General features: G+C 61.8%; 220 protein-coding genes and 2 pseudogenes (1 of these 222 only partly in view). 103 read left to right on the forward strand and 119 right to left on the reverse strand.

Features of this window, described 5'->3' with window-relative positions:
- The first annotated feature begins 186 nt into the window (after positions 1-186).
- Positions 187-735, forward strand: a complete 549-nt coding sequence (locus AC1Q61_RS05260) for an SMI1/KNR4 family protein (protein ID WP_228401412.1) — start codon at positions 187-189, stop codon at positions 733-735.
- A gap of 13 nt (positions 736-748) precedes the next feature.
- Here AC1Q61_RS05260 and AC1Q61_RS05265 read toward each other — a convergent pair whose 3' ends face one another.
- Positions 749-1,630: a DUF4190 domain-containing protein gene (locus AC1Q61_RS05265; RefSeq protein WP_492651200.1), complete on the reverse strand. Its 882-nt coding sequence runs from the start codon at positions 1,628-1,630 to the stop codon at positions 749-751.
- A gap of 175 nt (positions 1,631-1,805) precedes the next feature.
- Here AC1Q61_RS05265 and AC1Q61_RS05270 point away from each other — a divergent pair, with 175 nt between their 5' ends.
- The 3 genes from AC1Q61_RS05270 (at position 1,806) to AC1Q61_RS05280 (ending at position 4,634) form a co-directional block, all read left to right on the forward strand.
- Complete coding sequence (locus AC1Q61_RS05270) at positions 1,806-2,510, forward strand: TetR/AcrR family transcriptional regulator (protein WP_042925206.1); 705 nt, start codon at positions 1,806-1,808, stop codon at positions 2,508-2,510.
- Positions 2,507-3,244, forward strand: a complete 738-nt coding sequence (locus AC1Q61_RS05275; RefSeq protein ID WP_042925208.1) for an SDR family oxidoreductase — start codon at positions 2,507-2,509, stop codon at positions 3,242-3,244. The genes AC1Q61_RS05270 and AC1Q61_RS05275 overlap by 4 nt, the downstream gene beginning before the upstream one ends.
- Before the next feature lie 82 nt (positions 3,245-3,326).
- A complete protein-coding gene (locus AC1Q61_RS05280) occupies positions 3,327-4,634 on the forward strand; it encodes a serine hydrolase domain-containing protein (RefSeq protein WP_492651199.1) in 1,308 nt (435 codons plus the stop codon).
- Positions 4,635-4,653: 19 nt separating this feature from the next.
- On the opposite strand, the gene AC1Q61_RS05285 is transcribed toward AC1Q61_RS05280, so the two are convergent.
- From AC1Q61_RS05285 to AC1Q61_RS05295, 3 genes are all read right to left on the reverse strand, one after another.
- Positions 4,654-5,490 carry a DUF1206 domain-containing protein gene (locus AC1Q61_RS05285; RefSeq protein WP_003943056.1) on the reverse strand — a complete coding sequence of 279 codons (837 nt, stop codon included), beginning with the start codon at positions 5,488-5,490 and terminating at the stop codon, positions 4,654-4,656.
- A 61-nt stretch (positions 5,491-5,551) separates the two neighbouring features.
- On the reverse strand, positions 5,552-5,953 hold the full coding sequence (locus AC1Q61_RS05290; protein ID WP_020971062.1) for a hypothetical protein: 402 nt from the start codon (positions 5,951-5,953) through the stop codon (positions 5,552-5,554).
- A gap of 58 nt (positions 5,954-6,011) precedes the next feature.
- On the reverse strand, positions 6,012-6,983 hold the full coding sequence (locus AC1Q61_RS05295; RefSeq protein WP_037126245.1) for a serine/threonine dehydratase: 972 nt from the start codon (positions 6,981-6,983) through the stop codon (positions 6,012-6,014).
- A gap of 167 nt (positions 6,984-7,150) precedes the next feature.
- On the opposite strand from AC1Q61_RS05295, the gene AC1Q61_RS05300 reads away from it, so the two are divergent.
- Both AC1Q61_RS05300 and AC1Q61_RS05305 read left to right on the forward strand, forming a co-directional pair.
- The gene (locus tag AC1Q61_RS05300; RefSeq protein WP_030536013.1) at positions 7,151-7,789 is read left to right on the forward strand and encodes an NAD(P)-dependent oxidoreductase; all 639 of its coding nucleotides are present in this window, start codon (positions 7,151-7,153) and stop codon (positions 7,787-7,789) included.
- Positions 7,790-7,821: 32 nt separating this feature from the next.
- A complete protein-coding gene (locus AC1Q61_RS05305; RefSeq protein WP_249343015.1) occupies positions 7,822-8,739 on the forward strand; it encodes a nuclear transport factor 2 family protein in 918 nt (305 codons plus the stop codon).
- A 36-nt stretch (positions 8,740-8,775) separates the two neighbouring features.
- Here the strand turns inward: AC1Q61_RS05305 and AC1Q61_RS05310 are convergent, their stop codons facing one another.
- From AC1Q61_RS05310 to AC1Q61_RS05325, 4 genes are all read right to left on the reverse strand, one after another.
- Positions 8,776-9,942, reverse strand: coding sequence for an alkane 1-monooxygenase (locus AC1Q61_RS05310; protein WP_030536015.1), 1,167 nt, complete (start codon positions 9,940-9,942; stop codon positions 8,776-8,778).
- A 420-nt stretch (positions 9,943-10,362) separates the two neighbouring features.
- Positions 10,363-11,346: an ABC transporter substrate-binding protein gene (locus AC1Q61_RS05315; RefSeq protein ID WP_492651198.1), complete on the reverse strand. Its 984-nt coding sequence runs from the start codon at positions 11,344-11,346 to the stop codon at positions 10,363-10,365.
- A 94-nt stretch (positions 11,347-11,440) separates the two neighbouring features.
- The gene (locus AC1Q61_RS05320) at positions 11,441-12,298 is read right to left on the reverse strand and encodes a helix-turn-helix transcriptional regulator (RefSeq protein WP_042921604.1); all 858 of its coding nucleotides are present in this window, start codon (positions 12,296-12,298) and stop codon (positions 11,441-11,443) included.
- On the reverse strand, positions 12,295-13,239 hold the full coding sequence (locus AC1Q61_RS05325; protein ID WP_030536018.1) for a D-cysteine desulfhydrase family protein: 945 nt from the start codon (positions 13,237-13,239) through the stop codon (positions 12,295-12,297). The genes AC1Q61_RS05320 and AC1Q61_RS05325 overlap by 4 nt, the downstream gene beginning before the upstream one ends.
- Positions 13,240-13,295: 56 nt before the next feature.
- Here AC1Q61_RS05325 and AC1Q61_RS05330 point away from each other — a divergent pair, with 56 nt between their 5' ends.
- A complete protein-coding gene (locus AC1Q61_RS05330) occupies positions 13,296-13,982 on the forward strand; it encodes a dienelactone hydrolase family protein (RefSeq protein WP_042921603.1) in 687 nt (228 codons plus the stop codon).
- A 13-nt stretch (positions 13,983-13,995) separates the two neighbouring features.
- Here AC1Q61_RS05330 and AC1Q61_RS05335 read toward each other — a convergent pair whose 3' ends face one another.
- Genes AC1Q61_RS05335 through kynB form a run of 3 tightly spaced genes read right to left on the reverse strand, consistent with a single transcriptional unit; the run spans position 13,996 to position 17,475 of the window.
- Entirely contained in the window at positions 13,996-15,429 is a 1,434-nt protein-coding gene (locus AC1Q61_RS05335) for an amino acid permease (RefSeq protein WP_042921602.1), read from the reverse strand.
- 52 nt (positions 15,430-15,481) lie between these two features.
- Positions 15,482-16,747 carry a kynureninase gene (gene kynU / locus AC1Q61_RS05340; protein ID WP_099697131.1) on the reverse strand — a complete coding sequence of 422 codons (1,266 nt, stop codon included), beginning with the start codon at positions 16,745-16,747 and terminating at the stop codon, positions 15,482-15,484.
- Positions 16,744-17,475, reverse strand: a complete 732-nt coding sequence (kynB, locus tag AC1Q61_RS05345) for an arylformamidase (protein WP_416315880.1) — start codon at positions 17,473-17,475, stop codon at positions 16,744-16,746. The genes kynU and kynB overlap by 4 nt, the downstream gene beginning before the upstream one ends.
- A gap of 137 nt (positions 17,476-17,612) precedes the next feature.
- Here kynB and AC1Q61_RS05350 point away from each other — a divergent pair, with 137 nt between their 5' ends.
- Entirely contained in the window at positions 17,613-18,104 is a 492-nt protein-coding gene (locus AC1Q61_RS05350; protein ID WP_007730865.1) for an Lrp/AsnC family transcriptional regulator, read from the forward strand.
- An 83-nt stretch (positions 18,105-18,187) separates the two neighbouring features.
- Complete coding sequence (locus AC1Q61_RS05355) at positions 18,188-19,162, forward strand: phosphotransferase enzyme family protein (protein ID WP_492651197.1); 975 nt, start codon at positions 18,188-18,190, stop codon at positions 19,160-19,162.
- A 49-nt stretch (positions 19,163-19,211) separates the two neighbouring features.
- Here the strand turns inward: AC1Q61_RS05355 and AC1Q61_RS05360 are convergent, their stop codons facing one another.
- The 5 genes from AC1Q61_RS05360 to AC1Q61_RS05380 form a co-directional block, all read right to left on the reverse strand.
- Complete coding sequence (locus tag AC1Q61_RS05360) at positions 19,212-19,838, reverse strand: MBL fold metallo-hydrolase (RefSeq protein WP_387403386.1); 627 nt, start codon at positions 19,836-19,838, stop codon at positions 19,212-19,214.
- Positions 19,835-20,923, reverse strand: a complete 1,089-nt coding sequence (locus AC1Q61_RS05365; protein WP_007730860.1) for an S-(hydroxymethyl)mycothiol dehydrogenase — start codon at positions 20,921-20,923, stop codon at positions 19,835-19,837. Before AC1Q61_RS05365 ends, AC1Q61_RS05360 begins: the two co-directional genes overlap by 4 nt.
- A 148-nt stretch (positions 20,924-21,071) precedes the next feature.
- On the reverse strand, positions 21,072-22,334 hold the full coding sequence (locus AC1Q61_RS05370) for a helix-turn-helix transcriptional regulator (RefSeq protein ID WP_259118445.1): 1,263 nt from the start codon (positions 22,332-22,334) through the stop codon (positions 21,072-21,074).
- A gap of 22 nt (positions 22,335-22,356) precedes the next feature.
- Positions 22,357-23,526 carry a glycoside hydrolase family 183 protein gene (locus tag AC1Q61_RS05375; RefSeq protein ID WP_019745686.1) on the reverse strand — a complete coding sequence of 390 codons (1,170 nt, stop codon included), beginning with the start codon at positions 23,524-23,526 and terminating at the stop codon, positions 22,357-22,359.
- 119 nt (positions 23,527-23,645) lie between these two features.
- Positions 23,646-24,350 carry a type 1 glutamine amidotransferase gene (locus tag AC1Q61_RS05380; protein WP_492651196.1) on the reverse strand — a complete coding sequence of 235 codons (705 nt, stop codon included), beginning with the start codon at positions 24,348-24,350 and terminating at the stop codon, positions 23,646-23,648.
- Positions 24,351-24,481: 131 nt separating this feature from the next.
- Between AC1Q61_RS05380 and AC1Q61_RS05385 the strand changes: the two genes are divergently transcribed.
- The 6 genes from AC1Q61_RS05385 (at position 24,482) to AC1Q61_RS05410 (ending at position 29,817) form a co-directional block, all read left to right on the forward strand.
- Positions 24,482-24,985, forward strand: a complete 504-nt coding sequence (locus AC1Q61_RS05385) for a PASTA domain-containing protein (RefSeq protein WP_084325447.1) — start codon at positions 24,482-24,484, stop codon at positions 24,983-24,985.
- Positions 24,986-25,114: 129 nt separating this feature from the next.
- Positions 25,115-25,891, forward strand: a complete 777-nt coding sequence (cuyB, locus tag AC1Q61_RS05390; protein WP_020971074.1) for a cysteate racemase — start codon at positions 25,115-25,117, stop codon at positions 25,889-25,891.
- A 36-nt stretch (positions 25,892-25,927) separates the two neighbouring features.
- A complete protein-coding gene (locus AC1Q61_RS05395; RefSeq protein WP_019745689.1) occupies positions 25,928-26,611 on the forward strand; it encodes a GntR family transcriptional regulator in 684 nt (227 codons plus the stop codon).
- Positions 26,612-26,673: 62 nt separating this feature from the next.
- Entirely contained in the window at positions 26,674-27,051 is a 378-nt protein-coding gene (locus tag AC1Q61_RS05400; RefSeq protein WP_019745690.1) for an ArsR/SmtB family transcription factor, read from the forward strand.
- On the forward strand, positions 27,048-27,644 hold the full coding sequence (locus AC1Q61_RS05405) for an SRPBCC domain-containing protein (RefSeq protein WP_492651195.1): 597 nt from the start codon (positions 27,048-27,050) through the stop codon (positions 27,642-27,644). The genes AC1Q61_RS05400 and AC1Q61_RS05405 overlap by 4 nt, the downstream gene beginning before the upstream one ends.
- A gap of 133 nt (positions 27,645-27,777) precedes the next feature.
- A complete protein-coding gene (locus tag AC1Q61_RS05410) occupies positions 27,778-29,817 on the forward strand; it encodes a YhgE/Pip family protein (protein ID WP_492651194.1) in 2,040 nt (679 codons plus the stop codon).
- Between the two features lie 22 nt (positions 29,818-29,839).
- Here the strand turns inward: AC1Q61_RS05410 and AC1Q61_RS05415 are convergent, their stop codons facing one another.
- The 12 genes from AC1Q61_RS05415 to AC1Q61_RS05470 all read right to left on the reverse strand — a co-directional run bounded on the left by AC1Q61_RS05415 (position 29,840) and on the right by AC1Q61_RS05470 (position 42,055).
- Positions 29,840-31,039, reverse strand: a complete 1,200-nt coding sequence (locus tag AC1Q61_RS05415) for a glycoside hydrolase family 183 protein (RefSeq protein WP_492651193.1) — start codon at positions 31,037-31,039, stop codon at positions 29,840-29,842.
- A 173-nt stretch (positions 31,040-31,212) separates the two neighbouring features.
- The gene (locus AC1Q61_RS05420; RefSeq protein ID WP_020909426.1) at positions 31,213-31,998 is read right to left on the reverse strand and encodes a RhlG family 3-oxoacyl-ACP reductase; all 786 of its coding nucleotides are present in this window, start codon (positions 31,996-31,998) and stop codon (positions 31,213-31,215) included.
- Positions 31,995-33,194 (reverse strand): acetyl-CoA C-acyltransferase, encoded by a 1,200-nt coding sequence (locus tag AC1Q61_RS05425; protein WP_492651192.1) that lies wholly within the window; start codon positions 33,192-33,194, stop codon positions 31,995-31,997. The genes AC1Q61_RS05420 and AC1Q61_RS05425 overlap by 4 nt, the downstream gene beginning before the upstream one ends.
- An 80-nt stretch (positions 33,195-33,274) precedes the next feature.
- Positions 33,275-34,258 (reverse strand): NADPH:quinone oxidoreductase family protein, encoded by a 984-nt coding sequence (locus tag AC1Q61_RS05430; protein WP_003943088.1) that lies wholly within the window; start codon positions 34,256-34,258, stop codon positions 33,275-33,277.
- Positions 34,259-34,289: 31 nt separating this feature from the next.
- Positions 34,290-35,387: an acyl-CoA dehydrogenase family protein gene (locus AC1Q61_RS05435; RefSeq protein WP_042921584.1), complete on the reverse strand. Its 1,098-nt coding sequence runs from the start codon at positions 35,385-35,387 to the stop codon at positions 34,290-34,292.
- Positions 35,384-36,577, reverse strand: coding sequence for an acyl-CoA dehydrogenase family protein (locus tag AC1Q61_RS05440; RefSeq protein ID WP_030536036.1), 1,194 nt, complete (start codon positions 36,575-36,577; stop codon positions 35,384-35,386). The genes AC1Q61_RS05435 and AC1Q61_RS05440 overlap by 4 nt, the downstream gene beginning before the upstream one ends.
- 34 nt (positions 36,578-36,611) lie before the next feature.
- Positions 36,612-37,370 carry a 3-oxoacyl-ACP reductase FabG gene (fabG, locus tag AC1Q61_RS05445; RefSeq protein ID WP_042446291.1) on the reverse strand — a complete coding sequence of 253 codons (759 nt, stop codon included), beginning with the start codon at positions 37,368-37,370 and terminating at the stop codon, positions 36,612-36,614.
- 45 nt (positions 37,371-37,415) lie between these two features.
- Positions 37,416-38,450: a phosphotransferase family protein gene (locus tag AC1Q61_RS05450; RefSeq protein ID WP_039973187.1), complete on the reverse strand. Its 1,035-nt coding sequence runs from the start codon at positions 38,448-38,450 to the stop codon at positions 37,416-37,418.
- Positions 38,443-39,225, reverse strand: a complete 783-nt coding sequence (locus AC1Q61_RS05455) for an SDR family oxidoreductase (protein WP_007730827.1) — start codon at positions 39,223-39,225, stop codon at positions 38,443-38,445. Before AC1Q61_RS05455 ends, AC1Q61_RS05450 begins: the two co-directional genes overlap by 8 nt.
- Position 39,226: 1 nt before the next feature.
- Entirely contained in the window at positions 39,227-40,447 is a 1,221-nt protein-coding gene (locus AC1Q61_RS05460; protein ID WP_019745701.1) for an acyl-CoA dehydrogenase family protein, read from the reverse strand.
- Complete coding sequence (locus tag AC1Q61_RS05465) at positions 40,434-41,237, reverse strand: enoyl-CoA hydratase-related protein (protein ID WP_030536038.1); 804 nt, start codon at positions 41,235-41,237, stop codon at positions 40,434-40,436. Before AC1Q61_RS05465 ends, AC1Q61_RS05460 begins: the two co-directional genes overlap by 14 nt.
- Entirely contained in the window at positions 41,234-42,055 is an 822-nt protein-coding gene (locus AC1Q61_RS05470) for an SDR family oxidoreductase (protein WP_003942864.1), read from the reverse strand. The genes AC1Q61_RS05465 and AC1Q61_RS05470 overlap by 4 nt, the downstream gene beginning before the upstream one ends.
- Before the next feature lie 157 nt (positions 42,056-42,212).
- Here AC1Q61_RS05470 and AC1Q61_RS05475 point away from each other — a divergent pair, with 157 nt between their 5' ends.
- A complete protein-coding gene (locus AC1Q61_RS05475; protein ID WP_003942878.1) occupies positions 42,213-42,689 on the forward strand; it encodes a MaoC family dehydratase in 477 nt (158 codons plus the stop codon).
- A 73-nt stretch (positions 42,690-42,762) separates the two neighbouring features.
- On the opposite strand, the gene AC1Q61_RS05480 is transcribed toward AC1Q61_RS05475, so the two are convergent.
- A complete protein-coding gene (locus AC1Q61_RS05480; protein ID WP_007730821.1) occupies positions 42,763-43,443 on the reverse strand; it encodes a TetR/AcrR family transcriptional regulator in 681 nt (226 codons plus the stop codon).
- Between the two features lie 137 nt (positions 43,444-43,580).
- Here AC1Q61_RS05480 and AC1Q61_RS05485 point away from each other — a divergent pair, with 137 nt between their 5' ends.
- A complete protein-coding gene (locus AC1Q61_RS05485) occupies positions 43,581-45,083 on the forward strand; it encodes a class I adenylate-forming enzyme family protein (RefSeq protein ID WP_007730820.1) in 1,503 nt (500 codons plus the stop codon).
- A gap of 74 nt (positions 45,084-45,157) precedes the next feature.
- On the opposite strand, the gene AC1Q61_RS05490 is transcribed toward AC1Q61_RS05485, so the two are convergent.
- From AC1Q61_RS05490 to AC1Q61_RS05515, 6 genes are all read right to left on the reverse strand, one after another.
- A complete protein-coding gene (locus AC1Q61_RS05490) occupies positions 45,158-45,445 on the reverse strand; it encodes a putative quinol monooxygenase (protein WP_492651191.1) in 288 nt (95 codons plus the stop codon).
- Positions 45,446-45,500: 55 nt separating this feature from the next.
- Positions 45,501-46,133, reverse strand: a complete 633-nt coding sequence (locus tag AC1Q61_RS05495) for an HAD family hydrolase (RefSeq protein WP_064687843.1) — start codon at positions 46,131-46,133, stop codon at positions 45,501-45,503.
- Positions 46,134-46,171: 38 nt separating this feature from the next.
- A complete protein-coding gene (locus tag AC1Q61_RS05500; protein ID WP_003943027.1) occupies positions 46,172-46,846 on the reverse strand; it encodes a TetR/AcrR family transcriptional regulator in 675 nt (224 codons plus the stop codon).
- A gap of 68 nt (positions 46,847-46,914) precedes the next feature.
- On the reverse strand, positions 46,915-48,306 hold the full coding sequence (locus AC1Q61_RS05505; protein ID WP_058038323.1) for an MFS transporter: 1,392 nt from the start codon (positions 48,304-48,306) through the stop codon (positions 46,915-46,917).
- A 250-nt stretch (positions 48,307-48,556) separates the two neighbouring features.
- Positions 48,557-50,212, reverse strand: coding sequence for an AMP-binding protein (locus tag AC1Q61_RS05510; protein WP_215516141.1), 1,656 nt, complete (start codon positions 50,210-50,212; stop codon positions 48,557-48,559).
- A 3-nt stretch (positions 50,213-50,215) separates the two neighbouring features.
- Positions 50,216-51,187, reverse strand: a complete 972-nt coding sequence (locus tag AC1Q61_RS05515; protein ID WP_030536044.1) for a phosphotriesterase family protein — start codon at positions 51,185-51,187, stop codon at positions 50,216-50,218.
- A 157-nt stretch (positions 51,188-51,344) separates the two neighbouring features.
- On the opposite strand from AC1Q61_RS05515, the gene AC1Q61_RS05520 reads away from it, so the two are divergent.
- The 3 genes from AC1Q61_RS05520 (at position 51,345) to AC1Q61_RS05530 (ending at position 53,534) form a co-directional block, all read left to right on the forward strand.
- Positions 51,345-51,905, forward strand: coding sequence for a TetR/AcrR family transcriptional regulator (locus AC1Q61_RS05520; RefSeq protein WP_042921628.1), 561 nt, complete (start codon positions 51,345-51,347; stop codon positions 51,903-51,905).
- Positions 51,906-52,007: 102 nt separating this feature from the next.
- Entirely contained in the window at positions 52,008-52,712 is a 705-nt protein-coding gene (locus AC1Q61_RS05525; RefSeq protein WP_003943086.1) for a FadR/GntR family transcriptional regulator, read from the forward strand.
- Positions 52,713-52,727: 15 nt separating this feature from the next.
- Positions 52,728-53,534 carry an ABC transporter ATP-binding protein gene (locus AC1Q61_RS05530; protein WP_492651190.1) on the forward strand — a complete coding sequence of 269 codons (807 nt, stop codon included), beginning with the start codon at positions 52,728-52,730 and terminating at the stop codon, positions 53,532-53,534.
- Between the two features lie 12 nt (positions 53,535-53,546).
- Here the strand turns inward: AC1Q61_RS05530 and soxR are convergent, their stop codons facing one another.
- Positions 53,547-53,987 (reverse strand): redox-sensitive transcriptional activator SoxR, encoded by a 441-nt coding sequence (gene soxR / locus AC1Q61_RS05535; RefSeq protein ID WP_003943238.1) that lies wholly within the window; start codon positions 53,985-53,987, stop codon positions 53,547-53,549.
- Between the two features lie 63 nt (positions 53,988-54,050).
- Here soxR and AC1Q61_RS05540 point away from each other — a divergent pair, with 63 nt between their 5' ends.
- Both AC1Q61_RS05540 and AC1Q61_RS05545 read left to right on the forward strand, forming a co-directional pair.
- The gene (locus AC1Q61_RS05540; protein WP_042446339.1) at positions 54,051-55,481 is read left to right on the forward strand and encodes an MFS transporter; all 1,431 of its coding nucleotides are present in this window, start codon (positions 54,051-54,053) and stop codon (positions 55,479-55,481) included.
- 32 nt (positions 55,482-55,513) lie between these two features.
- Positions 55,514-55,726: a helix-hairpin-helix domain-containing protein gene (locus AC1Q61_RS05545; RefSeq protein ID WP_007730800.1), complete on the forward strand. Its 213-nt coding sequence runs from the start codon at positions 55,514-55,516 to the stop codon at positions 55,724-55,726.
- A 9-nt stretch (positions 55,727-55,735) separates the two neighbouring features.
- Here AC1Q61_RS05545 and AC1Q61_RS05550 read toward each other — a convergent pair whose 3' ends face one another.
- The 3 genes from AC1Q61_RS05550 to AC1Q61_RS05560 form a co-directional block, all read right to left on the reverse strand.
- Positions 55,736-56,830 (reverse strand): GGDEF domain-containing protein, encoded by a 1,095-nt coding sequence (locus tag AC1Q61_RS05550; protein ID WP_042446343.1) that lies wholly within the window; start codon positions 56,828-56,830, stop codon positions 55,736-55,738.
- A 147-nt stretch (positions 56,831-56,977) separates the two neighbouring features.
- A complete protein-coding gene (locus AC1Q61_RS05555) occupies positions 56,978-58,117 on the reverse strand; it encodes an EstA family serine hydrolase (protein ID WP_042921573.1) in 1,140 nt (379 codons plus the stop codon).
- Between the two features lie 104 nt (positions 58,118-58,221).
- Positions 58,222-59,115 carry an oxygenase MpaB family protein gene (locus AC1Q61_RS05560; protein WP_371698828.1) on the reverse strand — a complete coding sequence of 298 codons (894 nt, stop codon included), beginning with the start codon at positions 59,113-59,115 and terminating at the stop codon, positions 58,222-58,224.
- Between the two features lie 95 nt (positions 59,116-59,210).
- Between AC1Q61_RS05560 and AC1Q61_RS05565 the strand changes: the two genes are divergently transcribed.
- Entirely contained in the window at positions 59,211-59,831 is a 621-nt protein-coding gene (locus AC1Q61_RS05565) for a TetR/AcrR family transcriptional regulator (RefSeq protein WP_007730794.1), read from the forward strand.
- Positions 59,832-59,840: 9 nt separating this feature from the next.
- Here the strand turns inward: AC1Q61_RS05565 and AC1Q61_RS05570 are convergent, their stop codons facing one another.
- Positions 59,841-60,533: a GntR family transcriptional regulator gene (locus tag AC1Q61_RS05570; protein ID WP_003942905.1), complete on the reverse strand. Its 693-nt coding sequence runs from the start codon at positions 60,531-60,533 to the stop codon at positions 59,841-59,843.
- A 9-nt stretch (positions 60,534-60,542) separates the two neighbouring features.
- Complete coding sequence (locus AC1Q61_RS05575) at positions 60,543-61,685, reverse strand: acyl-CoA dehydrogenase family protein (RefSeq protein WP_007730792.1); 1,143 nt, start codon at positions 61,683-61,685, stop codon at positions 60,543-60,545.
- Positions 61,686-61,812: 127 nt separating this feature from the next.
- Here AC1Q61_RS05575 and AC1Q61_RS05580 point away from each other — a divergent pair, with 127 nt between their 5' ends.
- Positions 61,813-63,339, forward strand: coding sequence for an aldehyde dehydrogenase family protein (locus AC1Q61_RS05580; RefSeq protein ID WP_215516142.1), 1,527 nt, complete (start codon positions 61,813-61,815; stop codon positions 63,337-63,339).
- 12 nt (positions 63,340-63,351) lie between these two features.
- Here AC1Q61_RS05580 and sfnG read toward each other — a convergent pair whose 3' ends face one another.
- Positions 63,352-64,476, reverse strand: coding sequence for a dimethylsulfone monooxygenase SfnG (sfnG, locus tag AC1Q61_RS05585; RefSeq protein ID WP_007730790.1), 1,125 nt, complete (start codon positions 64,474-64,476; stop codon positions 63,352-63,354).
- 98 nt (positions 64,477-64,574) lie between these two features.
- Between sfnG and AC1Q61_RS05590 the strand changes: the two genes are divergently transcribed.
- Positions 64,575-65,795, forward strand: a complete 1,221-nt coding sequence (locus tag AC1Q61_RS05590) for an SfnB family sulfur acquisition oxidoreductase (protein ID WP_492651189.1) — start codon at positions 64,575-64,577, stop codon at positions 65,793-65,795.
- Positions 65,796-65,801: 6 nt separating this feature from the next.
- On the opposite strand, the gene AC1Q61_RS05595 is transcribed toward AC1Q61_RS05590, so the two are convergent.
- Positions 65,802-66,464, reverse strand: a complete 663-nt coding sequence (locus tag AC1Q61_RS05595; protein ID WP_007730788.1) for a TetR/AcrR family transcriptional regulator — start codon at positions 66,462-66,464, stop codon at positions 65,802-65,804.
- A gap of 119 nt (positions 66,465-66,583) precedes the next feature.
- Between AC1Q61_RS05595 and AC1Q61_RS05600 the strand changes: the two genes are divergently transcribed.
- The gene (locus AC1Q61_RS05600; protein WP_003942889.1) at positions 66,584-67,978 is read left to right on the forward strand and encodes an MFS transporter; all 1,395 of its coding nucleotides are present in this window, start codon (positions 66,584-66,586) and stop codon (positions 67,976-67,978) included.
- Positions 67,979-67,984: 6 nt separating this feature from the next.
- Positions 67,985-68,980 carry an ABC transporter substrate-binding protein gene (locus tag AC1Q61_RS05605; RefSeq protein ID WP_007730787.1) on the forward strand — a complete coding sequence of 332 codons (996 nt, stop codon included), beginning with the start codon at positions 67,985-67,987 and terminating at the stop codon, positions 68,978-68,980.
- Here AC1Q61_RS05605 and AC1Q61_RS05610 read toward each other — a convergent pair.
- The gene (locus AC1Q61_RS05610) at positions 68,967-69,794 is read right to left on the reverse strand and encodes a helix-turn-helix domain-containing protein (RefSeq protein WP_030536057.1); all 828 of its coding nucleotides are present in this window, start codon (positions 69,792-69,794) and stop codon (positions 68,967-68,969) included. The two genes, AC1Q61_RS05605 and AC1Q61_RS05610, sit on opposite strands and share 14 nt — an antisense overlap.
- A gap of 140 nt (positions 69,795-69,934) precedes the next feature.
- Between AC1Q61_RS05610 and AC1Q61_RS05615 the strand changes: the two genes are divergently transcribed.
- Together AC1Q61_RS05615 and AC1Q61_RS05620 are read left to right on the forward strand one after the other, a co-directional pair.
- Positions 69,935-70,603, forward strand: coding sequence for a DsbA family protein (locus AC1Q61_RS05615; RefSeq protein WP_492651188.1), 669 nt, complete (start codon positions 69,935-69,937; stop codon positions 70,601-70,603).
- 146 nt (positions 70,604-70,749) lie between these two features.
- A complete protein-coding gene (locus AC1Q61_RS05620) occupies positions 70,750-71,181 on the forward strand; it encodes a MarR family winged helix-turn-helix transcriptional regulator (RefSeq protein ID WP_003942924.1) in 432 nt (143 codons plus the stop codon).
- Positions 71,182-71,235: 54 nt separating this feature from the next.
- On the opposite strand, the pseudogene AC1Q61_RS05625 reads toward AC1Q61_RS05620, so the two are convergent.
- Positions 71,236-71,929 (reverse strand): annotated as a pseudogene (locus tag AC1Q61_RS05625) (alpha/beta hydrolase).
- Positions 71,930-72,118: 189 nt separating this feature from the next.
- Positions 72,119-72,286 carry a hypothetical protein gene (locus AC1Q61_RS05630; protein ID WP_231783601.1) on the reverse strand — a complete coding sequence of 56 codons (168 nt, stop codon included), beginning with the start codon at positions 72,284-72,286 and terminating at the stop codon, positions 72,119-72,121.
- Between AC1Q61_RS05630 and AC1Q61_RS05635 the strand changes: the two genes are divergently transcribed.
- Positions 72,209-73,012 (forward strand): AraC family transcriptional regulator, encoded by an 804-nt coding sequence (locus tag AC1Q61_RS05635; RefSeq protein ID WP_492651201.1) that lies wholly within the window; start codon positions 72,209-72,211, stop codon positions 73,010-73,012. The genes AC1Q61_RS05630 and AC1Q61_RS05635 overlap by 78 nt on opposite strands.
- Before the next feature lie 2 nt (positions 73,013-73,014).
- On the opposite strand, the gene AC1Q61_RS05640 is transcribed toward AC1Q61_RS05635, so the two are convergent.
- The 3 genes from AC1Q61_RS05640 to AC1Q61_RS05650 are packed head-to-tail and all read right to left on the reverse strand — an operon-like array spanning position 73,015 to position 75,670.
- Positions 73,015-73,743: a YdcF family protein gene (locus AC1Q61_RS05640; RefSeq protein WP_030536059.1), complete on the reverse strand. Its 729-nt coding sequence runs from the start codon at positions 73,741-73,743 to the stop codon at positions 73,015-73,017.
- 55 nt (positions 73,744-73,798) lie between these two features.
- Positions 73,799-74,326, reverse strand: coding sequence for a hypothetical protein (locus AC1Q61_RS05645; RefSeq protein ID WP_007730781.1), 528 nt, complete (start codon positions 74,324-74,326; stop codon positions 73,799-73,801).
- A gap of 60 nt (positions 74,327-74,386) precedes the next feature.
- The gene (locus AC1Q61_RS05650; protein ID WP_007730774.1) at positions 74,387-75,670 is read right to left on the reverse strand and encodes a PucR family transcriptional regulator; all 1,284 of its coding nucleotides are present in this window, start codon (positions 75,668-75,670) and stop codon (positions 74,387-74,389) included.
- A 136-nt stretch (positions 75,671-75,806) separates the two neighbouring features.
- Between AC1Q61_RS05650 and AC1Q61_RS05655 the strand changes: the two genes are divergently transcribed.
- Together AC1Q61_RS05655 and AC1Q61_RS05660 are read left to right on the forward strand one after the other, a co-directional pair.
- Positions 75,807-76,682: an SGNH/GDSL hydrolase family protein gene (locus AC1Q61_RS05655; protein ID WP_007730772.1), complete on the forward strand. Its 876-nt coding sequence runs from the start codon at positions 75,807-75,809 to the stop codon at positions 76,680-76,682.
- 52 nt (positions 76,683-76,734) lie between these two features.
- Entirely contained in the window at positions 76,735-78,111 is a 1,377-nt protein-coding gene (locus tag AC1Q61_RS05660) for a spinster family MFS transporter (protein ID WP_003942962.1), read from the forward strand.
- A gap of 52 nt (positions 78,112-78,163) precedes the next feature.
- On the opposite strand, the gene AC1Q61_RS05665 is transcribed toward AC1Q61_RS05660, so the two are convergent.
- Both AC1Q61_RS05665 and AC1Q61_RS05670 read right to left on the reverse strand, forming a co-directional pair.
- Positions 78,164-79,420, reverse strand: a complete 1,257-nt coding sequence (locus tag AC1Q61_RS05665) for a Tat pathway signal protein (protein WP_208690149.1) — start codon at positions 79,418-79,420, stop codon at positions 78,164-78,166.
- Positions 79,417-80,745: a lipase family protein gene (locus AC1Q61_RS05670; RefSeq protein ID WP_064113668.1), complete on the reverse strand. Its 1,329-nt coding sequence runs from the start codon at positions 80,743-80,745 to the stop codon at positions 79,417-79,419. The genes AC1Q61_RS05665 and AC1Q61_RS05670 overlap by 4 nt, the downstream gene beginning before the upstream one ends.
- A 156-nt stretch (positions 80,746-80,901) precedes the next feature.
- On the opposite strand from AC1Q61_RS05670, the gene AC1Q61_RS05675 reads away from it, so the two are divergent.
- Genes AC1Q61_RS05675 through AC1Q61_RS05685 form a run of 3 tightly spaced genes read left to right on the forward strand, consistent with a single transcriptional unit; the run spans position 80,902 to position 84,350 of the window.
- Complete coding sequence (locus AC1Q61_RS05675; protein WP_007730765.1) at positions 80,902-81,651, forward strand: succinate dehydrogenase cytochrome b subunit; 750 nt, start codon at positions 80,902-80,904, stop codon at positions 81,649-81,651.
- Positions 81,652-83,604, forward strand: coding sequence for a fumarate reductase/succinate dehydrogenase flavoprotein subunit (locus AC1Q61_RS05680; protein ID WP_042446381.1), 1,953 nt, complete (start codon positions 81,652-81,654; stop codon positions 83,602-83,604).
- A complete protein-coding gene (locus tag AC1Q61_RS05685) occupies positions 83,601-84,350 on the forward strand; it encodes a succinate dehydrogenase/fumarate reductase iron-sulfur subunit (RefSeq protein WP_042921559.1) in 750 nt (249 codons plus the stop codon). The genes AC1Q61_RS05680 and AC1Q61_RS05685 overlap by 4 nt, the downstream gene beginning before the upstream one ends.
- A gap of 3 nt (positions 84,351-84,353) precedes the next feature.
- Here AC1Q61_RS05685 and AC1Q61_RS05690 read toward each other — a convergent pair.
- A pseudogene (locus AC1Q61_RS05690) lies at positions 84,354-85,840 on the reverse strand (anion permease).
- Between the two features lie 427 nt (positions 85,841-86,267).
- Between AC1Q61_RS05690 and lepB the strand changes: the two are divergent.
- From lepB to AC1Q61_RS05740, 10 genes are all read left to right on the forward strand, one after another.
- Positions 86,268-87,011 carry a signal peptidase I gene (gene lepB, locus AC1Q61_RS05695; RefSeq protein WP_042446389.1) on the forward strand — a complete coding sequence of 248 codons (744 nt, stop codon included), beginning with the start codon at positions 86,268-86,270 and terminating at the stop codon, positions 87,009-87,011.
- A 106-nt stretch (positions 87,012-87,117) separates the two neighbouring features.
- Entirely contained in the window at positions 87,118-87,471 is a 354-nt protein-coding gene (locus AC1Q61_RS05700) for a glyoxalase superfamily protein (protein WP_003942961.1), read from the forward strand.
- Between the two features lie 55 nt (positions 87,472-87,526).
- Positions 87,527-88,576, forward strand: a complete 1,050-nt coding sequence (locus AC1Q61_RS05705) for a saccharopine dehydrogenase family protein (protein WP_492651187.1) — start codon at positions 87,527-87,529, stop codon at positions 88,574-88,576.
- Positions 88,573-89,157: a TetR family transcriptional regulator gene (locus tag AC1Q61_RS05710; RefSeq protein ID WP_019745748.1), complete on the forward strand. Its 585-nt coding sequence runs from the start codon at positions 88,573-88,575 to the stop codon at positions 89,155-89,157. Before AC1Q61_RS05705 ends, AC1Q61_RS05710 begins: the two co-directional genes overlap by 4 nt.
- A gap of 21 nt (positions 89,158-89,178) precedes the next feature.
- A complete protein-coding gene (locus AC1Q61_RS05715) occupies positions 89,179-89,805 on the forward strand; it encodes an SMI1/KNR4 family protein (protein ID WP_046379467.1) in 627 nt (208 codons plus the stop codon).
- Positions 89,802-90,902, forward strand: coding sequence for a galactose-1-phosphate uridylyltransferase (galT, locus tag AC1Q61_RS05720; protein ID WP_070385020.1), 1,101 nt, complete (start codon positions 89,802-89,804; stop codon positions 90,900-90,902). Before AC1Q61_RS05715 ends, galT begins: the two co-directional genes overlap by 4 nt.
- Complete coding sequence (gene galK, locus AC1Q61_RS05725) at positions 90,902-92,032, forward strand: galactokinase (protein WP_477994339.1); 1,131 nt, start codon at positions 90,902-90,904, stop codon at positions 92,030-92,032. The genes galT and galK overlap by 1 nt, the downstream gene beginning before the upstream one ends.
- Before the next feature lie 119 nt (positions 92,033-92,151).
- Positions 92,152-92,601 (forward strand): RrF2 family transcriptional regulator, encoded by a 450-nt coding sequence (locus tag AC1Q61_RS05730; protein WP_003943059.1) that lies wholly within the window; start codon positions 92,152-92,154, stop codon positions 92,599-92,601.
- A gap of 31 nt (positions 92,602-92,632) precedes the next feature.
- Positions 92,633-93,826: a globin domain-containing protein gene (locus tag AC1Q61_RS05735; RefSeq protein ID WP_492651186.1), complete on the forward strand. Its 1,194-nt coding sequence runs from the start codon at positions 92,633-92,635 to the stop codon at positions 93,824-93,826.
- A gap of 92 nt (positions 93,827-93,918) precedes the next feature.
- Positions 93,919-94,542 (forward strand): LysE family translocator, encoded by a 624-nt coding sequence (locus AC1Q61_RS05740; protein WP_042446415.1) that lies wholly within the window; start codon positions 93,919-93,921, stop codon positions 94,540-94,542.
- A gap of 2 nt (positions 94,543-94,544) precedes the next feature.
- Here AC1Q61_RS05740 and paaK read toward each other — a convergent pair whose 3' ends face one another.
- From paaK to AC1Q61_RS05785, 9 genes are all read right to left on the reverse strand, one after another.
- Positions 94,545-95,846, reverse strand: a complete 1,302-nt coding sequence (paaK, locus tag AC1Q61_RS05745; protein ID WP_007730627.1) for a phenylacetate--CoA ligase PaaK — start codon at positions 95,844-95,846, stop codon at positions 94,545-94,547.
- A 41-nt stretch (positions 95,847-95,887) separates the two neighbouring features.
- On the reverse strand, positions 95,888-96,967 hold the full coding sequence (gene paaE / locus AC1Q61_RS05750) for a 1,2-phenylacetyl-CoA epoxidase subunit PaaE (RefSeq protein ID WP_064075006.1): 1,080 nt from the start codon (positions 96,965-96,967) through the stop codon (positions 95,888-95,890).
- A gap of 4 nt (positions 96,968-96,971) precedes the next feature.
- Positions 96,972-97,430 carry a 1,2-phenylacetyl-CoA epoxidase subunit PaaD gene (gene paaD, locus AC1Q61_RS05755; RefSeq protein ID WP_047269445.1) on the reverse strand — a complete coding sequence of 153 codons (459 nt, stop codon included), beginning with the start codon at positions 97,428-97,430 and terminating at the stop codon, positions 96,972-96,974.
- Between the two features lie 65 nt (positions 97,431-97,495).
- Positions 97,496-98,413 carry a 1,2-phenylacetyl-CoA epoxidase subunit PaaC gene (paaC, locus tag AC1Q61_RS05760; protein WP_054187522.1) on the reverse strand — a complete coding sequence of 306 codons (918 nt, stop codon included), beginning with the start codon at positions 98,411-98,413 and terminating at the stop codon, positions 97,496-97,498.
- Positions 98,414-98,441: 28 nt separating this feature from the next.
- On the reverse strand, positions 98,442-98,759 hold the full coding sequence (gene paaB / locus AC1Q61_RS05765; RefSeq protein WP_007730622.1) for a 1,2-phenylacetyl-CoA epoxidase subunit PaaB: 318 nt from the start codon (positions 98,757-98,759) through the stop codon (positions 98,442-98,444).
- Positions 98,756-99,724: a 1,2-phenylacetyl-CoA epoxidase subunit PaaA gene (paaA, locus tag AC1Q61_RS05770; RefSeq protein ID WP_054187523.1), complete on the reverse strand. Its 969-nt coding sequence runs from the start codon at positions 99,722-99,724 to the stop codon at positions 98,756-98,758. The genes paaB and paaA overlap by 4 nt, the downstream gene beginning before the upstream one ends.
- Before the next feature lie 92 nt (positions 99,725-99,816).
- The gene (locus AC1Q61_RS05775; protein WP_070795521.1) at positions 99,817-100,602 is read right to left on the reverse strand and encodes an enoyl-CoA hydratase/isomerase family protein; all 786 of its coding nucleotides are present in this window, start codon (positions 100,600-100,602) and stop codon (positions 99,817-99,819) included.
- Positions 100,603-100,629: 27 nt separating this feature from the next.
- On the reverse strand, positions 100,630-101,487 hold the full coding sequence (locus tag AC1Q61_RS05780; protein ID WP_019745760.1) for a 3-hydroxyacyl-CoA dehydrogenase family protein: 858 nt from the start codon (positions 101,485-101,487) through the stop codon (positions 100,630-100,632).
- Positions 101,484-102,212 carry an enoyl-CoA hydratase/isomerase family protein gene (locus AC1Q61_RS05785; protein WP_492651149.1) on the reverse strand — a complete coding sequence of 243 codons (729 nt, stop codon included), beginning with the start codon at positions 102,210-102,212 and terminating at the stop codon, positions 101,484-101,486. The genes AC1Q61_RS05780 and AC1Q61_RS05785 overlap by 4 nt, the downstream gene beginning before the upstream one ends.
- A gap of 107 nt (positions 102,213-102,319) precedes the next feature.
- On the opposite strand from AC1Q61_RS05785, the gene AC1Q61_RS05790 reads away from it, so the two are divergent.
- From AC1Q61_RS05790 to paaI, 4 genes are all read left to right on the forward strand, one after another.
- On the forward strand, positions 102,320-102,931 hold the full coding sequence (locus AC1Q61_RS05790) for a TetR/AcrR family transcriptional regulator (RefSeq protein ID WP_019745762.1): 612 nt from the start codon (positions 102,320-102,322) through the stop codon (positions 102,929-102,931).
- Between the two features lie 88 nt (positions 102,932-103,019).
- Positions 103,020-105,062 (forward strand): phenylacetic acid degradation bifunctional protein PaaZ, encoded by a 2,043-nt coding sequence (gene paaZ / locus AC1Q61_RS05795; RefSeq protein ID WP_492651150.1) that lies wholly within the window; start codon positions 103,020-103,022, stop codon positions 105,060-105,062.
- A gap of 6 nt (positions 105,063-105,068) precedes the next feature.
- A complete protein-coding gene (locus tag AC1Q61_RS05800; protein WP_003943191.1) occupies positions 105,069-105,380 on the forward strand; it encodes an EthD family reductase in 312 nt (103 codons plus the stop codon).
- Between the two features lie 66 nt (positions 105,381-105,446).
- Positions 105,447-105,815 (forward strand): hydroxyphenylacetyl-CoA thioesterase PaaI, encoded by a 369-nt coding sequence (gene paaI / locus AC1Q61_RS05805; protein WP_050794025.1) that lies wholly within the window; start codon positions 105,447-105,449, stop codon positions 105,813-105,815.
- An 18-nt stretch (positions 105,816-105,833) separates the two neighbouring features.
- Here the strand turns inward: paaI and AC1Q61_RS05810 are convergent, their stop codons facing one another.
- Together AC1Q61_RS05810 and AC1Q61_RS05815 are read right to left on the reverse strand one after the other, a co-directional pair.
- Positions 105,834-107,624 (reverse strand): CocE/NonD family hydrolase, encoded by a 1,791-nt coding sequence (locus tag AC1Q61_RS05810; protein ID WP_492651151.1) that lies wholly within the window; start codon positions 107,622-107,624, stop codon positions 105,834-105,836.
- A gap of 81 nt (positions 107,625-107,705) precedes the next feature.
- Entirely contained in the window at positions 107,706-108,152 is a 447-nt protein-coding gene (locus AC1Q61_RS05815) for a cupredoxin domain-containing protein (RefSeq protein ID WP_492651152.1), read from the reverse strand.
- Between the two features lie 272 nt (positions 108,153-108,424).
- On the opposite strand from AC1Q61_RS05815, the gene AC1Q61_RS05820 reads away from it, so the two are divergent.
- Both AC1Q61_RS05820 and AC1Q61_RS05825 read left to right on the forward strand, forming a co-directional pair.
- Positions 108,425-108,787 carry a hypothetical protein gene (locus tag AC1Q61_RS05820; RefSeq protein ID WP_029537164.1) on the forward strand — a complete coding sequence of 121 codons (363 nt, stop codon included), beginning with the start codon at positions 108,425-108,427 and terminating at the stop codon, positions 108,785-108,787.
- A 7-nt stretch (positions 108,788-108,794) separates the two neighbouring features.
- Positions 108,795-109,934: a cation:proton antiporter gene (locus AC1Q61_RS05825; protein WP_400818186.1), complete on the forward strand. Its 1,140-nt coding sequence runs from the start codon at positions 108,795-108,797 to the stop codon at positions 109,932-109,934.
- Here the strand turns inward: AC1Q61_RS05825 and AC1Q61_RS05830 are convergent.
- Positions 109,918-110,679 (reverse strand): DUF2127 domain-containing protein, encoded by a 762-nt coding sequence (locus AC1Q61_RS05830; protein ID WP_492651153.1) that lies wholly within the window; start codon positions 110,677-110,679, stop codon positions 109,918-109,920. The two genes, AC1Q61_RS05825 and AC1Q61_RS05830, sit on opposite strands and share 17 nt — an antisense overlap.
- A gap of 75 nt (positions 110,680-110,754) precedes the next feature.
- Here AC1Q61_RS05830 and AC1Q61_RS05835 point away from each other — a divergent pair, with 75 nt between their 5' ends.
- The 3 genes from AC1Q61_RS05835 to AC1Q61_RS05845 all read left to right on the forward strand — a co-directional run bounded on the left by AC1Q61_RS05835 (position 110,755) and on the right by AC1Q61_RS05845 (position 114,474).
- On the forward strand, positions 110,755-111,561 hold the full coding sequence (locus AC1Q61_RS05835; RefSeq protein WP_492651154.1) for an alpha/beta fold hydrolase: 807 nt from the start codon (positions 110,755-110,757) through the stop codon (positions 111,559-111,561).
- A gap of 106 nt (positions 111,562-111,667) precedes the next feature.
- Entirely contained in the window at positions 111,668-113,041 is a 1,374-nt protein-coding gene (gabT, locus tag AC1Q61_RS05840; RefSeq protein WP_046379478.1) for a 4-aminobutyrate--2-oxoglutarate transaminase, read from the forward strand.
- Positions 113,038-114,474 carry an aldehyde dehydrogenase family protein gene (locus AC1Q61_RS05845; protein ID WP_021331714.1) on the forward strand — a complete coding sequence of 479 codons (1,437 nt, stop codon included), beginning with the start codon at positions 113,038-113,040 and terminating at the stop codon, positions 114,472-114,474. Before gabT ends, AC1Q61_RS05845 begins: the two co-directional genes overlap by 4 nt.
- On the opposite strand, the gene AC1Q61_RS05850 is transcribed toward AC1Q61_RS05845, so the two are convergent.
- Positions 114,450-115,982, reverse strand: coding sequence for a PucR family transcriptional regulator (locus AC1Q61_RS05850; protein ID WP_492651155.1), 1,533 nt, complete (start codon positions 115,980-115,982; stop codon positions 114,450-114,452). The two genes, AC1Q61_RS05845 and AC1Q61_RS05850, sit on opposite strands and share 25 nt — an antisense overlap.
- A gap of 148 nt (positions 115,983-116,130) precedes the next feature.
- On the opposite strand from AC1Q61_RS05850, the gene AC1Q61_RS05855 reads away from it, so the two are divergent.
- Both AC1Q61_RS05855 and AC1Q61_RS05860 read left to right on the forward strand, forming a co-directional pair.
- The gene (locus AC1Q61_RS05855; protein WP_019745774.1) at positions 116,131-117,570 is read left to right on the forward strand and encodes an amino acid permease; all 1,440 of its coding nucleotides are present in this window, start codon (positions 116,131-116,133) and stop codon (positions 117,568-117,570) included.
- Positions 117,571-117,691: 121 nt separating this feature from the next.
- On the forward strand, positions 117,692-118,816 hold the full coding sequence (locus AC1Q61_RS05860) for a GGDEF domain-containing protein (protein WP_492651156.1): 1,125 nt from the start codon (positions 117,692-117,694) through the stop codon (positions 118,814-118,816).
- Between the two features lies 1 nt (position 118,817).
- On the opposite strand, the gene AC1Q61_RS05865 is transcribed toward AC1Q61_RS05860, so the two are convergent.
- The 7 genes from AC1Q61_RS05865 to AC1Q61_RS05895 all read right to left on the reverse strand — a co-directional run bounded on the left by AC1Q61_RS05865 (position 118,818) and on the right by AC1Q61_RS05895 (position 130,356).
- Entirely contained in the window at positions 118,818-121,154 is a 2,337-nt protein-coding gene (locus AC1Q61_RS05865; protein WP_492651157.1) for a putative bifunctional diguanylate cyclase/phosphodiesterase, read from the reverse strand.
- 237 nt (positions 121,155-121,391) lie between these two features.
- Complete coding sequence (locus AC1Q61_RS05870) at positions 121,392-123,014, reverse strand: MFS transporter (protein ID WP_492651158.1); 1,623 nt, start codon at positions 123,012-123,014, stop codon at positions 121,392-121,394.
- A 92-nt stretch (positions 123,015-123,106) separates the two neighbouring features.
- Positions 123,107-124,285, reverse strand: coding sequence for a VWA domain-containing protein (locus tag AC1Q61_RS05875; protein ID WP_492651159.1), 1,179 nt, complete (start codon positions 124,283-124,285; stop codon positions 123,107-123,109).
- Complete coding sequence (locus tag AC1Q61_RS05880; protein ID WP_477846031.1) at positions 124,282-126,468, reverse strand: DUF5682 family protein; 2,187 nt, start codon at positions 126,466-126,468, stop codon at positions 124,282-124,284. The genes AC1Q61_RS05875 and AC1Q61_RS05880 overlap by 4 nt, the downstream gene beginning before the upstream one ends.
- Positions 126,465-127,580, reverse strand: a complete 1,116-nt coding sequence (locus AC1Q61_RS05885; protein WP_020971138.1) for an ATP-binding protein — start codon at positions 127,578-127,580, stop codon at positions 126,465-126,467. Before AC1Q61_RS05885 ends, AC1Q61_RS05880 begins: the two co-directional genes overlap by 4 nt.
- Positions 127,577-129,061, reverse strand: a complete 1,485-nt coding sequence (locus tag AC1Q61_RS05890) for a DUF5691 domain-containing protein (protein ID WP_492651160.1) — start codon at positions 129,059-129,061, stop codon at positions 127,577-127,579. The genes AC1Q61_RS05885 and AC1Q61_RS05890 overlap by 4 nt, the downstream gene beginning before the upstream one ends.
- Complete coding sequence (locus AC1Q61_RS05895) at positions 129,058-130,356, reverse strand: SWIM zinc finger family protein (protein WP_060937816.1); 1,299 nt, start codon at positions 130,354-130,356, stop codon at positions 129,058-129,060. Before AC1Q61_RS05895 ends, AC1Q61_RS05890 begins: the two co-directional genes overlap by 4 nt.
- Positions 130,357-130,471: 115 nt before the next feature.
- Here AC1Q61_RS05895 and AC1Q61_RS05900 point away from each other — a divergent pair, with 115 nt between their 5' ends.
- Complete coding sequence (locus AC1Q61_RS05900) at positions 130,472-131,776, forward strand: HNH endonuclease signature motif containing protein (protein ID WP_492651161.1); 1,305 nt, start codon at positions 130,472-130,474, stop codon at positions 131,774-131,776.
- A gap of 91 nt (positions 131,777-131,867) precedes the next feature.
- On the opposite strand, the gene AC1Q61_RS05905 is transcribed toward AC1Q61_RS05900, so the two are convergent.
- The 5 genes from AC1Q61_RS05905 to AC1Q61_RS05925 form a co-directional block, all read right to left on the reverse strand.
- On the reverse strand, positions 131,868-133,157 hold the full coding sequence (locus AC1Q61_RS05905; RefSeq protein WP_019745783.1) for a PucR family transcriptional regulator: 1,290 nt from the start codon (positions 133,155-133,157) through the stop codon (positions 131,868-131,870).
- Positions 133,158-133,192: 35 nt separating this feature from the next.
- Positions 133,193-134,626, reverse strand: coding sequence for a phytoene desaturase family protein (locus AC1Q61_RS05910; RefSeq protein ID WP_259118315.1), 1,434 nt, complete (start codon positions 134,624-134,626; stop codon positions 133,193-133,195).
- Positions 134,623-136,470, reverse strand: coding sequence for a DUF3556 domain-containing protein (locus AC1Q61_RS05915; RefSeq protein ID WP_492651162.1), 1,848 nt, complete (start codon positions 136,468-136,470; stop codon positions 134,623-134,625). Before AC1Q61_RS05915 ends, AC1Q61_RS05910 begins: the two co-directional genes overlap by 4 nt.
- A gap of 85 nt (positions 136,471-136,555) precedes the next feature.
- Positions 136,556-138,028: a class I adenylate-forming enzyme family protein gene (locus AC1Q61_RS05920; protein WP_070796034.1), complete on the reverse strand. Its 1,473-nt coding sequence runs from the start codon at positions 138,026-138,028 to the stop codon at positions 136,556-136,558.
- 132 nt (positions 138,029-138,160) lie between these two features.
- Positions 138,161-139,054 (reverse strand): LysR family transcriptional regulator ArgP, encoded by an 894-nt coding sequence (locus tag AC1Q61_RS05925; protein ID WP_020909504.1) that lies wholly within the window; start codon positions 139,052-139,054, stop codon positions 138,161-138,163.
- Positions 139,055-139,129: 75 nt separating this feature from the next.
- Here AC1Q61_RS05925 and AC1Q61_RS05930 point away from each other — a divergent pair, with 75 nt between their 5' ends.
- The 3 genes from AC1Q61_RS05930 (at position 139,130) to AC1Q61_RS05940 (ending at position 141,591) form a co-directional block, all read left to right on the forward strand.
- On the forward strand, positions 139,130-139,750 hold the full coding sequence (locus AC1Q61_RS05930) for a LysE/ArgO family amino acid transporter (protein ID WP_492651163.1): 621 nt from the start codon (positions 139,130-139,132) through the stop codon (positions 139,748-139,750).
- Positions 139,751-139,864: 114 nt separating this feature from the next.
- On the forward strand, positions 139,865-141,187 hold the full coding sequence (locus tag AC1Q61_RS05935; protein ID WP_492651164.1) for a ClC family H(+)/Cl(-) exchange transporter: 1,323 nt from the start codon (positions 139,865-139,867) through the stop codon (positions 141,185-141,187).
- Positions 141,188-141,234: 47 nt separating this feature from the next.
- Positions 141,235-141,591, forward strand: coding sequence for a nuclear transport factor 2 family protein (locus tag AC1Q61_RS05940; protein WP_492651165.1), 357 nt, complete (start codon positions 141,235-141,237; stop codon positions 141,589-141,591).
- A 29-nt stretch (positions 141,592-141,620) separates the two neighbouring features.
- Here AC1Q61_RS05940 and AC1Q61_RS05945 read toward each other — a convergent pair whose 3' ends face one another.
- The 3 genes from AC1Q61_RS05945 to AC1Q61_RS05955 form a co-directional block, all read right to left on the reverse strand.
- On the reverse strand, positions 141,621-142,808 hold the full coding sequence (locus AC1Q61_RS05945) for a 4-hydroxybenzoate 3-monooxygenase (protein ID WP_020971147.1): 1,188 nt from the start codon (positions 142,806-142,808) through the stop codon (positions 141,621-141,623).
- Positions 142,809-142,907: 99 nt separating this feature from the next.
- Positions 142,908-143,660: an IclR family transcriptional regulator gene (locus tag AC1Q61_RS05950; RefSeq protein ID WP_019745792.1), complete on the reverse strand. Its 753-nt coding sequence runs from the start codon at positions 143,658-143,660 to the stop codon at positions 142,908-142,910.
- 79 nt (positions 143,661-143,739) lie between these two features.
- On the reverse strand, positions 143,740-145,107 hold the full coding sequence (locus AC1Q61_RS05955) for an NAD(P)/FAD-dependent oxidoreductase (RefSeq protein ID WP_019745793.1): 1,368 nt from the start codon (positions 145,105-145,107) through the stop codon (positions 143,740-143,742).
- 123 nt (positions 145,108-145,230) lie between these two features.
- Here AC1Q61_RS05955 and AC1Q61_RS05960 point away from each other — a divergent pair, with 123 nt between their 5' ends.
- The 5 genes from AC1Q61_RS05960 (at position 145,231) to AC1Q61_RS05980 (ending at position 150,384) form a co-directional block, all read left to right on the forward strand.
- On the forward strand, positions 145,231-146,121 hold the full coding sequence (locus AC1Q61_RS05960) for a LysR family transcriptional regulator (protein WP_003943104.1): 891 nt from the start codon (positions 145,231-145,233) through the stop codon (positions 146,119-146,121).
- Positions 146,122-146,213: 92 nt separating this feature from the next.
- On the forward strand, positions 146,214-147,677 hold the full coding sequence (locus tag AC1Q61_RS05965; RefSeq protein ID WP_492651166.1) for a benzaldehyde dehydrogenase: 1,464 nt from the start codon (positions 146,214-146,216) through the stop codon (positions 147,675-147,677).
- 132 nt (positions 147,678-147,809) lie between these two features.
- Complete coding sequence (locus AC1Q61_RS05970) at positions 147,810-149,327, forward strand: MFS transporter (RefSeq protein WP_020909510.1); 1,518 nt, start codon at positions 147,810-147,812, stop codon at positions 149,325-149,327.
- 45 nt (positions 149,328-149,372) lie between these two features.
- Complete coding sequence (locus tag AC1Q61_RS05975; protein WP_019745797.1) at positions 149,373-149,720, forward strand: hypothetical protein; 348 nt, start codon at positions 149,373-149,375, stop codon at positions 149,718-149,720.
- Positions 149,713-150,384, forward strand: a complete 672-nt coding sequence (locus AC1Q61_RS05980) for a Dabb family protein (RefSeq protein WP_492651167.1) — start codon at positions 149,713-149,715, stop codon at positions 150,382-150,384. The genes AC1Q61_RS05975 and AC1Q61_RS05980 overlap by 8 nt, the downstream gene beginning before the upstream one ends.
- Here AC1Q61_RS05980 and AC1Q61_RS05985 read toward each other — a convergent pair.
- On the reverse strand, positions 150,367-151,296 hold the full coding sequence (locus AC1Q61_RS05985) for an alpha/beta hydrolase (protein ID WP_031330713.1): 930 nt from the start codon (positions 151,294-151,296) through the stop codon (positions 150,367-150,369). The two genes, AC1Q61_RS05980 and AC1Q61_RS05985, sit on opposite strands and share 18 nt — an antisense overlap.
- Before the next feature lie 175 nt (positions 151,297-151,471).
- Positions 151,472-152,557: a TerC family protein gene (locus tag AC1Q61_RS05990; protein WP_141488222.1), complete on the reverse strand. Its 1,086-nt coding sequence runs from the start codon at positions 152,555-152,557 to the stop codon at positions 151,472-151,474.
- A 225-nt stretch (positions 152,558-152,782) separates the two neighbouring features.
- Here AC1Q61_RS05990 and AC1Q61_RS05995 point away from each other — a divergent pair, with 225 nt between their 5' ends.
- Positions 152,783-153,130 carry a hypothetical protein gene (locus AC1Q61_RS05995; RefSeq protein WP_020909514.1) on the forward strand — a complete coding sequence of 116 codons (348 nt, stop codon included), beginning with the start codon at positions 152,783-152,785 and terminating at the stop codon, positions 153,128-153,130.
- A 4-nt stretch (positions 153,131-153,134) separates the two neighbouring features.
- Here AC1Q61_RS05995 and AC1Q61_RS06000 read toward each other — a convergent pair whose 3' ends face one another.
- On the reverse strand, positions 153,135-154,367 hold the full coding sequence (locus AC1Q61_RS06000; RefSeq protein WP_492651168.1) for a PucR family transcriptional regulator: 1,233 nt from the start codon (positions 154,365-154,367) through the stop codon (positions 153,135-153,137).
- Between the two features lie 171 nt (positions 154,368-154,538).
- Between AC1Q61_RS06000 and AC1Q61_RS06005 the strand changes: the two genes are divergently transcribed.
- Positions 154,539-155,366, forward strand: coding sequence for an SDR family oxidoreductase (locus AC1Q61_RS06005; protein WP_046379494.1), 828 nt, complete (start codon positions 154,539-154,541; stop codon positions 155,364-155,366).
- On the opposite strand, the gene AC1Q61_RS06010 is transcribed toward AC1Q61_RS06005, so the two are convergent.
- Genes AC1Q61_RS06010 through AC1Q61_RS06025 form a run of 4 tightly spaced genes read right to left on the reverse strand, consistent with a single transcriptional unit; the run spans position 155,367 to position 159,737 of the window.
- Positions 155,367-156,578 (reverse strand): PucR family transcriptional regulator, encoded by a 1,212-nt coding sequence (locus AC1Q61_RS06010; RefSeq protein ID WP_113682735.1) that lies wholly within the window; start codon positions 156,576-156,578, stop codon positions 155,367-155,369.
- Between the two features lie 55 nt (positions 156,579-156,633).
- The gene (locus AC1Q61_RS06015; RefSeq protein ID WP_492651169.1) at positions 156,634-157,764 is read right to left on the reverse strand and encodes a thiolase family protein; all 1,131 of its coding nucleotides are present in this window, start codon (positions 157,762-157,764) and stop codon (positions 156,634-156,636) included.
- Positions 157,757-158,140: a Zn-ribbon domain-containing OB-fold protein gene (locus AC1Q61_RS06020; protein ID WP_416315918.1), complete on the reverse strand. Its 384-nt coding sequence runs from the start codon at positions 158,138-158,140 to the stop codon at positions 157,757-157,759. The genes AC1Q61_RS06015 and AC1Q61_RS06020 overlap by 8 nt, the downstream gene beginning before the upstream one ends.
- 19 nt (positions 158,141-158,159) lie before the next feature.
- Entirely contained in the window at positions 158,160-159,737 is a 1,578-nt protein-coding gene (locus AC1Q61_RS06025) for an AMP-binding protein (RefSeq protein ID WP_141488218.1), read from the reverse strand.
- Positions 159,738-160,112: 375 nt separating this feature from the next.
- Here AC1Q61_RS06025 and AC1Q61_RS06030 point away from each other — a divergent pair, with 375 nt between their 5' ends.
- On the forward strand, positions 160,113-161,462 hold the full coding sequence (locus AC1Q61_RS06030) for an MFS transporter (protein ID WP_020971159.1): 1,350 nt from the start codon (positions 160,113-160,115) through the stop codon (positions 161,460-161,462).
- On the opposite strand, the gene AC1Q61_RS06035 is transcribed toward AC1Q61_RS06030, so the two are convergent.
- The 5 genes from AC1Q61_RS06035 to AC1Q61_RS06055 all read right to left on the reverse strand — a co-directional run bounded on the left by AC1Q61_RS06035 (position 161,463) and on the right by AC1Q61_RS06055 (position 166,970).
- Positions 161,463-162,098, reverse strand: a complete 636-nt coding sequence (locus AC1Q61_RS06035; protein WP_031333860.1) for a TetR/AcrR family transcriptional regulator — start codon at positions 162,096-162,098, stop codon at positions 161,463-161,465.
- 60 nt (positions 162,099-162,158) lie between these two features.
- Complete coding sequence (gene scpC, locus AC1Q61_RS06040) at positions 162,159-163,712, reverse strand: succinyl-CoA:acetate CoA-transferase ScpC (RefSeq protein ID WP_492651170.1); 1,554 nt, start codon at positions 163,710-163,712, stop codon at positions 162,159-162,161.
- Positions 163,713-163,794: 82 nt separating this feature from the next.
- Positions 163,795-165,438 (reverse strand): AMP-binding protein, encoded by a 1,644-nt coding sequence (locus tag AC1Q61_RS06045; protein WP_492651171.1) that lies wholly within the window; start codon positions 165,436-165,438, stop codon positions 163,795-163,797.
- A 14-nt stretch (positions 165,439-165,452) separates the two neighbouring features.
- On the reverse strand, positions 165,453-166,331 hold the full coding sequence (locus tag AC1Q61_RS06050; RefSeq protein ID WP_020971163.1) for a crotonase/enoyl-CoA hydratase family protein: 879 nt from the start codon (positions 166,329-166,331) through the stop codon (positions 165,453-165,455).
- Between the two features lie 45 nt (positions 166,332-166,376).
- On the reverse strand, positions 166,377-166,970 hold the full coding sequence (locus AC1Q61_RS06055; protein ID WP_020909519.1) for a TetR/AcrR family transcriptional regulator: 594 nt from the start codon (positions 166,968-166,970) through the stop codon (positions 166,377-166,379).
- 123 nt (positions 166,971-167,093) lie between these two features.
- Between AC1Q61_RS06055 and AC1Q61_RS06060 the strand changes: the two genes are divergently transcribed.
- A complete protein-coding gene (locus AC1Q61_RS06060) occupies positions 167,094-167,747 on the forward strand; it encodes a nucleoside/nucleotide kinase family protein (protein WP_492651172.1) in 654 nt (217 codons plus the stop codon).
- Between the two features lie 14 nt (positions 167,748-167,761).
- Here AC1Q61_RS06060 and AC1Q61_RS06065 read toward each other — a convergent pair whose 3' ends face one another.
- The 5 genes from AC1Q61_RS06065 to AC1Q61_RS06085 form a co-directional block, all read right to left on the reverse strand.
- Positions 167,762-167,896: a hypothetical protein gene (locus AC1Q61_RS06065; RefSeq protein WP_492651173.1), complete on the reverse strand. Its 135-nt coding sequence runs from the start codon at positions 167,894-167,896 to the stop codon at positions 167,762-167,764.
- 225 nt (positions 167,897-168,121) lie between these two features.
- Positions 168,122-169,567 carry an aminobutyraldehyde dehydrogenase gene (locus AC1Q61_RS06070; protein WP_492651174.1) on the reverse strand — a complete coding sequence of 482 codons (1,446 nt, stop codon included), beginning with the start codon at positions 169,565-169,567 and terminating at the stop codon, positions 168,122-168,124.
- A complete protein-coding gene (locus AC1Q61_RS06075) occupies positions 169,564-169,926 on the reverse strand; it encodes a cupin domain-containing protein (protein WP_492651175.1) in 363 nt (120 codons plus the stop codon). The genes AC1Q61_RS06070 and AC1Q61_RS06075 overlap by 4 nt, the downstream gene beginning before the upstream one ends.
- 1 nt (position 169,927) lies before the next feature.
- On the reverse strand, positions 169,928-171,532 hold the full coding sequence (locus AC1Q61_RS06080) for a N,N-dimethylformamidase beta subunit family domain-containing protein (protein ID WP_492651176.1): 1,605 nt from the start codon (positions 171,530-171,532) through the stop codon (positions 169,928-169,930).
- The gene (locus AC1Q61_RS06085; RefSeq protein WP_492651177.1) at positions 171,529-172,983 is read right to left on the reverse strand and encodes an APC family permease; all 1,455 of its coding nucleotides are present in this window, start codon (positions 172,981-172,983) and stop codon (positions 171,529-171,531) included. Before AC1Q61_RS06085 ends, AC1Q61_RS06080 begins: the two co-directional genes overlap by 4 nt.
- A 252-nt stretch (positions 172,984-173,235) precedes the next feature.
- On the opposite strand from AC1Q61_RS06085, the gene AC1Q61_RS06090 reads away from it, so the two are divergent.
- The 3 genes from AC1Q61_RS06090 to AC1Q61_RS06100 all read left to right on the forward strand — a co-directional run bounded on the left by AC1Q61_RS06090 (position 173,236) and on the right by AC1Q61_RS06100 (position 175,941).
- Positions 173,236-174,282, forward strand: coding sequence for a LacI family DNA-binding transcriptional regulator (locus tag AC1Q61_RS06090; protein WP_492651178.1), 1,047 nt, complete (start codon positions 173,236-173,238; stop codon positions 174,280-174,282).
- 90 nt (positions 174,283-174,372) lie between these two features.
- A complete protein-coding gene (locus tag AC1Q61_RS06095) occupies positions 174,373-175,239 on the forward strand; it encodes an alpha/beta hydrolase family protein (protein ID WP_492651179.1) in 867 nt (288 codons plus the stop codon).
- A 336-nt stretch (positions 175,240-175,575) separates the two neighbouring features.
- A complete protein-coding gene (locus AC1Q61_RS06100) occupies positions 175,576-175,941 on the forward strand; it encodes an ANTAR domain-containing protein (protein WP_024487573.1) in 366 nt (121 codons plus the stop codon).
- A 186-nt stretch (positions 175,942-176,127) separates the two neighbouring features.
- Here AC1Q61_RS06100 and AC1Q61_RS06105 read toward each other — a convergent pair whose 3' ends face one another.
- Entirely contained in the window at positions 176,128-177,462 is a 1,335-nt protein-coding gene (locus tag AC1Q61_RS06105) for an MFS transporter (RefSeq protein ID WP_020909524.1), read from the reverse strand.
- The gene (locus tag AC1Q61_RS06110; protein ID WP_020909525.1) at positions 177,462-179,177 is read right to left on the reverse strand and encodes an amidohydrolase; all 1,716 of its coding nucleotides are present in this window, start codon (positions 179,175-179,177) and stop codon (positions 177,462-177,464) included. The genes AC1Q61_RS06105 and AC1Q61_RS06110 overlap by 1 nt, the downstream gene beginning before the upstream one ends.
- Positions 179,178-179,401: 224 nt before the next feature.
- Between AC1Q61_RS06110 and AC1Q61_RS06115 the strand changes: the two genes are divergently transcribed.
- From AC1Q61_RS06115 to AC1Q61_RS06145, 7 genes are all read left to right on the forward strand, one after another.
- Positions 179,402-180,304, forward strand: coding sequence for an Lrp/AsnC family transcriptional regulator (locus AC1Q61_RS06115; RefSeq protein ID WP_046379499.1), 903 nt, complete (start codon positions 179,402-179,404; stop codon positions 180,302-180,304).
- A gap of 79 nt (positions 180,305-180,383) precedes the next feature.
- Entirely contained in the window at positions 180,384-181,040 is a 657-nt protein-coding gene (locus AC1Q61_RS06120) for a FadR/GntR family transcriptional regulator (protein ID WP_205907056.1), read from the forward strand.
- Entirely contained in the window at positions 181,037-181,840 is an 804-nt protein-coding gene (locus tag AC1Q61_RS06125) for a class I SAM-dependent methyltransferase (protein ID WP_205907057.1), read from the forward strand. Before AC1Q61_RS06120 ends, AC1Q61_RS06125 begins: the two co-directional genes overlap by 4 nt.
- A gap of 56 nt (positions 181,841-181,896) precedes the next feature.
- Positions 181,897-182,448 (forward strand): acyl-CoA thioesterase, encoded by a 552-nt coding sequence (locus tag AC1Q61_RS06130; protein WP_020909529.1) that lies wholly within the window; start codon positions 181,897-181,899, stop codon positions 182,446-182,448.
- A 45-nt stretch (positions 182,449-182,493) separates the two neighbouring features.
- Positions 182,494-183,774, forward strand: a complete 1,281-nt coding sequence (locus tag AC1Q61_RS06135; RefSeq protein ID WP_492651180.1) for an NAD(P)/FAD-dependent oxidoreductase — start codon at positions 182,494-182,496, stop codon at positions 183,772-183,774.
- Between the two features lie 69 nt (positions 183,775-183,843).
- Positions 183,844-184,167, forward strand: coding sequence for a DUF6292 family protein (locus tag AC1Q61_RS06140; RefSeq protein ID WP_019745820.1), 324 nt, complete (start codon positions 183,844-183,846; stop codon positions 184,165-184,167).
- An 80-nt stretch (positions 184,168-184,247) separates the two neighbouring features.
- Complete coding sequence (locus AC1Q61_RS06145) at positions 184,248-185,669, forward strand: DUF2252 domain-containing protein (protein WP_019745821.1); 1,422 nt, start codon at positions 184,248-184,250, stop codon at positions 185,667-185,669.
- Positions 185,670-185,673: 4 nt separating this feature from the next.
- Here AC1Q61_RS06145 and AC1Q61_RS06150 read toward each other — a convergent pair whose 3' ends face one another.
- Positions 185,674-185,931 carry a WhiB family transcriptional regulator gene (locus AC1Q61_RS06150; RefSeq protein ID WP_003943196.1) on the reverse strand — a complete coding sequence of 86 codons (258 nt, stop codon included), beginning with the start codon at positions 185,929-185,931 and terminating at the stop codon, positions 185,674-185,676.
- Between the two features lie 19 nt (positions 185,932-185,950).
- On the reverse strand, positions 185,951-186,490 hold the full coding sequence (locus AC1Q61_RS06155; RefSeq protein ID WP_020971175.1) for an HNH endonuclease: 540 nt from the start codon (positions 186,488-186,490) through the stop codon (positions 185,951-185,953).
- Between the two features lie 334 nt (positions 186,491-186,824).
- Here AC1Q61_RS06155 and AC1Q61_RS06160 point away from each other — a divergent pair, with 334 nt between their 5' ends.
- Positions 186,825-187,835, forward strand: coding sequence for a threonine aldolase family protein (locus tag AC1Q61_RS06160; RefSeq protein ID WP_020971176.1), 1,011 nt, complete (start codon positions 186,825-186,827; stop codon positions 187,833-187,835).
- 1 nt (position 187,836) lies between these two features.
- On the opposite strand, the gene AC1Q61_RS06165 is transcribed toward AC1Q61_RS06160, so the two are convergent.
- Together AC1Q61_RS06165 and AC1Q61_RS06170 are read right to left on the reverse strand one after the other, a co-directional pair.
- Positions 187,837-188,691 carry an LLM class flavin-dependent oxidoreductase gene (locus AC1Q61_RS06165; RefSeq protein WP_020971177.1) on the reverse strand — a complete coding sequence of 285 codons (855 nt, stop codon included), beginning with the start codon at positions 188,689-188,691 and terminating at the stop codon, positions 187,837-187,839.
- Entirely contained in the window at positions 188,688-189,551 is an 864-nt protein-coding gene (locus AC1Q61_RS06170) for a patatin-like phospholipase family protein (protein WP_021345908.1), read from the reverse strand. Before AC1Q61_RS06170 ends, AC1Q61_RS06165 begins: the two co-directional genes overlap by 4 nt.
- 54 nt (positions 189,552-189,605) lie before the next feature.
- Here AC1Q61_RS06170 and AC1Q61_RS06175 point away from each other — a divergent pair, with 54 nt between their 5' ends.
- On the forward strand, positions 189,606-191,291 hold the full coding sequence (locus AC1Q61_RS06175) for a dihydroxyacetone kinase family protein (RefSeq protein ID WP_021345909.1): 1,686 nt from the start codon (positions 189,606-189,608) through the stop codon (positions 191,289-191,291).
- A 101-nt stretch (positions 191,292-191,392) separates the two neighbouring features.
- The gene (locus AC1Q61_RS06180) at positions 191,393-193,015 is read left to right on the forward strand and encodes a long-chain fatty acid--CoA ligase (RefSeq protein WP_492651181.1); all 1,623 of its coding nucleotides are present in this window, start codon (positions 191,393-191,395) and stop codon (positions 193,013-193,015) included.
- An 87-nt stretch (positions 193,016-193,102) separates the two neighbouring features.
- Here AC1Q61_RS06180 and AC1Q61_RS06185 read toward each other — a convergent pair whose 3' ends face one another.
- From AC1Q61_RS06185 to AC1Q61_RS06195, 3 genes are read right to left on the reverse strand one after another with little or no spacing between them, the layout of a single operon-like run.
- Positions 193,103-193,729, reverse strand: coding sequence for a TetR/AcrR family transcriptional regulator (locus tag AC1Q61_RS06185; protein WP_492651182.1), 627 nt, complete (start codon positions 193,727-193,729; stop codon positions 193,103-193,105).
- A 12-nt stretch (positions 193,730-193,741) separates the two neighbouring features.
- Positions 193,742-194,503, reverse strand: a complete 762-nt coding sequence (locus tag AC1Q61_RS06190) for a 3-hydroxyacyl-CoA dehydrogenase (protein WP_003942978.1) — start codon at positions 194,501-194,503, stop codon at positions 193,742-193,744.
- A gap of 28 nt (positions 194,504-194,531) precedes the next feature.
- Positions 194,532-195,725, reverse strand: a complete 1,194-nt coding sequence (locus AC1Q61_RS06195; RefSeq protein ID WP_030536138.1) for a thiolase family protein — start codon at positions 195,723-195,725, stop codon at positions 194,532-194,534.
- A gap of 369 nt (positions 195,726-196,094) precedes the next feature.
- On the opposite strand from AC1Q61_RS06195, the gene lanKC reads away from it, so the two are divergent.
- Positions 196,095-198,677, forward strand: a complete 2,583-nt coding sequence (gene lanKC, locus AC1Q61_RS06200) for a class III lanthionine synthetase LanKC (RefSeq protein WP_492651183.1) — start codon at positions 196,095-196,097, stop codon at positions 198,675-198,677.
- Between the two features lie 638 nt (positions 198,678-199,315).
- Here lanKC and AC1Q61_RS06205 read toward each other — a convergent pair.
- Positions 199,316-199,450, reverse strand: a complete 135-nt coding sequence (locus AC1Q61_RS06205) for a hypothetical protein (protein WP_256082940.1) — start codon at positions 199,448-199,450, stop codon at positions 199,316-199,318.
- A 484-nt stretch (positions 199,451-199,934) separates the two neighbouring features.
- On the opposite strand from AC1Q61_RS06205, the gene AC1Q61_RS06210 reads away from it, so the two are divergent.
- Positions 199,935-200,921, forward strand: coding sequence for an ABC-2 membrane transporter-related protein (locus AC1Q61_RS06210; RefSeq protein WP_492651184.1), 987 nt, complete (start codon positions 199,935-199,937; stop codon positions 200,919-200,921).
- Positions 200,922-200,983: 62 nt separating this feature from the next.
- Positions 200,984-202,222: an HNH endonuclease signature motif containing protein gene (locus AC1Q61_RS06215; RefSeq protein ID WP_042921610.1), complete on the forward strand. Its 1,239-nt coding sequence runs from the start codon at positions 200,984-200,986 to the stop codon at positions 202,220-202,222.
- 96 nt (positions 202,223-202,318) lie between these two features.
- Here the strand turns inward: AC1Q61_RS06215 and AC1Q61_RS06220 are convergent, their stop codons facing one another.
- Positions 202,319-203,161, reverse strand: coding sequence for an SDR family oxidoreductase (locus AC1Q61_RS06220; RefSeq protein ID WP_492651108.1), 843 nt, complete (start codon positions 203,159-203,161; stop codon positions 202,319-202,321).
- Between the two features lie 277 nt (positions 203,162-203,438).
- On the opposite strand from AC1Q61_RS06220, the gene AC1Q61_RS06225 reads away from it, so the two are divergent.
- The 4 genes from AC1Q61_RS06225 to AC1Q61_RS06240 all read left to right on the forward strand — a co-directional run bounded on the left by AC1Q61_RS06225 (position 203,439) and on the right by AC1Q61_RS06240 (position 208,080).
- A complete protein-coding gene (locus AC1Q61_RS06225; RefSeq protein ID WP_003943163.1) occupies positions 203,439-204,446 on the forward strand; it encodes an AurF N-oxygenase family protein in 1,008 nt (335 codons plus the stop codon).
- Positions 204,447-204,479: 33 nt separating this feature from the next.
- Positions 204,480-206,207, forward strand: coding sequence for an FAD-dependent oxidoreductase (locus tag AC1Q61_RS06230; protein WP_042921466.1), 1,728 nt, complete (start codon positions 204,480-204,482; stop codon positions 206,205-206,207).
- 212 nt (positions 206,208-206,419) lie between these two features.
- Positions 206,420-206,893 (forward strand): Zn-ribbon domain-containing OB-fold protein, encoded by a 474-nt coding sequence (locus tag AC1Q61_RS06235; protein ID WP_042921463.1) that lies wholly within the window; start codon positions 206,420-206,422, stop codon positions 206,891-206,893.
- Positions 206,890-208,080 (forward strand): lipid-transfer protein, encoded by a 1,191-nt coding sequence (locus AC1Q61_RS06240; RefSeq protein ID WP_007730416.1) that lies wholly within the window; start codon positions 206,890-206,892, stop codon positions 208,078-208,080. The genes AC1Q61_RS06235 and AC1Q61_RS06240 overlap by 4 nt, the downstream gene beginning before the upstream one ends.
- Before the next feature lie 30 nt (positions 208,081-208,110).
- Here the strand turns inward: AC1Q61_RS06240 and AC1Q61_RS06245 are convergent, their stop codons facing one another.
- Positions 208,111-208,917, reverse strand: coding sequence for an alpha/beta fold hydrolase (locus AC1Q61_RS06245; RefSeq protein WP_007730412.1), 807 nt, complete (start codon positions 208,915-208,917; stop codon positions 208,111-208,113).
- 99 nt (positions 208,918-209,016) lie between these two features.
- On the opposite strand from AC1Q61_RS06245, the gene AC1Q61_RS06250 reads away from it, so the two are divergent.
- A complete protein-coding gene (locus tag AC1Q61_RS06250; RefSeq protein WP_235808425.1) occupies positions 209,017-210,033 on the forward strand; it encodes a helix-turn-helix domain-containing protein in 1,017 nt (338 codons plus the stop codon).
- On the opposite strand, the gene AC1Q61_RS06255 is transcribed toward AC1Q61_RS06250, so the two are convergent.
- A complete protein-coding gene (locus tag AC1Q61_RS06255) occupies positions 210,018-210,776 on the reverse strand; it encodes an ankyrin repeat domain-containing protein (RefSeq protein ID WP_007730406.1) in 759 nt (252 codons plus the stop codon). The two genes, AC1Q61_RS06250 and AC1Q61_RS06255, sit on opposite strands and share 16 nt — an antisense overlap.
- A complete protein-coding gene (locus tag AC1Q61_RS06260; protein ID WP_039973154.1) occupies positions 210,776-211,486 on the reverse strand; it encodes a FadR/GntR family transcriptional regulator in 711 nt (236 codons plus the stop codon). Before AC1Q61_RS06260 ends, AC1Q61_RS06255 begins: the two co-directional genes overlap by 1 nt.
- Before the next feature lie 216 nt (positions 211,487-211,702).
- Here AC1Q61_RS06260 and AC1Q61_RS06265 point away from each other — a divergent pair, with 216 nt between their 5' ends.
- From AC1Q61_RS06265 to AC1Q61_RS06290, 6 genes are all read left to right on the forward strand, one after another.
- A complete protein-coding gene (locus AC1Q61_RS06265; RefSeq protein ID WP_215516163.1) occupies positions 211,703-213,142 on the forward strand; it encodes an aspartate ammonia-lyase in 1,440 nt (479 codons plus the stop codon).
- Positions 213,142-214,587, forward strand: coding sequence for an amino acid permease (locus tag AC1Q61_RS06270; RefSeq protein WP_007730398.1), 1,446 nt, complete (start codon positions 213,142-213,144; stop codon positions 214,585-214,587). Before AC1Q61_RS06265 ends, AC1Q61_RS06270 begins: the two co-directional genes overlap by 1 nt.
- Before the next feature lie 15 nt (positions 214,588-214,602).
- Positions 214,603-215,565 (forward strand): asparaginase, encoded by a 963-nt coding sequence (locus tag AC1Q61_RS06275; RefSeq protein ID WP_058226847.1) that lies wholly within the window; start codon positions 214,603-214,605, stop codon positions 215,563-215,565.
- A gap of 175 nt (positions 215,566-215,740) precedes the next feature.
- A complete protein-coding gene (locus tag AC1Q61_RS06280; protein WP_492651107.1) occupies positions 215,741-216,739 on the forward strand; it encodes an AAA family ATPase in 999 nt (332 codons plus the stop codon).
- 17 nt (positions 216,740-216,756) lie between these two features.
- The gene (locus tag AC1Q61_RS06285; RefSeq protein WP_492651106.1) at positions 216,757-218,439 is read left to right on the forward strand and encodes a helix-turn-helix transcriptional regulator; all 1,683 of its coding nucleotides are present in this window, start codon (positions 216,757-216,759) and stop codon (positions 218,437-218,439) included.
- 14 nt (positions 218,440-218,453) lie between these two features.
- Positions 218,454-219,275, forward strand: a complete 822-nt coding sequence (locus tag AC1Q61_RS06290) for a hypothetical protein (protein WP_492651105.1) — start codon at positions 218,454-218,456, stop codon at positions 219,273-219,275.
- Here the strand turns inward: AC1Q61_RS06290 and AC1Q61_RS06295 are convergent.
- The 3 genes from AC1Q61_RS06295 to AC1Q61_RS06305 are packed head-to-tail and all read right to left on the reverse strand — an operon-like array spanning position 219,267 to position 222,352.
- Complete coding sequence (locus AC1Q61_RS06295) at positions 219,267-220,967, reverse strand: SulP family inorganic anion transporter (protein ID WP_042925268.1); 1,701 nt, start codon at positions 220,965-220,967, stop codon at positions 219,267-219,269. The two genes, AC1Q61_RS06290 and AC1Q61_RS06295, sit on opposite strands and share 9 nt — an antisense overlap.
- Positions 220,964-221,677, reverse strand: a complete 714-nt coding sequence (locus AC1Q61_RS06300) for a GAP family protein (RefSeq protein ID WP_042925265.1) — start codon at positions 221,675-221,677, stop codon at positions 220,964-220,966. Before AC1Q61_RS06300 ends, AC1Q61_RS06295 begins: the two co-directional genes overlap by 4 nt.
- Positions 221,678-221,692: 15 nt before the next feature.
- The gene (locus AC1Q61_RS06305) at positions 221,693-222,352 is read right to left on the reverse strand and encodes a GAP family protein (protein ID WP_003942903.1); all 660 of its coding nucleotides are present in this window, start codon (positions 222,350-222,352) and stop codon (positions 221,693-221,695) included.
- Between the two features lie 258 nt (positions 222,353-222,610).
- Between AC1Q61_RS06305 and AC1Q61_RS06310 the strand changes: the two genes are divergently transcribed.
- The gene (locus tag AC1Q61_RS06310) at positions 222,611-222,823 is read left to right on the forward strand and encodes a DUF8691 family protein (protein ID WP_003943015.1); all 213 of its coding nucleotides are present in this window, start codon (positions 222,611-222,613) and stop codon (positions 222,821-222,823) included.
- A gap of 95 nt (positions 222,824-222,918) precedes the next feature.
- Here the strand turns inward: AC1Q61_RS06310 and AC1Q61_RS06315 are convergent, their stop codons facing one another.
- Positions 222,919-223,335, reverse strand: coding sequence for a DUF7144 family membrane protein (locus tag AC1Q61_RS06315; RefSeq protein ID WP_003943077.1), 417 nt, complete (start codon positions 223,333-223,335; stop codon positions 222,919-222,921).
- Positions 223,336-223,480: 145 nt separating this feature from the next.
- Between AC1Q61_RS06315 and AC1Q61_RS06320 the strand changes: the two genes are divergently transcribed.
- Positions 223,481-223,954, forward strand: coding sequence for an SRPBCC family protein (locus AC1Q61_RS06320; protein ID WP_051649717.1), 474 nt, complete (start codon positions 223,481-223,483; stop codon positions 223,952-223,954).
- A gap of 54 nt (positions 223,955-224,008) precedes the next feature.
- Here the strand turns inward: AC1Q61_RS06320 and AC1Q61_RS06325 are convergent, their stop codons facing one another.
- Together AC1Q61_RS06325 and AC1Q61_RS06330 are read right to left on the reverse strand one after the other, a co-directional pair.
- Positions 224,009-224,680, reverse strand: a complete 672-nt coding sequence (locus AC1Q61_RS06325; RefSeq protein WP_252194658.1) for a cation efflux transmembrane domain-containing protein — start codon at positions 224,678-224,680, stop codon at positions 224,009-224,011.
- Positions 224,680-225,024, reverse strand: coding sequence for an ArsR/SmtB family transcription factor (locus tag AC1Q61_RS06330; protein WP_007730375.1), 345 nt, complete (start codon positions 225,022-225,024; stop codon positions 224,680-224,682). Before AC1Q61_RS06330 ends, AC1Q61_RS06325 begins: the two co-directional genes overlap by 1 nt.
- A gap of 124 nt (positions 225,025-225,148) precedes the next feature.
- Between AC1Q61_RS06330 and AC1Q61_RS06335 the strand changes: the two genes are divergently transcribed.
- Complete coding sequence (locus AC1Q61_RS06335; protein ID WP_007730372.1) at positions 225,149-225,919, forward strand: acyl-[acyl-carrier-protein] thioesterase; 771 nt, start codon at positions 225,149-225,151, stop codon at positions 225,917-225,919.
- On the opposite strand, the gene AC1Q61_RS06340 is transcribed toward AC1Q61_RS06335, so the two are convergent.
- Entirely contained in the window at positions 225,910-226,506 is a 597-nt protein-coding gene (locus AC1Q61_RS06340; RefSeq protein WP_039973153.1) for a CHAP domain-containing protein, read from the reverse strand. The two genes, AC1Q61_RS06335 and AC1Q61_RS06340, sit on opposite strands and share 10 nt — an antisense overlap.
- A 131-nt stretch (positions 226,507-226,637) precedes the next feature.
- Between AC1Q61_RS06340 and AC1Q61_RS06345 the strand changes: the two genes are divergently transcribed.
- From AC1Q61_RS06345 to AC1Q61_RS06360, 4 genes are all read left to right on the forward strand, one after another.
- Entirely contained in the window at positions 226,638-227,153 is a 516-nt protein-coding gene (locus tag AC1Q61_RS06345; protein ID WP_007730367.1) for a toxin-antitoxin system HicB family antitoxin, read from the forward strand.
- 65 nt (positions 227,154-227,218) lie between these two features.
- Positions 227,219-228,094 (forward strand): DUF4097 family beta strand repeat-containing protein, encoded by an 876-nt coding sequence (locus AC1Q61_RS06350; RefSeq protein ID WP_007730364.1) that lies wholly within the window; start codon positions 227,219-227,221, stop codon positions 228,092-228,094.
- A gap of 14 nt (positions 228,095-228,108) precedes the next feature.
- The gene (locus AC1Q61_RS06355; RefSeq protein WP_007730361.1) at positions 228,109-229,050 is read left to right on the forward strand and encodes a daunorubicin resistance protein DrrA family ABC transporter ATP-binding protein; all 942 of its coding nucleotides are present in this window, start codon (positions 228,109-228,111) and stop codon (positions 229,048-229,050) included.
- Entirely contained in the window at positions 229,047-229,838 is a 792-nt protein-coding gene (locus tag AC1Q61_RS06360) for an ABC transporter permease (protein WP_007730359.1), read from the forward strand. The genes AC1Q61_RS06355 and AC1Q61_RS06360 overlap by 4 nt, the downstream gene beginning before the upstream one ends.
- Here AC1Q61_RS06360 and AC1Q61_RS06365 read toward each other — a convergent pair.
- Positions 229,793-229,968 carry the final stretch of a 2-phosphosulfolactate phosphatase gene (locus AC1Q61_RS06365; RefSeq protein WP_007730356.1) on the reverse strand. The gene runs 619 nt beyond the window's last position, so the window shows 176 of its 795 coding nt (coding positions 620-795); the start codon falls outside the window, past its right edge — the gene reads right to left on this strand; its stop codon occupies positions 229,793-229,795. The two genes, AC1Q61_RS06360 and AC1Q61_RS06365, sit on opposite strands and share 46 nt — an antisense overlap.

Raw genomic sequence — 229,968 nt, forward strand, 5'->3', positions numbered from 1 at the left:
ATGGGCACCGATCACCTGCCCTGGTTCATCCCACCACCGGGCATCGACCCCGACCGGAAACCCCGCCGCTCCACCACACGACTCTGAACCCGGAGGTCACCGAGCACACGCCTCGGTGACCCATTCCGGCGTGCTTCGATAGCCGGAAAGGGCGGCACGGTATCCCCTATTGCTAGCGTTGAGGGTGTGTTTGCACAGGGAACCAACGCGCTGACGGTAGACGGCCGACCGACGCTCGCGCATATCGATTTTGCCCTTATGGATTCCTATCGATTTCCCGACCGGCAGGGCTTCCCCGATTCATATCGCGCATTCATCAGGCACGCAGGTTGGGCGCGGACCTTCGGACTCTGGCTCATCTATCCGCCCGTCCTTCCCGGATTTGCGGACGGCTGGCAAGGGCGCGCCCGCAACCTCACCGCCCATCTTCATTCGGTCTACAGAGAAGGACAGGATGACGAGTTCGATTGGATGATCGAACCCGACGGCGATTGGTCACTCCCCGACTCGCTGCAGGTTTTCGGATGGAGCGAAAACGGTGACGCCCTCCTGTGGGACACAGCATCACGCGACACCGACGGTGAGTTTCCGGTTTGGGAATCACGCTCGTTCAACTCTCTCCACCGCCTCGGCGGGAGCATCCACGAAGCACTACCGTCCATTCGCACCCGGGCTATGGGCCTGTTCGGACCTCGCACCTCCGACATCGAGCCACTCCAGCCCACCCAACTCTGACGCGCGACCCAAATTATCGATAGGCCGCGGACACAGCCACGAATACGACACCTACGACGACGACCAGCGACAGATAACCGAGAACGAGTCCGGCCACTGCCAATCCTCGCCCACTTTCGCCGGAACGGCGAATCTGGTTCAACGACACATACCCCACTGGAATAGCAAGAACTCCACCGAAGATTCCAAGTACAAGTGCGACGATGGCCAAGGCATTCGTGCCGACCGCTGGTCGCGCTGGATAACGCGCTTCAAGTTGATCTGCGAGTACCGGAATCCCGTCCGATGTGAAGCCCACTTGTGCAAAAACGGGTCGGCCATCGGCGGTGTAGCCGACCACCCCAGGGAGCGGTGCCGCCACCTGCCTGACAGGCCCGAACGTCGAACGAAGGCTCCTCCCTAACAGCAGCGCCGCGGCCATATACAGCAACAGCCCCGCCACAGATCCGGCTATCCAGGCTCCACGAAACGCCGGCCCGTCGACGTCGAGGATCCTCCCCGCCGCCCTCACACCGGATCCTGCTGCACCGACCGCGATACTCAAATTCACTGCGCCAGGAATAACGGCAAGCATGGCAATGGCACCGACACCAAGCGACAATGCCGGGCCACCGCGTCGCCGCCACGCCAACGAACTCATCAGCGCTGCAAACAAAGTCACAGCGGTGCCCAGAAGCCCAGTCACAAATCCGACAACGACTCCCGTCTCGAAGTCCCCACCTAGATGACGAGCAACCCACTGTGCCCAGGCCCGCGCGAATGGCGGCCCGAGCGTCAGCGAGACAACGACCGTTGCAACCGCAGCGCACGCCACGACACTGATGACCCGCAGAATCCACCCCAGATAACCGGAATGCGAATCATTCTGCGCAACAGTAGTTTCCGAGTCGATCACCAGGATTCCTTCGTTCAGAGTGTGAGAACAGAACGGCTCTTGCTGTCACTCCACACAGAACCGTGGCCGGACCGGCTCACTCATCTGATCAAGTTCTGGCGCCTGTGTCTGTAGTTCGTTCGCACGACCAAACCGGCGATAGCAACGATTACATATTTGTGTTAGCGTTGTTTCCATGGGTTCGAGAGCAAAGATTCTGGCCGCGGCAACCGAGCTGCTCAACACCTCCCCCAACGGCGACATATCCACCCGCGCCGTGTGCGAGATGGCCGGCGTCGGCGCCCCCGCGCTCTACCGTCAGTTCGGCGACAAGGACGGACTGCTCGCAGCCGTCGTCGAGGCGGGCTTCTTCGAATACCTCGAAGGCAAACGGGCTGCGACACCTTCCGATGACCCCGTCGCCGATCTGCGGGCCGGCTGGGATGCGCACACCGCCTTCGCGCTCGCGCATCCCGCTCACTACCGCTTGATGCACTCACCTTCCGCCCAGAGCGCCGACACCGCCCTGCAGGCTCAGGCGCTACTTCGATCCGTTCTCCAACGATGCGCTGCGGCAGGTGTTCTGACCGTATCGGTCGACGTGGCTACGCAGATGGTGATGTCCGCGAATGCGGGCGTCGCTCTGATGCTCGTCGTCAGGCCGGAACAGTACCCCGATCCGACGCTGTCACAGCGAGTTCGCGACGCAATCTTCGCGTCCATCATCGACGAATCCGGCGCCCACCCGGAAACCTCACTCAACAGAGTTGCATCTACTCTCGACGCCCAACTGGCCGCTGCAGATTCAACTTCTCTCTCCGCCAACGAAGTCGGCCTACTACGAGAGTGGCTTCGCAAGCTGTCCGATGCAACCGAAACCAGTTCAGGAGTTACATCATGACTGACACCACCACCCGCGTCGCCATCGTCACCGGAGCGTCCGGCGGCATCGGGCGAGCGACTGCCGAGAAGCTCGCCGCCGACGGAATGGCTGTCGCCGTGCACTATTCAGGAAACATTCAACGCGCCCAGGAAACAGCTGACGCCATCGTCGCTGCGGGCGGTCGCGCCATAGCGGTGCATGCGGACGTCGCCGACGAAGGTGAAGTCGCCGCACTGTTCGATACGGTCGAGGAGGAGTTCGGGGGCATCGACGTCGTCGTTCACGCAGCCGGAATCATGATCCTCTCCACCGTCGCAGAACTGAACTTCGACGATTTCGATCGGATGCATCGGACCAACGTCCGAGGGACCTTCGTGGTCGACCAGCAGGCAGCCAGACGTGTCCGGCGCGGTGGTGCGATCATCAATTTCTCCACCTCCGTGAAGAAGCTGGCGTTTCCGACTTATGCCGCGTACGCCGCCACCAAAGGTGCTGTCGACGCGATCACTCTGGTTCTCGCGAAAGAGCTACGGGGACGCGATATCACGGTCAACGCCGTAGCCCCAGGCCCCACGGCCACCAATCTATTCCTTGACGGGAAAGACGAAGCTACAGTGGAGAACCTGTCCAAGCTGGCTCCCCTGGAACGCCTCGGCACACCGGCGGACATCGCGGAGGCTGTCGCGTTTCTCGCCGGCCCAGCTCGTTGGGTCAATGGCCAGGTCATCTACGTCAACGGCGGCGTGATTTAGCAAAACCATCGTCTAAGGAGCACACCTTGGCAATTCCGACAAAACAGTCAAACCAGTCGACTTTGGTTGTAATGTGCAAACAATGGATAACCAGGATCGAGGGTCCGCCCGGACGTCACGACGACAGTTCATCAGCGTTGCAGGGCTGGCGGCAACCGCGGTCATAACCCTCGCGACCTCCTCGACCGCCGGCGCCGCCGGCCCCACGGCACCCAATCCAGGTTCGCGGGTCGGCGATCCTGCTGAAGCCCAAACGGTGCAACGCGTCGCAGAGACACTGCTGAACAGCGGCGTTCCCGGCCTTGCCTTCGCCATCGTCAAACCGGATGAGAAGAACCGCAAGGCGAGTGTCACCACTACGTACCACTACGGCCAGGCCGACGTCGAAAACGGCGTGAGAGTCACTCCACGAACGCAATTCGAGATCGCCTCGGAGACCAAGACCTTCACCGCTGCACTACTGGCGAAACTGATCTCTCGGGGAGAAGTCGGATTGGACGACCTGGCGAGCAAGTATTCGGATGGCAACCCGCTGCCGAAAGGCATCGGCGGCGAGGAGATCACGCTTCGCCAACTGGTCACCCACCGTTCCGGCCTGAGCGACGACCCGCCCAATCTTTCGGCGGGGTGTGCCGATCCCACACGATCGTGCACGGACGAGAAGGCGAAGTACACCAGAAATATGCTCTGGAAAGGACTCCAAGACGCCGGCGCCTTGGAGTTCGCCCCCGGTAGCCACTGGCTGTACTCGGACTTCGGGTTCGGACTGCTCGGCACACTCATGGCCGACAAAATCATTCCGGGACAAGAGAAGCCACCATTCGCGGCGGCAGTCGCCCGCGAAATCACCGACCCGCTCGGGATGATGGGTACCGTGATCGAGACCAAAGCAACCGACCTTGCCGTTCCGTACCACCTCGACGGCGTACGAGCGCCTCTGTGGAACAACACGGGTGCGATCGCAGGAGGGGGTGGGCTGGTCAGCACCGCCGAGGACATGTCGATTTGGGCTGCAACAACTCTCGGCTACGGAAACAACCCGCTCAAACCAGTCCTGACCTCGATGCTCGAGCAGATCGACACGCAAGCTCCGGAGAATCCTGCATTCGGAATGGGAATGGCGTGGCAGCTCCAACCCCCGACGCCGAACTTCCCACAACGGTTCGCCAAGAAAAACGGAGACAGCTCGGGATCCAACTGCATCACCCTGCTGGTTCCCGACAGCGGCTGGTCGATCACGATTCTGGCGAACGGTGGAAATGCGGCGATGATCGACCCTGCAGCCGTGAACCTGATGCATGATCTGGTTCCGAGACGACCCATATTCGGTAGCTCGACGGGAAGTTCGTCGGGCAGCGACGTCGGCTTCCAGACCGGGTCATTCGGATAGGCCCACTTGCCTACAGGCGCTACATCTTCGTCGAGCGCGCCATCACGAAGCAGTAGAGCCCGTAGGTGATGATGCCCAATCCGGCAAGGATCAGCAGCGCCACTCCGTACGGCTGCGCGCCCAGCGTCTTGAACGCTCCGTCGAGTCCGGAGGACTTGCCGGGTTCGGAACTGTTGACCGCAAGAAGAACCAGAATGCCGACTGCAGCGATGGCCAAGCCCTTGGCGACGTACCCGACGGTTCCGAGTCGGCGCACGAAGTTGCTGGGTGTGCCTTTCAGATCATCGAGGAAGTTCTGGCTCGCGCCCTTGTACACGTGGTACACACCAACGGCGATGATCGCGATCCCGCCGATCACCAATGCGATAGTTCCAAGCGTGTTCTCCATCAAACGCGCCGTGATCCCCGCACTCTGACCGCTGCTGGACTTCCCGCTACCGCGGGCGAATCCGAATGCAGTGAAAGCAAAACCGAAATAGACGAGCGAAATGCCCAGAGCCTTTGCGCGGTTGAAGAACTCTTTCTTCTTGTCGTCAGAGGACGGCGACGACGAGCTTCCCAACGCAGCTTCGGCCAATCTCCACAACGCCATGGCAAGGAAGGCCACGACGCCGACCCACAGAGCGAAGACACCCCCTGGCTTTCCTGCCAACTCGGCCATCGCACCCGATTGGTCCGCAGACCCGGATCCACCGAGAGCAAGGCGGATCGCGATATATCCGATCAGCAGATGAACCACACCGCTGACGACGAATCCGGCACGGGCAAAGCGCTCGAAGACATTGTTCTGTGCGACGTCAGCCGCCGTGGACGCGACGCTCTTCTGGTCGTGCGGTGACGATTCTTTATTCATCATGATCGTCGAACCATATACGGGCAGACGCTTCCCTCGAACGCCTGCATCAAGTGTTTCGAGATCAAGGGTTTCGAGGGTTCTGATCCGGCGTCGACCGCGGTTCTTCGGGGTTGGGAACCTTGGGGTCGATCGTGTCTGCATGATCTCGTTGCTGGTTCAGTTCCTCGCGAGAACTCGTCGCCTCTTTCCGATGCTGCGCTGCATGATGTTGCAGCGCAGACGCTTCCGCCGCTTTGGCGTCGGCCTCTGCCTGCACCATGCGCGCTTTGGCTGCTGTCTCTTCTGCCCGCGCCTCGCGCTCGCCTACTTGCAGTGACTTGTCTGCGACGTCTTCGCGGATCTGTTCTGCCTCGATGTGACGACGCTCGTCACGCCTGTTTCGCGCCACCCACAGGAGTGCGGCCACGATCGCTATCACCACGACCACGGCAACAATTATCCAGATAATGCTGCTGGTACTCATACTGCGAGAGGTACCCACCTGCGACTTTCTCACACGCAGGCAAACAAATACGCTGAAATTACAGGTCGGTCGGATGTGTGTTGGCTCCGCATAAAACCACGCACAGTTCACCGTCGGACGGCGGCGACACCGTTCCGTTCAGAACCGGAGCCAATGCTGCTGCGGTTCCCAACTCCACCAGAATCCGGAACTCCCGCCACAGGAATGCCCGCGCCTGTCGGATCGAATCATCTTCGACCACAACACTGTCTACCGAACTCTCATGCAGTGTCTCCCAGGCGATGGCACCAATTCGTGTAGCCCCCAACGAGTCTCCGGCGATACTGTTTACTTCGATATCCACCGGACGCCCCGCATCGAGCGAGGTGTGCAAGGTGGCAGCTCCGGTCGGCTCGACGGCTACCACGTGATCTTCGGGACGAGCCGCCGCGACGATTCCAGAGACCAATCCGCCGCCGCCGACTGCAACGCAATACGTGATCGGTCCGGATGCGTCGTCTTCGAGCTCGAGAGCGATGGTGCCGGCCCCACTGACGATGTCGGGCAGGTCGTAGGCATGCAGTTCGAGCGCACCGCTGGTGCGTGCGATGTCCGCCGCAGCGGCAGCAGCGAGTGCATACCGGTCGCCTACCTTGTGAACGGTTGCACCCAACTCTCCGAGAGCCTTCACCTTGGCATCAGGCGCTGTCTCCGGCACCACCACTGTGCAGGTGAGTCCTCGTCGCCGCGCTGCCCACGCGGCCCCGATTGCAGCGTTGCCGCCAGACGCGATCACCACGCCGGCATCGGGCATGGTGCCGTCGGCGACCGCTCGTTCCACTGCATTGAGACTGCCGCGCACTTTGAAGGAACCGCCGTGCTGGAGGTACTCGAGCTTGAACAGAACCGGTACCTCACCCTGTGGCGTCGGTAGCGCAGTGCGAAAGATCGGAGTACGCCGCGCCAGTCCCGCGATACGAGTCCGCGCAGCTTCGACGTCCGAGCGCTCGATTGCCACTGGACCTGCATTGTTGTCGGCGGTGAGAGTCATGTACCAACCCTACGGTTCGCAACGTCGACCCGAAGCAGTCGGCCCATCGTCATCATGATGTCTGTTTTTCACCAAGGAATGCCCGCATCTGACCGAGACAATGCACCTCGGGGTGAATAAATTTACTACTACAAGCACAACGACGACATCAAGGAAAGGCACACCCCATGTCGAAGATCGCAGTATTCGGTGGAAACGGTTTTGCAGGAAGCGCAATCGCGAAAGAAGCCGCTTCACGCGGCCACGAGGTAACCGTCGTCGCTCGCAGCGCGCAGTCCGGAACCGACACGAATGTCGTGCAGGGTTCTGTTCACGACAACACGATCGTGGAGCAGATCACGGCAGACAACGACGTCGTTGTCGTTGCCATCCCCGCTCGCGAGATCGACGGCAAGCGCCTGCTCGACGCCGTCACTCCCCTCGCAGATGCCGCCGCACGCAACGGTGCTCGCATTGCCGTAGTCGGTGGCGCCGGCAGCCTGTTGGTCTCCGAGGGTGGGCCACGCGTCGTCGACACCCCCGACTTCCCGGACGCATACAAGGGTGAGGCACTCGCTCACGCCGACGTCCTCGATGCGCTCCGCGCGACCGACAGCAATGTCGACTGGTTCTACGTGAGCCCGGCCGCTGCGTTCGGTGCCCATGCCGGCGTCGCCCCGAAGGGATCGTTCCAGTTGGGTGGCGACATTCTCCTGACGGACGCCGAGGGCAACTCCGCCATCGCGGGCGAAGACTACGCACACGCTTTTGTCGACGAGATCGAGACTCCGGCCCACCGTCGCCAGCGTTTCACCGTCGCACACTGAATATGAGCAACCTTCGTAGGCGCGCAGCCTGGATGACTGTTCCCGCTGCCGCCGCACTCCTGCTCACCGCGTGTTCCAACGACGCGGAATCCGCAACGCCCAGCAGTTCTACGACGTCCACGAGCGTTGTTGCCGAACAGGGCGATCAACTCGAATCCAACAAGACCGTCGTCACGGACTTCTACGAACTGGCGTTCAACGGCCGTCAGGTTCAGCAAGCCGCCGACCGGTACCTTGGCGACGTCTACATCCAGCACAACCCCACCGCCGCCGATGGGGCAGCCGGATTTGTCAGCGGCATAGGCGGTTACGTCGAGGCCACACCCGGATTGCATGCCGAGATCACTCGCGTTCTCGCCGAGGGCGATCTGGTTGCCCTCCAGTCCCACACCACGTCTGCACCCGGCGACCGCGGCCAGGCGGTACTCGACATCTTCCGCGTCGACAACGGCAAGATCGTCGAACACTGGGATGCCATTCAAGACGTGCCGGAAACGTCCGCGAATCCGAACACGATGTTCGACGGACCCACCTCGTCGCCGTCCAAGTCGTCAGAAGTCTTGGAGCGCAACACGGCCAACGCGTTGACGTTCCTGCAGCTCGCCTTCAACGAAGGCAAAGCCGCCGAGGCTGCCGACCAGCTGGTCGGTCCGACCTACACGCAGCACAACCCCTCGTTCGCTGACGGCAAGGACGCATTTGTCACCGCACTGGCCGGGATCGAACCCGTTACCGAAGACAAGGCCACCAAGTTTCCACGGACGGTAGCCGAGGGCGACTTCGTCTTTGTTCAGACCTTCGCTTCGTCCGGTGAGGGAACGGCCGGCAGCGGCTCGATGGACATCTTCCGATTCGACGAGAACGGCAAAATCGTCGAGCATTGGGACGCCGTCCAGGACTACCCGTCGACGACTGCAAGCGGCAACACCGTGTGGGACGACGGTCGCTGAGACGGCAACTCCGAACAGTTCAGAGAGGGATGCGGATCAGCCGACGTTGATTCGTTCTGTGTCGCCGTCGTAGTAGTCCAACAATCTCTGATCCATCACCCGGCGCCACAGCGGTGGAATCCACGCGATCACGATCATCACTGCGTAGCCGGCCGGAAGTTGCGGCGCTTCGGCCGCGCTACGCAGACTTTGGTACCGCAGCTTCGGGTTGGCGTGGTGATCGCTGTGCCGCTGCAGTTGGTAGAGAAACAGATTGCTCACGACGTGATCGCTGTTCCAACTGTCAGCGGGGCTGCAGCGAACGTACGAGCCGTCGGCACGCTTGCCACGCAGCAGGCCGTAATGCTCGAGGTAGTTCGCGGCTTCGAGGAAGGTGAATCCGGCAACTGCCTGCAGCAGGAGCCAGGGCGCGACCTCCCAACCGAAGATACCGATCAGCGTCGCGAAGAGGACAACACTCATCGCCCAAGCGTTGAGAATATTGTTCTCGAAGCTCCAGGTTCGTTTGCCTTTCCTCTGGAGTCGAGCGCTCTCGATGCGCCATGCCGAACGCAGCCCGCCGAACACACTTCGTGGCAAGAACCTCCAGAAGCTCTCACCGAACCGTGAGCTGGCCGGGTCCTGCGGAGTAGCTACACGCACATGGTGGCCGAAATTGTGTTCCACGTAGAAGTGCCCGTAGAGAGATTGCGCAAGCGCCACTTTCGCGAGCCACTGTTCGATCTTCTCGCTCTTGTGGCCGAGCTCGTGGGCCGCGTTGATACCGACGCCGGCGACGACGCCCACCGTGAACGACATCGCGATCTTCTCCGCGATTCCCATCGGAGCGTTGATCCAGCACCAGCAGGCGAAGACCAGACCGGCGTATTGCAAGGGGAGGAACGCGTAAGTGCACCAGCGGTAGTAGCGGTCCTTCTGCAGTCGTGGGATCGCATCGTCCGGCGGACTTTCGCCGTCTTCACCGGCCAGCATGTCGATGATCGGGATGACGATGACCAGTAGCCACGCGCCGGTCGCCCAGAACAATCCGAGACGAAGGTTGTCGACGAGAAACCAGGAGATGAACGGGCTGAGTGGAATCAGCAATCCGAGCGGCCACAGGTACCTCTTGCGGTCGCGCCAGCGCGGATTTTCGCCGGACGGCGAGTCGGTGTTCTGGACAGCGTTCGATTCGGTACGCCGTGCGTCGGAAGTCGCTGTCATTCGCCGATCTCGCCTTTCGTCCCCTCGAACGATTCGCCCCACGCACCGTTCACGCTCAGCAAACCAGAACTAATGCCCGGACGGGTATGGTCCCGAAATCCAGAGCGCCCTGCTCGAAAGACGGCACGAGCGCTTGTACTCACCAGAAACTCCCCCGCACATCACTGCTCACCCCGACAGTAGATACGGACAAAATACCCCACGGATCTGCGGGGATGGCGACCACCTCCGCACGTCGCCGAGGATCGATGATCCCTGCCAAGGCAAGGTCGAACCGCGTCGCCCTCGTCGAAGTAACGGTAACCGGCAGTGACAGAAATCATAAGCAGAGGACAGGATTTCCGCTCGTAGTGGCGACCAAAAAGACTGCGCGCCCTCAACTGGTCAGTTGCGGGCACGCAGTGAAAAGGTGAGCAAGCGTCAGAGCGTTGCAAACACCTTCGTTTTCACTTCGTTCAGCCAACCGTTCGCGGTCACGAAGTCTGTGACGCTCGACTGCAATCCGAAGACGTGCCCGGCCTGCGCCGCCGGCAGCCTCGTGAAGAGGTTGTCGTCGAGGACCGCCTGAACCGCCGCACTGGTCGACCCGTCCGCGTTCAGCGGATACAGCACGACCGTCACGCCGTTCAGGATGTCGGCCAACTGCTCCATCGGATAGGACGCGTATCCGGCATCGGTGTAATTGGTCGGAACACCGGGCCCGTACGCCAATCCGAGTTCGTTGACCACCAAATTGCCGATCGCACCGGTGGGCTGCTGAACCGAGAAAGCGCCGGGTGCGTCTCCGAGCGAAATGTGAATCCACTTGTTGTTCGCGATCACGTCCGCGTACTCGCCACGAACACGTTCGAGATTCTCTTCGTAAGCAGTCCGCGTCGACTCGAGCACGTCGGTCTTGCCAATTGCCTCAGCAAGCTCGGTGGTGATCTTCTTCCAGTCGCCTCGGCTCTCTCCCTTGACGATGACGGTGGGTGCAATGCCGGACAGACGGTCGAACGCCGCTTGGTCCACCTCGTCGGCGTCGCCGACAATGATGTCGGGATCCGCCGCAGCGATCGCTTCGAAGTTCATTTCCCCGAAAGGCCCGATGGTCGGGAGCCCGTCGACAAAGGCCTGCTGCTCCGGCGTGAATTCACTGATCCACTTGCCGTAGTCCTGCACAGCAGCCGGTTTCACTCCGAGGGACATGAGCTGCCAAGGAGTGTCGTACGACGCGGCGACGACGCGCTCAGGTGAAACCGGAACCTCGATGTCCCCGTACGCCGACGCGACGGTCCGGACGTCCGTCTGCTCGGAGTCGGCCGACGACGAGGAACAGCCGGTCACCACCATCGCACCTACGACGGCAACCGCCGCCGCTGCAATGACTCTGGAACCGAAAGAAAATGATCGAATTGCGCGCACGCAGAACTCCTACAGGGTGATTGTTTAGCCAACCCTAAGTTCATTCTGCGGCACGGCACAAGTCCGATCGAGATGCTTTGAGTCGCTGTTCGGACTAGTCCTGTAGCCAATCGGTCATTGGCGCGCGCGGATGATCGATCAGGCTTGCAAACTCCCCCGGCGTCACGCCCATCGTTCGACGAAAAGCCGCACCGAACGCGCTTTCGGAACGAAAACCCGTCTTCCGCGCCACAAACGAGATGCTTCGACCGAGTGCCAGAAGTTGCATCGCATGATGAGCCCGCAGTCGCATACGCCATTCCGAGAAGGTCAATCCGGTCTCGGCCGGAAACCGTCGTGTGAGAGTCCTCGTACTGACCTTCGCGTCGATGGCCCACTCCTCGACCGATCGGGTGTCGGCCGGGCTGGCAACCAACTGATCTGCGATCTGCCGAAGCCACGGCGTCGTCGGCAGCGGCACATCGAAAATCAGTCGCGGAACGGGTTCGACGAGGTCGATGGCAAACGCCTCGGCTCGTCGACGAGCCGCGTCGGTCAAGTCGTCTCGGGTGAGGTGATCGAGTACTTGTTCGAGCAGCGGAGGGGTGGACAAGGCCACCACACGATCCAACCCGGTCACATCGGATGCCACCAACCACGTGCACGACAATTCTGTGCCGCTACGCGCCGTCACCTCGTGGGGAACATAGGACGGGATCCACAGACTGACCCCGCTCGGCACCGTGTACACAGTCTCCGGAGTACGGACCTCGAGAACACCGTCGATCGCCCACAGCAATTCGTGATCGCTGTGGCGGTGCATCTCCCACGTGTAGTCGGAATCGACGGCCAGCCGATTGGTCGCCAACCGCAAGTACCCGTCGGCACTGACGCGCAGCGGTCGAACGACGCGTTGCCACTCGGACAGTTCGTCGAGCGGACTGCTGAGCGGGTAGTCGATCTGCTCGCTCACCGCAGCGTCGACAGTTCGGGATGTCCGAACAGGCCAGGCAACCCACCGGTGTGCAGGAAGACCGTTTTTGATCCCGCCGTGATGGCTTCGTCCTTCACGAGTTGGATCAATCCCGCAAAGGCTCGGCCGGTGTACGTCGGGTCGAGGAAGATGCCCTCCGTACGAGCCAATAATCGAATCGCGCCGGCTGATGCTTCCGTGAGCGTCGAATATCCTTGTCCAACTTGGTTTCGCAGGATCTGAAGATCTGCGGCTCGCATAGCCGGACCAGGCATCTCGTCCAACAACCCAGCGACAGTCGACACTGGATCGGCAACAGCCCCGACATCAACGCCCACAACTCTGTCGACGCCCAGATGCGCGACAAGTCCAGCCATCGTTCCGCCCGATCCGAGAGCAACCACGACGCGATCGACGCCGGAGAGTTGCTGCTCGATCTCGCGTGCGCAGTCCACATATCCCTGCGCAGCCACCGCGCTGGTACCACCGAAGGGAATGACAAAAGGAACTCCGCCCGAGTCAGCGACGGCCTGCGCCGCGGCGTCGAGCGCGGATGCCGTGTCCCCACCGGCCCAGACGATCTCAGCGCCTGCGAGTGCATCCAGAACGAGATTTCCCTGCGCGGATTCCGGCTCGGCACCACCGAGCACCAGCACACAACGCAATCCCAAACGGGCTGCTGCCGACGCAGTCAAGCGAGCGTGATTGCTTTGCGGTGCACCGGTAGTGATCAGAGTCGTCGCGCCGACGGCCAAAGCCTGAGCGCAGGTGTACTGCAGCTTTCGGATCTTGTTGCCGCCACCGCCCAGGCCGGTGACGTCGTCACGTTTGATCCACAGATCTTCCGGCCCCAATCCGAGTGCCTGCGCGCAACGCGCCACAGGTTCGACGGGCGTCGGCCAACTGCCCAGGCTGATCGGCGGAACGGCGGAACTCAACATTTGACGAGTCTAGTTCGACGGTCCGTCTACAGTCTGGGCTCGCCTACAGTCTGGATATGGGAACTATCACGACGACCACACACGACGTGCCGCTGACCGTCAGCCGACCGGATTCGCCAGGAGAACCGAAGCATGCGGTGGTGGTTCTCCAAGAAGCGTGGGGCGTGAACAAGCACATCGAGAGCATCCTCGAGCGTCTCGCCGATGCCGGCTACCTTGCCGTCGCCCCGCATCTCTACCACCGCGGCGCACAGACCTCCTTCACCGACTTCCCGTCCGCGAAGGATGCGCTCATGGCACTCGACGGCACAAGCATCGGCCACGACGTACGTGCCGCCGTCGACTACAGCCGATCCGAGGGAGCAGACAAAGTCGGCTCCCTCGGATTCTGCATGGGCGGCACCGCATCCCTGTGGTGTGCCGCCGTACCCCTCGTCGATTCCGCTGTCACGTACTACGGTGGCGGCGTTGCAGAAGCCCGATGGGATGGGATTGCCGCAGGCACCGAACTTGCAGCGCAACTGCAGGTCCCGTGGCTCGGTCACTACGGCGACCTCGATCCGAGTATCCCGCCGGAGAGCGTCGAGCAATTGCGCGCAACCGCGTCCGATCTCGCCCGGGTGTACCGCTATGCCGACGCCGGCCACGCGTTCAACAACGACACTTCGGCCAGCCACTACGCCCCGGATTCTGCTGCCCTCGCCTGGACCCGCACTATGGAGTTTTTCGCCGAAACCCTGTGATTGCCAATGTAAGTCAGGGAACCCGCTTGACCACCGTGCCGGTGATCTCGTCCTGAACCTGTTCAGCCGTTACCGCTCGACTCTGCGCCCGACGTGATCGGGTGAAGCAGTAGATGCCGATCACGGCAAGAACAAACGGCACCCCGAACACCAAGGTCATCTTGAAATCCTCGACCCACAATGTCGTGACGAGGATCGCGACCATGAGGACACCACCCAGTATCGTCCCCACCGGGAAGAACGGAATCGTGAACGAGAGGGTTCGTCCTTCGCTTGCCATCCGCTTGCGAAAGAACCAGTGCGTCACGAAGATCAGCAGCCACGTCGCCATCGCCCCGAACATCGACAGCGAGATCATCAAGGTGAATGCCTGCTCGGGAAAGAGCACGTAGACGATGGTTGCGACGGCGATACCCGACGTCGACAGCAGCAAGGCATTGACCGGTGAGCCGTTGGCCCTGACCTTGCCGAGAATGGCCGGCGCGTCACCAGCACGGGAGAGCGAGAACATCATTCGCGAAGACACGTACAGCTGACTGTTCATCGCGGACAGCGCGGCGATGATCACCACGAAGTTCAGCACACTGTCTGCGCCCGGAATCTTCACAACCTGCATCACCGTGACGAAAGGGCTTCCGCCACTCAAGATCTTGTCCATCGGAGCAATTGCCAGAATCAAAGCAAGGGTTGCGATGTAGAAGACGAACAGTCGGACGATCGTCACACGGAATGCCTTCTTCACCGCCACCGCGGGGTTTTCCGCCTCACCGGCCGCAATGGCGATCATCTCGATGCTCAAGTAGCTGAAGATCGATACGATCACGGCAAACCACATGCCGGACAAACCATTCGGGAAGAATCCGCCACCGGCCGTGTAATTGTGGAATCCATAGTCCGGGTTCCCGCTACCGAACACGACGTACGCTGCCATCACGATGAATGCCACGATCGCGAAGACCTTGATCGTCGAGAACCAGTACTCCATCGTTCCGAAGGCCTTGACGTTGAACATGTTCACGCCGATCAGCACTCCGGAGAACAACACGATCCACAGCCACGACGGTACGTCGGCGAACCAGAACTGCATGTATTCACCGATCGCGGTGACCTCGGTACCGACCGCGAGGACGATGCAAGACCAGTAGAGATAGCGAACGAGGAAGCCGATCAACGGTCCGACGTAGAACTCTGCGTACGCACCGAACGAACCTGATGTCGCATGTGCGACGGTCATTTCGGCGAGGGCACCCATCAGCAGCAGGGCGATCAACCCGCCGATCGCGTAACTGATGATGACGCTCGGGCCGGCAAAGCCGATGGCGAACTTACTGCCGAGGAAGAGTCCGGTGCCGATTGCACCACCGAGCGCGATCATGCTCATCTGCTTGGGGCCGAGTTCGCGTTTGAGACCTGATTCTCGCTGCTGAATGTTTTTGAAATCACTCATGAAAGCTCCTTGCGAAAGGCGGTACCTCCCGGTCCGCGGAAACTTGGAAGAATCAGGTGACTGCGTCGCGCTCACGGAATTCGGGGCGATCCCAGGACTTGTTCTCGAGGATGTCTCGCAACACGTCGACGGCGTTCCACACGTCGGCGTATCCGAGATAGAGCGGAGTGATACCGAACCTCAGCACTCCTGGTTCGCGGTAGTCGCCGATGACGCCCCGCGCGATGAGAGCCTTCATGATGGAATAACCCTCGGGATGAACAAAACTCACGTGCGAGCCACGACGCTCGTGCTCGCGCGGCGTGATCAACTCCAAACCGTAGGCAGCGCAACGCTCCTCGACGAGGCTGATGAAGAGATCGGCCAGCGCGAGCGACTTGCTGCGGATGTCGGCCATGTCAGCTTTGAGCATGACGTCGAGACCACACTCGACGAGTGACAACGACGTGATTGGTTGAGTACCACTCAGAAACCGTCGTATTCCTGCGCCCGGTTCGTAGGCCGACTCCATCGCGAACGGTCGCGCGTGCCCCCACCACCCGGACAGCGGCTGGATTCCGGTGTTCTGATGGCGACGGTTGACCCAGATGAATGCAGGTGAACCCGGACCACCATTGAGGTACTTGTACGTACACCCGACCGCGAAGTCGGCGTCGGCGCCGCTCAGATCGACAGTGACGGCGCCGGCCGAGTGTGCGAGATCCCAGATCATGAGGGCGCCACGTTCCTGCACTGCTGCAGTGACTTCCGTCATCGCATACAGGTTTCCGGTGCGGTAGTTGACGTGCGACAACATCACTACGGCGGTGTCTGGTCCTACTGCTTCGGTGAGGTCGCCCGGTTGGTCGATCAGGCGTAGTTCGTATCCCTGATCGAGCAGCGAGATGATGCCCTCCGCAATGTAGAGGTCAGTGGGGAAATTGTCGCGCTCGGAGACGATCACCTTCCGGCTGGGATCCTGAGCAGCCGCGATGGACAGTGCGGAGGCCAATGCCTTGAACAGGTTGATCGACGTCGAATCCGTCACTACCACTTCGCCTTCACCTGCTCCCAGCAACGGGGCAAGTTTGTCACCGAGGCGGACCGGGAGGTCGAACCATCCAGCCTCGTTCCAACTGCGAACCAAGCCGTTGCCCCACTCGTCGCCGATCACTCTCGCGGCGCATTCCTGTGCGGCAATGGGACGCGCGCCGAGAGAGTTTCCGTCGAAGTAGAGAACGCCCTCCGGAATCGCGAACTCGCGGCGGAACTCCCTCAGGGGATCCACTGCGTCGGCCTTGACGCAGTCTTCCAACGAAAGGGTGGTTGTCGATGTCATGACGATTCTTCTCCTGCATGTGTCGGCGTTGAATGTGATGAAGGCAGAGTCCGGAGCACGGCGCGTACCGGGCTGGCATCGAGGTCGAGGAACTTCAGCGGCAGTGCGATCAACTCGTAGTAGCCTTCGTCGACCTCGTCGAGGCACAGTCCTTCGAGGATCGCGACGCCACGATCGCTTGCCGCGTGGTGCCCGTCCATGGTCTTGCTGTCCATCGGATCGAACGAGGCGCCGTCGATTCCGATCAGAACTCCACCGCGGTCGGCGAACCAGTGGGTCAGCTCCGGAGAAACGCCGGCGAAGTCGTTGTCCCACTCGCGCGGGTACTTCGGGTAAGTCCTCAGAATCAGCCGCTGCGGCAGATGGCCGCCGAGTCGCTCCACCGTCTCTTCGACGGGCCTGATGCATGCGGCACCGTCGACGCCCGTCATGTCGACCACCAGTGCTTCGCCGAGATAGGGCTCGAGGGGAACAGAACCGATGGGCGCGCCGTCGATGCGGGTGTGCGCCGGCGCATCGGCGTGAGCACCGATATGCGGAGTGGTGGTGATTCGGTTGATGGTGACGGCGTCACTGCCGCCGAGGTCGGACGTGACAGCGCGGGTGAAGGCGGTATCGCCTGGCCACACGGGCGTCGATTCGGAGATCGGCGGGCTGATGTCGATCACCTGTGCCACCCAGTCGCCCATGTGTCCGTCGCCCGTGTGTCGGCCGATCCTCGGAAGCATCCAGACCCCTTCGTCGCAACAGTCGACTGTGTCGATCTCGACCGTTTGATAATTCGATGTGTTTGGCAAAAGCTAGGATCATCGACGGGCGCGGTCAATAGATGCTGAATGTTTTCGCGACGGCAGGGAGAAATCGGATGATAAATGCGATCGAACGGGCAGCTGCCGCAGCTCGGCCGAATCATGTTCGGCTCGACGACGTCGATACGGCGATTCTCCGCGAACTCGTCCGGGATGCACGCATCCCCAACAATGCACTCGCCGAGAAGGTCGGGATAGCGCCGTCGACCGCTCTGGCGCGGATGCGCGCTCTACGCGAATCGGGCGTCATCAAGGGGTTTCATGCAGACATAGACCTCGAGCTACTCGGCCTCGAGATCTCGGCGATGGTGTCGATTCTGATTCACTCCCACGCCAGGAGCCGGATGACGGAAATTGCCGAGCACCTGAGTGGATTGGATTCGGTTCAGCGAGTGTTCCTGATGAGTGGAGACCGTGATCTCCTGGTGCACGTGTCGTGTGAATCCCCCACTCGGCTTCGCGATTTCGTCAGCGCACACCTCAACGATCCGGCTATCGCCAATACACAGACCAACCTGATCTTCAGCGAACTGAGTCAAGGCGGCTGAACTGCAGCTGTCGCCAAGGCCGATTCGGGCGCTTCCGAGATCGGCACCTCGATACGAACTTCTCCCCACTAGAGTCGGACAGCATGTTGCCACTCGGCTTGTCCATGCTCTGGGAGTCGGTGGAGCCGGAAGCCGCTCTGGAGGAGCGATTCGGATTCAACAGCTTTGGCGCAGCCACCCATTGGGTCTCGACGGTACTCGAGCAGACTTGGGGGTTGACGGCCCTCGAGTGCTCGCGAATGGCGATCAGTGACCAGAACGCGATTGTGTGGGTTGCGAGCGACCGAGGTGGGCTGGTGGTGAAGTGGTCGCGCGCCACAGAGCGCTTCGCGAACCTGGAGGCGTCGACGCGCCTGCTGAGCGCACTCGCCGGGCAGGGTGCGCCCGTTCCGTCGCCAATCACGTCCCTGAACGGATTGGACCGGGAAATACTGCTGGACCGGGAAACACTGGAAGGGCCTTCGTGCGCAGTGTCGTTCACCGTACTGCCGGAGATGGCGGGAGATTGGTTGAACGTACAGGACCACGCGGCGGTCCGTTCGGCAGGAGCATGTCTGGCAGAAATACACCGAACGCTCGGCGCCACCCATGTCGACGGATCGGTTTTCTCGTCGCGCAGCACCGGGTTGAAGGAGCGCATCGGTGGTTGGCTCGAGAATTTCGACCGCGGGTTCGCGCCTGAGGCAACGCGTAGGCTCGTGGACCTCCTGGCGCGTGCGTCCGAGCTAGATGACCAAATTCAACTGGTACACAACGACTTCCGTGCAGCCAACATCCTGACTCGAAATTCTCATACCACCGGAGTACTCGACTTCGACGACGTGGTGATCGACCACCGGGTGAGCGACCTGGCCAAGGCAAGCGTCTATCTGGGCACCCTGTTCACCGATTGGCGACCGATACCGATCGCGGTACGGCAGAGCCTGCGCGCCGGCTACGAATCTGTACGTCCCCTCAGCCGATCCGAGACAGAATGGTTCGAGATCCTCGAACTGTGGCACGGCCTGATGGCAATCCCGGGTGAGAACGACACCGCCGGTTGGGCATCAGCGTTGTGACAAAAGTGGGGACGCCGGTACCGGCGCCCCCACTTCGCTTCTGATCACATCAGGATCCGGCGCGGATCCATTCTTCGAGATGCGGTGCCTCGGTACCGATCGTCGTGCCGTCGCCGTGACCGGTGTGAACCTTGGTCTCGGCGGGGAGCGCGAACAGCTTGTCGCGAATGGACCCGATGATGGTCGGGAAGTCTGAGTACGACCGCCCCGTTGCGCCGGGTCCACCGGAGAACAAGGTGTCGCCGCTGAACAGTTCGCCGGCCTCCGGCAGGTAGAGGCACGTCGACCCCGGCGAATGGCCGGGTGTGTGGATGGCCAGAATATCCGTGCCCGCCACAGCAATACGCTGATCATCTTCCAAGCTCAGATGCTTCACCCCGGGGTGAGTCATCTCCCAGAGGACATCGTCGGCCGGGTTCAGGTAGATCGGAGCGTCGAGCTTCTCGGCCAACTCCGGCGCAACGGTGACGTGATCGTTGTGACCGTGGGTGCAGACGATTCCGATCACCTTGCGTCCGCCGACAGCGTCGATGATCGGCTGCGCGGTGTGAGCTGCGTCGACGATTACCACTTCGTTGTCGTCACCGATCAGCCAGATGTTGTTGTCGACGTCCCACGTTCCGCCGTCGAGGCTGAACGTGCCCGAGGTGACGACACTATCGACTCGCAATGTCACAGGACCACCACCGAACGGAGGACCTCGCCGCGGTGCATCGTCTCGAAGGCCTTCTCCACCTCGTCGAGCTTGATGCGCTCACTGACGAACTTCTCGAGCGGCAGACGCCCCTGCTGGTACAGGTCGACCAGAACGGGGAAGTCACGCTCGGGCAGGCAATCGCCGTACCACGACGACTTGAGGGCTCCGCCGCGCGAGAAGAAGTCCACCAGCGGCATTTCCAGCTTCATGTCCGGCGTCGGAACACCCACCAGCACTACAGTTCCCGCGAGGTCGCGGGCGTAGAACGCCTGCTTCCAGGTCTCCGGGCGACCGACTGCGTCGACAACCACGTCGGCACCGAAACCTCCGGTCAGCTCCTGGACTGCCTCGACGACGTCGTCGACCTCGGTGGCATTGATCGTGTGTGTGGCACCAAGTTCCGTGGCCCACTCCAGCTTTCGCGGATCCCGGTCGATGGCGATGATGGTATTGGCACCGGCCAGGCGTGAACCCATGATCGCTGCGTCGCCGACGCCGCCACACCCGATCACGGCCACTGAATCACCGCGTCCGACGTTGCCGGTGTTCATCGCGGCACCCATGCCGGCCATGACACCGCAACCGAGCAGTCCGACGACAGCCGGATCGGCCGAGGCGTCGACCTTGGTGCACTGGCCTTCGTGAACCAGCGTCTTGTCTGCGAATGCGCCGATGCCGAGTGCCGGCGTCAGTTCGGTGCCGTCTTCGAGCGTCATCTTCTGCTCGGCGTTGAACGTGTCGAAGCAGTACTGCGGGCGGCCACGCTTACACGCACGACACTGCCCGCACACGGCACGCCAGTTGAGGACGACGAAGTCGCCCACCTCGACGTGAGTGACACCGGGGCCGACGCTCTCGACGATGCCCGACGCCTCGTGCCCGAGCAGGAACGGGTACTCGTCGTTGATTCCGCCGTCGCGGTAGGTCAGGTCGGTGTGGCACACACCGCACGCTGCAATGGCGACCACTACCTCGTTGGCACCGGGATCGGGAATCGTGATGGGGACGATTTCGACGGGGGCACCCTTGGATCGGGCGATGACGCCGCGTACCTGCTGTGGCATGGCTTTGCTCCTGGCTTCGTGCGATTGAGGACGTGTCGTCACATGGCGCCGTGTTTTCACATTGCGATATGTGCACTCGTTTAAAGGTTAGCCCGAAGCAGGTGCCCGCAACCCTGGTCGAACTGACTGACCGACCTGGCTGAAAGGACTAGGGCGCGGGCTTCACACCGGCCTCGGCGCCCGCGGCGGCCGCCGCACCCCGACTCTCGACGCCCAATTTCCGCAGGACCCCGGCAACATGAAACTTGACTGTGCTCTCACTGACACCGAGTCGCTCCGAGATCGCCTTGTTGCGCCGTCCTGCCACCAGATGCTCGAGTACCTCGAACTCCCGCGGTGCCAGTTCGGTGAGGACGTCGCGGTTCGGTAGGGCGACGGGGGCGTCGAGCGGGATGGTTGCGCTGATCCGGTTCCCCCACCCGGGCGTCGACTCGGATTCGACGGTTCCACCCAAAGTTTCAACCCGAGAACGTAATTGACGTTCCACATCGATCACGTCGGCTTCACCGCCGCCGTCGTCTCGAATGTCGATGGAGAGCGAAGCCGCGTCGAGAGTCCAGGCCACCCGGATTCGCGAGAGCGTCTGCTGATCCGACAATGCCAACACCGCGCCGCGGACGACGGCGCGGGCGCCGTGCGCCACTTCGCCGGGCAGACCGCGACCGTCGACGGGTGGCTCCACCAACTCCAACGCGATTTCCCGATGCTTGAGCAGCGAACGCAATTCCCCACGCATCCGTGCAAAAGCCGTGGTGGTCGACTCTTCGGCCAACTCGCGGTGCACGTCGACGGCTGAACGCAGGCCGATCAGAGCCGAGGCCGCAGTCTCCCTGGCCGAGGTTCGCGCACGTGTGTCGTCGAGATCCGCCGAGCGCAGCGTCGCCAGCATCGTCTCGAGGGTGGCCGCATGCACCTCCGTCATCTCCGCCACGGTGCGTGCACGCTCCGACGACGCTGCCCGTGACTCGGCGAGATATGCCGGGCTCGCGTTCCGGACCTGGAGCTGAATTCCGGTTGCAGTCACTGCGAACAGTGCCTGGATCAATTCGAGGGATGCTGTCTTCACCGGTACGGGGTGCGGTGTCAAAACGAGAAGCGTATCGGTTCGATCAAGCATCGCAAGCACTTCACGGTCCCGGCCGGCGACAGCGCATTTTCCCCGAAAGATCTGTCCGACAGTGAGATCCGTACGGATACGGTCGAGTTCGGCGATGGTCACACGATCGACGACGGCTGGATCCCCGGCGACCTTGCGCGGCCTACCGGTGCATTCACGGGTGAAGATCACCAGGGAAGTGTGCGGCGCCATGTCCGCGATCAACGTCGAAAATCGTCGGCCGATTTCGGGTAGTGGTCCCACCAACACGTCTCGAAGGGCGGTGATCAGTAGCGCATTGTCGGTGGTGCTCACCGGTCAACGATAACCATCCGGTTCACTGGTGCAGCGTGGTCTTCATGAGCATCACGTTGTAGTCGGACCAGGTGGTGGCGAGAAAGTAGAGGTCCTGCCCCTGTGACCAGGGGTGCATGTACGCGCCGTAGAGTCCCGGAACCTCGTCGGTGCCGATCACTACGTCGGGCGCACTCCACGGGCCGGTCAGGTCCGACGCCGTCCGCAGCACCAGCGCTCCCCACTCGTTGGAGTACATCGCGACGAACTTGCCGAGATAGTCGTTGTACTGCACCGACAGTTCGCTGACATCCCCGTCGAGAACCACTGCAGCGGCAGCGGGATTGTTGGGGACCCATGCTTTTCCGTCCCAGTATTCGTACGCCGCGACGTCCGCGATGGAGGCTTCCTTGACCCGCGAGAGGCGCCCCTCGCCGAAACGTCCCGCGGGGGTACCGAAGTTGTAGACGTAACCACCGTCTTTGACGAAGGAACCCATCTGGAAGTTGTCGTTACCCGTCAACGGCAGATTGGGCCGGGACGAGGCCGGTTCGACCTGCCAGGTCTCACCGTTGTCGTGCGAGGACGCGATCTGCGAGAAGTTGGTGACCCACTCCCCCGACCCTCCCCACGAGCGGATCGACATGTAATTGACGTATTGAACGCCGCCCACCGAGATACCCGTCGTCGGAATGCTGCTGGTTTCGACGCCGGTGACTTTCAGACTTCCGATGATCTCGCGTGAGTGATTCGGCCGGTCGGTCGGTGAGGAGTCGATGTTCATGCCGTCGGACAGATTTCCGTCCGAGCTACGGAACAGGACGTTGCTGCGCCAGTCACCGACCACCCCGGAGCACAGGGGGTCAGATCCGATTCCGACGGTGTCACCGAAGGCTGTCAGGACCTGACCTGCGCCGTTGTCCCACATGATGCCGAGATCCGTGCCGAGAACATTGAAACGCTCGACGGTTTGGTTGGGGCTGAGCGCGCCGGTGATGTACTCGACCGCCGAGGTGCGGCCCTGCAGTTCCGGAAGTTTCCCGTCCGTTCCGTTGAGCCAGGGAATCGGATTGGTCGGCCCACCTGATTGATCCAAGCTGCCGGTGACGTTGCAATCCCACGGGGATGCATGAGCCTGGGTCGCCCCCAAGACCGCGGTCGACGCGAGTACACACGTCACTGCAGCTGTCGATATCTTCCGTATCCGGCGCATCGCTCCCCTTTCGCGGGGGAGATCCGGACTCTACGAGGTGTCTTGCTCGACCGGATCGGTTCATCCACCCACGACAACACAAGGTAACAGGTAAATCGGTCAATCAGGACAAAACGGCCTTATTCAAGAGAGATCGATTTCAACCACTTCTCCATCACCGCTGCGGCAATCTCGAGCCCCTGAGACTCGGCAGCACCCAACTGCTGCATGAAGATGCGCGGACCGTCCGCTCCCAGCGAAGCATGCAGCGAGTCGCGGTACTCGGCCAGTTCCATCCATTCGCGCGCCACCTCGGAGGACGCTTCGAGGTGAAACTGAACGGCGTAACTCTGCTTGTATCGGAAGAGTTGATTCGGATACTTGGCAGAACCAGCGAGCCGCACCGCGCCGTTCGGAATGTCGAAGGTATCCGAATGCCATTGCATTGCAGGAAATGTGGAGGGCAGATCTCCCCACACGGGATCTCGCCGGCCCTCGACAGTCAAGGTGATCTCCTCAACTCCGACTTCGGGCACAGCGCCCGTGTAGACGCGAGCACCCAGCGCCGCGGCGAGCAACTGCGAACCCAGACACACTCCCCACACCGGGACATCGTTCTCGACCAGATCCCGAATGTATTCGATCTCGGATGCCAACCACTCGACCCCGCCCTGATCGCCGACGCCCATCGGCCCGCCCATCACGATCACGGCGTCGAACCGTCGATGGGCGGGAAGCGGGTCGGTACCCAGAAGAACGGTCTGCACATCTCCGTAGCTCTCCAGGACAGGCGAATACGCCGCTGGGGGTTCACACTGCGCGTGTCGTAGTTCCAGAAAATGCATGTAGGCAATTCCTCTCGAATCCGGTGCCGAAAGCCTATGGTTCTATTCGACATAAGGCACATCGACGGCGTCGGATGTGCTCTGCGCTCGAATCTCCCCTTTCATCGCCCCTTTACCGACAAGGAACGTCTGTGCGCGCATCACACCTCTTTTCGACATCGATTCGCCCGTCCTCAACTGCCGTTCGCATCGCACTCAGCGCATTCGCCTTGGCGTCTCTTGCCGCATGCTCAGGGACAAGCACCGACAGCGAGGCCGAATCAACATCCACCGCGACCACCACTGCAACCTCGACAACTCAACCCACGACGACTAAGGCTCCATTGACCACCTCGGTGGCCGGTCCGACGAATACTCCACTGGCCACCACCCCAGTCACCGCAGAAGTGACGCCCGCTGCAACTCCTGCGATCATGCCCAATGTCGTGTGTATGAATCTTCAAGACGCGCAGGACACCATTCAATCGGCCGGAGTCTTCTTCTCCAGAAGTGCTGACGCAACTGGCGCGGGTCGACGCCAACTGGTCGATTCCAACTGGATTGTTGTCGATCAGACACCTTCTGCCGGAAGCCCTTTCGGGGAAATCGAAGCCGTGCTCTCAGCCGTCAAGATCGGCGAACCCAACCCCTGTTGATCGAGCGAGATCTCGAACTTCGCAATTCCGGGAACGCCGCGCCCTACTTGACAACTACCTTCAACCTCCTTCACTGTAGTCAACATTACGAGTATCCAATATATTGGATGCGAAAGGTTGGATTGCAACATGAAGGTGCAACGAATACGGCAGAGCGCCAACTCTCCGGCGGGCATGAGCGAACCCGTCATCGGAATACTCGGAGGCATGGGGCCGGCCGCTACTGCGGACTTCTACTCCAAACTCGTTGCCCTGACGCCAGGTTCGACGGATCAGGAGCACCCCAAAGTTGTCATCTGGGCCGATCCCACGGTTCCCGACCGGACATTGGCACTCACCGAGGACGGCCCGGACCCCACCCCCTGGCTGCTCCGAGGTGCGCGCGTCCTCCGAGAGTCGGGCGCAACGACGCTCGCCATCCCATGCAATACCGCCCACGCCTTCCTGCCCGCCATCTCATCCCAACTGGGACTTCCCGTCGTCCACATGATCGACGAAGTTGCTCGGCACATCCGGACGCTCTCACCCGCCGTCACATCCGTCGGACTGTTGGCCACCACGGGGACGGTCCGCACCGGGTTGTATCAACAATGGCTGTCGGAATACTCGATTGACGTCCTGGTGCCAGGACCTGCGATCCAGGACGAACTGGTGATGCCGGCGATCCGAGCAATCAAGAGTGGCAACGTCGGAGACGAGACCACCGACAAACTCGTCAGGGCCGCCGATCTTCTCGTCGAATCGGGCGCGCAGGTCGTCGTGGCCGGATGCACCGAGATTCCGCTCGGACTGCCCGCCGACGCCACAACCTGTCAGATCATCGATCCGGCAACAATTCTCGCCCGCGCGCTGCTCCTACGCGTTGCGGATGCCCGGAAACACGCGTCGTTGGCCGACCTGGGCTGACCCGCGACAAGCAACGTGCAGAGTACGATATCCAGTATGTTGCGTGGCGGTAAACCGGTTGAGCGAGCACGAATGAGCGACATCGCTCTCGAACGCATTCGCGAAGCGATCGTCACCGGTGAACTGGCGCCGGGCTCGAAGATCAAGGACAGCGAACTCGCCGAGTATCTGGGATTGAGCAGAACTCCGGTCCGCGAAGCGCTCGCAAGGCTGGTCGACACCGGACTCGTGGAAGCGAAGCCCGGTGCGTACACGCGCATCACCACCCTCGACCGCGGCGACGTCGAGGCAACACTCGCAGTCATCGAAGCTCTCGACCAATTGGCCGTCGTCACCGCTGTACCGAACCTCACCGACGAGATGATCGGGGCGATGCGCTCCGCCAACAAAGACTTCGCCGCTGCCGTCAAGCGAAACGACATAGGCCGAGCGCTGACCGCGGACGATCGCCTACACAGCGTCATCATCGACGCTGCGGCAAATCCGCTGTTGAAGAAGCTGATTCACCAGGTTCACCCACAAATTCACCGCATCTACTACCGCAAGTTCTCGAGCCTTCTCGGCAGCCAGGACTCCGTCGACCATCACAACAAGCTGATCGAGCTGTGCGCAGACCACGATGCCGAGGCGGCAGCGACACTGTCGGCCGAACATCGACGCCATCTCGGCGGGCTGATCGGTGAACTCTTCGACGCCGACGAGTTCGCGCTCTCGGACTGACCGACGCCCGAATACAAGTTTCGGCGCTTGCCTATATTGGCCATTGCCGATATAAATGACTGGTGCATGCGTTCGACGTTCTCGGAGACCCAGTTCGGCGAAGAATCATGGAAATCCTGTCCAGCGGCGAGCGCTCGGCGGGTCAGATCGCCGAAGTCGTGGCAGCGGAGTTCGGAATCTCGCAACCGACCGCGTCCGGGCACCTGCGAGTGCTCCGAGAAAACGGATTCGCCACAGTCCGCAGCGAAGGCACCAGGCGTCTCTATGCCGTCGAGCCCGCGCCATTGCAAGAAGTGGACCAATGGCTCGACGGATTCCGGCAGTTCTGGAGCGGCCCTCTCGACGCATTGGCCACAGAACTCGCACGAGGGAAACGACGCGGCTCCGAGCGGAGCAGATCTTCACAATCGAATTCTTCCGACGAAGGAGACTCACAATGACCGAGATCGCGAACCAGGACACCAGCCTCACCGCGGTAGAGCGGAGCATGGGCAACCGCGACATCGCAGAAGGTGCGGCTCGAACTGCCGTACTCAAGCGCCGCTACACCGCGTCGGTCGACGACGTCTGGGACGCCATCACGACCCCTGACCGCATCAACCGTTTCTTCCTTTCGGTGAGCGGAGACTTCCAGGTGGGCGGCTCGTACGCCTTCGAAGGCCAGGCAAGTGGCGAGATCCTGGCCTGCGACGCCCCACACCTGCTGCGACTGCAGTGGACACCGCCCGGCGATCGCGGATACAGCGATCAGGTCGAGATCCGGCTGACTGCAGACGGCCCGGACGCCACCTGGCTCGAGTTGGAGCACGCCTCCGTCGCCGATGTCTTCCGTAACGACCCGGACACCGGCTGCTACGGCGTCGGAACCGGCTGGGAAGGCCCACTTCACTACCTGGGCGAATACTTGCGCGGCACTCTCCCTGATGCGCCGAGCACTGAGTGGTACACCTTCGACGAAGCAGAGGAGCTTCGTCTGGCCAACTTCCGAGGGTGGGAGTGGGCAAAGATCGAGGCAGAGCACGGCGGCCGATAACGCCCAATTCTTCGAAAACGGTCACAGGATGGCCGTTTGCTTTGTATCGTGACCGAGCTGGACGTATGTCCAGCAGTTTTGGTGGCTTCCTTTCGTGCCACAACTGCTTCGGTCCACGAGAAGAGAGCTCCACATGGCGCCACAACCCGTAGTCGACAACGCGGCCACGACGCGACGCACGCACATCATCCGGACAGTTCTCGCTGTCCTCGTCATCGCACCGCTGTCGATTGCGGCGTTCTACATGTGGGCACTGTGGGATCCGGGCGACACGGTCAACCGCTTGCCCGTCGCCATCGTCAACGCCGATGCCGGCACAGAACTCGACGGAACACGTCTGCAAGCCGGCGATGAAGTTGTTGCCGCGCTCGTCGAGAGCGGAGACGTTGCATGGAAGGTCGTCTCGGAACAGGAAGCCGCCGACGGCGTCAACGACGGCACCTACTACTTCTCGGTCGTCATTCCCAAGACTTTCAGCGCAGACGTGGCCAGTGCCGCATCGGGTTCGGGCCGCAAGGCCGAACTCGACGTCTTGTACAACGATTACAACAGTCTGGTCGCCGGCCCGGTCGGTGAAAGCATCATCGCTCAGGTGCGCTCGGCGGTCTCCGAGTCGATCGGCGAGCAGTCCATCGACCAGGTGCTGGTCGGGTTGGGTGAACTCGGAACAGGATTCGGTGAAGCAGCCGCTGGCGCGCAACAACTCTCCGACGGATCCTCCGAAGCACTCGCCGGAACCAACGAGCTCTACGCCGGAAGCAAGGAACTCGCCACCGGCATGGGTGAAGCGAATCAAGGCGGCAAGGAGCTGGCCGCCGGAGCCGGCGAGCTGGCTGCTGGAGCAAACGAAGCTGCTGCAGGCTCGGGCGAGCTGAGCAGCGGACTCAACCAGTTGGTCGGGGGAACCGACGAACTCGGCGCAGGAGCCCGTCAGATCAGCGAAGTGGTCGACATGGTCACCACCCCGGTACTCGACCTCGCGGGGTCCTCGGACGCCGTCGCCGGTCAGATCGACGCCCTCACGTCGATGCTTCGAAACTCGGCCGATCCGGTCTCCGCCGGACTCGTCGAAGCCCTGGGTGGACTGCGGGCTTCCCTGACTGCACAACCGTCGGACGACGACGTGATCGGTCAGCTCGGCCAGCTTCGCGACGGTGCGCGGGAGATCTCGCGCCAACTCACCGATCCGAGCAGCGACTACCGTGGCGGGCTTCTTGCCGCGGCGGCCGGTGCAGATGAACTCAACACGGGACTAGGCCAACTGTCCGACGGCGCAGGCCAACTCGCTACCGGCGCACAGGAACTCTCCACCGGCCTCGGGCAGTTGGACACCGGAAGTATTGCGCTCCGTGACGGTCTCGGGCAGCTATCGGCCGGCGTCGGCGAGCTCGACGCGGGCAGCGCAGAACTCGCCACCGGTTTGTCCGACGGCGCCGCCCAGGTGCCGCAGTTCTCGGACGACGAACGCGCCACCACAGCCAATCTGCTCTCGTCCCCGGTTGCCGTCGACGCGCGGAACAACTATCCCGCAGCCGGTTTCGGACCGGGAGCCGTCCCTGCCGTGATCTCGGTGGCACTGTTCCTGTGCGGAATTCTCACGTGGTTCGTCGTCCGTCCACGACGCGGACGTTCACTGAACTCGCACACCAGCGTGGTGCGTGAGGGGCTGCGCCGCTACCGCATTCCCGCCCTGGTCACCTTGGTCGCGGCGCTCGTGTTGTCGGTGGTGTCACTGACCGTGGCAAACGTCGAACCACCTAGTGTTCTGGCGATGATCGCAGTGATGATCCTGGTGGGTGCCGCCGCGGTCAGCTCGGGCAGGCTCTTCACCGTTGTGTTCGGAGCCGTCAACGGAACCTTCATCGCTTTGGGCGCCTTGATGATTCAGATCTTCGCCTTCGGCGCGGTATACCCCATCGAACAGATGCCGACGGTTCTGCAGTGGCTGCACGCTCTGATGCCACTCACGTGGGCGCGCAACGCCATGCGCATGGTCCTTGTCGGATACTACGGCCCGAAATTCTGGGTGGCGGTAATCGCTCTGGCTGCCTTGGTGATCGGAGCCGTCCTGTTCACCATCTGGTGGCGCCGCCGACAAGAACCGCCGACCGACGCCGATGACGACGCGCCGATCACCGAGGAGATCGTGTACCTCCAACCAACGCAAATGTAAATCTGCGCAAGCGTGAGCCGGATCAGCGAACGAGCGTCGTACGCATCAACATGACGTTGTAGTCGGCCCACGTGGTGGCAAGGAAGTACAGATCCGAACCACTGGACCACGGGTGGATGTATGCAGCGTAGATACCGGGAACCTCGACCAGATTGACCAATGTTTCCGGTGCCGTCCACGGACCGACCGGACTGGGAGCGGTTCGCATCACGATCGAACTGAACGCGTCGGCGTACATCGCCACGAACTTGCCGAGGAACTCGTTGTACTGAACGGAGATCTCCCCGATGCGGCCGCCCATGACGGGTACGGCCGCAGCGGGATCAGCTCGGATCCAGCCGTTTCCGTTCCAGTACTCGTAGGCGGAAAGATCGAGGATCGCCCCCTCGGGCACGCGAGAAAGTCGAACCTCGCCGGATCGTCCCGCGGGGGTTCCGTAGTTGTAGACGAACCCGCCGTCCTTCACCATCGAGCTCATCTGAAAGTTCTCGCTACCGGCGACGGGGGCGACACCCGCGGGAAGAACCCCACCGATATTGGGGCGCAGCGTCTCCGGACGCATGGTCCACGTCTCGCCGTTGTCCGAGGAGGTGGCAATCTGTGAGTAGTTTGTACTCCACTGCCCGGCCTCGCCCCAGTTGCGCACCGACATGTAGCTCAGATACTGCACACCGTTCACTGCTATGCCGCTCGTGGGGATACTGGAAGCCTCGACGCCCGGAATCTTCAGACCGGAGATGATCTCACGCGCCTGACCGGTACCGTCCTTCGGCGCGCTGTCGATGCGCATCCCGTCGGCGAGTACCCGATCCGAGCTGCGGAAGAGCACATTACTTCGCCACTCGCCCACCAAACCGTCGCAGGTGGGGTTACGACTGAGCCCGGTGGTATCGCCGAAAGCGGTCAGAATCTGCCCCGCACCGTTGTCCCACATGATGCCCAGGTCGGTTCCCAGGACATTGAAGCGATCAACCGTCTTGTTGGGACTGTATGTGCCGGTGATCTTTTCGATCGCGGTAGTACGACCGGACAGACCTGGCAACCCTCCGGTGTTGCCGTTGAGCCACGGCGCCGCATTGGCCGGACCTCCACTACTACCGACGCCACTGACTCCGACGCATCCCGGCGCAGCCATCGCCGGCGAAGCCAGCGCCGTGACGGCAGCAGCTGCCAGAGCAGCAACTACCCCGAACACCCCCAACGATCTCCCCGCGCGAAACATGACTCCCCCATGGCCGGGATTGTTGGTGTTGTCGTCGTCGTTCCCCCCGAACCTCGGACAATCTAGCAACTGCAGTCACAGATAACCCAATCAGACAAAGACGCGAAAAGGCCTGAAAGTCATAGTATTTCAGACTTTCAGGCCTTTTCGGACAGAGAAGATCAGTCAGTAGGTCAGCGCGCTCCGCTCGCACCGCCGTCGAGTGGAATCACCGCGCCGGTCAGATAAGCCCCGGCACGTGAAGCCAGGAAAATGGCAAGACCTGCAGCATCCTGGGGAGTTCCGACCCTGCCCAACGGGACCGAGTCCGCCACAGCCTTTGCACTTTGCTCGTCCTCGAGGAGGAATGCCATCATCTTCGACGGGAACGGGCCCGGCGCAATGGCATTGACCGTGATCTGTTCCCCCGCAAGCGTTGCCGCGAGCTTGCGCGTCAACATGTGCACCGCAGCCTTACTGGCTCCGTACGAGAAGTTCTCCGAACCCGACACCACGAGTCCGTCGATCGATCCGATATTGATCACGCGCGCGGGATCTTCCGCAGTGGCTGCAGAACGCAACTGCGGCAACAGCTTCTGCGTCAAGAGGAAGATTGCCTTGACATTGATGTCGAAAATCTTGTCGAAGCCGGCGGCCGGAAAATCGTCGACGGGAGCTCCCCACGTGGCACCGGCGTTGTTGACCAGTACGTCGAGCGTCGGCGAAATCTCGGCGACCTTCGCAGCGAGGCTCTCGATCCCCTCGTCCGTGGACAGATCGGCCGGATGCGAAATGCAGGTGCCGAACTCCGAAAGCTCTCGCGCGGCTTCGTCACAGGCTTCGGCTTTTCGGGCCGAAATGACGACCGTCGCTCCGCCTTCGACAAATCCGCGAGCGATCATGTATCCGATGCCGCGTGATCCACCGGTGACCACAACGGTCTTGCCACTGACGTCGAACAGTCCCTCGATCAAGCTCATGCGACCTCGAAAAGCCCGGCAGCACCCATGCCGCCGCCGATGCACATGGTCACCACCACGAGCTTGGCTCCGCGCCGTTTTCCTTCCAGAAGAGCATGGCCGACCAGACGAGCACCCGTCATTCCGTACGGATGGCCGACGGAGATACCGCCGCCGTCGACGTTGTACTTCTCGGGATCGATCCCGAGCTTGTCGCGGCAGTACAGGGCCTGAGAGGCGAAGGCCTCGTTGAGTTCCCAGAGATCGATGTCGTCGACCTTCAGTCCGTGAAGATCCAGCAGACGCGGAATCGCGAACACCGGTCCGATGCCCATCTCGTCGGGAGCACAACCCGCGACAGCCATCCCACGGTAGATACCGAGAGGAGCCAACCCGCGGCGTTCCGCCTCGCCTGCCTCCATTAGCACCGAAGCGGAGGCACCGTCCGAGAGCTGAGACGAGTTGCCCGCAGTGATGGAGGAATGCGCACTGACAGTCCCGTCGGCCAGAACCGGTCGCAAACTCGACAGCCCTTCCAATGTGGTGGAAGCGCGGTTGCCTTCGTCCAGGGTCAGCGTCACGGACTCGCTGCGGATCTCACCCGTCTCCTTGTCCTGCACCTGCTTGATCGAGGGCAGCGGGACGATCTCGAGATCGAACCGACCTGCGTTCTGAGCTGCTGCGGTTCGCTGCTGCGAGACGAGCGCGAACTCGTCCTGCTGCTCGCGGGTCACTCCGTAGCGCTCGGCGACGATCTCGGCCGTGTGCAGCATCGGCATGTAGATCGACGGCTGGTTTTCCTTCAGCCACGGATCAGCCGCGCGGAAGTTGTTCATATGATCGTTCTGGACCAACGAGATCGATTCGACTCCGCCGCCGACCGCGATCTGCATTCCGTCGTCCACGATCTGCTTTGCTGCGGTCGCGATGGCCATGAGCCCGGACGAGCACTGACGATCGATCGTCATTCCGGAAACCGAGTCCGGAAGCCCGGCCCGCAGCACCGCTTGCCGTGCGACGTTGCCGCCGGAAGATCCCTGCTGCAGCGCGGCGCCGAGGATGACGTCCTCGACCTCGCCGCCCTCGAGGCCCGCGCGCTGAACTGCATTCGAAATGGCATGTGCAGCAAGCTCTTGAGCCTGAGTGTTGTTGAACGCGCCGCGGTACGCCTTACCGATCGGGGTACGGGCGGTGGAAACGATGACAGCTTGCCTCATCGGGGAAACCTTTCGTCGAACACGAAGTGCTGTGCGCCTTTATTAACCGCCGGGGGTTAATAAAGGCGCACAGCAAAGAATCAGGGCTGGAACACGACGCGACCGACAGTGGTGCCGTCGCCGAGGCGACCGATACCGTCGGCAACGTCCGTCAACGACAGCCGCTCACTGATCAGTGGTTTGACCAAGCCGGCATCGGCGAGCCTGGTGAGCTCGACGTGGCAGTCGTCGATGGCCTGCTGGTTGTAGGCCTTGTACAGCCCCCAGTGCAGTCCGATGATCGAATAGTTCTTGATGAGAGCGTGATTGAGTGCCGGCTGCGGGATCGTGCCACCGGCGAAGCCGATGATGACGATCCGTCCCTCGAAGGCGATGCACTTGGTGGACTTCGCGTAGGCGTCGCCGCCGACCGGATCGAAGACCACGTCGGCGCCCTTGCCGCCGGTGAACTCCTTGACCGCTGCCACGAAGTCCTCACTGTGACGGTCTACGACGAGGTCGGCGCCGAGCTTGCGCGCGTACTCGGCCTTGTCCGGGCCGCCGACGACACCGATCACCTTGGCGCCTGCCGCCTTGCCGAGTTGCACTGCCGCACTACCGACACCACCCGCAGCAGCGTGGACCAACAATGTCTCACCCTCGAGCAGTTGGGTGCGGCGATGCAGAGCGAACCACGCTGTCTGATAGCCGATGCTCAGAGCGGATGCTTCCGCGTCGTCGAGAGCCGACGGCGCCGGGAACGTGTTGTTCTGATCCAGTACCGAGTACTCGGCGAATCCGCCGGACGGCAGACTCGGATTACCGATCACCCGGTCCCCCACTGCGAATTTGGTCACCGATTCACCGACCGAGACCACTTCACCACACAGTTCGACACCGGGTGTGAAGGGCAGCGGCGGCTTGATCTGGTACTCACCCCGGCACATGAGGACGTCGGGGAAGTTGGCCGGAGCCGCCAGCACCTTGACCAACATCTCCGTCGCATTCGGGGTGGGATCCGCGGTCTCCTCCAACGCGAGCACATCGCGGGGTTGACCGAGTTCGTTGACGCGCCAAGCCTTCACAGCAATTCTCCAGACAGATAGTGGGTGAGTTTCAGGACGAGATCGGGAGGTCGACCAACTCGGCGAGGCGTGCCCGATGCTGATACGCGGTTCCCAGCGACAGCTGATCGCTCTTCGCCCGTTTGAGGTACAGGTGCGCCGGATACTCCCACGTCATTCCGATACCACCATGAAGTTGGACGCACTCCTCCGCAGCATGAACCGCGACGCCGCTGCAGAATGCCTGGGCCACCGTCGCTGCGATCGCCGCATCGGCGTCGCCGCGTGAATAGGTGTCCGCCGCATAGCGTGCTGCCGCGCCCGAAGAGCTGACTTCGAGCCAGAGATCGGCGAGGCGGTGCTTGATCGCCTGGTACGAACCGATCGCCCGGCCGAACTGCTTGCGCTCCTTCACATACGCGAGAGTCGTTTCGAGGCACCACTGAGCTACAGCGAACTGTTCGGACGCCAGAAGTGCGCTTCCGCAGAGCAACGCTTCCTCAACCGCTTGCGCCGCATTGCCGCTGTCGACACGGACCGACGACGAACCCGAGAACTCGACGTCCGCCAATCGGCGCGTCATGTCCAGGGACAGAACCGGCGTGACGGTAGCGTCGGCGATCCGAACGGTATGCAGCTCCAGGCCGCTCTCACCGGCAACCGGAACAACAAGAACATCGGACTCGGCGACGCCGGCAACCGTCGTGACGCTGCCGACGAGTCCACTCGCCGTTGCCTTGACAGTAGGTGTGAAAGTTCCTGGTGCAGTGGACAACGGGACGACCAGAGCAGCCGTCGAATCCCCCGCTGCCAATTGACCGAGCACCTCGGTCTCGCCGGCCTTCAGCAACGCCGTCGTCGCCAGCACCGCGCTGGTGAAGAACGGAACGGGAGCGACCGCACGTCCGATCTCCTCCATCACGACCGCCGCCTCACGCGTCGACGCACCTGCCCCGCCCAGTTCCTCGGGTACCAGCAGTCCCGCCAAACCGAGTTCCGACGCCAGCGACTTCCACAGCCCGGTGAAGTCGGCGGACACGTCGTCGTACGCCGTGACCACGGTGTCGGCGCCGGCCCGCTCGCTCAGCAGTCGTCTGACGCTGGCTCGCAGATCTTGTTCGGTCTCGGAGTACAACAGATCGGCGCTCATCGGGGTAAGTCCTTCCAGGCGATGTCCTTGTCGACGCGATGCTCGGGCGGCAACCCGAGTACACGTTCTGCGATGACGTTGCGCAGGATCTCCGACGTTCCGCCCTCGATCGAATTGCCCTTGGCTCGCAGGTACCGGTATCCGGGTTCACGCCCGGTGAAGTCGACGGAATCCGGTCGACGCAGCGTCCAGTCGTCGTAGCGCAGACCGGCTTCGCCGTGCAGCTCGAGGTCGAAACCCGAAATCTGCTGAGCCAAACCGGCAAACGCGAGCTTCATTCCCGAGCCTTCGGGGCCGGGCTGGCCGGCGGCGAGCTGCTGGCGCAGTCGCTCACCGGTCAGACGCGCAACTTCGGATTCGGTCCAGAGCCGCATCAACTCGTCGTGCATCGCCGGATTACGCAGCTCGGGCTCGTCACGCCAGGCCTGAGCGACTTTTCCGATCATGCCGCCCTCACGCGGTGCGCCCGAACCGATGGCAACCCGCTCGTTGTTCAGGGTGGTGGTCGCAACCTTCCATCCCTGACCTTCGGCTCCGAGGCGATTGGCGTCCGGAATCCTGACGTCCGTGAGGAATACCTCGTTGAATTCGGCCTCGCCGGTGATTTGGCGCAGCGGACGGACGTCGACGCCCGGATCGGTCATGTCGCAGATGAAGTAGCTCAGACCCGCATGCTTGGAGCGCGACGGATCAGTCCTGGCCACCAGAATCGCCAGCTGCGCGTTCTGCGCACCCGACGTCCATACCTTCTGCCCGTTGACTATCCAGTCGTCGCCGTCGCGGACAGCGCGGGTGGCGACGGCCGCGAGGTCCGAACCTGCGCCCGGTTCACTGAACAGCTGGCAGTAGACCGTCTCCGCAGTCCACAACGGGCGCAGGAACTTCTGCTTCTGCTCCTCGGTACCGAAGGCGGCGATGGTCGGTGCCGCCATGCCGAGTCCGATCCCGTTCTTGCCGGTGGCCGGGCCGGGTGCGCCGGCGGCCTCCAGCTGAGCGTTCACCTGACGCTGAAAGCTCTGCGGTACACCGAGTCCCCCATGACCTTCGGGGAAATGAACCCACGCCAGTCCGGCGTCGAATCGTGCGCCGAGGAAATCCGATACCGACACGCTGTTCGGATCGTTCTCCGCGAGAAGCGTGTTCACCTTGTCGGTGAGATCACGCGATACTGCCTCTTCGTCGAAAGCCATGCCCATTCCTTCGGTTCGAGCGGTGAGCGGACGGTCAGTCCTTCGGTCCACCGGCGACGTAGACGACCTGACCGGAAACGAAGCCCGCGCCTTCGCTGACGAAGAACGACGCGGTGTGCGCGATGTCCTCGGGCTGTCCGACGCGATTGACCGGAATCTGCGAAGCGGCAGCGGTCTTGAAGTCCTCGAAGCCGACGCCCATGCGCTCGGCCGTTGCGGCGGTCATCTCGGTTTCGATGAATCCGGGGGCAATAGCGTTCGCGGTCACGCCGAACTTGCCCAGCTCGAAGGCCAATGTCTTGGTGAAGCCCTGCATTCCGGCCTTCGCAGCGGAGTAGTTGACCTGTCCACGATTACCGAGAGCCGACGTGCTCGAGAGGTTCACGATGCGGCCGAACTTCGCTTCCACCATGTACTTCTGCACCGCTCGCGACATGAGGAACGCTCCGCGCAGGTGGACGTTCATCACCGAATCCCACTCGGCAACACTCATCTTGAACAGAAGGTTGTCGCGAGTGATACCGGCATTGTTGATCAGCACGGTAGGTGCACCCAGGTCTGCGGCCACACGATCCACCGCTGCGGCGACCGAAGCCTCGTCGGAGACGTCAGCGCCGACGGCCAGCGCCTGTCCGCCTGCGGCCTTGATCGCGTCGACGGTTCCGGCACACGCCGCTTCGTCGAGGTCGAGCACGGCGACGGCAAAACCGTCTTCCGACAGTCGCTTCGCTACTGCCGCACCGATTCCGCGTGCTGCACCCGTGACAATTGCGGTTCTACGTTCCTGGCTCACTGGCCCTCCATACTTTCGTGATTCGACGGACACCGGACGATCTCGTCAGATCCCGGCCTGATCTGCAATTTCCCTGGCTTTGGCGACCAAGGCGTCAATACGTTCCACGGTGGGAGTTCCGCTCTCGGCGGCATTCTGCGGTTCGTCGCGGGCGCGACGCATCACGCCCTCGGCGATCACGGCAATCTTCCACAGTCCCAATGTGTGCCAGAACTTCAGCGCAGCAGGATCCCGTCCGGTGGCCTCGAGATAGATCCGGGAGATCTCCTCTCGCGAGGGGAATCCCGGGAGTGCCGAGGCCGGGAAATCGCCGCCGGTATTCTCACCAGCCGCCGGCCAGTACGCCAACAAGCTTCCGACGTCCGCCAACGGATCACCGAGTGTGCACAGTTCCCAGTCGAGGGCCGCGACAACTTCGCCGTTGCTCGCCGAGGTGATCACATTGCGTAGGTGAAAGTCGCCGTGCACCAACGTGGTTTCAGTGTGATCCGGCTGGGCTGCAATCAGGCGTCGGGTGAGATCGTCGAGATCAGGGCATTCCCGCGTCTTCGACTGTTCCCATTGACCTCCCCAACGCTTCAACTGCCGTGCAGCGTAGGGCTTGTGGCTTGCCAGGTCGTCGAGACCGGCCTGCTCGAGGTCGACGGCGTGTATCTTCGCCAGCGTCTGAGCGAGCGAGATTCCGATTGCCCGGCGACGATCTTCCGACAACGCCTCCGCAAGAGGCATTCGGTCCACCACTTCGCCGTCCACGAATTCCATGAGGAGCAGCGGAACTTCGGTGACGGCAGGATCCTCGGTCAACCCGAATACTCGCGGCGAAGGCACGTCGGTGGATTCGAGAGCGCTCAGGATTCGAGCCTCACGCGCCACGTCGTGAGCCGAGGCCAGCAGATGCCCCAGCGGTGGGCGTCGTAGCACCCAGCGATTGCCGTCCTGATCGCGAACCAGGTACGTGAGATTCGACTGCCCCAAGCCGATTCGATCGAAGGACAACGGCCCGGAAAAGTCGATCCCCAGGCCTGCGATCCACCCGGTGACCGCTTCGGTATCGAGTCCCACTACTCCGACGCTAGCCACCGACGGACGCTCCCTGCCGGAACGGGAGTGCGTCACCCAACAACTGGCCACCGTCGATGGTCATGATCTCGCCGGTGATCCACTGGGCTGCATCCGAAACCAGGAAGGCAATGGCAGCGGCCACGTCCTCGGGTTCACCGATGCGTCCGAGAGCAGTCGACGCGGACACCGCTTCTTCGTGTTCTTTCCACAGAGCTTCGGCGAGTTTGGTTCTCACCACTCCCGGCGCAACGGCGTTGACACGAATCTTCGGTGACAACTCGAGCGCCAACTGCTTGGTGATGTGGATCAGAGCAGCCTTCGACGCGTTGTACGTACCGATTCCCGCCTCGAACGCCATGCCGCCGATCGAAGCGGTGTTGACCACGGAACCACCGTGCTCGCCCATCCAGGCCCGCGCTGCGAGGCCGGTCCACAGGACTGGAGCCCACACGTTGACGTCGAAAGTCTTGGCGAAGCGCGAGTGATCCTGGTTGATGATCGGCCCGAACGACGGGTTGGTGCCCGCGTTGTTCACCAAGATGTCGAGACTGCCGAAACGCTCGATCGTCTGCTCGACGCACTTGCGTGCAGCATCCTCGTCCGTCGCGTGAGCGCCGACGCCGATCGCGTTGCCGTTCACCTGCGCGGCAGCCGCATCTGCGGATTCCTGTGAGCGCGAAGTCAGTACGACGTTTCCGCCCGCCGCCGCAATCGCCTGCGCGGTCGCGAGGCCGATGCCCCGCGATGCGCCTGTGACGATTGCCGTCTTACCTGTGAGATCCAGTCCTGCCATGTCAGTTCGCCTTGACTTCGCGGTACTTGCGCAGTTCCTGCTTGGCGATGGCGCGCTTGTGCACCTCGTCCGGGCCGTCGGCCAGGCGAAGGGTGCGCATGTGGGCGTAAGCCATCGCGAGCGGGAAGTCGTCGGTGACGCCGCCACCGCCGTGAACCTGGATGGCGCGGTCGATGATCTTGAGCGCGATGTTCGGTGCCGCAACCTTGATGGCTGCGATCTCGGTGCGCGCTTCCTTGTTGCCCACCGTGTCCATCATGTGTGCGGCCTTGAGCGTGAGGAGTCGAACCATCTCGATGTCGATACGAGCCTCGGCGATCCAGTCCTGGATATTCGCGTTGTCACTGACGGGCTTCCCGAAGGTGATGCGGGTGGATGCGCGCTTGCACATCAGTTCCAGTGCGCGCTCGGCCATTCCGATTGCACGCATGCAGTGGTGGATGCGGCCGGGGCCGAGGCGGGCCTGGCTGATCGCGAATCCTTCACCCTCACCGGCGAGAATGTCCTTGGCCGGGACGCGCACGTCCTCGAAAGTGATCTCGCCGTGTCCTTCGCGGTCCTGGTAGCCGAAAACCGGCAGGTTGCGCAGGATCGTGACGCCGGGAGCATCGATCGGCACGACCATCATCGACTGCTGACGGTGGGTGGCGGCATTGAAGTCGGTCTTACCCATGACGATCAGAACCTTGCAGTTCTGGTGCAAGGCGTTGGAAGCGAACCACTTACGGCCGTTCAGCACGTACTCGTCGCCGTCACGGTCCATACGGAGCTGGATGTTGGTGGCGTCGGAGCTGGCAACCTCGGGCTCGGTCATCGCGAAAGCGGAACGAATTTCGCCTTCGAGAAGCGGCTTGAGGTACTTCTCCTTGTGCTCGTCGGTGCCGAAGAGCGTGAGCACCTCCATGTTTCCCGTGTCCGGAGCGGCGCAGTTGGTGGCCTCGGAGGCCAGGTGGCTGCGGCCCATGATCTCCGCGAGCGGTGCGTATTCCAGGTTGGTCAGGCCGGGGCCCCATTCGGGATGGGGATGGAAGAGGTTCCACAGCCCGCGGGCCTTGGCTTCCTTCTTCAAGTCGTCGATGATCGGCGGCTGAAAGTGCGGGTTACCGGACTCACGCATCTGCTCTTCGTAGACCGCTTCGGCCGGGTAAACGTGCTTGTCCATGAAATCGAGCAGTTCGGCCTGGTACTTCTTGGTGCGATCCGAGAACTCAAACACTGACATGTGAACTCCTGACAGAGAGGGAAGGAAAATTGGGGGCTCGATGTTCGAGATGGCTGTTGACGCCCTCGACGACATCCGGGCCGTGAAATGCGTTCAGCATCAGCGATTCCGCACGCCTGGCGGAATCGGTGAAGGTCGAGTGCGCATCGGCACTCATCTGCGACTTGATGACGGAGAGGGACGTCGGCGAGCAGTTGGCCGCGATGTCCTCGGCGTAAGCAATCGCCGCATCCAGAACGTCACCGCCGGTGACCAGGTGGTCGACCAGACCGATGCGGTACGCCTCGTCGGCATCCACCATCCGGCTGGAAAGCAGAAGATCGACTGCTCGACTGTGCCCGACCAAGCGGGGCAACATCCAGGAGATGCCGTACTCCGCAATCAGGCCTCGACGCGCGAACGCGGTAGTGAATCGTGTTGCGCTCGAACCGAAACGAACGTCGCAGTACAAAGCCTCGACCATTCCGAGCCCGGCGGCGACGCCGTTGACGGCAGCGATCAGCGGCTTGCGGATGGTGGTCGGGAAATGACGGTCTCGCGGCCGGACAAGATCACTTTCGGAGACTTCGCCGACGTTCTTCAAATTGCCGAGGTCAGCCCCCGAGCAGAATCCTCGGCCGGAGCCGGTGACAACAATTGCTCGGACACTGGGATCTTCGTCTGCCACGGCCAGAAAGTCGTAGTACTGATCTTCGAGCTCGTTGGTCCACGCGTTGAGAACGCGGGGCCGATTGAATGTCAGAACCAGCACCGCTCCTCTCTGCTCGGAGAGGACGAGTTCCTCGGTCATCGTGTTCCCGCGAGGAGCGACGCCTGGTACCGGCGCATCCCGCGCAGCCAACGGTCGTAGTCGGCGCCCTTCTGCCGGTACATGTCCAGCACGTTCTTGTGCGGAAGGATGAGAAATTCTTCGGCATCCACTGCCGCAAGAACGATTTCGGCGCATTCGGCAGGCTCGAGAACATTGCCTGCCGCAAGCACGGCTCCGGTTGCGGCCTTGCCGACCGGATCGCCGGAGTTCTCACCTTCGTAGAGAAGCTTGGTGTTGACGCCCATCGGGCACAAGCAACTGACGCGAACACCCTGATCTCCGTAGGTGATCGAGAGCCACTCGGCAAACGCGACCGCGGCATGTTTGGTCACCGAGTACGCGGCGGACCCGACCTGACTGAGCAAGCCGGCCGCAGAGGCCGTGCTGATGAAGTAGCCCTCCCCGCGCTCCGTCCAGCCGGGGACGAGGAGCCTGGCAGCGCGAATGTGGGCGCGAACGTTGACGTCGATCGTCGTGTCCCAGACGTCTTCACTGATGTCGAGGCCCATGCCACCGGTAACGCCGGCATTGGCGAAGTAGAGGTCGACCGGGCCGAATTCCTTTTCCGCCTGCGCGATCAGGCCCGCAATGACCGTCTCGTCGGAGACGTCGCCACCGGCAGACACGGCCGCTCCGGGACGCTCCGCGTTGATCGCCTCTGCTACTGCCGAAGCTGCTGCCCCGTCCAGGTCAGCCACTACGACGCGAGCACCCTCGGCAGCCAGTCGCTCGGCCAGTGCACCGCCGATTCCCCCGCCGCCACCGGTGACAATTGCTACCTTCTGGGCAACCTTCATGAGCGATTCCTCTCGCTTGCGTCATACCTACGCGCTGACAGTGATCCACGTCTCCCCTCATGTATAGTTGAATCCGGCGTCAGTTTCAACCGTCGAATCGCGACGGTCACCCGAACGGCCCGTTCCGTCCTCCTGAACTGCGAGTAAAGGGATAACGATGACTGAAAACCAATTGCCCGTCCGCCCGTCCACCTTCGCCGAGCTCGAGAAGCTCATCGGCCAGGAACTTGGCCCGACGGAGTGGTACGACATCACCCAGGAGCGCATCAACGCGTTCGCCGAAGCCACAAACGATCATCAGTGGATTCATGTCGACCCGGAACGAGCCGCATCGAGCCCGCTCGGCAGCACGATCGCGCACGGACTCTTCAGCCTCTCACTAGGACCCCAGTTCTCCTACCAACTCATCCACTTCGACGGCTTCGCCCACAGCCTCAATTACGGCTACGACAAGGTTCGCTTCCCCGCTCCCGTTCCCGTGGGATCCCGGGTCCGGATGCGCGCAACCGTCGTGTCCGCGGAGCAGTTGCCCGGCGGAATCCAAGTGAAGATGAGCCAGGTGGTCGAGCGCGAGGGTTCCGACAAGCCCGTCGTGGTCGCCGAATCCGTCGCTCGCGTCGTCGAAAAGAGCTGAACCGATAAGAGCTGAACCGAGACTGGGACGCCCGGCCGCTCGAACATCGATGCAGCCGGGGCGGCCCACCTCGTCAGAGACGGTCGGGGAACTTCAGAGCGTTCGCCCACAGATCGGTCACAGTGGCGACAATCTGATCGAACTCCGGTGAACGCCCGTCCACCTCACCCTCACGAAGGGTGAACAGACTGTAGGCGAGTCGACTCACCATGCCGGACAGAGCAATCGACGCCGTCATCGGATCCAGCGTCGTGTCCGCGATGCCGCGGGACTGCAGATCTGCAATCCCGCGGGCATTACGGCGTATGAACGCATTGGCACGCTCGCTGCGGAACTTCCGAAACTCCGGGTCGATGTGAGCAACCTGCTCCATGAGCCCCATCAACTTCGCATTGCGTTGATACGCGGCCAGATACGCTCGATTACTTGCCTCGAGCACGGCGTACGGATCGTCCGCGCTCGCAACGCGTCCCATGCCCGGGTGCATCATGTCGTCTCGCGCGACCTCGAGGACGGCGGCGAACACCTCTTCCTTGTTCGCGAAGTACGTGTAGAACGATCCCGTCGCGCAACCGGCTTCTTTTGCGATGTCGATCAAACGTGCATCGAGATAGCCACTGCGCTCGAAAACCTTACGGGCAGCAGCAACCAATGCCGCACGCGTGCGTGTCCCCCGCTCGGTGGTCGGTCGATCCCGGAGCAGCGCGGGCGGAGCCACCGGTAAGGCGGCAATTCGCGATTCGTCGTCGAGCACGGTGCGCTCCTCATCCTTCCGATCAACATCATTTTCGGGACAATCCCAGCAGACTCGATGTTGACGCCGGATTCAAGTGTACGCTCTGGTGAGACCCAGGACACACAATCGGTCGATTCCTCCCGAAAGGCAGAACCATGGTTAGCGTTCTCGACCCGGTGACCCGTCACGCGGAAGCCACTCCGGAAAATATTGCAATTCGCGGCACGGATAATCATTGGACATACCGACAGCTCCACGACGCGTCTCTGGCGTTTGCCGGCCGCATTCGCGACGAAGGGTTGAGCATCGGCGACCGGGTTCTGCTCGCGGCGCCGTCGGTGCCTGAATTCATCGTGGCGTACATGGGGATTCAGGCTGCAGGTTGTGTCGTGGTGCCCATCAACACGATGTCGGCGCAACCCGAAGTCGAGTACGTACTGGACGACGCCGAGATTTCGCTGGCGATCGCCTGGCACCAGCTCGGTCCCGCAGTTCAGGATGCAGGGAGTGCGCGCGGCGTCCCGGTGTGGACGCTCACCGAAGAATCGGCGAAGGCCGACCATCCACCGGCAACGGTGGTCGACCGCGACACAGCGGACACCACGGCGATTCTCTACACCTCCGGTACCACCGGACGTCCGAAGGGCGCTCAGCTGACGGTCGGGAATCTGTTGTCTGCCGGTGAGATCGGCGCCGAGAGCAGCCGCGGAAATCCCTCGGACCGCACCGGTACCGGACTGCCGCTCTTTCACATCTTCGGCCAGGGTTCGGTCATGATGGCAACCTTCACCGGCGGCGGATCACTATCCCTGCTCGCCCGGTTCGACCCGGCCGCCATGCTCGATCTGGTGCGTCGGGACAAGCTCACCATCATGGCCGGCGTCCCCACCATGTGGAATGCCATGCTGCACGCCGCAGCCGACGTGGACAGCTCCGACTTCGAACAACTGCGGATCGCAATCTCCGGTGGCGCATCACTTCCCGGTGAAGTCGCTCGCGCCTTCGAAGCACGGTTCAACTGCACAATCCTCGAGGGCTACGGCCTGACCGAGACGAGCGCATTCGGAACTTTCAACAGCATCGACCGCGTCGCAAAGATCGGATACACCGGCCGCGCCGTACCGCGCACCGAGGTCGAGGTCCGTGATCACGACGGAAATGTCTGCCAGGCAGGCACAGTGGGCGAGGTATTCATCAAAGGACCGACGGTCATGAAGGGCTACTGGAAGCGCCCGGCCGACACGGCCGCCGTCCTGTCCGACGACGGATGGTTCCGCACCGGAGACCTCGGCGAGACCGACGCCGACGGTGACCTTCGCATCGTCGACCGCGTCAAGGACCTCATCATCCGCGGTGGATACAACGTCTATCCAGGCGAGGTCGAAGAGGTGCTCTACCAGCACCCCGACATCATCGAGGCCGCGGTGATCGGTATACCCGACGACTACTACGGCGAGGAGGTTGCGGCGGTGGTGGCCGTGCGCCCAGGCTCCGACCTCGAAGCAGATGACGTCACCTCTTGGGCTCGGGAACGTCTGTCCGCCTACAAGATTCCGCGGGTCGTCCAGTTCATCGACGCGCTCCCGAAGGGTTCGACGGGAAAGATCCTCAAGCGATCGATCGACCGCACCGAACTCCTCGCCCAGAAGCAGAACTGAAAACACAGGTGAACCCCGGCGAGATTTCGCCGGGGTTCACCTGTCCATGCGCTCAGAGTGCCCTGTCCATACGCTCAGAGTGCGTCGAAGTACTCGATCTGCGGGGCGCCTGCGAGGAAGGGCGCCATCGCCTTTCCCGCGGCCTGGAAATGCTCGGACGATCCATGGGCCTTGATCGCAGCACTGTCTTGATACAGCTCCATGAACTTGTAGGAATTCGTATCCGTCTTCGAGCGGATCAGTTGATACAGAACCGTTCGGGGCTCTTCCGTGCGCACCTTATCGGCAAGTTCGGCGACTACGGCTTCGAACTGTTCGCCGCTTCCGTCTTTGACGGTGATATCCGCGATGACAGCAATCATTCATTCCTCCAAAAGTGTTCCAGCAGTATTCGAGTGTTACCGAGGACCTACAGTTTCACTGCATGGGCAGTAGTCCGAACGTCGATTCCAACTGACTGCGAGTGCTTTCCGCATCGGTGTGGAGAATGCCGGCGATCCCCAATCGTGCCGCGCCGTCGAGGTTCTGTTGCAGGTCGTCGATCATCACGGCGCCTTCGGGCGCTACACCCAGCCGCTCGCACGCGATGGTGTAGATCTGACGAGAGGGCTTACGAATCCCGACTTCCGAGGAGATCACCACTTCGTCGGCGAGGTCCTCGAGCACAAAACCCGCGTAGCAATCACGCCCGAAAGCATTGGACACGAGCGCAACAGGGTGACCCGCCGCTCGGACGTCCGCAATCAGTCGCACCATCTCTTCGTCTCGGACAAGCCCGGCCTGCATACGGTCGACCAATCCTTCGCTGTCCACGACGGCGCCGTGCGCTCGTAGCCGTTCCCCGAATCCTGCTTCGAAGGCCTCCTGGTCGATCTTTCCGGATTCGTGATCGGAGAGCAGTCGCTTCGAGACGTCGTCGCGGGAGAGCAGGGTCAACGGAAGTCGTGGGTCGCCCCCAAGCGAGGCCCCGAAGTCTTCGAAGGCCTGAAGAACACTGGAGGTGAGAACTCCACCGAAATCGACGAGCACTGCCGTACGCGTAGGTGTCATTGCTCCATCAGACACCAAACATGAACCCGGCGTCAACATCAGTTTTGGCGCAGCGAGAATTGTAAAGTGTTGATCCACAACCGGTTGACCGTATCGAGCAGACCGTCGAAGGTCACTCCGGCGGCGCCGTCCTCGCCGCCGCGGGATACGAAGTACCCGAACGCAAGTCGACTGATCATCCCGGAGAGTGCCCGAGACGTCAGTAGCGGATCCAGATTCGCGTCCGCCAGTCCGGCTTTCTGCAGCTTCTCGATACTGCGCGCGTTGCGTCGAACAAACGCGTCAGCACGCTCGAGGCGGAGAACCCGGAACTCCGGATCGATGCTTGCTACCTGCTCGAGCAGTCCCATCAGCTTCGCGTTCCGTCGGTACGCCTCGAGGTACGCGCGGTTACTCGCCGCGATGACCTCAGCAGGATCCGCGCCTTTCGGAGTGTGCGGCATACCCGGATGCATCATGTCTTCGCGTGCCAACTCCATCACTGCCGCGAAGATCTCTTCTTTGCTCGCGAAGTAGGTGTAGAAGGTACCGGCCGAGCACTGCGCCTCCACAGTGATGTCGATCAGCCGCGAGTCCAGATAGCCGGACCGTTCGAAAACGGTGCGGGCCGCATCGATCAACGCTCGACGCGTACGCAAACCACGCTGAGTGGAGGGGAGTTCCCGTGACACTGTCGACGAAGCATCTTCGGAGCCTGTGCGTGCTGCAGCCATGCTCCAGTTATACGTCAGACGCCCGCTACCGGTGACCGATAGCGGGTGTCTACTCGAAACCGAAAGAGTTACTTGGCGTACAGGTGCGCGCCCGGAATTGCGTTCGGATCGTCCCGAACTTCCTTCGGGTTGGTCTCTTTCAGCACCCAGGCACTGAAGAAGGTCACCAGACCCATGAGGGCTACGAACACGGCAACCCATGTAGTGGTCCCGGTCTTCGCGATGAGTGCCGTCATGATGAACGGAGTACCACCGCTGACCGTGATCGCCGCCAGCTGGTACGCCAACGATGCTGCCGAGTAACGCACGTTGGGCGCGAACAGCTCACCCATGTACGCAGCGATCGGCCCGTAGGTCATCGACTGGAACACGCTGCCGACTGTCACCGCGATGAAGAACAGCGGCAGGGACTTGGTGTTGATCAACCAGAAGTACGGGAATGCCCAGACCACGATCGCCGCGGCGCCGATCAGGATCATCGGACGACGACCGATCTTGTCGGACATCTTCCCGGACCACAGCACCACACCGACTGTCAGCAACGCACTCAGGAGCGAGATGATGAGCAGTGAGTTCCGCTTCAACCCCAGTTCGGTTGTGCCGTAGCTGAGCACGCCGGCGATGCTGATGTAGAACAGTGCATTGGTGGCGGCCAGAAGTCCGCAACCGAGCAGAATCTTGCGCCAGTGATCCTTGAGCGCCTGCGCCAGTGGAGCCTGAACGACGACGTCCTTTTGGTTCTTCTTGGCGTCTTCCTGCAACTCGAGGAATTCCGGCGTGTCCTCGACCTTCGTCTGGATGTACAGAACCACAGGGAAGAGCAGCGCGCTGGCGAAGAACGGAACTCGCCAACCCCAGCTCAGGAATGCATCATTGGAAATGGTCGCGGTCGCGACGAGGAAGACCAGGTTGCCCAGCACTACACCGAACGAGACACCCATCTGACCGAAAGTGCCTGAGAATCCGCGCTTCTTGGGACTCGCGGATTCGGTGAGGAGAAGGACGATTCCGCCCCACTGGCCACCGCAGGCGAGACCTTGGATGAATCGCAGTGTCACCAGAAGAATCGGAGCGACGACGCCGATTGCCGACGCACTCGGGATCGCGCCGATCAGGAACGTCGCGACGGCCATCAGCAACAGGCAGGTGACGACAGCGGGCTTACGCCCATACTTGTCGCCGAAGTGTCCGGCGACCAAACCGCCGATGGGGCGGGCAACGAAGCCGGCCCAGAACGTACTGAACGAGAGCAATGTGCCCATCAGTGCGGATGAATCGGGGAAGAACACATGCGGAAAGACCAGTGCCGCAGCCGTTCCGTACAAGAAGAAGTCGTACCACTCGATGGAACTGCCGAGCAGTCCCGCGCCGAGAAGTTTGCGGTGCGCTTTCTTCTTCTTCCGTTCCTGATCGGACAGGCCCCCTGCCTGCGTGTTCGAATCCACTGCCGATCTCGTCATGGGTTACTCCTCGATGGGTCGGACGCTCGTCGCGCCGGGAGTTGAGAAGCGGAACCGGGCCAGAAGTAGAAACTGACACCAACTTCAACTCTGTGGCGTTGCGATCAGTCTGCGATACAAAAAGAGTGATGTCAATCACTGAAATGCATTGCCGCATAGGGGACTAAATCCCCTACCGATGCTCGTCAGCCACCACGACGAATGGCCGGCTCACCTTGTCGGCGGCCGGCAATTCGTTTGTCAGGTAGATCTAGTTCGGTACCCGCAGTTCACGACGAAGAATCTTGCCGCTCACTGTTTTCGGCAGGTCATTCATGACCTCGACGATGCGTGGATACTTGTATGCTGCAAGCCTTTCCTTGCAGAACTCGACCAGATCCTCGGTGGTCGCCTCGGCACCGTCCTTGAAGGACACGAAGGCCTTCACGGTTTCGCCGCGATACGGATCCATGACACCGACGACAGCAGCCTCTCGTACGGCAGGGTGTTCGTAGAGAACATCTTCCACTTCGCGTGGCCACACTTTGAAGCCCGAGGCATTTATCTGATCCTTCGTCCGGTCGACGATGTAAAACCAACCGTCGCCGTCCATGAATCCGATGTCGCCGGTGTGAAAACGCCCGTCCGGCATGGCATGTGCGGTCTCGTCCGGCTTGTTCCAGTATCCGAGTGCAACCTGGGGACCGGAGACCACGATCTCGCCGTACTCCCCGACCTGTACCGGCTTGTCGTTCTCGTCCACCACCTCGGCGTACGTATTCGATACCGGTACGCCGACAGCAACGGCCCCCGACGCCGGATCTACCGGCGCTTCACGCGAATTCGGCACCACGATTGCCGGGCTGTTCGTCTCGGTCAGCCCGTAGCCGTTGTGAATGTAGTGACCGAACTTCGACCGGAACGCTTCCAACGCCGCGTGCGGGATCGGCGCTCCACCCGAATACACCGATTCGAGACTGCTCAGCGATTCCTTCGACACTGCCGCGCTGTCCGTCCACGCGATGAATACGGTGATCGCTCCGATGATCGCGGTAGCCCGATGCTCCGAAATCGACTCCGCTGCAACGATGGGATGGAATCGGCAGGTCAGAATCGTGGGCGCGCCGGCTAGGAGTGGAGCCGCGACGTGCCCGATCAACCCGGTGATATGGAACAGTGGCGCCACCGCAAACATCGCGCCGCCGGGGCGCAACCCCAGCCAGTCCCGATAGATCTGCGCTGCGAACACGACATTTGCGTGCGAGTTCATCGACCCCTTCGGCGGGCCGGTTGTCCCTGACGTATAGGGAAGGTAGGCAAGGTCTTCCGGGGACAGATCGACCTTCTCGGGCTTCTGCCCTCGATGAGCCTCGATCAATTCCAGTAGATCCGGAAATCCATCGTGCCGAATCCTGGACGCCGAACCGAAGATCCGTTCATCGTCGCGCGACTGAAAATCCAGTTCCGACGTGGTGATCACCCGTCTCACTGCGGTGCCCTCGGACGCAGTCGCCACGGTCTCGGCCGAGGACTCGAGACAGATGACTGCCGCCGCTCCGCTGTCGGCCAGTACGGTGGACAGCTCACGGTCGCGGTACATCGGATTGACCGGAACGACGACGGCACCGAGCTTCCAGACCGCGACTGTCGCGATCACGAACTGCGGAACATTCTGCAGGACAAAGGAAACTCTGTCTGCGAACCCGATTCCATCCTTGGCGAGGGCTACGGCAAGCGCATCCGACATCTCGTCGAGCTCGGCAAAGCTGACGGTCCTGTCGAAGTACCTGATGATCGGGGCAGTGCGATCGCGCTCCAGCGAAGCACGGAACATCGCGAGGGCGTCGACGTGCTCGATGTCTACGTTCGGCGGAGTGTCGGCGTCGTAATTGGCGAGCCAGGGCTTGCTCTCGTACACGTTGGTCATATCTCAGCTCTCGAAGTACCGACGTGGGTTGTCCACCAGCATCGCCTTGACCTGGTCTTCGGTGACACCACGTTCGAGCAGCGCCGGAATGACATCATCACTGATGTGGGTGTAGTTCCAGTTCGGAAGTGCCGCTTCTCTTGCAGCACTGGGGAAGTAGTCGATGAAACACGACGCGTCATGTGCCAGAACCATCTTCTCCGCGTAACCGCGACGGGCCATCTCCACCACGGTGTTGACACGATCCTCGAACGACAGGAACGGTTCGAGACCAAAACGGTCCATCCCCAGTAGCGAACCGGCATCGGCCAGCGCACACAGGTAATCGAGATCGGTGGTGTCGCCGGAGTGACCGATGACCACCTTGGTCAGATCCGCACCCTCTTCGGCCAGAACCTTCTGCGCGACCAGCCCGGATTCAGTGTGCGGGTTGGTGTGCACGGTGATCGGCACTCCCGTTTCCACCTGCGACTGTCCGACCGCGCGCATGACCCGCTCGACGCCGGGGGTAAGGCCCGGCTCCTCGATGGCGCACTTCAGGAAGGAGGCTCGGACACCGGTTCCGGCGATTCCTTCCCTGATGTCCTTGACGAACAGTTCGACCATCGGCTCGGGGCCGTCGAACAGCAATCCCGGTCCGGTGTAATGGAATTGGAAGGGAATGTCGTTGTAGGTGTAGATGCCGGTAGCAACGATGATGTTGAGATCGACCTGCTCGTTGATCCGGACGATTCGCGGAATGTACCGGCCGAGGCCGATCACTGTGGGATCGACGATCGTGCTGATTCCGCGGGACTTCACCTCGGTCAGCTTTGCTACTGCGTCCGCTACCCGCACTTCCTCGTCCCAGGGTTCGGGGTAGTCGGGGTAGTTCTGGCGCAACTCCTCACCCAGAACGAAGACATGCTCGTGCATCAACACCTTTCCCAGATCGGCTGTATCCACCGGCCCACGAACGGTTTGTACTGAACTCATCGATCGAACCCCTGACTGTGATCGCCATCACTAACATGAGACAATGAGCTAGTGTGTCTCACGTGGCCAGGTTCGTCAATAGGCTCGATCCCCCGAGGCTCACCATTTTTCAACGGCCGAAATTGTGCAGTACCGGACAACCGGAGAGAATGTCCCGATGCCTACCGACCTCGAACGCCGACGCGCGATCGACACCGCCGCGAGCATGTACCTCGCGGAGGAACCACTCGACATGTCACTGCTCGCCGAACGTCTCGGCGTAGGCCGCGCGACGCTGTACCGCTGGGTCGGCAACCGCGACGAACTGCTCGGAACAGTGCTGGCCGAGGCCACCGAACGGACATACCGAAAGGCGATGTCACAGGCGTCGGGGAAAGGTCCGGAGTACATTCTCGACGTCTTCGGCCGCGTCATGCGATCGGTGGAATCGTCGACAGAACTGCGCGCGCTGACCAAACGCGAACCGATGGTGTTCATCAAACTCGCGATGATGCCCGGCTCCATCGAATCGATCTCCGCCTCCATCACCGCCGAAATCTTGCAGTCCCAGGTCGACGCCGGCCAGCTGACGATCACGCTCTCGCCGCAAGTACTGGGCGAAGCCCTCGTCCGCATCTGCGACGTACACCTCTACGCCCCCCTGCTCGGCCGAGAAAAGGCCGAGATCGAGACGGCTCTCGACCTGATCGCACTGCTCCTCGGCGTCACCCGCAACTGACACGCTTCGACCGCGTGAACACTACGGCGACACACCGGCCACCCGAGTCCTCAGACGTCTGATGAGTTGTTACTCTTTCGGTACCCACCCGAGAGGCAAGCCGTGTCCGACGACCACACAGGATTCACACTTCGCAGTGGTCCGCTGGTACCGCAACTCGAACAGTTGCTGCGCGGGCGAATCATGCATGGAACGTGGGCGCCGTCCGAGCGCATACCGAGCGAGGCGGCCCTCGCCGTCGAACTCGGCGTCGGGCGTTCCTCGATTCGCGAGGCAATCCGCCTCCTCGCTCGCGACGGACTACTCGAAGTCCGACACGGCGTCGGAACCTTCGTGGCTGCCGCGTCCGAACTCGAGCACGTCGACGAATTCACCAAACTTCTTCGACGCTCGAGGATCCTCGAGGTCTTCGAAGTCCGTCGCGCACTCGAGATCGAGGCCGCCAGACTGGCCGCGGAGCGGGTACAACCCGAGGACCTCGACGGCCTGCGGCGTCGACTGACCATGCGACACAGTCATTTCGAGGGTGATGTCGAGAAGTTCGTCGACGTCGACCTCGACTTCCACACCGAAGTCGTTCGGCTGTCCGGAAACGCAGTTCTGCTCTCGCTTTTCACGTCGGTGCGTCCACTCCTTCGTGAATCCCTCGTCGAGATGATGGCCCACGAGGCCGGCGTCCCCGACACCTCACATGCCCATGATCAGTTGGTCGAGGCCCTTCAAGACGCCGACCCAGAAGCCGCGGTAGCGGCAACTCGAGCAAACATCGACACCGTCCTACGACGACTGCGTGTGCTCGACGCCTAAGAGAGGTTAGTTCTCGTGCAACACCCCACCGGCACAGTTCTGTCTACCGAACACGTGGATCTCGTCCGCGACGGCCGATACTTGTTGAAAGACATCAACATTTCGATCGAACCCGGACAACACTGGGTCCTCCTCGGCGCGAACGGCGCGGGCAAGAGCACGCTTCTGAGCCTGCTCGGAGCAACCGCCTACCCGACTCGCGGTTCCGTTTACGTCCTCGGCCACAAGTTGGGCCGCGTCGACATGAGGGAACTGCGGATGGACATCGGGCACGTGAACCCTCGTCACACGATCGGAATTCCGATCACCGTCCGCAACGTCGTGATCACCGGCCTCACCAACACCACCGAGGTGATGCCGCGCTGGTCACCGACGCCGGAGCAAGAGGCTCACGCCGACGCACTGATCGATCTACTCGGAATGAGTCCGCGTTCGGACGCGCTGTGGCCCAACTTGTCCCAAGGCGAACGGGGACGAGCCCTGATCGCCCGCGCACTCATGGTCGAACCGCGCCTGCTTCTGCTCGACGAACCGGCGACCGGGCTCGATCTTGCTGCACGCGAACAACTCTTGACGGCACTGGACGACCTCCGCAATCAGAACCCGTCACTTGCCAGCATCCTCGTGACGCACCACATCGAGGAGATCCCCAGCACCACCACACATGCTCTTCTGATCAAGGACGGCGTCGTGACCGCCAGCGGCCTCGCCGAGGATGTGATCACCACCCAGAACATCAGCGAGTGCTTCTCGCATCCCATCGAGATCGAGCGTCGTGGTGGTCGGTGGAATGCTCAGTCGCGGCCACGCGAAAGAGTGTGACCGACAGTAGTTTCAGAGACGTCTGGCGCCGGGTCCCTCCCGGCCCAGTTCGTCTCCAGGGTTGAGCAGGTTGCATGTTTTCAGTGACAGACACCCGCAGCCGATACAGCCCGTCAGTTCGTCCTGCATCCGGTTGATGGCCTGCTTGCGATCCTCGAGGCGCTGATTCCACTCCGTGGAAATCTTGCGCCAGTCCTTCTTCGTCGGAGTTCGCCCCTGCGGCAACGATCCGAATACTTCGGCAACTTCGGCCAGGGGTATCCCGAATCTGACTGCCAACTGGATCAGCGACACCCGCCGGATCGAATGCCGCGGGAACTTCCTCATATTTCCTGCCGTCCGCTCCGCAGGAACCAGACCGAGTGTTTCGTAGTAGCGCACAGCCGACACGGCGACGCCGGTGCGCTCCGATACCTCACCGATCGAGAGAAGTTCGTCACTCTTACGGATCATTCTGCCTCCCAATGGCTGCGCGACATTGACCTGAAGCGCACTCGAGATTCTACCTTCGACAACATGCACTCCCCCACCGATGCTCCCGCCGGAACCTGGCGGCAACTCCTGAGCGGTCGATACCTCGGCACCGCTACCGTCCTCGCAGGCGGCGTTGCGCTGTACGCGACCAACGTCTACCTGACGACCAGCCTGCTTCCGACTGCCATCGACGACATCGGCGGTCAGCAGTACTACGCCTGGACCGCGACGGTCTTCCTCATTGCTTCCGTCATCTCTTCGATGTTGGTCACCAACGTCCTCGCCGCCAGGGGACCGCGCGGGGCCTACCTGATCGGCCTCGCGATCTTCGCGCTCGGCACCGTTGTCTGTGCGGTCAGCCCGACGATGGAATTGCTGTTGGTCGGCCGCACGATCCAGGGTTCGGGCGGTGGCCTGCTGGCCGGTCTCGGTTACGCCGTCATCAATGCCGCGCTCCCCAGACATCTGTGGACTCGCGGGGCCGCGCTGGTTTCGGCGATGTGGGGAGTCGGCACCTTCGCCGGCCCTGCAATCGGCGGTGTCTTTGCTCAGTTCGGAGCCTGGCGATGGGCTTTCGGCGTCCTGGTCATCGCGACGATCGCAGTCGCCGCTCTCGTCCCCAGCGCGCTACCGGCACATGAACCGGGCAGCACCACCAGTAGCCCGGTGCCGGTCCTCTCGCTGGCATTGCTGACTGCGGCAGCTTTGCTGGTCAGCGTTGCCGGAATTCTGTCCAACCTCGCCGTGACCGCCGCAATGGTTCTCGCCGCTGTGCTGCTACTGATCGCTTTTGTCGCCGCTGACCGTCGCTCGCGCCACGGCGTACTACCGCCGTCGACGTTCAACGCGTCATCTCTCAAATGGGTGTACCTGACCATCGTCGTCCTCGCCGTCGCGTCGACCGTCGAGACGTTCATTCCACTCTTCGGGCAACGACTTGCCGGCCTGGCGCCTCTCGCGGCCGGATTCCTCGGGGCCGCACTCGCTCTCGGCTGGACTCTCGGCGAAATCCCGAGCGCCTCGGCCACGACCCCTCGTATCGTGCGACGAATCGTTGTCAGCGGTCCGATCCTCGTCGCGATCGGGTTGGGCATCATGGCAGCATTTCTCACCGAACACGCCGGCGCCGGTGCGATGGTCGCGTGGGTGATCGGACTGCTGTTCGCCGGCGTCGGAATCGGCATCGCCTGGCCTCATCTTGCAGTCGGGGCGATGACCTCGGTCACCGATCCCGGAGAAGGTGCGCGTGCCTCGGCTGCCATCAACACCGTTCAGCTGATCGCCAATGCTTTCGGTGCAGCCCTGGCCGGAGTGCTGGTCAACATCGGCGAACCGTCGACGCTTCGTTCTGCGCAATTGCTTCTCTTCACCTTCGCCGCTGTCTCGATCATCGGCATTGCCGTGGCAGCTCGCGCACTTCCGCGAACGCCCGACAAAATCGGCAGCCCCGAAATCGTTCACGACGCTCGCTAAACTGTGAGAAACCCACACGGAGGAGTTGGCCAGTGACAGAACCGGATCCGGGCACAGTGGAAACCGACTTCCCGAAGACGGGAGCTCCCGCACAGCGCGCGCTGATCGCAGCGGGTTACACCCATCTCGCGCAGCTGACGTCCGTGTCCGAGAAGGAACTCGGCGCTTTGCACGGGATGGGACCGAAGGCCTTGAGGATTCTGCGCGAAGCACTCGCCGAACGTGGTCTGAGCTTCGCCGACTGAGCTCTCACATCAGACCAAGCTCGCCCGCACCTGGTTGCCACCTTCGCGCTTCGCTTCGTACATCACCGAGTCCGCGACGCGGAAGAGTTCGGCAAAAGCAGCGTCGACGGACTCACCCGGATTCCGGGGCGCGGTGCGGACCGCCATTCCGATGCTCGCGCTCGTCGGAGGGTCATCGTTCGCTCCGTCCATCGCGGAGCGGATCTGTCCTTCCAGCCTGGAGATCACGCTGACCGGTACCCGTTCGACCACGACGAACTCGTCACCGCCCATACGAGCAGTCAAGGCGGACTGGGTTGTCCACAAACGGATGCGCAGTGCAGTTCGCATGATCGTGCTGTCTCCTACGTCATGGCCGTGAACGTCGTTGATCGTCTTGAAGCGATCGAGGTCGATCACCACTACGAGCAGTGCATCCGCTTCGGTGACCGGAGCGCCCATCAAGTCATTCACCCGACGCGCCAATCCGCGACGGTTGAGCAGTCCGGTCAACGGGTCGATGTCGGAGGTAGTGGCATCCGAACCCAGGACCGCCAGAACAATCTGTGACACAACAGGAATCACGATGATCGTAGCCAGCACAACCGAGATCTTCGCCAGTCCCAAGCCGACGTCCGCTGCTGGCCCGAACAACAAAGTCCACCCCGAAAGCACCGTGACGGTCGAGGCGAAGACCAAGTGACCGACTTGGAGTTTCGGATTGTGGAAGAACGCGATGTAGCCGCCGATCGACGCGAAAACGACGCACGCGATGAGTCGTCCCAGCGGTTCCGAGTCGGTTGCGGCCGCCGCCGCAATCGCGACGTCGGAACCCACGACAAAGGTGTACGACCACAGCGGCGTAGGCGGAAACAGCCACCAGATCAGGGCCGCGCCGAGGCACAGCGCGATGACCGCCAGATTGACCGCTCGCCAGAACGTACCTTGCGGACCGACGTCACTGAATCGCGCCGACAGCAACACCAGCCCCATCCAGAATGCTGTTCCGCCGACCAGCGCCCGGCAGGAAGTCAAGAACCCGCGGTCCTGGAGGTACCTGCTGAAACTGTGGAACTGGTCCGGCAACTGCCACCAGCGCATGACGACGTCGACCAAACCGTTCATCGCCGATCAGCCGATGCAGCTCCGCAACTTTTGGGCGTACTTCGACGAAACGGACTCGCTGATTTCCCCCCGGAGCACACTGGCATATCCGGCAGCATAGTCAGCGGCGACAGACAAAAACCGTTCTGCCGGATTTGAATCGGTCGATCAACTCAAAGCGTCGTAGGCCGCCGATACGTACTGCGCCGATCTCTCGGAACCGAGCAGACCCGGCCCCATCTTGTTCATCACGTACGAGAACGTCATGCGCTTCTCGGTGTCGATGATGATCTGCGAGCCACCCCAACCTCCCCAGAAGCAGATTCGCCCCTCCGGAATGAACGGGACGGACTCGGGCGTCGGCAATCCGAATCCGACGCCGAAGCGGACCGGCACGCCGAGGACGAGGTCGACCCCGTACGACTGCTCCTCGAAGATCTTGTCGATCGTTTCCTCCGACAGCAAGCGAACGTCACCGACCTTGCCACCGCACGCGATCACCGATTGGATCCTTGCGAGTGCCCTCGCATTCGAATGACCGTTGGCCGCACCGATCTCGGCGGCGCGCCACCCGTCGGTCCACGAACCTGTAGCGTCAGCCGGCGGCGCGGTGAATGTCTTCACCATGATGTTGTCCATCCCGAGTGCCGCGATGTCGATCGGCAACGGCGGTGGCGCAATCACATTCGAGACTCGCCCGTATTCCGACTTCGGCAAGCCCAGGCGGAAATCAGCATCGAGCGGGCCGGCGATTTCCTCGTCGATGAAGCTACCGAGGGTTCGTCCGTCGATGCGCCTGACGACCTCGCCGATCAGATGGCCATAGTTGAGGGCGTGGTATCCGGATGCCGTACCCGGTTCCCACCACGGAGCCTGCGTCGCCAACCGGGCGGTGGCATATTCGTCGTCGCAAATGTTCTCGAGGGTGAACGGTTGATCCCACCCCGACACACCCGAGGTGTGCGACAACAGTTGCCGGACCTGAATTCGGTCCTTGCCCGCTGCTGCGAATTCCGGCCAGTACTGCGCGACCGGGGCGTCGAGATCAAGCAACCCGCGGTCGACGAGCATGAGCGCGGCCAGTGCGGTCACGGTCTTGCTGCAGGACCAGACATTGGTAACGGTGTCGCGAGACCAAGGAGCAGTGTGCTCGACGTCGACCCAACCGCCCCACATGTCGACGACGGATTCGCCGTCGATCGTCAGTGCGATCGCTGCCCCGACGTCCTCGCCGGAATCGAGATTGCGTGCCAGCGCCTCCTTCAAGCCAGAGAATCGCTGGTCACATACGCCTTCGATGTTCGCCACTGACAGCCTCCACAGGAATGATGAAACTTGACGTCAACTTCAACTACGTTGAGTATGTGTCCGATTCACCTGTGGTGTCAATCACTTCAAGTGCCAGAGTCGGCTCAGACCAACGGGATTCCCTTGGCGATGCGCCGACGCAGATCCCAGAGATAGAAGTTGTAGGGAAACATCCGCAGAATCTTCGGGCTGAACCGATTGACCAGCGCGGCGACGCGCATGGATCGATCGAAGTTACGCTGCTGACGCACTGACCACGGGAGCCGCATTTCGTCACGAAAGGCTTGGGGCAGGAACCCGGTGGTGACAAATCGGTTGAGCGGACCGACCACGGGATGCAACAACTTCGGAGTGAAGGTCGCCGACGCGATCCCGTAGAGATGCTCACGAATCGTCTCGTCGATCGCCACCTTGTCGAGGTTCTCGTTCCAGTAGACCTCGAACGCATCCCGGTCCGCCGGCCACATGTCGCGTCGCATCTGAAGGGTTGTACCGAACGTGGCGCTGCGCTGATAAAACGCATCCCGGGTTACCGGATCGAGATCCCCGTACAAGATTTTGTAGACGTCCTCGAAGCCTCGGTACAGACAGGCGGCCACCCACAACTGCAGTTCCGGATCGAACGCGTTGTATTCGACTGCACTGTTCTCATCGGAACGAACATGCTTGTGCGAGCCGTTGACTGCGCGTCGGTACAGCTTCTTTTCTTCGTCCGTCGCCAGGCTTGCGACGGCGAGATACGTCAGTGTCGTCCGGGTTCGCTTCACCGGATGCCGATCCAACCGACCCGTCTCGACCTTGCTCTCGTACACGCCGTACCCCACCGCCGGACGCGCGAGCTGCATGATGACATTCGCGCCGGCTGCCAACAACCCGAGACCGGACATCGCCTTTTCGACTTCCGCATCGATGTCGATCGCTTTGGTGTCGACCGCTTCGATACCGCCGACTGCCTCGGTTTCCCCGCGCCCGCCCGTCGAATACCTACTCACCGTCATGGCAGAACCCCTTCGAAGTCATATCTGCGAACGCATGTTCTCAGATGAGTGAAACGCTGAAATGCCGAGATGTCAAGCAATCTCGGGATGCAAAGATGGTCTTCATGAATGACCAACCGCGTTCGTACGGTGGCGTCGACGGCGCGCTCCGCGTAGCCCAACGACGGGAGGCGCTGATCGAGGCCGGTCTGGAACTCATGGGCTCCGCCGAGCCCGAACTGACGGTCCGCGGAGTGTGCAAGAAGGCCGGTGTCGCGGCGCGGTACTTCTACGAGAGCTTCACCGATCGTGATGCTCTGATGTCGGCCGTCTACGACACCGTCATCACGGACATCGCCGTTTCAACCCAGGCTGCAGTGGACGCCGCCGAGACCGAACGCGGCAAGGCGCTCGCCGGAATCGCGAACATCGTCCGCACTATCGCGAACGATCCCCGTCGCGGACGTCTACTGTTCTCCAGCGCCCTGACGAGCCCTGTCCTGGCCGAGAAACGCCAAGCGTCGACGACGATATTCATCGGTCTCCTGGCCGCCAACGCGAAGACCTTCTACCGATTGAACGACAGCGGTCATCTGACCCTGACCGCCACGTTCCTGGTCGGCGGCCTGGCGCAGACCCTCAGTGCATGGCTCGACGGGTACATCGACGTGACGGAAGAAGAACTGGTCGCCGAATGTGCGGCGATCCTGCTCGCACCCGCCCTGCCGCCGTCTTGAGCTCCTGATTCAGTCCCAGATCCCGATGTTGTCGAGGTGAGCGAGAAGTCGAGCAGCGCCGTCGGAGAACTGCAGACTCATCTGCGCGTCCACCTGTTCTCGATCGTGCTTCTCGAACGCCGCGATCAAAGCATCGTGGCTCGATACCGCAAGCTCACCCCAGCCTGGATCCGTCGCGTAGAGACGAGCAGGGGTGTACCGAATCGCGCCGAACAGGAACCATGCCAACTTCGCACCACCCGCAGCGCGATTGATCAGGCGATGGAACTCGAATTCGCACTGCTCGATCGCAGCTGCATCAGAAGCGTCGACCGCCGCTCGCAAATCGGCATTGAGTTCCGTGAGTTCCGCGAGTTGATCAGCGGTGATGCTGTCCATCGCCCGCAACGCCAGCTTGACCGCGATCTGCCCCTGCAACCAGAAGATGTCTTCGATGTCCTGGCGACTGAGGGGCGAGACGAGATAGCCGCGATGCGGAACCAACTCGACCATCCCCTCGCCGCGTAATGCGACGAGGGCTTCTCGCACCGGCGTGACGCTGACCCCGAGGTCGGCCGCGGTTTCGTCCAGCCTGACGAACTCGCCCGGACGGACCGAGCCGGACATGATCAGGTTGCGAACGTGGTTGGCCACGTCCTCCGACAACTGTGGCCGTCTCCTCAGCTCAGATGTCGCTCTCCGAGTGCGTGCAGACGTTGCCACAACCGATCCTCACAGTCCGTACGTTTTGCCGATGATGTCTCGCTGAATCTCGTTGGTACCACCATAAATGGAGGACACAAGAGTCTTTCGCACATGGTGCTCCATGTCGAACTCAGTCGCGTAACCGTACCCACCCATCATCTGCATCCCCTCGAGCGCGACCTTCTTGGCGGTCTCGGTCAGCTTGAGCTTGGCCATCGACGCTTCCCGCGGGAACATCTTGGTCGGGTTGGCGTCGACCATCCTGGCCACGCTGTAGACCAGCAGACGGCCGCATTCGATCTCCGTGGCGAGATCCGCGATCCGATGGCGAAGCGCCTGAAACGATCCGACCGGACGGCCGAACTGCTTACGCGTGGTGACGAATTCGAGGGTGTCGTCGAAAGCGCGCTGCGCGGTCCCGAGCATCATCGCCGCGAGGATGAGGCGTTCGATGTTGAGTCCGGCCATGAGTTGACGCCAGCCGTTGCCGACTTCCCCAACCACCGCGTCCTCGGGCAGGAATGTGTCGGTGAAGTAGAGATCGTTGACCTCCTTGCCGCCCATGGTGTCGATTCCACTGATCTTCAATCCGGAGATGTCGGCCGGGACATGGAACATCGTCAGGCCCTCATGCTTGCCTTCACCTCGGGATGTGCGAGCCACCAGAAGGATGTTCTCGGCGAAGTGCGCGTTGGAGCACCACGTCTTCTGGCCGTTGATCAGCCACCCACCGTCGACCTTCTCGGCGCGGCAACTCAGATTTCCCACGTCGGAGCCCGCTTCGGGTTCGGACATCGAGATCGACTGAGACGCGCCACGGACGATCCCGCCGAGCACTGCCTCCTTCTGGGCCGGACTGCCGAACTTCTCGTATGCAGCCCCGGTGATGACGGTCGGGCCCAGTCCACCGATCGGCGCCATACCCTTGGCGGCTTCCTCCAGGAAGATGCACAGGTCGACCGTGCTTCCGGCGGATCCGCCGTATTCCTCCGGGACAGTCAGCCCGAGCCATCCCAATTCCGCCATCTTCTCGTAGAACGCCTGGTTGTGGTTATGGGCGCCATGATCGGTCAGCAGGTCTCGCTGCTCACGGGTACCACTTTCCTTCTTGCAGAACGACGCTACCGACTTGGCGAAATCAGACTGCTCCTGCGTGAAATCCATGTACATCGAAAACTCCCGAGTGAGATGAGGCTGGAGGCTTGTCGGAGCTCGGCCCGACGCATACTGTGACTACCAGCACAGTAAATCACATCACATATATGTGATGCACCGACATGTGGAGGATCTGAAGAACATGACAGAACAGCTCGGCCGCCAGAGCACGTCCACGTCGACAGATCCGAGATCGGACGATCACACTTTCGCGAGCCTCGACCCTCGCAACGATTCCGTGGTCGCGCAGCACCCCATTGCAGACCAGCGAGAGATCGAGAAAGCGGTCGCCGCAGCACGCACGGCGTCGAAGTGGTGGGATCAACTCGGATTCCAAGGCCGCCGGAAGGTGCTCGGCAATTTCCGCGCCGCGATCGCCACTCACGCCGAATCGATGGCGGCGATCATTTCCGCCGAGACCGGAAAACCCAGCGACGACGCACTACTCGAAGTCATGCTGGCCGTCGAACATCTCGACTGGGCGGCACGCAACGCACAGAAAGTGTTGCGCCGCAGACGCGTCGGTGCAGGACTGATCAGCGCCAACCAGTCTGCATCCGTTGGCTACCGGCCGATGGGCGTCGTCGGCGTGATCGGCCCCTGGAACTATCCGCTGTACACACCGATGGGGTCGATCGGCTACGCACTGGCCGCCGGTAACGCCGTCGTGTTCAAACCGAGCGAACTCTCACCAGGCGTCGGCGTCGAATTGGCCCGGCTGTGGGACATCGCGGCACCCGGACACCCTGTCCTGCAGACCATTACCGGCGACGGCAAAACCGGAGCACTTCTGTGTTCGTCCGGCGTCGACAAGATCGCATTCACCGGTTCGACCGCTACCGCAAAGCGCGTAATGGCCGCCTGTGCGGACACCCTCACTCCCCTGGTCGCCGAATGCGGCGGCAAGGACGCCATGCTGGTGGACTCCGATGCCAACCTCGATGCGGCCGTGAGCTTCGCGGCATTCGGGGCAGTGGGCAACGGCGGACAAACCTGTGCCGGCGTCGAACGAATCTACGTCGCAGCGCCCGTGTACGACGCCTTCCTGTCCAAGCTCACCGCCGCGCTACGAGACGCCCACGCCGGCGCCACCGACAGCTCGACCTACGGGCCGATGACGCTGGGAAAGCAGACTGGGATAGTCCGGGGCCAGATCGAAGACGCTCTCAGTCGCGGCGCGAAAGCTGTACTCGGCGGACTTGATTCGTTCAACGGTCCGTTCATCGATCCGATCATCCTGACGGATGTTCCGGAGGATTCCACGGCGATCACCGAGGAGACGTTCGGCCCGAGCGTCGTGGTGAACAAGGTCTCCGACATGAACGAGGGGATCGAACGCGCCAATGCGTCGAAGTACGGCTTGGGCGCCTCGGTGTTCACCAAGAGTTCGTTGAAGGGCCGAGCGATTGCCGAAAAGCTCGACTGCGGTGTCGTCACGGTTAATTCGGTTCTCGGTTTCGCCGGAATCGCCGCCCTGCCGTTCGGCGGGGTCGGCGATTCCGGATTCGGCCGTATCCACGGAGCCGATGGGCTGCGTGAGTTCAGCAGTGTGAAATCACTGGCCGTTCAGAAGTTCAGCGCTCCACTGGACCTGCTGACCATCGAGCGAAAAGCCAGGGACATGAAGATCTCACGTTGGATGCTGGCGAAACGCCACGCGAAGTCCTGAGAGATCAGGCGATCAGCCGGCGGTGACGAGCACCTGCTCGTCGCTGTCGGCTGCTTCGAGTTCACGAACCAGCGGAAGCACCTTGGCCCCGAAGTATTCGATCTCCTCCTGGAAATGCAGGAATCCGCCGAGAATCAGATCGACACCGCGACGGCGATATTCGACGATCCGATGCGCGATTTGTTCCGGCGTGCCGATCAGTTGCGAGCGGAAACCGTCGTTGTACTGAACCAAGTCCTCGAACGTCGAATCCGCCCACATCCCGTCCTTGGACGCGGTCGATGCGCCGGCCTGTTGGACTGCATTCTTGAATCCCTCGACCGCAGGGCGGTTGGCCTTGGCGATGATCTCGCGCAGTGTGTCCTTTGCTTCCGCCTCGGTGTCGCGGGCGATGATGAATCCGTTGAGCCCGAACTTGACCTCCCGATCGTTCTCACGAGCAACACGGCGAACGTCGACCAACTGTTCGGTGACGCCGTCGTAGTCCTTGCCGTTACTGAAGTACCAATCCGAATACCGGCCCGCGTTCTCACGGGCTGCCGCCGAGTTACCACCTTGGAACAGTTCGGGATTGGGGCGCTCCGGAGTGTTGAGAGGCTTCGGCTTCAACGTGAAGTCGTGGATGCGGTAGAAGTCGCCGCGGAAATCGACGTCGTCCTCCGTCCAGATCTTCCGAAGAACCTGAAGGAACTCGGCGCTACGCCGATAACGCTCGTCGTGCTCGAGCCACGGCTCGCCTAGATGTGTGAACTCGTCCTTGAACCAACCACTGACGACGTTGACGGCAAATCGACCGTTCGACAAGTGATCGGCGGTAGCGCCCAGTTTCGCCAACACGGCCGGCTGCCAGAGTCCCGGATGCACCGCGGCGATCACCTTGAGCTTCTCGGTGGCCAGGAGAAGCGCAAGGCTGAAGCTCGTGGATTCGTGCTGGAATTCGGCCCCGTAGCTCGCCTCGTAACGTACCTGGCTCAGGGCGTACTCGAAGCCGTTGTTCTCGGCGGTCTGTGCCAGCTTCTTGTTGTACTCGTAGTCCCAGCTGGTCCGCTGCTCGATGTCGGAGGTGACCAGACCACCACTGACATTGGGCACCCAGTAGGCGAACTTGATCTCGTCGGCGATACGTTCAGTAGACATGAAACCCAGCAAACATGCAGTTCCCAGTGGTTTCCAGGGTAGCGATCACACAGGTTGTAAGTGTTGGGTGGGTGCTGCGACTGTGAAACGGTGGCAGCATGACTGCTGTGGACATTCAGGAGATCGCGCACCGCATCACCAGCGAGGACGAGGCGCTCTCGGTGGCGTCACAGCTGTCCGACGAGTTCGCGGCAGGTGCCGGAGTCCGCGATGCGCAGCGCCTCCTTCCCCACGACGAGGTTCGCACCCTGGCGCGGTCCGGCTTGCTCGGACTCTCGGTGCCGAAGGAGTTCGGTGGCATCGACGCAAGCACCGAGACGTTGGCCGAGGTCTTCCGCCTACTCGCCGAGGGCGATCCCAGCATCGCGCAGATTCCGCACAGCCACTTCACTTTCCTGGAAGCGCTCCGGTACCAGGGGTCTAACGAGCAGAAGCAGTTCTTCTACGCCGAAGCATTGTCGGGCAAGCAGTTCGCCAACGCCCAGAGCGAGCGCGGCAACAAGACCATCGACATCGACGGCACCACTCTCACCCCCGACGGGGAAGACTTTGTGCTCGAAGGTCGAAAATTCTATTGCACCGGAGCGCTTTTCGCAGATTGGATCGTGGTGCGTGCCGCCAATGCGGATCAATTCACCGAGACCGGCGCACAGGTGAAATCCGCGGTCTACCTACCCCGGAATACTCCCGGACTGTCGATCGTCGACGACTGGGACGGCATGGGACAGAAGACAACTGCAAGCGGAACCGTGACCCTGGGATCCGTTTCGGTGCCGCGGTTCAATGTCGTGCCCTTCACGTCGCTCTTCACTCACCCGACCACCTACGGAGCACAGGCCCAGATCCTGCACGCCGCGATCGACACCGGCATCGCGTCGGCTGCACTGCGTGAATCCGTGAAACTCGCGGCAAAGGCGCGTCCCTTCTTCGAAGCGAAAGTCGATACAGCGGTGGAGGATCCACTGCTCGTTCAACTCGCCGGCGAAGCGGCAATCGAGGTTCGCGCTGCCAGATCCCTCTTGGCGGAAGCAGCGCGATCGATCGACGTGGCGCGTCGTGATCCCACCGAGGACTCCACGGCCCGAGCATCCATCGACGCTGCAACTGCCAAAGTGGTCGGCGCCAGGGCGTCATTGGCGGCCACGAGCACTTTGTTCGAGATCGGTGGCACCAGAAGCGCGGGCGAATCGGCGAACCTCTCCCGATTCTGGCGTGACGCGCGCACGCACACCCTGCACGATCCGACGAGGTGGAAGGTCCAGCACATCGGCCGGTGGACACTGTCCGGGACAATCCCACCGCGGCACGGACTGCTGTGAACACACTCAGTCGGAGTTCATATATCCGCTGATCAAGACTTCCAGTCCTTCCAAGTAGCTCTCAGTCGTCGTCCCTCCAGGCCAGTCCTCGAGCACCTCACTGAGCACCGGCAGTTTCTCGGGCCCGATTTCTCGGATCTTGACCGCGAGAGGTGACACGCTGCCTTCCGGTCGCGTAGTGGTGTCGTAGATGTTGAGCAATGCGCCGAGTGTGTAGTTCCACAGCGCTCGATAGATCAACAGTGCGCGACGAGGTGACATACCGAGTTCGACACACGCGGCCATCGCCCGATCGACCAAGACCACAGCGCCGCTCCCACCACGGCCACCGCGCTGAAGCAACTCGATGATCCAGCGCTCCGACGCCAGCTTTTCGAAGATCGCGGTGAAGATCGTGCGAAGCCGTTCGACCTGATCCTGCGGCAGGACCAGCGCGCCGAGATCTTGTGAGTACACATCGAGCACCGCGCTGATCAGCTGTTCCTTGTCGCCCACGTGCCGGTACAGCGCCATCGGCGTGGTGCCGAGCGACTTCGCCAACGCGCGCATGCTCAACGCGTCGGCGCCGCCGGTCTGAAGCTGCCGTTTCGCCTCGTCGACTATCTGCTCCGACGTGATCGTCGGGGGACGTCCGAGCCGCGGTGATCTCGGTTCCATCTTTTCGGCCATCCGTCGATTGTGCGCGCCCCTGCTACGACGCTCTCGCCCGGGGAACCCCTTGCATCTCAGTCGCCAGCAAGGTAAACCTAACTACTTATGAGAACGCGTATACAAATTAGGTACCTGCAATGACAACAACAACTCGAGCGGTAGCCGCACCGGCTCTGGTCCTCACAGCCGCCGCGGCAGCGCAGTTCCTGGTGGCCTTCGACATGTCGGTCATCAACGTCGCGCTGCCCGACATCCAGGAATCGCTGAACTTTTCCGACGCCGGGTTGTCCTGGGTCGTCAACGCGTACGCCCTCGCCTTCGGCGGACTGCTGCTTCTCGGCGGTCGTCTGTGCGACGTGATGGGCACTCGTCGAGTTCTGGTTTCCGGGCTTCTGCTGTTCGCCCTCGTCAGCATCGTCGGCACCTTCTCCGTGTCCGCCGAAATGCTTGTCGGAGCTCGGGCGCTTCAAGGCGTCGGCGCTGCACTGATCGCGCCGGCCGGGCTCGCCGCCCTCAGTCAGGCCTTTCCCACCGGACGCGCCAGGGCCAAGGCATTCGGCATCGGCGCAATGTCGTCAGCACTGGGCGGCGCACTCGGTGTCGTCCTGAGCGGCATTTTGACCGAAGGGCTCAGTTGGCGATGGGTGATGTTCGCCGGCGCACCAGTGGCCCTGATCGCCGCAGTTGCCGGTGCCCGCGGCCTGCCGGCCGGCCAAGCCGCCAGAGGCGGCTCTCTCGATCTCCCCGGAGCCATCTTGGCGACGGCCGGAATCACCGCCCTTGTCGGCACAGTGATCGCCACGGAATCACATTCCTGGACTTCAGGTTACGTGCTGGGTGGATTCGCGCTCACGATCGCGCTGCTCACTGCTTTCGTTGTGGTCGAAAGCCGCTGCGCCACACCACTGGTACGACTGTCCACCCTGCTTCGACCCCGAATCGGACTGGCCAACGCCATCATGTGCCTGGTGTGCGCGGCACAGTTCAGCGCGTTCTTCTTCGTCTCACTCTTCCTGCAACGCGGGCTGGGCTATTCACCGACCACCACCGGTCTGGCTTTCCTGCCCTTCTGCTTCGGCCTGGTGATCGGCATCCTCGCGTCCACCAAACTCCTTCCGCGCTACGGAGTTCGACCGCTGCTCGTAGTCGGGACAGCAGTCGCCGCAATCGGAACTTTCATGTTTTCGACCATGAACCTCGACAGTCCCTTCTGGGCCGTCATCCTGGTGCCTTCGCTTCTGGCGAGCATCGGCATCGGTCTGTCGTTCATGCCGCTCAGTAACGTCGCCACCGCCGACGCTCCCCCCGAAGAAGTCGGCATGGCATCCGGGCTACTGAGTACATCGCGTCAGATCGGCGGTTCACTCGGACTAGCCGTTCTCGTGAGCGTCGCCGCTTCCTCGACGGCACGTTCGGACAGCGCGCCGACCGAAGCACTGGTTTCCGGATACTCCCAGGCCCTCTTCGTCTGCTCCGGCCTACTGCTGGCCGGTACCCTCCTGTCCTTCTTCTTCCCACGAATGGATCGTTGACCTCAGATGTTCACCACCCGAACCGCATTCGGCATCGTCTCGGCGCTTCTCCTGACCGTCGCCGGCGCAAGCGCGTGCAGCAGCTCCGCCGAGTCCGACACCGCCTCTGCAACTCGCTCCGTCACCCACGAACTCGGCACCGTCGAAGTTCCGGCCTCACCGCAGCGCATTCTCGCGCTCGACGAGTACGCGGGGTTGAGTGCACTCGCACTCGGCGTGAAGCCCACCGTCGTCTACAGCACCCTGCGATCGGACGTCGCCAAGTCGATTCTGCGCGAGCAGGGCGTCGAAGTTCTCGACAAGCCGACTTTCTTCGCCAACCCCGCCGTCGAGGAGATCGCGTCCGTCGAACCCGACGAGATCTTGATGAGCAATGCCGGTCCACTACCGAGCCTGTTCGCGCAGATCAATTCCGTGGCGCCAACCTTGGTCCTCCCGTACTCGGCGCCGTGGCGTGATGTGCTCGAACACGCTGGGGCACAGCTCGATCGAGGCAGCGAAGCTACCGCCATGATCGGAAAGCTGGAATCCGGCCTCGAAGGCGTCAAGTCCGCGGCTGCCGGCCAGAGCCTTGCGATCCTTCTCGGCTACAGCGGAAACCTGTTCACCGTGCCACCGACCACTCCCATCTCCACACTGGTCACCGAGGCCGGATTCACCAGGCCGGCATCGGAAGTCAACGCGACCAACAATCAAGACACCGGCACGATTTCCCCCGTCTCGCCGGAACTCCTACCCGAGCATGCGGCGCAGACCGTCGCCGTACTTTCCGGGCAGCAGTACGACGCATCCATCGTGCGAAACACTCCACTGTTCGACAACCTGACACCCGATCCGGCGCACGCTCTGGACGTCAGCGGTGATCTCTGGTTCGGCAGCCATCCTTTTGCCATCTACTGGATCATCCAGGATCTGGACGGCATCGCACATGGCAAGGGGCAGAACAGTATCGGAACCCTCGACAGCGCCGACGCGCGATGGGCGGCATTCAGCGCGCTCTGACGTCCTGACGGAAGGTCAGCGGAGAAACACCCACCCGGGTGGCGAAGAACTTCGTGAAGTTCGCAGAATCGTCGAACCCCAACTTCGACGCCACCTGGGTGACCGTGTCCGTGCCGAAAGACAGCAGACGTTTCGCTTCGAGAACCACACGCTGATCGATGTACTGCTTTGCCGTCATCCCGGCAGCGGCTCGGGTGGCCCGCAGCACAGTCTTCTCGGAGTACCCGATCTTGTTGGCGTACTCCGAAACCGAACGGACCGTGGCGAAGTCACGTTCGACAACGGCATGAAACCTTTCGAACACGTCATTGTGCGCCAGCACGGAACTCTGTTCCTGTCCACCGAGATGGGTCAGTTTCAACAGAATTGCTGTCAGCGTGTGCCGCAGAATGGCCGCGCGAACGACCGGCGCGGAAGTATCCGGGCAGCCGTAGTTCAGGTTCAGGTGTTTCATACCCGTGCTGATGGTCTCGAGGTTCTCGCCGGACAACTGCCACGCTGCCTGCCGACTGCGGGCGTTCCCGTCCAACAACTGCTGGCTGACGGCATCGAGCGACGAGGGCGTGAACAGAACAACCGTCGCCTCGAAGTCCTGGATTCGCCCCCACTGTTGCACCTGCCCCGGTCTGACCCAGAACACGGTCCCCGGGCTCACCGCGTAGTTCACGAAGTCGATGGTGTGTAGCGCCGAGCCCTCGGTCACCAGCGCGAGCAAGTGAAATTGCGGCCGTTGGGGGCCGACGAACTCTGCGCTTCCCCCGTTGATGCGAATGGTGTCCAGGCTGAGTACTTCGATCTCGGTCGCGTCAGCCACCGACGATGCGTACCCGACGTCCCGGACGGGTACTTGTCTGTTTTTCACTAGTTCGGGACTCATCTTCACCGTGACCGAATACCCGAATGCGACATATCGTCAGGGTATCAATCAGTTCACGCTCGGATAGGAATCTTCCAGTGCAGACATCACGCTCGGAAACAGCAGGCAAGACGCAACTCACCTACGTCTTCGACGCCTATTGCGGGTGGTGTTTCGGCTTCGGCCCTGCGTTGACGGAGTTCGTCCGTCAAAATGCCGATTCCATCGACTTGTCCGTGGTCAGCGGCGGACTGTTCACCGGTGAGCGCGTCGCGCCCATGTCTTCGGCTCCGTACCTGAAATCAGCCAACGCGACCATCGCCGCCCAGACCGGCGCTGTCTTCGGTGACGGATATTCACAACTGGTGACTGATGGGCGGTTCGTCATGGATTCGACGGATGCAGCGATCGGACTCGCCGCACTGCGCTCGCAAGATCCGACACGCGCCCTCGACATCGCGGAGGCCATGCAGATCGCGTTCTACCGAGACGGTCGCAACCTTTCCGATCCCGAGACGTACCGATCCATCGCGGAATCCCTCCAACTCGACCCATCTGCCGCGGTGTCTTCCCTGTTCACCGCCGCCTCGAAGGATGCCGCCCGCGCTGATTTCGTCCGAGCACGCAGGCTCGGCGCCACTTCGTTTCCGACGCTGTTGTTCCACGGGAGCGACGGGTCCGTCGTGAAATTCGGTTCTCCGACCAGTACCGCGGCCGATCTCACCCGCGACCTGAACACGTGCGTGCGGGCGTATGCGGTGGCTTGACCCACCCACCTTGCGAGCGAAAGGTACGCCCGGCGCCTTCAGTACGCCGAACGTACCTTTCGCTCAGCGTGACTTCACCCAAATCACTTCGGCCCCCCTTCTGGTTTGATGAACACCGAACGAATCGCACCAAAGGGGAAACGACAGTGGTTTCAGATCCGATCACGGGCCTGGAGATGGAACTTGCCGACATGTGGCAACGAGGACGCGCCCAGGCGCGCACCTATGCGCGCGCAATTCATCCCAAACTCGATCCGGCGCTCTACCCGGTTCTGGTCATCCTGAACCGTTCGGATGCGGTGCGGATGTCCGACCTGATCTGCACCCTCGATATCGAGAAGTCCACCTTGACCAGGCAAATCGACGCCGCAGCTCGACTCGGCCTGGTGGAACGAATCCCCGATCCCGACGACGCTCGCGCCAAGTTGGTAGCTCTGACCCCTGAGGCGCGAACGAAGCTCACGACCATCCGCAATCACCAGATAGATCGCTGGCGCGCCCGACTCGCGAAATGGGATACGGACGACATCACCACGCTGACAGCGCTGCTTCACCGACTGGGCAGTTCCGAGGACTGACGACAAATTAGTCGTGATGGGCAGCCCACTCGAACAGCCGGACGATTTACGCCGTCACGACAATTCTGCAGCAGCACGCAGGATCAACTGGGTGACCTCGTGCGGGTGGGACGCCAAGGATGCATGGCCTGCGTCGAGTTCCTCGATCTCGCGGGCACCGATACGCTCTGCCATCCATCGCTCGGTTTCCGGCGGAATCATTCGGTCCTGCCCTGAAACCTGATACCAACTGGGCTTCCCACGCCATGCCGGCGGCCCTGACGGGTCCGAGAAGCACTGACCCGCAATGGGTTTCTGCGTCAGCGCCATGACCAATGCTTCCGTGTCGTCGAGATCCTGACTGAAACTCTCCTGAAACTTGTCCGGGGCGATCCACAAGAAGCCCTCGGCGTCCGGCGCGATGTTCGCCGCGCCCGCCGGCTGATCCGTGCGGGCGAAGATACTTCCCAGGCTGTCACCCTCGTCCGGCGCGAAGGCAGCGATATATACCAGTCCCACAACGTTTTCCGCATGACCCGCGCCTGTGATCACCGCGCCGCCGTACGAGTGTCCGACCAGCAGGGTCGGGCCGTCCATCGATTCGGCCAACTTCCTGGTCCGGTCCACGTCGTCGGCGAGCGAAGTAAGCGGATTCTGGACCGGCAACCACTCGATGCCCGGCGTTGTGCAGGGTGGGTATGACGTGACGCCAATGAGAACCGTCTCCCCAGGCTCCATGCACCAGAACGATGTTTACCTTCTCTGTCATGACCAACTCCTCCAGATACGCAGTGCGACGAATACTCCGACGATCGGCAAGCCTTCGAAACCCAGACCTTGCCTGTTACCCACGTTAAGGGGATCCTGGATCAATAACCATGACCAGATTGCCAAGTTTTTGTGCAGAAACGCCGAATGCTCGAGACATCGGAGTGATCGATCCATGAGGACAACATCATCACAGCGGTACGTACCCACCACCGACGAGACTCGAACCCGGGACACCCTCTCGCACGTTCTCGAAGTCGTCCACCTTCGCGGTGATCAGATTCATCGCTGCGTCCACGGCGAGAACTTCACCGTGGAGGTACCCACGGGGGTGCGAGCACTTCACATTGCCGAGCACGGTGACATCGTGATCAGAACGCAGGGCAAAGCCCCGATCGAACTCGGCCCCGGGGAACTCGTACTGTTACCCCATGGGCTTGCTCATACGATCGAGAATGCGATGCCGATGCACACGAAAAACGAAACATGTTGGTTTTTCGGTACTTTCACACTCGACGACGTCGCAGCGCAGCGACTGCTGTCCGTTCTGCCGGACTTCGTCGAACTGCGCGCGACACAAGGAACCCCGGTCGAGTGGCTCGAGGTGAGCAGCCGACTGTTGGGCGCCGAGGTGGACGATCCGAAACCTGGTTCCTCCGTGATGGTTTCCCGGATTCTCGACCTTCTCTTCGTCCAGATCCTCAGAGCGTGGGCTCGAGCGGACGGATCGAACGGCGGATGGTTGACCGCAGCAATGGATCCACGAATCGGGCAGGCCCTCGAGGCCGTCCACAACGACCCGTCACGCAACTGGACCATCGACGAACTGGCGACGCTGTCCACCCTGTCGAGATCGTCTTTTGCGGAGCGCTTCTCGCGACTGGTCGGCCAGACGCCCGGCGCTTACATCACCGAGCGCCGACTCGACCGTGCCGCCGAACTACTCGTGCAAACCACCGAGCCGGTCGGAACCATTGCGATAACTGTCGGCTACGAATCCGATGCAGCGTTCAGCCGCGCCTTCCGTCGACGATTCGACGCCTCGCCGTTGAACTGGCGAAAGTCCAACTCCCACAATCACTGACGTCAGGTTGCAGCGATTACGCCTGCGACCGGGATCCGGCCGAGAACTGCAACGCGGAAGTCCACCATCGCGCGCTCCACGTGATTGGCGCTCGAGACCACAACCACGCCGGTCGCGCCTCGATCGGCGAGAATCCGCGCAGAGTTGATCGCATTCTCGACTGTCGACCACGAAGTTCCCTCTTCGGTGATCCGGCCCGGGTTGACGCCGTTGGCAACGAGCCATTCGCGCATTGCCCTGGCTTCCGTTACTCCGGCCTTCGGAGCCCCACCGCTTGTGATGATCGGAGACTGCGGGTACTGACGGGCCAGCTGGAGCGCCGCCTGAAGCCGGTCGACCAACATCGGACGCATCGTGCCGTCGTCGAAGAGGCCGGCACCCAAGACGACGATGTTCGTGCCCACGGGGTTGAGGTCGAGCAGCACGGGCGACTGGCGTGTCAGCGTCTCAGCACTCGTGCACGCAAGAATGAGAGACCGCACCGGTGTTTGGCAGCCGCCCACCGTCGACAGGATGCCGTTGACGACCGTCGTCGGAGTGATGTCGGCACTCGCTGTCGCCGGCGACAATCCCACTCCGGCTGCGGCGATTACCGAAGCAGCAATCAATCCCTTCGTCAGAGACCTACGAACATTTGCCATGTAGCCGAACCCCCAGATTGTCGATTGTCCAGCCCACGGTAACGAACATTTCGTCGCGATTGCATCATTTGACTCAAATTTACTGTTCACTGACCGTCACACAGATTAAACATAAATATTGGGCAACAATTCGGGTTCGAAACCGTCATCTACCAGCATCTCGAATCGACGCGCCTGCCGCGTTACCGATCTGAGCTGCAGCATCCCCGAGCAGGCCGGCGACACTGAACGGCAACAATTCGTTGTTGCAGATCACGATGTTGCATCCGGGTGTTCCTGCTCGCCCCGTCCCGACCATCGTGTCGAAGATCAATTCGGGGTTCGCGAAGCCGACGAGCTGTGACGGATCGTCGATGAGCGGACCACCCGACCCATGCACGGGAGGCCCGACGTACGGCGGCGGTGGAACGTCCACGATCGAAGCGACGACAAGCCGCAAGAACTCCTGGAGATAGAGATCCCGAGGCGCGTTCTGCCACACCGGATGCGAAACATACTTGCTCACCGGCGCATTCACGGAGTAGAAGTCCTCGCCCGCGTTCACCCAGGTCAAGAAGCCGTACCCCCCATTGGACGGAGAGGGCGCGGACAACTCGTCGAGGTAGGCGGAGTCGATCAACGTCTGATCACGCCACGCGCCTCGTTGCACCATCAGCTGACCCAGTCTGGCCATGTCTCCCGGCCGGATTGCCAATCCGAGAATCAGACACGTTCACAGAGAACCACAGACGCATCACGTTTGGGAAGAGTCCGCCTCCATTCCGAGCGCGCGACGCGCTCCCAGCGCCATGGTGACCTGTACAAGATCTTTCGGTGACGACAGGTCAAGTCCCGTCAGGGAACTCGCTTTACGCAGGCGGTACACGACCGTGTTCGGGTGTACGTGCAACTGCCGAGCGGTGGTAGCTCGATCGAATCCGGAGTCGATGAAAGATTCGAGCGTCTCGAGCACGGCAGGATCGGACTCCAACCGCGACAACACATCTGCGAGGATCGGCAGCGCAGCGCTCGGGCGGGTCAGTTGATACTCGACTGCAAGATCCTCGAGACGCACGACCCCACTTGTACGGCCGTACTTTCGGGCAACGTTCAGCACCTCGCGCGCCTGCGACACCGCTGCGGGAATTGCCGGCGGTGCCGCGACATGTACGGCGGCAACCGTCGATGCACCGATGACCTTCTCGAGATCACCCAATCGTCGACACAATGAAAGATACTGCGGACTCGACGCCCAGTTCCCCTCAGCGGGTTCCGATTCCACAATAGGAATCAGTACGGCTCCGCCACTGCTCCCGAGCACCCCGAGCGCTTTGTCACGCCCCACCTGATCAAGCTCTCGTTGCAGGTGGCGCACCTTTCTCCGCTCGGCGACGGCAGTGTCCACCTCGGTCGAGGACTCGTCGTCATTCCGTTCGACGTGCAGCGCCACCACCCAGTACAGGCGCGCCAACCTGATGCCCACATCGTCGGAGACCCGATCAACATCGACACCCGTCGAAAGTGCTACGAACAATGACCTTCGCGCAGAATCCTCGTCCGTCTGGGTGACATGGTCGGAACCGTAGCCGGCAAGAACCGCCGACGCGGAAGCCGCGGTGTATGCATTCAAGAGTCGTCCGGTGCGGGCAAGTGCGACACCGTCTTCCGGGACCGCCCATTCGCTGATGGTCTCCCACCACAGCCCGGCTGCCAAGTGATATGCCCGCAGCACCTCACCGAGCGGAACCAATTCCTGAGCCCGTTGGCGAGCCGATTCGCTGATGTCGGCGAGCAACTCGGGCGCCAGATCGGCGCCGGTCCGCAGCATCGAAATGAACAGTTCCAGATTGCGCCTCACGATGGTGGTGACGTCGTTACGCAATGCCTCGTCAGGGAGCAACCGGTAGAAGGTGACGTCGCGGTGGACCAGATCGACTGTCTCAATGACCAGTGGATGGGTGCGTTGCGCCAGTCGGTCGGCCAGAGATCTGCCACCAACCAGGATCGGCTCGAACGGCAGATCTTTGTTTCCTGACACAAAACCCTCCACAGAATTGAATTGCCACCACAAGGCCGACCTGCCTTTTTCCTATCACTATGTAACCCACGCCACTCACGAATTCACAATCAGCGGCGTAACTGGAAGTCCCACCTTCGACCAAGAGGAGCCTCGAGTGACGTGGAAAACGCGCAGCGCAGCCATTCTGGCAGGCGTCGTGGCTGCCGGTTCGATCGCGGCTCTCGGGACCGGTGTGTCGAGTGCCGAGACAGCGGTCAGCACTATCCAGTACGTCGCGCTCGGCGATTCCGCGGCGGCCGGCCCACTGGTCACCGCGCAGGACTCGTCGTCACCGGGCTGTCTACGATCACTCGACAACTACCCGTCCGTGGTGGCGCGAGAACTCGGCGCTCAACTCACGGATATGACCTGCTCGTCGGCGCGATCCGCCAACGTCACGGACACCGCACAATCGACGTTCTCCGGTCAAGTATCACCGCAGGCAACAGCATTGGGGCCTGATACCGACCTCGTCACCATCACCATCGGTGCCAACGACATCTCGTTGTTCCCGACAGTTCTGAGCTGCGTCAATCCACTCCCCGAACCCACCGGAACGTCCTGCCGTGACAAGTTCACCTCCGGTGGCGTCGATCAACAGCGACAGATGATCGAAAATGCGTCCACAGGTTGGAGTTCCATGATCGAAGTCGCGCAGGATCGAGCACCGTCGGCGCGCATCGTCGTGGTCGGATACGGAACATACATCCGTAGTGGCGGCTGCCCCGGCACTCAGCCGTTCTGGCCGCGCGACGCCGACTATCTCCAGAGTGTGATCGACTACGGCAACACGGTCATGGCAGCAACTGCGGCCCGTTACGGCGTCGAGTACATCGACATCACCGAAACCACTGCCGGGCATGACATCTGCACGGACCCTGCCACTGCTTACTACACGGGAATCGTCCCTACCCAGCCGGCGGTTCCACTGCATCCCACTGCGGCCGGGATGCAGGCGATCGGGAAAACGGTCGCCGACGCTCTGTCCTGAGCTTCTCCCCCAGCACAATTCATTCAGCACTCGCGAAAAGGGTGGAACAATCATGTCAATTCAACGAGACGCTCCGCCGCTGCCGTCCGTCGACGGCGCCCCTGTCGGAACACGTGACAAACTTCTCGGCGGCACACTCGTCGCCCTGTTTCTCGCGAACATGCTCAACTTCTTCGACCGGGCGATCCCCTCAGTCGTTGCCGAGCCGATCAAGAACGAGTTTTCGCTCAGCGACTTGCAATTGGGATTGATCACCTCTGCATTCACCCTCGTCTACGCAGTCGCAGGACTGCCTCTGGGCCGGTTGGCCGACACGAAGAACCGTCCCAAGATCATCGGGATCGGACTCCTGGTGTGGAGCGGACTGACGGCAGCAACCGGTGCCGCCGGCAGCTATGTGCTGTTCATCCTCGCGCGTCTCGGCGTCGGTGTGGGCGAAGCGACCTTCACACCTGCAGCCAACTCGATGATCGGTGATATCTACCCGGCAGAACGACGCTCACGCGCACTTGGTGTCTTCATGCTCGGTTTGCCAATTGGCCTCATGCTCGCCTACTTCACCGTCGGCAAGATCGCCGAGGCATTCGACAGCTGGCGTGCACCGTTCTTCCTCGCGGCGATTCCCGGTGTCCTGCTTGCAGTCGTGCTCTACCGCATGGCAGATCCGGTTCGTGGTGGTTCCGAAAGTCCGGAGGCCCGCGCAGCCGCTGTTTCACAGGCACCGATCACCCGCCCGATCCGTCGTCTGCTCGCAATTCCCACGCTTCGTTGGCTCATCCTTGCCGGGCTGACGTTCAACTTCGCCGCCTACGCAGTGAATTCGTTTGTCGTCCCGCTGCTCATGCGCCAGTACCACCTGAAACTGACTGCGGCGGCATCGGTCACCGGCATCATCGTCGGAATCACGGGCCTGATCGGATTGCTTCTCGGCGCTCGCTACGCTGACAAGGCCAGCGCACGCTCACCACGCGCACGGTTGATGATCGGTGTCGGAACCTCGGCATTGGCGGCACCTTTGACGGCGCTGGCACTGTTGCAACACGGCGGAAACGTCGTGATGTTCACGCTCTTGTTCTCGGCCGGGTGGCTTCTGGCCTACGGCTTCTACATCAGCGTCTACCCTGCCATTCACGACGTCGTGGTTCCCAGGCTCCGCGGCACTGCGACGGCGCTGTTCTTCGCTGCCATGTACCTTCTCGGCGGATTCTCCGGACCGGTTGCCGTTGGAGCGATCTCGGACTGGTTCGCCAAGCGTGCACTTGCAGATGCCGGTACCGGGAAGTTGGCTCAGTACGCCGGCGACGGGTTGAACTCGGCCATGTATCTCGTGCCGATCATGTTGGCACTCACCGCGGTATTCATCTACCTGGCTACCCGCACTGTCGGCAAGGACTCCGCGCGCATGCAAGCGGAGCTGAGCCAGGCCTGACCGACAAGTTCACGGGCGGTGGCGGGACCCTGAGGCCCCGCCACCGCCGAGTTCAGTTGACCGTAATCGCCAGAGTCGACAACATGGACCGCAACATGTCCGGCAAGCGAGCGATCATTCGCTGCTCGGTTATCCGAACGGAGACGGGCGCGGCCAGCGTCGCTCGCCACAGTTCCGGTTGATTGTTCATCAGGTTGTTGTAGACCGGGAGCAGCTGACCGTTGATGTAGGTCCAACGACCGTCCCGGTCCGCCCAGTTGAAGTCCGGAAGCGGCGTTTGCACAACAGCATTGCCCACCTCGAACGAGAGCGGGTTCGACTCGCGTGGCGGCACGACGCCAGGCATCGACGGTGATGCGGCGAAGGTGGTCAGGTAGGTCAACGAGCGACCAACACTGCCGCGGTAGGCCTTCGCCTCGTCCCACTGATCACCCACCGACTGGTACTGCTCCCTTCGCAGCAGACGCACATTGCCGTCGAAGACCGATTCCGGTGTCCCCGAGGCAATGTTGTTCCACGCGATACGGGCGTTCTCGTCGAGCAGCCCTGCGCGATCGAGTTCGGCGATGCCGTCGACACCGTCGTGAACCCACGCCATGTGCATGGGAATCAGGTCCGAGAAGATGTGTTTGCTCATCGCAATCACTTTCCCCTGGAACCACATCACGTCCTCGGGGCGAATCTCGTGGCCGACCTCGAGAAGTGCCGCAATGTCCTCGGGTGCTCCCATCGACGATGCAACCGGCGACCCGATGCGGTCGATCTCTCGCCAGACCAGTGCCATCGCCTCGCTGATCGCTTGGACTTCCAGCACAACCCGCCCGTAGTCCAAGTCGAGGAGTCCACCGGCGAAAGCGGGCCCGACCATTCCTCCCATACCTGCCCACTGCAGCTCTCGATGCTCGAGCTGGAGTCGCTCGTAGAACTGGAAAGTGTTGGTGAGGTTTCCGAGATTCGCGTGCACACCGTCGAACGGAGTCCACGTAGCGAGATCGATACCTGCCGACTCCGTCCCGACCGCGAGCCAGTACTGCTTGAGCAGTGTCTGATAGCGATGCGGATCCACTCCCGAGGCTCGGGCGGTATCCACCAAAGACCGCAGCGTCGCGGAATCCGATGGCAGAGAAGGATGCAGGCCGCCCGTGGCTTCGGCGTTTGCGTTCACTGCTTCCAGGTCGAGGTACCTGTCGAGCTCACCAGTACCCGCGGACGCCCTGCCTCCCAGTACGACGGCACCGCCGATACCTGCCGAAGCAACGAGAACCGTGCGCGCAAAATCCCTGCGCGTCAGAGACTTCCGCAAGCTCATCGTCCCTCGGCTTCGTCGAACGTCTTTGCCAGCCAGGCGATGTCCTGCATACCCAGCTGATCGGTCACCGTCTTGTACAGGTTGGTCACGTAATCGAGCGGCCCGCACTGCGACGGGAGCAGGTCCACGTTGCCGCCGTCTGCTCGATATGTCTGCGCCAAGTGCTCTGCCTCACTGAAGGGAACGAGAAAGTCGTCCTCACAGGAAGAAATCAGAAGCTTGGAAGCCGGCGCCTGCTTTCCCAACGTGTTGTCCGCGTACGCCGCGGCCAGCGCAGGGATCGTTCGGGGCGAAGGGTTGGTGAGTAGGACGTCGAACGGAACGAATGGGAGTCCGAGGTAGAGCGCCTGGCAGGACGCGCGGAAGGCTGCGGCGACGTTGTGACCGATCGGAGTCAGATGATCGTCGAGCCGAACGTCGGGGTAGCCCGCGTCGAATCCGAGAATGCTCGAGAAGACGAATCCGGAACCGATCCCACCGGCCGCTGTTTCCTCGAACGTTGCGGGGTCGATCATCATCGCCTGAATGGCACTGGCCTGGACGTTCAGTTCCGGCGCATAATCATGGGCTTGTTCCGCGGCAAAGCCCGCTGCGACACCGCCTCCGGCGACACCGTAGATGCCGACAGGGGTGTCTGATTCGAGGCCGCCTTCCGGAAGCGCGAGTGCTGCCCGAACGCCGTCGAGCGTTGCCTTCCCTGAGAACTGTCCGATCGAGAACGGATGGGGAGCAGTGTCGCCGTCGTTGCCGACGTCGCTCATCATCACTGCCCAGCCGTGGCCGAACATCTGAGCCACCGGGCCGAGCGCCGAGAACATCGCCGGGTCGCTCTGATTGCCGCCGGTCCACTGGTGACTTGGTGCGCAGTTCGCGCCGAGGCTGTCGTTCGCCTCGGCGTATCCGATGATCTTGCGATCACCTGGCGCAGTTCCGTCCTCGGGAATCATCAGAATTCCGGTGCTGATCACCTGCCGACCGAAGTGATCAGTGGTGGTGTACATGAGTTGGTGAGCCGAGACCACGTCGGGACGGACCTGGTAGACCTGCACGCTGACCGGACGCGCTTTGAGAAGTGTGCCGGGGGCGGTACCCGGCTCGATTTCAGGTTCGTCGAACCACGGATCATCGGACGAGAGCCCGAGTGGAGTCAATTCGGTGGAAATGTCAGCGCCTTGGAGTGCCTTCACGACCAACGGGTTGAACACGTCGGCCAGGTCGACGGTCTCCTGCGCGCCAGCCGGCGACCCCACCGCAAACAAGGCCACTGCCAGGGCCGATGCCGTTCCGGCGCGCCATGACCACCGTCGCCACGTCGAGTCAAACATCGTTCACGAGTTCCTTACTTTCGGGTAATGAGCACCCCTACACTCCCATTCACCTGCATTAACAGACAAGTCGGGCACCCATCCGTTGGCCGAAAACCTCGATCGGGCTTAGGCTGACGGCACCTGTCCGGCAAGTCTGGCGTGGGAGGTTTGTCTGTGAGTGCTCCGACCCGTGTATCGCGAGCTACCGGCGATTCACTCCAAGCTCGAGCGCGGCCGTCCAACATCACGTGCAAGATTCTGATGGCCGTGACAGGACTGATCTTCGCCGCTTTCGTTCTCGTTCACATGATCGGAAACCTGAAGGTCTACACCGGTGCCGATCACTTCGACGACTACGCACACTGGCTACGAACGGTGTTCGAACCCTTCCTGCCCTACGAGGGACTTCTGTGGATTCTTCGCATCGTCTTGCTCGCGTCATTGGTCGCACACGTCTGGTGTGCCTGGCTGCTCACCGTCCGCGGACGCCGAGCTCGAGGAAAATTTCGACGTAAAGGTCTGGGAATCAAGTCCTTTACAGCGCGCACGATGCCCGTCACCGGAGCTGTGCTGCTGCTATTCGTCATTTTCCACATACTCGACCTCACGACCGGAACCCGACCCATCGGCAGCAGCGAGTACGAAGCGGCCACGCGCACACAGAGTTACGCATACGACAATCTGATTGCCAGCTTCGAGCGTCCGCTGGTGGCAGCGTTCTACATCGTCGCGATGGCTCTGCTGGCAATGCACCTCGCGCACGGACTCTGGAGCGCGGTCAACGATCTCGGCGTGACCGGCCAACGACTGCGCCAGATTGGCGTTGCACTCTCCGGAATCTTTGCGCTCGTCGTGATGGTCGGAAACATGTCGATCCCCATCGCGGTCATGACCGGCGCCATCTCGAAGACAGGAGCGTCATAAGTGAACAGCTTCGAACTCGACGATCTGCGCAGCATCGGGACACCGGTGGACGGTAAGGTCCCGGCCGGCGATCCGGCGACGGCCTGGCCCACTCGCAAACTCGACTACAAGCTCGTCAGCCCACTCAACCGGCGCAAGTTCACGGTCATCGTCGTCGGTACCGGCCTCGCCGGCGCGGCCTGCGCCGCCTCCCTCGGTGAACTGGGCTACCACGTCGAGTCCTTCACCTTCCACGATGCACCCCGCCGTGCACACAGTGTCGCCGCGCAAGGAGGCATCAACGCTGCTCGCGCTCGAAAAGTGGACAACGACAGTCTCGCCCGCTTCGTGAAGGACACCGTCAAGGGCGGTGATTTCCGGGGCCGTGAGGCCGACTGTTTCCGTCTCGCCGAAGAATCCGTACGCGTCATCGATCACATGAATGCCATCGGGGCACCGTTTGCTCGCGAGTACGGCGGCACTCTGGCCACCCGATCCTTCGGCGGCGTTCAGGTGTCGCGCACGTACTACACGCGCGGGCAGACAGGCCAGCAGTTGCAGATAGCGTCGTCGCAGGCACTGCAACGTCAGATCGCAGCCGGAACGGTCAACCTACACACCCGAACCGAGATGCTCGATCTCATCGTTTCGGACGGGCGAGCACAAGGGATAATCACACGCGATCTCGTGACCGGTGAGATCGGCGCCACCACAGGCCATGCCGTCGTACTGGCATCCGGCGGCTACGGAACCGTATTCCACAAGTCCACACTTGCGAAGAATTCCAACGCCACGGCCGCGTGGCGAGCGCACCGACGCGGTGCGTTGATGGCTTCACCCTCGTTCATCCAATTCCATCCGACGGCGCTTCCCGTCAACTCCGAGTGGCAGTCGAAAACCATTCTGATGAGCGAATCCCTGCGCAACGACGGCCGGATCTGGGTACCGGCCAAGCCCGGAGACGATCGTGAGCCCGGCGACATTCCCGAAAACGAACGCGACTACTACCTCGAGCGCAAATATCCTGCGTTCGGGAACCTCTCTCCCCGCGACGTCTCTTCACGGGCCGCCCGCGAGCAAATCGACTCCGGTCACGGCGTCGGCCCTCTGAAAAACAGTGTGTACCTGGATTTCCGCGATGCGTTGGCACGGCTCGGCCGCAAGACCATCGAGGAGCGATACGGAAATCTGTTCTCGATGTATCGCGACGCCACCAGCGAAGACCCCTATACGGTGCCGATGCGCATCGCCCCCGGAGCCCACTTCACCATGGGAGGACTGTGGAACGACTACGACCAGATGACCTCCATCCCCGGCTTGTTCGTCGGTGGTGAGGCAGGCTGGGGATACCACGGGGCCAACCGCCTCGGCGCCAATTCGTTGCTCTCGGCATGCGTCGACGGCTGGTTCACCCTCCCGTACGCGATTCCGAATTATCTTGCACCGCTACTCGGATCCACTCCACTCGAACTGTCCGATCCCGCTGTGACGTCGACGCTCACTGACGTGAGGGGTCGGGTGGACCTGCTGCTCTCGGTCGGCGGAACACACGGCCCCGACAGGTTCCATCGACAACTGGGCGAGATCCTCTATGCGGGTTGCGGTGTCACCCGAACGGCCGAGGGCTTGACCAAGGCGATCGCCGAAATCCGCGCACTGCGAACCGATTTCTGGTCGAACCTGCGAGTTGCCGGCAGCGGAAACCAGTTCAACCAGGAGTTGGAAAGGGCCGGCAGGGTAGCCGATTTCCTCGAGCTCGCCGAACTGATGTGCGTCGATGCTCTCGATCGTGACGAGTCCTGTGGAGCGCACTTTCGTGCCGAACATCAGACTCCCGACGGCGAAGCGCAGCGAAACGATCAGGACTGGTGCTTCGTCTCCGCGTGGGAAACCGCCCAGGACGGCAGACACGTTCGACACGACGAGCCGTTGTCCTTCACCGCTGTTCCACTGCAGACGAGGAACTACGTATGAAAATCACCGTGGACGTGTGGCGCCAATCCGGACCTGAGTCGTCCGGCGCATTCGACACCTACCAAATAGACGACGCGACGGTGGAGATGTCGCTGCTGGAGCTCCTCGACCGACTCAACGACCAACTCGTGGAGAGCGGCAACGAACCCATCGCCTTCGATTCCGACTGCCGAGAAGGGATCTGCGGGTCCTGTGGCATCACCGTCGACGACGTTCCCCATGGGCCGGTTGCGAACACTCCCACGTGCCGTCAGCACCTGCGCAGCTTCTCCGACGGTGACCGAATCAAACTGGAGCCGTTCCGCTCCGCGGCCTTTCCCGTGGTCCGAGACCTCGTCGTCGATCGCTCTGCGCTCGACCGGGTGCTCGAAGCCGGTGGATACGTTTCGGTCAATGCAGGAACCGCGCCGGACGCAGACAGTCAGCCGCTCTCGCATCAAAGTGCCGAAGCTGCACTGGACTTCGCCGCGTGCATCGGCTGTGGCGCTTGCGTGGCAGCCTGCCCGAACGGTGCCGCGCACCTCTTCACCGGGTCCAAACTGACCCACCTGTCTCTCGTCACGCAGGGCCGCAACGAACGTGGCAAGCGGGCCCGAGCGATGTCGCACCAGATGGAGGCCGATTTCGGGCCGTGCTCGACCTACGGTGAATGTGCGCAGGTGTGTCCCGCGGAGATACCGCTGACCGCGATTGCCGCTGTCAACAAGGAATCGATGCGATTCGGATTGCGGCGCAAGGACAACTGATCGTCACCAGGCGCCGATCAGCTTCATCCACGCGCCGCCGATGATCGTCCAGATCAGGATGATCACGACGCTCATCACGAAACCGATTCGGAACCACTCCGAGGTCTTGATGTATCCGGAACCGTAGATCACTCCGGCCGGACCGGACGCGTAGTGCGAGATACCGCCGAACAGGCTGCCGATGAAGCCGAATACCAGGGCCGAGAACAGCGGCGGCGCACCGGTTGCCACCGCCGCGCCGAGAAACACCGCGTACATGGCGACGATCTGCGCGGTGTTCGACGCAAACAGATAGTGCGCGTAGAAGTACACCAAGGTCAGGATCGCAAAAGCCCAGATCCACGGCAAACCGTCGACGCTCGAGGAGACCTGGGTTCCGATCCACGAGATCACGCCGAGTTCTTCGAGATGGCTTGCCATACCGACCAGAACGGCAAAGAACACGAGCGTCTGCCACGCCCCGGTGTCGTGGACCAGGTTGTTCCACGTCAGCACCTTGGTCACCAACAGGATGCCGATTCCGACGAATGCTGTTGTAGTGGCATTGACGTTGAGCTGCGAGCCCAGGCACCAGAGCACCAGCAGCAGAACGAAGGTGGCGGCCATGATCTTCTCGTTGCGGCTGATCGGACCTGCCTTGCGCAGTTCCTCCCTGGCTTGCTCGGGTGCTTTCGGAGTCTTCAACATCGTGGGCGGGAAGATCTTCGACATCACCCACGGGATCGCGATCAGACTCGCAATTCCCGGAACCGATGCTGCCAGCGCCCATTTGCCCCACGAGATGTCGATGCCGATCTTGGCAGCCGCATCGACGGCCACAGGGTTACCCGCCATGGCGGTGATGAACATCGCGGAGGTCACGACGTTGACTTGCAGCGACGTGAGCAGCAGATATGCTCCGAGCTTCTTGCGAGAGTCCTCGGGCTCGGGATTGGAGTCCTCCAACTTGCTCAGCGAGACGATGATCGGATAGACGACGCCACCCGCACGGGCGGTGTTCGACGGCGTCGCCGGAGCAAGTATCAAGTCCGTCAACGCCATTCCGTAGGACAATCCGAGACTCGACTTGCCGAGTTTGGTCACGAACATGAGCGCAACCCGTTTGCCGAGTCCAGTGACGTGACCAGAAAGCCCTCGGCAATGAAGAACGATGCGACAATCAGCCAGATCGTGGTGTTACTGAAGCCGGACAACGCTTCCGTCGGCGTCTCGGTCTGGGTGATCATGGCGATCGATAGGCCTACCAGCGCCACAGAACCCGTCGGCAGCGGCTGCAAGATCAACGCCACGATGGTGCCGACGAAGATTCCGAGCATGTGCATGCCCTTGGGATCCACACCGTCCGGAACAGGCATGAAATAGATGATCAAGCCGAGGACGACGGGCACCGCAGCCGGGTAGTACCGCCTGAGCACTGATTGTTTCGACGGCTCCGCCGGCGGTGTCGTCTCAGAAAAAGACTCAGTGCTTTCGGATTTGGCCTCGGACATTTGCATCTCCTCGACTTGTCGCCCCAGGTGATCGCCCCAGATGATTGTCCCCCAAACATCAGGTTTTCGTGCGGTCAATCCAAGTTCGAGAGAAATTGCCCGGAAGTACAGTCGTCCTTACGAGGCGCTGTCTCGCACCGACGCTTCAGTGGGAGAATGCCCATCTCTCGCAAAAGATTGTGCCGATCGATCAACAGAGGCGCCGGCGTGCTGCACGCTTGAATCTCGGAGAGTTGTTCAACCTGCTTCTGCGAAAGGTATTCGTCGGCACGATGTTTGGGTCAGGACTGCGCGGATTGCCGATCTCGACCGGATCTTCGCGCGTGATGTGATCCAATTCCGAAGCATGTCAGCCGACAGACAGACCCACGAACCGAGAAGATTCGTATCGGGCCGACGACTGGTTGCGCCATCTATTGTCGGGAGTGTGACGGAATCCGACGCCCACGAGGACTCGACCGACTCCACTGAATCGGCAGTGGCCGATCACCCGAGGAAACGTCCACTGTGGCGTGAGATTCTGATCCTCGTTGTCGTCGCACTTGTCCTGAGTGTTGTCATTCAGAACTTCGTCGGACGCATCTTTCTGATCCCGTCGGAGTCCATGGAACCGACACTTCACGGATGCACCGGCTGCACGGGAGACAAGATCCTCGTCGACAGAATCAGCTATCGATTCGGGGATCCGCAACCTGGGGATGTGGTCGTGTTCAAGGGACCCGAGTCCTGGAACGACGAGTACAAATCCATTCGATCCGACAATTCGATTGTTCGCGCGTTTCAGGGACTCGGGTCCATCGTCGGCTTGGTCCCGCCGGACGAAAACGACCTCGTGAAGCGGGTAGTCGCGGTCGGTGGCCAAACCGTACAGTGTCTGTCCGAGGAAGAGGGGCTTCGGGTGAACGGCAAGCCGCTGACCGAGCCGTACATCGACAAGCGCATTCCGGGCAACGATACCTCTTGTCAAGGAAGGTATTTCGGGCCGGTCACGGTTCCCGACGGGAACCTGTGGGTGATGGGCGACAACCGCGCCCATTCGAAGGATTCACGTTTCCATCTCGATGACGAACACAGTGGAACGGTGCCGATCGACAATGTCATCGGCAAGGTTCAATTGATCGTCCTTCCCTTCTCACGGTGGGGAACTGTGAGCTCGTTCGATCCGCAGTGACAGATCGAATCAACCAGGCGGCCCGCATCTTCGGACGGCACAGTCGACATGGCTCCGCTTTCGGACGATCATCGAGCGCATCTGTTACCGAGGGTAGGAGAACCACATGCGCGCTCGACGCATCACCGCCAATCTCAAAGTCGCCGATGTCGGAACCGCCAAGAGCTTCTACTCCGACTTTCTCGGCCTGAGCACCGAAGAGTTCAACATGGGGTGGGTCGCTCGCTACACCTCTCCCGACACCGGCGCGAACGTACAGCTCGTCACGCACGACGCCACTGCAGCCGAGGACTCGGTCATCTCAGTCCACACGGACGACGTCGACGGCGCCTACGAAGAGGCCCGCAGGCTCGGCTACGAAATCGTGCACCCCATAACGACCGAAGAGTGGGGTGTTCGCCGATTCCTCGTCCGGGCACCCGATGGCAACGTCGTCAACATCGTGCGACACCGGGACTGAGCAGCGGAAAGAACCCCATTCGACGTTTTAGGTCATTTGACCTAGAGTTAGGTGCATGACCGATTCATTGCAGTATTCAGCCGACGGCCCGATCCTCGTGGCCGGCGGATACGGAACCGTGGGCAGCGCCCTGACAGCGTTGCTCGCCCCCGACTTCCCACTACTCCTCACCGGACGCACCCCCGAGCGAGGCGACGAACTGGCCGGCCGTCACGGCGCTTCCGTCCGCCGCTGGGACCTCCTCGACCCGACACCCTTCGACGCGTCCGTACGCGCGGTCGTTTCGACGGTCAACGATCCCCACGATCGTGTCCTGTCCGCCGCCGTCGAGGCCGGCATTCCGTACGTGGACATCACCCGCTGGACAACCCGCGTCGCTCGCGCCGCCACTCTGGCGGGTCAGAAGTCGCCGAGCGCACCGGTGTACCTGTCGTCTGGATGGATGGGCGGAGTAACCAATGTCGTCGCCGCAGCGCTGGCCGAGGAACTGGGTGGCGCGAGCACGATCGACGTCTCGATTCGCTACGACGTCAACGACATTGCCGGGCTCGACTCCGTCGACTTCATTGATCGCCTCGGCCAGGATTTCGAGGTGATGCAGCAAGGAAACCCGATCACCGTCAGCCCGTTGACGGATACTCGCTGGGTCGACTTCCCCGGATCGCGCACCAAGGTCGGAAGAATCGACACTCCGGAACAATTCACGTTCCCCATGACCTTGGGCGCCGAAACTGCCAGCACTCGAATAGGTTTCAGTTCGCATGCATCCACAACTGCGCTGCTCGCCGCCAAGAAGGTGGGTCTGTTCCGTTGGGGTCGCGGCGACCGCTTCACACCGCTACGACGCGGACTCCTGTACTCGCCTGGCAAGGGCGGGAGCGCGCAAGTACGCATCGATGTCACCGGCCCGAGCGGCACGACAAGCGCGACAATCGTCGACCGGCAGGGCCAGGCTCACCTCACCGCGGTGGGCGGCGCGCTGGCCGTCAGACGAGCCTTGGCCGACGATGCCCAGCCTGGAATCGCTTTCCCCGAGTCGCTTCCGAACCCGCGCCGCACCGTCTCCGAGTTGGAGAGCTTCGGGGTGGCAGTATTGCGGGCATGACCCCCTCCAAGGGCGCCGCCCGCGCGGAAGCACTTCTCGACGCAGCAGAACAGGTCCTCGCCACGCAGGGCAATGCCAACTCGGCGATGCGCGATTTCGCAGCCGCAGCCGGAGTGCGGGTGGGGCACCTGCAGCACTACTACCCCACCCGTGCAGATCTCATCCGCGCAGTCATGTCACGGGCATTGACCCGCTCACTGGATCGCCTTGCCGTCGTCACGGATACGGATCAGAGTCTTTCCCGTGAGGAATCCGAACACTTCATCGGAGTCCTGCTCGGAGAACAAGACGACCAGGCCACGGTGCGTCTGTACGTCGAAGTATGGGCCATTGCGGCGGCGGACCAAGAAGTGGCGGTCGTGGTTCGAGACTTCTACGCGCAGTACATCGCACACGTAGAGCGCGCTGTTGCGTGTGCACAACCGGATCTGGATGCGGCGGACCTGGGCGCGGCAGCGCAGACCATCGTGAGCCTGCTCGAGGGTTCCGCAATTCTCCGATCGGGAATCACCGGCCGAAAGTCCGAGGCTTCGGACCGAAAGCTCGTGGACACACTGCAGTACCTGATTCACGGGTCCTGACTCGGACGTATCGTAAAGCCCATGAGCGTTGCAAACGAATGGAGCCGAATCGAAGCGTGGTGCCGTACACACGCACCGGTGACGGCTGCAGCGTTTCAGCCAGGGCTCGGTGACGCCGTTATCGAGGAATTCGAAGCGTCGACCGGCGTCACGTGGCCCCAGGAACTTCGCGAGCTGTATCGGGTGCACAACGGCAGCCTGACCCACGACGACCGGACCGGGCTCTTTCTCGGCAGCGTGCTTCCCGACAAGTTCTTCTACCCCATCGACGTCGCAACCGAAGTTCGACTCACTCTGCTCGAAACGTGGGACGAGACGATCTACGAGAATCCGGACCTCTACGCCGAGGACGAGATGGATCGACACGATCAACGCGACGCAGGCACTACCGCAACCATGTTCATCCCCTCGTTCGTTCCCTTTGCCGGGCTGGACGAGTACCACTACTTCGTGGACACACGCAACGGCGCACTCCATCATTGCGTGACCGAGTATGCGTCGGACGCCACTGACAACGGCGGTCCGATCTGGGCGTCCATCTCGGTCATGTTGGGCGCCCATGCCGCAGCGCTGGAAACAGGATCCACGATCGGAGTGTGGAAACCCGTTGTCAGCAAGGGTGTTCTGGAATGGGAAGTCGACGCATGACACCCAAGCAGGATCCGACCCGTCGTACCCTCGCCGACGGGCGTCAGATCTTCTACTTCGACGATGCCGGCCGTACCCGCGCCCACTCTGCGCGAGATTCCCGCGAATTGCCGGCTCTCGACCACTCGTCTCGGATGAGGTTCGACGTTCTCACCGGGGAGTGGATCACCATGGCTTCGCATCGCATGACACGGACACATCTCCCCTCCGCCGCCGAATGCCCGTTGTGCCCGACCAACGAAACACGCACGCCCACAGAGATACCCGACGGAGACTACGACGTCGCGGTGTTCGAGAATCGGTTTCCGAGCTTTGCAGCGGCACCCGAGGAAGCCATTGACAGTCCGGGAGACGGTGTGGGCGATCGCCCAGCTGTCGGCCACTGCGAAGTGATGTGTTTCTCGAGCGATCACACGGCGTCCGTCGCCGAGCTTCCACTCGAACGCATGCGTACGATTGTGGGTGCATGGATTTCTCGGACCGAAGAGTTGTCGGCGGATCCGGTTGTGGAACAGGTGTTCTGCTTCGAGAACCGCGGCGAAGAAATCGGGGTGACACTCACCCATCCACACGGACAGATCTACGCATACCCGTATGTCACGTCACGCACCCGATCGATGTTGACGCAGGCGGACAAACACTTCGAGCGCACCGGTCGCTCACTGCTCGCCGATGTTCTGGCGTTCGAGCGCGAGGACGGGACCCGGTTGATCTACGACGGCGATCACTGGAGCGCCTACGTCCCGACCGCCGCACGATGGCCCATCGAGATTCACCTGGCACCGCACCGAGACGTCCCGGACCTTCCCTCGTTGAACGACCAAGAGCGCGAAGAGCTTGCGGTCGTTTACCAAGATCTCCTGCGCCGTATCGATCGCTTCTATCCGGGCGTCGATCGGGTACCGTACATCGCGGCCTGGCACCAAGCTCCCGTCCGCATCGACCGACCTCTGGGTCGACTGCATCTTCAGCTGTTCTCGATCTTGCGCGCACCAGGCAAGCTCAAATACCTCGCCGGGTCCGAGTCCGCCATGGGCGCCTGGGTGAACGACACCATTCCCGAGGCAGTCGCGGCCCGCCTACGGGAGTTGAAATAGTGGATACCGTCTCGAAACCATCTGTGCTCCAACAGTTTCACGACACCCATGGCTATCCGGCAACCGGAGCCTGGGCGGCACCCGGTCGAGTCAACCTGATCGGTGAACACACGGACTACAACGGTGGATTGTGCCTACCGGTCGCTCTCGAGCAGCGAACGCTGGTTGCCGTCGCACTGCGCAGCGACGGGGTCGTCCGCGTGCACAGTCGGCAATCCGACGAGACATACACCGGGCCCCTCGGCGACATCGCAGCAGGATGGGCCGCCTACCCCACAGCCGTTCTGTGGTCTCTTGCGCGCCGAGGCCTCCCGCTCGGAGGAATCGATCTGGCAGTCGACTCGTCGGTACCGGTCGGGGCCGGGCTGTCGAGTTCCGCTGCCCTCACCTGTTCGGTTGCGTTGGCCGTCAATGAACTTCACGATTCACCATTCACCCGCGATGAGCTGGTACAGATATGCATCCAGGCGGAGAACGACGGCGTCGGCGCACCAACCGGCGGGATGGATCAATCCATTGCCCTCTTTGCCCGACCCTCGACTGCGCTCCTGTTGGACTGCCTGGACGGATCCACCGAACCCATCCCTTTCGAACTCCACGGTGCGGGGTACGAACTGATCGTCATCGACACTCGGGTCAAACACTCGCTCGCAGACGGACAGTACGGGTTGCGACGCTCTCAATGCGTCGATGCAGCAGCAGCTATCGGCGTCGGCAGCTTGCGAGAGGCTACTGCAGACCAAGCCGAGACAGTGCGAGACCCGATCCTCCGGGCGCGGGCACGGCACGTCGTGACCGAGATCGAACGGACACGGAAGACCGCAGAGCTTCTGCGCAGCAACAGATTCAGCGACGTCGGCGAGCTGTTCGACAACTCCCACGCGTCGTTGCGCGACGACTTCGAGGTCTCGTGTGAAGAACTCGACGTCGCCGTTGCCGCAGCACGACGCGGCGGCGCGATCGGTGCGCGGATGACCGGCGGCGGATTCGGAGGTTCGGCCATCGCATTGGTTCCGGAAGGAAGTCATGCGGAGGTCATCGCGTCGGTGAGCCGCGACTTTGCGGCGCGGGGTTGGCGAGCACCCCACTTTCTCGACGTCGTTGCCGGGGGTTCGGCCGCCCGCCTCTGAGCGAACGGTACGTTCAGCGCACTGGAGGCGCCGAACGTACCGTTCGCCCTGGTTGGGACCCCTCGAGATCCCCCTCACATAAATAGTCATCTCAGATGCGAATTATGTAGGTTCAGGTCATGCAACTGACGCAGTTCACCGATCTGGGATTGCGCGTCGTCATGCGGTTGGCCGTACTCGACGCGGATGCCTCCCCCAGCACCCGGGATGTTGCGCAGCAGCTCAACGTGTCGTACTCCCATGCCACCAAGGTGGTTACACGGCTCGGTGAGCTTGGCATCGTCACAACCAGGCGTGGTCGCGGCGGTGGGCTTTCCATCACCGAACTCGGCCGCACCGCCACCATCGGCTGGCTGGCCAGACGCCTCGAAGGCCCGGGTGAAGTCGTCGACTGCGAAGGCGACAAACCGTGCCCACTTCGCGGCGGCTGCCTCCTTCGGAGCGCTTTGCGCGAAGCACAGGAAGCGTTTTTCGTTTCACTCGACGCGGTCACGATCGAAGACGTCATCCGGCAGCCGTCCAAAACTGTCCTGCTACGCCTCACCACCCGGAGCGACGAAGCAGGCTGATCAATCGAATTTCGACCGAACGGAGCAGCTCATGCTTTCCCCACAGTCAACCGAGGTCATTCGCGCCACCCTTCCCGTGGTCGGCGCCGCCATCGGCGATATCACAACCCTGTTCTACCGCAAGATGTTCGACGCACATCCTGAACTCGAACGTGATTTGTTCAATCGCGGCAATCAGAAACAGGGCGAACAGCAGAAGGCTCTCGCCGGCGCCATCGCGGCATTCGCGACGCTTCAGCTCGAGCCGGACAGCGCCAAGGTCGATCTCATACTCTCACGTATCGCGCACAAGCATGCGTCGCTGGGAATCACGCCCGACCAGTACGCAATCGTGCACGAACACCTCTTTGCCGCGATCGTCGAAATACTAGGCGATGCAGTCACTCCCGACGTCGCAGCAGCCTGGGACGAGGTCTACTGGATGATGGCGGAAACCCTCATCACGATGGAGCGTGGCCTCTACCAACTCGCCGGCGTCGACGCCGGTGACGTCTGGCGCACGGTCAGGATCAGCGAACGAGTTCTTCAGTCCGCCGATACCGTCTCACTGACGCTCACTTCGCTAGACGGCAGTGCACTCCCCACCTTCGCGCCCGGACAGTATCTTTCGGTCGGGGTTACGCTGCCCGACGGCGCTCGCCAGATCCGCCAATACAGCCTGTGTTCGATACCGAGCAGCGCAGACTGGCGGATCAGCGTCAAGCGAATCTCCGGCACTCCTGATGGCGAAGTGTCGAACTTCCTCTACAACAACGTATTCGAAGGTCAAGAACTCTCCGTCACCACACCTTTCGGCGATCTCACCATGCCGGACGACAACTCACCGCTCCTGCTCGCGTCGGCCGGAATCGGTTGCACACCGATGATCGGGATGCTCAATCATCTCGTGGACACCGGTGCTGACCGTTCGGTATCTGTCATCCATGCGGATCGATCCATTGCGGATCACGCGCACCGCGCAGAACTCAGCACACTCGTCGACCAGATTCCCGCCGCAACCCTGCACCGTTGGTACGAGGATCTCGGCACGCACGTTGCGTTCGGATCGGTTCACGAAGGACGGGCGGATTTGCAAGGTATTGCAGTGGAGCCCGATACCCAAGCCTTCCTTTGCGGGCCGATGCCGTTCATGTTGGCGATGCGCGCATCGTTGCTCGAAAGGGACGTCCCGGCACAGAATATCCACTACGAGGTCTTCGGGCCCGACAGCTGGGCCAACACCTGAGCGGACCACTGCCTGCGAACTGGACCTTGGCGCGCGACTGCAAACCCTTGTGTACTCGACGAAACATACGCATCGAGTAGTGGGAGACCGACATGATCACGTCAGCGTCGATGACGGGAGTCGCGCTGATCGCCCTGGCGATGGTTCTGACACCGGGCCCCAACATGATCTATCTGGTGTCCCGCAGCATCAGCCAGGGCCGCCGGGCGGGTTTGATCTCGCTCGGCGGAGTCGCAACCGGTTTCCTGGTCTACCTCGCCGCCACGTGTGCAGGGCTGACGGCGGTTCTCTTCGCCGTACCAACGGTGTTCACCGCGGTGAAAATCGGTGGTGCCCTGTACCTGGCCTATCTCGCCTGGTCGACCCTCCGACCAGGTGGGAAGTCCGCTTTCGAGGTGGGCGAGGTCGACCGCCACGGTAGCGGCCGTCTGTTCGGGATGGGGTTGACCACCAATCTGCTCAATCCCAAGATTGCGCTGATGTACGCGGCCCTGATCCCCCAGTTCGTCGATCCCACTGCGGGTCCGGTCTGGCAACAGGCACTCGTCCTCGGCGGCGTGCAGATCTTGGTCGCAGTCACCGTCAACGCGTTGATCGTGTGCTGTGCGGCAGCCGTGTCGACCTTCCTCATGGCGCGTCCGGTGTGGATGCGGGCTCAGAAATGGCTAGCTGGTGGCATTCTCGGAATCTTCGCCACCCGCATGGCCCTGGAGTAGTTTCAGTCCTTCGGACGTTGGTCGATCAGACGACGCGCTTTGCCGATCGAGCGTTCGAGTCCGCCGGGTTCGAGAACGCTCACCTCGACCGTGACACCGATCTTGTTCTTCACCAGCTTCTGCAACGCCGAAGACGCTGCCGCATGATCGGAAATTGCCGCGTCAGGACGAGCCTCGACGCGCACTGTCAGAGTATCCATCCGGCCCGGACGCTCCAGCACACACTGGAATTGGGGTGCCAGGGCGGGGACGGTCAGGATCAGCTCTTCGATCTGTGTGGGGAACAGATTGACCCCACGCAGGATGATCATGTCGTCGGTCCGGCCGGTGACCTTCTGCATCCGACGCATCGAGCGCGCCGTACCCGGCAACAGTCGGGTCAGGTCCCTGGTTCGGTAGCGAATGATGGGCAGCGCTTCCTTGGTGAGAGAGGTGAAAACCAGCTCACCTTCTTCACCGTCCGGCAGCACTTCGCCCGTGACCGGATCGATGATCTCCGGGTAGAAGTGGTCTTCCCAGATATGGAGCCCGTCTTTGGTTTCCACACATTCCATTGCCACACCCGGGCCCATGATCTCGGAGAGTCCGTAGATGTCGACCGCATGCATGTCGAGTTGCTGTTCCAGCTCGGTACGCATCTGTTCGGTCCACGGCTCCGCTCCGAAAACTCCCACCCTCAGTGAGGTCTTCGAGGGATCGATGCCTTTCTTGATCATCGCATCCACGATGGTCAACATGTACGACGGAGTCACCATGATGGCGTCGGGCTCGAAGTCCTCGATCAGTTGAATCTGCCGCTCGGTCATGCCACCGGACATGGGAATGACCGTGCAGCCCAAGCGCTCCGCACCGTAGTGTGCTCCCAACCCGCCGGTGAACAGACCGTACCCGTAAGCCACGTGAACCTTGTCCGAAGACCGCACGCCGCCGGCCGAGAGACTGCGCGCGATGAGATCGGCCCAGTTGTTCAGGTCGTTGCTCGTGTACCCCACCACCGTCGGGCGACCGGTGGTCCCCGAAGACGCGTGAATTCGCGAGACCCGGTCCTGTGGCACCGCAAACATCTTGAACGGATAGTTCTCACGTAGATCCGCTTTGGTGGTGAAGGGAAACTTCGCGAGATCGCTCAGATCCTTCAAGTCGCTCGGGTGGACGCCGGCGTCGTCGAAAGCTTTGCGGTAGTGCGGAACATTGGTGTACGCGTGCATCAGGGACCATTGCATCCGCTCGAGTTGGAGCGTCGAAATGCGGTCCCGACTGGCAAATTCGATTTCTTGCGAAGTAGCAGTGACGAGTTCGGTCATGATTGTCTCCGGTGGGCTCAGTGAGGGCGCTGTGCGGGCGGTCAGGCGTCGAAATCGACTGTTATCTGTTCACCGACAGGGAAGGTCTGGCAGGTCAATACGAAACCCGCGTCGACTTCGTAGTCTTCGAGTGCGTAGTTCCTGCGCATCTCGACGTCACCGCAGGTGACCTTGGCGCGACACGTTCCACAGACCCCGCCCTTGCACGCGAAGGGCAGATCCGATCGGTACTGTTCCGCTGCATCGAGAATCGACTGGTCTCGCGGAAGTGTCGCGGTGGTCGATCGACCGTCGAGCGTGATGGTGACCTCGCTGCCTGGTCCCACAATTCCGGGCTCACGATGCACCGCGACCGGCGGCGCGACGTCGTCGACGTAGAACAGCTCGTGATGGATGCGATCCTTGGCAATTCCCAAGCCGGCCAGTACTTCCTGGGCGTCGTTGACCATCCCGAACGGACCACACAACCAGAAGCCGTCGACCTGGTCGCACGGAACGAGAGAGATGAAGATCTCGCGCAACCGGTCGGCGTCGAGACGGCCCGAGAACAACTCGACCTCGCGCGGCTCGCGAGAGAGAACATGAATAACGTCCAGGCGTGCACCGTACCGGTCCTTCAGGTCGGCGATTTCTTCGGCAAACATGACCGAACGGGTGCGCCTGTTCCCGTACAGCAGGGTGACATCGGCCTCGGGGTTCACCAGCAGTGTTGCAGCGATGGACAACATGGGCGTGATTCCGGAGCCCGCCGCGATCAGAACGTGCCGTCCACCCAATGCCGGATCGGCGACAAAATTGCCCGAAGGGCCCTGGACGTCGATTCGATCCCCGGCCTTGACGTCTCGCACCAACCAGGAGGAGAAGAGTCCGTCTGCCACTTCGCGAACCCCCACCCGTGGAGACGCCCCTACCGGTGCACAGATCGAGTAGGAGCGACGGTGTTCGACGCCGTCGATCATCCGCCGCAGTGTCAGTGACTGCCCGGCGCCGAAGTCGAATTGATCGGCGATATCGGCAGGCACGTCGAAGGTGACGGCAACTGCGTCGTCGCACAGTGATTCGACACCGGCGACCGTCAACGGGTGAAATGGTTTGTTCCGGTTCGTCGTTGCAGTACTCATCTGTTCAGATCTCCTTCACGTGATCGAACGGCTCGAGGCAGTCGAGGCAGCGATAGAGCGCTTTGCACAGGGTCGCACCGAATTCCGAACTCAGTCTGGTGTTTGCCGAACCGCACTGGGGGCACAGGATGTCGCGCGGCTTGGCCGTCAAGGTCAAGGCGATCGGGCCGGAGGTGCGACGCGGCGCGGCCCCCGGCACCGAGTACCCGGCCGTCCGAAGTTTCGCGAGCCCCTCTTCGCTGATCCAATCCGAACTCCAAGGCGGCGACAGTTGAGTCTTGATCTGGACGCTGCCGTACCCCGCGTCGGTCAGCTTGTGCTCGATGTCGTCTCGCATCGTCGCCATCGCCGGACACCCGGAATAGGTGGGAGTGATTGTCACACAGACCAAGTTCGCTTCGACGTCGACCGATCGGATGACGCCGAGATCGGCCAAGGTCAACAGTGGCATCTCCGGATCCATCACCGAGGCGACGATCTCCTGCGCCGAAGAGACAGTAGCGGAAGAGACGGTAGCGGCAGTCACGGTCACCACACCCCTTCCGGATGCTCCCGAGCGACGCTCTGCATTTCGGCGAGAAGTAGCCCCAGTGCCCCGGTGTGCAGTCCGGCACGCCCGCCGCGGCCGCCGACGAAACCGGAGAAACGCGAAGGGGGCTCTTCCATTTCGGCTGCATGGAGGACCTGGGCAAGAACAGCGTCGAACTCCGGCCGAACAGTACGCGGATCCACTCCGACGCCAACTTCTGCCAAAACGAGTTCGTCCTGGGTGGGAACAAAGAGTTCGTCCACGAACGGGAAGATCTCGAGCAGGGCCGCGGCAGTCCGACGCTTGGATTCTGCCGTGCCGGCGCCCAACGTGACGACCCATCTTGCCGCGTAGTCGCGGTGGTAGGTCAGTTCTTTGATGCCCTTGTTCGCCACAGCTGCGAGAACCGGATCGCGCGACATGCGCAGCCGATCGAACAGCGCCAGCCGCCAGGTCGAGAACACGAGTAGCCGAACGACCGTGTGCGCGAAGTCGCCGTTGGCGAGCTCCACCAGTCTCACGTTGCGGAAACCGAACTGATCACGAAAGAAGGCGAGCGCATCTTCGGCCGGCACCGGTGACGTATCGGAGATGAACGGAACCACAGTGGAATCGGCTGCTGCCGCGCGAGCCAGCAGCAGCCTGGCCTGCCCGATCAGATCCAGACCGACATTCGCGAGAGCTACCTCTTCTTCGAGTTCCGGTGCCCGCGTCGACCATTCGGCGAGGCGCTGCGAACTGACGAGCGCGTCGTCGCCGAGCATGAGGCAGTAGCGCGCCAGCGCACCGAGATCGACGTCATCCGGCACCGTGGTGTCGACTCCGGCGAGGGGGTCGTCGAAGCTGGTTCCGAACGCCCACTGACCGTGGCCGTCGCCGTCGACCAGGCCGTCGTAGGCACTGTCGTGATCGTTCATCTGTTGGTCCTCGAAGTCGAAGTGATTCTCACATGTGCGGAACGGAGTCCGGGATGTCGTAGAAAGTCGGGTGCCGGTAGACCTTGTCGCCGCTCGGCGCGAAGAACGGATCCTTTTCTGCCGGACTCGAAGCCACGATGTTCGCTGACGGCACGACCCAGATGCTCACGCCTTCGTTACGTCTGGTGTAGACGTCGCGCGCGTGGCGTAGGGCCATCTGATCGTCTGCCGCGCGCAGGGATCCGACATGCACGTGGTTCAGTCCGCGCTTTCCCCTCAGAAATACCTCGTACAAAGGCCATTCGCCCCGCACCTGATCGCGCTGTACCTGATCGTTCTCGCTCATGATGTTTCCCCAGTCGTGCGATCGTGCGCGAGTCTCTCGCGCTGTGCAAAGGCGTACGCGGCGTCGCGAACCCAGGCCCCGTTGTCGTGTGCGGCTTTCCGATTGGTGATCCGCTCGACGCTCGCCGCTCCGTTGCCGCGGACCACGTCCATGAATTCGCTCCAGTCCGGCTCGCCGAAATCGTGTGCGCCACGCTCGGGGTTCCAGCGCAGGTCGGGATCAGGGAAGGTCACACCGAGTATCTCGGCCTGCGGTATCGACATGTCCACGAATCGTTGCCGCAGTTCGTCGTTCGTGTGCCGCTTGATGCGCCACTTCATCGACTGCTCGGTGTTCGGCGATTCGTCGTCCGGTGGTCCGAACATCATCAGAGCGGGCCACCACCATCGGTCGACGGCTTCCTGCACCATTGCCCGTTGAGCGTCCGTGCCGCGCATCATCGTCGCCAACAGCTCGAAGCCTTGCCGCTGATGGAACGATTCCTCCTTGCACACACGGATCATCGCGCGCGCATACGGCCCGAAGGAGCTGCGGCACAGCGGAACCTGATTGCAGATAGCAGCTCCGTCGACCAGCCAGCCGATCACACCCACGTCGGCGTAGGTCAGCGTCGGATAGTTGAAGATCGAGGAGTACTTCTGCTTTCCCTCGATCAGTTTGGTGGTCAGATCGCCACGATCGGCACCGAGCGTCTCGGCCGCGGAGTAGAGATACAGACCGTGCCCGGCCTCGTCCTGGACCTTCGCCATTAAGATCGCCTTGCGTCGCAACGAAGGCGCACGGGTGAGCCAGTTTCCCTCGGGCTGCATTCCGATGATCTCGGAGTGGGCATGCTGGGCAACCTGACGAATCAGAGTCTTGCGGTAGCCGTCCGGCATCCAGTCGCGAGGCTCGATGCGCTGGTCTGCCGCGATCGTCTCGTCGAACAGGTTCTGCAGGTCTTGTGGAGCTTCCACGTTGGTCATCGTACCTACCTTTTATTACCGAATGATCGGTTGGTAACTAGTATGCACCGAGGTGTCCCAGCGCACAAGAGAATCTTTCGACGCACCAGAAATCAGCGGCCCTCGAAAACCGGCTTCTGCTTCGACAGGAAAGCCGTGACTGCGCCTTGATGATCTGCCGTGGAACCCAGCTCCACCTGCGCGTTCGCCTCCGCCTCCAGCGCCTGGGAAAGCCCAGGAGCAACGGCACGGATCAGCGATTTCACGTGAGCGAAGGCCGCGGTGGGTCCGTCGGCAAGCCGACGCGCGAGTATCCGAGCCTCAGCTGCGACGTCATCGTCGGCCACCACGCGATGAACCAATCCCCACTCCAGTGCGCTCTGCGCGTCGAACTTGTCGCCGAGCAACATCAGGCCACTGGCACGGCTGGGTCCGAGCGCGTGCACGAGCGCATGACTGAGCCCGGAGTCACTGGCCAGACCGATGCCGGTGAATGCCGTCGCAAAGCTCGCGCGAGCCCCCACGACCCGGATGTCTCCGGCCAACGCGATTCCCAACCCGGCCCCGACGCAGGCCCCACCGATACCCACCACTACCGGGACAGAGAGCGTCGACAGCGCCGTGACGATGGGGTTGTAGTGCGCGGCGACGGTATCCATCGCGTGCGCCGGATCAGCATCCAACGCTGCCGCGTGCTCGCCCAGATCCTGACCGACGCAGAAGTTCTTGCCTTCGGCGAGAATCAACACCGCTCGAACGCCTGCGTCCGCGCGGACCTGCAGCAACGCTTCGAGCAGCTGAGACTTCATTTCGCCGTTGACGGCATTGGCTGCCTCAGGCCGGTCGAGAGTGATTGTCGCCAAACCTCGCTCGATCTCCAAGCGGATCACGTCAGTCATCGATGTTCCTTTCGCAGGCAGTTCGGTTCAGCTCCATGTGTGAAAACCCTGTCCCGTCTTGCGCCCCAACTCGCCGCGAGCCACCTTCTCTCGCAGCAATGCTGGAGGAGTAAATCGATCACCGAGAGTGCTCGCGAGGTGTTCGGCGATCGCCAGGCGCACATCCAACCCGACCAGGTCTGTCGAACGAAGCGGCCCCATCGGATGCCGGTACCCCAATTCCATGGCCCGGTCGATCGATTCCGCGTCCGCCACACCTTCTTCGAGCATGCGGATGGCTTCGAGCCCGAGACCGACGCCAAGCCGGCTGGTTGCAAAACCAGGTGAGTCGTTGACGAGCACCTCGGCCTTGCCGAGCATCGACACCCATGCCCGTACCGAGTCGACAACCTCGGGGCGGGTCTGAGGCGCCCGGACGATCTCGACCAACAGCGACGCCGGGACTGGATTGAAGAAGTGCATACCGATGAACCGGCTCGGATCCGTCAGCGCTGCGCCGAGTTCGGCGATCGACATGGAACTGGTGTTGCTGGCGATCACGGTGCGTTCTCCGGCAACGGTTTCCGCAGCGGCGAGCACCTCGACCTTGAGGGCCGCAATTTCCGGGACCGCCTCGACGATCAGGTCGAGCGACGGGGGTAAGGAGCTCACTGCGCCTACGACGCTCACGCGCGCGAGGACCGTCGCGGGATCCTGGTCGCCGAGTTTCCCTCGCTCGTGGGCGCGGTCGAGGCCGGTGGAAACACGCTGTAACGCTGCCTCGGCGTCGCCGCTCTCCGCGATGGTGACCGCCCCGCCGAGACCGGCGAACACCTGGGCGATACCTGCACCCATACGTCCACCGCCGATGACTCCGACGGTCTTCGGTGCAACTGCTTCAGTCATGATTTCTTCTCCAGGAAGGCCGTCATGCGATCGTGCTTGTCCGAACTCTCGAACAGGACAGCTTGGGCGATGTCGTCGGCAAACGGATGCGATCCCGGCGCGTCGACGATGATCTTCGTCAATCGCAGTGCCAGCGGGGACAGTCGGGAAATACGGTCGAGCAGCCGATGCGCTGCATCGACATGGCAGTTCGGTTCGGTCACCTCGACAACCAGGCCCGCTCGTAGCGCCTGCTCGGCGTCGAGGTTCCTGGCACCGAGGAGCACTTGCTTCGCGATCGAGACTCCGACGAGCTTCGGCAGCCGATAGCTGGCGCCGGCGGCTGCCATTATGCCGAGATTGGGCTCGGGATTACCGAAGACCACCGTCGTTGTCGCGACGCGAATGTCACAGGCGTAGGTCAACTCTGCCCCGCCGCCGAGCGCATAGCCGCTCACGGCGGCCACGGTGGGCAGCGGGAGCTTTCCGATACGGTCGAACAGGGTCCGGTTGATACCCGCAAACGCTTCCTCTCGTCCGCGCGCTCGGAGCTCCGCGATGTCAGCGCCGCCCGCGAAGTGGTCTCCGCGCCCGGCAAGCAGGAGCAGCTTCGGATCCCGTTCGAGGCGTCCACAAACCTGATGCAGTTCGTCGATCATTTCCGCGTTGATCGCGTTGCGTTGCGCGGGCCTGTCGAGGGTGACCACGACGCGATCCTCGCGCTCGTCCACGTGCAGGGTGTTCACATTCGCTCCTTCTCGCTCTCTTACATTAATAACCGAACATTCGGTCGTTTGGCAAGGGTGAAAACGAGGTTGGTGCACAGCTTTGCCCGAACTGAGAAGATGGGGGCATGACTACGGCACGCCCCACTCGACGCACCGGCCTCCCCGGACGTCCCGGCTACGACCTCGATTCGCTCTTAGCCGTGGCTGTAAAGGTGTTCAACGACAAGGGCTACGACGGCGCCAGCATGGAGGTGCTCGCCAAGAAGCTCGGCATCACGAAGTCCTCGATCTACCACCACGTGTCCGGCAAGTCGGAACTTCTCGAACTCGCACTTTCGCGTGCACTCAACGCCCTGTTTGCGGTCACGACCGAAGAAGGCGCCACCACCGGTCCGTACATCGACCGGCTCGAATACCTGGTCCGGCGCAGCGTAGAGGTGCTGGTCGCAGAGCTTCCGTACGTCACCCTGCTCCTGCGCGTCCGCGGCAACACGACGGTTGAGCGGGCCGCACTCGCCCGTCGACGCGAATTCGACAACTTTGTCGGAGGCCTCGTCTCGTCCGCCGCAGCGGAGGGAGACCTGCGCCCGGACATCGAACCGGCCCTCGCCAGCAAGCTGATGTTCGGCACCGTCAACTCACTGATCGAGTGGTACAAACCCCGAGCGGGCGAGTCCGTCTCCGACATTGCCGACGCGGTCGTCGCCGTCACTTTCGACGGACTTCGCAAGGCCTGATTCCAGGCAGTTCTGCCGAATCCTTGACAACGCGGCGTTACCGGGCGATCGTAATTACCGACCGAACGTACGGTGAGATGGAGTTGTCGTGAGCAGACTGTTGGAAAGCTATGTAGCCGGTCGCTGGTACGCCGCACCGGACGCAGGTACCCCGTTGCCGAGCGCAGTGGACGGATCGGAGGTGGCCCGGATCTCCACAACCGGCGTCGACCTCGCCGAGATGGTTACGTACGCACGCGAGGTCGGCGGGCCTGCACTGTCTGCGATGACCTTCCATGAACGTGCCGGCGCGCTCAAGGCTCTCGCCCTCACGTTGATGGCAGGAAAAGCCGAGTTCTACGCACTCTCCACTGCCACCGGCGCGACGACGCGAGATTCCGGCGTGGACATCGACGGTGGATTCGGAACCCTGCTGAGCTACGCGAGCAAGGCTCGGCGCGAATTGCCCGACAGCACAGTCTTTCTGGATGGAAACGTCGAAGCTCTGGGCAAGGGCGGAACTTTCCTCGGGCAACACATCTATACGTCACGCCGCGGCGTCGCCGTACAGATCAACGCCTTCAATTTCCCGGTGTGGGGGTTCCTGGAGAAGCTGGCACCGGCATTCATCGCGGGTGTGCCGTCCATCGTCAAACCTGCCAGTTCCACGGCATATCTCACCGAACTCGTCTTCCGGCGCATCATCGAATCAGGCTTGCTCCCGGAGGGTTCCGTCCAACTGCTCTCCGGTAGTGCACACGGCCTCCTCGATCACCTCGGCGGGCAGGACTCAGTGGCATTCACCGGATCCGCCGACACCGCCGCAACGCTGCGTGCTCACCCGAACGTCGTCGGCAAGGGCGTCCATTTCAATGCCGAGGCCGATTCACTCAACGCGTCGATCCTTGGCGAGGACGCCGTACCAGGAACGCCCGAATTCGATTTGTACGTCAAACAACTCGCCACCGAAATGACAGTCAAGGCGGGTCAGAAGTGCACGGCGATCCGGCGCGCCCTGGTGCCGGTCTCGCTGGTCGACGCCGTTGTCGATGCCGCATCCGAGCGACTGAACAAAGTGGTCGTGGGACACCCCGATGCCGACGGCGTCACGATGGGTGCGCTCGCCAGCATCGAGCAGCGCGATGAAGTCTTGAAATCCATTCGCGGTCTGACGAAGTCGGCAACTATCGTATTCGGAGACCCGGACAACGTCGACGTGGTCGGTGCCGACGGCCAGTCAGGGGCCTTCCTTTCCCCTGTCCTTCTCCGGGCGGAAGAGAATGCGCACGAGGTACACGAGCTGGAGGCCTTCGGACCCGTCAGCACCGTCATCGGATACGACGGCATCGATCATGCGATCGAACTCGCGGCCCGTGGCGAGGGAAGCCTCGTCGCCTCGGTGGTCACTGCCGACACCGACATCGCACGTCGACTGGTGCTGGGCCTCGCAGCTTTTCACGGCAGAGTGCTCGTCCTGAACCGCGACGACGCCAAAGAATCCACCGGCCACGGCTCTCCCCTTCCAGTCCTCGTACACGGCGGTCCGGGCCGTGCCGGCGGCGGTGAGGAGCTGGGTGGCATCCGCGGAGTTCTACACCACATGCAGCGGACGGCCGTGCAGGGCACACCCGACGTGCTCACCGCGGTCGGCGAGCGCTGGTTCACCGGGTCAGCGCGCACGACCGGATCCGAACATCCATTCCGAAAGAGTCTCGCCGAGTTGAAGATCGGCGACACCGTTGTCGGCGGTCCGCGCCAGGTCACACTCGAAGACATCGATCATTTTGCAGAGTTCACCGGTGACACCTTCTACGCACACACCGATCCGGTGGCCGCAGCGGCGAACCCGCTGTTCGGCGGCATCGTCGCACACGGCTATCTGGTTGTCTCACTCGCTGCCGGTCTGTTCGTCGACCCGGCTCCCGGCCCGGTTCTCGCGAACTTCGGCGTGGACAGCCTCAGGTTCCTGACCCCGGTGAAAGCCGAAGACAGCCTGACGGTCACCCTCACAGCCAAGACCATCACACCTCGCAGCAGCGCCGACTACGGTGAGGTTCGTTGGGATGCCGTGGTGACGAACCAGGACAACGATCCGGTCGCGACATACGACGTCCTGACTCTGGTAGCAAAGACTCGCCCCGAAGGGAATTGAAAGCACATGACCTATCGAGTAGCAGTATGTTACGGACGCCCCACCGATCCGGAGGCTTTCGACAAGTACTACAACGAGATCCACGTCCCGCTCGCCAGCGCAGTGCCAGGACTCTCGGACTTCACGTTCAGCAAGTGCTCGACGCTTGACGGCTCCGATCCAGTCTTCTACGCCGTCGCCAACCTGGTGTTTCCCGATCTCGAGACGATGCAGAGCGGCCTGAAGTCCCCGGAGATGGGCGCCGCTGGAAAAGATGTCGCAAACTTTGCCACCGGCACAGTCGACATGTACGTCCAGGAAGTTGTCTCGGTCCTCTAGACCCCTGCAATTCTCCGATCCCACAGGAGTTGTCTCGTGAGTACAGGAAGCATCACCGCCAGAGAGATGTTCGACGCGGACCAGGCGTCGCAGGCACTCGGTATCGAGATTTCCGAGCTGGCGCCCGGTAGCGCAACCGTGACCGTCACCGTGGGCGAAACCATGGTGAACGGTCACGGAATCACACACGGCGGTTATGTTTTCCTGCTCGCGGACACCGCGTTTGCGCTCGCCTGCAACGGCTACGAGGATTCAGCCGTTGCAGCGCGCGCGGACATCCGATTTCTACGTCCGACCCGTCTGGGCGACACCTTGACCGCGATCGCCACCGAGAAGGCACGAGGCGGTCGAAGTGGGATCTACGACGTGACCGTTCGCAACGGCGACACCGTCGTGGCCGAGTTCCGCGGCGACAGTCGAACCATCACCCGCTGAAATTCAGCCCACGGTGTTTCAGCTCACGACGGGAAGTTCGAGGGGGCCGGAACCGTCGGCAAAGATCGTCACCGGCATACCTTGCAGTCCCCCACGGAAACTGATGTCGCCACCGGTGATCGCGAGACGCACGGAATGCCCTGGCTCGAATCGATGCACTATCGCCGGCATCGTCACCGGGACCGGCTGGGACGGATCACTGATGCGTATGGGCGCAATCAGTCCGTTGATCAGCGAGGAAGTTCCGTCCGGGGCCACGTCGTAGAGTTTCGCGAACACCACCGGCTGTCCGGGCGCCGCAACACGCAGCGTCACAGTGGGGGCTCCCACCACGTCCATTGCCTCGGTCATCGGCGCAGTGGTCCAGAGCGCCTCGGTTCCCGGAATCTGTGCATTCGGAATGTTTCCGGCCGGATTGATATTGAGCGGCTCGACGCCTGTCGGCAGCCCACCCGGTGCCGTGACGATCGTCTTCGGACCAGGTATCACCGGCGTGCCGTCCGCCAGCAGTCCCCCGTCAGCGGACAGATGGAAGGCGCGGGCGGTCCCGACATCGACGGTGTCGGACGTCGCGTATGCCGGCGCCGCGTTTCCCTCGTAGTCGATCCAGTTACGGAAATACGCGAATTCCGGTCCTGTCTCCGTGTTCTCGTCCTTGAGGTAGTGATCGAACCAGTCCATGAAGCGACCGGTTTCGTATTGCGCGTCTTCGTCGGGAGCGGAAAAGCTGAATTCGCCGGGCGCAGCGGCCAAGTGGCTGTGCCCCCACGAATGCCAGATCATCTTGGCATCGACGCCACGATCCTTCAGCGCGTCGTAAGTCGCGGTTGCCTCGTTCAGATCGAACAGGGTGTCCTGTTGTCCCTGAGCAAGCAGTACTGGAATGTTGATCCGGTCGACGAACGACGAGACCGACGACGCTCGGAGCTCACTCACTACCTGCGGTCCGATGTCGCCGGTCACCACCGCCTCGGCGATCGCGTTGCACATGTAAGGGACGTAGTTCGGGCAGCCGGGTAGCCGTGCGGGATCTGCGATGTAGCCGTCCACTCCGGGATTCGCGATGCCCGCGCCGAAGAGCAGCGATGCAAAGAGCACCTTCGCAGCTCCCGGCTCCGCTGTCGACACACCGGAGATGATTCCCGTGCTGTTGGGCGCCAAGGAATACGAGAGATCGTTCCAGGTGATCATGGGGATGATCGTGTCGATACGGGGATCGACACTCGCGGCGGCGAATTGAATCCCGCCGCCGTAGGAGCCACCCGTCATTCCGACCCGCGGGTCGTTCGTCGACGGTGCACCGGTGTGATCGACGGAGTCCTGTACCACCGCGGTGAGCGCCGGATAGGGCTGCGTCAGAGCCTGATCCGTGAAGGCAATCCCTTCTTGGCCGCCGAGGAAGCTGACCAACTGGGAGGCGGCGACGCCGTCGTACGCGGGAGAATCGAGTGTGATCTTGCAACTCGAGCCGCCGAAACCCAATCCCGAATACGTCAGTCCGACATACCCGTTCTCGGCGAAGTTCTGCAGCGCGGGAATCTGGTCCTTGTACGAACCACCGAACCCGTTGGTGGTCAGGATCGCGGGCGCTGGGTTGTCCGCATCGACGCCGTTGGGAACAAAAAGTTCACCGACGACGGTGCACGGCGTCGAGAGTTCAGGCCCGACATCGACCGAGAAGTACAGCAGCTGTGACGAATACGAGCCGTTCGGTGAATCCGCGAGCGCCGGCGGCGAAAAGCCGAGGGCACAAACCACGAGCGTGACGACACTGATCGCTATTCTCCGGCGCACCTGAAAACCGTACACCCGGATCTGTTCTCCACCAGCCTGATCGGGTGCGCGCCGCCGAAGTTTCCGGAGCAAAAGCTACGCCGGACGGGCCGACCTCTACTTGACCGTCAAGGTGCCGCGCATACTCGGGTGGTAGGTGCAGTGGAACGTATACGTTCCAGGCTCGTTCGGCACCGTGATGGTTTCCGTCTCACCCGCTTCGATGTCCTCGTTGAACAACCCTGCGGTATCGGACGTGACCGAGTGCTCGACGGTGTCGTTGTTCTGAATGGTCAGTACCTGTCCGGGCATCACCGACTCCGGCGTCGAATATCCGAAACCGCTGATCACGATTCCCATCGACGACGCTCCCGGCGTCGACATACCCAGAGGTATACTCGGCATCGACATACTGGTCGGCATGCTGGTCATCGGCATACTGGTCATCGCCATGCCGTCGTGATCGGCCGAATCGTTGTCCGACGAATCGTTGTTGTCACTGCACGCGGTCAGTGCGAACACCGCCAGGATCAGCGCTGCGAGCACTGCGAGAATCCGCTTCATTGCTTCGCCTCCTGCTCGTTCCCCCGCAGTCTGCTGATTACCCGCCGCCTAGGGGGCCAAACAGCTCCGATGTGGTGCCTGCGGCGCTGATAGTGCACGATTTCTGCACCAGCTCCACTCGCGGACCGACACTGAAGGAAACAGCACAGATGGCCAAGAGCAAAACGTCGAAGGCAGCCCAGCCGAAGGCGCCGAAGCCAGCCCAGCCGAAGGCTCCCAAGACAGCAGAGCCGAAGGTAGCCGAGAAGGCTCCTGCCGTTCTCTGGAAGGACCTGCCGGACGAGCACGACTACCCGGCGGCCCGCGATTACCTCCAGTTGGGCGCAACACCGGTTCAGGTCCAAGCTCTCGTGTACGCCCTCAAGACGGCGACGCTGGTCTCGAAGAAGGCCAAGGACATCCTGCGGGCCGCCGGGCTACCCCTGCTCCCGGTCGACAACCCGCACGTTGCTGCCGACCTGTTGAAGATCCGCAAGGGGATCGCGCTGTCTCCGATCCTGCTGGTGCAGGGAGACTTCCGCGCCGGAGTACCGGCGCAGATCGCCGACGGCTACCACCGTGTCTGTGCGAGCTACCACGTGGACGAGAACACCGGCATCCCTGCAAAGATCGCTCCCTCGACAGTGACGTCGTAGGTCGTCGATGACCTTCGGCATCCTTGCCCTCGTCGCGCTGGCCGGCATCCTCGGTCCGCTGCTCGGCGCTCGCGTCAGTTGGCATGTCCCCGTGGTGGTCGGCGAACTTGCCGCGGGCGTCGTCTTCGGTGTCACCGGTTTCGGGCTGCTCGACTCTTCGGACCAGACTTTCACGTTCCTGGCCGATATCGGGTTCGCGCTCACGATGATGGTGGCCGGCTCGCACGTCCCGGTCCGCGATCCGGCAGTTCGTGCGGCAATCGGCAAGGGTGCCGTTCGTTCGGTTGTCGTCGGACTCCTGTCGGTTGTTGCCGGCTACGGTGCGGCGACGGCATTCGGCACCGGTCACGCCGCGCTGTACGCGGTCCTGATCGCGTCGTCGTCCGCGGCGTTGATTCTCCCCATCGTCGATTCGCTGGGGCTCGGTGGAACCTCGGTTCTGCAGATGACTGCCCAGGTCGCGATCGCGGATACCGTCTGCATTGTCGCGCTACCTCTGGTGATCGATCCGGACAATGCCCCTCGTGCCGGTGTCGGCGCACTGGCGGTGGCGGCGTGTGCGGTTGCCTTGTTCTTCGTACTGCGAGCCTTCCACCGGTCCGGCCATTGGCGAAGGCTCCACAAGTTCTCGGAGAAACGAAAGTTTGCACTCGAACTCCGGATCAATCTGGTGATCCTCTTTTCTCTGGCAGCGCTGGCCTCCAGCACTCACGTGTCGATCATGCTCGCGGGCTTCGCCTTCGGACTTGTCCTGGCCGCGATCGGCGAACCCCGCCGTCTCGCCAAACAACTCTTCGCGATCACCGACGGCTTCTTCGCGCCCCTCTTCTTCGTCTGGTTGGGAGCGGCGATCAATCTGCGCGACCTCGTCACCCATCCGTCCGCCATCTGGCTCGGATTGGTCTTGGGCGGAGCAACTCTCGTGGTTCACGCCGCGATACGCGTCCTCGGTCTTCCGCTCCCTCTCGGCGTGCTGTCCGCCGCACAACTGGGAGTACCGGTTGCCGCAGTGACGGTGGGCACTCAATTGGGGGTGATGGGCGACGGTGAACCCGCAGCCATCCTCCTCGCCGCCATGATCACGATCGGGGCAGCAACACTGGCTGGTGCTGCCGCGTCGAAAGCCGGTCTCACGAAGCCTGTGTGACCGCGGCCCGCTCCACCGTCATCAGGCTCTCCTCCGAATGTTCGGCGTGATACGCCGCGCCGCCGCCGCGGACACCGAATAGCCGCTTGCTCCAGATCAGCCACACGACGGCGGCGACGTTCACCAGCAGCAGCCCGGCCCTCAACCACGTGATCTTCTCGGTCAATTCGTAGATTTCGAGGGGCAGGAACACGCTGGTCGCCACCACTGCGAAGTACTCGCCCCAGCGTTTGACCATCCACAGCCCAACGGCCTCGATCACTTGCAGGCCGGCGTAGACCAACAGACCGACCGCGATCCAGGTGAGCGTCGTCGCCGACAACGAAAACGCCTGCTCGATGTGATGGACCAGTTTGGAATCGTCGATGTTCCAACCCAGCTGGCGGGCCAATGGTCTGATCAACGGCAATTCGTTCTCGAAGGCGTCCTCGACGCGCCCCTTCGACGATCTGAGTTTGAACACCCCGATCGCCAGAAGAACCAACCCCAGAGCGCGGAACATTCTCTCGGTGGCAAGAAGTCGCATGATCAACCGGTCGCGAAGCAGCCGTCCCCGCGGAACCTCGGGAGCGGCGTCCGCCGGCCCGGACGCTCGCGGTGCTCCCGGGACGAAGTTGCCGCAACGTAGACACCGCCAAGCCTGTCCTACCGCTGTCTCCACATGAAGTCGATCCCGCAGCTCAGGTTCGTCCGGAGCGTAGGTCTCGTGACCGTGCCAACTGCACGAGCGCAATGCGAAGTCCACGGGTGAACTCTATGCCGCATATGCCCGGTAGCGTGGATACCCGCTGACCGTGCACTTCGAACGATGAGGATTCCGATGACAACCACCAAGATCGAAACCCGGCATGGCGTCATGGCAGTCGACGACAGTGCCACCGATGGTTTCCCGGTTGTCTTCATCCACGGAAACTCGGCCAGCCGCTCCATCTTCCGTCATCAGGTCGACGCCGGCTGGGCGGGCGACTACCGCATGATCACTCTGGACCTGCTCGGCCACGGCGACTCCGAGGACGCGAGCGAACCCGAAGCCGCGTACACGCAGAACGGTTACGCCGACGCCATCGTCGATGTTCTAGCCGAACTCGGCGTCGAACGAGCGGTTGTCGTCGGGTGGTCGCTCGGCGGACACATCGCCCTCGAGTTGATCGCGAAATTCCCCGGGCTCACCGGAGTCGTCATCACCGGTACGCCGCCGGCAAATCCCGAGACGCTCGGCGACGCATTCAATGCCGGCGACGGATCGTCCATCGGCGGCACCGAGGTCATTACCGCGCAGGAAGCCGAACTCTACGCACGGATGACCGCCGTTCCCTTCGAGCAGTCTGCCCTCGACGCCGCGATACGCACGGACGGGCGAGCTCGCAAGATCATGTTCGACGCATTCGGCGCCGGCCGCGAATCGGATCAGAAGGCCCTGGTCGCAACGGCGTCTGTGCCTCTCGCGGTGATCGACGGCGCCGAGGACCCGTTCGTGAACACGTCCTATGTCGCGTCGTTGACCTTCGCGAATCTCTGGGAGGGCACCTACCACGTGATTCCCGGTGTCGGGCACGCAGCGTTCTGGGAAGCACCCGAGATCTACAACCCACTGTTGCAGCGGTTCCTCGCCAGTTTCGCGAAGTAACTAGCTGGACGCGGCGTCCTATGAGATAGAAGCCACTCGACAATCCGGCCATGTCCGGTCTATTGATCGCCGTCCTACAGTTCGGAAAACAACTGGAGGCACTGCGATGACCATTCTCGAGCACGGCACGGAAACGTGCACCGGTGGACCGACCCTTCCCCAGGTACGACGCCTCGTCACCGAAGTGCCTGGCCCCAACTCGCGCACTTTGGCGAAGCGCCGGAGCGCCGCACTGCCGGCCGGACTGACCAGCGGATCCAGCATTTACGTAGCTGCAGCGGGCGGAGGAGTTGTCGTCGACGTCGACGGCAACTCGTTCATCGACTTCGGCAGCGGCATCGCCGTGACCACCGTCGGAAACAGTGCGCCGCGCGTGGTCGAACGCACCACACGCCAGCTCGGTCAGTTCACCCATACGTGTTTCCTCGCAAACCCCTACGAGGGGTACGTCGAGGTCTGCGAAGCGCTCAACCGCCTGACCCCGGGAGATCACGAGAAGCGAACAGCGCTGTTCAACACCGGCAGCGAGGCGCTCGAGAACGCCGTGAAATACGCACGTGCCGCCACCGGTCGCCCGGCAGTTGTCGTCTTCGACCACGCATTCCACGGTCGCACGCTGATGACCATGACGATGACGGCCAAGAACCAGCCGTACAAGGCCACATTCGGCCCGTTCGCACCAGAGGTCTACCGGGTTCCGATGGCCTACCCCTACCGTTGGCCGAGCGGCCCCGAAAACGCTGCCGACGAAGCATTCGCCCAATTCCGTCTTGCGATCGACACTCAGATCGGTGCCGCATCGGTAGCCGCTGTGGTCGTGGAACCGATTCAGGGTGAGGGAGGTTTCATCGTTCCCGCTCCGGGATTCCTGAAGCGCATCGCCGAATTCTGCCGTGAGCGCGGCATTCTCGTCGTCGCGGACGAGGTCCAGACCGGTATCGCACGAACTGGAGCCTGGTTCGCCAGCGAGAGTGAGGACTTCGTCCCCGACATCATCACAACTGCAAAAGGTCTCGCCGGCGGAATGCCACTCGCCGCCGTGACCGGCCGTGCCGACGTCATGGACGCCGCGCATCCCGGTGGTATCGGCGGTACGTACAGCGGCAATCCCGTGGCCTGCGAGGCCGCCCTGGCAGTTTTCGAGACGATCGAGGTGGAAGGCCTCCTCGACCGAGCAAAGGACATCGGCGAAATCCTGACCACAGGGCTGTCCGAAATCGCTTCGGACACAAATATAATCGGCGACATTCGTGGACGCGGCGCCATGATTGCAATCGAGCTGATCCACGACGAAGACAAGGCTCCCAATCGCGAGGCCGTCGCCCAGATCGTCAGCTACGCCCACGCGCACGGCCTACTTCTCCTCGCTGCCGGCACCTACGGAAACGTCGTTCGATTCCTCCCGCCGCTGAGCATCTCCGACGAATTGCTGGCCGAAGGACTGGGCATCCTTCGCGACGCTGTGACAGCAGTCCGATGAGCGTCGTTGTTCACAGCTTGATCGGCGGAGCTTGGGTCACGGGTAGCGAAGGCACACTGACGGACACCAACCCGGCTCGCCCGGACGAAGTTGTCGCCACCGGAGGCCGCGCCGGCGCATCTGAAATGGCGACCGGTGTTCGCGTCGCCCGCATCGCCGCGAACGACTGGGCGCGCCTACCGATGTCCGAACGCGGCGCATACCTCACTCGCGCAGCGGAAATCATCGAAACCAACGCCGATGCTTGGGGCGAAGAACTCACCCGCGAAGAGGGGAAAACGCTGGCCGAGGGTATCGGAGAAGTGCGCCGGGCTGCGCAGATTCTGCGTTACTACGGCAACGCCGCAGACCGCGAGTCCGGGACGGTGTATTCCTCCCCACGTAGCGGCGAGCAGATTCTTGTCACTCGCAAACCTCTCGGCGTGGTAGGCGTCGTCACGCCGTTCAACTTCCCGATCGCGATCCCGGCGTGGAAGATTGCGCCCGCCTTGGTGTACGGAAACACTGTTGTCTGGAAACCGGCTGCCGCGGTGCCCCTTCTGGCCTTCCGTCTCGCGCAGGCATTGACCGAAGCGGGCCTACCCGACGGCGTCCTGAACATGATCCTTGCCGACAGCGCAGCAGGTGAAGCGCTGGTCGACCACCCGGACCTCGACGCCGTCACCTTTACCGGTTCCACCGGCGTCGGTCGAAGAATCGCGGGATCTGCTGCAGCGCGCGGAGTTCCGGCCCAGGCGGAAATGGGTGGAAAGAACGCAGCCATCGTACTTGCCGACGCAGATCTCGAGCTTGCAGTCGAGCAGGTCATGTTGGGAGCATTCCGGTCAACCGGCCAGAAATGCACGGCCACTTCGCGTCTGGTGCTCCATGAATCCATCGCCGAGGAATTCTTGGCGAGACTGACCGTCGAGGTCGAAGAACTGAGAGTCGGAGATCCACTCGATCCCGACGTCACTACAGGTCCCGTGGTCAGCGCATACGCGCAGCAAACGATCATCGAGGGAATCGATCGAGCCGTCGGCGGCGGCGCCAGAGTTGTGGCCAGCGCCGAAGCGCCTGAATCGGGCCACTACGTCCGGCCGACGGTGCTGGAACTGTCGGCGAGCACCGAACTATGGTTCGAGGAACTTTTCGGCCCGGTGCTTGCGGTGCAGCGGGCAGCAACAACTGCAGACGCATTCCGCTTGGCGAACGAGGGCGAATTCGGTTTGTCCGCAGCGTTGTTCACTCAGGATCTGACCAGCGCACTTGCCGGTATCGATGATCTGGACGTAGGGATCCTGCACGTCAACTCGGAATCGGCAGGCGCTGATCCTCACGTACCTTTCGGCGGTGCGAAGAAGAGTGGATACGGGCCCAAGGAACAAGGCGACGCGGCGCGAGAGTTCTTCACTCACACCACCACCGTCTATCTCAGGGGCGGCCGAGCGTGATCTGAATTCGATTCCGCCTGCAGCAGTTCACGAGCTTTGAGTGCGATCCACAACTCGGACCGAGTGTGGGCGGAATCGAGATCTCGGCCGATCAACTCGGCAGCCTTGTCCATGCGGTTACGCAGCGTGTGCCGGTGAACACCCAACTGCGTTGCAGCGGAATCCCATTGACCATTGTGGTGCAGGAACGCTTCGATCGAGTCCACCAGACGGGAACCGTTCTCAGCATCGTAGCCTTCCAGCACACCGAGGCCGCCGGCCGCGATCGACTGCAGAACATCGTTCGACTGCACACTCAACAAGAGACTGAAAGTCCCGAGTTCCGAGAACGGAACGAGCGTGTGTCCATCGACCTGCCCCACTTTGGCAGCAGAGACGGCCTCGCGCAGACTCGCTGCTACACCGCTCATCGGCCGGACGCTACCGATTCCGCCGTTGATACTCCGGCGTGAATTCTCCCGCACTCTCGCATACACACTGCGCGTGACCTTCTCCGCAACTTCACTTTTCACGACGAACCACACGCCGGTGCCGTCATTCAGTGGAGCCAACAGGTACGGCACCGCCACTTCTTCGAGGGCCGCTGAAGTGATATCGGTTGCCGCCAGCAAAGGCCCGACATCGGTCAAGGCAGTTGCAACCACCGGGGATCCGGATTCGAATCCGAAGTACCGCAACAGACTTTCGTCTACTTCGCCACCAGCCTGGCGCACCATCGTCGCGACCGCCAACCTCAGCCGTTGTTCGGCATCGACAACCCGCAACGGCTTGGCGAGCTCGATGGTCAACAGCGACACCGCGTGGCCGACCAGCAGTCGTTCGGACTGATCCAAGGCGGCATCGGACGCCACCGCCAGCGTGCCGCTCACGGCAAGCTTGTGAATGGCCAGATGGCCGTCGTCGTCCACCACGACCCGGCTGCGCTCCTTGCCTGATCGCTCCCTGATGCGTTCGGGCAGAGATGAACTCGCACCTTCCGTCAGAGCCAGCACCGCTCCGTCCCGATCGAGAACGCACACTGCTGCGTGAACCGCTCGACCCAGTGCAGCGATCAGGGCCGGCACTCCGTCGAGCAGGGCACGCGCCAACTTCTCCTGGGCATCGACCACCGCCTGCACCGTTCGTATCTGGTCGGCGGTCAGCTCGTCGATCACGGCCCGCGAGATGGCGATGAACGGCGTCTCCTTGGCGACGGAAAGCACGGCAAAACCCAGTTCGTCGCCGGCCCTGATGATCGCGTTCGGCACCTTCTCGTGCACGGTGCCGGTGTCGAATGCCAGTGCCACGGCGCCGGTCCGCGCAATGCGCTCGACGTACTCGTACTGCTTTGTCGCCGATCGCGAAAGGTGCAGCCCCGTCGTCATGACAAGCTCTCCACCGGCGAGCCATCGCCTCGGATCCTGCAACTCGATTGCGTGCGCCCAACTGATCGGCAGATCGACGTGGCCATGACCTGCAACAACCGAGAGACCGAGAGAGTTGGTAGCCGCCAAGCGCCGGACAGTCATCGGCATTACCGGAACCTCCGAAGGCAGTGGACAGAACTGACAGTCTTCAGTTCCAATTTGTACATCAGGTCCATGTTCTGGATCACACGACGAGCTTAGCGTCTCTCCGAAAGAACTGATCGCGTCATGCAATAGGAGCTGAGCCCAGATGCCCGACAGCAGCACCGAAACAGCCGAAGCCGCCAGCGTTCATTCGACGCTCAAGACAGGCTTGAAGAAGCGCCACCTGACCATGCTTTCCATGGGTGGTGTCATCGGCGCCGGTTTCTTCGTCGGGCTGAGCGGAATCATCAACCAGGCCGGCCCCGGCGCAGTCATCACTTGCGCGATCTGCGGCATCATCGTGTTCCTGGTGATGCGCATGCTCGGTGAAATGGCCGTCGCCAAGCCGTGTACGGGATCATTCACCGAGTACGCGCGAATGGCGTTGGGCGACTGGGCGGGTTTCACCACGGGCTGGCTCTACTGGTATTTCTGGGTGATCGTCGTCGGCATCGAATCCGTCGTCGGAGCTACCCTGCTCTCCCGGTGGATCCATGGTGTACCGCTCTGGCTCATGTCAGCAGCACTCCTGTTGGTGATGACCGGGGTCAACCTTCTCTCCGTCAGCAACTTCGGTGAGGCCGAATACTGGTTTGCAGGTATCAAGGTCGCCGTCATCATCGGCTTCATCGTGCTCGGCAGTCTGTTCGTCTTCGGCATCTGGCCCGGCAGTGAAGTCGATTTCAGTAATCTGACCGGCCACGGAGGATTTCTGCCGAACGGCTTCACCCCCGTGCTGGTGGGCGTTGTCGCCGTGATCTTCTCCATGACCGGAGCCGAGCTGGTCACAATCGCCGCAGCGGAATCCGCCGAACCGGCCGGAGCGATCAGACGAGCCACGAACACCGTCGTCTTCCGCATTCTCGCGTTCTTCGTTGTCGCCACTTTCCTCCTCGTGACGATGCTGCCGTGGGATTCGTTCGTCGTCGGCGATTCTCCGTTCATCTCCGCACTCGACCTGCTCGGAATTCCCGGCGCCGCCGACATTCTCAATCTCGTGGTTCTGGTCGCTGTGCTGTCCTGCCTCAACTCCGGCCTGTACACGGCGTCACGGATGCTCTTCGCGCTCTCCGTCTACAACGACGCGCCGGCATGGATGACACGGACCAACAGTCGCGGCGTGCCCGTGAAGGGCGTACTCGCCTGCACCGTGGCCGGGTATTTCTGTATCGCGGCCGGTTACATCTGGCCAGACACGATCTTCCTGTTCCTCGTGAATTCGTCCGGCGCAATCTGTTTGTTCGTTTACATCCTGATCTGTGTATCCGAACTACGCCTCCGACGCCGATGGGAACGCGAAAGCCCCGAGATTCTGAAATTCCGTGTCTGGTTGTATCCCGGCCTACCGATAGTGGTCACCGGCCTGATTCTCGTGATCCTGGTGGGAATGGGTCTCAACGAACCGACGCGCGCGGAGTTCGTCCAAAGCCTGGTCGCACTGGGAGTCATCCTCGTCGCTTACAGCGTGAGAAGGTCTCGTACGCGAAAAGTCGTATCGTTTGCGACCGCCTCGAACAACGCACACAGCAGTTCGAAGAAGGCTTGAAACAAGCATCGAGTAAGCGCTCGACTCGATAAGAGAACCTCTGCCCCGAAAAAAATCGAACCGGTGGAACCGGTCGAACACAGATTTTCTCTTTACCTGAATTCAAGGCAAAATGGACAGCATGCCGAGCCCTGCCATCGCCTCCGAAGGGCACAGTTCTTGGCAAACACTTCACGAATGGTTCAACGAACCACACGACTACGAGTGGATAAAGCACCAGAGATCCGGCCGAGCAATCATTCCGATCTTCCGAACCTTGCTCGGAATGATGACGATCATCTTCGGACTCTCCGCGTTCTACAAATTGATCGGCCCGGATACGCCGCCGACCACTCCCGGCAAAGCTCTTTCGATTTTCATGATCTGCACGTGTGTGGGAATCGCCGCATGCTGGTTCACACAACCATTTCCCGGACGCCGGGGGTTGCTTGCATTCGGGATATTCGCAGATCTCGGGATCGCGGCCGCAGTCCTTCTGGTGCCGGATCGCTCGTCCGGGACCTTCGGTTGCATCGTCTTCGCGGTCACCGGAACCTTTGCGACGCTCTTTGTCAGCGCAAGGTGGCTTGTCGCTCATGTCGTTTGGTCGACGACCATCACGACTGCCGTTTTTGTTCTTGCCTATCTAGAAGGCGACGTCGATATCACGACGCTTCTGGCCCGTGGCACCGTTCTTTTCGGAGCTGTCACACTCGTTCCCATTTTTGCGCACCTGACCTGGCGCACTCTCTACCGCGATGCCCAGTATTCGGACCGCGATCCCCTCACTGGCCTGTTCAACCGTCGGGGACTGGAGGGGGCAGTCGGCGATCTCTTCGAGAGCACCCGAGACGATTCTTCGTCTCTCGCTTTCGTCGTCGTCGATATCGACAAATTCAAGACGGTGAATGATCTTCACGGTCATGCCGAAGGCGATCATGTCATCAGAAGAACCGCGAACCGATTGAGCACACATCTCGGCGAACACGGAATCATCGCTCGTACGGGCGGAGAAGAATATCTGGCTGTCATTGCCGGTGATCCCGAATCGACAATCCTGTTGATCGAAGGGATAAACGCGGCACTGTCGGATTGTTCCGACGCGATCCCCACAACGGTGAGCGTCGGAGCTGTGATGATGACCGCCGAATCGAAGGCGTGGAGCGGCGGTGCTTCCGCAATCCTGGCGGCGACAAATGTCGCGGATTCGATGATGTATCAAGCGAAAGCGGCAGGCGGTAATACGATCCGCTCGGCTCAGATCTGATTCACAGCCACGTAAGTGGGTGGACGCTGCGCCCGGTTTCCGTGTCCGTGGCGGCAAGATACACATCGACCCGCTCAGCGGTCAGAGCCTTGCTGATGTGATAGCCCTGGACCAGGTCACACCCGACCCACTGAACGCGGCGGAACTGCTCGATGGTCTCGACGCCCTCGGCCAACGATTTCATACCGAGGGCCGCGGCCAATTCGACAATGGACTTCACCACGGACATCTTCGGATCGTCCGAGTCGGTGACCAGCATGCGATCGATCTTGAGAACGTCGATTGGAAGTCTCTGGAGCGTGGCGAAGGAAGAATAGCCGGTCCCGAAATCGTCGAGTGCGACGGTAACCCCGAGCTCACGCAGCTTGTAGAGATCCCGGATCGCGCGATCGTCCACAACACCTGTCTCGGTGATTTCGAGCTGCAGCAGATGCGGAGCCAAGCCCGAATCCGTCAGAGCTTTCTTCACCATCGCACCGAACTCTCGCGACACCAACTGCACTGGTGAAACGTTGACCGAGACGCCGATTCCGGTCGGCCAACCCGCAGCAGCCGCGGTCGCCATCGCCATTGCCTGCGCACCGAGGGGAATGATCATTCCGGTTTCCTCCGCCACCGAGATGAACTGGCTGGGCCCGATGAGGCCGCGGCTGGGATGGTTCCACCGTAGAAGAGCCTCGAAGGCCACCACTTCACCGGTCTGAGTATCGACTTGAGGCTGATAGTGGAGATCGAACTGCCCTTCCTCGATCCCTCTGTCCAGCTCGTGGAGCGCAGTCGCCCGCGCCGATGCCCTCGCCCGCAGCAGCGGCGAGAACTTGCCTACTCGATTGCGCCCCGTCGACTTCGCTTCGTACAGAGCCAGATCCGCCAGCATCACCAATCCGTCGGCGTCTGTTGAATCCTCGGGCGCGCTGGAGTAACCGATCGTGGCCCGCACTTCTATTCGATTGCCTTCGACGAAGAATGGTTCGTGCAGCACTTCCAGGTACCGATCGAAGATCACCCCGGGATCGTCGCGCGACGACGTGCAGACGATCAGCCCGAATTCGTCGCCGCCCATCCGCGAGCACATGTCCGAACCTACGACCTTGCGCAGGCGTTTCGTGACTTCGAGAAGTAATTGGTCCCCGATCGGATGTCCAAGGGTGTCGTTGACCGATTTGAAATTGTCGAGGTCGAGAATCCCGACGAGAACCTGCTTCTCCGGCGCCCGAGAATTGATCGCTTGCTCGAGCGCCACACCGAACGCACGACGGTTCGGCAACCCGGTCAACGAGTCGGTGGCCGCAAGCCGAAGGATCTCCTGCTCGTGGACATACCTCTCCGTGATGTCGGAACCGACACCGCGCCAACCCAGAATCACGCCGGATTCGAGGACCCGCGGATTACCGGAAAGAGACCACCAGCGCCGCCTACCGTCGACATGCACCGGCACGACGGTGTCCCGGAAGGGGGCACTCGATTCGAGTTTGTCGATCATCTGGGCCGCGGCCGCACGCCCCTCCGGACTCGACGCGATCTGGAGTCTGGTGAGGAGTTGCCCGAAGGTGAGTTGCTGCAACTCGTCCACCGTCATACCTGCGACCTCGGCGAGACGTGCCGATGTGTGTGAGAACCGGCCGTTGGTGTCGCACTCCCACAGCCAGTCGCGGGAACCGCCCTCGAAACCGTCGAGCAACAACGCCACCGTCTGACGCTCGGATTCCGCCTGAAACTCTGCGAGACAACGTCTCTGGAACGAGGCCGACAGATAGACCGCCCCTACGGTGAGCGCAAACATGTAGATGCACAACTGAATCGCAAGTACGCGAAAGTGGGGTTCGGCGTGGACAATGAGAACAGTGAAGACGCCGAGGCCGTGAATGTAGATCCAGGTCAGGCTCACCGATCTCAGACTGGAGAACGTCACGGTCCCGGCGCCCATGATTCCTGCCATCGTCGCGATCAGAACCAAGTCGCGGGAGACGTCCATGTCGTGAAAGAGCAGGGCAAAAAGTGCGACGTCTAGGGTCGCGACAACGATCACTTCGACGAGCAGACCCACGTAGTCGTAGCGCGGTGTGTGCTTCGACGGTCGCCAGCGAAGCGGTATCCATACTCGAATCGAATTCGCGAGGACAAGAAAGATGAGGGCGCCGCCCAACCACCTGAGCGTCTGACGTCCAGGCGGGACGGTGTAGGTCAGAATCACGACCAAACTCGCCATGTACGCAAGATTGGCGAACGGCGCGACGGCCGCAGCCTCGTCGATCTGACGGCGAAACAGGCTGTTGCAGTCGGTCTCCGAAGCAGGATCTTGCCGACTCAATCGACTCAATCGACTCAGACGGTTCATCAGTGAGGCATCCCGACACCAGCGCAGGCGCCATCAGCGGGCGTCGAATCCGCTCGCCTGGCCATCCGAACCTCCCCTGGCTCCCCACCGAACCCTTATCCGGTGAAACGTCAGTGTTTCAGACTCGCTGCTTGTTTCCTTCACAACGGTAGCCATCTGACGAATCGATTGTGCGCAGATCACTATATCCAGAGGTCGTTCCGTCGATCGTCCAGGTCGATCCGCGATTGCTGATTCTTAGCTCGAACCACGTTTGTCGCCGACCGCGACGCGGGGGATTCGAGCGGTCGGGAACAACGCGGCGATTGCGAGCAGCGCTGCCACGGCAAAAGCGACACGCAACGCGTCCAGCCTGGCTTCTTCGTTCACGTCCACGATCGCATCCGCCGTGGACTCGGCGACGCCGGCGTCATTGAGAGCGGATCGGAGTTGCGTCGTCGACAGGAACGGCACCCCCGAGGCCATGTCGGTGCTCGCTTGCTGCTGCACCGATGTCGGAACCGCCGGATTGTCTTCGATTCCGGCGATCGCCGACGTCGTGAGAGTGGCAATGAGAACCGATCCGATCAGGGCAGTCCCCAAGGATGCGCCGAGGTTGGTGGCGGTGTTCTGCAACCCGCCGACCTCGGTACTGCGCTCGTCCGGGACCGAGGACACCGTGACGGCTCCGAGCTGCGAAGACAGGCACCCCAAGCCGAAACCCATGAACAGCATGGGAATCATCACGATCGCCGCATTGGCGCCCGGGTCCATGCCTGCCACGAGCATCAGAATGCCGACGACCATGACCAACAATCCGACTCGGACCACGCGTCGCGGGTTCGCGGTAGGCCGTAGCTTCGGAATACCGATCGCCGCCACGACGAGCGCCGCCGACAACGGCAGGATGCGAATTCCGGTCTCGAGAGCGCTGAGCTCCAGAACTACGGACAAGAACAAAGGAACCGCGAAGAACACGCCCGCCTGCACCAGAAACTGCGCGAAGAACATCGACAGCCCGCCACTGAGTTCGCGGTTTCGCAGCATCGCCGGATCGAGCAGAGGCTCCTTCCCCGCAGCGGCCAGGCGACCCTCCCATCGCAGGAATCCGTAAACGACAAGGAGCCCGACGATCAGCAGCCACACCACCGGAGACAACCCCACCAGTTGCGGCCCGCCAGGTTTGGCCTGTACCCAACCCCACTCGCTCGAACGCAGAACACCGAAGACGATCATTCCCAGTCCCACCACGGACAGGATCGAACCGAAGTAGTCGAGGCGCGACTTCGACGGTGGGACGTCGACCACCTTGCTGAGCACCAGCAAGATCAGGACAACGATCACGACTTCGCCGACGAACACGTAACGCCACGACGCAAATGTCGTCGCCGCGCCGCCGATCAGCGGCCCCACTGCCACGGCTATCGCGCCTGCTGCAGCGACGAGGCCGTAGGCCGCCGGACGCTTCTCCGCCGCGAAGTTGGTGGCGACGAGCGCAACGATCGCGGGCATGATGAGCGCCGCGCCGACGCCTTCGAGGAACGACCACCCGATCAACAGGACCACGAGATTCGGAGCGAGCGCAGTCGTCAGAGACCCAGCGCCGTAGATGACCAAGCCGAGTGCGAAGGCTCGGCGACGGCCCATCATCGAACCGACTTTGCTACCCGTGATCATCAGAGTCGCCATGACCAGGGTGTACAGCGTGATCGCGGTTTGAATGCCGGTGATACTCGTGCCGACGTCCTCGGCGACGGTCGCCATCGAAACATTCATGACCGAGCTGTCCAGGGTCATCAGGAACTGGCTGCTCGCCAACACCGTGAGAACCAGCCCCGAACCCGCCTGCGTAGTCGAACCAGCAACCTGTCCGTCACCCATCGTGCGGGTGTACCCGGTGCTCAGGTCTTCGAAGCAGACCGGTCAGTGCTGTTTGAGGCTGTTCGAGGCTGTTTGAGTCAGTGCCGTTCGAGTCAGCGCTGTTCGAGTCTGCACTGTTCGAGTGCGAGTTGATCCGCCCAGGCCGACACGTCGCCGCGTTCCAGAGCGACCGCGAGCAGTTCCGGAAACTTGTCCGGCGTGCACGCAAACGCGGGAATCCCGAGGGCACCCAGCGCCGCTGCATTGTCGTGATCGAACGATGGAGCGCCGTCGTCCGAGAGCGCCAGCAGAACCACAACCTGAACGCCGGCATTCTTCATGGCCGCCATGCGCCGCAGCATCTCGTTCCGAATACCGCCCTCGTAGAGGTCCGAGATCAGAACAAACATCGACTCGGCAGGACGCGAGATCAGCGACTGGCTGTACGCGATTGCGCGGTTGATGTCCGTGCCCCCACCAAGTTGGGTCCCGAACAGGACGTCGACGGGGTCGGACAGTTTGTCCGTCAGATCGACGACGGCGGTGTCGAAAACCACGAGCGAAGTCTTCAGCGCTTGCATCGACGCCAACACCGCGCCGAACACGGACGCGTAGACGACGCTGGAGGCCATCGAACCCGATTGGTCGATCGCCAGGACCACGTCGCGCTGCACAGATTTCGACTTGCGGCCGTATCCGACGAGCCGCTCGGGGACGACGGTTCGATACTCCGGCAGGTAGTGCGACAGATTTGCTCGGATGGTTCGGTCCCAGTCGATGTCACGCAACTTCGGATTCGACGTTCTGGCCGAACGATTGAGTGCCCCGGTCACCGCGGCCTTCGTTTTCTGCGCGATTCGCTCTTCGACTTCCCGAACCACCTTCCCGACGACCATTCGCGCAGTGGCCTTGCTGGCCTCCGGCATGACCTGGTTGAGGCTCAGCAGCGTCCCGACCAGATGTACATCGGGCTCGACGGCATCGAGCAGTTCCGGTTCGAGCAGCAACTGCGCCAAACCCAGTCGGTCGATTGCGTCCTTCTGCATCACCTGCACCACCGTGCTGGGAAAGTACGTTCGGATATCGCCGAGCCATCTGGCGACGGACGGCGCCGACGCCCCCAATCCGGCGGAGCGGCGGCGCCCCTTGGTCGGGCCGGACGAGTCGTAGAGCGCTGCGAGAGCTGCATCCATTCGACGCTCGCCCGGTTGGCCCAGCCCTCCCGTCGATTCTTCGGCGGATTCCCCGAGCATCAATCTCCAGCGCCGAAGGCGCTGATCGTCGTCGCTCATACGCGCGCTCCCAGTATCTCGGCAACAACCGCCATTGCCGCTCGGCCGCGTCGAGTATCGGTCTCCACTGTCGTCTCGACGCGTCGTCCACCTCTGACCGCCTGACCGATCGCTCGACGCTCCCCTGCCTCGAAGGCTCCGAACGTGCGTCGAAGCAACGGAAGCGTGTCGATGAAGTCCTGCTCACGAAGTTGGCGGACCCACGTGTCGATCAGCGTGAGCAACGCTCGATCGTGAACTAGCACAAGCCCTCCGCCGCCGAGAAACCCGTCGACCCACCCGGCTTTGGCGGTCGGCGCGCTGCCCACGGACAGGGCCCGAGACAAGCGCTGGGCTGCAGCGGTTTCCGTGATCGAACCGCTGTCGCGCAGTAGCCGCACCATCCGTCCGACGAGTAAACCGTTGACGTCGTCACGGTCGATCACGCCGGCCATCGCCTGCAGCCACCGTGCGCTCGCATCGCGATCGTCACGGACCATGACTGCCGAGTGAACCTTGTCGAGGTGATCGCGAAACTCCTCGGCGCTGGGATCGTCCAGTCCGGTGACGGCGACTGCGAGGCCGGTGCAGATCCGGATCAACAAACTGTCGGCGACGTCGATCAACGCCGTCACATCGGTTCCGCGCACATCGCCGTATCGCAGCGTTCGGGTCAGCGCCGGTAGCGCAGCCATCAGATGTGACACGTCATGGTCTAGTGCCGCAACCGTTTTCACACTCTCCAAAACCGCAGACAAAGCTGCCGGGAGGTTTGCGAGCAGTGAGCTCTCCAGTAGTCCGATCAGTGACGCGAGAGTGATGTCCGGCTCGTTGATCTTCGAGACGACACGTGATGCCGCCGCTGCGGCCACCGTCGTACCCCACAGCGACGCCTCGATCACCGAGACCGAGAATTCGGGCTTCCATTGCAGCGCCCAAGTCTCTCGGAAAGTTCCGGTGGAACGGACCTCACTGTCGGCCGGGGTTCCCCAATCGATCTCGAGGATCCCCAGTCGGTGCAGGAACTGGGAACGCTCGACGTCGATATCGCGTCGCAGGTCCAGATCGAGATTCTTGGCTCCCGCTTGTTGTTTGAGCCGCAAAGTCTTCGAACGTGCTCGCAGGTCTGCTTCGAGCGGAACCGTCGGAGTTTCTTCGGGCACCGTGCCCAGGGCTTCGCCCACAACGAGTCTTCGTGTGATCAGATCCAGAAGAACGTCGTTTCCGTCGCACATTACCGACCTCGTAGCCTCGGTAACTTCCGACAATCCGGCCAGCGGGCGAGAACGCAGTGCAGCCAACGTATCTGCCAATCGGACAGCTTCGATGACGTGAGCACTCGAGATCGGAAGGTCCTCGTCCCTGAGCACCCTCGCAACTTTGGTGAGCCACCGCGTGATCGTCTTGTCGTTCGCGGTGAACAGATGGTGATACCAGCCCGGCGAGGTAATTCCGGCTCCGTAACCCGATGCCGACGCCAGGCGTGAATGTGTCCAGGGAACCCAGGTCAGCGAGGTCTTGACCTTGGACATCCCCTTGAGAATGCGGGCGTCGGGTGCCGCAGGCCCCAGGGCTCCGACCAACGCCGGCGCGTGCCAGGCACCGCAGACGACCGCTACCCGCTCGGCGCCATCCTTCAACGTCTTTCGCAGCACCTGCCGCATATATGCTTCGCGATGCGCTGTCTCCTCGTCGATCGGCACCGTCTCACGCAGCGCCTCCATCGCCTCGGTGATCGCATCGAAAGAATCTGCGCCCGAACTTGATTCGATCACCGAATCCCACCAGCGTTCGGTGTCGTCGAAACCCGCGGCCGCGGCCAGTTCAGACAGAGGATCGCCCTCGCGGACAGTACGAATCCCCTGATCCGCCAACACGTTGAACGCAGGCAGATCGCAGAACCTTGCCTGCACACCGTTCTTCGCAGCCCACTGCAGCGCTTGCCATTCGGGTGAGAACACCGCAAACGGCCAGAATGCCGCCTTCGACGGTTCGCCAGTGGCGTACGCGAGCAACGCAATCGGCGGTTCCATCGACTCCGATGCCGCCAGCATCACCAACGGGTCTGCATCCGAAGGACCTTCGATCAGGACCACGTCGGGGGAAAACTCGTCCAGGCCCTGCCGAACCGAACGAGCAGATCCCGGGCCGTGGTGACGGATACCGAAGACCCGGACACGCAGGTCCGGAATCACGATGGTCACCCGGTGACCTCGCGGCACGCCCGGTAGAAGTCGGACCACTCGCCGCGTTCACGCACTACTGCCTCGAGGTACTCGTTCCACACAACCTTGTCTGCGACCGGATCCTTGATCACCGAACCCAGGATTCCGGCAGCGACGTCGGATGCCCGCAGTACGCCGTCCCCGAAATGCGCAGACAACGCCAAACCGTTGGTGACCACCGAGATCGCCTCCGCCGTCGACAGAGTTCCGGACGGGGACTTCAACTTGGTGCGGCCGTCGGTGGTCGTGCCTGATCGCAGTTCCCGGAACACGGTGACGACCCGGCGAATTTCCTCGGCTGCTGCGGGGGTTGTCGGCAATTCCAGTGCTGCGCCCAACTGTTCGACTCGGCGTGCCACGATAGCCACCTCGTCCTCCTCGCTGGCCGGCAACGGGAGAACAACTGTGTTGAACCGTCGACGCAGTGCGGACGACAGATCGTTGACACCGCGATCGCGATCGTTGGCGGTAGCGATCAGATTGAAGCCCTTGGCTGCCTGCACCTCGATGCCCAGTTCCGGCACCGGCAACGTCTTCTCGGAGAGAATGGTGATGAGGGCGTCCTGCACGTCGGCCGGAATACGCGTCAACTCTTCGACGCGGGCGATCTTCCCGGTTTCCATCGCGGTCATCACAGGTGACGGCACCAGCGCACCGGCGGTCGGCCCCTCCGAGAGAAGGCGTGCGTAGTTCCAGCCGTAGCGGATAGCTTCCTCGGGCGTACCCGACGTGCCTTGAACCAGGAGCGTCGACGCACCCGAGATTGCAGCCGAAAGGTGTTCGGAGACCCAGGTCTTGGCTGTACCCGGCACGCCCAACAGCAGTAGCGCCCGGTCGGTGGCAAGAGTTGCGACGGCCACTTCCATCAACCGCCGTGGACCGACGTACTTCGGTGAAATGACCGTTCCGTCGTCGAGAGTGCCACCCAACAGATACGTCACCACGGCCCAGGGCGACAAGTTCCACGACGGTGGACGCGGGCGGGTGTCCTGCGCGGCCAGTGCTTCGAGTTCGAGTGCGTACTCCTGCTCTGCGTGGGGCCGCATCAGCTTTGCCGGTTCTGTGGTGGGCACGGTTGCGCTGTCAGTCATGTGAGCTCCTCGAGCAGGGTCTTGCGGTGGGTGATGGCGCTGGCAGTTCTGGCGAAGGTCTGCCGCCAGTCCGGGTCACGTGCACGTTCCGCAGCCCGATCGAGCAAAGTTACTGCGCTGTAGGGAAATCGACTCTCGGCTAGGCGTAGCGATGCGCTGTATTTGTAGCGCGAGAATTCGCCGGCCTTGGCGCCCCCATCGGCACGTCTGGCCGCAACTCGTTCCCACTGGGCCACGACTGCCCGGGTGATGTCATCTGGCCATGGACCTCGCAGAGCGTCGTAGATCGCTGCCCTGCCCGGGTGCAGAACGTTGGCGTCGCCGTTTCCAGACCTCAACAGGTCAGCCAACGCCTTGGCCGACACCAACGGGAGTAGGCGTCGATCGGTGGCCGTGCCGCGCGTGCGAAAGAGTTCCAGCGCCCATTCCGCATTGTTCTGCGCGACTGCAGCGGTGGACCAAGCGTCGTGAAGGATCGGCTCCCAGCCTTCGTCAACGCTCATCCCCATGACCTTGCCGGGTTCACCGATCATGTTGTTCCACAAAGACAACGGTGCAGAACTGATCGCCTGACGCACGTACTCGGCACGATAGTCGGTGTGTGGATTCGGCCGATCTTCGATGCCGTCTCGCCTTGACGCCGCATCGACTTCCTCAGGCGGCAGGATGACCAACGTGGATCGAAGCAGTTTCCGCTCCACCCGCGCCCATTTCTGAACCCGCGCAGCCATTCGCTCCCCGAACTCCGATTCGGGAATACGTCCGAGCACCTCCGCTGCTGCGCGTCGCACGTCCTTGCGACGGTCGTCGAGGGCTTCCTCCAACAATGGTTGATCGTCGGCGCTCGATCCGATTGCCAGAGTCGAGACAAATGCAGTCTTCTGTTCGCCCCGCTCGGTGCCCCACGATTTTCTGAGTTCGGCCAGTGCCAGCGCGGGATCTGTTCGGCGAGTGTCTATCAGCCACTGCGTGCGCTGGGACGAACTTCCGTGACGCCAGACATCCGGATTTGCATCCCTGGTTCGGACGAGCTTGCTCCACTCGGGGTTTTGCGCGGCTAGCCATCGGCCACGCTCGCCGACGATCTGCAGGATGCTCTCCCGGTGAGCTTCGCTCGCACGTGCAAAGGAAAGCAACTCGGCGACCAGATGATCAGGCGCACGGTAGTTGCGCTCCAACGCGACTGCGAACCACTCGTCGAGCAAGGTCGCTTTGGCCGCGAGCATCGACAGCAGGTGCGCCGATGAGGATTCCGGCAGCGTGAATCGCACATCGTCTGGAGCAGGTGTCGGCACCGCCGCCGTGGTGGAGCCCGCACCGCCACGGCGGTACGCCCTCTCCAACGCTGCTGCTGCGAGAAGCATCTCGGCAGGATCGCCGTCGAGTTCGCGGGCATGGCCTCGCACTTCGGCCGGCAGCTCCTCGAATGTTGTCGAGGTTCTGGCAGTCCCGAGAAGAGCAACCGAGATCAATGTGCTCACAGCACGATCACCTGCCCTCCCGTGAAAACCGAGATCGGAGTAAGAGCCAGCGCATTCCACGTTCCGCAGACCGTGACCGGGTACCCGCCGGAAATACCGAGCAACTTCCACAGAAGATCCGAATCACCTTCTGCCCGAAGCGCTGTGCCAGATTCGTCGACGAGAAACCAGGAACCGTCGACGAACGACGGGACCACCGAACTGATCACTGCCGGCCATGAGCGCAACCAGGGATCTGCGGCGAGGGCATCGGTAAACTGCTGCAACGCAGCGTCGATGCTTCCGAACGGCATGGTTGTGAAGGGCTCCGGTTCACCGTGCGTTGCCCCCATCCGCGCCCGCAATGCCGCGGCACCGGGATAGAAATGAACATCGGCATTGAGCAGAAACCCGACTGGCGGCGTTTCGGTGGCAAAGTTGGGTGACCCGTGGGAGAAGTCGAGCAGCATGGCCCACCGTTTCGAATTCCTGCCGAGCATCCACACGGTTCGGGTGAACAGTCGCTTCTCCTCGGTGATCCCGGAACCGAGAATCATCCAGTTCTCTTTCACCGGAATCGATTCCATCACACTCTCGGTTGAGACGGGATAGCCGACGTGCGCTTTCACCGAATAGGCAAGATCTTCCGGCAACTCGGACAGCTTCTGATGCGCAGCGACCAGCAGGTGCAACCGAGCCAACTCGTCGAGGACCTTCTCGGGCCAGTTCTCCGTAGACGCAACGATTCCCGCCAATGCTCGAAGCGTGCCTGCAATACCGGGCGCCTGAGCATCCACCATTCGAGCGGCTACCGCGTCGAAGCCCGCCCAGGACGTGTCCATCGCCGCCAGACCGCCCCGGATCTGATCGGTGATCCACAGGTCCAATTCGACGAGCCCGCTCGCAACGCGGTCGGCGCGCTTCTGCGCTGTCGCCGGGTCGGGAGACTTCTTGGGCGCCTCGTCGCCGCTTTCGCCGGTGTTCTCGGTCTTCTCCTCGCGGCGCGACAACCACTCTGCCGCGAAGTCGGCGGGCTCGTCCGCCGTCGGCACACGCCCTTCCGACCATTCCACCAGCAGCCCCAGAGCATGTTTGCACGGAAACTTTCGACTGGGGCACGAGCACTTGTATGCAGGGCCCCGCAGGTCGACCACTGCTTGATACGGCTTCGAGCCGCTGCCCTGACACAGCCCCCAGAGCGCGAGACCGCTACTGCCGGCATGGCTCCACGAACCAGCCAACTTACGCGCAGCGGCCAGCGATGCGGCGTCGGGAGCTACCGACGCCACCTGCCCAGCTGTCCACGGCGAAGTCACTCGACCACAGTATGACAACCCGCTGACATCGCAGAGTCAGGCCGATTCTTTAGTAAATCAGCTCTTGACTCGAACGCATGTTCGAGTATTGTTTGGGGAGGGATCGGGGGATTCAATGAGTGTTCTGTTGTCGGATGTGGTCTCGGGTTCTGCGGTGGGGTTGCGCGGACGACTGTGGCGGTTGACTGCTGCGGAGTTACGTACCGCTGCTATCGAGGCGAGTGCGGAGATTCTTCGTCTCGAGGCTGTTCGTGTGGCAGTGGTCGACGAGTTGTCGATGCGTCCCGATGATCAGGTGATCGCCAGCCGCGGGGTCGGTTCGTGGTTGGCGGCAAACACGATGCTGCAGGTTCGGGACGGGAAGAAGATCGCCGCCCTGGGTGCAGCGCTACGGCCGTTTCCCGCGGTGGCTGCCCGGTTCGATGTCGGGGACTGCTCCTTCGATCATGCGGTGTTGATCGTGGCGTTCTGCGAGTCACCACCGAAGGGGATGCCGGAGGAGGCGCTCCCTCGCTGTATCGATTTGTTGTTGGCTGCCGCGTCCGGAGTCGAGGCCACGACCACGAAAGTACGGAACGTCATCGCGACCTTGGAGCGCATTTTCGAATCCGATGAGATTCCACCCGCCGAAGATATCGACCGCAACGAGCTCCGCATCGCGTCGACATTGAACGGCCGGGTGGTGGTGCGCGGCGATTTCGATGCCCTCACCGGGGAAATGCTGCTGTCGGCGTTGTCGAATCTGACGATGCCCACCCCGGCACCCGATGGAACCCCCGATACCCGGTCGGCAGCGAAGCGGACCGCGGACGGGTTCACCGAACTGATCCGCCGGTATTTGGACTGCGCCAAAACCGGTGTCGATGGTGGCCAGCGTCCGCACGTGAACGTGCACATCAACGCCCGCGATCTCGCGGAGCATCGGGACTGCGCCGCCGCACCCTTGCCCGATGGTGTTGCTGTGGCTGTGTCGGATCTCGATGTCGGGCACATGCCGTGGCTCGGACCACTGTCCGTGTCGCAGACCAGACTCCTCGGCTGCGACTGTTTCCTGTCCACCGTACTGCTCGACGACCACGGGGCGCCGCTCGATGCGAAACCCGGAAAGCGATTAGTGTCCGCCGAACAGCGAGTGGCGTTGATCGCCCGAGACAAAGGCTGCGCGTTCCCCGGCTGCACATGTGTACCGGCCTGGACCGACGCGCACCACATCCGGCACTGGGCCAACGGCGGCCCGACGGTGATGAACAACCTTGTCCTACTGTGCCGTTCACATCATCGATTGATGCACCGAAAAACTGGATTCGTCGGGAAATGGGAAATCCGCATCGGCGTCGACAACAAACCCTGGTTCATCCCACCACCCTCGATCGACCCCGGCCAGCACCCACGGCCCGCGAACACCACCTTCAAAACCTGAGAAGAACCTCAGGCACAACAGAACACGGCCAGGCTCCGCATCGGACATCAAACCCCGATACGGAGCCCACAGGCCGTGTCGCGTCCATGACTCACGAGGTTTTAGCGGGGCGCAGAACCGATCTACCCAACAACTCACAAACCTGCAGAGCCAGAGCGAGATCCAACTTGTCTCGGCCGGCAGCGACTGGATCCCCGAGCGCCTTGTTGATGCGATACTTCACGGTATTCCGGTGCAGATTCATGTGATTGGCAGTGTGCAGATGGCTTTCTCCGTGGGCGAAGTACACACTCAACGTCGTCCGCAAGGATGCAGCAGAAGGCGTATCGTCCGCCAACGGGCCTAGCACCTCCCAGACCCATGACTTCGTAGAATCGATGTTCTCGGACAGAAGTGAAACAACAGCGACGCCGCGGTCCCCGAAGCTCACCACCGGCCGTTGCGGCGTATCCGGCACGGCAGCAACCGAATAGGCGGCGGTTGCCTGTTCGTGAGATCGCTTGAAACCTTCGACCCCTGACCCTGGCAGTCCGATTGCCACCCGCGCTCCGCCGTCCAACGGCACTGCCGCCGCGAGAACCTCCGGATCCGGCGCAGGCACCCGGCGACCGAACGGCAGCCACGCCCACACCGTGCGTCGATCGATGGCGGTGATGATCGGCGGCTTGTCCGCTCCCGCCGCTGCGCCGAGATCACGTACGAGTCGATCGAGCGTGTTGATGCCCATGACGTCCGCATCCCACGTCGACCAAACCACCAGGGCGACGTGGTTCTGACCGAGGCGGTATCCGGTCTCAGCTTCGAATGCAGCGGTATCTGCGTTGGTGCCGGACAGGAGGGCGTGGATCGCGGCCGAATGGAGGTTTCCCTGCGCTGCCATCCATCGACTGCGTTCCCGCTCGTACGCGTCGAAGACGTAGAGCGTGATCCAGTCGATGTAGCTGTAGACCACATCCGAAGTGTGTTTCAGGACAGCCAAAGTGAGTCGCGCCGGAATATCCAGTGTGCTGATCTCGTCGTGACAGATCCGCATCAGATCGCCTTGGCCCATGTGGTAGGCCCGAACGAGAGAGTTGGACGGAACGTCCCGCTGCGCCAGACGCAGAGCGTATTCCACTGCGGCAGTGGTCGGTTGGAGATGATCGATCGGAATGTCGTTGGCCAATACGTGGATGATCGTCGTGATGTTTCCCTGCACGCTGGCCTCGAGCATTTCGAGCAATTTGGCGTCTGCATCCAATTGGTCGATTTCGTGAGCCATCATGAAGGCCATCTCACGCGCGATGTCGGCACTGCGCTCGTCGAGTCGTCGGGCCAACTCGGCAACCACCGCAAGCACTTCCGGCTCCGCGGCTGCAGGCACTCGGGCGAGGCGCCGCATCGCGCCGGCGCCTCGCTCCTTGTGCGATGGACTACTCACAGAACTTCCGCACCCTTTCGTCGCAGGTACTTCAGAGCCGATTCGGCCGCGTTGTACCCGCACATTCCATGTGCTCCGGCACCCGGCGGGGTCGAGGCCGAGCACAGGTAAGTGCCCGCGATCCCCGTGCTGTACGGATCGACTGCGACGCGCGGACGCAAGACAACCTGCAGTTCGGTGTTGGCACCTCCGATGATGTCGCCGCCTACCTGATTCGGATTGTCTTGTGCCAGGTCAGCTGTACCACTGCTCGATGTCGCGACGATCTGATCCCGGAATCCTGGCGCAAACCTCTCGATCTGACGAATGATCGCCTCTGTAGCGTCGCCGGCATATCCGTGTGGCACGTGCGCATAGGCGTACAGCGGATGAACGTTCCCGGCGGATCGGGTGGAATCAGCCAGGTATTGCTGACCGAGGAGCACGAACGGCCGGTCCGGCATGCGGCCTGAATTCGTCTCACGCTCAGCGGCCACGATTTCGTCGAAACCACCTGCCAGATGGACAGTTCCGGCCCGAGCGCAATCCGGATTGGTCCACGGCACATGACCTTCGATCGCAAAATCGACCTTGAACGCTCCGGGAGCCTGCTTGAACTTTCGATAGGCTCTCGCCACTCGGCCCGGGAGTCGATCGCCCAGGATTTCGAGCGCACCCCCCGGATTGACATCCAGCAGAACAACATCGGCGTCCGGAATCTCGGAGGCCGTGCGAACCCGAATGCCGGTGTCGATCTTGCCGCCGTGATCGAGGAGCATCGCGGCCATGGCGTCGGTGATCGAACGCGAACCTCCCTCGGCAACCGGCCAACCGTAGCGGTGACCAGCAGCAGTGATCATCAATCCCACCGCCGAGGTGGCCGGACGGTTGAGTGGATAGAAGGCGTGCGCGGCAACCCCGCCGAACAGCGCCTTCCCTTTGTCGGTCTTCCACAACTTCGCGGTCACGGTTGCCGGAAGCAGCGCTCGCGGACCGAAAGCTGCGAGCCGAAGCGGATGGCGCGGAACATTGACGATCGGGCGCATCAGGTCGGACGCCAATGCATCGAATCCCGTCGACAAGTCACCGAACATGCGTTGCCATCGAGGTCCGTCCGCGCCGAGTCCCGCCGCCGTCTGCTCCAGCGAGCGGTACAGAACACCGGCGTCCCCGTTGTCGAGCGGATGCGCGCAGTCCACCTCTGCCCATCTCCAGATCAGCCCGTATCGCTCGAGGTCCAACTTTGACAGGTACGGCGAGCCGATACCCATTGGGTGAAACGCCGAGCAGTGATCGTGAATCAACCCCGGTACGTCGATCGGACCGGAGCGGGTGCCTCCGCCGATCTGGTCGGCAGCCTCGAGCACCCGCACGTCCACACCGCTACGTGCGAGGTGTACCGCGGCAGCGAGCCCATTGGGCCCGCTGCCGACGACTACGGCCTTTGTCACTTACTCACCTCTTGCTCGCTACCGCTGACCCTCGTACGCATCTTCGGTTCGGAGACCACCTGCGGATCTGTTGCCGCGCGGTCGGCCCGTACGTCCAGTGTCCACTGAACGTCGAACGGAATGGGCCCGTTCGGTAACCACGGCTGTTCGGCAACTGCGTCGGCGACCTTGAAAGTACCCCGTTCGATGACGCCGAGAGCGGCGTCGATCACCTGGTACTCCTGCGTTCCCTTGTGGATGGGCTGCGATTCGATCCAGGTCACCAGGAACTCGCCGGGCGCGAAATTGCAGCGACGCTGAATGGCGGCAATCAACTTCGCGTCGTGCAGGTGCCCGTCACCGAAGTTGAAGGCGACGATGGAGTTGCACATGAACTCGGCTTCCCGCAGCGAGTACGTGTTGATGTCGTCGCCGAGGTGCCTGATCATCAGTGAGAACAGTGCACGCCCCTGGCTGTGCATGGAACGCCAACCCAACAGCTGATGCAGAACGACATCGGACACATCTTCGGGGTACATCGTCATCAACTGATTACGCGTATCCGGCGACGGACGCTTGATGTACTGGTCGATCTTCGCTTCGGCGCCCGGCGCGAATGCCCACGTCGCAGATGCCCAGTTGCCGGCGTACTGACGCATCGACGGCAGGAACGACACCAGATCGGGTCGAAGGTTTCCGAGAATGGGGAAGAAGGCAAGGGCTGCAATAATTCCCGCTGTGATCCAGGGTGAAGACATGGCGCCGAGGCCGTAGCCGTCCCACGCCGGAAAGCCCAGGAACAGGAAGACCGAGGCGTAAGCGAACAGAAGATTCCATTCCAGCGGAACGGCCAGCGGGAAGGTCGACGCGATGAAGAGATGGAATCCGACCATGAGGATCACAGCGAGGATGGTGAGTGTCTTGTTCGTCGAGAACAGCAGTATCAGCGGGGTGACGATCTCGACCATCGTTCCGGCCACGTGTGCGACCCCGCCGCCGAGGTGCGAGGGCCGCAGATCCTCCGGGAAATTCCGGTAGTGCGCACGCTTGATCTTCTTCGACGGGATCCACGGCGTATTGCTGAGCATCGGGGGGACCACCAGCGAGAAGTGACGGCCGAACTTCGAGACACCGGCACCGATCCACACCATGACGATCAGCAGTTTGAGCGCCAGAATCATGTCGACGAAGGGCAGGAACGTGAAGAAGAAGATCGCCGGCAGGTACTGCTCACTACGGGCAGCGATGAAGGGCACCTTGTCCCGCAACCCGAGAATCACCATGAGCACGAGGAAGGAGTACAAGACCGTCGGGCGTACCAGTCCGGCATTGTCGGCGATTGCCGAATCGATTCCTGCGGTGTGAACGCCGGGAAGAACTACGGCAACAAGAAGATTGGCGACTACGGCGACGTAGATGACGACGTCGAACACCGTGCGGGTGTCACCCGAGGTGAGCGGCACCTTGCCCGGCCACGGTGGAAGGCGAATCGTGCCGGGGCGGATCCAGTAGAGAACTCCACCGGTCATCGGTTTGAAGTGGCCGGCCAATGGACCCCAAGACCCTGCCAGGCCCAGGATTTCGAGCATCATGGTCCAGATGATGAGTTTCTGGTAGACGATCGGCTGGTTCCACCATGATCCGATGTCGAACCACGAGAGGCCGGAAGTCAAAGTGGCAACGGCTGTTCCAGCTGCCAGGTAGAGGAACAACAGTTTCATGATGTAGACGGTGTGGACCATCTTCGGTGTACCGAAGCCGTAATCCACCCAGTGCGTGGACATGTCACGCAGACGCTCGAGAAACGGCTTGTCCATGAAGGTTGCCGGATCGACGGGAGGGAAGTTTCCTTCTTTGAATCCCATGATGTGCTCCTGAAATACGGAATGTGGGCATGACGGATCGACTCGACGCACGTCGTCGAGTTGTGCTGGTATTACGGGGAAGGGACTAGTGAGCGGGAGTTGCGCTCAAAGCTCGTCTCATTCCGGGTTTGTCGATCTTGCCCACCGGGTTTCGGGGAAGCGTATCGACGACGTAGATCGCCACTGGCACCTTTACTCGGGTGAGCAAGGCCGTGACATGTTCGAGCAGTTCGCCTTCGGTGACGGGCGCGTCGGGGTAGGCAACGACATAGGCAACTGGCACCTCTCCGTAGACCTGGTGCGGAGCGCCGATGACGGCGGCCTCGAGCACGGAAGGATGTGTGGCGAGCGAATTTTCGATCTCCTTGGGGTAGATGTTCTCGCCCCCACGGATGATCATGTCCTTGATGCGATCGACCAGGGTCAGGTAGCCGTCTTCGTCGAGGACCCCGACGTCGCCGGTATGCAACCAACCATCCTTGACGGTCTTCGCGGTCTCCTCCGGCTTGCCCAGATAGCCACGCATCACGTTGCCGCCCTTGATGACCACCTCTCCGGCAGTTCCGACGGGAGCAAAGGTTCCGTCCTCGGCAAGAATGGCAATCTGCTGGCCGGGCAACGCCGGGCCGACCGTACCGAGCTTGCGCAGGCCCTCCACAGGATTACAGGCCGACGCACAGGTCCCCTCGGTGAGTCCGTAACCCTCCACGATCACGAAACCGAAACGCTGCTCCGCGCGTTCGAGGAGTTCCTTGCTGATCGGCGCCGCACCGCACACGGCAAATCTCAAAGATGACGTATTGATCGAGGCGTCTTCCGGCTGCGAGGTCAGCATCGCGTAGATTGCCGGCACCGCCGAGAAATACGTGGGGCGAAGCCGCGCAACGTCGTCGAAGAATCTCGAAACCGAGAACTTCCCGGTGACACTCACCTGTCCGCCGACAAGCAAGGGCGTCAGGACGCTGACGCAGATCGCGTTGACATGGAACAACGGCAGAATCAGCAGGCAGTGATCCGCGCCGGTAACACCGATGTTCTTGCCCATCGACGAAGCCATGAACTGCAGGTTGGAATGCGTGAGCATCACTCCCTTGGGCCGTCCAGTGGAGCCGCTGGTGTAGATGAGCAACGCCAGATCGTCTGCTGCAACATCGATTCCGGGTCGGGGATCGGTCGGCGGCACTGTCGCCAGATCGTCGACGACCAACACCGCACGGCCACCCGAGGGCGCATCGGCAGTAGCGGTGATGACCAACTCGGCCCCGGAGTCCGCGATCTGGTAATCCGCTTCGTTCGCGGTGAACATCGGATTGATGGGCGTAGCTGCAGCACCGATGCGCCAGGCAGCCATGATCGCGATCAGCAACTCGGCGCGATTGGGCAGCATGATCGCCACCACGTCACCGAGTCCGATTCCGAGTCCGGCCAATTGCGCGGCAACAGCTTCCGTACGCTCTGCGAACTCTTCATACGTGAGTTCGACGTGGTCGTCCCGCAGGCACGGCTTCTTCCCGTACTTCTCCGCAAGATCCCAAGCCAGATATCCGATGTCCGCCACGAGAGTCAGCACCTTTCATTCGTGTGTGACTCAAAACACTATCGGCGTCCTGCGGCCGAAGAAACGGTCTCAGGGGATCAACTTATCCAGGTTCTTTGTTCCCCGAGCACAACGCCGCAAGGGCGGCGAACATCAGATCGAGGGCTGATGCAACACCTCGTGAGCGCGTCGGGTCACCACTTCGGAGATCCGGCGCAAGACGGGTGACGACAGTTTCCACTGCTGCCAGTACAGCGGAACGTCATCCACGAAGTCCGGATCGAATCCGATCAGCACTCCGCCGCGATCGTCTTCGCCGCACTGCAGGTCCGGTATCAACCCCCACCCGTATCCCCGTCTGACGGCGTCCGCGAAGTCTGCCGATGACGGAACAAGATGGCGAGGCGGATCTGCCGGGTGGCCGACCTTTTGATCGAGGTACCGATCCTGCAGCAGATCCTTGCGATTGAACACCACCAGCGGTGCCTCCGAAAGGGATTCGGCCGTGACACCATCTGCGAACCAGCGACGGCAGAACTCTGCGCTCGCCATCGGCCGATACCGCATGATGCCCAACCGACTGGAGGTACACCCTTGAATCGGTGACGCAACCGACGTGACGGCAGCCATGACCGAACCGTCGCGCAGCAGTTCGGTGGTGTGGTCTTGATCGTCGAGATGAAAATCGAAACTGACTTCTTGCGTGAACTCCGCGAGGGCCCCGAGAACCCAAGTGGACAGCGAATCGGCATTGACCGCGATCGAGACGCGGGCGAAGGTGTTCGAACCGTTTTCCAAACCGAGTTCTCGCACGGTGTCACGCGACAGTGCGTCTATCTGACGGGCAAGACGCAGGACTTCTCTCCCGGAATCGGTGACCTGGATGGGTTTGGTGCGCTGCACCAGGATCCGGCCAACCGAGGTCTCGAGAGCTTTGATTCGTTGGCTGACCGCCGAAGGCGTGATGTGCAGCTTCCGCGCCGCCGCCTCGAAGGTTCCCTCGTCGACCGCGGCGTGCAATGCCCTCAGTTGCTCGAAATCCAACATAATCTGAAGCTACTCTGATGCGTCCTAAGAATCATTAGCTGGACTGAATGAAATCTGAGCGGCAGGCTCGACAACATGCTCAGCACCAACGACCCTGCGTCGGCCCTCGTCGGTTTCGGAGTCGGACTGTCATTGATCGTCGCAATCGGCGCCCAGAATGCGTTTGTTCTTCGCCAAGGTCTGACGCGATCGCACGTACTCCCGATCGTCGCAGTGTGCGCGTTGTCAGACGCAATTCTGATCCTTGCAGGCATCAGCGGAATCGGGACCCTCCTCGAACACGCACCGTCGCTGATCACGTTCGTTCGTATCGCCGGTGTGGTCTTCCTCCTCAGCTATGCAATCTTCGCCGCCAAGCGGGCGCTTCGACCCCAGACGCTGGCACCGGATCAGCACGGCAACGGTTCGAGGCTGACCGCCGTCACGATGGCATTGGCCCTCACCTGGCTCAATCCACACGTTTACCTCGACACCGTGGTGCTCATGGGTTCAATTGCCAACGGTCGCGGCGAAATCGGACGTTGGTGGTTTGCGGCCGGTGCCATCGCCGCGAGTGTGGTCTGGTTCAGCGCCCTCGGTTACGGCGCACGTCTGCTGACGCCGCTTTTTGCGAAACCCAACGCCTGGCGGATTCTCGACGCTCTGATCGCCGTGATGATGGCGGTTCTCGGAATCAGCCTGCTTGTCGAATTGTGACTCGGCTGCACAACCTCGATCCGGCACTGCGGGTATCGGGATGGGTTACCGTCCAAGGTGAGGAAGCTCAATTCACCTGTCGCGAGTTGTGACCATCAGGTAGGGCTGATCACGATGACCGAGGACGACGGCGGCACCGAACCGCGTGACTCCAACCGCGGACTGAGTTTGCTGTGCCTTCTCGCTGCGGTCGCCGGCGTCGGGGTCGGATTTGTCGGCGGCGCGTTCCGTTGGTGTCTGATCAGGGCCGACGAACTCCGTCGGACGATCGTGAACTGGGCGCATCACGTTCCGTACGTCGGGTGGCTCGTGCCGGTCGTCCTGGTGGCCTTGTGCACCGTACTGGCCGTACTGATCGTCAGACGAGTACCCCTCGCAAAGGGAAGCGGCATCCAGCACGTCGAGGCGGTGTCCCGCGGCGAAGCGAAGCCGCCGGGAATCAATCTCGTGCCTGCCAGATTCATCGGCGGCCTCTTGGCGATCGGCTCCGGTCTGGTTCTCGGCCGCGAGGGCCCCACCGTACACATGGGTGCGGCGATCGGGGCAGAAGCGGGACGGCGGGCCCGCCTTGCCGAACCGGACGTCGCCATGCTGCAAACATCCACGGCCGGAGCAGGACTCGCCGTCGCGTTCAACGCACCGATCGCCGGGGCACTGTTCGTCTGCGAGGAGGTGACGCACTCATTTCGGCTGCGCACCGTGCTGCCAACACTTTTCGGTGTTTCGGTCGCGGTGGGTTGTGCACGACTTGTCATCGGTGACCAACCCGATTTCGAGGTCGGCACCGTCCCGACGCCTCAACTCGCACTCTTGCCACTGTTTGTCGTCTTCGGAATCCTCACGGGGCTACTCGGTATCGCCTACAACCGCTTGATTCTGGGTCTACTCGACGCCGTTGCACGACTCGACAGGATCCCGCCGACTGTCATCGGCGCAACGATCGGCGCGGTCATCGGCCTGACGCTGTTCCTCGACCCTCTCGCTAGTGGGGGCGGCGACGTTCTTGCACAGATGATCGTCGGCGGAAGGACCTTCGTACTGCCGATCCTGCTGCTGTACTTGGCGGTTCGGTTCTTCACTGGCCCGCTCTCGTATGCCGCTGGAACTCCCGGCGGACTGTTCGCTCCCTTACTTGCACTCGGCGCACTCTGGGGGTCGATCTTCACCGGACTGTCGAGCTTCGTGCCCGGAGTGGACGCCGGGCTGACGGTCACCATGGCCACCATCGGCATGGCTGCCTTCTTCGGCGCTGTAGTGCGCGCACCGTTCACCGGCATCGTGATCGTGGTCGAGATGACAGCGGTGACGTCGACGCTAATTCCGATGGTCGCTGCCACTGCGGCAGCGGTATTCGTCGCCACCGCGGCAGGGTCGGCACCTATCTACGACAGTCTCCGAGAACGGATGTTGGAAACTAGACACCCACCTCTGCGATGATCACGATCGACATCGTGCCCGACCAATGCGTAGGCAGAGGAGCATTCATGACCCCACAAACCGACGTCGAGGAAGTCCTCGCCTTGGAGCGGGAACTGCAAACTGCCGAATGCAGGCGGGACAGCGCACGTGTACTGGCATTGCTTGCCGAAGACTTCATCGAGATAGGCGCGTCGGGTAGCGTCCGGGACCTACCGTCGACCGTTGAATCACTGCGAAACGAACCCATCGACGGCGACGGCATCGAAGTTCACAACTTGACCGGTCGAATCATCGACGACGGATACGTCCTGACACAGTGGGATTCAGTCCGTGGCGTGCGTCGAGCGCGGCGCACATCCCTGTGGCGCCGCGCCCCGGTCGGATGGCAACTGGTACACCATCAAGGCACCCCGCTCCACTGATTACGCACCGCAAAATCTGCGACAACTCTCTAGATCAAGGGCGTTCCGACGTAGTTCTCGGCGATCAGCGTTCGTCCGGCGACCGAACGCGTGACCATGTCCAACTCGGCCAGTTGACGGCGATGCCCGAAACCGCTGTCGTCTGGCAAGCGATGGAGCATCGACGACATCCACCACGAGAAGTGCTGCGTCCGCCACACACGCGGCAGCACCGTTTCGGTGTACCCGTCCAACATCTTTCGGTCGGACGAGGTGAAGAAACTGTCCATTGCCTTCGCCAGAGCGTAAACGTCGGCGATCGCGAGATTCATTCCCTTCGCACCGGTCGGCGGCACGGTGTGCGCCGCATCGCCGGCAAGAAACAGGTTGCCGTGCTGCATCGGTTCACAAACGAAGCTGCGGAACTGAAGGATCGATTTCTGAAAGATCCTGCCGTCCTTGATCTCTGCGCCCTCGCCGTCGACGCGCATGTGCAGCTCGTCCCAGATTCTATCGTCGGACCAGTTGTCCACGGAGTCGTCCGGATCGACCTGAAGATAATGACGCTGCACCTCGGGGGTCCGCGTGCTGATCAGTGCAAACCCACGCTCATGGTTGGCGTAGATCAATTCTTCCGATGACGGCGGAGCCTCGGCCAGGATGCCGAACCACGCGAAGGGATACTGGCGGAAATGATCCGTTCGGATCGACGGTTCGGGAATCAGCTTTCGTGTTTGCGTACGTGATCCGTCGCAACCGGCCACCAGGGCGCACTCGAGCTTCTGGTCGTTTCCGTCCGAGTCGACAAAAGTGATGCTCGGGCGATCCGATTCGTGATCGTGCACTTTCGCGTCGGACACTCCGAATCGAATGTCCCCGCCGTCAGCAAGACGTCGCGCGATCAGATCCTTGAGCACCTCGTGTTGCGGATACACCGTGACTGCGCGCCCGTCGGTCAGTTCGTCGAACGCGATTCGGTGCCCTCGCCCGCCGAATCGCAGCTCGATTCCGTGATGTTCGAGGCCCTCCCGCTTCAGTCGATCACCGAGTCCGGTCTCGACCATGAGATCAACCGTGTTCTGTTCGAGCACGCCGGCACGAATGGTGCCTTCTACCTCTTCACGGGTGCGACATTCCAGGACTACCGAATCGATTCCCTTCAGATGCAACAGATGCGAGAGCATCAACCCGGCGGGACCACCACCGACGATTCCGACCTGGGTGCGCGAAGAAGACATACAGAGAACTCCTGAGGTGAGTGACGATTGAGACCACCATCGACCACGATCACTCCCCTGAACAGCTGTAATTTCACTCAGTGAAAGACCGAATACGAGCTATCCAAGTCCGCCGCCACCGAGCCCGCGTGAAATTCCACGGGCGGCCGCGACCAAGGCCGGCAGTAAAGGAGCCGGATCCTGCTCCACCGGAACAACTGTCGAGACTGCTGCGACGACATTGCCACCGGCTTCGCGGACCGGAGCGGCGACGGCAAGGGTTCCGACGTTCAGATACTCACGGCAGACGACAAACCCGGTGCGTCTGATCTCGTCGAGAGTTGCTCGCAAAATCCGCTCGGACGTAATGGTTTTGGGAGTGAACGACTCGAGACCGGCCTGGAGGACGTCGTCGAGAAGCTCGGTTCCGCCGTGCGCGAGGAGAATCAATCCACCGCTGGACGCGTGCAACGGCAATCTTCCCCCGGCCCGACCGACAACGGTGACAGCACTACGCGAGGACAAGCGCTCGAGGTACAGCGCCTCGGTACCCTCACGAACGACCAACTGCACATTCTCCCGGGTGACCTCGTACAGGTCCTCGAGGAACGGCAACGCCACCTGCCGCAGGCCGTGAGCGCCGGGAGCAAGAGCGCCGATCTCCCACAACCGCACTCCGACCTGGTACTTGCCGTCACTCCGACGCTCGAGTGCGCCCTCAGCCACCAACTGCCCACACAGCCGATGAACGGTGGGCAGAGGTAAACCGCTGCGACGACTGATCTCCGACTGCGTCAACCGCGGCGATTTCGCGTCGAAGGCACCGAGCACGATAAATGCCCGGCCGATCAACGAACGGTCGCCTGATGCCATTCACACAGTGTGACAGGGCAGTGCCACTAAGAATCCACTGTGACTGGCATCAGGCGAAACGTGTTCAGGCGGTGCGGAGCTACGCGGAGTGCGCCAATTCCGGTTCGCGTTCGGTCACCGGCGGCGCGGCCTCGATCTTCATCGGTTCCTGCGCGTAGTGGAAGTGCGGACGACGGTGACCGATGAACGAACCGAACCACGACATCACAGCGACGTACCGGTTGCGGAAGCCCACCAGATACATCACGTGCACGGCCAGCCACATGAACCAGGCGATCGTGCCCTTGAACTCGACCTTGCGGACGCGACATACAGCGCTGAATCGGCTGATGATCGACATGCTGCCCTTGTCGAAGTACTTGAAAGGCGTTCCGGCCTTGACCTTTCCGTTCACAGTCTTCGCTGCGTGACGGCCACCCTGCATTGCAACGGGCGACTGACCGGGCAGACCGTTGAGCGAAGTCATGTCGCCGATGGCAAAGACGTTGGCGAACCCGCCGACGGTCAAGTCCGGATTGATGAGCAGACGACCTGCGCGGTCACTCTCACAACCGGTTGCCTCGCCGAGCACTGCGGCGAAGTCGTTGGCGCGTACACCGGCCGACCAGATGACGGTCTCGGCGTCGATGCGCTTCTCTTCCTTGGTCTTTGCCGAAGAGACGGTGACACCGTGCTCGTCGATGGCGGTGACCATGGTGTTGAGGACTACCTCGACACCCGACTTCTCGAGCGAGGCCTGCGTGTACTCACTGAGCTTGCCGCCGAAGGCCGGAAGCGCAACGCCGGCGCCCTCGACCATGGTGACCGTGACCTCGTCGGCACTGATGTTGTTGATGGCCTTCGCAAAGTAGCGACGCGCCAGTTCCTTGATCTGTCCGGCGAGCTCGACGCCGGTCGCGCCGGCACCCACGACAACGAAGCTCAGCAGGTTACGGCGAACCAGCGCGTCGTTGGTGGTGTGCGCTTCCTCGAAGCAACGCAGGATCTGCTTACGCAGTACCTCGGCGTCCTCGACTGTCTTGAGCTTGTAGGTGACCTTTTCGAACTCGTCATGACCGAAGTACGCCTGCGTGGCACCGGTGGCTGCGATGAGCGAGCGGTACCCGAGCGTGTGGCGGGTGCCCGAGGCTTCGTAGACGACGGTGTTCTCTTCGGCGTTGACCTCGACGACGCGGCCGAGGCGGACGTCGGCGTTGGGGTACTTCTGCAGGATCGTGCGGATGGGCGGAGCAACTTCGCCGGCCGACAGGACACCCGTCGCCACCTGGTAGAGCAACGGCTGGAAGAGGTGCTCGGTGGTGGCGGAGATGAGAACGAACGGCGTCTTGGACTTCGCGAGGGTCTTGGCCGCGGCGAGGGCTCCGAATCCCGAACCGACGATCACAACCTGAGTCTTCTCGTGTCCAGTCGCGTCGATGTCGGCGCGACCCGCAGCTGTTCTATCCACAACGAACTCCTCAACCAAATTGAAAGTATGACTATTACGGTATGGACTGATCATGGGTCGGGTCCAGCTAGCTGGAGTATTCGCAAGACTGTTATCTCGATTGCTCATAAGTAAGCTGTCCTCATGGACTTCCGCCAACTCAAGTACTTTCTCGTCGTGAGCGAGGAACTGAGCTTCAGTCGCGCTGCCGAACGCTGCTTCATCTCGCAGTCGGCGATCAGCCATCAGGTCGCACGACTGGAGAAGGAGCTCGGGGCGACACTCTTCGAGCGCTCGACCCGGGCGGTTCGCCTGGCCCCGGCAGGATCGCGACTGGTGCCCATCGCGCAGCAAGTCCTCAGTCTCGAAACGATGGCGTACTCCGTCGCACGAGACCCGAGAGCCCGGATCCGAATCACCGGAAACATGAGCTTTGCCGCTCAGACGCTGGACGCCATCGCACACGTGCGCGAACTTCATCCGGACCTGGACGTCGAGTTCGTCATCAAGAGCTTTGCCCACCGCATGGATGCTGTGGCCTCCGGTGACGCGGACATCGCCCTGATTCGCGGCGGCGTCGACCGCCCCGGACTCGAACCCTTGGACCTCGGCGTCGAAGATCTGCTGGTCGTCATGTCGAGTCGGCACCCCCTAGCCGGCCAGCAAAGCGTCGACCTCAATGATCTGGCCGCATATCCCCTGCTCCTGCCGCCGCGCCAAAGTCAGGTGCTCATTCACAAGGTGGTCGAGGACGCATTCCGCGAGATCGATCGACGCGTCCAACTGGGCCCCGCAATTCCGAGCGATCACACAGCCACGCTGGACGTGATCACCAACCCGCGCGCCTGGACCCTGCTCTATTCGATCACCGCAGGCGAATCTCCACGCGCTGGAATCAGCTTCATGCGAGAATCGCACGGCCGCTTGCGCATTCCTGTCTCGGGTGTGACCCGCAGCGGCGCTACCCACTCCACCGAGTTCGCCGATCTGATCCAAGCACTCAAGGACGCCATGAATCCGTCTTTCACTGAGTGAAAGTGCGATGGCGATCGACCCCCCCACAGAGCAACGTGGTGGGCAACCATGTGATGCGGCGCGCGGTTGCATCCCTTTACCGAGGAGCGGCCATGACGCGTTTGCTGAGCGAACCTGTGTGGGAATCGAAGATCTTCGACGGCGAATGGGTTCGCGGTAGCGCCGACGATCGTATTGTCGTCGAGCCGGCCACCGGCAAGCAGTTGACGACGGTCGGCATGGCAACACCCGACGACGTGGCGGCCGCTGCAACAAAAGCTACTGCAGCTCAGAAGAATTGGGCGGCAAGGCCATACACTGAACGAGCCGCCGTTCTACGCCGCGCCGGTCAACTGTTCGAGCAGTACGCCGACGAAATCGGCGAATGGGTAATCCGCGAGGCCGGCAGCATCCCGGCCAAGGCCGGGCTGGAAACCCATACCGCTGCCGAAGAGTGCTACAACGCAGCAGCTTTGGCCGCACACCCTGTCGGCGAGGTTCTGCGCTCGGAGCAACCTCGGCTGAGCTTCTCTCGTCGCGTACCCGTCGGAACCGTCGGCGTCATCGCGCCGTTCAACTTCCCCATCATTTTGTCGATCCGTGCAGTCGCTCCCGCACTGGCGCTGGGCAATTCGGTGATCCTCAAGCCTGACCCGCGCACGGCGATCTGCGGCGGTGTGGTTCTCGCTCGCATCTTCGAAGAAGCAGGCTTGCCCGCCGGAGTGTTCAGCATGCTGCCGGGCGGCGCTGACGCCGGTGAGGCAATCGTGGTTCATCCGAGCGTTCGCGTCATCGCATTCACCGGGTCGACCCGAGCTGGACGCGCGGTCGGCGAACTGGCGGGCCGCTATCTCAAGCGCGCTCATCTTGAACTCGGCGGCAACAATGCGCTGATCGTCATGGATGACGTCGACCTCGAAAAGGCCGCATCTGTCGGCGCTTTCGGATCGTTCATGCACCAGGGACAGATCTGCATGACCACCGGCCGCCAACTGGTCCACGAAAGTATCGCCGCCGACTACACCGCACTCCTTGCCGAACACGCCGACAAGCTTCCGGTAGGCGACCCGTTCACCGGTCAGGTCGCACTCGGACCCATCATCGACGCCAAACAACGCGACCACATCCACTCTCTGGTCAACGGAAGCATCGCGGCCGGAGCAAAACTGGCTGCCGGCGGCACCTACGAGGATCTCTTCTACCGGCCCACCGTGCTAGCCGACACCCCACTCACCGCGCCGGCCTTCGCCGACGAGGTCTTCGGGCCGGTCGCACCGGTGACCTCCTTCGCCACCGTCGAACAAGCCGTCGCCATAGCCAACGATTCCGAGTACGGATTGTCGCTGGGCATTCTGGCCTCCGACGCCATGCGCGGACTCGAACTCGCCCAACAGATTCCCACCGGCCTGGTACACATCAACGATCAGACGGTCGGCGACGAAGCCGTCATCCCGTTCGGCGGCATGGCGTCTTCGGGTAACGGCGGCCGTGTCGGCGGTATCGGTGCAAACCTCGATGCCTTCACGGAAACACAATGGGTGACGGCGCAAAGTGCACTCCCGGTATACCCCTTCTAGAACGAATTCACAGGGCACGTCCCACTCGGTCGCTGACCAGCATTGACGGGATCGATCTCGCGGACTTACCATCCAGAGAAAATTACTTCGCCACATTAAGCATTTTCTCTTGTTGTTCCCGAGAAGGACCCGTTGACGAACACAGTTACGACGAGCAGTGCCGCGAGCCCCAGCGCCACGCCAACTGCCACCGATTCCCCGGACCAGTCCGTAGCAAGATCGCCGCGCCGGGAGGCCGTGATCATCGGCGCTTTGAGCCTGGCAGCGATGATCGTCTCGATGATGCAGACGCTGCCGGTTCCGATCCTGGGACGGATTCAGTCCGACCTCGGAGCCTCGTCCGCCGGCGTCAGTTGGGTGACGACGGCGACCCTGCTTTCCGCTGCCGTCTTCACTCCCCTGCTGGGACGCTACGGCGATCAGCACGGCAAGAAGCGCACCTTGGTCGGCGTCCTCGTCGTCATGGTGATCGGTTCGATTGTCGCAGCATTGGCACACAATCTGCCACTGCTGATCCTCGGCCGTGTACTCCAGGGAACAGCCACCGCGATCTTCCCTCTCGCACTCTCGGTCTTGCGCGAAGAGATACGACCACAGAAGCTTCCCGGCGCCATGGCCCTGGTCAGCGGAACTCTCGCGTTCGGCAGCGGTCTCGCCCTCGTGGCCACCGGTCTGCTCACATCGGCTCCGGATGCCGACTACCGCAACGCCTTCTGGATGGCCACCGGATTCGCAGTGCTGGCCTTGATTGCCGTCGCCACGCTGGTCCCGCCCACCACGCACAAAAGCGGTGGGCGCGTGGACCTCATCGGTGCGCTGAGTCTGGGCGCGGCACTACTTCTGCTTCTTCTGGCGATTTCTCAAGGCCACCAATGGGGGTGGTTGTCGCCCTTGACCGTCGGTGTTTTTGTGGCCTCGATCGTGATGTTCGCAGTCTGGGTGTGGATCGAGAAGATCGTCGACGAGCCGCTTGTCGACATGCGGATGTTCGTCCACCGCCCGGTGATGATGGCAAATCTTGCCGGCGTCGTGGTGGGCTTCGGCATGTTCGCGAACTTCCTCGGGATCTCGTATCTCGCACAACTTCCCCGCGATCTCACCGGATACGGCTTCGACGCGAGCATTCTGCGTGCGTCGGTCGAATTCCTGCTGCCTGGCGCGATAGTTTCGCTGATCGCCGCCCCGATCGGCGGTCGTCTCATCAGACTCCGTGGGCCGCGATTCGTTCTGGGACTCACTGCGATCCTGGGCGCGGTGCCGTTTGCGTGGCTCGCGTTCGACCACACGCACACCGCGTCGGTCATCGGTGCGGGCATGGTGATCGGCGCCGCCCTCAGCCTCGGCTATGCAGCCATGCCCGCCATCATCATGTCCAACGTCCCGCATCATCAGAGCGGCATCGCCAACGGCATCAACTCGATCTCACGTTCCACCGGCAGCGCCATCGGCAGCGCAGTAGTGACAACGATTCTGGCGTCGATGACAATCGCGAACCTCCCCGAAGGGGTTCCGGCGATGCCAAGCGAATCTGCCTTCACCGTCACGTTCGCGACCGCGGGCGTAGCCTTCGTTCTGGTGGGACTGGTGGGGTGGCTGGGGCTGCGACCGGCGCACTCCCCGTCCGCTTCCGAACAACCTCCCGCTGCGTGAGATCGGTAGTACCGCAGAGACTTAGACGGACCGTAGCCTGCGCACATGGCAGGTGAGACTCTCTACGTGATCGACCGGATCGTCACGAATCCCGGATGCGGGCAGAAGTTCGTCGACGAATGGCGTGCCGGCTACCTGCCGAACGCCCGGCGACGCAGCCTTACCCTCGACAACATACTTGTCAGTCCGCCGTTGTGGTCCGAGTACGAACCGAACGTCGTCACTATCACGTGGACCGTCGACGGAGCCTCCGGTTGGTGGGCAATGACTCGTCTGAGTCGCGGCGACACCACGCTTCGGCAGTGGTGGGATGCCATGGAACCACTCATCTGCGAACGTAGCCGCACCATGGCTGCTGCTGCCGACGACGTCGAGGCACTGGCCGATGTATAACGTCACGAGGGTTGTTTTTGCTGCCGACAGCACGGACTCGGACGGCTGGGCGAATGCGGTGAACACCATTGCGGCAGTGGCAGAATCGTCGGGCGCAGTTCGCCATCTCGTCACCGCTACTCTGCCCGGCGCCATCAACGGCGGAGATCTGACCGTTTATCTTCAGTTCGCGAATGAAGCCGCGTGGCGAGCCGTTAGCGATTCCGTCGACGCAGAACTTCACCACGATGCCATCGAACGCTTTCACGGCGCCGAGTACGTTTCCGGAACCGAGGGTCGCTCGCGCGCCACGGGCCCGAACGGGGTGTACCGAGCGCTGCTGATTCGCGTTGAACCCACTACCTCCGAGGACGAAATCGAACAGTTCGAAAGTGACCTGCTGAAGATGCCCGGGCATATCTCCTCGATCGCTGCCTGGCGACTCAGTCGGGTGAGTGCGGCGACCGGCGCAACACCTGCATGTGACGAAGCACCGTGGACCCATGTGTGGGAGCAGGAGTTCACCGACCTCGAATCACTGCAGACCCAATACCTCGATCATCCGATCCACTGGGGCGTCGTTGATCGATGGTTCGATCCCGAATGCACCGAAGTCATTGTGCGGGAAAGAATCTGCCATACCTTCGGTGAACTGGGCGACGAGATCCTATCGAGCGGCGGCTGATACCTCGCGGATCATCGCCCAAACTTTCTGGCGTGCCGGCTCTGTGAGCGACAATGACGGAATAGTGAGGAACCCGTGAAACAACCCGTCGAAGCGATGATGCTGCACGGGGACGCCGGCCGAGGCAAGCAGTTTCGCGTACTCGTCACCGGACGAGCACGGCGGATCCAGCTCGGCTGTCACGACAACAGCCGCGGGAAGATCGGCGAACGACTCTGTCCGAGTGGGTATCACCCGCACGTCATCTCGGCGTTCGGGAGCATATTGGTCCCAGTACCACTTCATGGCCGTGGTCGTGTTGTAGTGGTCGGTACCATAGAGACGGTAGGACTCGGTGTCGAAATCGTCGTCGATCACCGGATAGATGAGAACCTGCGCCGCAACCGCCGGCCCCCCACGATCGCGGGCGGCGATGGCAACTGTCGCAGCAAGATTGCCGCCCGCGCTGTCGCCGGCAAGGACTATCTTGCTCGGGTCTGCGCCGTACTGTGCCGCGTGTTTCGCCGCCCACTCCAATGCGGCGTAGACGTCGTCGTGTGCTGCCGGCGCGGGGTGCTCAGGGGCCAGACGATAATCGACGGAGACGACGACGGCGCCAACCCCTTCTGCCATGGACCGGCAGAATTCGTCATGGCTGTCCAGGTCACAGAACACGAAGCCTCCGCCATGAGCGAAGACGACCAGCGGTATGGCGTCGGAGGAAGTGTGCGGGCGGTAGACACGGATCGCCAGATCTCCACCGGGGCCCTCGATTGCGAGATCTTCGACCGTACGCAAATCGGGAAGCCGCTCCAACGGGGCGCGTCGATTCCGAAGCAGAGCACGTAACTCCGACGGCTCGAAGCTGGTGACATCCGGAAATGCGGCGTTGAGCGTGGCCAGCATGGTGATGACTTCCGCGTGAATTGTCATGTGCACTCCTGATCTCGGACGTCGGCATCCGCCAAGGTAGATCGCGCGCGGCCGAGTGAGAACACACCTTCCCGATCAGTGGTCTGTTTGGTCGCGAGAAGCGGTGAGAAACAGAAAGGGAGACCACACCTCGTTGTGTGGTCTCCCTTTTCGATTCGGTTCAGCCGATCAGGTGTCAGCTCCTACTGCGAGCATCCACCTTGTCGTCATCGTCGTCGTGCTCGCCGGCAGCAAGTGCGATGTCGGAAGACTCGACGCCCCCATTCGGGCCTGTCTTCTCGAGGTCGACCGGTGCCTCACCGGACGCAACCTCTTCGGCCTCAGGCTCTTGCGGTAGCGGTTTCTTGAGGCTCAGGATGATCGAGCCTGCCAAGACCACGATGATCACCGCGAGGCTGACCAGCGAGGGGATCTCGGGGATCGACGTGCTGATCACCTTGTGGCTGGCCTGCATGATCAGCTTCACGCCGATGAAGGCGAGGATGATCGACAGACCCTTGGAGAGGTAGTGGAACTTCTCGAGCAGACCCGAGAGCAGGAAGTACAGGGCACGCAGACCCAGGATCGCAAACGCGTTACTGGAGTACACGATGAACGGGTCGTCGCTCACTGCCAGGACTGCCGGGACGCTGTCGACTGCGAACACGAGGTCGGCGGCTTCGATGGCGACGACGACGGCGAACAGCGGTGTTGCGACGCGCTTTCCGGCTTCCTTGACGAAGAACTTGGTTCCCGCGTATTCCTCGCGAACCGGCATGATCTTGCGCAGCAGGCGAACTGCCAGCGACGTACCCGGATCGAAGCTCTCGTCGTCGTCCTTGAGCAGCTTGTAAGCGCTGTAGAGCAGGATGGCGGCGAAGACGAACAGGACGGCCGTGAACTTGCTGACCACGGCAACGCCGGCAGCGAGGAAGATTCCGCGGAAGATCAGGGCGCCGATGACACCGAAGAACAGCACACGGTGCTGGTACTCACGGGGCACCTTGAAGTAACCGAAGATCAGGGCGAACACGAAGAGGTTGTCGACCGAGAGGCTCTTCTCCAACAGCCAGGCTGTTGTGAATTCGACGCCCGAGTTCACCCCCAAGGTCAGGGTGACAACCACCGCGAACACGAGAGACAAACCGACCCAGAGTGCACTCCACCAGGCCGCTTCCTTGAAGCCGATGACATGCGCGCCGCGGTGGGCGAGCAAGTCGATGAGCAACATGACGACGATGACTGCGGCGAACGCGGCCCACGCCCACATGGGAACGTTCATCGCTGACCACCTACCCGAATGGCACTGATGACTGCGGTCACGGGGAGCTCCTTCACTGGGTTCGGACGGCCGTCTCGCCGTCTTCTCCAGTGTTCCTTGCCGACTTCTATCCATCCCTGTCGAAATATCGACGACTTTTGTATCTAAAGTTGCCGAGATCATGCAATCTAAAGGTGTTGCATCCGAAACCGCCGTTGGAAGGCAACTTGTTCTAGCCTGGCAAACATGAGCACCTCGTTGTACTACTCCGCCGTCCGCTCCACACCGCTGACCGACGACGAGAAGGCCGAAGTCGACCGACTCATCGCCGTCCACAACGACGAATTTCCGTTCGACTACGAGGTCCTGGACCTCTACCCGTCGGATATCCCCAACACTCTGCTCAACGGCTCGACCAAGATCTCGAGCGATCCGACCGAGGTGATTCCGTCACTCGTCTACTGGTTCAACGCCCTGACCGAACTCCGGCGAGCGGTGCCCGACGCCGACTGGGACGTTTCACTCGACGACACCCCCGCAGATTGGGATGACAACTCCGGCTACTCGCTCCCCGGTCTCGATGACATGCAGTAGCGAATCACGGCGCCGGCGCGATGGTGGCTCCGTAGCTCTCCAGTGCGATGAGGGCCAACTCCGTCGGCAGCCGACGCTGGTCGACGCTGCGACCCAGTAGCTTTTCGGCCTGATCGAGTCGATACCGCACGGTGTTCTTGTGCAGGCCGAGGGCTGCGGCAGTAGCGGCCGCGGTGCCGTTGTTCTCGTAGTAGACCCGGACGGTGTCACGGATGCGCGTCGTGACGCCGTCCGCGCCGGCCAAGCCTTTCAGTTCCCGAGCCACCAACTCACGCAGTTCGCCCAGATCTTCGGTGAGCAGACAGGGAACCTGAACATCCTCGTAGACGGTGATACCCGGCGAGCCCCCGGAACGGACCGCCACGCGCTGCGCGGCGAGCGCCTCGCGATGACTGCGAGCGAATCCTTCCATTCCGTAACCGCTCGCTCCCACTGCAACGCGAAGATCCGAATGCCGGGCATCAACATGTGACGCCCACTCCTGGCCGTCGAAATGCGCGACCCACGACCACAGCTCACGCGCGCCCGAAGGCAAAGTCAGAACACGCTCGCCATTGGACTCGTCCACAAAAGTACGGGCGTACGAGTCCAACCGCGCCAATACGTCTGCAGCCGGGTCGGTGTCGTCCGTCCAGAGAACAAACGCCGTGTGGTGGCGCCGCATCGGATAGTCCAGGATCCGGGACGCTTCGTCGGAGTGAAGGGCTTCGCCCGCGACAATCGCGTGCACCGTCTCGGACCGACGCGCAAAAGCGCCGCGCGCCAAGCTCTCCCGCTCCTTCGCGTACGTCGCGACCAACAATTCGGTGGTCACTTCCAGCCATCTCATCGCCGAACCCCACACTCGAACCAGAAGTGCGCGTTTGAGTTCCGGACCTATCGGGAGTGCTTCTATCGACTCGTCGACGAAGCCCAGCATCGCGAGGCGTCCGGCGCCGTAGATTTTGAGCAGGACCCGAAGATCCATACCGCGCCGAGCGACGGTGAGTGCAAGCGCAACCGACTCCGCCGGCGGCGTGACCTCCTGGGAACCGCCCGCGATCGCCGCCACGATGACGCGGAGTTGCGCCGCGGTGCTCGCATCCACATCGCGTCGTAGCTCCCGATCAGCCGCCACCTCGGGATTGGCCTCGGCAATGGCGTCGTCGATGCGTTGGACGAAACCGTCGATCACCTCCGGCTGGAGATAGATGGGTGCGAGATTCGCAATCCAACCGTCCAACTCCGATGTGTCCATGACGCCTCCCCGAATTGTGACTTAGTCATAAATCTATCGCCTTGGTTCGGCCAACAAGCCCTATCTACCCAACTTCAACTGGTCCACAATCACATCTCACTGCAGTTTCACGTCGCTGCAGATTTACGTCACTGCAATCCCATCCCTCTAGTTTTTGGAGACGCTCGCGATATGAACAAGCCTTTCGACGGTCAGGTAGTGGTCATCACCGGTGGCGCCAGGGGCATCGGATACGCCACCGCGAAACGGCTCATCAGCCTCGGCGCGAGGGTCGCGATCGGCGACATCGACGAAGCCACTCTCGCGCAGGCTGCAAAAGATTTGGGCATCCGTACGTTCGGGCGTCTCGACGTCACCGACCCCGCGTCGTTCTTCGACTTCCTCGACACCGTCGAAGGTGAACTCGGCCCGATCGACGTACTGGTCAACAATGCGGGCATCATGCCGGTCGGACGGATCGTCGACGAGGACGACACCGTGACCAGACGCATCATCGAGATCGACGTCCTCGGCGTGATCACGGGAACCAAACTCGCACTGCGACGGATGCTTCCACGTGGACGTGGACACGTCATCAACATCGCTTCGCTTGCCGGCGAACTCCCGTGCCCCGGTCTGTCGACGTACTGCGGCGCCAAGCATGCGGTGTTGGGCTTCACCGATTCTGTCCGCAAGGAAGTTCGTGGCACCGGAGTGAACGTCTCGTCCGTACTGCCGACGCTCACCAACACCCAACTCACTTCCGGGACTTCGGGAATGAAGGGTTTCCGTCAGGTTCAGCCAGAGGAAATCGCCGAAGCAATCGTCGGCTTGATCACCAAACCTCGACCACGCGTGCGCATTACGCGAGTGTCCGGACTGCTTGTCCAGGCACAGGGTTTCGTACCCCGACGGCCTTACGAGGCATTGAGCCGACTGTTCGGCGTCGAGACGCAGTTTCTCGGCGACGTGGACACCGCGGCCCGTGCTGCATACGAGGAACGGGCGCGCACCAGCTGATCAGGCCAGCTCCGTGGCCGGCCAGTCGAGCAACTTCGCGCCCAACACGGCAGCGTGGAGCGCGAAGCTGTCGTTGGGGTCGTTGACGTTCTGGCCGGTGAGTTCACGGATACGGTCCAAGCGGTACGTGACCGCCCGGACCGACAAATGCAGGTCTCGGGCGGTCTTTGCCGTATTGCCGCCGGCGGAGAAGTACGCGAGCAGGGTGTCGATCATCGGCCCAGCGCCGCCACGCGCCTCGAGCAGCGGCGTGAGCAGGGTGTGGATCAGGTCGGTGACCGCCGGCCTGTCGTTGACCAGAACGCGGTAGACCAGCAGGTCACGAGCATCGATGATCGGTGCGGTCAACGACAGGCGCTGCGCCAGGTCCAGTGCGTCGAGCGCCTCCCGGTACGACGCCACGACGCCCGAAGCAGTGGTGCGAGGGCGCCCGACACCGATCTGCCAGGTGCCGTCCAAAGCACGCCGCTGCAACTGAACTCGCCCGTCGTCATCGGTTCCCGGTCCGAGAGCCGACCGAATACCCGCCAGCACGTGGTCGACGGCATCACGGTCCGGCGCCGCGAAAACGACGACCAGTTTGCCGCTCTTGCTGGCAACCAGCGCGTCGGCGTCACCCTTGCTGCCGAGCACGGCACGTTCGACGGCCCGCACCAAGGGATTGTCGTCGGTGAACTCGCGCGTCGCGGTCACCACCGCGACGGCATGCGGACCGCTGAGATGGAGCCCGAATCCCGAAGCACGACCTAACAATCCGACGACATCGGCTCCACCGGTCAACAGGTCGTCGACGAACTCACGGCGTGCCGATACCTGCGAGCGGACCAGAGAACGCCTGGCCAACTGGAATCCTTCGGCCAGTTCGGCGACGGCATCGTCGACGGCGCGGAGCATGACTTCGCCGGCCGAGACGACGGCAGTCGGATCCGATTGTGCCGCAATAACAGCGGGGAGCTCACGCCACAGGCGCCAAGCCGAGGAGAGATAAAGATCGAGCAAGGCTCGCAGGGCAACACCCTGCTGCGCCGCTTCTTCACCACGGGCGCGGAAACGATGCAGCTGACGACGCTGCAGCGGCTTCCCCTCGCATACGGCGACACTGAGCACGTCCAGGAAATCACCCAGCAGTTCGACGGGTAGGCCACCGGCGTCGTCCGCCCCTGCCGCGGCTACCCGGGAAAGCACTTCTGTGGGTACTCCGGTTGCGTTCACCCCCCGCATTCTTCCACCACGTTCCGAAGGCGGGGGGACTGTCGTACCGGAACCGCTAGTCTTCGCCGACCAGGATGTGCGCGTAACTCACTCCGCCGGCTCCGATCATCTGCGCGAATCCGATCCGCGCACCGTCGTGCTGACGGACCCCGGACTGCCCACGAATCTGCTGAGTGATCTCGACGAACTGGGACAGGCCGGTCGCTCCACCGGGATGCCCACGGCCGATCAGTCCACCGCTGGGGCTGACCGCGACACGGCCTCCGATGTGGAAATCGCCGTCTGCCATCGCGAACGACGCCTTCCCTTCCGCCGCCAACCCGAGATCCTCGATGTACTGCAGTTCTTCGACGCTGAAAGCCTCGTGAACCTCTACGACGTCGACGTTGTCGGGGCGAATGTCGGCTTGCTCGTAGGCACGGGCGGAGACCCGCTTGGTCACACCGAGATCAGGCATGAACGCGGCAGCCCCGTGCCACTTGTCCGTCTCCGCTACGGCGGCAGCCACTCGGACGGCCCGACTGGCGTTCGCGAGTTTTCTGCTGGTGATGACGACTGCCGCTGCGCCGTCACCGATCGGGCAGGATTCGACGCGCCGGAGCGGATCCACCAGCGTCGGTGCAGCTTTCAACTCGTCCATCGTCAATGCTTTGTTACGCTGCGCCATGGGGTTTCGGCTTGCATTGAAGAGGTTCTTCTCCACCACCAGGAGGCTGGCGTCGGCCGATTCGCCGTGTCGATGCATGCGGGCCTGCTTCATCAACGCAAACGGAACAGCAGGAACTGCCATGCCGGATACAGAAATCAAGTCCGGTTCACGTTCCCCTTCGGCAGCGCGGCTCATCAAGAGAGCACCGAGGCTTCCGACTCCGACCACCGCGGCAGTTTCCACCTGCCCCGATGCCACAGCAGCGCGGGCCTGCTCGAAAGCCGCTGTGCCGGTAGCTGATGCGTTCTCTACCGCAACAGCAGGAATCCCGGTCCACGCCATTTCGTGCAGAACCAGCGGAGCGGTCGACATTCCGGTACCGACGGCACCGACCACGAGCAGGCCGACTTCAGCCCAGTCCAGTCCGGAATCCCCGAGGGCCGCGTTCAACGCCTGTCCACCCTGAACATGTGGCGGTGTCGTCGTTTTGGAAACGAACGGCGTCATTCCGACGCCCGAGATGTATACCTCACGCATCGCGCGCCTCCTTTTCGAAACCGTATGTCGTGAACAGTGAGTCTTCCGTGCCCGCACTCCGGGGAACAACGGAAACCACATCGCCGATTCGAACGGGATCGGCACTGACTCCCAGAATTTCGATGTCGGCGTCACCGATACGCACCTGCGCGATGGTCACGGGAGGTTGCGCTCCGGCAATCGGAAATGCTGCAGTGCAATGCGATAAGACGGTACCGGACTCGGCCAGTTCGATCTGGGTCGCCGGGGCGTAGCACTTGGCGCAACGCTCACGGCAAGGGAAGCTGATGTTCTCGCACCGACTGCACTGCGAAGCCAGCAGTCTGATGCTCGTGCCTTCACATCGCAGGGCGGCATCGTCGAATGAAGGGTGCATTATTCGTCAGTCCTGTTCTTCAGACTCGTCGAGCCTGATCAGCCCAGTAGAGTTCTCGGAGATCCTTCTTGAGGACCTTCCCGTTGACGCTGCGCGGGAGTCGTTCGACGAAGTCGATTCGCTTGGGACTACGAATACCTCCGAGCTTGTTGCGGCACAGAGCAATCAGCTCGTCGGCACCTACTTCTGCGCCCTCGTTGAGCTCGACGACAGCGGTGACGGCCTCGCCCCATTCCGGGTCCGGAATGCCGATGACGGCACAGTCCTGCACAGCGGGGTGCGACCAGATCACCTGCTCGACCTCAGCTGGGAAGACGTTGAATCCGCCCGAGATGATCATGTCTTTCTTGCGGTCGGTGAGCGTCAGAAACCCTTCGTTGTCGAGGTATCCGATGTCGCCGGTGTGAAGCCAACCGTCACGTATGGTGTCGGCGGTCGCCTCGGGGTTGTTGTAGTACCCCTTCATGACCAGGTCTCCGCGTACGCAGATTTCGCCACGCTCACCGCTCGGAAGCGCGTTGTCTTCGTCGTCGCGGATTTCGACTCTGATCAACGGCGACGGCCGACCACAAGACAGCAATCGGGCGTCGTCGGCGATCTCGCCGTCGACAAAGTGCTGCTCGGGGCGCAGGAAACTGATGGAGCCGGGAGCTTCTGTCTGGCCGAAGCATTCGATCATCACCGGACCCAGAACCTTCAAGCACTTGCGCAGCTTCTCGGCCGACATCGGGGCAGAACCATAGAGGAAGTACCGCAGCGACGTGAGATCGTAGTTCGCCAGATCCGGATGTTCGATCAACCGGTAGATCACGGTGGGCGGCAGGAACAGGTCGGTGACGTTGTATCGGTCGATCGACTCGAGCAGGGTCTCCGGATCCGGCCGCTTCAACACGACGACGGCGCCGCCGCGGGCAGTTGCCGGCAGGGTCAGCATTCCGGCGGAGTGCGTCATGGGGGCAGCCGCGAGGTTGACCACCTTCTCGTCGGCGCGATAGTGCATGGCAAGCATCAGCTGCGCAACACACATCGAGAAGCTGCGGTGGGTGTTCATCACGCCCTTGGGAGCGCCTGTCGTACCGCCGGTCGGCGAAATCATCGCCACGGAATCCTGCGGAACGTCGACCCTCGGATGCGTCGACGGAGAATCGCCGAGCCAGTCCGTCAAAGCGCGGGCGTAGTCACGAACACACTCGGCGGAGTCCACTGCTCCTTCGAGGCGGATGTACTGGATGCGGTCGCCGACTGCAGCGTGAATCTCGTCTACAGCTGCTGCAAGCGCAGGGTGATAGAAGAGAATCTCGCAATCGAACTGGTTGACGAATCCAATGCTGTCCGTGATCGGACTGTTCGGGTTGAGAGGCACCCAGGTTCCACCGGCACGCCAGGCAGCGATGACGCATAACCACGCCGCTGGATCATTGGGAGAGAGAACGCCGATCTTCGTTTCCGGCTTCATTCCGTCTCGCAGCAACGCGTTCGCGACACGACAGGACAGCGAACCCGCTTCTTCGAACGTCCAGTCGACGTCGCCGTGACGATATGCGATGGCAGCGGGATCGACGCTCCACCCTTGGTCGAAGAAATCGGAGAGGGCCATGGGAAACCATTCCTTCCTTCCTGCGGGCCGCAGCGTCCCAGGAAGTTGTCAGTAACTGTTTACATCTCGGCGAAACGTAAGCTCCCCCGGCCGACCTGTCAACCATCGACAACTGCAAAACTGTTGCACAACAACAGAATAGAGCTAACAGTCGAACAGACTCAGCAGAATCATCCCGTCTCGTACACTAAACCATACGCCATTAGGTTTACCGAAGGCGTATGCGTTGACCATTTAACCGAACTGCGTTAGATTAACCGATGTGACTTGAGGCACATCGATTCAGTGTCCACTCGAAAACTGCTGCTGGTGAACATCACCCGAGCGCACAAGCCAAGTCACACCCGCAACCACCCCTTCCGACTAAGGAACACGATGGCTTCAGCACGCGAACTGATCGATGCGTCTCCACTCAGCAGACTCCAAATACGGGTAATCCTTCTGTGCACGCTGGTCAACATGGCCGAGGGATACGACATCCTTTCGATGTCACTCGCCATACTGCCGATCACGGACGACTGGGGAATATCCGGCACCCAGTCCGGCATGCTTTTCAGCGCCGGCCTCATCGGCATGGCGGTCGGCTCGATCGCCTTGGGACCGGTCGGCGACCGATACGGGCGCCGCCCCCTGCTGATCGGTTCGCTGGTCGTCATCACAGTCGGTCTTCTACTGTCCGCAGCGAGCGGCGACGTCACACAACTTGCGCTTGCGCGTCTGCTGGCCGGCGTCGGTATGGGCGGCATCATCCCGAGTTCGCCGATCATCGTCGGCGAGTACGCACCTGCACGCAAGCGCTCGACGCTCATCGCGCTGTTCGCGATCGGCATTCCACTCGGGGGTGTACTCGGCGGCGCCGGAGCAGCGGTGCTGATGTCGACGTACGGCTGGCACTCCGCATTCCTGCTCGGCGCGGTCGTCACGGCGATAATGGCGGGCGTGGCCTATTTCGGAATCCCCGAATCGCCGGACTTCCTCGCCGCCAAGGGAACCGAGTCGTCGCGAAAGAAGCTGGACGAACTGATTTCCAAGATGAAACTGACCGGAGTCCCGGCCACGGGTAATCACACGACACCCGTGCGCCGGTCACCGAACGTCTCCGGATCTGCTCACCTGAAGTCCTGGGCCCTGGCGACGACATGCATCGTCTTCGGCCTGGTCAACATCGCATACTTCTTCGGCAATACCTGGACACCGAAACTTCTCAAGCTTGCCGGCATGTCCAACAACGCCGGAATCAGTGGTGGACTGATGTTCTCGCTCGGCGGCGCGCTCGGAACGCTGGTCTTCGCCGGCCTGGCCCTTCGATTCGCCTCGATGTGGATCACGATGGGCTTCATCCTCGCCGGCTCGCTACTGTTCGGCGTCCTCGCTCTGGTCTCGACTCAACTCAGCCCCGCGCTGGTGGCGTCAGCTCTGCTCGGGCTGTGTATGACCGCGGCCTACACCGGCCTGTATGTCATGGTGCCTATCCTCTTCCGCCCCGAAGCACGTGTCTCCGCTCTCGGAATCGCAGCGGGACTCGGCCGCATCGGAAGTATCGTGACGCCGTTGGGGATCGGTCTACTCGTCGACCGATCCTGGACGACGGAATCCATCTTCTTCCTCTTCGTCGTACCGACCCTGCTCGCCGCCGCAACGATCGCATACGCGCAGGTTCGCAATACCAAGGAATCAGTCGCCCTTGCCGTCGACGGCGAAAAGGCATCTGTACCTGCCGCTTGATCAGATCGAGTTATCCACCTGGTCGGCGTGAAGAACCCCGTAGAGGAAACTTCGCATCATCTGTTCGTACAACTGCCTGGGCGTACGTTGATTCGACTTCAGCGCGGCGTCGAGAACCGGGTGGGCAATTCGATCTACGTTGGCAAAAACGGCGGAACGCTTGGCCTCGGGCCTCATCGCCTCAGTGAGGGTGACACCCAAGGTCAGCTTCTCGAGGCCGTCGAGGATCTGAACATGCAGCCGCACAGGAACTCCCGAACCCTCGAGGTAATCTGCTGCAGCCTCGAACATGTCAGTCACGAGGTCTCGCGGAAGAAACTGCAACATCACCGGCGCGGCATTGCGGTGACGCAGAATCACATCCCGAAAGTTCAAGCCGTACGCGACAACCCAGTCCTGCCAATCACCTGACGCGGGCTGACGCGGAATCCTGGTCTCGAACACGATTGCTCGCGCAACCTCCGTCAAAATCTCGTTCTTGTCGGAGAAATGGTGATACAACGACGGAGCTTTGACGTCGAGGTACTTAGCCAGACGCGGAAGGCTGAAAGCGTCCAAGCCCTCGGCATCGATAATCGAGATTGCTGCGGCAACTGCGGTGGTTCGGCTGATCAACGGTTTCGACGGTCGAGCCATGTCGCTCTTCACTCCTGATTTGCTCGGCGTCCGAAGATCGTACAAGCACCGATCGGAAGGTCAGGACAAGCGCATCGAACCCGTGTCGATGTACCGCCGATGGAACGAGAATGCCTCGCCCAGGATGTGCGGCGTCTGCCCCGCGCCCGGCTGAGCGTCGGCGCGAGCGATGTAATCGCGGAGCAGTGGCCGGAACTCCGGGTGAGCACAGTTGTCGACGATCAGGCGCGCGCGTCGCCGCGGAGACAGACCGCGCAGATCGGCCAACCCCTGCTCGGTGACCAACACCTGAGTGTCGTGCTCGGTGTGGTCGACGTGCGGAACCATCGGAACGATCGCCGAGATCTCACCCCCGCGGGCCGTCGACGGGCTCAAGAACATGGACACGTAGCCGTTACGAGCGAAGTCTCCCGAGCCGCCGATTCCGTTCATGATCTTCGTCCCCATGACGTGCGTCGAGTTCACGTTGCCGTAGATGTCGGCCTCGAGCATGCCGTTCATGGCGATGATTCCGAGTCTGCGCACCACCTCTGGGTGGTTGCTGATTTCCTGCGGACGGAGCGTGATGTGGTTGCGGTAGAAGTCGATGTTCGCGGTCAGTTCTTCGATGCCCTCGTCGGTGAGCGCCAAAGCCGTCGACGACGCATGCGCGACGGTTCCGTCCTTGATCAGCTTGAGCATCCCGTCCTGGATGACCTCGGAGTAGCAGGTCAGGCCGCGGTACGGCCCCCGATCGAGACCGCCGAGCACCGCGTTTGCGACATTGCCGATGCCTGCTTGCAGCGGAAGCAAGGTATCCGCCGGCATCCGTCCGGCGCGCACCTCGAAGTCGAAGAATTCCAGGACGTGGCCGGCGATCGCCTCACTGACGGCGTCGGGTGCAGTGAGAGGGCTCGCGCTGTCTCGGCAGTCGGTCTCGACAACGGCCACAACCTTCGCGGGATCCACTCGGAATGTCGTCTGGCCGATCCGGTCTTCGACGCGGGTGATCTCGAGAGGCTTGCGATGCGGCGGCAACGCGGTGCCGTAGTAGACGTCGTGGATGCCTTCCATCGCCTCGGGCACCCAGGAGTTGACTTCGAGAATGACCTTGTCTGCGACGTCGAGCCACGTCTTGTTATTGCCGATCGACGCGGAGGGAATCAGTTCACCTGATTCGGTGATACCGGCGACTTCGACGACCGCGACGTCGACGTTGCCGTAGTAGCCCTCCCACACCTGCTGAGCAACGTGGGAGAGATGGATGTCGACGTAGTCCATGCGACCGTCGTTGATGCGGCGACGCGCGGTGGCCTCGGACTGATACGGCATACGCAGCGCGATTCCGTCGACCTCGGCGAGCAGCCTTTCGGTCTCGGTGGACACCGACGCGCCGGTCAGGAGATTGATCGTGAAGTTCGATCCGTTGCCCCGGGTGTGGTGAATGCGCTCGGCCAGCGCCGGAATGATGACCTTGGGAGTACCGGCACTTGCGAAACCGCTGATCGCGACCGTGTCGCCGGGGTGAATGAACTTCACAGCGTCGGACGCGGCCATCACCTTCGACGCAAAGGCTGTGGCGCGAATGCGGCTGGAGGTGGCTTTGTGTCCGGTTTCACCGAAGGTTGAACTCACGACACCAGGATAAACAGGGCACGTCGAAGCGATTTACGGGGATAACCCAGACAGAATCGCTCCGACGTGCTAGGGGCTCGGGTCAGCTGACGACGCCGTAGGCACCCTCGCCGACCAGGCTCGCAATTCGATATTTCTGAATCTTGCCCGAGCCGGTCAGAGGAAATGCTTCTGCACTGAACCACTCCTTGGGTGCTTTGTGGCGTGCCAGTCGCTCGCTGCAGAACTCGACCAGTTCGGCTGCGGTCGGCTGGTCGGACTCGTCTTTCCACCTGATGACGGCAACCACCCGCTCGCCCCATACCTCGTCAGGCACACCCACGACCGCTACATCGAGGATCTTCGGATGTGTGAAGATCACGGACTCGACCTCTCGCGGATAGATGTTCTCCCCGCCGCGGATGATCATGTCCTTGAGCCGGCCGGTCACCCGGACGTATCCACGCTGATCCATCGTCCCCAAGTCGCCGGTATGTAACCAACCGTCCTTGTCCACGGTGGCGGCCGAAGCCTCCGGGTTGCGGAAGTATTCGGTCATGACGAGGTACCCGCGCGCGCAGATCTCACCTTGTTCGCCGAGTGGCACGCTGTCCCCGGTCACCACGTCGGAGATCTTCACCTCGACCTGCGGCAACGCGAGACCGACCGTCTCCGATTTGTCTTCGGGGGTGTCGGCGGGGCTGGTCTGCGTGATCACGGGGCTCGCCTCGGTTTGTCCGTAGACGATGCTGAACCCCGCACCGAAGGCCGACTCCACCGTGCTCACGAGTTCGGGCGGGACCGACGACCCACCCGACACGACCACCGAACAGGTCGAGAAATCGCGGCTCGCGAAGCTGGCGTCGTTGATCATCGCGATCAGCATCGTCGGAACTCCACTGACCACATCCGCGCGAAAGCGTTCCGCCGCATCGAGAACCGCAGTCGGGTCGAAATACTGGATCAGACCGATGGACATTCTTCGCTGTGCGGCGCCGAGGACCAGGATGCCGCACCCAGCGGTGTGGAAGAGCGGCATCGCCGAGACCACCGAACCCCGTTCGGGGAATTGACCTCTCCGACTGACGAAATCGGCATTGTTGACCAGTCCTCGGTGATGCAGCAGCGCACCTTTGGGAACTCCAGTGGTTCCCGACGTGTACTGGATCTGCGCATTGTCGTCAGGAGAGACTTCGGGCAGTGCGCCCCGTTCGCCCGCCCAACCTCGAACCTGACGATCCCAGTCCTCGAAGTTCACTGCCAGAACTTCTGATCCCGCAATCGAAATCGCCTCGGACGCAACAGCCGCCATGTCACCGCCGCGAAACTTTCCGGTGTGGAACAACCCGCGGGACTGGGACTGCGACAAGACGTACGCCAACTCCTCGGCGCCCAACGCCGGATTGGCAGTCACCAGAACCATTCCGGCGAGCGCGGCGCCGTACTGCAGAATCATCCACTCCGGAATGTTCGGAGCCCAGACCGTTATCCGGTCGCCGCGGTCGAACTGCGACAAGAGGTAATGCGCGCACCCCTCCGCTTCACCCAGGAGTTCCGCAAAGGTCCAGGTGCGATCCGTCTCGGAGGCACCGGACAACGAATGCGATTGCGTCGGAACCACTTCTCTGATTGCAATCAGGTTCGGCGAGTCCGCGGCGCACTCTCGGAGCAGCCCGCCGACCGTTTGTTCCACTATCGGGTCCGACACGTCCGCGGGGAAGTACGACGTTTCGAGAACACTGCTCATCTCACATCCACTTTCTATCGTGAAGGGGTGTCGGATTCGGGGAGCGGCCCGCCTCCGTCTGGAATCTTGCGGCCGGAATCGCGGTACTGCACCGCGGCGTGAAATCCGTCGCGTTCGGCAAAATCCTTGAACCAGCGCCCTTCCGGCGAGTGACGCGTAATTCCGTCGAACAGGGTTGCCAGCACCTGGGTGCCCTGCAACCCCATGTTGTCGTACGCCTGATTGATCATCATCTTCTGCATTGCCAATTGATTGAGCGGGACACCGGCGATGCGATCCGCCAACGCCTCCACCGCAGCGTCCAGTTCGTCGGCCGGCACCGATTCGAGCGCCAATCCCCAATCGGCGGCGGTGACACCGTCAATGGTGTCTCCCGTCAACAACATTCGCTTGGCGCGTTGCGCCCCGAGGCGGTACACCCACATAGCTGTGGTCGGGCAACCCCAGACGCGAGCAGGCGGGTATCCGATGCGGGCGTCGTCAGCCATGATCAGCATGTCGCAGGACAGCGCAATATCGCTTCCGCCTGCGACTGCATGACCCTGAACTTTGCAGATGGTCGGCTTGAGCGATCGCCAGAGGGTGAAGAAGTCATCGGTGTTCTGCTTCATGCCCCGAAAGTCCTTGATGGGGTCCCACACCGGGCCTTGATTCCACTTTCCGTCGAGATCTCCTTCGGCGAACTTCTTGAGGTCGTACCCGGCGCAAAACGCCTTGCCTGCGCCTTGCAAGATGATCACGCGAACGTCGTCGTCGTCATTGGCCGCCGCAACTGCATTTCGGATGTCCGACGGCATCCGATCGTCGATTGCGTTGAGCCGATCGGGGCGGTTCAGGGTGATGTACGCCTTACCACCAGAGGTCTCGTATTTCAGGGTCGCAAAATCTGTCATCATCGGTCCTGTCGATCGAGCGCATCTCGAACGAAACGAGTTGCGCTAGTTCTGGGTGAGCAGCAGGCGAACGACGCCCGCCCATTGACTGATCGAACGACGCGCAGAGGCATCGCTCTTGTGTACCGCCCGGGACAACGCCAAACCACGGAGCATCAGCACGGTTAGATCTGCAATTTGCGAATAGTTCTCGGAAGCAACAATTTCAGGCCCGAACGCGTCATGGACAACTCGCTGCAAATCCCGCCCGGCGACGCGCTCCGATTCGCGGAGAACCTCCGCCAACACCGGATCCGTCCGAGCCGCCGACCACAGTTCGAGTTCCGCTTGGAACGGCGGCTGAGTCAACGCCGAATACAAAGCGGAGATCGAGTTCTCGATCGTATCCACCGACGGGTCTTGTCGAGACATCGCCGACCTCACCGCCGCCTCGTTCCGCACGACGATATTCGACACCAACGCGGCAGTGAGCTCCTGCATATTCGGAAAGTGGTGCAGGAGAGCGCCCCGACTGACTCCGGCAGCCGTTTGAACCGACTGCGTCGTCAACGACGAATACCCGTCCGCTATCAGTAAATCCGTTGCCGCATCGAGAATCCGGTGGCGCGTGGCTTCGCGCTGCGCGTCACGCAGGGTCACGGTCACACCTCCAGCCTCTCGAGTGGCATGGCTCACAGTTTCACAGTCCATTCAGACTGTCAACGGTTGAAGACCTCCGGCGTACCCTCGATCCACCGGACCTCGGACTGATCGGAGCAACAAGTGAGGACCTCACCGCCGACCGTCTCGCTGACACTCGATCAACTTGCCTCACGCGCCGCTTCACTGATCACCGACAACGGCCGATACATCCTCGGCATCGCGGGAGCCCCTGGAGCCGGGAAATCGACGGCTTCACAGGCAATTGCACAGAAACTGGACTCACTCTGCACCGTCGTCGAGATGGACGGCTTTCACCTTGCCAATCGGGAACTCGACCGACTCGGCAGGCGTGGACAAAAAGGCGCTCCGGAAACTTTCGACGCCGACGGATACGCGGCGCTTCTACACCGCCTCCGATCGGCAGACTCCATTGTGTACGCGCCCGTCTTCGATCGCGAGATCGACGAATCAATCGGTAGCGCAACCGCTGTCGAGCCTCGAACACCGTTGATCGTCACCGAGGGAAACTACCTCCTCCTACCAAACGGCAGCTGGCCACAAGTACGAGCGGCGATCGACACCGTCTGGTACCTCGAGGTTCCGGAGGCGACACGCACGCAGCGGTTGGTGAAACGCCACAGCCGCTTCGGGAGGAGTTCCGAAGCGGCCGCGGACTGGGTGAGACGGGTGGATCAACCGAACGCCGACATGATCGCAGCGGCCAGGTCGCGTGCGGATCTGATCGTCAGAATCGAACGGTCCGAGCCTCAGTGATGTCAGCTGAAAACCTAAGAACCGCCGCCGGTTCCGAGAAAAGTTGCCAGCCCGACAACTCCGGCGATTCCGCCGAATATCGCCGCTAATGCACCGGCGACGGTGATAACGCTGTCGAGCGCTTTGAGATCGGTGTCGGATGAACCCATGGCAGTCTCCTGGAGTCAATTGAAAGTGGGGTTGAATGTGCGCCGAAGTGCGCAATGTTGTACACGTCACTTTACCGGCATTCGCGACCCGGATCAACGAAAATTCTCTCCAAATATGCTGCACTGCAACATATTTAAACAGCAGCTTGCAGGTCCACTGAGACACGACGACGGCCACCGGCCCGCAGCGCGGACAGGTGGCCGTCGTTGTATATTGTCGAGGAGTCAGACGCTCGTCACATGCATGACGTGCTTGGCCCTCGTATACTCCGCCAGTGCGAGCTCCGACAGATCCTTGCCGTAACCCGACCCAGCGAAGCCACCGTGAGGCATCTCAGCGGCGAGCATTCCGTGGGCTCCCACCCAGACGCAGCCGAAGTTCAAGTCGGCCGTCATCCTCATCGCGGTGCCGTGGTCGGACGTCCACACGCTCGACGCGAGAGCGTACTTGGTCCCGTTCGCAAGTTCGATCGCTTCAGCCTCGTTGGAGAACGACTGCACGGTGACAACCGGCCCGAATATCTCTTCCTGGACCAGCTCGTCTTCCTGCTGCACCCCGGAAATGACAGTCGGCAGATAGAAAAAACCGGGTCCAGCTGGCCTTCCCCCGCCAATACATACGTTCGTATTTGCTGAGCGCCTCTCTACCAACTCCGCCACTCGATCACGGTGAGCGCGGCTGACCAGGGGGCCGAGACAATCGCCCGATTCCGGGCCTCCCAACCTCAAGTCCGCGGCCGCAGCCGTCAACTTCTCGGTGAACTCCTCCGCAACCTCCTCTTGAACGAGAATCCTCGTCACAGCGGTGCAATCTTGACCGCTGTTGTAAAAGGCTCCGGCAACAATCCCCGCGACTGCGCCGTCGAGGTCCGCGTCGGCGAAAACAACGGCGGGTGCCTTACCTCCGAGTTCGAGATGCAACAGCTTGACGTCTTCCGACGCGGCCTTTGCGACCGAAATACCCGCTCTCGTCGATCCCGTCAGCGCAATCATCCGAGGAACCGGATGAGCGACGAGCGCGGCTCCGGTATCGCGATCGCCGCACACTACGTTCAGCACCCCGGGCGGATAGATCTGCGCTGCAAGCACTCCCAGCATCACCGCGGTTTCCGGAGTCTCCTCGGCCGGCTTGAGCACGAGCGTGTTTCCCGTCGCAAGTGCCGGCGCGATCTTCCAGATCGCCATCATCAACGGGTAGTTCCAGGGAGCGATCGCACCGATCACGCCAATGGGTTCACGTCTGACATAAGACGTAGCACCCTCCATGTACTCCATTGCGGCAACGCCCGGCAGAGAGCGGGCAATACCCGCGAAGTACCGCAGAAAGTCAACACCCTGCGGGATCTCGTCGTCTCGCACCTGCCTGAGAGGCTTTCCGGTACTGCGGCATTCGACCTCGAGGAAATATTTCGCGTTTGCTTCCAGCGCGTCCGCGAGGGCCAGCAGCAACTCCTGACGGCGCGCAGGGGTGGACCGGCGCCAGGATCGCGCAGCCTTCTCGGACGAACGGCAGGCGCGGTCGACGTCATCGGCGGAACCGACGGCAGCACGGGCGTATGCGGTGTCGGTCACCGGATCGACCAGCACGGAAAGTCTGCCTGCCGGGCTCTCGCACGTTCCGTCGATCACGTGACCAAACGTTGCGACAGTCATCGAAGTTTCCACCGTCATGAGCGCGATCCGGGGAGCGCGACGAAGAACTTCTTCGACGGCTCAACCGTCTCCCAGGTACCGCGAAACGACTGCGGCACAAAAAATGCTTCCCCAGCCGAGAATTCGCGACGGTTTCCATCGAGGTCGGTCAGCGCCACCCGGCCGCTGATCATGATGCAGACCTCGTCGTACGGGTAAGGATCACACAAGAGCGTGCCGGGCTCGCCTTCCCAACCACCGCCGAAGTATTCCCCGTTCGGGTCTCCGAACGACCGCCATTCGGATTCCGACCAGTTCGGGCTCGCATCGTCACCCCACTCCGGGACGAACCGCGTCCCCAGTCCTGGCCCGAATGTTCGAATGTCGTTGACACTCATGTCAGTTTTCCTTCGTGTTGGAGCTCGAAATTTTTCCAGCAAACAGATTCAGTACGTTCGTAGTTATTTGCTCGGTAAAGGGATCGTGATGGATCAATCCGTTCACCCATTCGGTGGAACCAGCGTTGAACACCGTCCCGAGACCTCGCTTGTGACAGGCAACCATTCCCGATCCGTATTCGAGGTCACGGAGATGCTCGGGAGGCTCACTGCCGTAGAAGCATTCGATGATTCCCTTCACCTCGGCAAAGGGCGCACCGATCGGGACCGCCCCGTTCCACTTGTCTCGCGAACCCGAAACTGCCGGCGCCATCGCGATGATCTCCAGATCCTCGGGAGCGCCGTCGACGCCGGTCGCATACGGCTGGCCCTTCCGGAACGTGAAATCCACGCCGTCCATCTCGAATCCGGCAACACAGATCGGGGCGATCCCGAAGTTGTCTCCGTAGTACAGGTCGGTTCCGTTCAACGCCCAATGATCCGGCCGGTATACCGTGAAACCGCCCGACGATCTGGGAGTTGTTGCACCGTAACGATTGTAGACTCCCGCCATGCCGGTCAATCCCATCGTCCGCGCTCCCGGTCGGGCAACCTCGGGTGAATCCCACGCCGTCGTCACCCGGGTCGGGTCGACTTCTCGCATCGGATCTTCGAACGGATTCTTGTAGCAGATCTGTGCGTCACCTTCAATGCGTACCTGCCACAGGAAGTTCCCGCCGAATCGCGCCAGACCACCGCCCTCTTCTACGAAGGCGTCGATACGATCACGCATTTCCCACGACCAATACTCGTCGTGGCCGACGATGACCGCACATGAATATCCTTGCAGCGCTGAAGGATCCTCGTGCAGATCGTGTTGGGTGATGTGGTGGACGAGGAATGCCTGCTCTTCCGCCCACACCGTGAACGGGCGTTCGTACGTGGCCCAAAAGGCGTCCGCATGGTGACGCGAGTAGCCGTTCACCCACGCCCATTCGTACGGCGGGTGACGGGGTATCCATCCGATTCCCGGTGTGTCGGTGTGGATGTTGCGTGCTGCGCCCTCGGGTTTGCGCAACATCCCCCGTGCGACCGGACGCTGCGTCGAGGAAATCGGTGTCGGCACATCGCCGGAGCCGTCCGGAACACCTCGGTAGTGGTTTGCCCCACCCCAGTCGTTGTAGGCCAACATCGTGCTGGTGGTGTGAATGAGAACGAAGTCGGTGGGCTCGGGTTCGCGCGCCTTGACGACGAAGAAGCCCTCCCGCTCGACAACCACTCCTTGGTGGCGCATGCGCACCAGTACCAAATACATCCCCGATTCCCAGTTCGGCGCAACGGTGAGGGCAACGGATTCAGACCAATCGCAACCGGCTGCATAGGCGTCGTCGGGCGTGAGCTGTTGTTTGCCCGGCAAACCGAGGTACTTGACGATGCTCTGTGGACGTGCGCCGTCGCGCACCACCTCGAGGTCGTATTCGTCTGCTGTGGTGTGAACTCGAAGAGAGACGGTTTCACCGGCGAAGTACGAGAACTTGTCGGCGTACACCCAGATTTCCGGCTCTCCTGGAACCGATCCCGGCCGTTCGACCAAACCGCCGGGGACCGACCATGCGTATTCGCTCATGCTGACAACACCTCGATCGAGTGGTTACGAACCCACAGGCTCCGAAATACACCCACCGCAAAAGCAGCGATCAGTGGCGCCACGAACAGCAGATTCTGACCCGCGGTCAATCCAGTCATGGTGCCCATGTTCACTTGCAGGAATCCGAGAGCCACGACGAGTGCAACAGCAGCGAGCGAGGGGGCGATCAGCCTCTGCCACAACCCTTCTCCCCGAGCTCCTGTCGAGAAGAATCGGACTACGGCAATCGAGGTCAGGATCTGCAGAGCAAGTACGGCGATGATGGTGGGGGTATTCGTCCACAGAACAACCTCCGTGTACGGATCTGCCGGGGTCAACGCAAATCCTGCAATCGCGACGAACACCAGAACGCCCTGGACGATTCCGGCGACGCTTGGCGTACCGGTCGTCGGTGACACCTTCGCCAGAACCACGGGGAAGACTCGCGCTCGGCCCATGGCCAGTAGATAGCGACTACACGCATTGTGGAGTGCCAGGCACCCCGCGAAAAAGCTTGTCACGATAAGCAGGTGCATGACGTTCGTCATCGCTTCGCCGGCGAATTCACTGTTGAGGTCGAAGATCAGTTCCGAAGGATCACCGCCGAGGAAGTCGACCATCCGACTCGGTCCCACGGCCTGCACGATCACCCAGGCGCAGAAGGAATAGACAACTGCCAGCGTGATCACCGCCGTGTACGTAGCGCGGGAGACAGTGCGCTGGGAATCGACGACCTCCTCGCTGTAGATCGCCGTTTGCTCGAAACCGACGAACGACGTGAATGTCAGCACGAAGACGCTGGCCAAGCCGGCGGTCAGGAAGGTCGACGGTGAGAAACTGGTCAGTGAGAGCCCTTCGTGTCCGCCTTTGACCAAGACCGCAATGCAGAAGACGGCGAGCACACCGAGCTCGAGTGCCATCAGCACTGCGAGCACCTTGGCGCCGATGTCCACCCGGTTGTATCCCACGACAGCTACCAGAACGGCGATTGTCAGTGCACATGCGTAGACGGGCACGGATATGTCGAACAGACTGTCCAAGGTGGCCGACGTGAAGATGCCGCATGCGACGACGAACCCGATCTGGCCACCGAGGTATCCGACGTAAGCCACTACGGAGGATCCCGCGCCGACGATCGCGCCGAGCCCTTCGGTGATGTAGGCGAAGAAGGCGCCGGCACCTCGGATATGCCTGCTCATAGCGGTGAATCCGACCGCGAACAGCAGATAGATGATTCCCGGAATGATGTAACCAACCGGAAGTGCAGCGCCCGCGGTCATCAGTCCGAGCGGCGCGAAGCCGGCCAGGATGGTCAGCGGAGCTGCGGCGGCGATGACGAAGAAGACCAGGTGTCTGCTGTTGATCGTCCCCCTACGAAGCCCAGGAGTATGTCCGGGCGGATGTGGGTCGGGAGCTGTGCCCACCGTTCGCGGGTCGGTGTTGTCGGTCATGGAGTGACTCCGTGCGTTATCGCAATTATGCGCTTGGACTGGAACGAGTGCGCCATGTGTGTCCAGGAAATCCATTCGGCGTTCGACTGGCGTTCCATGAGCGTGCCGAATCGTTTCGACAGTGTCAATAGCTGTGGTGAAACGATTCGGCATTTGCTTTCTCTAGACAACCGTCCACCAACTGCAGCAGCGCCCGATGTTCGAGCGTTACTCTGGGGTAGAAACCGACCGGCGAGTAGAGGAACGACCCCGATGTCCATGCCGAACACTCCGACGCTGCGCGATGTCGCGACTGCCGCCGGTGTCGCCGTGTCGACCGTTTCTTACGCGCTCAATGGCAAGGGCAGAGTCGACTCCGCGACTCGTGCACGCGTTCAAGAAGTTGCCGACCGCCTGGGATACCGGGCCAATCGCTCGGCACAGAATCTTCGGACAGGCAGAACTGCCACACTCGGACTGATGCTCCCAGCGCCGGACGAGTTGTCCTCGGCCGAATACCTCAACTTCGACTGGTACGGGCGCGTAGCGACCGCCGCGACCCAGGCTGCATTCCACGCCGATCACTCACTCCTACTACTGCCGTCGACGAAAGATCCGAACGGACTGCGACGCATCGAGATGGACGGCGTACTGGTCGTCGACCCGATGGTCGACGACCCACGCGTCGAGGTTCTGCAGAAGATCGGAATCCCCTCTGTCGCAGTGGGTCCTGGACACTCCGGACAGTTCAGATACTCCACTTCGCCGGACCTCGTTTCCACCACGGAAACCCTTCTGAACCACCTCGCCGAACGTGGCGCAAGGGACATTCTCGTCCTCACTCCCGGAATGCATTCGGAGTGGACCCGCGCAACGACTTTCGCTTACTTCGAGTGGTGCCGCGCCCGAGGCGTGGTACCACGCACCAGCGAGGAATTGACGTCGTTTCCGGGCGCCAGCACCGTCGAAGGCCTCATCGGCGCCGCGTATGCGGCCACCCGCGAGGCCCTCGACTCCGCGACTCCGCCTGACGCGATCCTGTCGTTGATTCTCGGTTGTGCCCCCGCAGCGGCGCGAGCTGCCCTCGATCTCGGGCTGTCGATTCCCGGCGACGTCTTGATTGCACAGGACAGCGACGAACCAGCCCTGCTGGTTTCGCAGCCCCCGATCACCGCCTTCGACTTCTTCCCCCAAGAACAGGCGGCAGCGGCCGTGCATGCACTGTTGGCGCTGGTCAACGGTGACGAACCCTCTGCGCCGACCCACACCCGTAGCGAACTACGAATACGAGCAAGCACCGCAAATTCGCTCACCCCATGAATTCACTCGGCACCGATAGACTGATTTCCTGACAATCGTCCGTCGCAGACCGAGAGGAATCAAGCCATCGCGCACCGCTCCCGCGACCGCTTGGCCAGGTACCTCGCCGTAGCGCTCGTCTGCATCTTCACGCTCGTGATCTCGGTCGCCAGCGCCTCCGGTCTCGACCGCGATGTCCCTCCGGTGCGCATCGCTTACGCCGCTGCCGCAGATACTTTCGGCGATCTGTATCTCCCACCCGGATCGGACGGCGACCTGCCAGTCGTCGTATTGATCCACGGCGGCGGCTGGGCGCAGAAGAGCAATCTCGAGTACGCGGGTGCGTGGGCAAAAACGCTGACCCCCTACGGAATTGCGGTCTGGAACATCGAATACAGACGTATAGGTGGGCAGGGCGATTGGCCGACTACTCTCTCCGATACCGTTGCGGCGACCAACGCGCTTGCCGGCATCGTTCAGGAAAAGTCCTCCGGGCGACTGGATTTGGGCCGCGTGCACATCGCCGGATACTCCGCGGGCGGACAACTGGCCGCGTGGGTCGCGTCGCGACCACAACAGGACACGGATGCTCCTGCGCCTGAACTCAACGTGCCGATTCGTTCGGCGACGATCATGGCCGGCGTCTTCGACATGACACTCGCCGCAACCGCGGGCAAAGATCGATTTGTTCGAAATCTTCTGGGCGGCATGCCGGTCGATCATCCTGACCGTTACCGCATCGCGTCACCGATCGAACATCTCCCCACCGGGCTCCCCGTCACGGCGATCCACGGACTCGGCGACAAGGTCGTGTCGGTCGAACAGAGCCGGCGCTATGCCCGTGCCGCACGAGCAGCAGGCGACGTGGTCGATCTGATCGAACTACCCGGCGTCGGCCACGGCGACTTCGGCAACCCGACAACCAACGCCTGGGCTATCACCAAGCAAGCAATAATCGATCACGTAAACACTCCTTGAGCAGGTGAAACCGTCTACTGTGAGCATGATCGCCCGCAAAAGGATTAGCTGAAACCAACTCCATGACGTACGGTGGGGTTATCAGAGGGCAGCCGTCAGTCAGGCAGCCGGTCGCTTCGCCCGGAACGACAGTTCCAATATTCGTTCCAGGGGCAGACTTCCAGTTCGGTGCAAATCCGCGCCTTTGATCACTACGCACTTTCATCAGTCCCGCAGATTGTTGACCAGGCCGAAGGCTCCGACAGAGTCCGCCGCCAATCGCGTACCGACTGCACCAGTATCAACATGCGCTACACACCGCACGGGTCCAAAACCCATGTGGTTCAAAGGAATACCTTGTACAACACCATGATTCACCCCGACGACACGAACAACCAGACGAACAGTGTCCCGACAAACGGACTACGGATCCCGACTACTTCGGGCCGTCTCCGCGAACGGGCTCTCGAAATTGTCTGCACGCTCTACCGCTGCAGCACAGACGAAGCCGCTGACCTGCTGGTACGACATTCTCAGACCAACAACCTCAAGGTCACCAGCCTGATCAAGGCGCTTGTCGCCTTGATCGACGAGGACACCTCCGGCACCGGCTACGGAAGCAACAACGCGCTGGCGTCTCACTTCTGGCTTCGCGAGATCAGGAATCTCAGCCAGGCCCACCGACGCAGCGATCACTTTCACCGCCATCTCGTCGGCGCGTAACAGTCGCTGAACGACAACTGACCTGAAACGACAGCTGGGGCAGTACACGGAAATCGTGTACTGCCCCAGCTTCGTGTTTTCAGTTGTCAGGCGGAAGCCGATTCTCGGCAGTCAGGCGGAAGCTGATTCTCGGCAGTCAGGCGGAAGCCGATTCTCGGCAGTCAGGCGGAGGCCGATTCTCGGCAGTCAGGCGGAGGCCGATTCCTTGTTGAGGTCCTGCCGCACACCGTCGGTGTCGGTCGCCTCGTCCACGTGCTGCGGAGCGAAGAGCAGGCAGACGATGCTCAGGATGCACATGCCGATCAGCAGTGCGATGACCGGCCAGATGCTGCCGGTTGCCTTGTACATCAGCGTCGAGACCAGCGGAGACAATCCGCCGAAGATCGCGCCGGCACCCTGGTACGCCAACGAGATACTTGTGTAACGAGCCTGCGGCTTGAACATCTGCGAGAGAACGGCGGCGATCGGACCATACGTGGCAGCAAGCACCAGTCGCATGACCGCAAACGTCAGGAAGATCAGGAACACGGATCCGGACTTCAGCACCAGGAACTGCGGCGCTGCGAGTATTGCGACCGCAGCAAGACCCCAGATGACCACGCGGACGCGCCCCACCTTGTCGCCGAGCCACGCAACTCCCAGGGTCGCGATCAACTCGACCACTGCAGCGACACTGAGCGCGTTGAGAATCAACGTCTCCGACAAGCCGACGTCGGGGTCGGTTGCGTATGCCGTGATGAAGGTCGTCACGAGGTAGTAGCCGCCGACTGCGACCGGCAGAATGCCGATACCAAGGATGATCGGACGCCAGTTGGTCACCAGCGCGTACTTGAGCGGCAGCATCTCCGGAACGTCCGCGGACTTCACCTCGGACTCGAAGACCGGGGACTCCTCGACCTTCAGGCGAACGACCAAGCCGACCAGAATCAGCAGTGCCGAGCAGAGGAACGGCAGACGCCAAGCCCACTCGCGCAGAGCGTCGTCGCCGAAGGTGGAGAGAATGCTGAAGAAACCGGTGGCAAGAAGGGCGCCGGCCGGGTTGCCCAGCTGAGCGAATCCGCCGTAGAAGGTCTTCTTGTCCTCGGGAGCATGCTCGACGGCCATCAGGACCGCGCCACCCCATTCGCCGCCAACGGCGAAGCCCTGGACGAAGCGGAGTACGACCAGCAGTAGCGGCGCCCAGAACCCGATCGACGCGTACGTGGGCAACATGCCGATGAGGAATGTTCCTGCACCCATCAGCGTCAGGGTGACAACAAGAGCGGTGCGTCGGCCCATCTTGTCACCGACATGGCCGAACACGATTCCACCAAGGGGGCGGGCGAAAAACCCGACGGCGTACGTCGCGAACGCCGCCGCAACGCCGGTCAGGCGATCGGTTCCGGGCGGGAAGAAGATGTCACCGAACACCAGGGCGGCTGCCGTGGCATATACGTAGAAGTCGTACCACTCGATGGTTGTACCGACGAAGGCTGCAAATCCCGCCTTGCGGGCCTTCACGATCTGTTGCTCTCGGTTCATTACTTTTCCTCGGTGGTCGAAGTGCTCGACAATAGGTGGTTATAACCTGAATGTGCGAGTTCGCCGTCGATCCAGGTCTCCCGGACCTCGATCTGCGCAATCGCGTCGGCCGGAACCTCGAGGAGATCCGCGCCCAGAATCACGAAGTCGGCCCGCTTGCCGACCGAGATGCTGCCAAGTTCCGCTTCACGGCCCAGCGCACGCGCGCCGTTGAGCGTGTGAGCCTGCAGTGCCTGGTCGGCGGAGATGCGGAGTGCATCGGAGCCGAGCTGATGGCCCTGACGTGTCACACGAGTGACGGCTGCCTGAATTGCCTCGAGCGGCTTGGGCTCTGCGACCGGGGCGTCGGAGCTGATGGTCACGGGAACCTCGGCAGCGATGAACTCCCCGAGCGGGTTGAACCGCTCGCCCGGAGTGCCGATCGCCGCGGTGACGCCCTCACCCCAGTTGTAGTAATGCTGCGGCTGGTTCACCGGGTAGACACCGGCCAGGTTCATCCGGGCGATCTGCTCGGCAGTCGGGAGTCCGCAGTGCTCGATGCGGTGACGCGCGTCGGCGTCGGGGTGAGCCTTCTGCGCTGCTTCGATGGCGTCGAGCACCATGTCGATGGCGGTCGGCGACTGCGCGTGCGTGGCGGTCTGCAGACCCACGGAGTGTGCCTTGGCAATGAGCTCCGAGTAGTCCGCCGGCTCATGGTAGAGCTGCCCGGTGCGGCACGGGTCGCCCACGTAGCCGTCGGGGAAGTATGCGGTCCAGCCGCCGAGAGTGCCGTCGGCGTAGAACTTGATGCCGCCGAACGCGAGCCGCGAATTGCCGAAGGCGCCATGCATTCCCGTGTCGATGACGTGATCGAGGAGATGGCTGAGCATGTACATGCTGACGCGCGTCTTGAGCTGATCCTGCTCGGCCAGACGCAGGTACATGTCGAATTCACGACGCGTCACCTGGCAGTCGCCGATGGTGGTGACGCCGCCGGCCAGGAACTTGTCCTGAGCGACCGACAGCTGGCGAAGGTGCTCTTCCGGCTCGTCCTCGAGATGGAAGTTGGGTCCGTGATGGCCGACCTTCACACCGTTGACACCGGTGAGGATGTTGCACGCGGCGTCGGACAGCTCGCCCGTCAACTCGCCGTCTGCGTCTCGGAAGAACTCGCCACCGGCCGGGTTCTCAGTGCTCGCATCGATGCCGTGCTTGTCGAAAGTGAAGGAGTTGACGACGCCGCCGTGACCGCTCGCGTTCATGAGGTAGACCTCGCGATCGGTGGCCACCTGATCGAGCTCTTCCTTGAGCGGATGACGCCCTTCGATCAGGTTGCGGTGCTCATAGCCGTATCCGCGAATCGGGACACCTGCAGGAGCTGTGAGTGCCGCTTCCTGAAGCAGGGCAATGATTCCGGGAATCGAGTGCGCCTTCTCCGGCCCGCAGTCCACCCAGCTGAGCATCTGTCCGTACATCAACGGGTGTGCGTGCGGATCGACGAATCCGGGGACGACGGTGGCGCCGTCGAGTTCGACCACCGCGGTCGTGCGAGTGCTCAGGCGTCGCGCCTCCGTGCGGCATTCCTCGAGTGTCCCCACCGCGGCAAAGCGGTTTCCGAACACCAGGAACGCTTCGGCTCCCGCCGTGCTGTCGTCAACGGTGTGGATCTTGGCGCCGGTGAAGATCGTGGCGGTGGCGTCGAGCGGCGAGGCTTCGTGCGTGTGCAACTTGCGCATGGTGGTCCTTCGTCGAGATGGTGGTGCAGGTCACTGCGTGTTGAGCGAAAACTACGCCCTGACCTGGAGCTATGCAATGCATCAAAGTTTCAGACCAGGTGGTACACAACTTTTTTGTACAAGTTTTCGAGCATTTCTGCACTTATCCACATCATCTATGCCCACATGCGACTGTTCTAATAGGAAGCTCATACAGAAAAATCTCTGGAAAAGTTGGGGCATCCATGACGGTCGATCTCGATTCCAAGCTCATAGCTGCTCTTCAACGCAATGGGCGAGCGACGTACCGCGAACTGTCCGTGGCGGTCGATGCCCCACGCGCGGCAGTGTCCACCAGGGTGCAGGCACTACTCGACTCGGGAACGGTGTCCGTGGTTGCCGTCGCACACCCCGAACTTCTCGGCCTGAAGGCACTCGCACACGTGTCGATCGCCGTGTCCGGACCGATGACCCCGGTACTGGACGCGTTGATCGGATCCGAGGCTGCGGTCTACATCTCGGCAGTCAGCGGGCAGTACAACGTGATCGCAGAACTTCGGGTGCCCAGCCACGACGATCTGTACCGCGCCATCGCCGAACTCCGCTCACAGCGTGGCGTCAGATCCGTGAGCACGCTGGTCTACGTCGACGTCATCAAGGGAATCTTCATGCCCGAAACCGCTTTACAAGCCGACATCCGACTCGATTCGACGGACGTCACCTTGATCGAACTGCTCGAACGCAACGGGCGCATGCCATTTCTCGAGCTGGCCGAACACACCGGCCTGTCGCCGAGCGCTGTGCGCAATCGCGTCAATCACCTGATCGCGAGCACGGCACTGCGCGTCGGCGCTGTCGTCAAGCGGCGAGGTGGTGGCCGGACGCTGGCGATGGGCATCGGCGTCAATCTGGGCTCACGGGACGACAACGCGGTATCGGAGATCGAGTCCCTGCCCGGAATCGAATTCCTCGCGCGGACCCTCGGACGGTACGACGTGATCGCGACGGTCGCCGCCAACTCGTCCAACGACCTCCATGCCCTGTCCGAGCGAATCCGGGGCATCGACGGTGTCAGCGGCTTGGAATCGTGGGCGCATCTCGAGGTTTTCAAGGAGCACTACGCCCGCAGCCTGGACGTACGCGGATAATTCCCAAGTCATTGACCCACTCGTGAGAGCGCGCTAACCTCGGACAAAGTCATTGACTCACTTACCCGAGGTGGCACACATGTCCGACTCCGGACGCAAGGTAGACATCGTCGCTGCGGCGATCGAGGAGGCGATATCGACCGGCCGATGGCCCGTCGGATCAAAACTCCCGCCGGAGACCGCACTGGTCGAGGAATTGGGAGTCGCCCGAAACACCATGCGAGAAGCGGTACGGGCGCTTGCACACGCCGGAGTTCTGTCCGTTCGTCACGGTGGCGGCGTGTACGTCATGGCGGCGTCGCCGGTCGAAGGACTACTCGGGCGCAGGCTCGCCAGAGGTGACGTTCTCGACGTACTGAGCTTGCGACGCGGACTCGAGGTCGAAGCCGCGCGACTTGCAGCGCAGCGCCACACCCCCGAAGATCTCGCGCGGATACATGCAGCCTGGAATGCCCACCCCGGTCACGTCGGCGGCTTCACTGTCGAAGCCGGCATGGCCCTGCACCTTTCGATCGTCGAGGCGTCCCACAATTCCGCACTGATCGACGTCTACCGGGGAGTCCTTGCCGCCGTGACGGATTCGCTGTCCGCCGTCAGTGTCGGTCCAGGTTTCCACGTCGACGAGCACCGACCCTTGATCGCTGCCATCGAGAAACGCAACCCCGACGAAGCAGCGCGCGCGGCGGGCGCAGCGCTCGATACGGTCATCGACGCAGTCGAAAGGAGCTTGGCGTGAATCAGGGAAACTGGAACGGTACGACGTATTCGCCTCTTGCCGAGCAACTCTCACCGGCATCGACGGAGGCACTGCGCTCGATCGGGCATGTGAGCACGGTGTACGACGTCTGCGCCGGAACCGGGAACTTTGCGCTCCCGGCGGCTCAGTCAGGCATGACGGTCCACGCACTCGACCTCTCCGCCAGCCAGCTCGAGGTCGCACACAAACGCTGGATTCCCTACCCCGGCACTACCCAACCCACCTTCACGATCGGCGATGCGCAGTCTTTACCCTGGCCGAATTCGAGTGCCGACGCCTGCGTCAGCATCTTCGGGATCATCTTCTGCCCCGACCCCTCGATTGCCCTCGCAGAGATGATGCGGGTGACCCGGCCAGGCGGAAAGATCTGCGTCGCGACGTGGTCGGAGAACGGGTGGGCAGCAGCACTCCGCCGGGAGGCCGCCTCGGCGCGGAATGGCATCACACCACTACCGACGACATGGTCGAGCTCGAGCGAATTCGAGAAGGCAGCAGCCGGATTGGAGTCGGTGAGCTCGGCCTCCCACCTGCTCGAGTGGCAACTACCAGCCGGATCGGATCCCGTCGAGGAACTGTGCGACCAGGCACCGGCGTTGAAGAACTTTCGCGAGGCCGTTCGAAGCACCGGGAATTGGGCTTCGATGTCAGCGCACCTCCGCTCGACGCTCGAGCCCTATCTCAGGTCGAGTGCGCCAGGCCCCGTCGCCACCAGCGAATACATCCTCCACGTTGGCACTGTCCCGAACTCTGACACCGCGTTCTTCCGAACGCGCGGGTAACCCTCTTTGCCGGATACGGTCTCTTCACCGTCCACCGACCCGAAGAGGCCCGCTCGATGTCCGAATCGAACTCCCTGCCCGAATTGAAGCAAGCATCGCAGCAAGCATCGAAACAAACGTTGTCCATGACCGTCCTCATGACGCCGGACATGTCCAATTTTTCGGGCAACGTTCACGGCGGAACGATTCTGAAGTTTCTCGACCAGGTCGCCTATGCATGCGCGAGTCGATACGCCCAGACGTACGTCGTGACCCTGTCGGTGGATCGTGTGGTGTTCCGCGAACCGGTGCATGTCGGAGAACTCGTCACGTTCAGCGCTTCCGTCAATTACACCGGGCGCACCTCGATGGAAATCGGAATACGCGTCGAAACCGAAGACATTCTTCTCGGAAAATCTCGACACACCAATAGTTGCTACTTCACGATGGTCGCAATGGGCAGCGACGGAAAACCGGCCGAGGTACCCCAACTCCGGCCGACCGGAACAATCGCGAGGCAGCGATTCGAGGCCGGTCGTCGGCGTCGTGAACTGCGCAGAGAGAACGAGCTTCGTGAACAGTCCATCCGGGCCGCGGTTCGGGACTTAACGCCCGAACACGATGACTAAATCCAGTCAAATTTAAGTTATAACCTTATGCATTAAACTGATCGAGTGACTTCGAAGGCACGGAAAAACTATGACGTTGTGATTGTCGGCGCGAGCATCGCAGGATGCGCGGCCGCAATCATGTACGCCCAGCAAGGTCTGCGGATAGCGCTTCTCGACGCTCGCTCCGACATCCGGGCGCACAAAGTCCTGTGCACTCACCACCTACAACCCTGCGGTGCCCCGATCTTGCAACGACTCGGCGCCACGGAAAAACTGCTCGCCCTGGGAATGGTGGAAACCGTTCCGAAATTCTGGACCCCGTGGGGAATGATCACCCCTGATGCTGCAGAGAACTCACCGCCGCCTGGATTCAACGTCCGAAGGGAAACTCTCGACCCCCTCCTGCGCCAACTCGCGAACGACTACCAGAACGTCGACCTTCTTCTCGGACATCGTGTTTCCGGACTACTGACCAAGAACGGCACTACTGCAGGCGTCTACGGCACCGAACAGGGTTCGGCCTTCACTGTCGAAGCACGATTGACCGTCGGAGCAGACGGCAAGGATTCGACCGTCGCACGATCCGCGCGTTGCGACTCGGTGAGTGCGTCCAACGGGCGCTTCAGCTACTTCGCTCAACTCTCCGGACTCGAACGACCCGACGGAGAATCTTCATTGTCGTGGTTCATGGATCCCGACGTCGCCTATCTGCTCCCCAACGACGGCGGAATCAGCGTGCTGGTCGTCTTCCCTGCCCTCGACAAGCTCGGCCCGTTCACTGACGACCTGTCTACTGCTTTCCTCGCGTACGCCAACGCATTACCCGGCGCTCCGCCAGTTCGCCGAGAGCACATCGTCGGGAAGATCGTTGGTACCAAACACTTCTCCACAATCCTCACCGACCCGGTAGGTAACGGGTTCGCACTCATCGGCGATGCCGCGGCAACCAACGACCCGTTATGGGGCATCGGATGCTCGTGGGCACTGGAGACCGCTCAGATGCTGGTCGACGCGACCGCCCAAATGCTGACGGAGACGACGTCACACACACTCGACTCGCATCGGAACGTGAACGCTGCCTTGACCGAATACCGCAGCGCCAGAGCGAGTATGACGAAACACATCGATTACATGAGCGGTTACGCCGGTGGGCGAAAGTTCACCGCGATCGAACGTCTGCTCATCTCCGCGGCCACCTATGACCACGACGAAGCCCAAAGGTTCTACTTGTTCGGTTCCCGGTTGATACCCGCCGAGCAGTATCTCTCGACTCGCTCGGTCGCGCGGGCAGCACAAAAACATCTCAGACACCGTCTGCGTCGTAGATCTGTGGCCGGGACGTAATCTGCCAAGCGTTTTTTCGGCGCCGGCAACGGGGAACCCTCCGATCGCAACCGAGCCGGAGGAGCGACCATGCGTGCACACATCGCCATTCCGAGTGAATCGACTTGTCACAGGTACGTAGTCGCCGTCGCCAGCTCCACCTTCGCCGAATCGGTCATCTGGTGCGACGGCCCCGCGTTCGACGCAGTACTCGTTCTGGGCAGCGAGATTCCGCAGCACAGTGGCCACCGAGCCGTACTCGCCTGGAATCACTACTTCGGGTGGGCGCTCGGCGTGGAAACGACACCGGATACGTCGTTCGCCGTTGTCGAATGCCTCGGTATCGGGAGAATGCCGGACCCGGAACTGTGCGCCGACCGCGCTGTCGAGTTGATTGCCCAGGCGGGTAGTTAAGGAACTCGTCGCGCGGCGCGCAATCCAGCGGGCATAGGATCGAGCGCGAGTTTCGCACGCCCGACGAAAGAGAGCCCGACATGGACCCGGTGAACAGGCCTGCCGGTCAGCTGGCTCTCGAGAACGAACCGGACGGCAGGGCGACTTTGCGGGCGCGTCAGACGCCCCGCAGTGAGCGTCGCAAAATCGGGAAGGGCCTGCGCAAGCGAGTAGCACGATCGTCGCTTGGTGATTGGACGCCCCCGCCCAACCGACGCGATCCGGTCGATCAGGTCAACACGGCACACGAGGGAAGACTCGACTGGTTGGTTCCGATTCGTGTGGGACGCATGGTCGCTTCACCGTACGGTTTCCTGCGCGGGACCGCCGGCTTGATGGCAGAGGACATGGCGCAGCTCCCGTCCACCGGCATCACTCCCGTCATCTGCGGGGATGCGCACGTCGGAAACTTCGGGTTCTACGGGTCCCCGGAACGCGAACTTGTCATAGACCTCAACGATTTCGACGAAGCACATCCGGGCCCCTGGGAATGGGACCTGAGAAGGTTGGCTGCGAGCATCTGGGTGGCCGGGCGGCAGAACGGTCTCACCGAAGCTCAATGCGAAACAGCGACAACCTCGTGTGTGTCCGCATATCGCCTCCACTTGGCAAAGCTTTCCGAGCGTCCACTGTTCGATCGCTCCTTCGACCGGGTCGATCTCGACGGACTGACCGACCACGTCACTGATCCCGGGTTGCTGGCCGAGATCCGACGCGCCGCGGAGCGCGCCCGACGGCGTACGAGCGATCACGCGGTTCCCCGGTTCACTGTCGAGGATCACGGACGGCGCCAGTTGGTCGAGAACCCGCCGCTCACAACACGACTCACGCCGCAGGACACCGACTTCCTCCTGGAGGGTCTGGACGAGTATCTCGAAACCCTTGCACCACACTGGCGCCGAGTCGTCTCGGGATACAACGTCATCGACGTTGCGCACCGGGTTGTCGGAGTCGGAAGCGTCGCTCTGCGTGCATACGTCGCCTTGTGCGAAGGGAGCATCCCGGACGACGTCATCTTCTTGCAGCTCAAGCAGGCTCGCCGATCCGTCGTCGCCCCCTTCGTGCACGGCGACTCGGCCTGGCACGACCATCAAGGACGACGCGTCGCGGAATACCAGCAGGCTCTCCAGACAGTCAGCGATCCACTGCTCGGGTGGTGCACCGTGGACGACCGCCAGTACTACGTCCGTCAGTTCCGGAACATGAAAGGTTCTGTGGACCTGAACAATATCGATGCAGCAGCCTTGACCGACTATGTCGCGATCTGCGGTCGCCTACTGGCCAAAGGACACGCACGAACCAGTGGCGCGTCACTGATTTCCGGTTACCTGGGAACCTCGGACACGGTCGACACCGCCCTCACCCGGTTTGCTCGGCTCTACGCCGATCAAACCGAACGTGACCACGACGCTCTGTGCCGGGCGGTATCGGCCGGTACGATCGCCGCGGAGCCGGGAATCTGATCCCTCACGCCGCGACGATCCTGCCCTGCTCGAACTTCACTCCTCCCCAGATTCCGGTCTGGCCAGTGGCAGAGGCGAATTCGCGACACGATTCCGCAATCGGGCACCTGTTGCACACGTCGGTCGCGTAGTCGTATCCTTCGGACGGAAAGGGAAACCAGCGGTCCGGCTCGGGGTCTCCTCGACATTCCGCCTGCCACCAGGTTCGGTCGTCCGAGATCGGCAGAAGCTCAGCCAGATTCGAGATTTCGTCAGCGCACATCACTTACTCCTTTCGACCGTCACGTCCGACTCAATTCACGCCAGATCTTCTGCTGCACTTTCTCGATGCGTCGAGGCGCCTTCGGTTCCCACAGCAACCGCATGCCGGCCTCCGCCGGTGTGCGATCCGCTTTGCGCTGATTGCAGGAACTGCAGCACGCCACCAGATTTCCCCACGTGTTGGGCCCGTTGCGGCTTCGCGGCTGGACGTGGTCGATAGTCGTTGCTCTGGCGGCGCAGTACGCACATTGACGACCGTCCCGGTCGAAGATGCCGGCGAAGGTCGCTCGGCTGGAATCGGTGACCGTAACCCGGTGGGCGACATACACGTACTCGGCAAGCAGGATCGTCCGAGGCAGTGGTATCTCGACGTGCTTGGAGCGCACCGGAAGTATCGGGATCACGTCTTCGGTGGACTGCGCGGAACCGGTGGCGATCAGGACGATCGCACGATCGGCGCTCACTTCACCGAGGTACTCGTACGTTGCGTTGAGTACCCGGACGGACCGGTTCATCCAACTGTGAGAAGCGGCGGTAGATGCGCGGTTCGGGTTCCGCATGAGACGTCTCAGTTCATGTCGAGGAGTGGAACTCCTGGACGTGAAGACGGGTCAGGAGCAAATGCAAGAAACGGGGAACGGCATATATCCAGCGCCACTCTGTTCCCCGAATGCAGGAAGGGAAATGCCGCGGGGTGAGTGCCCGCGCAGGTGCAACGCTTGCTTCGAGTCGCGCATGCCTGTCCCTTCCACTTCTTGTTCTCTTCACCGACGATTGCCGGCGCCCATCATCACACGGAAGGCATCCTCAGCGATATTGATTTATCAGGCCGGAATAGCCGTCCAGCAAAGGCCGCGGTTTGACGCCGGAACACGCGGCTTGATCGAATGAGCCATGACTTCGTCGTACATCGACCTACGCTCGGACACCGTCACCAAGCCTGATGCGGAGATGCGGAAGGCGATGGCTGACGCCGAGGTCGGTGACGACGTCCTCGATCACGACCCGACCATGGCGGCGCTCGAGGAAGAGGTCGCACATACTCTGGGCTTTCCGGCGGCCTTGTGGGTACCGAGCGGATCGATGGGCAACCTGATTGCGCTGATGCTGCACCTTCGCCGCGGCGATCAGTTCCTCGCACCGGAACACTCTCACGTCTTGGGGTCAGAGTTGGGCACCGCTGCTTGGCTCGCACAGGGAATGCCGATGGCGCTGCCGCACGACGGCGGACCCGGACGTCCCAGTCCCGAGACCGTCGTGAAGGCGGCGGGCTCCCCCGGCCCGTACTTCACGTTGAACACCACGCTGCTCTGTCTCGAGAACACCCACAATTTCGCCGGCGGCGCCGTCATGAATCCGACGGAGTGGACGAAACTGGTCGACGCGGCGAGATCACGCGGCTTGAAGATTCATCTCGACGGCGCCCGCCTCTGGAATGCCGCTGCTGCACTCGATGTTTCGCCCACCGAACTGACTTCCGGCGCCGATACCGTCCAGGTGTGCCTGAGCAAGGGACTCGGTGCGCCGGTCGGCTCGATTCTGGCCGCATCACCTGAATTGATCACCGAAGCCCGAAGGATCCGCAAGATGCTCGGCGGCGGCGTTCGTCAGGGCGGGGTGCTTGCCGCAGCCGGCATCGTCGCGCTTCGCTCACAAGCTCGCCTGTCCGACGATCACGACAATGCGCAACGCCTGGCATCGGGCCTTCGTGAACGCGGTTGGGCTGTCGACGAACCCGCAACCAACATCGTTCTCGCCGCCACAGCCGATCCGTCGGCCACCGTTGCTCAGCTCGCCGCTGTCGACGTCGGCGCAGTCACCGTCGCCGGGAAGGTTCGGTTCGTGACACATCGAGACGCGAGCACTGCCGACATCGACGAAGTTCTGTCCCGACTAGCCGCCTGAGCTACACCATCAGCGGTTGAACCTCCTGCGCGACAAGGCGAATGAACTCGCGAACGTCCGGCTCGTCAACGGTCGGTTGGAGTACCACGGTGGTTGCACCCGCGTCCACCCATCGCACTGCTGCGGCCGCAACGTCGGCCGCGGTCCCCACGGCAATCGCTTCCTCCGGCGACTCGCACCCTGACGCTGCGGCCTCGGCAAGGGCGCGCTCACGACCGCTGGAACCAAATGCACAGATGACGTAAACGACCACCTCGAGATCCTGCGCTCCGATATGAGCGATCGCCCGGCGAACGCCTTCCGGGGTCGTCCCACCCGAGAGCACGGTGCCCTGCGCCAACTCACCACTGAGCGCCAAAGTCTTTGGCCCCGTGGCACCGACGAGCAACTGCGGCACCTTCTCGGGCGGCCACGCCAGCTTGACGTCCGTGAGATTCACGTATCGACCGGATACCGTCACCGACTCACCGCGCAGTAATCGCTCGAGTGCTCCGAACTGCTCCCGGAGGAGGGTCAACGGCGATTCGACCTTGGCGCCGATCTGCCGCATCCAACTCTGAACGCCGTGACCGAAGCCAACCCGCAGTCGATCCGGATGAACTCTGGCCAGCGCCGAAATCTCCATCGCCGTGATCGCGGTGTTGCGCATCGGAGTCGGCAGCACACCGATCGCTACTCCCAGGCGCGTGGTTTCGGCCAATACAGTTGCAGCAGTGGCTATTCCTCCGCCGAAGAAGCAGTCCTCCCACAGCCAGACCTCGTCGATACCGACTTCGTCGGCATACCCCGCATGCCGAACCAGATCTTCCGGGGATTGCTCCGGGCGCAGGACCACGGCAATCCGTGCGGCGCTCATGCCGTCACCAGAAACGCAGCGATCTCGTCAGCTGTTCGGCGACCCTGTTCGCGTCCCAGTTCGGCTGCCGGGCGCCTTGTCGCCGGCGAGAGAGAGTTGGTTCCGATCGCTTCCACGACGGCGTCGTCGGCGAAGATCGCCAGTACCCGTGACTGCGTCATCGCGTCGATTTCCTCTCGTAGGCTGCCGCCAAGCAGATTCGAGGCGGGATCGGCAGCAGGTGAAAGAACCACGACCACATCGCAGTCGGCAGCCAAATGAACATTCGAGCCACTTGCCATTCCGCCGTCCATGTACCGGTCGCCGTCGATCGTGACCACCGGCCACACCCCTGGTACGGCGCAACTCGCTCCAACTGCGTCGATCAGGTCTACGCCGTCAGCACTGCCGAACACCCTCAACTCACCGGTCTGTGCGTTGATCGCCGGGATGCGCAACACCCGCTCGGGCCACAACCGATTGGGCAGCCTTGCCTCGATGACCGCACGACGCACGGCGGGTTCGACGGTGTCGGCGGCCATCGCTGCCTCGCCGAGCGCACGAAGTTGTTCGGACCGATCCGCGGAGCCCGCGATCGCGTCGACGAACATCTGACCGAGGACCTCGACATCTACCTCCGGATCGATCTCACCGGTCGCAGCGGCCGTTTGTGCGTCGAAAAGCTCCTGAAGTGTCGCGCCGCCCGCAATCTGAGCAGTCACGGTGGAACCTGCAGAAGTGCCGATCAATACGTCCGCTGCCAGCAGCGCTGCGGCAGCGTCCGGCGATTTGTCCTGAACGCCCAACAGAAAACCGGTTTCCCAGGCGATCCCCGCAACACCGCCACCGGCAAGTACCAACCCCAATTTCACGCCGTCCACCTCTCGTCGATCACGATCCGTGCCCGAACTCGACGTTAGACCTACTCTGAAGTGATGTTCATGCGCAGCGCAAAGACATTTGTTCCCGACGCACTCCGCGGGTTGATCGCATCCACCGACGACATCGCGTGGAACCCCGATCCCGGATACCTCACTCGTGCACAGCCCCTTCCACGCGGGCGAGTCGCGCTCGTCTCCGGCGGCGGCTCGGGTCACGAACCCATGCACGCCGGATTCATCGGCGAAGGAATGCTCACGGCCGTCTGTCCCGGGTTGATCTTCAGCTCACCCAACGCACTGCAGATCCATGAAGGATCCAAAGCTGCCGACGCCGGTGGCGGCGTCCTGCACATCGTGAAGAACTACACCGGCGACGTGATGAATTTCGGTATCGCACGGGAACTACTCCGCGAGGACAAGATCGACACGGACGTCGTCTTGGTCGACGACGACGTCGCGACCGAACGCGCAGACGGTAGCGGCCCGGGGCGACGCGGCACTGCGGCAACGATCGTGGTGGAGAAGGTCTGCGGCGCGTCGGCCGCCCGCGGTGACGACCTGGCCGAGGTGACCCGGATCGGACAACACGTCGCGCACTCGGCTCGCAGCATGGCCGTCGCTCTTCGCCCATGCACCTTGCCGGGGGCTGACGAGCCGTCGTTCGACCTACCGGACGGGCAGATGGAACTTGGTATCGGAATCCACGGCGAACGCGGCACAGAACGCGTGGACGCCCTGCCCGCACCGGAATTGGTGCGACGGCTGACGGATCCGATCATCGAGTCCCTGAGTCTCGCCGAAGGTGATCACGTCATTGCGGTCGTCAACGGGCTGGGAGCCACCCACCCAATGGAGCTGCAACTACTGTTCGCCGAACTCGGAGATTATCTGGCCGACCAGGGAATTCACATCGAGCGGACGCTGATCGGAACGTTCGTCACTGCATTGAACATGGCCGGAGCATCCATCACCCTTGTTCGCACAAACAAAGAAATCCTCGAATTATGGGACGCGCCAACAAAAGCGCCCGCCTGGCCGAATGCTATGGCACGTGAGTACAGCGGCATGGGCAAGCGTGAATCATTCGGTCCCACATTCACACCCGACACCTCACGCACTGCCGAAAGCAGCTTCGTCGGCGGCTGGATTGCGGACTGGGCCGCGAAGGTACTGGAGCAGGAACCTGCCCTGACCGATCTCGACCGACGAGCAGGAGACGGCGACTTCGGGACCAACATGGTGGCCGCACTGGATCAGCTCGACATCTCGGCGATCCGTGACACCTATTCCACTGCAACGATATTCGATGCAGTCTCCCAGGCGTACCTCGGTCACGCCGGCGGTACGTCCGGCGCGTTGTTCGGCATCTGGTTCCGGCATTTCTTCCGCGTCGCCGCAGAATCAGCGGACTCCGAACTCGACCTCGGTGCGATCGCGACTGCAGCACGGGCGGGGCTCGACAACATCACCTCGCTCGGCGGCGCACGCGTCGGCGACAAGACGATGGTCGACGCGATAGTTCCGGCGGTCGAGTCGTTGGAGCAATCCGTGAACTCGGGAGCCGATCGGGACGCTGCTCTGGCCAGCGCAGCGGCAGCGGCGGCGGCCGGCGCGGAGTCGACCGAAACCATGCTCGCGAACCGCGGACGTGCAAGTTATGTGGGCGAAGCCGCTCGCGGAGTGGTCGATCCGGGAGCGCTACTCATAGCGTGGTTTTTCGCTAGTGCAGTGGGTCACTAGCGAGCACTTCGCAGCTGTGACTAATCTGGCAGCCACAGCACATCGTTTGTGAGGGCCCGTGGGCAAAAGCACCGGTCTCACACACCACACAGGAGCAGCCCATGCTGAGCACCATGCAAGACGCCCCCCTCTCCATTGCTCAACTTCTCCGCCACGGTGCCTCCGTTCACGGCGCTTCCGAGGTTGTCACGTGGACCGAGTCCGGCCCGCGCCGTGTGTCATACGCAGACGTCGGCAAGCGCTGCGCACAGCTTGCGCACGCCCTGCGCGGACTCGGTGTCGAGGGTGACGAGCGAGTCGCCACGTTCATGTGGAACAACTCCGAGCACCTCGAGGCGTACCTGACGATCCCCTCGATGGGTGCTGTGCTCCACACGCTGAACATTCGCCTGTTCCCCGAGCAGTTGATCCACGTCGCCAATCACGCCGAGGACCGCGTGATCATCGTCGATCCGTCCCTGATTCCGCTTCTCTCTCCGCAGCTTCCGTCGCTGACAACCGTCAAGCACATCATCGTCACCGGTTCCTCCACTGCGGGACTCGAAGCTCCCGAGGGCGTGCAGGTTCACACATACGAGGGCTTGATCGCCGATCAGCCAACCGAGTTCGACTGGCCCGAGGTCGACGAACTCAGTGCTGCCGCAATGTGTTACACGTCCGGCACCACGGGCGACCCCAAGGGTGTCGTCTACTCCCACCGTTCGATCTACCTGCACTCCATGCAGGTCTGCATGAGCGACGGCCCCAACCTCGCGCAGGGCGATCGTGCACTCGCCGTAGTGCCTCAGTTCCACGCCATGTCGTGGGGACTTCCCTACGCCGCGTTCATGATCGGCGCCTCGCTGATCATGCCCGATCGCTTCCTCCAGCCTGCTCCGTTGGCTGCGATCATCGCCAGCGAGAAGCCGACGTTCGCCGCGGCCGTACCCACCATCTGGCAGGGCCTGCACCTCTACCTCGAGCAGAACCCACAGGACATCTCCTCGATGCGTGAGGTTCTGATCGGCGGCTCCGCGGTACCGCCTGCCCTCATGCACGCATTCGAAGCCGACCACAACGTCTCCGTCCTGCACGCCTGGGGCATGACCGAAACCTCCCCACTCGGATCCGTTGCCCGCCCGCCGGCCGGTGTCACCGGCGACGCGATGTGGAAGTACCGCTACTCTCAGGGCCGCTTCCCGGCATCCGTCGAGGCACGTCTCATCGACGATGACGGCAAAGTTGTTGCACACGACGGCGTTTCCGTCGGCGAGCTCGAAGTGCGCGGCCCCTGGATCACCGGGTCGTACTACGGCGTCGATGCGGAAGACAAGTTCAACGACGGCTGGCTCAAGACCGGTGACGTCGGATCCATCACGGCCGACGGCTTCCTTAGCCTGTCCGACCGCTCCAAGGACATCATCAAGTCCGGCGGCGAATGGATCTCATCGGTCGACCTCGAGAACGCCGTCATGGGTCACCCTGACGTCACCGAAGCTGCCGTCATCGGCGTGCCGGACGAGAAGTGGGACGAGCGTCCGTTGGTCGCGGTAGTTCTGCGCGCCGGTTCCGAGACCACGATGTCCGAACTCCAGCAATATCTTTCGGACAAGGTCGCCAAGTGGCAGCTCCCCGAGAACTGGGCTGTGGTTCAGGAAGTTCCGAAGACGAGCGTCGGCAAGTTCGACAAGAAGCGTCTGAGGGCCGCCTACCACGAAGGCGGACTCGAAGTCACTCGCCTCTGACACGGAGTGAATGCTAAAGCATGAATACTGAAGGTGGGCAACAGGTTTTCAATCTGTTGCCCACCTTCGTTTAACGAGCAATGCACTTTACGGACGATAACCGACCGTGTGAAAAGCGATGTCGACGTACTTCTGCGCCAATTGCGTCGGCGACATCGGCCCGCCGGTCTGGAACCAACGCGGCAGTGACTGCGCCATACCGAGTATGGCCCGGACGGTCTCCTCGGTGTCGGTGACCGCGAAATCTCCCGATGCCACACCGTCGTCGACGATCCTGCGCATGAGCAACTCGAGCCGCTTACGACTGGCGGCGTATCGACTTCGGCTTTCCGGTGAGACATGCCGAATCTCGGTGTCCAACGCAGCATGCCGCGACCGGTGGGTCATGTAGAGAACAATTGCCTCCACCACCAAGGCGAAGCGTCGTACCGGATTTTCGCCGGCTTCCACCTCTGCCGCTTCGGTTCTGGTATTCAGCTCACTCATCGAGATCTCGAACAGAGCGACGAGGACTGCCTCTTTGTTCGCGTGGTGGTAGTAGAGCGCGGGAACGGTTACCCCCACACGGTTGGCAATCTGCCGCACCGTCGTGCCGTGGTAGCCGTTCGCGTCGAACAGCTCGAGCGAAGCCATCAGGATGTCGGTCATCACCAGCGGCGGGAAAGTCCTCCAGTCCAATGCCACCGAATTCACGGGCTCCACCTCGCCAGTCATGAATAGCCGAAATTACCGCGGTGCCATACGGATTGCACCGTCGAGGCGGATCGTCTCACCGTTGAGCATAGGGTTGGAGACGATATGCGCAGCAAGCGCGCCGTACTCGCTGGGATCACCCAGGCGAGAGGGGTGAGGCACCTGCTGACCCAGCGACGCCTGGGCTGCTTCAGGCAGTCCGGCCAGCAACGGGGTCTTGAACAGCCCGGGAGCGATGGTGTTGACGCGGATCAGCAGCGACGCGAGGTCACGGGCGATGGGGAGCGTCATACCGACGACGCCACCCTTCGACGCGGAGTACGCAGCCTGCCCGATCTGACCGTCATAGGCTGCGACGGAGGCGGTGTTGATGATGACGCCGCGTTCACCGTCGATGGGTTCGGTCTTCGAAATACGTTCCGCAGCAAGACGAAGAACGTTGAAGGTGCCGATCAGGTTGACGTCGATGACCTTCTTGAATGCGTCGAGCGGGAATGCCCCCTTCTTGCTGACCGTCTTGACTGCGTTGCCGATTCCGGCGCAGTTGACTGCCACGCGCAGGGGTCCGAGGGACTCGGCCACATCGAGTGCAGCGGTGACCGCAGCCTCGTCGGTGACGTCTGCAGCCGCGAAGCGGACCCGGTCGCCAAGTTCCTTGGCGATGGCTTCACCGTTGGACGACGGAAGGTCGATGATGACGACGCTGGCGCCGTCGGCAAGAAGGGCTTTGGTGGTGGCCAGGCCGAGGCCGGATGCTCCACCGGTGACGACGGCGACGCTGTCGTTGACGATCATGAGAGTTCCTTTCGAAAGGTTATGTGTTTCAGATGCGTTCGATGATGGTCGCGTTGGCCATGCCGGCGCCCTCGCACATGGTCTGCAATCCGTAGCGTCCGCCGGTGGCCTCGAGGTGGTTGACCATCGTGGTCAGCAGTCGAGTACCCGAGGACCCCAGGGCGTGTCCGAGGGCAATCGCGCCGCCCCACGGGTTGAGCTTTGCCGGGTCGGCGCCGAACTCGTGAGCCCAGGCGAGTGGAACGGGAGCGAAGGCTTCGTTGACCTCGTAGGTGTCGATGTCGTCGATGCTCAGACCCGCGCGAGCGAGCACCTTGTGGGTGGCTGGGATGGGTGCGGTGAGCATGAAGATCGGGTCATCGCCCGCAACGGAGAAGGAATGGAAACGAGCTCGCGGCGTCAGCCCCAGCTTCGACGCCATTTCTTCGCTCATGATCAGTGCTGCGGACGCGCCGTCGGTGAGCGGCGACGAGTTACCGGGAGTGATCGACCACTGCGCCTCGGGGAAGCGCTGCGCGTACTTCTCCGAGTAGAACGACGGCTTCAAACCGGCGAGTCCCTCGGCGGTAGTAGACGCGCGAACCGTCTCGTCGACGATATGCGAGACGGTCTCACCGGCGGCGTTGGTCACCGAGATCGGCAGAATCTCCTTGTCGAAGAGCCCCTTCGCCGCTGCCTCTGCTGCCCGCTGGTGGGACTGCGCGGAGAATGCGTCGAGAGCGTCGCGGTCAAGCTTCCACTTGGCGGCGATCAATTCTGCAGAGATTCCCTGGTTGACCAGGCCTTCGGGGTAGCGAGCCGCGACGCCCGGACCGGAAGCGTCCTTCCCCATCGTCGTGGTACCCATCGGGACACGACTCATGGATTCGACGCCTGCCGCGATCACGATGTCGTAGGCCCCGGCGATCACGCCCTGCGCCGCAAAGTGCGCAGCTTGCTGACTTGATCCGCACTGGCGATCAATCGTGGTGGCGGGTACCGACTCGGGGAACCCTGCCGACAGGACCGCGCTGCGGGTGATGTTGAGCGCCTGCTCACCGGCCTGGCCGACGCAACCGCCGATCACGTCGTCCACCAGGGCGGGGTCGAGGCCGTTTCGCGAGGTGATGGAACGCAGAACGTGGGCCATCAGTTCGACAGGGTGCGTCCCGGACAGTGCTCCGCCCGGCTTTCCCTTGCCGGACGCGATCCGGACTACATCGACGATCACTGCCTTGGTCATCTTCGTTCCCTTCGAGGACGTGCATTGCTGGGGCGGTCCGGCACCCGTGTTTCGTGGCGCCGGGTACCGGACCGAGATCGAGGGAGCACCCTGACTTAGCGCTCGCTAAAGAACTACCACCGACTTGATCCTCTCGTCAAGAGGGGGCCTCCGAACTCGAAACAAATGCGGCCGACCAAAAGCTAAGCGATCAGTGACCTCGCCTGGCCCACGCCATTCATTAGTACTTTCGAATGATAGGTTTTCAATCTTCGCCCGAAATGTCCGGAATCGGATAACCTTCCGCCACAAGCAATCCAAGCCACAGGGGATTCGGGGCGTGGCACCAATCGATGACAAACCGCAGGGGGACTGACCCGGAGGTAGAGCGTGGACCTGCGATACGTTGCATTCACACGTGCCGACTCGCATTTCTACGACCGAATCAGAACGGCCACTCGACCTGACGCACCGACTGACCAGCACTTTAAGCCTGCAAAGTCGGTGGACTGGTCACTCTGGCGACGCGGTCCCCAAAGCGGACCGTGGAACTACTTCCAACCGCCTGACAGCGTGCTGCCAGAACAGGGATGGAAGATTCACTGCTCCGCTACCCAAGCCAACGCGCAGGAGCTGCTCGATACCGTCTCCGCGTATTGCGGCCACAATCTGGTGCCTTTCAAATTTCTTCGGACGGCAGCAGACCTCATGTTCTCCAACAGCAAGCAGGCCAATCGAACATCCAGCGGAAAATTCATCACGATCTATCCGGCGGATAGCGTTGCCACACAACGTGTCATCACCGAACTGGACCAGCTTGTCACGGCTGCCGACGGGCCATACATCCTCAGCGATGTGCGATGGAACCGGGGACCACTGTACTTACGGTACGGCGCGTACCTGCCCATGCACACCAACGATTCATTCGGCGATCGCGTCCCGGCAATACGGCGCCCCGACGGATCGCTCGAACCCGATCTGCGCGGCACTTCCTTCAGAACTCCAGACTGGGTACAAATCCCGGACTTCGTTCGCGCGCAGCAAGACAAGCTGAAATCACGCGACGCCTTCCCCTATTCGATCACTGAAGCCCTGCACTTCAGCAACAGCGGGGGGATCTACTCCGCATTCGACGACGCCGGCATCGATCTGGTCATCAAAGAAGGCCGTCCCTTTACCGCCCCGGACGCAAACGGCCGGTACGCAATCGACCGCATCCGTAACGAGTACGACAAGTTGACTCACCTTGCCGACAACCCGTACACACCTTCTGCGATCAGCTTGTTCGAGCGCGAGGGACACCACTTCCTTGTCACCGAGCGCGCTGCCGGCACTCCCCTGAATCAGGAAGTTGCGCTCCGCCACCCACTGATACGCGCGGACCAGACACTCAGTTCCCGAACGGAATACAGAACCTGGGCACTCGACATTGCACAACAGTTGACTACCGCAGTCGAGAGCTTCCACAACGCCGGAATCGTTCATGCCGATCTTCACCCTGGCAACGTCATGTGCTCACCGTCCGGTATTCGGATCATCGACTTCGAGATGGCCCACAACATCGACGAGCATCCGCCCCGGTCCACCGGAGCCCCCGGATACACAGCACCTCGACAGTTGACAGGAATCGCGGCGGATCGATACTCGTTGGGCTGCATCGAGCTGGGACTCTTTGTTCCACTTACTACATTGTTCCCTCTCGATCGCAACAAGATTCCCGAACTCATCGACTATGCGGTGTCTCGATTCGATCTTCCCCGCGCCTTCGGTGCCTCGCTCTATTCGATGCTCGACGTACTCCCGCCGGAACCGGAGAATCGCCCGCATCGTTGGGACACGTCGTCGAACGAAACCTTGCAACGCACGGCCGCTCTATTGCGCTGCGGCATCCTCGCCTCGCTTGATCTCGCCCGCGCTGATCGACTCTTTCCCGGCGACATCGCCCAGTTCGAGGTGAACGGCTACGGCATTGCTCACGGCTCGTGCGGAAACCTGCTCGCCGATGATCTTCCCGCAGACACCTTGGAGTCAGTTCTGGAATGGACTGAACATCAGGTTGATTCGGATACTCAACCAAAGTTCGGCTTCTTCGACGGGCTCGCGGGTGCGGTGTATACCTTTCGGCAACTAGGGCGACATTCGACAGCCGACAGGTGGGTCGAGACTTTGCGTCGAGCCCCACTCGACGACATCGACTCCAGCCTTTTCAGCGGCCTTTCCGGAATCGGTTGCCTCCTACTCGAGGAATCGGTTTCACGACCGACTGTGTCACCCACTCTCGCTGTCGTGACCGAGACTCTGCGCGAACGAATTTCAGCTGCTCGCTTGCATGTCCGCGACGCCGGCGGAACACCTTGGGCAGTGGCCGGCCGAGGTGGGCTGATGCGGGGACCGAGCGGACAAGCACTGTTCTGGACTCGCCACTACGAACTGAGTGGTGATCCTCGATCGCTGGAACACGCACGCCAGCTCGTCGACATCGATCTGTCTGTGATGTCGATGTGCCCTGACGGGTCGATGCAGCTGAGAGAGGAGCGCCGGACGATGCCGTATCTCGGATCCGGGTCTGTCGGTGTGGGCCTGGTACTTCTACAACTTCTGCGCCATGTCGACGAACCGCGTTACGCAGCTGCGGTGCGTGCGATATCCCGCGCCGCCACAGTCGAATTCACTGCCCAAGCCGGACTACTCAACGGGCGAGCCGGGCTGATTCTGTTTCTCAGCGAACTCTCCAAGACTCCATACGCCGGCGCCGATTGTGAACAGACGCTTGCACAGCAGTTTCAGCTTCTGGGCTTGCACAGCCTCAATCACGCAGGAGGCCTGCACTTTCCAGGTGAACAGAACCTGAGACTCTCGACAGACTGGGCAACCGGATCCGCGGGAATACTGGCATTGCTCCGTCATGCCGGATTGCCAACTGTCCGACAGTCGTTTCCACTGATGTGCGTGTCGAACTGCCACATCTCCTAGTTGTTCGGAAAGTTATCACCCCGGAAGATTGGAGCACAGAAGCATCAGGCCAAAAATCTGAAATGGAATCAGCACCGCAAGACAATTCGATCGATCAAATCCATCGGTAAACATGCCGATCAACAAAGGAAATGACAATGGACGCTATTCTCTCCCTTCAAGATCTGTCAGTCGCCGCCGGCAACGTCGGAGACGCAGGCCAACTCGAGCAGAACGCGGCAATCAGTTCGCTCAGTTTCTTCTGCCTCTGACCTCAGGCCGATACCTCGGAGCAAGTCCGGGGTATCGGCTTTTACAATCCATATCGAAAAGAAAATACGGGTCGCCGCGTCGACTATCGACGAAGCGACCCGTATTGCAATGTCATTCCGCGCTGAACGAGGGAATCATCATGCTTCCCATCACTGCCAAGCCGCTGACATCTCGAAGCGAACCCAGAGCATTACTCAAGAAAGAAAAAAGCATCAGATACTCACCTCCTTAAGCTGCGAGTTGGCGGATCGGAAGGTCATCCCTGCACCCACCCGTCGCTCGACAATGCAGTCAGCATCTCGAAGAAGCTGACGTGGATCGCTGACAGTGACCCGGTGAAAAGACCAAAAACATCTTCCAAGGAACCCATTTTCGCCCTCCCTAATCTATTTGAACGGATTGAACGGGACGTCGAGGCCGAAGTCCACGGAGAGCGCGAAAGGCATTGTGATGATGGACTTGAAAGCAGTCAGCATCATGGGCAAGAGCGCCGAAACCGAACCCAGATCAGATGAATTCATCTCACATCCTCCTATTCGCTCGAGATTCCGACGAGTCCGTCGATGACAACTCCACCGGCATCGATTGACCCGTAGGCGAAATTCAGAATCGCCTGCAAGAACGGAACTAACATTTCCCACTCCTTCGCAACGGACATTCGCATGTCGTCAGTACTATTATCCGTCGCCCGTATTGCGGGATCTGGGGCCGAGCGATCACGATGTGGATGTAACCGTAGACAAAATCCTAGAACATGTGCCAGTTTTTGCGCTTTATTTCAAAGATCCCACCTTAAGTAGGATATTAGACGATTTACTCATAGGTGAACTCGTACTTAAGTCCTACACAAAATGTCGAAATTTGGCGGTTCCGCGTGGCAGGCCCATTACAGAATGAACGGTATCGTTTCATCATGGAACGCATCCACACTTCACCGAGCTGCATTCGCCGATGATCTACGCGACCTGGCGGCAATGCCGAGGGCAGATCGTATGGTCACTGGCGATGATATTCCTCCTGATCCTGACAGCCGCACTTTCAGGCTGGTTCGTTCAGCGTTCGGGCGAGAGTTGGGACTTCGGCGACATCTGCTCACGCTGGTACGACGGAGGTGGCAGTTGCCGTGCCGACACCGCTCTCACCTTGACGACGCTTCTCGTACTCCTACTACCGTTCGCCTCAGGAATGCTGGTCGGCGTCACCACATTCGCCCGAGACTTCGAGCAGGGTCCCGAAAACCTCGATTTTCTCGAGTCCACCAGCCTTGTTCGATGGTATTTCTTGCGGGTCCTGGTGGTCTTCGTTCCCATCACCCTTGCGATGGCAGTCCTGGGCCTGGTGCTCGGCTGGACCCAGACGCTTGGCCGGGGACAGGCGGCAACAAATGAGGCCACCTCGTTTTCCTTGATGGAGTTCCCCAATTTTCAGACGACGGGAATCGTCGTCGGCGCCTACACCTTTTTAGCAATGACTACCGGCAGCGCAGCCGCATTGCTCATCCGCAACACCGTCTTCGCGATGGTCATGACTCTTCTCGCGTTCTTGATCGTGCCCGTCGCACTGAGCGCGACGATGCGCGAGCATTACTTGGCCCCCGACACTGAAGTGCAACCCATCGACGGACTGGCACGTGCAGCGGAATATGCACCGTCGCCGTATGAAAATCTCGACTCGAGGTGGGTCATCGATGCCGGCTTCGCCGATACGGATGGCAACATGATGGACGCCGATTACACAATGTGCTGGGGCTCAGACAATTCCGATCGCAAGCAGCAAGACCTCGAGGTCGACAACTGCCTTCGAGAACAGGGAATCGATCACTATGCCGTGATCTATCACCCACAGAGCCGGTACTGGCAATTTCAGTTCATCGAGACTGCCGTGATGCTGTTGTGCTCCGGGTTGATGGTGGCGCTCGCACTCGTCGGCGCACGTGGACGACGTCGGCGACCCGCCTATAACCGACTGTCCGAAATGTCGAAATCGATTTGATAGCAGCAATTTTCGATCCACCTTCTCTTGTGTTCGAAACTTTGTTCGATTATGCTTTCGGCATGGACAGTCGGGATGCGTGGCAGCTGGATGGCGAGGACCTCAAGGGTGAGGTTCTCGATCTGGTGCGTGCCCGACACGAGTTGCAGTCGCGGATGGTGTTGCTGATCGTGGAGATGTTTTCCCGGGACGTTCTCGGTGGGAAGGGTTTTCGGGCGATCGCTCAGTGGTTGCATGGTTCGACGAATTTGGAGATCGGTGAGTGCAGTCTGCTGGTCGGGTTGGCGCGGTTGTTGATGCTCGAACCTGTTGTCGCGGATGCGTTTCATCGCGGTGACGTGGATGCGTTGAAGGCGCGGCAGGTGGCGTCGTTTTGTCAGCATCCGCCGAAGAACATGACCCTGGCGGATGTGGACAAGGCTCGCGGGATTTTGTTGTCGTTGGCGTCGAAGAACATTGCGGATTGCGATGCAGTGCGGGCAGCGATCCGCCGAATCGAGAAGCAGTACGGCAAGCGCGAGGACGGCATCCCGGTCGGCGAGGATTCCGAACGTAACGAGTTCTACGCCTCGAAAGGCTTGTACGGGCGGGTCACTGTGAAGGGGGATCTGGATGCGATCAACGGGGCCCGGTTGATCACGTTGTTGTCGAGCCTGTCGGCTCCGACGCCGGAGAAGGACGGCGTGAAGGACACCCGTACGCCGGCATTACGACGGGCGGACGGGTTCTGCGAATTGTTGCGGCGGTACGAGCGGGCGGGGTTGGGTCCGATCGAGGGCGGGGTGAAACCGCACATCACGGTGACTGCGTCGGCGAAAGACATGACGGACCTGCAAGCGTTGAAAGACCTCTTGCCGTCGACTCAGGAACTGGGTTTCGCGTGGACGGATTGGGTGGGCCCCATCAGTATCGATACCGCGCGGATGTTGGCGTGCGACTGCACCGTGACGCGAATTTTGTTGGATGAGAACGGTGTTCCGCTCGACTGCGGCAAGGAAGCGAGAACAGCGACGGTTCCGCAAAGGCGAGCACTGGCCGTCCGGGATGGCGGGTGCGCGTTTCCGGGGTGCGGGACTCCGTCGGGGTGGTGCGATGCCCATCATATTGTTCACTGGAACGATGGTGGCCCAACAGATCTCGACAACCTGGTTCTGTTGTGCGGTCATCACCACCGGACGATGCACCACACCGAGTGGCGTGTCGAGATCGGCCCGGATCGGAAGACGGTGTTCTATCCACCCATGTCGATCGATCCGTATCAACAGCCGATCGGCGGGAACAGCCCACCCACAGCAGCCTGAACCGCGACAATCGAATACATCAGCACCGGGGACGAACCATGCCCCGGTGCTGGTGCACGTTTCTGGTCAGATCCCAACCCCTCAAATCCCAGCCCCTCAGATCCCGGCCCTTCGCACGAGAGCGTCAGTGGCAGAAGGGGATACAACGTCAATCGCTCGTAACAGCCCCGCGTACCGCGGATACAGCTCGACGGGACGCGTATTGATCGCCCTCAAGATCCACGATGCAGCTTGATCGGCCGTCAGCGCCGGCTGGCTCACGTAATCCGCCGTCGGCGCGATCATCGGTGTTCGTATGAGTGGGAATTGCACTGTGGTGACATCGACACCGGTGCCGTGACATTCCGCGCCGAGGCTTCGGCCGAATGCACTGAGAGCAGACTTCGACGCGTGATAGGCGCTGAACCTGGGCATCACGCCCGCAGTGACTCCCCAGGTTCCGACGTTGATGATGTGTCCGGACTTCGCCCCGAGCATCGCGGGCAGTAGCCGCAACGTCAGTCTTGTCGGCCCGAAGTAGTTCAGCGCCATGGTGCGCTCGTAGTCATGGAATCGGTCGACCGAATCCAACGCGGTACGCCGGATCGAGCGACCCGCATTGTTGACGAGGATGTCGACCGACCCGAATCGATCCGCGATCGTCTCCGCGAGTTCGTCAACGGCTTCACCGCGGGAGAGGTCCGCAGGCACGATGTGTGCCCATCCTCCCCTGCGGTGAATCTCGTCCCGTACGTGTTCGAGGTTTTCCTCACCGCGCGCGACCAGGATCATCTCGGCTCCCCGACGAGCCAAAAGATGAGCTGTCGCCTCACCGATCCCCGACGAGGCTCCCGTCAGGACGATGGTCTTGTCGGAAAGCGTGACGCCGCGAGACGGAACAAGGGAGCGCAGACGCGTCGGCGGTCTCAATGCAAGATTGCTGAGAATCGATCTGATCACGTCGGCCTCGGTTCGATCTTCGCGTGCGATTCGGTGCGAACCCGTCCCTGAACAGCCCACTTCGGACGCACCGCGGAAATTACTCAAAAGTAAGTTATGGCGCCGTTTCGGCCGTGTCAAGAATTCGTCGGGATTCAGGAGTATCTGCCACTAGCTTTTCCTGATACCTCGGGTTACATTAAATCCAGACCGAGTGCCAGCGATCACACAACCGGCCCTCGATTCCACCGAACACCGCGAGAAATACCAGCGGTGACCGAAACGAAGAGGAGACGCCATGACGCTCACATCGCCGCTCGACAAGCGCGGAGAAGCATCCGACGACTCGTACAACGAGACGCTTCGACTCCTGTCCGAGGGCTCGGTGCACAAGCACTTCGACCCGTACCTCGACATCGACTGGGACTCCCCCGAGTTTGCCGTCGTCCCGAACGATCGCCGCTGGATCCTCCCGGCCGAGACAGATCCGCTGGGTGCTCACCCGTGGTACCAGTCGCAGTCCGAGGCCAGGCAGATCGAAATCGGCATGTGGCGCCAGGCCAATGTCGCGAAGGTCGGTCTCCAGTTCGAGAACATTCTGATCCGCGGCATGATGCAGTACGTCTTCTCGCTGCCCAACGATTCGGCCGAGGCGCGTTACTGCACGCACGAGTCGGTCGAAGAGTGCAACCACACGATGATGTTCCAGGAGATGGTCAACCGCATCGGTGCCGACGCTCCCGGCATGAGCCGTCCGATGAAGATGCTTGCACCCTTCATCCCCCTCGCTGCGGGTCCGTTCCCCGAACTGTTCTTCGTCGGTGTCCTCGCCGGTGAAGAGCCGATCGACCACATTCAGAAGAGCATCCTGCGCGCCGGCGGCCAGATCCACCCGATCATGCAGTCGGTCATGGCCATCCACGTAGCCGAGGAAGCGCGTCATATCTCGTTCGCGCACAAGCTTCTGAGCCGTCGCATCCCGCTGATGTCACGCCCGAACCGGTTCGTCCTCTCGCTGCTGTTCCCGATCGTCATGCGCATTCTCTGTGACGCCATCGTCATCCCGCCGAAGTCCTTCTGGAAGCAGTTCGACATCCCGAAGTCCGTGAAGAAGGACCTGTTCTGGGATCTGCCCGAGTCGCGCCAGACCCTGCGCAACTACTTCGGTGACGTCCGCATGCTGGCCACCGACACCGGCCTGATGAACCGTGCCTCGCGCCTGGTGTGGAAGGCCTGCAAGATGGACGGCCGCGCATCACGCTTCCGTAGCGAACCTCACCGCAGCTCGCACAACGCCGCCGCGTAGCTCCCGGACAGTCGAGATCGGACTCATAGCGCCATGCCACACGTAGTCACGCAGTCCTGTTGCAGCGACGCCTCGTGCGTCTACGCCTGCCCGGTCAACTGCATCCATCCGACGCCGGACGAGCCGGACTTCCTCACCGCCGAGATGCTGCACATCGATCCGCAGGCCTGCGTCGACTGTGGCGCATGCGTCTCGGCCTGCCCGGTCGACGCCATCGTCCCCGAGTCGAAGCTGACCGACCCGCAGCGAGTCTTCCTGTCCATCAATGCGGACTTCTACAAGGAAGAGCGACCCAGGCCGCTTCTCGCCAAGGTCATCCCGGCAGCCCACGTCGACAAGGGCCGACCGCCGTTGCGCGTTGCGATCGTCGGTTCCGGACCGTCGGCGATGTACGCCGCGGACGAGTTGCTGACTCAGCCTGACGTGCAGGTCAACGTCTTCGATCGCCTTCCTGTGCCTTACGGCTTGGTTCGCGCCGGCGTTGCTCCGGACCATCAGAAGACCAAGCAGGTCACTCGCTTGTTCGACAAGATCGCCGCACAAAAGGGTTTCGAGTTCTACCTCAACGTCGAGATCGGCAAGCACATCTCGCACAGCGAACTGCTCGAAAATCACCATGCGGTGCTCTACGCAGTCGGCGCTTCGTCCGACCGTGGTCTCGGCATTCCGGGCGCTGATCTGCCTGGCACGGCCTCGGCCACCGACTTCGTAGCCTGGTACAACGGCCACCCCGATCACGCCGACGACGTCTTCGACCTCTCACATCGCCGCGCGGTCATCATCGGAAACGGAAATGTCGCGCTCGACGTCGCTCGCATTCTGACGGCCGATCCCGAGAAGTTGGCCGGTACCGACATCTCCGCTCACGCACTCGCCGCTCTGCGGAAGAGTCGCGTCGAAGAAGTTGTCATCGTGGGTCGACGCGGAATCGCGCAGTCCGCGTTCACGGTCCCCGAGTTCACCGGCCTGATGGCACTGCCGGACATCGAACTCTCTGTCGGACCCGACGACATGGTTCTCGACTCGGCCACCGAAGAACTGGCAAAACGCGGCGAACTCCCGCATGCCGTCGAGCAGAAGTTGCGTCTCCTCGAAGCCCTGAAGAACCGCGATCACGTCGACGTCGGCAACAAGCGCATCACGTTGCGCTACCTGCTCACGCCGACCTCGATCACCGGCGACGATCAGGTCAGCGGAATCGAGTTCGCTCGCAACGCTCTTGTCGACGCAAACGGAACCGTGCAGATCGAAGCAACCGGCGATACTGAGACCATCGATACCGGCTTGGTCCTCACCTCGATCGGCTACCGCGGAGTGCCCATCCCCGGCGTCCCGTTCGACGAGCGTGCGTCGGTCATTCCGAACGAGAACGGCCGAGTCCTCGAAGCTCCGAACGGTGATCCCGCCACCGGGGTCTACGCGACCGGTTGGATCAAGCGCGGACCGAGTGGGTTCATCGGCACCAACAAGTCCTGCGCGCAGGAAACGATCAGGATGCTCGTCGACGACTTCAACGACGGACGCCTGACCAACCCGGTCGCCGACGACTCCGCAGTCGATCGTCTGGTCCGGGCGCGACAGTCCGACGTCGTCGACCGCGAGGGCTGGCATGCCATCGACAAGGCGGAACTGGAACGCGGCGCTGCGCACGACCGTGTCCGCGAAAAGGTTCTGGATCAGGTCGAGATCACCTCCATCCTCGACGCTGCGGCCCGGGTGAAACCGACGCGTCGATTCGGTCGACCCGTTCGCGCTCGCTGATCCGCTACAGGTAAACAGCTACTTTCACGCACACGGCCCCGCCTGCAGACTCGTCTGCCCGGCGGGGCCGTCTGCGTTCCGGCAGCGTCCCACTCAGCGAAAATTTTTGCCCGTCAGCGGCCGAAATCGTGTAATACTGCAACCTGTTCCAGTAAGCGGCACAGCGGGCCCACGATCCCCCGGATCAGGCTCGCCAACCAGATGAGGATTGCATGAGCGAGACTGCAACGCCGGCGCCGAACGGGAGTGTGACGCCTGCAGTAGAGGGTTGGTTCACCACCGGCGACGAACCTGCTCTGATCGGCACGAAGTGCCAATCCTGCGGCACCATTTCCTTCCCTCGTGAGGCGACGTTCTGCAAGAACCCGAGCTGCTTCAGCGAGGAGTTCGACGACGTGGAACTCTCCCGCCGCGGCACTGTCTGGTCGTACACCGACGCGCAGTACCAGCCCCCGCCGCCGTACATCCCGCGCTCGGATCCGTACGAGCCTTTTGCTCTCGCAGCAGTCGAACTGCCCGAGGGCATCGTCATCCTCGGCCAGGTGGCCGACGGATTCGGCGTCGACGATCTCAAGGTCGGCAATACCGTCGAATTGGTTGTCGAGCCGCTGTACACGGACGAAACCGGAGTACGTACGACGTGGCGCTGGAAGCCTGTCGGCGCCGATCAGGAGTTGCAGTCATGAGCAAGGACGTCGCAGTACTCGGTGTCGGTATGCACCCCTGGGGCAAGTGGGGGCAGTCGTTCGTGAAATACGGCGTTGCGGCCGCTCGCGCCGCGCTCGCCGATTCGGGTGTGAATTGGCAGGATGTCGACTTCATCGTCGGCGGCGAGACCGTCCGCAACGGGTACGGCGGATACGTCGCCGGAGCCACCTTCGCCCAGGCACTCGGCTGGAACGGCGCTCGCGTCGCCACGTCGTACGCCGCGTGTGCGACGGGAGCCCAGGCACTCGACACCGCTCGCGCACGAATCCTGGCCGGCCTCAGCGAAGTTGCCCTGGTCGTCGGCGCCGACACCACGCCGAAGGGCTTCCTCGCTCCCGTCGCCGGTGAGCGTTGGGACGACCCGGACTGGCTGCGCTTCCGCCTCATGGGTATGACCAACCCGGCGTACTTCGCGCTCAACGCGCGTCGTCGCATCGACCTCTACGGCGCCACCGCGGAGGACTTCGCCAACGTGAAGGTCAAGAACGCCAAGCACGGACTCAATAATCCGAATGCGCGCTACCGCAAGGAAGTCACCGTCGAGAACGTGCTGGCATCCCCCGTGGTGTCCAATCCCCTTCACCTGCTCGACATCTGCGCGACGTCCGACGGCGGCGCCGCAATCTTGCTGACGTCGATGGAATACGCCCGCAAGATGGGCATCGCGGAACCTGTTCGCATCAAGGCTATTTCGACGGTCACGCCGACGTTCCCGCAGACGATCATGGATATGCCGAACTTCTCCACCGATTCCAGCTCCGCCGTCCCGGCTCCGGAGCGCACGTTCAAGGAATCCATCGGCTACGCCGCGTACGAGGAAGCCGGAATCTCTCCCGAAGACGTCGACATCGCCGAGGTCTACGACCTCGCTACCTCGGTGGAACTGGACTGGATCGAAGACCTCGCGCTGTGCAAGCGGGGCGAGGCCGAGCACCTTCTGCGTGCGGGTGACACCAGTATCGGAGGCCGCATCCCGGTCAATCCGTCCGGTGGTCTCGCGTGCTTCGGCGAAGCCGTTCCCGCACAGGCACTTGCGCAGGTGTGCGAGCTCACCTGGCAGCTGCGCGGACAAGCCGAAGGCCGTCAGGTCGAAGGCGCCCGCATCGGTATCACCGCCAACCAAGGTCTGTTCGGACACGGCTCCTCGGTAATCGTTTCCGCCTGACCCTGTTCTACTTTCGTGGCGGTCGCACACTCACCCGTGAGCGGCCGCCACGATCACGTCTGCCACTGCCCCTGGCTGTGAGACCAGCGAGGCATGGGAGGTCGGGAGTTCGCTGGTGTTCGCGCCCATCCGGTTTGCCATGAACCGCTGCGCCGATGCGGGGATCACGCGATCCTCACCGGCAACCAGATACCAGCTCGGTGTGTTCGCCCACGACGGTGGCCCGCCGAGCTCGAGGTTCGCCCACAAAGCCGCAGACTTCTGATGCGCCAACATCGTTGCCGCTGTCTCGTCGGAAACATCCTGAGCGAAGACGGAATGGAAATACTCGTCCGTGACGTAGCCGTCGACGTTCTTCCCGCCGATCGCGTGAGGATCGTCGACGATCTTCAATCCCAGAGCCGGAGGAAGCAATTGGCTGCCAGGAAACCTGATGGGATCGATCGTGATCTGCACCGGCTCACCCTGAACCGGAGCAAACGCAGCGATGTACACCAACGACTGCACCTTCGGGTCGTGAACATTGGTGATCACCGCGCCGCCGTACGAGTGACCGACGAGCACGACAGGTCCGTCGATGTCCGCAACCGTCTTCTCGATCACGGACGCGTCGTAAGCGGGCCCGCGTAGAGGATTGTCCGGCGCCACGACGCGATAGCCACGCGAGCGTAGGTCGGCGGCAACGCCGTCCCAACTGGTCGCGTCGGCAAAAGCGCCGTGGACGAGAACGACGGTTGGCTTGGGGCTCGCCACCGCAGCGCCGGAGCCGAAGATCACTCCAGCCGCGACTGTCATGAGTAACGCCAGAACTGCGGTGAATACACGTGAGATCTTCATGCGTTTCCTTCACTCTCGTCGAAAAGCGAGAAACTGCGGTAGGCCGGGACACGCCCGTTTCGATCCTAGAAATACCTGCTGCGACGGACGTGACTGTCCGTGCAGACTTTTGAGCTCACACTGCACAACTTCTGGTTGAGCGTCCGCATCGCGGGGTATCAGGGCTGCATGGCTTTGCTCCTGGATACTTCCGTGTTGGAGCCTGACCAACGCGCGGACGCCTTTGTCGACGCGATGGGTCGTGCCTCGGTCCCGTGTGCAATCCACTTGGAGAACCCGGAACGGGTGAGCGCGAGAATGAACGTGTGGAACCTCGGTGCAGCATCACTGTTCCGCTCCGAGTCGACCAGTATGCGGTTGACCCGAACACCACGTCACGTCCGGTCCGCGTCGATGCCCGTCCTTGCGATTGCCCTGCAGGAGATCGGGATCGGCCATCTAGATCAGCACGACGAACAACGCAGAGTGCCCGCCGGTGAGCTGTTGATGACGGACCTGACGTCGACCTACGATTTCTCCTGGCCGGGAACGGGCGCTTCCCAGTGCCTCTACGTTCCGATGGATCGGCTGGGACTGCCGATCGACACCGTGCGGGACGCAGCTACCCGGCCTCATCACAGCAATCTGTACCCCGTGATGATCGCGCACGTTCGTGAATTGTTCCGCAGCGCCGCTCTGTTGGAGACCGATCCTGCCGCCGAACAATTGGGCGAGGCCTCGATCGAACTCGCACGTGCTTTGGTCGCTTCGATCGCACATGCGAATCCTGACGCATCCGCTCCGAGATCGTCCCTTGCCATGACTTCGATCCGTCGATACATCCGTGAACACCTTCACGATCCGACACTGAACCCCGCACGAATTGCTCACGCCCACAACATCTCACTGCGACAGCTGTACAAGATCTGCTCGGACAACGGCTTTCGGATCGAACAGTGGATCATCACCCAGCGCCTGCAGAAGGCTCGGGACGAACTGGCTCGACCCGCTACCGTCGATCTGCCGATCGCGACCGTTGCGCACCGGGCGGGGTTTGTCGACGCCGGACACTTCAGCCGACGCTTTCGACAGGCCTACGGGCTGAGCCCGACTCGTTGGCGTCAGCTCCGCGATTGAAGCAGCGCCACAACGTCCGACTGACCACGACTTTCGGCATTGTCCAACGCGGTCTTCCCCGATGCATCGCGGATCGAGGGATCTGCCCCCGCGTCGAGAAGCTGAGTGATCACGTCGATATAGCGCGCCGAACCATCGCCGTACACAACGGCTTCGAGTAGCGCCGTCCACCCGGGATCGTTGATGTGATTGACCGGAACCCCGGCAGCGATCAGCATCCGGACGGTCTCGACATGCGCGTGTTCACTCGCCGGAATCAGCGCCGTACCGCCGTAACGGTTCACGCTGTCGACGTCCGCGCCGTGGGCGAGCGTGAGCGCCAGAATCTCGTTCAAACCCTCGGCTCCGGAATACAGGAAGGCCGAATCCTGCATGGAGTCCTTCGCGTTCACGTCAGCGCCGGCAAAAATCAACGTAGAAGCCGCAGCGACGGCGTTGTTCTTGGTGGCCTCGACGAGTGGAGTCCGTTCGCCCTCGCCGCGCGCTTCGATGTTCGCGCCGGCAGTCAGGGCAGCGGTAACAGCTGCGGGATCATTGCGGTCCACAGCATCGAAGAGCGCGCGTTCGGATTCCGGCGTCGATGGTGGATTTACACCCGTAGGCGGTACAGCTGCCGTTGTTGGTGCTGACGCCGCGGTTGTCGGCGTCAGCGGGGTGTCGGACGAACTGCAGCCAGCCAACGCTCCGGTCACCGATGCCGCGAAGATTGCGCAGGCGAGGACAGACTTGCGCGGCCGCGCCATCACAACGAATCACTTTCTTGGACAAGTGTTTCGAGCGTCATCCTGACGGCGTCCAGGTGTTCGGCCATCGCCCTGGAGGCGTGGTCGTAACTCCCGGATGCAATTCCTTCGACTATTCGTTCGTGTTCCTCGTTCGACTTTTCCTGGCGACCTGCAACAAGATTGAGTGTCTCGGATTGCCTTGTCAGCGCTTCACGGATATCGACGATTACCGACTCGAAGACCCGATTCCTACTGGCTTTTGCAATCAGTCCGTGAAATTGGGCGTCGAGTGCAACCCATACGAGCGGATCGTCCTCGTCACGCATCTGCTGTACCAGTCCGCGGAGGGCTGCCAGTTCCTCCGCTGTGTGCCGTTGGGCAGCCCACCCTGCGGCCGGAATTTCGACATGCGGCCGCGCTTCGACCAACTCGTTGGCCGCGTAGCTGCCGAAGTCGAGGTCTCGCGCTATCGAATCGCTGACGACGAAGGTGCCGAGCCCGGATTTCGTCTCGGTGAGCCCGAGGGCATGGCACGAGCGCAGGGCTTCACGGATGACCGATCGACTGACCCCGTGTCTTTCGGCCAGGGACGCCTCGGACGGGAGACGCTCTCCGACTGCCAGTTCGCCGGAGGTTATTGCGGCACGGAGGTCGGCGAGAACCGCCTCGGCAGCACTCACCCGCGAGGCGACGGGTCGCCTGGTGGCCCAGCTGTCTGACAGGTTCATGCCGTCATTGTTGCGACTGCCGAAGACCCGCGTCAAACATCGCACTTGATGAAGGGTTGACGTGCCGGAGTGAGCGAGGTAACAATTACACCTGTCAGACAGCCTGATAGCCCGATAGCTGGGCGGGACTACTACTCGACCGTCAGCGCTGCGATCCCGAAATACACCCACCGCGCAGAGTGATGCTTGCGCGAAGAGACACGAGGAATTGATCAAGTGCTCGAAACGCGAACAGAACACGATCTGCTCGGCGATCGCGAGGTTCCAGCCGATTCGTACTGGGGTATCCACACCTTGCGCGCAATGGAGAACTTCCCGATCACTGGTCGAACAATCGCCACGAACCCGCATCTGATCCGCGGCATCGCTTACGTCAAGTGGGCCGCAGCCAGCGCAAACGAAAAGCTGGGCATCCTCGACCGCCCGCGCGCGGAGGCCATCTCACAGGCATGCAAGGAGATCGTGGACGGGCGGTGGCACGAACAGTTCGTGGTGGACGTCATCCAGGGTGGCGCCGGCACGTCGACGAACATGAATGCGAACGAGGTCATCGCCAATCGCGCGTTGGAAATCCTCGGCCACCAGCGCGGCGACTACGAACGGCTTCACCCCAATGAACACGTGAACCTGAGCCAATCGACCAACGACGTCTACCCCACGGCCGTGAATATCTCGACGATCTTCGCGATCGATGACCTGCTGGATGCACTTCTTACACTCCAGAACGCATTCACGACCAAATCTCTTCAGTTCGCCGACACAGTGAAGATGGGACGCACCCAACTGCAGGACGCCGTGCCGATGACCCTGGGTCAGGAGTTCGGGACCTACGCGGTCATGATCGAGGAGGATCGGGCGCGTCTGGCTGAGGCCGCTCTTCTCGTTCACGAGATCAACCTCGGTGCGACTGCTATCGGCACTGGCCTCAACGCACCCGCCGGCTACGCCGAGGTGGCCTGTTCCGACCTGGGCGCACTGACCGGACTGCCGCTGGTGTTGGCAACGGATCTTGTCGAAGCGACCCAGGACGTGGGCCAGTTCGTCCACCTCTCCGGCGTCCTCAAGCGGGTCGCTGTGAAGTTGTCCAAGGTGTGCAACGATCTCCGGCTGCTCTCTTCGGGCCCGCGAGCCGGATTGAACGAGATCAATCTTCCACCGGTGCAGGCAGGTTCGTCGATCATGCCGGGCAAGGTCAATCCTGTCATTCCCGAAGTCCTCAATCAGGTCGCGTACGAAGTCATCGGCAACGACGTGACGATCACGATGGCTGCGGAATCCGGTCAGCTCCAACTCAACGCTTTCGAGCCGATCATCGTGCACTCACTGTCCGAAGGAATGCGACACCTCGGTGCGGCTTGCCGCATTTTGGCGGACCGGTGCGTACTCGGCATCACGGCTAACACTGAACTGCTGCGCGCCCGAGTCGAAGACTCCATCGGCCTCGTCACCGCGCTCAACCCCTACATCGGATATACCGCGACCACTCGGATCGCCCAGGAGGCGTTGATTTCCGGGCGTCGCGTCGCCGATCTCGTAATCGAAGCCGGCCTGCTCGACCGCGAGGAACTCGATCGGTTGCTCAGCCCCGAACATCTCGCCAATCTCCGCGTTTCGGGGGAGAAGCCTCATGCCACCGCTGTTGCGGAGGAGGTTTGATGACCGTCGAACGGGAAGAGACAGGCCGCGCCGAAGTTGCCACTGAGGAGGATCTCGGATATCAGAAGGCGCTCGGCCCCAGACAAATTCAGATGATCGCGATCGGTGGCGCGATCGGAACCGGCCTTTTCATGGGGGCGGGAGGGCGACTACAACAGGCGGGCCCGGCCTTGGTTCTCGTGTACGCGCTGTGCGGATTCTTCGCGTTCCTGATCCTGAGGGCGCTCGGCGAACTGGTGATGCACCGACCGACTTCCGGATCCTTCGTTTCCTACGCACGCGAATTCTTCGGCGAAAAGATGGCTTTCGCTGCGGGCTGGTTGTACTGGATGAACTGGGCAATGACTGCCGTGGTCGACGTCACGGCTGTGGCGTTGTACATGAACTTCTTCAAAAAGTACTGGGCGCCACTGGGACACATCGATCAGTGGATGTTCGCTCTGATCGCGGTGTTGCTGGTTCTCGGACTGAATCTCGTGTCCGTGAAAGTCTTCGGAGAGTTGGAGTTCTGGTTCGCGTTGATCAAGGTCGTGGCCTTGACCGCATTCCTCGGGTTCGGTGTCTATTTCGTACTCTTCGGCACGCCCATCGAAGGGCATTCCTCCGGATTCAGCCTGATCGCCGACAACGGTGGGCTGTTCCCCAACGGAATACTGCCGGCAGTCGTGGTGATTCAGGGCGTCGTGTTCGCCTACGCTTCAATTGAACTCGTGGGGACCACGGCTGGAGAGACCGAAAATCCCCGGAAGGTGATACCCAAGGCGATCAACACAGTGATCATTCGGATCCTCGTCTTCTACGTGGGGTCGGTCCTGCTGCTCTCACTGTTGCTCCCGTACACCGAATACCACGCCGGTGAAAGTCCATTCGTCACATTCTTCGGTTCGATCAACATCCAAGGCGCAGATGCGATCATGAATCTGGTCGTTCTCACGGCGGCGTTGTCTTCCCTCAATGCCGGATTGTATTCGACCGGACGAATACTCCATTCGATGGCGACGGCCGGTTCGGCGCCTGCCTTCGCTGCCAGAATGAACAAAGCCGGAGTGCCGTACGGGGGAATCGCACTCACCGGCGTGGTCATCCTGTTCGGCGTCGGGCTCAATGCTGTTGTCCCAGCGCAGGCCTTCGAAATAGTCCTCAATCTTGCGGCACTGGGCATCATCAGTGCATGGGCGGTAATTGTGCTGTGCCAGTTGAGGCTCTGGCAACTTGCGAAACAAGGCAAAGTCACTCGCCCTTCCTTCCGCATATTCGGCGCACCGTACACCGGGATCGCGACACTGGTCTTTCTTGCGGTCGTTATCGTGTTGATGGCATTCGACAACCCCGTTGGAACGTGGACCGTCGGATCCATCGCGATCATCGCACCGCTCTTGATGATTGGTTGGTACGCCGCCAGGAATCGTATTCGCGAGTTGGCCATCCACCACCCCGCAGCTTGACGTGAAAGGACCACAGTGTCGAAAGTCGCAGTTGTCACTACCGGTGGCACCATCGCCAGCACCCGGGATGCGCATGGAATCAGCCGGCCCGCAATCACCGGTGCAGATCTGGTCGGCAACGAGCAGACCGACATCGAGCTTCGAGTCGTCGACGTGATGTCGAAGGACAGCTCGAGCATGACCTTCGCGGACATGGATCGTGTTCGCGACGCCGTAGCCGATCAATTGAAAGATCCCGGACTCGACTCGGTGGTCGTGCTTCACGGCACCGACACGATGGAGGAAACTGCGTTCTTGTTGGACCTGCACCACGACGACCAACGCCCGGTGGTCTTCACCGGCGCGCAGCGCACTTTCGACCATCCCGAATCCGACGCTCGTTCGAATCTCGCCGCGGCGATCTCAGCCGGACTGGACATCTCGTCACACGGGCGTGGTGTCCTCATCGCCTTCGGCGGTTCGGTCCATCCAGCCGCAGGTACGCGAAAGTCCGATACGACGGCACTCGATGCCTTCCGCCGCGTGCACATCGATCCGCTCCTGCTGCGTAATCCCGAACCATTGCCGTGGCATCCGATTTCGGACACCCGCGTTGACATCATCGCCGTGTATCCCGGGGCAGACCGCGTACAAATCGACGCCTGCGTGCACGCCGGGGCGCAGGGACTTGTTCTCGACGGACTCGGTTCGGGAAATGCCAATCCGACGATAGTCGAGGCCGTACGAGACTGCGTAGGCGCTCACATTCCGGTAGCCGTGACAACTCGGGTGCCCTCGGGGCCAATCTCCCCGGTTTACGGTGGCGGTGGTGGCGGGCACGACTTGATCGCCGCAGGCGCTGTATTTTCCACCGATCTTCGAGCCGGGCAGGCACGTGTACTTCTGGCAGCCTTGTTGTCAGATCCGGATCTCGTGGGCCTGGAAAAGGTATTCGACCGCTATTCGAGGTTTGCTCGCACCCCGCCGTTCGGGCGGTAGAACTGGCGACACCATTCATTGTTCGAAATTCACTCCACTAAATCAGGGACTTTGGTCCGAATTTTCGACTTGGACGCTTATTTGGTGTCCGAATTGGGTAGTTTCACATCATCTAACTCGTTCAAAATTTCGATCCAGCGGTCACGTCCAGTGCAGCCAGTCGAACAGGAGTCGGATGAGCAGCCCATTTCGTGATGCCGCTGCAGTAACGCTCGACGCGGCTCACCGCGTCGGGCAAGCGCACGTGCCAGGCGCCGCACTCAACGGTCGTTTTCACCCGCCAACTGCCGTGAAAGGACTGGTCGCGCGTCCGCGCCTGCACCGCAAACTCACCGCATCCACTGCCACCAAAGGCTCAGGCCCCGGGCCTGTCGGGTTGCTCTCGGCTCCGGCCGGTGCGGGGAAGACCCTACTTCTGGCCGATTGGGCTCGCGAATATTCTCGAGCCTCCCCTGATGTTGCGCTGGCCTGGCTGACGTTGGCCGAGCGCGACAACAACGTGTCGATACTGTGTGAATCCCTCGCCGAGGCGATCGCGACCTCCGTCGATGCGGCCGGCCAGAGGCTCCCCGTGCAGACCGGATCCAGGCCGCCCGTCGAGCAGTGGCTCGCGCACTTTGCGGAAACCCTCGAAGCGCACGAGCGCCGAACAACGTTGATCCTCGACGACGTTCACACCCTCCACGATCCGATGTCGATCGGTCTCCTCGATCGGATACTCACACAGACCCCGGGCAACCTGTCGATTATCGTTGCCGCCCGCTACGAACCACCGCTCACGTGGCATCGTCTGGCTCTCGACGGCCGACTCACCCGCTTTGCATCCACCGATCTCGCTTTCGATCGCTCCGAGATCACCGCGATATTCGGCGAGTACGACATCACGCTGCGCGACGACGAACTCGCAATCGTCGAGAACTTCACCAAGGGGTGGGGCGCCGTCGTTCGCCTGACCGCCGCGTTTCTGGCCGGCCGCAGTGACATCGGCGATGCACTGAACGAGTTCACGCACACACCCCGCCCGATCGCCGACTTTCTCGTCGACGAGGTACTGACGTCCTTGCCCGAACATGTCACCTCGTTCATGTTGCGAACATCGGTGGTCGATTCTTTCTCCGCCCAACTGGCGGAAACTCTACGGACTCGAACGCTCTATCCGAGATCGACTCGCTGATTCAGTTCAACTTCCCCGTGACCCGTACCGATTCCGCCGACCACACAACGTGGTTCAGCTATCACCCTCTCTTGCGCGAGCACCTTCGGGCAGAGTTCCGTCGCGTCGATCACGTCGAGAGAAACCGCGTACACCTGCGAGCAGCAAGCTGGTTCGAAAGCAATCACTTCGAACTCGAGGCGCTCGAACTCGAGGTGTCGATCGGAGACCCACACCGCATTCTCGCGTTTCTCGAACGCTGCGGGCTGGGCCTCGTACTCGACGGGCACTGCGGGGACGTCGTGCGAGTCCTGGAATCGGTGTCGACGCAGGTTTCGGAATCCCCGATCACCCGACTGGTGCTGGCGGCGGCCGCCCTCCACTCCGGTGACGTGACCTCGGCGACCACGTGCCTCGATCTTCTCGAGGCAACTCATCCACCGATTGCAGAAGATCCATTGTTCCTGGCGATGAGCCTGGAAATCTCCTGCGTTACGGCGACTTCCGACAACGAGCCGCTGGCGGCACGTCTGGAGCGGCGTCAGAAAAGCACCCACTCCGACATCGAAGCCTACGCACACATGGAATTGGCGACGGCACACTTACTGCGACGTGAGTTCGACAGGGCGACTGTCGAATACACTCAAGCCGTCGCACTCGGGACAATACGGGGCAGGGCGCGATTCGTCTTGAAGTCGCTGACCGGACTGGGCTACGTAGCTTCTCTCAGCGGAGACATCGGGGCGATGAGGGCTCACTCCGTCTACGCTCTCGACTACGCGGTCGAACATCGCATCACGACGACTGCGGAGTACGAGTTGTCCGCGTCAGTGGCCGCCTTTGCCACATATCTCTGCGCTTCGAGCGAACTCCCGTACCGCATCCCGACAATCGGAAACTACCGGAGCACAGACGTTCTCGGCGCCAGCGCGCCGGTGTTCGGGTGGCACTCCGTCGTAACCTTCGGCCTTCACAGTCTCGACGGCTCGACCGACCGACGCTCGTCCGCCGCCGATGTTCGCGACGCGATGCTCAGCGCGATCGAATTACGTACCTTTGCGTTCGCGACCTTGGCACTTCTACCACCCGTCGTCCACGCATGCCTTTCCGTCGGCGAAGTGGAATGGGCAGCGAGACTCGTGCGTGACGCAGCCGATCAATTCGGAGAAACGTCGGAGATACATCTCGCACGGGGTGCCGTCGCCTTCTCGTCCAACAAGTTCGCGGAAGCACTCGTCGAAGTTTCCGAAGCTCTCGGGTCCTCCGAAATCCCGTTGCTCGCACATCACGTCTACGCCTGGACACTCGAAGCCGGGATCCACGCTGCAACAGGTCACGAGCGCAAGTCGTTTCGCTCCCTCCACAAAGCGCTGCGCGCCGCGGAAGCCGGTAGCCTGCTACGCCCCTTCCTCGACTACGGCGCATCCCTGCGACCGGTGTTCGACGAGTTCAGTGGACATTTCGGCGATCAGGAAGCATTTGCCGAACAGGTACGTAGCCGCATTCGCCCACAAGAATTGGTGAGTGCACCGATCCTCACGCCAGGCGAATACACCGTGCTCCGTGAACTGGCTTCCGGAGACACCACCGAGTCCATTGCCGACACGCTGTTCCTTTCCGTCAACACCATCAAGACGCATCTTCGCGGGATCTATCGCAAGTTGGAAGTGAGCAACCGACGCGACGCGCTCAAGGCTGCGCGACGCGGCGGACTCATCTGAGCAAGACTGCTTCCATGCCCCCGAAGCTGTATTCCGATACGCGCGATCGATTGACCGTGTGGGCGAGACGTACACCCAGTCGACGGTTGGCGACTGATGCAACCATCAGGGTCTTCGAAGTCGGGCTCGTGGACAGCGCCATGACTTTGGCGGCCCAGGCCTTTACGTCATTGCTCCCGGTCATGATTGCAGCGTCGACCTTGGAGAAGCTGAAGCCGTTGGCTGATGCCGCCAAAGACGACCTCGGCGTCCAACTCCCCGACACCGTATTGACCAGTACCTCTACCGCGGCAGCGTTCGGGATTGTCGGCTTGCTCATGCTGCTGATCAGTTCCACGTCCTACGCTCGCGCTCTCGGCCGGATGTACGGACGGATCTGGAGCGTGCCGACGGCGACACTCCGTCAGGCGTGGCGGTGGTTCGCGGTAGTGTGCGTCGTGGCCGCGTCGGTGGTCGGTGCGGCCCTGTGCCGTGAACTGAATGGTGTTCCGGGAGTGGGCAGAGTCCTGGAATTCACAGCGGTCTACGTCGTGTGGGCACTCGTGTGGACAGCCGTGCCCATGCTGCTGACGGCCAATCGCATGACCACTCGAATGTGCGTCGGGTCAGGATTGCTCACCGCGACGGGCCTGACCGGACTGCACGTGGCCGGCACTCTTTTCCTCCCCCGAATGACAAAGACGTCGCAGGACGAGTTCGGTCTTCTGGGCGTGATGTTCACCGTCATCGGCTGGCTGTTCATCTTCTCGGCCATCGTGGTTGTCGCGTCGTCGATCGTCGGATCAGTGGCCAAAGATTCCGGTCCCCTGGGAATCTGGCTACGGACATCACGCTGAGGTGTTGTCTCGACCTGCAAGCGCTTGCGAGACGGTCGGATAGACGTCGACCTTCAGCGCGCCCTGGTCGGCACCGGACAGAACGTCGCGGAACTGCCCGATGTCGCGTGCCACTCGGAAGCTCACATTCCTGCGTGCCAACGAATCTCGAAGCTGAGCCAACATCTGCGCAGCGCTGACGTCGATGAACGGTGACGTCTCGGCGTCGAGAACGACCATGGTGGTGCCGGCGGTCACCAGACCGGTGATCTCATCACGCACGTGATCGGCATTGGCGAAGAACATCCCCGCTTCGACCCTGACCACTACGACGCCGTCGAGTGTCTTCAGATCAGGATGCCCACTGATGTCGACCCAGCGCGTGCCGTCCTTGACCAGAGCAGCCACGTGCGGTTTGGAGACTCGATACAGGAGCAGCAACATCGAGACGGCGATTCCGATGATCAGACCGGGCAACGTGTCGAAGAGGAGAACCCCGAACATCGCCGCGATCGCCGCGGCGAAATCGGCCCGGGCAGCGTGCCCGTAGATACTGCCCAACCTCTTCGTCCACACCCGGTACAGCGCTGCGAGGGAGGAGAAATCGACCAGTTCGATCACTGCTGCGATGACCACAGCCGAGAGCGTCGCCTCTGGCAACTTCTCGAACAGGCCAGTGAGAAACAGCAGTGTCACCAGCGTCAGTGCCGCGACCACCAGTCCGCTGACCTGAGATTTGGCGCCCGCTCCTCCGTTGACAGCGGTCTTCGACAGGCTGCCGTTGACCACCATTCCCGAGCAGAGACCCGATCCGAGATTGGCCGCACCCAGTCCTGCCAGTTCACGATTGGCGTCGATGGTGTAGCCGGCCTTGGCCGCGTATGTCTTTGCAGCGCCAAGACCTTCGGCGAAACCGATGAGCAGAACGCCGACCGCCGGTCCGACCAGGTCGAGGTAGTCCTCAGCTCCCACACCGTTCGGCAGGCCCATCGACGGCAGGCCCGAGTCGATGTGTCCGACAATGTCGATGCCACGATCGTCGAGGCCGAACAACGCTACTGCGGTAATGCCCAGCAGCACGACGAGGAGCGAACCCGGTACGAGCGGAAGCCATCGCTTGACGCCCAGGACCATTGCCAGGCTGAGCAATCCGATGATCACGGTCGGTAGGTCGACCTCACCCAGTTCCTTCACCACTGTCCACGTCTGGACGAAGAAGTTTCCCTCACCCTTGTCCACGCCCAGGAGTTTGGGTACTTGACCGATGATGATCGTGAGCGCCAGACCGACGATGAATCCCTTGAGAACCGGCTCGGAGATGAAGGACGCGATGAATCCGAGGCGCATGAATCCTGCGAGCAATCCGACGAGCCCGGTCACGATCGCCAATGCCGCCGACAGCGCGATGAATCGGCCGTCGTTTCCTGAAGCCAATGGCGCAATCATCGCCGCGGACAACGCTGCGGTCGCCGACATCGGCCCGACGATCAGATGGCGCGAACTGCCGGCTGCTGCGTACAGAATCAATGACGGAACCGCAGCATAAAGCCCGACCACCGGCGGAACTCCGGCGATGGTGGCGTACGCGAGCGCTTCCGGAACAAGGACAGCCCACACCGTAAGGCCCGCAATGATGTCGGGGCGAAGCCAAGCGCGTTGATAGTCGGACAACGATCCGAAGACCCACCAGGTCCGCGTGTGCGGAGCACTCATAGTCCTTGCACCCCTTTACTGATCTGCATCGCCGCGATCAGGACGAGGAGCCCGACGTTCAGCAAGTGCGTGTTGGTGGCTATCCAGGTGCGGATCTTCAGCAGCGGTTCGGTTGCCTCGTCCTTCTTGATCAGCAGGAGGGCAACAGGTACCGCGACCGAGGTCACGGACACCAGCGAGAAGATCACGGCCGAGACGATCTGCGACGTCGGTGCCACAGTGCTGAGACGAAGGTTCATCGCTGCTGCGATGGCACACGACATGTCGATGGGGTTGAGAACGAACAGCGCGAAACCGAGCACACCGGATCGCATTGGTTGGAAGTGCTCAACCGATTGCAGCATCTTCGGCAGCTGAGGGGCCGCAGCCACAACGTCGCCAGGGACAACTGCAGCCGCCATCGCCTGAACCCCGCGACGACTGCGTGAGTAGACGAACCAGGCACCCGCCAGCAGAGTTGCCCCGAGAACGAGATGGATGACGGGCACCCACAGCGGAGGGTGTGTGCGCTGATGAACCTGGAGTGCGGTCAAGATGACGTACGAACCGGCCAGCGCGACAACTATTCCGAGATACCACCCGATCAGGTACGCAATGCTGTTGATACGCGCTCGTTCGGAAAAGAGTACGGCCACAACGGCGACAACCGCCAGCGGGCTCATGATGATCCCGAGCGCCAGCGGGATCTGTTGCAGTAGCAGCGATCCCATAACTACCTCCAGTTGTCAGAGACCGCCGATGCCCTTGCCGATGAGAACAACACCGATAACCAGGATCAACACACTCATCACCGTGGCGTTGTTGTCCTGCAACCACACCTTCAGCTTGGCCAGCGGACCACGCAGTCGCTCCGCGGCAACGAGGTAGCCGATCACGGGCACGCACACTGTGCAGGCCGCGATGATCGTGAAAACCAGAATTGCGACAACAACTTCTCCGGAGCCCAATGACGCGGATCCGATCGAGATTCCGGCCGCGATACACATCATCAGATTCTTCGGATTGATCGCAGCCAGAGCGAAGCCCAAGCCGAGGCCTTTGACAGCGGTCATGTCATCGATGGCGTGCATCCACTTCGGGGTTTCGTGCTCGCCTCCGCGTCCGCGCCATTGCTTCACTCCGAACGCAAGAAGCAATACACCCAACGCCAGCTTGATCCACGACACTGTCGCTGACGGATCACCTTCGGAGTCACCGAGCTTGCTGGACAGAAGCACGAAGATCACGGTGGCGACGACGATTCCCAGTATCCAGCCCAGCGCGAACCCGACGCTCGTGCTGCCGGCACGCTTGGACAACAACATCAAGATTGCCGCGATGATCGGGATCGGCGATACCGCAACGCCGACCGCGAGGGGTAACAGATCCCCGATGACAGATCCCATGCCGACCTCTTCTCTCTCCCGGTCGACACTAGGGGTGGCGACTCTACGGAGCCTCACACAAAAGGGATGAACGGACCCGCGACGACATTCACCCGTAGGGGATGACGCCCCGAGCGCGTACGGGAGTAAGACTGGATCCCACGGATGCGGAGTCCTGGATCGGGCAGCGACGCCGATTGCACTTGACGACATGCGATTTCGAGGCTCGGAGCGCTGCCTTCTCGAACCTCATGGCCCTACGAAATGGAGCGGATACTGATGAATGCTCCCACTCGGTATCAATTCCTCATCGACGGCGAAGTGTCGGACCGCGTCAAGGCCGCATTTCCTGAACTCAGTGTCGCCAGTGCGGCCGGCGGGTTCACCAGTTTGTACGGACCCGTCGCGGACCACACGGCTATGCGGAGCATCATGGCCCGTCTCGATTCCCTCGGCCTGACCGTCGCCGAAATGCGTCGACTCCCAGACTGATCCGAGCCACACCCTGTCGAAATGTCCCACGCACGAGCGATGGTCCCGACCGAGTCGACTCGGTCGGGACCAACTGCTCTCGGGTTGTTCGGTGCCTAGACTCTGTCCCTGTCCCAGGTCGCGACCGCCCAGATCACAACGACATCGAGCGCGATGACCAGGATCGACCACAGTGGGTAATACGGCATCCACAAGAAGTTGGCGATGATCGAGAGCGACGCAATGACGATTGCCGCCGCCCTGGCCCACACTGCACCGGTGAAGAGGCCGAGGGCCACCACGATCCCGATGATGCCCAAGATGATGTGGATCCAACCCCACGTCGTGATGTCGAACTTGTACGTGTAGTTGATACCCACGACAAACAGATTGTTGTCGGCAACGGCCGCGATGCCCTGAAGCAGAGCGACAATGCCTGCGGTGAGCAGCAGAATTGCTGCTGCAAACGTCGTACCTACCGCGAAACCCTGCCGGACAGGGTGATTCGCGGGTTCCCGCGGTGGAGCAGTCATCAGCGTTCCTTTCGACAGAATGCACTTCCCTTACTCAGTCTCGAGGGGCTGGAAGGCGAAAACATCACCCGTCGCGGATGAACCGCAGGTCACCGACCCGTACCCGTTTGCCGGGATCGCAAACCAATGTTGGCAGACTGGCACTGTGCAACACACCGTAGTCGTGATCACCGATATCTATGCTCCACCGGCGGTGATCTTCGATCTCGAACTCGACATGGACGAACACTCGGCCTCGCTCCGCGCAACAGATGAGGTGGCAGTCACGAGTACGGGTAGATCGACGCTGGGAGAGGGCGACGAGGTGTCGTTCACTGCTCGGCATCTCGGGTGGAGATTCTCGATGACAAGCCGGATCACGCAGTACAACCGTCCGTACTCGTTCACAGACGAGCAGGTCCGCGGCCCGTTTGCCGCAATGCGGCACGAGCACGTCTTCGACGTTCAGCCGGGTGGGTGGACGCGGATGCATGACCGCTTCACGGTTACGGCCCCCTTCGGAGTGCTCGGACACCTGGCACTGAGGTTGGCTGTCGGCCCGTATCTGCGGCGCCTTCTCGAGCAACGCGCCGCGCACATCAAGGGCCGCGCAGAAGTCGGCACGCCTTTCATCGAGTGAACACCCGCTCTGACGCACCGCAGCGAGTGCTCACTCGACAAAACCTGTGTTCACTCAGCAGCAGTCGCACTCGTCACCGCTCTCGGGCACAGCCACAACCGGGCAGCACGGATCACCCTTCCACGCGTTGATGCCTTCTTTCACCGCGATGACGGCGATGACCAGTGCCGCAATCGGATCCGCCCACGACCAGCCGAGCAGCGAGTTGAGCAGCAAACCGACCAACAAGACAGCAGAGAGGTAAGTGCAGAGCAGCGTCTGCTTCGAATCCGCGACCGCCGACAGCGAACCCAACTCCCGACCGGCTCGGCGTTGCGCATAGGACAGAGCCGGCATGATCGCCAAACTCACCGCAGCCAAGAGTATTCCGACGCTCGTGTGCCGAGCTTCCCCCAGACCGAACAGCGACCGAATCGCGTCGAACGAGACATACGCAGCGAGCCCGAAGAACGAGAATGCGATCACTCGCAGTGCCGCCTTCTCACGGCTCGTCGGATCCGGCGCCGAGAACTGCCAGGCAACAGCTGCCGCCGAGGACACTTCGATCACCGAATCGAGGCCGAAACCGAACAGTGCTGCGGACGACACTCGTGTGCCCTCCGCCATCGCGATGATCGCTTCGACGACGTTGTAGCTGATCGTGATCGCCACGAAGATGCGAATTCTTCTCGACAAGAGCGCACGCCGGTCAGTCGAGAGCCCGACACCGTCAACGGGCGCAACCATCAGCAGCACCCCTCTGATTCGCTGTCCGGGCAGTACGACGGATCCACCGCGAGTACGACCCCGAGCAGGTCGTCGAGGGCCCGACCGATATGTACATCGGCGAGTTCGTATCTGGTCCGGCGCCCTTCCGGGACGGCCACCACCAAGCCGCAACCGCGCAGGCAAGCCAGATGGTTGGACAGCTTCTGCCTGGTCACAGCCAGTGTTTCAGCGAGGTCGGACGGATACCGCGGGGCGGTCTTCAGTTCGAGCAGTATCCGTGTCCGAGTCTCGTCGGACAGTGCATGCCCGAACCTCGCAAGCACCGCCACGTTGGTCACCACATCTACGCCCTCGATATCCATACGTGCGACAGTACATCGAAAACTGGATTCAGAAAACGATGAACTCCGATGGTTCAAGATCCCACCATCGGGTAACGCAAGCGTGAAGCCACCCAACCAAGCGAACACCGGGAGCCCACATCCGATGAACCGTACAAAAGTCGACGACCACGTAGCGCTGGCCGAACTACCGACAACCGGAAGCATCTTCCAGGCCTCGTGGCCGGTGCGTACGGGTGACATCCACACCGACAAACAACTGCGCCTCGACGCGATCGCGCGCTACCTCCAAGACGCGGGCTTCGATAATCTCGTCGACCGCGGCGCCATGGATACACACCCGCTGTGGATGGTACGAAGAACGGTGATCGATGTACTCGAACCGGTCGTCTGGCCGGATCGAGTTCACCTGCAGCGCTGGTGTTCAGGCCTGTCGAACAAGTGGTGTTCGATGCGAGTTCGCATCAGATCCGATGGCGGCGGGTTGATCGAAACCGAGGCGTTCTGGATCAACATCGACCCGAAGACGGGAATGCCGGCATCCATCAGTGAGAAGTTCACCGCCGCCCTGGCATCGACGGCCGTGGACCAGCATCTTCACTGGCGTCGGTGGATCGACCCGACCCCGGACACGACGCCGTCAGCGGATACGCCGTTCCCGTTGCGCTCGAGCGATTTCGACCCCTTCGATCACGTGAACAACGCAATCTACTGGCAGCCCGTGGAAGATGCGCTGCCCGACAGATTACGAAGCGGGCCCTTTCGCGCGATCCTCGAGTACACCCAGCCCATCAAGAGAGGTGAGCAGGTGAGCGTGCGAACCGGCACGAACACGCTGCACATCGACGCAGGCGACGAGGCACGTGCGTCGGCGCGGTGGTTCGCCTTGTCTCCGAAGAGCAACGATCAGGGGTGAAGTTTTCCGAATCCCACGACGGCAGAGTCGGATTGCCAGTCCAGATCATGAACCCGCACCTTGCCGAACTCGTTGCCGCCAACCGTGACCGCAGAGTTGCCGTCCACTGCCACAACGATGTTGGTGTGCTGACCGACCCATCTCGAACTGTCGTAGATCACCACATCACCCACATTCGGGGTGTACCCGCTGCCGTTCTCGGCGTACGCGCCGATCCCTTGGTAATACTCCTGCAAGGTGTACACCCCCGGGATGCGCCAACTTCCGGAGTTCGGGTTGGACAACGGTCGACCCGCTTCCCTCATGATCCAGCTGACAAAGTCGGCGCACCACTCTTCGTCGATGCCGTCGGAATAGAAGGTGCCCGGACGGTCCTGCTCATGCTCGGATTGCAGTAGCTCGAGCACCCGACCTTGATCAGACGTGAGCGCACTCGCGTCCACCGCCGGGAACTCAGCCGTGTCCCAGGGCAGGTACCGCGATGGTGCGATCGCGACGACCACCACCCCAACCACGATCACGACGCCGAGCACCCCGGCAATCCAGAGCACGATGCGGCGTCGGCGGTTCGATTCGGCAGGACTCACCCTTACGAGTGTGCCAGCCTGCCGCGGACCGAATCGCCAACCACCCCGATGACCTGGCAATTCTCACCAAATTCACACGAATGTGCCACCAAACTATTGCGGTGGCACCAAAGTGGTGCCATAGTGATGCCATGGACTTGACACCGTACGTAGACAACCTTCGCCACGAACTCGCGGTGGCGGCCGAAGCAGGCGGAGAAGACGCAAAGGCACTCGCCGATCGTTTGACCGCACCGCTGGAATCAGCAGTGCGACTCACCCTTCTCGACGCATTGTCTGCGGCAGCCGCCGAGATCACGCGTGACCTCGCCCCGGGTTCGGTGGACCTGCGCCTGCGGGGACGCGAACCCGAATTCGTGGTGGCACCAGCCATCAGTGAACCGGTTCCAGCCCCCGTCGAAGAGGACCCGACTCCGGCACCGCGCCCCGTCACGGAGTCCGACGACGCCTCGATGACTCGAATCAACTTGCGGCTGGGGCAAGACCTCAAAGACCGGATCGAGGCGGCGGCCCGGGAAGCCGGTATCTCCGTCAACGCGTGGCTGGTTCGCTCGGCTGCAACGGCTCTGGAAGGCGGCGCGAACAGAAGCACTCCGAGACAGCGCACGTCCCAAGGTTCCGAAAGCTTCAGCGGCTGGGTGCACTGACACCGGCTTCATCTTTCGCACCACCCTCTTTCATCAACCGAGACAACCTCATCGGGAGTATCACCATGCCTACATTCAGCACACCTGACCCCATCACCTTGAACTTCGACGTGGCAGTCGCACAAATCCGGATCACGGCGAGCAGCCGCAACGACACTGTCGTGGAAGTGTTGCCCAGCAACTCGTCTCGCGAGGTCGACGTTCGAGTCGCCGAACAAACGCGCGTCGAATTCGCAGGTGGCCGGCTGCAGATCAAGACTCCGAAACAGCGCGGCCTCGGCATCTTCGGGAAGACAGGATCTGTGGACATCTCCGTTCAGCTTCCCTCCGGCTCGGAACTCGAAGGCACTGCCGCAGTTGCCAACCTCCGTAGCGAAGGCACTCTCGGACGATCACGGGTGAAGGTTTCCGCGGGCGATTGCACACTGGAAACCACCGGGCCGCTCAACGTCAGCACCGGGGCCGGCGCGATCATCGTCGAGCACGTGGCCGGTGACATCGACACGAGCACCGGGTCCGGAAGCATCCGCATCGGCCGCGTCGACGGCAACGCGGAGGTCAAGAACTCCAACGGCGACATCAACATCGGCACGATCACCGGCGCACTGAAGGCGAAGACCGCCAACGGCAGTGTCGCCGTCGAGCACGCCGAATCCGACGCGAGCGCCGCAACCGCCAACGGCGACATCCGTTTCGAGACCATCGAGAGTGGAGTCGTATCCGCCAAGACGGCCGCCGGGCGAATCCATATCGGCGTTCGATCCGGAACCGCCGCACGATTCGACGCTCATACGTCCTTCGGCCGCGTCGACAACCAGATGAATGCCACGCACGGTCCGGCTTCCACTGAACGCCGGGTAGACGTCCGGGCACAAACCAGTTACGGCGACATCGTCATTCGACGTTCGGAGCCTCGAGAAGAATCCAACAAGAAGATCTAGCGAAAGGAACGCTGATGTCCCGTAAACCAGCCATCACCGCGACGGGCCTGAAGAAGGCCTACGACGACAAGACGGTACTGGACGGAATCGACATCTCCGTCGACCGCGGAACCGTCTTTGCGCTCCTCGGCCCCAACGGCGCCGGCAAGACCACCATCGTGGAAATTCTCTCGACCCTCGTTCCGGCAGACGGCGGCAACATCCGCATCGCCGGGTACAACCCTTCCGACGATCCCGACGCGGTGCGTTCGCGCATCGGCGTCACCGGGCAGTTCTCAGCGGTCGACGACTATCTGTCCGGTGAGGAAAACCTTCTCCTCATGGCCGACCTGCACCATCTCGGCAAGGACGAACGTCGAACGCGCACTGAAGAACTCCTGAAGAAGTTCGATCTGATCGACTCCGCGGACAAGCTGGCGTCGACCTACTCGGGCGGCATGCGTCGACGGCTCGACCTGGCAATGACGTTGATCGGACGACCGGAGATCATCTTCCTGGACGAGCCCACCACCGGCCTCGACCCCCGAAGCCGACGCACCATGTGGCAGATCATCCGGGAGTTGGTCGAGGGCGGTGTCACCATCTTCCTCACGACCCAGTACCTCGAGGAAGCTGATCAACTGGCCGACCACATCGCCGTCCTCGATCAGGGACGGATCGTCGCCCAAGGTACGGCAGCGGAACTCAAACGGCACATCCCCGGCGGCCACATTCGTCTTCACTTCTTCGACCGAGATCAGCTCGATTCTGCTGCAGCTGTTTTCGACGAATCATCACGTGACGATGCCGCCTACGTCCTCCAGGTCCCCAGCGACGGGGGTGTCCGCTCGCTGCGCTCTCTTCTCGACCAACTCGACGCTCACTCGATCGACGTCAAGGAACTCTCCGTGCACACACCCGACCTGGACGACGTGTTCCTGACTCTGACCGCCACCGAAAGGACCGACGCGCGATGACCACCATGACGCTTGCCTATCAGGACTCGAAAACCATGCTGCGTCGCAGCATTCGACACATCCTTCGATATCCGTCGATGACGGTGATGCTCGTCGGAATGCCAGTCGTTTTCCTACTGCTGTTCGTCTACGTGCTCGGCGGAACGCTCGGGAACGGCCTCGGCCCCGGCGGTGGCGGCCGAGCCGAGTATGTCAATTACGTTGCACCGGCGATTATTCTGATGACCGTGGCATCAGCGGCACAAGGTACTGCCATCTCCGTCGCAACCGATATGACCGCCGGGATCATTGCACGATTCCGAACGATGGCGATCACGCGCACGTCCGTCCTGACCGGTCACGTTCTCGGCAGCCTCCTTCAGACGATCGTGAGCCTCGTTGTCGTCATCGCCGTAGCGATAGCCGTCGGCTTCCGGCCCACTGCAGGCTTCGTGGAGTGGGCCGCGACGTTTGCACTCCTCGTCTCGGTCTCCATCGCCATGATCTGGTTGTCGGTCGCCTTCGGCCTCGTCAGCAAGAGTGTCGAGACGGCCAGCAACCTTCCAATGGTGTTGATCCTCTTGCCGTTCCTGGGAAGCGGCTTTGTCCCCACCGACTCGATGCCGACCGTGTTGCGATGGTTCGCCGAGTATCAGCCGTTCACTCCGATCATCGAGACTCTTCGAGGACTTCTTCTCGGCGAAGCCATCGGAAACAACGCGATACTCGCGATCGGATGGTGCGTCGCAATCACCTTCCTCTCCTACCTCTGGGCACGGAGTTTGTTCAACCGACGCCCGGTGCGCTGACCTCGAAACACACGATCTTCGAGAACAGGTACGGTGTCGCTGTCGTCGAGTTCCGAGGCGATGGCGACGTCGTGTGGAAACCCCATGGCGATCAACTCACGTCCTGAGGCACAGTCCCGCAGGCGGTCCT

The sequence above is a fragment of the Rhodococcus sp. MPR-R1B genome (assembly GCF_058793255.1).

Excerpts from the sequence above, each read along its gene's own strand:
- AC1Q61_RS06150 (WP_003943196.1), bottom strand. The coding sequence starts at position 185,931 with ATGTGCGCTGACGAAATCTCGAATCTGGCTGAGCTTCTGCCGATCTCG.
- AC1Q61_RS05355 (WP_492651197.1), top strand. The coding sequence starts at position 18,188 with ATGTTGCCACTCGGCTTGTCCATGCTCTGGGAGTCGGTGGAGCCGGAA.
- AC1Q61_RS06075 (WP_492651175.1), bottom strand. The coding sequence starts at position 169,926 with ATGAGTGTCAACGACATTCGAACATTCGGGCCAGGACTGGGGACGCGG.
- AC1Q61_RS05380 (WP_492651196.1), bottom strand. The coding sequence starts at position 24,350 with ATGCATTTTCTGGAACTACGACACGCGCAGTGTGAACCCCCAGCGGCG.
- AC1Q61_RS05780 (WP_019745760.1), bottom strand. The coding sequence starts at position 101,487 with ATGACTGAAGCAGTTGCACCGAAGACCGTCGGAGTCATCGGCGGTGGA.
- AC1Q61_RS06300 (WP_042925265.1), bottom strand. The coding sequence starts at position 221,677 with ATGGGATCGCTGCTACTGCAACAGATCCCGCTGGCGCTCGGGATCATC.
- AC1Q61_RS05875 (WP_492651159.1), bottom strand. The coding sequence starts at position 124,285 with ATGAGCGACGACGATCAGCGCCTTCGGCGCTGGAGATTGATGCTCGGG.
- AC1Q61_RS06105 (WP_020909524.1), bottom strand. The coding sequence starts at position 177,462 with ATGAACCGAGAGCAACAGATCGTGAAGGCCCGCAAGGCGGGATTTGCA.
- AC1Q61_RS06070 (WP_492651174.1), bottom strand. The coding sequence starts at position 169,567 with ATGACGGTGGAAACTTCGATGACTGTCGCAACGTTTGGTCACGTGATC.
- AC1Q61_RS06270 (WP_007730398.1), top strand. The coding sequence starts at position 213,142 with ATGACCGTCGAACGGGAAGAGACAGGCCGCGCCGAAGTTGCCACTGAG.
- AC1Q61_RS05405 (WP_492651195.1), top strand. The coding sequence starts at position 27,048 with ATGACCGAGATCGCGAACCAGGACACCAGCCTCACCGCGGTAGAGCGG.
- AC1Q61_RS05700 (WP_003942961.1), top strand. The coding sequence starts at position 87,118 with ATGCGCGCTCGACGCATCACCGCCAATCTCAAAGTCGCCGATGTCGGA.
- AC1Q61_RS06315 (WP_003943077.1), bottom strand. The coding sequence starts at position 223,335 with ATGACTGCTCCACCGCGGGAACCCGCGAATCACCCTGTCCGGCAGGGT.
- AC1Q61_RS06035 (WP_031333860.1), bottom strand. The coding sequence starts at position 162,098 with ATGGCTCGACCGTCGAAACCGTTGATCAGCCGAACCACCGCAGTTGCC.
- AC1Q61_RS05410 (WP_492651194.1), top strand. The coding sequence starts at position 27,778 with ATGGCGCCACAACCCGTAGTCGACAACGCGGCCACGACGCGACGCACG.
- AC1Q61_RS06110 (WP_020909525.1), bottom strand. The coding sequence starts at position 179,177 with ATGCGCAAGTTGCACACGCACGAAGCCTCGCCGCTCGACGCCACCGCC.
- AC1Q61_RS05900 (WP_492651161.1), top strand. The coding sequence starts at position 130,472 with ATGAGTGTTCTGTTGTCGGATGTGGTCTCGGGTTCTGCGGTGGGGTTG.
- paaC (WP_054187522.1), bottom strand. The coding sequence starts at position 98,413 with ATGAACGATCACGACAGTGCCTACGACGGCCTGGTCGACGGCGACGGC.
- AC1Q61_RS06260 (WP_039973154.1), bottom strand. The coding sequence starts at position 211,486 with ATGAACCTGTCAGACAGCTGGGCCACCAGGCGACCCGTCGCCTCGCGG.
- AC1Q61_RS05285 (WP_003943056.1), bottom strand. The coding sequence starts at position 5,490 with ATGATGAATAAAGAATCGTCACCGCACGACCAGAAGAGCGTCGCGTCC.
- paaK (WP_007730627.1), bottom strand. The coding sequence starts at position 95,846 with ATGACCGAACTCGTCACTGCTACTTCGCAAGAAATCGAATTTGCCAGT.
- AC1Q61_RS05670 (WP_064113668.1), bottom strand. The coding sequence starts at position 80,745 with ATGTTTGACTCGACGTGGCGACGGTGGTCATGGCGCGCCGGAACGGCA.
- AC1Q61_RS06175 (WP_021345909.1), top strand. The coding sequence starts at position 189,606 with ATGTTCATGCGCAGCGCAAAGACATTTGTTCCCGACGCACTCCGCGGG.
- AC1Q61_RS05365 (WP_007730860.1), bottom strand. The coding sequence starts at position 20,923 with ATGCCACAGCAGGTACGCGGCGTCATCGCCCGATCCAAGGGTGCCCCC.
- AC1Q61_RS05660 (WP_003942962.1), top strand. The coding sequence starts at position 76,735 with ATGTCAATTCAACGAGACGCTCCGCCGCTGCCGTCCGTCGACGGCGCC.
- AC1Q61_RS05845 (WP_021331714.1), top strand. The coding sequence starts at position 113,038 with ATGAGCGTCGTTGTTCACAGCTTGATCGGCGGAGCTTGGGTCACGGGT.
- AC1Q61_RS05835 (WP_492651154.1), top strand. The coding sequence starts at position 110,755 with ATGACAACCACCAAGATCGAAACCCGGCATGGCGTCATGGCAGTCGAC.
- AC1Q61_RS05935 (WP_492651164.1), top strand. The coding sequence starts at position 139,865 with ATGACCGAGGACGACGGCGGCACCGAACCGCGTGACTCCAACCGCGGA.
- AC1Q61_RS06205 (WP_256082940.1), bottom strand. The coding sequence starts at position 199,450 with ATGAATTCATCTGATCTGGGTTCGGTTTCGGCGCTCTTGCCCATGATG.
- AC1Q61_RS06115 (WP_046379499.1), top strand. The coding sequence starts at position 179,402 with ATGACGGTCGATCTCGATTCCAAGCTCATAGCTGCTCTTCAACGCAAT.
- paaD (WP_047269445.1), bottom strand. The coding sequence starts at position 97,430 with ATGGATCCGGAGATGCCACTGTTGACCTTGGCCGATCTCGGCGTCATC.
- AC1Q61_RS05415 (WP_492651193.1), bottom strand. The coding sequence starts at position 31,039 with ATGTTTCGCGCGGGGAGATCGTTGGGGGTGTTCGGGGTAGTTGCTGCT.
- AC1Q61_RS05865 (WP_492651157.1), bottom strand. The coding sequence starts at position 121,154 with ATGAACCGTCTGAGTCGATTGAGTCGATTGAGTCGGCAAGATCCTGCT.
- AC1Q61_RS06005 (WP_046379494.1), top strand. The coding sequence starts at position 154,539 with ATGAACAAGCCTTTCGACGGTCAGGTAGTGGTCATCACCGGTGGCGCC.
- AC1Q61_RS05565 (WP_007730794.1), top strand. The coding sequence starts at position 59,211 with ATGGTCTTCATGAATGACCAACCGCGTTCGTACGGTGGCGTCGACGGC.
- AC1Q61_RS06335 (WP_007730372.1), top strand. The coding sequence starts at position 225,149 with ATGAACCGTACAAAAGTCGACGACCACGTAGCGCTGGCCGAACTACCG.
- AC1Q61_RS06195 (WP_030536138.1), bottom strand. The coding sequence starts at position 195,725 with ATGACCAAGGCAGTGATCGTCGATGTAGTCCGGATCGCGTCCGGCAAG.
- AC1Q61_RS05460 (WP_019745701.1), bottom strand. The coding sequence starts at position 40,447 with ATGTCAGTGTTTGAGTTCTCGGATCGCACCAAGAAGTACCAGGCCGAA.
- AC1Q61_RS06215 (WP_042921610.1), top strand. The coding sequence starts at position 200,984 with ATGGACAGTCGGGATGCGTGGCAGCTGGATGGCGAGGACCTCAAGGGT.
- AC1Q61_RS06085 (WP_492651177.1), bottom strand. The coding sequence starts at position 172,983 with ATGACCGACAACACCGACCCGCGAACGGTGGGCACAGCTCCCGACCCA.
- AC1Q61_RS05715 (WP_046379467.1), top strand. The coding sequence starts at position 89,179 with ATGAGCGTTGCAAACGAATGGAGCCGAATCGAAGCGTGGTGCCGTACA.
- AC1Q61_RS05950 (WP_019745792.1), bottom strand. The coding sequence starts at position 143,660 with ATGGCATCAGGCGACCGTTCGTTGATCGGCCGGGCATTTATCGTGCTC.
- AC1Q61_RS05475 (WP_003942878.1), top strand. The coding sequence starts at position 42,213 with ATGACTGAAAACCAATTGCCCGTCCGCCCGTCCACCTTCGCCGAGCTC.
- AC1Q61_RS06290 (WP_492651105.1), top strand. The coding sequence starts at position 218,454 with ATGCCCCCGAAGCTGTATTCCGATACGCGCGATCGATTGACCGTGTGG.
- paaA (WP_054187523.1), bottom strand. The coding sequence starts at position 99,724 with ATGACCAACGTGGAAGCTCCACAAGACCTGCAGAACCTGTTCGACGAG.
- AC1Q61_RS05455 (WP_007730827.1), bottom strand. The coding sequence starts at position 39,225 with ATGGCAGGACTGGATCTCACAGGTAAGACGGCAATCGTCACAGGCGCA.
- AC1Q61_RS05940 (WP_492651165.1), top strand. The coding sequence starts at position 141,235 with ATGACCCCACAAACCGACGTCGAGGAAGTCCTCGCCTTGGAGCGGGAA.
- AC1Q61_RS06350 (WP_007730364.1), top strand. The coding sequence starts at position 227,219 with ATGCCTACATTCAGCACACCTGACCCCATCACCTTGAACTTCGACGTG.
- AC1Q61_RS06360 (WP_007730359.1), top strand. The coding sequence starts at position 229,047 with ATGACCACCATGACGCTTGCCTATCAGGACTCGAAAACCATGCTGCGT.
- AC1Q61_RS05860 (WP_492651156.1), top strand. The coding sequence starts at position 117,692 with ATGCCGAGCCCTGCCATCGCCTCCGAAGGGCACAGTTCTTGGCAAACA.
- AC1Q61_RS06120 (WP_205907056.1), top strand. The coding sequence starts at position 180,384 with ATGTCCGACTCCGGACGCAAGGTAGACATCGTCGCTGCGGCGATCGAG.
- sfnG (WP_007730790.1), bottom strand. The coding sequence starts at position 64,476 with ATGTCTACTGAACGTATCGCCGACGAGATCAAGTTCGCCTACTGGGTG.
- AC1Q61_RS05495 (WP_064687843.1), bottom strand. The coding sequence starts at position 46,133 with ATGACACCTACGCGTACGGCAGTGCTCGTCGATTTCGGTGGAGTTCTC.
- AC1Q61_RS05825 (WP_400818186.1), top strand. The coding sequence starts at position 108,795 with ATGACCTTCGGCATCCTTGCCCTCGTCGCGCTGGCCGGCATCCTCGGT.
- AC1Q61_RS06140 (WP_019745820.1), top strand. The coding sequence starts at position 183,844 with ATGCGTGCACACATCGCCATTCCGAGTGAATCGACTTGTCACAGGTAC.
- AC1Q61_RS05275 (WP_042925208.1), top strand. The coding sequence starts at position 2,507 with ATGACTGACACCACCACCCGCGTCGCCATCGTCACCGGAGCGTCCGGC.
- AC1Q61_RS05850 (WP_492651155.1), bottom strand. The coding sequence starts at position 115,982 with ATGACTGTCCGGCGCTTGGCGGCTACCAACTCTCTCGGTCTCTCGGTT.
- gabT (WP_046379478.1), top strand. The coding sequence starts at position 111,668 with ATGACCATTCTCGAGCACGGCACGGAAACGTGCACCGGTGGACCGACC.
- AC1Q61_RS06155 (WP_020971175.1), bottom strand. The coding sequence starts at position 186,490 with ATGCGGAACCCGAACCGCGCATCTACCGCCGCTTCTCACAGTTGGATG.
- soxR (WP_003943238.1), bottom strand. The coding sequence starts at position 53,987 with ATGATCCGTAAGAGTGACGAACTTCTCTCGATCGGTGAGGTATCGGAG.
- AC1Q61_RS05505 (WP_058038323.1), bottom strand. The coding sequence starts at position 48,306 with ATGACGAGATCGGCAGTGGATTCGAACACGCAGGCAGGGGGCCTGTCC.
- AC1Q61_RS05330 (WP_042921603.1), top strand. The coding sequence starts at position 13,296 with ATGGGAACTATCACGACGACCACACACGACGTGCCGCTGACCGTCAGC.
- AC1Q61_RS05560 (WP_371698828.1), bottom strand. The coding sequence starts at position 59,115 with ATGACGGTGAGTAGGTATTCGACGGGCGGGCGCGGGGAAACCGAGGCA.
- AC1Q61_RS05300 (WP_030536013.1), top strand. The coding sequence starts at position 7,151 with ATGTCGAAGATCGCAGTATTCGGTGGAAACGGTTTTGCAGGAAGCGCA.
- AC1Q61_RS05520 (WP_042921628.1), top strand. The coding sequence starts at position 51,345 with ATGCCTACCGACCTCGAACGCCGACGCGCGATCGACACCGCCGCGAGC.
- AC1Q61_RS05815 (WP_492651152.1), bottom strand. The coding sequence starts at position 108,152 with ATGAAGCGGATTCTCGCAGTGCTCGCAGCGCTGATCCTGGCGGTGTTC.
- AC1Q61_RS05395 (WP_019745689.1), top strand. The coding sequence starts at position 25,928 with ATGTTGCGTGGCGGTAAACCGGTTGAGCGAGCACGAATGAGCGACATC.
- AC1Q61_RS06080 (WP_492651176.1), bottom strand. The coding sequence starts at position 171,532 with ATGAGCGAATACGCATGGTCGGTCCCCGGCGGTTTGGTCGAACGGCCG.
- AC1Q61_RS06020 (WP_416315918.1), bottom strand. The coding sequence starts at position 158,140 with ATGCACCCTTCATTCGACGATGCCGCCCTGCGATGTGAAGGCACGAGC.
- AC1Q61_RS06015 (WP_492651169.1), bottom strand. The coding sequence starts at position 157,764 with ATGCGTGAGGTATACATCTCGGGCGTCGGAATGACGCCGTTCGTTTCC.
- AC1Q61_RS06065 (WP_492651173.1), bottom strand. The coding sequence starts at position 167,896 with ATGGGTTCATCCGACACCGATCTCAAAGCGCTCGACAGCGTTATCACC.
- AC1Q61_RS05980 (WP_492651167.1), top strand. The coding sequence starts at position 149,713 with ATGTATAACGTCACGAGGGTTGTTTTTGCTGCCGACAGCACGGACTCG.
- AC1Q61_RS05685 (WP_042921559.1), top strand. The coding sequence starts at position 83,601 with ATGAAAATCACCGTGGACGTGTGGCGCCAATCCGGACCTGAGTCGTCC.
- AC1Q61_RS06050 (WP_020971163.1), bottom strand. The coding sequence starts at position 166,331 with ATGACAGATTTTGCGACCCTGAAATACGAGACCTCTGGTGGTAAGGCG.
- AC1Q61_RS05305 (WP_249343015.1), top strand. The coding sequence starts at position 7,822 with ATGACTGTTCCCGCTGCCGCCGCACTCCTGCTCACCGCGTGTTCCAAC.
- AC1Q61_RS05965 (WP_492651166.1), top strand. The coding sequence starts at position 146,214 with ATGACGCGTTTGCTGAGCGAACCTGTGTGGGAATCGAAGATCTTCGAC.
- AC1Q61_RS06345 (WP_007730367.1), top strand. The coding sequence starts at position 226,638 with ATGGACTTGACACCGTACGTAGACAACCTTCGCCACGAACTCGCGGTG.
- AC1Q61_RS05435 (WP_042921584.1), bottom strand. The coding sequence starts at position 35,387 with ATGAGCGCCGATCTGTTGTACTCCGAGACCGAACAAGATCTGCGAGCC.
- AC1Q61_RS06310 (WP_003943015.1), top strand. The coding sequence starts at position 222,611 with ATGAATGCTCCCACTCGGTATCAATTCCTCATCGACGGCGAAGTGTCG.
- AC1Q61_RS05335 (WP_042921602.1), bottom strand. The coding sequence starts at position 15,429 with ATGAGTGATTTCAAAAACATTCAGCAGCGAGAATCAGGTCTCAAACGC.
- AC1Q61_RS06180 (WP_492651181.1), top strand. The coding sequence starts at position 191,393 with ATGCTGAGCACCATGCAAGACGCCCCCCTCTCCATTGCTCAACTTCTC.
- AC1Q61_RS06240 (WP_007730416.1), top strand. The coding sequence starts at position 206,890 with ATGAGCAAGGACGTCGCAGTACTCGGTGTCGGTATGCACCCCTGGGGC.
- paaE (WP_064075006.1), bottom strand. The coding sequence starts at position 96,967 with ATGAGTACTGCAACGACGAACCGGAACAAACCATTTCACCCGTTGACG.
- AC1Q61_RS06090 (WP_492651178.1), top strand. The coding sequence starts at position 173,236 with ATGTCCATGCCGAACACTCCGACGCTGCGCGATGTCGCGACTGCCGCC.
- AC1Q61_RS05280 (WP_492651199.1), top strand. The coding sequence starts at position 3,327 with ATGGATAACCAGGATCGAGGGTCCGCCCGGACGTCACGACGACAGTTC.
- AC1Q61_RS05500 (WP_003943027.1), bottom strand. The coding sequence starts at position 46,846 with ATGGCTGCAGCACGCACAGGCTCCGAAGATGCTTCGTCGACAGTGTCA.
- AC1Q61_RS06330 (WP_007730375.1), bottom strand. The coding sequence starts at position 225,024 with ATGGATATCGAGGGCGTAGATGTGGTGACCAACGTGGCGGTGCTTGCG.
- AC1Q61_RS05945 (WP_020971147.1), bottom strand. The coding sequence starts at position 142,808 with ATGTCTTCTTCGCGCACCCAGGTCGGAATCGTCGGTGGTGGTCCCGCC.
- AC1Q61_RS06185 (WP_492651182.1), bottom strand. The coding sequence starts at position 193,729 with ATGACTGGCGAGGTGGAGCCCGTGAATTCGGTGGCATTGGACTGGAGG.
- AC1Q61_RS05310 (WP_030536015.1), bottom strand. The coding sequence starts at position 9,942 with ATGACAGCGACTTCCGACGCACGGCGTACCGAATCGAACGCTGTCCAG.
- paaI (WP_050794025.1), top strand. The coding sequence starts at position 105,447 with ATGTTCGACGCGGACCAGGCGTCGCAGGCACTCGGTATCGAGATTTCC.
- AC1Q61_RS05710 (WP_019745748.1), top strand. The coding sequence starts at position 88,573 with ATGACCCCCTCCAAGGGCGCCGCCCGCGCGGAAGCACTTCTCGACGCA.
- AC1Q61_RS05855 (WP_019745774.1), top strand. The coding sequence starts at position 116,131 with ATGCCCGACAGCAGCACCGAAACAGCCGAAGCCGCCAGCGTTCATTCG.
- AC1Q61_RS05590 (WP_492651189.1), top strand. The coding sequence starts at position 64,575 with ATGACTGCTGTGGACATTCAGGAGATCGCGCACCGCATCACCAGCGAG.
- AC1Q61_RS05870 (WP_492651158.1), bottom strand. The coding sequence starts at position 123,014 with ATGGGTGACGGACAGGTTGCTGGTTCGACTACGCAGGCGGGTTCGGGG.
- AC1Q61_RS05540 (WP_042446339.1), top strand. The coding sequence starts at position 54,051 with ATGCACTCCCCCACCGATGCTCCCGCCGGAACCTGGCGGCAACTCCTG.
- AC1Q61_RS05595 (WP_007730788.1), bottom strand. The coding sequence starts at position 66,464 with ATGGCCGAAAAGATGGAACCGAGATCACCGCGGCTCGGACGTCCCCCG.
- AC1Q61_RS06280 (WP_492651107.1), top strand. The coding sequence starts at position 215,741 with ATGAGCAGCCCATTTCGTGATGCCGCTGCAGTAACGCTCGACGCGGCT.
- AC1Q61_RS05930 (WP_492651163.1), top strand. The coding sequence starts at position 139,130 with ATGCTCAGCACCAACGACCCTGCGTCGGCCCTCGTCGGTTTCGGAGTC.
- AC1Q61_RS05420 (WP_020909426.1), bottom strand. The coding sequence starts at position 31,998 with ATGAGCTTGATCGAGGGACTGTTCGACGTCAGTGGCAAGACCGTTGTG.
- AC1Q61_RS05375 (WP_019745686.1), bottom strand. The coding sequence starts at position 23,526 with ATGCGCCGGATACGGAAGATATCGACAGCTGCAGTGACGTGTGTACTC.
- AC1Q61_RS05425 (WP_492651192.1), bottom strand. The coding sequence starts at position 33,194 with ATGAGGCAAGCTGTCATCGTTTCCACCGCCCGTACCCCGATCGGTAAG.
- AC1Q61_RS05915 (WP_492651162.1), bottom strand. The coding sequence starts at position 136,470 with ATGGGATTCAAAGAAGGAAACTTCCCTCCCGTCGATCCGGCAACCTTC.
- galT (WP_070385020.1), top strand. The coding sequence starts at position 89,802 with ATGACACCCAAGCAGGATCCGACCCGTCGTACCCTCGCCGACGGGCGT.
- AC1Q61_RS05470 (WP_003942864.1), bottom strand. The coding sequence starts at position 42,055 with ATGAAGGTTGCCCAGAAGGTAGCAATTGTCACCGGTGGCGGCGGGGGA.
- AC1Q61_RS05990 (WP_141488222.1), bottom strand. The coding sequence starts at position 152,557 with ATGAACGTTCCCATGTGGGCGTGGGCCGCGTTCGCCGCAGTCATCGTC.
- AC1Q61_RS05885 (WP_020971138.1), bottom strand. The coding sequence starts at position 127,580 with ATGACTGACAGCGCAACCGTGCCCACCACAGAACCGGCAAAGCTGATG.
- AC1Q61_RS05985 (WP_031330713.1), bottom strand. The coding sequence starts at position 151,296 with ATGACAATTCACGCGGAAGTCATCACCATGCTGGCCACGCTCAACGCC.
- AC1Q61_RS06145 (WP_019745821.1), top strand. The coding sequence starts at position 184,248 with ATGGACCCGGTGAACAGGCCTGCCGGTCAGCTGGCTCTCGAGAACGAA.
- AC1Q61_RS06160 (WP_020971176.1), top strand. The coding sequence starts at position 186,825 with ATGACTTCGTCGTACATCGACCTACGCTCGGACACCGTCACCAAGCCT.
- AC1Q61_RS06030 (WP_020971159.1), top strand. The coding sequence starts at position 160,113 with ATGGCTTCAGCACGCGAACTGATCGATGCGTCTCCACTCAGCAGACTC.
- AC1Q61_RS05605 (WP_007730787.1), top strand. The coding sequence starts at position 67,985 with ATGTTCACCACCCGAACCGCATTCGGCATCGTCTCGGCGCTTCTCCTG.
- AC1Q61_RS06165 (WP_020971177.1), bottom strand. The coding sequence starts at position 188,691 with ATGAGCGCCGCACGGATTGCCGTGGTCCTGCGCCCGGAGCAATCCCCG.
- AC1Q61_RS05465 (WP_030536038.1), bottom strand. The coding sequence starts at position 41,237 with ATGACCGAGGAACTCGTCCTCTCCGAGCAGAGAGGAGCGGTGCTGGTT.
- AC1Q61_RS05925 (WP_020909504.1), bottom strand. The coding sequence starts at position 139,054 with ATGTTGGATTTCGAGCAACTGAGGGCATTGCACGCCGCGGTCGACGAG.
- AC1Q61_RS05645 (WP_007730781.1), bottom strand. The coding sequence starts at position 74,326 with ATGGCCAGACTGGGTCAGCTGATGGTGCAACGAGGCGCGTGGCGTGAT.
- AC1Q61_RS06255 (WP_007730406.1), bottom strand. The coding sequence starts at position 210,776 with ATGGCGCGGCCGCGCAAGTCTGTCCTCGCCTGCGCAATCTTCGCGGCA.
- paaB (WP_007730622.1), bottom strand. The coding sequence starts at position 98,759 with ATGAGCGAGAACGATCAGGTACAGCGCGATCAGGTGCGGGGCGAATGG.
- AC1Q61_RS05290 (WP_020971062.1), bottom strand. The coding sequence starts at position 5,953 with ATGAGTACCAGCAGCATTATCTGGATAATTGTTGCCGTGGTCGTGGTG.
- kynU (WP_099697131.1), bottom strand. The coding sequence starts at position 16,747 with ATGACATCGACAACCACCCTTTCGTTGGAAGACTGCGTCAAGGCCGAC.
- AC1Q61_RS05705 (WP_492651187.1), top strand. The coding sequence starts at position 87,527 with ATGACCGATTCATTGCAGTATTCAGCCGACGGCCCGATCCTCGTGGCC.
- AC1Q61_RS05800 (WP_003943191.1), top strand. The coding sequence starts at position 105,069 with ATGACCTATCGAGTAGCAGTATGTTACGGACGCCCCACCGATCCGGAG.
- AC1Q61_RS06325 (WP_252194658.1), bottom strand. The coding sequence starts at position 224,680 with ATGGTTGCGCCCGTTGACGGTGTCGGGCTCTCGACTGACCGGCGTGCG.
- AC1Q61_RS05665 (WP_208690149.1), bottom strand. The coding sequence starts at position 79,420 with ATGAGCTTGCGGAAGTCTCTGACGCGCAGGGATTTTGCGCGCACGGTT.
- AC1Q61_RS05510 (WP_215516141.1), bottom strand. The coding sequence starts at position 50,212 with ATGACCAACGTGTACGAGAGCAAGCCCTGGCTCGCCAATTACGACGCC.
- AC1Q61_RS05550 (WP_042446343.1), bottom strand. The coding sequence starts at position 56,830 with ATGAACGGTTTGGTCGACGTCGTCATGCGCTGGTGGCAGTTGCCGGAC.
- AC1Q61_RS05575 (WP_007730792.1), bottom strand. The coding sequence starts at position 61,685 with ATGTACATGGATTTCACGCAGGAGCAGTCTGATTTCGCCAAGTCGGTA.
- AC1Q61_RS05600 (WP_003942889.1), top strand. The coding sequence starts at position 66,584 with ATGACAACAACAACTCGAGCGGTAGCCGCACCGGCTCTGGTCCTCACA.
- AC1Q61_RS05490 (WP_492651191.1), bottom strand. The coding sequence starts at position 45,445 with ATGATTGCTGTCATCGCGGATATCACCGTCAAAGACGGAAGCGGCGAA.
- AC1Q61_RS06190 (WP_003942978.1), bottom strand. The coding sequence starts at position 194,503 with ATGATCGTCAACGACAGCGTCGCCGTCGTCACCGGTGGAGCATCCGGC.
- AC1Q61_RS06000 (WP_492651168.1), bottom strand. The coding sequence starts at position 154,367 with ATGGACACATCGGAGTTGGACGGTTGGATTGCGAATCTCGCACCCATC.
- AC1Q61_RS05350 (WP_007730865.1), top strand. The coding sequence starts at position 17,613 with ATGATAAATGCGATCGAACGGGCAGCTGCCGCAGCTCGGCCGAATCAT.
- AC1Q61_RS06235 (WP_042921463.1), top strand. The coding sequence starts at position 206,420 with ATGAGCGAGACTGCAACGCCGGCGCCGAACGGGAGTGTGACGCCTGCA.
- AC1Q61_RS05960 (WP_003943104.1), top strand. The coding sequence starts at position 145,231 with ATGGACTTCCGCCAACTCAAGTACTTTCTCGTCGTGAGCGAGGAACTG.
- AC1Q61_RS05905 (WP_019745783.1), bottom strand. The coding sequence starts at position 133,157 with ATGCGGCGCCTCGCCCGAGTGCCTGCAGCCGCGGAGCCGGAAGTGCTT.
- AC1Q61_RS06025 (WP_141488218.1), bottom strand. The coding sequence starts at position 159,737 with ATGGCCCTCTCCGATTTCTTCGACCAAGGGTGGAGCGTCGATCCCGCT.
- kynB (WP_416315880.1), bottom strand. The coding sequence starts at position 17,475 with ATGCTTCCGAGGATCGGCCGACACACGGGCGACGGACACATGGGCGAC.
- AC1Q61_RS05730 (WP_003943059.1), top strand. The coding sequence starts at position 92,152 with ATGCAACTGACGCAGTTCACCGATCTGGGATTGCGCGTCGTCATGCGG.
- AC1Q61_RS05790 (WP_019745762.1), top strand. The coding sequence starts at position 102,320 with ATGACTACGGCACGCCCCACTCGACGCACCGGCCTCCCCGGACGTCCC.
- AC1Q61_RS06305 (WP_003942903.1), bottom strand. The coding sequence starts at position 222,352 with ATGGGATCTGTCATCGGGGATCTGTTACCCCTCGCGGTCGGCGTTGCG.
- AC1Q61_RS05580 (WP_215516142.1), top strand. The coding sequence starts at position 61,813 with ATGACAGAACAGCTCGGCCGCCAGAGCACGTCCACGTCGACAGATCCG.
- AC1Q61_RS06210 (WP_492651184.1), top strand. The coding sequence starts at position 199,935 with ATGATATTCCTCCTGATCCTGACAGCCGCACTTTCAGGCTGGTTCGTT.
- AC1Q61_RS05515 (WP_030536044.1), bottom strand. The coding sequence starts at position 51,187 with ATGAGTTCAGTACAAACCGTTCGTGGGCCGGTGGATACAGCCGATCTG.
- AC1Q61_RS05440 (WP_030536036.1), bottom strand. The coding sequence starts at position 36,577 with ATGGCTTTCGACGAAGAGGCAGTATCGCGTGATCTCACCGACAAGGTG.
- AC1Q61_RS06225 (WP_003943163.1), top strand. The coding sequence starts at position 203,439 with ATGACGCTCACATCGCCGCTCGACAAGCGCGGAGAAGCATCCGACGAC.
- AC1Q61_RS05295 (WP_037126245.1), bottom strand. The coding sequence starts at position 6,983 with ATGACTCTCACCGCCGACAACAATGCAGGTCCAGTGGCAATCGAGCGC.
- AC1Q61_RS05325 (WP_030536018.1), bottom strand. The coding sequence starts at position 13,239 with ATGTTGAGTTCCGCCGTTCCGCCGATCAGCCTGGGCAGTTGGCCGACG.
- AC1Q61_RS06230 (WP_042921466.1), top strand. The coding sequence starts at position 204,480 with ATGCCACACGTAGTCACGCAGTCCTGTTGCAGCGACGCCTCGTGCGTC.
- AC1Q61_RS05485 (WP_007730820.1), top strand. The coding sequence starts at position 43,581 with ATGGTTAGCGTTCTCGACCCGGTGACCCGTCACGCGGAAGCCACTCCG.
- AC1Q61_RS06295 (WP_042925268.1), bottom strand. The coding sequence starts at position 220,967 with ATGAGTGCTCCGCACACGCGGACCTGGTGGGTCTTCGGATCGTTGTCC.
- AC1Q61_RS05775 (WP_070795521.1), bottom strand. The coding sequence starts at position 100,602 with ATGACTGACGTGATCCGCTTGGAGATCGAGCGAGGTTTGGCGACAATC.
- AC1Q61_RS05735 (WP_492651186.1), top strand. The coding sequence starts at position 92,633 with ATGCTTTCCCCACAGTCAACCGAGGTCATTCGCGCCACCCTTCCCGTG.
- AC1Q61_RS06245 (WP_007730412.1), bottom strand. The coding sequence starts at position 208,917 with ATGAAGATCTCACGTGTATTCACCGCAGTTCTGGCGTTACTCATGACA.
- cuyB (WP_020971074.1), top strand. The coding sequence starts at position 25,115 with ATGAAGGTGCAACGAATACGGCAGAGCGCCAACTCTCCGGCGGGCATG.
- AC1Q61_RS05740 (WP_042446415.1), top strand. The coding sequence starts at position 93,919 with ATGATCACGTCAGCGTCGATGACGGGAGTCGCGCTGATCGCCCTGGCG.
- AC1Q61_RS06355 (WP_007730361.1), top strand. The coding sequence starts at position 228,109 with ATGTCCCGTAAACCAGCCATCACCGCGACGGGCCTGAAGAAGGCCTAC.
- AC1Q61_RS05995 (WP_020909514.1), top strand. The coding sequence starts at position 152,783 with ATGAGCACCTCGTTGTACTACTCCGCCGTCCGCTCCACACCGCTGACC.
- AC1Q61_RS05975 (WP_019745797.1), top strand. The coding sequence starts at position 149,373 with ATGGCAGGTGAGACTCTCTACGTGATCGACCGGATCGTCACGAATCCC.
- AC1Q61_RS06130 (WP_020909529.1), top strand. The coding sequence starts at position 181,897 with ATGTCCGAATCGAACTCCCTGCCCGAATTGAAGCAAGCATCGCAGCAA.
- AC1Q61_RS05270 (WP_042925206.1), top strand. The coding sequence starts at position 1,806 with ATGGGTTCGAGAGCAAAGATTCTGGCCGCGGCAACCGAGCTGCTCAAC.
- AC1Q61_RS06045 (WP_492651171.1), bottom strand. The coding sequence starts at position 165,438 with ATGAGCAGTGTTCTCGAAACGTCGTACTTCCCCGCGGACGTGTCGGAC.